This is a genomic window from Paenibacillus sp. J22P59 (assembly GCF_059383895.1).
Window position 1 is genome coordinate 461,374 of sequence record NZ_JBXENX010000001.1, and the last position, 230,686, is coordinate 692,059.

Below are 230,686 nucleotides of genomic sequence, written 5' to 3' on the forward strand. Positions count from 1 at the left end.
GCTTGTGTTGGTCGGACAGCGCAGCCGGGTACACCGTTTTCTGGGATTAGCTGAGGAGGCACGGCAGAAGCCGCTGTTAGTCGCACGTCCTCAGGGCAAAGGGAGGCGGGCGCACATGCTCGGCTGGAGTACCGAACAGTGTCTGGAAGCGGATCTCAAGGATTGGATCGGCGAGCTGCTCAAGCTTCCGCTTCATAAGTTGAAGCTGGATATTCAATGGATGGACTATGGATTTGACTCGGTTCTGTTAGCGGAGTTTGCCAATTGTTTGACGGAGCGATTTCAAGTGGAGTTTATGCCGTCTTTGTTTTTCAGCTACACCAATCTGGAGCAATTGATCCGTTATCTTCTCAAAGAACACCAGATCATAATGGAGGATTATTACCGGATAAGCCCTGTGGAATCTGCAGCGATCCAGCGGACTGGCACTTCTACTGAGAAAGATGCAGAAGGATACAGCAAGGGGAGATATAAAGCTGCGGCGAAGCGCGAAGCAACCGAGCTGCCGGAACCGATTGCGGTGATCGGAATGAGCGGTCGCTTCCCTCAGGCGGATCATGTCGAGGAGTTCTGGCAGCATCTGAAGAATGGAATCGGCTGCATTACGGAAATCCCCGCAGACCGCTGGGATTGGCGAGCCTATTACGGAAATCCGGACCTATATGAAGGGAAGTCCAATTCCAAGTGGGGTGCTTTTCTGAAAAACGTCGATCGCTTCGATCCGCAGTTTTTCCAAATTTCGCCCAAAGAGTCTGCAGAAATGGATCCAAGGCACCGCCTGTTTCTGGAGGAGGCTTGGCGAACATTTGAAGATGCGGGGTATATGAACGAGCGGATAAAAGGTAAGTCTTGCGGCGTTTACGTCGGTGTGGAAGAAGGGGAATACGCCTATTTAATCAAGGATTCGAGATATATCAACGGCAATCAAAATGCGACCCTGCCTGCACGTATCGCTTATATGCTGGACTTGAAAGGGCCTAATATGGCCATAACGGCGGCTTGTTCGTCGGGACTTGTTGCCATCCACCAGGCATGCCAAGCTCTTCGGCAGGGAGATTGCGAAATGGCGCTAGTCGGCGGTATCAACTTGAATATATCCAGTATGTCATATGCCGCCCTGAGCAAAGCGGAGATGCTTTCGCCGGACGGAGAGTGCCGCGTTTTTGCCCAAGAAGCCAACGGGTTAGTTCCCGGCGAAGCCGTGGCAGCTGTCTTGTTGAAGCCGCTGTCGAAAGCCATTGAAGATCGGGACGTGATCTACGGATGCATCAAGGCGAGCGGCGTCAATTACGACGGCAGAACTAACGGAATTACCTCACCTAGTCCGTTTAGCCAAGCGGAGCTTGTGGAAACGATCTATCGCAAGCATCAAATTAATCCGTTGGATATTCAATACGTCATGTCACATAGCACAGGGTCGAAATTGGGCGATCCTCTAGAGATTCAAGCATTGACAAGCGCTTTCAGCAAATTTACAGACCAGAAACAGTTTTGCACGATCGGCTCTATCAAGCCGTTGATCGGGCATACCTTTGCTGCTTCGGGCATTGTAGGGCTGATTGGCATGCTTAAGGCGATGAGAGACCGAATCATCCCGGGAACCCGCGACAGCGGGGCATACAATGCTTCCATTCCATTCAGCGAAAGCCCTTTTGTCCTGAACAGTGAGAATCAAGAATGGACGTCAAAAGACAACCGCCCTCGGCTAGGCACCGTCAGTGCAACGGGAATCAGCGGGACCAATGCGCATGTCGTTATCGAGGAATACGTTCCAGACCGTGAAGAAACGCATCATCCAGCGATGGAGCCGTTGGAGCCTTTCTCGCAAATCGTTGTCCTTTCAGCGAAAAATGAGGATCGTCTTCAGGCAATGTGCTCGCAGCTGCTGGATTATGTCGCATTCCGTTCCGAAATTTCGTTGCGAAATCTTGCTTATACGCTGCAGACCGGACGGGAGGCGATGGATTGCCGTCTGGCATTGGTCGTGGACGACCGACAGCAGCTTGTGGATATGTTGAGGGCGTATCTCCATACGTACAAGGACAGCAGAAAATTAGCGGCGTCCGGGCGAATCTATAAGGGGGAGGCAGAAGTTTCAGGCCCTCCTTCTGCCGAGGCCCTCCTGCCAATTTGGATTGCGGAGAGGAATTATGACCGTGTGGCTCACTATTGGGTAGAAGGCGGTTATGTTCCATGGGAACATCTGCATCAATTCGAGGGCGCACGGAGAATATCCCTGCCTGGCTATCCTTTTGCCGGAGAGCGCTACTGGGTTGAAGCCAGCCCATCTATCATCGACAGGACACCGGAGTTACCGGAAAGCAGATTGGACCTTCCGGCAGCTGGAGAGAAAATCGGGCAAGGGGCACAAAAGACGGTCCGTGAAACGATACGAGAAACCATCCATACCTTTGTATCTCGGGAGCTGAATCTCGCGAAGAGCCAATTAAAGACAGATAAAAAGCTTTTGGAATATGGAATGGATTCGATTGCGGGAAGAAAGCTGATGCGGCATATCGAAAGTGGTTTTTCGATCGAAGTAACCGGACGCGAACTGTTGGAGTATCCGACAATTGAGGCTTTGGCGGCTCACTTGGCCGAGAAGGCTGGCGAAGGTAACGGAACGAAGGAAGAGGAAAATGCCTTATCGGGAGCAGCCGCTGACTATAGCGACGGGCAAATCATTGAGAAGATGGAGCGGTTTATGCAAGGTGTAGGAGAGTTTGAGGAAGTTCAACAGATATTGGAAGGGAGCCAAAAGAGATGAAGCCTGCTGAGCTTTTGGATGCTTATAAATCTGGAAAGCTGTCTATCACCGAGGTCGAGGAACAACTGCGTCAATTGAAACAGGCATCTCTCCGGAGTCCTCTCTCTGAGGGTCAGAAGGGATTAGGGGCACTTCAAAAAATGTCTCCTGGGATGAGTGCGTATAATCTTCCCGTTTGCTTTCGGGTGCGTAATTCACTGGATGCGGATAAATTTCGGGAAGCGTTAAGATGGGTTCAAGTCCAATTCCCCATCTTAACCAGCATTGTGGAAGAAGACGATAAAGGGGTGCCGTATACGGTCGTCCAGCCATCGCAGACGCTCTTCTTTTCACAGTCAGATCTCTCGGGGTTAGAGCCTTCTGAAATTCTATCGTATGTCAGGGCTAGAGCCAATGAGCCCTTTCAGCTCGAGCAAGGTCCTCTGATGCGCACACATTTGTTAACCTTGCCTGCTCAGGAAACTATCGTTCTGATTACGTTCCACCATCTCATTTTTGACGGTATTTCTATGCTGTCATTCCTGAAGGCGCTCTTGGGCGCCTATCAGGAGCTAGTCGATGGCAGGCATCCGCAGCTCTCTTCCAATCCGGCAAGCTACCGTGATTTTGTCGAATGGGAGCAGTCTATGATAAACGGGAAGAAAGGCGCGGAGCACTTGGCTTATTGGAAACGGCAGCTGTCGGGAACTCTGCCTGTTCTGGAGATTCCCTCAGACCGTCCGCGATCTGCCGTTCAAACATTCAAAGGGCGAACTCATACCCATCTGCTGCCGAGCGAACTAGCCGAGCAAATCAAGTCATATGCCCGTTCTAATGGCACTAACCTATCTATCGTATATTTGAGTATCTTCAAACTGTTGATGTATCGCTATACACAGCAGGAGGACATCATTGTCGGCATGCCGACGATAGGAAGGCCGGAAGATCGTTTTGAGAGTATGATCGGATATTTCATCAACATGATTGCGGTAAGAAGTCAGGTTCTCGGGACTCATTCATTCTCCGAGCTTGTCCAGGATTTGCAAATGACGGTAGCCGACGGATTGGATCACGCTGCCTATCCATTCCCCCGTCTAGTTAAGGAACTAAAAGTTGAGCGTTACCGGGCGAGCTCGCCGTTGTTCCAAACCGTCTTTATGTACCAAAATTTTGTTCACACTGACGGTTTGGAGGACATATTGGCCGCTTGTCCGGCTCTTCATTTGGAATTGCTGGAGGAAGTCCGTCAAGAAGGGGAATTCGAACTGGCTCTAGAGGTATATGAACAGCACAACGGAATGGCTTTGAGCTTCAAGTATGATCCTGAATGTTTCGAGGCCTCTACCATTGAACGAATGATGAGGCACTATATCCACTTGGCGCAAGAAAGTATGGCAGATCCATCTATTCCTCTAGCCGATTATTCGCTGCTTTCATTAGGCGAGCAGGAGAAGGTGGTCGTGAACTGGAACGCCACACGGGCGGATTATCCGAAAGATCTCTGTATTCATGAGTGTTTGGCGGAAAAAGTTCAGCGGAAGCCGGATGCGGTTGCCGTCATCTTGGAGGAAGAAACCCTCACTTACCAACAGTTGGATGAGAAAGCCACGCTATTGGCTTTGTATCTTCAAAAACGTGGAGTAGGCTCGGAAAGTCTGATCGGCCTGTACGTCGAACGTTCTATGGAGATGATTATCGGGATCTTGGGGATTTTGAAAGCGGGCGGGGCGTATGTAGCTTTGGATCCAAACTATCCAGAGGAGCGGCTCAAATACATGCTTGAGGACAGCGGGATTTCTATCGTGCTGACGCAATCCAAGTTCAAGAAACGATTGAATTCTCTGATCAGGGAAGACGCTTTGGCGCTGTCTTTGGATCAAGAGTGGGAAGTTATCTCCCAAGCAGCCGAGCTAGATGTGAAGCTGAAGTGTGAAGTAAAGCCCCATCACTTGGCCTATGTGCTGTATACGTCTGGCAGTACAGGAAAGCCGAAGGGCGTTATGATTGAGCATCGAAGCATTATGAATACACTGCATTTCCTTGAGGCGCAATATCCCGTGGCGGATGAAGATGCTTACTTGTTAAAAACCAACTATATCTTCGATGTGTCGATATCCGAATTATTCGGCTGGTTCATCGGAGAGGGGCATCTTGTTATTCTCCCACCTGACGGGGAAAAGTCGCCGGAGCGTATTGCTAGGGCAATCGAGAAGCACCGGATTACCCATCTCAATTTCGTCCCGGCTATGCTGAATGCGTTCTTGACTTATGTGGCTGATCATAAAACCTTTAGCGAACAAAACTCCGTTAAATATTTGATGGTTGCGGGAGAGGCATTCCCCAAGGAGCTTGTGAAAAAGACCGTCGATGTCTTTAAACAGAGTCGTGTGGAAAATATTTATGGACCGACAGAAACGTCTATTTATGCGACTTGGTTCAGCTGCACCCAAGAAAAAATAGAAAGCCGTCATACGCCGATTGGAAGGCCGCTTGCGAACACGCGAGCGTATATCGTTGACCAGAAGCTGCGGCCGGTGCCGATTGGCATCCCCGGCGAGCTATGCATTGCAGGTGACGGGTTAGCCAGAGGCTACTATAACCAGTCAGCGCTGACAGCGGAGAAGTTCGTCGACAACCCGTTTCAACCGGGGACGAGGCTTTACCTAACGGGCGATCTGGTACGGTGGCTGCCGGATGGACGGATCGAATATTTGGGACGAATCGATAATCAGGTGAAGCTGCGGGGGTTCCGCATCGAGCTCGGAGCCATCGAAAGCCAGCTCGGCGAGCATCCTGGCATCGAAGACGCCGTCGCACTCGTCAAACAGTCCGGCGAGCATAAGACGCTCGTTGCGTACTATACCACCCGTGAGGGCAAGACCGCTCCAACAGCAGGCGAACTGCAAAGTCACCTGAAGATGGGCTTGCCTGATTATATGGTACCCGCCCATGTCCTTCGAATTGACCGAATGCCGCTGACGCCGAGCGGTAAGATCGACCGCAAGGAGCTGGAGGCCCGGAAGGTGACCGTACAGCGAGAGGGCGCCAAAAGCTTGCCGGAATCCCGGGTGGAAGGGGCTGTCCTGGCGATCTGGCAGGAAGTGCTGCAGGTCGAGGGTATTGGCAGCCGCGATGGCTTTTTCGATGTCGGTGGGGACTCGCTGCTTGCAGTCGCTGCGGCTGAGCGCATTCGGAAAGAGCTGGCCTGCGAGTTCACCGCGATGGACCTGTTCGAATACCCGACCGTTCAAGCGATCTCCGCCTATATTGCCGGGCAGCAAGCGGCGGCGCCAAATGCGGATAAAGCGCTGGAAGACGACAGCAGAAAAGACGAAGGCAGCAGGCAACGAGGGGAGCGTTCCGCAGATCGGGCTCCGGAGCTGCCGGGAGCGTATCGGGACAGCTTGGCGATTATCGGCATTTCCTGCGAGTTCCCGGGGGCGGGAAATCACTTCGAGTTCTGGGACAATTTGCTCGCAGGCAAGGAGAGCATGAAGTTTTTTACGAAAGAAGAACTACGTGATCTGGGCGTACCGGAGGAGCTGGCGGAGAACGCGGCCTACGTGCCCGTGCAGTCCACCATTGAAGGCAAAGACCGATTCGATCCGGGTTTCTTTAACCTCTCGCCGAAGGATGCCGGTTTTATGGATCCGCAGCTGAGACTGCTGCTGCTCCATGCCTGGAAGGCGGTAGAGGACGCCGGATACGTGGCGAGGGAGATTCCGCAAACGAGCGTATTTATGACGGCCAGCAACAATGGGTACCGATCCTTGCTTTCTAAGGAGTCGACGGAGAGTCTGGAAACGCCGGACGGCTATGTGTCCTGGGTGCTGGCACAGAGCGGCACGATCCCGATGATGATCTCCCACAAGCTAGGCCTGAAAGGTCCGAGTTACTTTGTGCATGCCAACTGCTCCTCCTCGCTAGTCGGTCTGTATTCGGCGTATCGGAGCTTGCAGTCGGGCGAGGCGAAGTATGCGCTCGTTGGCGGAGCGACCCTGCATACAGGTGGGGGCATCGGCTATGTGCATCAAGCAGGACTGAATTTTTCCAGCGACGGCCACGTCAAGGCGTTCGACGCCTCGGCAGACGGCATGGCGGGAGGGGAAGGCGCAGCGGTGCTCCTGCTAAAGAATGCCGCAGAGGCGGTAGCGGATGGCGATCATATCTATGCGCTGCTCCGAGGCATCGGGCTGAATAACGATGGAGCAGATAAGGTCGGGTTCTACGCGCCGAGCGTTAAAGGCCAGGCGGACGTGATCCGCCAGGTGTTGGAGACGACCGGCATTGATCCGGAGAGCATCTCGTACATCGAGGCGCACGGAACGGGGACAAAGCTTGGCGATCCGATTGAGCTGTCGGCACTAAACACGGTGTACCGGGAGCATACGCAGCAGAAGCAGTATTGCGGAATCGGCTCGGTGAAGACGAATATCGGCCATCTGGACACGGCGGCCGGAATGGCGGGGTGCATTAAGGTCGCGATGAGCTTGTATCATGGCGAGCTGGCACCGACGATCAACTACAAGGAACCGAACCCAAATATGGATTTGGACAACTCGCCGTTCTATGTGGTGGAGAGCCGAAGGAGGCTGGAAGCGAGAGAGGAAGCTCATCGGGCGGCTTTAAGCTCCTTCGGACTCGGGGGAACCAACACGCACGCGATCTTCGAGGCATATCGAGGACCGAAAAGGGAAGAGACGTTCAGCGGTCCGTATCTCATTCCCGTGTCGGCTAAAAACCAGGAGCGGCTAAGGGCATACGTCGAGGCGCTGCTGGACTTCGTGCAAGCAGGCAGACTGGAGAGCGGAAGCCTGTCGGAACTGGCCTGCACCTTCCAAGTGGGAAGGGAAGCGATGGACAGTCGGATTGCGTTTGTCGCAGAGGATGGGGAGGAGCTGAAGCGCCAACTGCAGGCCTATCTACAAGGGCAGGGCGGCAAACGAAGCCTTAACATCTTTGCAGGGGAAAGCAAGCAAGAAGGAGGTTCATTGCTGGAGGATGAAGAAGACAGCAATGCGCTGGTCCGCGCCTGGATCACTAGGGGCGAACTAAGCAAGCTGGCTGAGGCGTGGAGCCGGGGAATGGCCGTCGACTGGACACTGCTTTATCGGGAAGGAGCGAAACCTCGCCGGATGAGTGTGCCGACGTATCCTTTTGCCCAAGAGCGCTATTGGCCTCGTCCCGTCCAGTCTAAAGCACAACAATTCATGGGTCCTTCTTTATTACATCCGATGCTTCATCAAAACACATCTGTTTTATCCGAGCAGCGATTTACTTCGATTTTCACAGGCAAGGAATCATTCATTGCGGACCATGTCATTCAAGGAATGACTCTCGTCCCGGCTGTAGTGACAATTGAGATGGCACGAGCTGCCGCTGAACAAGGGATCGAAAGGGTCGCTGATTGCGGCATGTCCATTCGTCTCCGCAATGTCGTATGGGTTCGTCCGATTGAGGCGTCTCCAGATCGGTCAGTTCAAGTAAATGTCGGTCTGTATGAGGAAGAGAACGGACAGATTGTATACAGCATGTACGGCGGACCTCAGCTGTCAGAGGCTGATCCGCTTCTATACAATCAGGGCGTGGTGGAATTTGTTTCGTTTACAGATGTTCCAAACCTCGATCTTGCAGAGATCCGGCAACAGTGCAGCCAGGAACAGATTTCATCGGAACGGTTTTATGAAAGCATGCTGGGGGCTGAGTACGGTCCCGTTTACAAGGGTGTTCAAGCCGTTTATATGGGCGAGGATCAACTGCTGGCAAAGCTAACGCTTCCGAATTCGGCTGCGCATACACTGAATTCCTATGTTCTGCATCCAAGCATGATGGACGGCGCTTTGCAAGCAGCGGAATATTTGCAGAATGTGACGCGGGCGCGTCATCTCACCGAAGGCGAGGCATTCCTTGCCGCACTGCCATTCGCTCTTCAAAACCTTGAAGTGTTCGGAAGCTGCCAGCCCGACATGTGGGTGCATGTGCGATTTAGCGAAGGAAATAAAGCGGGGGACATCATACAAAAGGTAGACATAGATTTATGCGACGACATGGGGGCTGTTTTCGTTCGCATGAAAGGATTTTCGACACGGGTTCTGGATGGAGCAGCTCTTTCGGAGGAAGCAACTGATCCAGCGGGTATCATGATGCTCGAACCGGTCTGGGTAGAACAAGTTTTGACGCCGCCGGATACGGAAGTAATTTCCTATGCGGAGCATACGGTTGTGCTTGTGGAAAGCGCGGCAGTGCTGCGAGACGGTATCGAATCCCGTATGGAGGGCGTAAGTCTCGTCATACTGGATCAAGGAACGGGTACGCCCGCCGAGCGATTCCGTTTCTATGCGGAGCAGATATTCGGACGCATTCGAGCTGCGTTTGATCTAAGGTCTCAAGACCGTATGCTGATCCAGATTGTAGTTTCGGCAAAGGACGAGCAGCAGCTATTTACCGGACTTACGGGGATGCTCCGAACTGCCCGTTTAGAGAACTCCAAGCTGATCGGGCAATTAATCGAGCTTCGGAGCACGGTAGATTTCAATGCGATTCCTGAAAATCTGGAAAAGGATAAGCTGAGTCCAAGTGACGTCCATATTCGCTACGATAAGGACAAGCGGTATACAGCCGATTGGCGTGAAGCGATGACTGTGCCGAGAGAGGGAAATCTCCCATTGCCTTGGAAAGATGGGGGCGTTTATCTGATCACGGGAGGGGCTGGCGGTTTAGGCAGATTGTTTGCGAAGGAAATTGCACACCGCAAGACACAGACGGCTTTGATTATTGCCGGACGGTCAGCACAGGATGCCAAGATCGATAGCCGTCTGGAAGATTTACGTGGAATTGGCGCTCAGGCTCTTTATAAACAGGTGGATGTAACCGACAGGGATGCGGTGTTCCAATTGATTCGGGAGATTCGAGAAGAATTTGGCCAGCTCGATGGCATTCTCCACACTGCGGGTCTTATCAAGGACAGTTACATCATCAACAAAACGAATCAAGAATTCATGGATGTCATGGCACCGAAGGTAACCGGTCTGGTTCATCTGGATGAGGCAGTTCGAGATTGTGAACTTGACTTCTTCATTCTTTTCTCCTCTGTATCGGGAAGCTTGGGAAGTGCGGGCCAAGTGGATTACGCTGTGGCGAACACGTTCATGGACGCCTTTGCCGAGTACCGCAACGAACTCGTCTCCCACAAAGCCCGGCAAGGCCGGACTCTATCAGTCATTTGGCCCCTTTGGAAGGATGGCGGCATGCAGATCGATGCAGCAACAGGGGAAATGGTAAGGCAGCGGACGGGAGCCGTTCCGCTCGAAACGAGCTCGGGCATGGAGGCTCTGTATAAGGCATGGACTTTGGATTCCAATCGGATACTGGTCCTGGCGGGTAATCAGCGGATGATGAGACAGAAACTGCTCTCAGCCAAGAAAGAGGTTCGGACACCAAGTGTGAGAACGTTGATGGACACCGGAAGCTTGGAGAACCGGGTACGTGCGGCTTTGCGTCTGCAGGTGTCTCAGATTCTCCAAGTAGACAAGGAGGAACTCAACGATGACACTGAGCTGACCCGCTACGGGTTGGATTCCATCTCGATGACCGATTTGACCAATAAGTTAAACCGCTCCTACAAACTTGAGCTTACGCCAACCCTCTTTTTCGAGCACTCAACCCTGCGTGAGCTCGCGGCCTATCTATCAGCCGAACATCAGACTGTTTTGGCCGAGCAGTTTGCTTCACACAGCAAGTCATCCATTTCGGCTGCGCCAACCATTACGCCTCCAGATCAATGGCACGATACAGAAGAAGTACGGCCACATCAGGCCCTTCCACAGCGGCGCTCAAGGCTCGCGATCTCCTCAGCGCCGCAGGAGCAAAAGCAGCACATAGGAGCCACTGAGCCGATTGCCATTATAGGGTTGAGCGGCATTTTTCCAAAGGCCAAGGACGAGCAGGAATACTGGATGAATTTAGTGTCGGGAGCAGACTGCATCACCGAAATTCCCAAGGATCGCTGGGACTGGCGGGATTATTACGGAGACCCGTCCAAAGAAGCGAACAAAACGAACGTCAAATGGGGCGGATTTATAGAAGGCATTGCCGAATTCGATCCGCTGTTCTTCGGCATCTCGCCACGGGAAGCGGAACAGATGGAACCGCAGCAGCGTTTGCTGATGACCTACGCCTGGAAAGCGGTAGAGGATGCAGGTTATTCGGCGCAAAGCCTTTCGGGAACGCAGACTGGCGTCTTTATTGGAACGGGCAACACCGGCTACGGAGCACTGATTGCCAAAACGAATGCGGCCATCGAGGGGGCTTCGGCAGCCAACATGAGTCCGTCTGCAGGTCCGAACCGAGTCAGCTACTTTATGAATCTCCACGGACCAAGTGAGCCGATAGATACGGCGTGTTCCAGTTCGCTCGTCGCTATCCATCATGCTGTCAGCGCAATCGAAGACAACGTCTGCGAGATGGCAATAGCCGGAGGCGTTAATACTATTATTCTCCCCGAGGCTTATATTAGCTTTGATAAAGCCGGCGCCTTAAGTAAGGAAGGAAGAAGCAAGGCATTCTCGGACCGCGCTGACGGTTTCGCGCACGGCGAAGGCGCCGGAATGGTCTTGTTGAAGAAGCTGAGCGCAGCGGAACGGGACGGGGATCATATTTATGGCGTGATTCGAGGCACGGCGGTGAACCACGGGGGACGCGCGAATTCCTTGACGACGCCGAACCCGAAGGCGCAGTCGGAGCTGCTGCAGACGGCGTACACCAAAGCGGGGATCGATCCGCGTACGGTCACGTATATTGAAGCGCATGGTACAGGGACGTCGCTTGGCGACCCCATCGAAGTTAACGGCCTGAAGTCTGCTTTTCAGGAGCTGTACCGGAAAACCGGGGACAGCCAGGTGGTTGACAGGCACTGTGGACTGGGCTCTGTGAAGACGAATATCGGGCATCTGTCTCTGGCTGCCGGTGTGGCGGGAGTGATCAAAATCCTGCTTCAACTGAAACACAAAACGCTGGCGAAAAGCCTGCACTGTGATACGCTCAACCCTTACATTCAACTGGAAGGCAGTCCGTTTTACATTGTACGGGAAACGCAGGAGTGGCGAGCGCTGAAGGACGCGCAGGGCCGAGAACTACCTCGGCGAGCAGGTGTCAGCTCCTTCGGCATTGGCGGCGTGAATGCTCATGTGGTTATAGAGGAGTATGTGCCGGAGGATGCAGCCGCTACGATTATGGATCAACCAGTCGTTCTGGTCTGGTCGGCGAAAAATGAAGAGCGTCTTAAGGAACAGGCACGGCAGGCAGCGGAGTCTATCGCGGAGGGACGCTATACGGACAGCGATCTGCTTAGGATAGCCTACACGCTGCAAGTGGGACGGGAAGCCATGGAAGAGCGGCTGGGCATTCTAGCGGGTTCAATAGCGGAACTGAAGGAGAAGCTGAAAGGCTTCTTGGAGGGCCAGGACAGCCTAGAGGATGTGTACCGGGGACGCGTTGATAAAGGTTCGATGCACATGCTGACCGCCGATGAGGAAATTCAAGAAGCGGTCGGAAAATGGATGCAGCGCGGAAAATACGGAAAGCTGCTGGAATTTTGGGTGAAAGGATTAAACGTGGACTGGGAGAAGCTGTACGGTGCGAATCGACCGCGCAGAATTCCGCTGCCGACGTATCCGTTTGCCAAGGAACGCTACTGGGTTGGAGATGGCGCGAGCAAGGTAAGTAGGAGCACTACAGGTCTGAGCGCCATGAACGCTGGGTCCTCCGCAATGGTTCTGCACCCTCTGCTGCATCGGAACACCTCCGACCTGAGGGAACAGCGGTTCAGCTCGACTTTTACTGGCGGGGAATTTTTCCTTGCCGATCATGTTGTGAAAGGACAGCCTATTTTGCCTGGGGTTGCCCATCTGGAGATGGCTCGCGAAGCAGTGCGGCAGGCCGTCGGCGATTGGGTTGACGCTCAAGCGGAAATTCGACTCAAGAACGTCGTTTGGATTCGTCCGATCATCGTGACAGAACAACCGGTGCAAGTTCATATCAGCTTGCATCCTAGAGAGGACGGGGAGCTGGCGTACGAGGTGTACAGTCATTCGGAAACCGCCGATGGTCAACCTATCCTGTACAGCCAAGGCAGTGCCGAGGTTAGCTCCGTCTCCCAGAATCCGATAATTGAGCTCAGTCGCCTACAGGCGGCAAGCAGGCCAAGTGCTTTTACCGTACGTGACGTGTATGACACCTACAAGAGAATCGGCTTCGACTACGGACCGGCATTTTGCGGAGTGGAACAGGTTTATATGGGAGAAGACTTCCTGCTTGCTACGCTGTCTCTGCCTTCCGAAGTGCTCGATTTTGCCGATTCTTATGTGCTTCATCCGGGATTAATGGATTCGGCTCTGCAGGCATCCAGTCTTCTCGCACATTCGGAAGATGTGCCATTGATGCTGCCTTTTGCTGTGGATGAGCTTGAGATATTCGGCAAATGTACGTCTGGCATGTGGGTATATGCCCGGCACAGCGCAGGCAGCAAGTCTGGAGACAAAATAGCAAAACGGGATATTGAGCTGTGCGATGAGCACGGCCGGGTCTGCGTTCGGCTCAAAGGCTTGTCCTTCAGGGAGGCCGAAGTGGAGCGGAATCCGGACAAGGGGGCAACGCTCCCGGTAACCCTTGAAACATTCATGCTGGAGCCAGTCTGGAAACCACAAGCCGTCGAGGCGTCGAGGACTAGTCTAGAATATGCTCGGCATTTGGTAATTCTTTGCGGAATGACGGAGCTCAGTAGTAGGGAAATTGATAACGCTCCGAGCGGGATGCAGTTCATTCAATTGGCGTTTGGCCAGCAGGGAGTGGCAGAGCATTTCCATTCTTGTGCAGAGCAGGTCTTCGAGATTATTCGGGATCTTCTCACCGGGAAGTCGAAAGAACGCGTACTACTCCAAGTGGTGGTCTCTTCGCAGGGCGAACAGCAATTGTTTGCGGGGCTGTCGGGGCTGTTGCAGACGGCTGAACTGGAGCATTCCAAGCTTACGGGACAAACGATTATATTGGATGCGGAGATAACGTTCGAAGAACTTGTTGCCAGATTGGAAGAAAACAAGCACAGCAGCAAAGAAAAAAGGATCCGCTATCAAATAGGACAGAGATGCGTCGTGGACTGGAATGAAATGAAAGCGCTCGGGGATCATGCTCCAGTCCCTTGGAAAGACGAAGGGGTCTATCTTATTTCTGGCGGGGCGGGAGGGCTTGGCTTCATCTTTGCCCGTGACATCGTGCGCCAAACAACACGCAGCACCCTCGTTCTTGTGGGACGTTCAACCTTGAGCCCAGAACAGCGGGGCCGGATTCAAGAGCTTGCGGCTACAGGCGCGAAGGTTGTGTACAGGCAGGTGGATGTGACGCTGGAAGAAGACGCCCATTCATTGATCGGCGACATACAACGGGATTATGGCAAGCTTGATGGCATTCTTCATAGTGCAGGCATTATAAAAGATAATTATCTCGTCAACAAAACGACGGAAGAAATGCAGGAGGTTCTCGCGCCTAAGGTGCGGGGACTCGTGAATCTAGATGAAGCAACCAAGGAGCTGCCGCTTGATTTCTTTATTCTATTTTCCTCTCTGGCGAGCACATTTGGAAGCGCTGGGCAAGCAGATTATGCGATGGCCAACGCTTTTATGGACGCTTACGCTACGTATCGGAATTCTCTGATTAAAACGCTATATCGCCACGGGCACACCCTTTCGATCCATTGGCCTTACTGGAAAGAAGGCGGCATGAGGGTTGATGCCGAAACGGAATTAATGACACGGCAGAGATACGGCATCACGGCCATGCGGACATCAGCTGGCATTTCGGCGTTGTACCAAGGGTTAGCCTCTGGCAAAAGCGAGGTTCTGGTTATGGAGGGCGAGCTGACTCATATCAAACAGCAGCTTCCATCAATGGCGCTGGAACAAGCGATTCCTCCGACAGCTGTTATTGAAATTAAGGAGCCTTTGATTACGCCAGCGGGTGACGCGGGAAATTTGGCGGATAAGGTGTTGTCTGCTCTGAAGCTCGAAGTGTCCAAACTACTCAAGATTAAAGTGGATGCGATCGATGTCGACTTGGAATTTAACGAATACGGCTTTGACTCCATTACCCTGATCGAGTTCGCCAACAAGCTGAACATGCTGTTCAAGCTTGAGCTGACACCAACCGTATTTTTCGAATATACCAGCCTTCGGGCGGTCATGGATTATTTGACCAATCAGCATCAGGCGGCGATGGCGGCGCAATTTGCCATCTTACAGCCTCAAACCCGGAGCACTGTCCAGCCTGTAGAAACGAAAAACGCTAACGCGGAATCCTTGCAACGACGGCACTCGCGTTTCGCTAGCTCCGCAGCGTTTGCTACTCCGAAGCATCAGACTGGTGTCCCCGAACCGATTGCTGTTGTAGGGATGAGTGGTATTTTCCCAGGAGCTGAGGATGTGCACGCATACTGGAGCAAGCTGGAAGCCGGGGAAGACTGCATCACCGAAATTCCCAAGGATCGCTGGGACTGGCGCGATTATTACGGTGATCCGGTTAGGGAAGCTAACAAAACGAACGTCAAATGGGGCGGATTCATTGAAGGCATCGCTGAATTCGATCCGTTATTCTTCGGCATCTCGCCACGGGAAGCGGAACAGATGGAACCGCAGCAGCGTCTGCTGATGACCTATGCCTGGAAAGCGGTCGAGGATGCGGGTTATTCAGCCCAGAGCTTATCGGGAACGCAGACTGGCATCTACATCGGAACGGGTAACACCGGTTATAGCTCTCTTCTTACAAATGAAGATATCGAAGGTTCTTCCGCTGCCAACATGAGTCCGTCTGCCGGTCCGAATCGAGTCAGCTACTTTATGAATCTCCATGGTCCTAGTGAACCGATCGACACAGCTTGTTCTTCTTCGCTCGTCGCTATCCATAATGCGGTCCGGGCTATTGAGGACGGTACCTGTGAAATGGCCATAGCCGGGGGCGTCAATACGTTAGTAACGCCGCAAGGCCACATTGCCTATGATAAGGCCGGCGCCTTGAGCAAGGAAGGAAGATGCAAGACGTTCTCGAACAATGCCGACGGCTTTGCGGCCAGCGAAGGAGCAGGGATTCTATTCCTTAAGAAGCTGAGCGCAGCGGAACGGGACGGGGATAATATATACGGCGTAATCCGCGGCACGGCGGTGAACCACGGAGGACGCGCGAATTCTCTGACGACGCCGAACCCGAAGGCGCAATCGGAGCTGCTGCAGACAGCGTACACCAAAGCGGGAATTGATCCGCGTACGGTCACGTATATTGAAGCGCACGGTACGGGGACGTCGCTGGGCGATCCGATTGAAGTTAACGGCCTGAAGTCTGCTTTTCAGGAGCTGTACCGAAAAACCGGGGATAGCCAGGTGGTTGACAGGCACTGTGGACTGGGCTCCGTGAAAACGAATATCGGTCATCTGTCTCTGGCAGCGGGAGTGGCGGGAGTGATTAAAATCCTGCTTCAACTGAAACACAAAACGCTGGCGAAGAGCCTGCACTGTGATACCCTCAACCCCTATATCCAACTGGAAGGCAGTCCGTTTTACATCGTACGGGAAACGCAGGAGTGGCGAGCGCTGAAGGACTCGCAAGGGCAAGAATTGCCCCGGCGGGCAGGTGTCAGCTCCTTCGGCATTGGCGGCGTGAATGCTCACGTGGTCATCGAGGAGTATGTGCCGAAGGACGCGGCCGCAGCGATTGTGGATCATCCGGTCGTTCTGGTCTGGTCGGCGAGAAATGAAGAACGTCTTAAGGAACAGGCACGGCAGGCCGTGGAGTCTATTACAGAAGGGCGCTACACGGACAGCGATCTGCTCAGGATAGCCTATACGCTGCAAGTAGGCCGGGAAGCCATGGAAGAGCGGCTTGGCATCCTAGCGGGTTCGATGGCAGACCTGAAGGAGAAGCTGGAAGGCTTCTTGGAGAGCAGGGAAAGCCTGGGGGATGTGTACCGGGGACGTGTTGATAAAGGTGCAATGCACATGCTGACTGCCGATGAGGAAATTCAAGAAGCAGTCGAAAAATGGATGCAGCGCGGGAAATACGGAAAGCTGCTGGAATTTTGGGTCAAAGGGTTAAACGTGGACTGGGAGAAGCTGTACGGCGAGAGTCGACCGCGCAGAATTCCGCTGCCGACGTATCCGTTTGCTAAGGAACGGTACTGGGCTGGCGATGGTGCGAGCAAGGTAAGCGGGAGCGCTACAGTTCTGAGCGCCACGAGCGCTGGAGCCTTCGCAGCGGTCCTGCACCCTCTGCTGCACCTTAACACCTCGGACTTGACGGAACAGCGGTTCAGCTCGACGTTTACCGGACAGGAGTTTTTCCTTGCCGATCATAAAGTGATGGGCAAGCCGGTATTGCCCGGTGTGGCGTATCTTGAGATGGCGCGGGAAGCTCTGATGCACGCTGTTAGAGGGGCGAAGAACGACAGAACTGGACTTCGAATCCGCAACATGGTCTGGATACAGCCCCTGACGCTCGGCGACGGACCTATGCAGACGGAGATAGGTCTTTCTCCACAAGATAACGGAGAGATTGCTTTCGAAGTCTACCGTGAGCCTGCTGGCGATGAAGGAGAACGAATTATCTATGGTCAAGGCAGAATGGCAATCGGCCTAACGGAAGAGCAACCGATGCTGGATCTGAAGTCACTGCTTTCCCAGTGCAGCTCAAGCACGCTTAGTTCCCAACAATGCTATGAAATTTTCAAATCAATGGGGATTGATTATGGTCCTGGACACCGGGGAATCGAGAGCGTGTACATGGGAGAGGATCAAGCGCTGGCTAAGCTGTCTCTGCCTGACTCATTGGCGGAGACTGCCGATATATTCGTGCTTCATCCCAGCCTGCTGGATTCTGCGCTGCAGGCGGCTATCGGGGTAAGAATGGATAACGCCGGCGAGCCGCTGTCGCTGCCTTTTGCTCTGCAGGAAGTGGATGTTTTCGGTACATGTACGCCAAGGATGTGGGCCTATGTCAGAAGATCGGTAGACAACCATGATAATATGCAAAGGCTGAATATCGACTTGGCGGACGAACAGGGTCTAGTGCGCGTACGTATCAAAGGGATTGCCTCACGAGAACTGGAAGGGGGAGGACCATCTCGCATCAAGACGAGACAGATTCCTTCAGAAAGTACTGGCGAACCGGTCGATAACGTCCACTTATTGACACCTGTCTGGGATACGGTGAAAGTCCATAGTCACCAAGCATTCCCGGTTTCAAGTGATCGGGTTCTGATCATCGGAGGGGATGACAATGATATCGTGCGCATTCGGGAAATGTATCCAGAAGCACAGCCGCTTCAGATTTATCCTTTAGAATCCGTGGACAAGATGGCCAACCAGTTGGAAGCCTTGGGGATCGTCAGCCATATCGTGTGGATTGAGCCTTCATTGCCTGCCGGGCGTAAATATGGAGATGAAGGGTTCGGACGGTCAGAGGAAAGCATTCTGCCAATCTTTAAATTCTTGAAGGCCGTGCTTCGCTTGGGATACGGCAGTAGGAAAATAAGCTGGACGGTGGTTACAGAACGTTCCCAGCTTGTTCTGAAGTACGATCAGATAAATCCGACCCATGCGGGCATTCATGGCTTCATGGGTTCGGCGGCCAAGGAATTTTTGGACTGGCATATTCGGCTGATTGATGTGGACGATAGACGCTGCCTTCCTATGGAAGATCTCTTTAGCTTTCCTGTGGATTCACAAGGAGAAACTTGGGGTTACCGAAACCAGGAATGGTACAGACAGCGCCTGATTCCGGTTCAGTCTCGCGAATATTCCACTTGCTTATACAGGCAAAAAGGTGTGTACGTCGTGATCGGGGGAGCCGGGGGAATAGGTGAAGCATGGAGTGAGCATATGATTCGTACGTATCAGGCACAGGTGATCTGGATCGGCAGGAGAAGCAAGGATGAATGGATTCAAGCCAAGCTGGATCGTTTGGCGGCCTTGGGCCCTGAGCCTCTCTATATTGAAGCCGATGCGACTGATCGTACGGATTTGCAAAGAGCCTACGAACAAATTAAGCGCAGGCATCCGCACATTCACGGGGTGATTCATTCTGCTATCGTTCTTTCGGATCAAAGTCTTGCCAACATGGAGGAAGACCGTTTTACCCAAGTATACTCGGCCAAAGCGGATGTTTGCGTGCAGATTGCGGAAGTGTTCGAGCAAGAAACACTTGATTTCGTATTGTTTTTCTCCTCCATTCAATCCTTTGCAAGGGCGCCGGGACAGAGTAATTATTCGGCTGGCTGCGCCTTCAAGGACGCTTTCGCCCAGCGGCTTTCGCAAGATTGGTCCTGCGCAGTGAAGATCATAAACTGGAGCTATTGGGGAAGCGTCGGGATCGTCGCCTCCAAGGAGTACCAAGAGCGGATGACGCAGGCGGGCGTTGGCTCCATCGAGCCTTCGGAGGCGATGAAGACATTGGATATGCTCCTGGGAGGACCTTTGGACCAGCTCGTTCTCATGAAAACGACGTCCCCGGTCACGAAGGAGACAAACGATGCAAAAGAATGGGTAACGGTATATCCGGAGAGTTCCGGCGTAAATTTGAAAACTCTTCGCAGCAGCTATAAGTTGGGTGACCAGAAAAAGATACAGTTGATCCATTAAGGGGGAACCGAGCATGCAAAATGTGGAACAGCTTCTTTGCAAGATGGTATGGGGTCAACTGCAGTCAATGGGTCTATTCACGGAAACGCATTCCGTGGTGAACTTTAGCTCGGATACCGGACTGTCTGGCTATTATGGCAGATGGTTTCGGGAGACCGCAGCGATTTTGGCTCGAAATCATTATGTATTGCAAGAAGGAAACGCCTATCGGGCTGTGGACCCTACCCTGCTCGATAGCAAATCGCTGTGGAGGGAATGGGAAGCGGAAACCGCCGAATGGCTGGCTGACCGCAATAGAAAAGCGATGGTCGCACTAGTTGACGCAACCATAAAATCCTTGCCGGATATTTTGTCCGGCAGGGTTCCTGCTACCGATATTTTATTCCCGGGTTCCTCCATGGCGTTAGTGGAAGGCGTCTACAAGCATAATCCCGTAGCGGATTACTTCAATGAAGTACTGGCGGATACATTAACCGCTTATCTGCAGGAAAGATTGAAGCAGGAGCCCGGCGCAAAGATTCGCATTTTGGAGATCGGGGCAGGCACGGGCGGTACCAGCGCGATGGTGTTCCAGAAGCTCAAACCCTACCAGAAGCACATCCGGGAATACTGCTATACGGATTTGTCCAAAGCCTTTCTGCATCATGCGGAGCGGGAGTACGGACAGGAGAATCCTTTTTTGACCTATAGCATTTTCAATGTGGAAGAGCCGGTCGCATCCCAGGGGATCGATGCAGGCGGCTATGATGTGGTGGTCGCAGCGAACGTGTTGCACGCAACTCCAAACATTCGTCAAACGCTGCGAAACGCCAAGGCTCTCCTGAAAAACAGGGGATTGCTACTGCTTAACGAGATTAGCAGCAACAATCTTTTCTCCCACCTGACCTTTGGCCTGCTTGAAGGCTGGTGGTTGTACGAGGATCCTGAGCTGCGCATTGACGGCTGTCCGGCTTTGCTTCCGGAAACGTGGCACAGAGTGCTCGAATCCGAGAACTTTCGGAACGTCACATTTATGGCTGAGGAGGAACATGGGCTGGGTCAGCAAATCATCGCTGCAGAAAGCGACGGCGTAATTCGGCAGATGCAAGCGCTGGCTGACTTACCGAACATGTCAAAGGGACCGGAACCGTTGCTTCGGAAGGAGGTGTCTACTACAAGTTCTATAACAATCGCAGTGAATCCGGCCGCTGCTCCAGAGAATCTGGCGTCTCAGACCCTACAAGCTGTGAAGGAGATACTGGGGAAAGCAATTAAGCTCTCCCCTGACAGGATCGATTCTGTGACTTCGTTCGAAAAATACGGTATCGACTCGATTTTGCAGGTGAGCTTTATTCGTGAATTGGAACAGTTGACGGGCGAGCTTCCCAAAACGGTTTTGTTCGAGCATCCGAATGCGCAGGAACTCACCAGCTATCTGTTAGGCCATCATAGGGAGACCTTACAACGACGGTTGGCGCTGTCAACCAGCGAAGTACCAGAACAAAAAACTCCCGTTGAACCGTTAGCTGCGTTCAAACGAGAAGACGCTGCACGGAGTGTTCATGAGCTGTTCCAACAAGCGCCTGCTTCAGCATATCAGGTAAGGTCCGATCGTTTTGTAAAGCCGCAAGAAGCAGCGAGGTTTAAGCTAGATAGCGAAGGCGAGACAACGGCAGGTGAACAGCACGAAAAACGAAACGAAATCCGGAACGAAGGACAAAATGACAATACGAAGGATGGAGCAAACGACGATATCGCGATCATTGGCATCAGCGGTCGCTATCCGCAGTCGGAGTCGCTGGAGGAGCTGTGGAGGAATCTTCAAGCAGGACGCAATTGCATTACAGAGGCTCCGAAGGAGCGTTGGCGAAATTCGCTCATCCGGAGATTATCGGCCGAAGAACCGTCAATTCCGGAGAAGCAACAAACCTATGGCGGATTTCTGAAGGGAATTGATCGGTTCGATTATCAATTGTTTGAGACCGATCGCCGGCAAGTGATGGAAATGACGCCGGAGCTCCGCTTGCTTCTGGAAGTGGTATGGGAAACTTTCGAACATGCAGGCTATGGCAGACTCCGCCTGAACGATTTGCCGAACAAATCGTCGAAAGGCGTCGGAGTGTTCGTCGGCAATATGTACAATCAATATTTTTGGAGCATTCCTTCGTTGAAGCAAGCTGTACTTAGTTCCAACGGAACGGACTGGCATCTGGCGAACCGTGTCTCTCATTTTTTCAATCTGACCGGCCCAAGCCTGGCAGTAAGCTCCGCTTGCTCCAGCTCGATGTCGGCGATTCATCTGGCTTGCGAAAGTCTGAAGCAGCAGAGTTGCTCGATGGCGATAGCCGGGGGGATCAACCTGACTTTAGACGAGTCGAAATACGAGGTGCTGAATCGCGCAAATCTTTTGGGCAGCGGGAAGGAGAGCAGAAGCTTTGGCGACGGCAACGGGCTAATCCCGGGGGAAGGCGTCGGAGCGGTCTTGTTGAAGCCGCTCGCTATGGCATTGCAAGACGGCGATCCCATTCATGCCGTGATCAAGAGCAGCGCCGCCAATCACAGCGGAGGCAGGCAGATGTATACGGCTCCAGATCCGAAGCAGCAGGCGCGCCTGATGGCGGATTCACTACGTCTAGCTGGAATCGATCCCTCAACGATCGGATATGTTGAATCAGCCGCCAATGGCTCGGTACTGGGAGACTCGATCGAAGTGATTGCCATGCAGCAGGCATTTTCCCAGTTTACGGACAAGAAACAGTTCTGCGCATTAGGCTCTATCAAATCAAACTTGGGCCATTTGGAGGCGGCGTCTGGCATATCGCAGCTCACAAAAGTAGTTTTGCAGCTGAAGCATGGCACCCTGGTGCCTACAATCAATGCAAATCCGATTAATCCAAACATTAAAATAAGCAATACCGCATTTTATCTTCAAGAAACAGGCGAACGTTGGAAGCAGATTCAAGATCCGCGCAGCGGAAAGGACTTGCCTAGAAGAAGCATGATCAACTCCTTTGGTGCAGGCGGGGCGTATGCAAATTTGATCGTGGAAGAATACGTCAGGGAAGCTCCTTCTAACGCAAGAGGCTTGGTAACGCCGCCGCAATTTTTGATCATCTTTTCGGCAAAGACGAAGTGGAGCCTCTTGCAATATCTCGAAAAAATACGAAGCTTCCTGAAGGATAACGCTTCTCTGGATATGAATGTTCTTGCGCAATCTCTGCTCAAATTGAACCATGGGTTGGAGTTCCGAGTGGCCTTTGTGACCTCATCGGTTCGCGAACTGACGGAACAGTTGGACTGGTTCCATGAGTCCGCATCCTCCTCGACAGATCGCAGGGTGTATACCTCCCTGGACCAACAGGTCCATTCTGTGTTCGCGGAAGCGCCGAAGATCCGGACAGCATTGGCAAATAAAGAGTTTCGTTATCTCGCGCAGCGCTGGACAGAAGGGATTTCAATCGATTTCGAGCTATTGTATGGGGATCAACCATCCTTCTGGATGGAGCTGCCGCATTATGCATTCGACCACGGGGTTGTCTTCCAATTCGAAGAAGACACGCCCGATAAGGGGGAGCGTGAGGTCACAGCGGCGATAAGCTGCAATTACGACGATCCCTACTTAAAGGGCCACAAGGTAAATGGCGACCGGGTTTTGGTCGGTGCCGTCCTAGCAAGCTTGGCCGTTGAAGCGCTTTTCAACAAGTTTGGGGGACATAACGAAGCTTGCATCCGCAAGCTGCATTATCTCGAACCTGTGAAAGTGGAGGAACATCAAAAAGCGGAGCTAGAAACAGTCACGTTTCCTCATGAAGCTTCGAACGATTTCCAAATTGTGTACCGGCGAAGCCCTTCGGAAGCTTGGAGGATAACGGCGGCGGGGCAGTTCGGGACATTGGCAGCAGAACTATCCAGAACAAGAAAAGACATCTCTTACATCCTTGACTCGCTTGATTCTGTCCCTTCGTTAAATGCCATCTACGAGAGGGGGGAGGACACAGTCCAGTGGGGGCAGCTCTTTAGAACATTGACACAACTTTATGCAAGTCACGAGGAACTGCTTGCCAGAATTGTTTTGAAATCTGACCCGTCAGAGGAAACACACGATTATATCGTGAACCCGCTTATTACCAATAGCGCTTACTTAGCTATGCTTTATTTAGTGAAACAAACGGGTGTAGAGGGAAGCTTCGTTCCATTTGGCATTCAAGAAATGCAAGCAGTTAAGGACAAGACATTCGCGGAGGGCTGGCTGCACATTAAGTTGACGAAAAACTCTGGAGAGATGTTGGTATTTGATGTGGAGGCAATCAATGAAGACGGAGATACGGTGGTTCGTTATTTAGGCTATTCACTGAAACGAATGGCTTTGAGACCTGTCATTCAACCGCTACAGGATGCTTTCTTGTATTCGAATGATTTCAACCATAATAAGGATGATGTCTTCCAAGCAACTATTTTCCATTATCTAGTAGATAAACTCGCAAGATCTGCCGATCTTCCTACCATATCTAATAGTGAAGCAAACCTTATGGAGATGGGACTCGATTCTGCCTGCCTGCTGGCACTGACCCGCGACATCGAAAGGGACACGGGCATCGAATTGAACCCGACGTTGTTTTTTGAATATCCGAATCTAAAAGAGCTTGTCGATTTTTTCTCAACCAATCACCGCGAGGCATTTATTCCGTTATTAGAACGTGCGCCGAAGTCGACAAAGCCTAATATCCCCCAGCACAAGATAATAAGTATGCAAGAATCTGCTGTCTATCATTCGGAGGCAGTCGAGAAAAATGCCCGCGAGGAGATAGCAATCATCGGGATGTCAGGCCAATTTGCGGGCTGCGAGAATGTAGCGATGTTTTGGGAGAAACAGATCGACAAAAAGCCGCCGGGCGAGGAGGCGACAGGTCGTTTAAAAGGAAGCGGGTTGAAGAAATACGAAGAATTCGAGCATTCGTTCTTTGGAATTTCTGATGATGAAGCTTCGTTATTGGAGCGACAGCATTATTTCCTGCTGACCCATGCTTGGAAAGCGATAGAGGATGCCGGAATCGTGCCGCAGACCCTATCAGAGAAATCCACGGGTGTATTTGTCGCTCTAGGCATAACAGAATCGCGTCTTACAGTTACCGAATCGGAGGATCAATTTCATCAGCGCGATGCGCTGCCCTCTCGGATGTCGAATACACTTTCTTTCGTATTCAACCTGCGAGGACCGTGCGAATCTTACGAAGCTGATGCTTCTTCTTTCTTTGTTGCCTTAAACCGTGCGATTCAAGCTATACGCGGCAAGGAATGTGAGCAAGCGCTGGTTGGAGAGTCCCAAGTCGGAAGCGATAATGCCGGAGTTATCCTTCTTAAGCCCCTACAGCATGCCATTGAAGACGGCGACCCTGTCTATGCGGTTATTAAAGGTACAGCGATATCGCATGGAGGCAGAGGTCCATCCGTTCATGCCTCTAGTCCAAATGGAATGACAGACGCTGTAATGTCAGCCTACCGGGCTTCCAATCTAGATCCTCGGACTACGGGTTATATGGAAGTGCACGGTTGGAACCCTATATCGGAGGATGCTGCGGAGCTGAAGGCGCTGGCAGCCGGATACAGGCAGCTCATCAGCATGAATCCGATCGATATACAGGAGGACGTGCCGCGGTATGTCGGTATGATAGAGCCGATATCTGCGATGGCCAGCTTTGTTAAGGTCGTTCTGACGTTGCAGCATTTCGTCCTTTCAGGGACTCCGGGAGTTAGTCCAGCTGATGGAAAGGCGACTGTGGAGGATACTTCCTTCTGGTTCAGCGAAGAAAGTCTGGCATGGCAGGCTTTAAAGAACGCCGAAGGAGGTTTCATTCCGAGAAGAGCAGATCTTAGCCACTCATCGCCGGGTGGCATGAATGCCTGTGTTGTGATGGAAGAGTACATTTCTTTGCTACCGAAGCCCGTTGCGGATGAGGGGCTGCGTTCCGCCCAGATCGTTATCTTATCGGCGAAGACGAAAGAACAATTGCACGAATCTGCTCGGCAGCTGGTTACTTACGCGCAGCGGCCAGCTGGAGTTGCGCTATCGGATGCAGCCTATACACTTCAGGTCGGGCGCGCGGCGATGGAGTACCGGTTGTCCTTGGTGGTCGCCACATGGGAAGAATTGGTTCAAGTTCTGCTCGAATATTTGGAATCTGTGAGGACGAGCGGTAAGCTGCAATCGTCTCTGCCTGTATACGAAGGTCGTCCTATGGAAGACCCGACAGGCTTCCGTAGCTTGCTCCATGGAAATTTGGGAGAGTCCGTATATCGTACGCTTTATGAAGAGCGTGATTATGCCAAGCTTGCGCATTGCTGGGCGCAAGGGGGCGAAGTGCCGTGGAAGAAGCTTCGGAATGGTGAAAATCGGATTAGAATCCACATGCCGACGTATCCTTTTGTGCGGAGTATAAGTATGGAGCAGACACCTAAGAAGAAGCGACCCGGCAAAACGGCGGCAACCAAACCATTGACAGGGGCTAGCGTAACGGATCGTCCCAACACGTTTCCCGAATTAGTGCAACTAAACCGGAGAATGGAAGGACAGCCCGTATTTTGGCTTCATGGCGGTGTTGGCGGTGTGGAAATGTATCAAGCTATTGCGGGGAAAAGCGATCGGCCGTTTTACGGAATTCAGGCAAGCGGTTATATGAACGATCGCTCTCCGATCAAGGGGATCGAGAAGATGGCCTCCTACTATATAGAAATCATCCGATCCGTGCAGGCAGAGGGCCCCTATGATTTGGGCGGTTTTTCTCTAGGAGGGATGTTGGCTTACGAAATCACACGGCAATTGCAGCAGGAAGGAGACCAGGTTCGAACCATTGTCATGATCGACTCGCCGTTCAGCATCCTGTTTGAAGAAAATAAGCCTTCCACCAAAACGTTGATATTGCAAACGGTCAATACGATGCTGGCTTCCGTAACCAAAAATCCGAAAAATATGACCCAAACCCTCATCAATCGGGACGATGTGAATGTACATGGGAAGGACGAGGCGTTTTTGGAAGAGATGATTCTGCTTGCCAGGTCACGGGGACTGAAAAAAACGGAAGCGCAAATTCGCAGTCATCTCCAGAAAAACATTCACATGCAAAGAGCTTACGAGTTTGAGGAGTATAGAATCTCACCGCTCTCGCGTGCCGAAGAAGTGAGCTGTTATTATCTTAGAAACAAAAGCGGCATTTTCCTCGGTTCCTTGGAGCCGTTTCTCACAATTGAAGAGGACAAAGTAGCGCTCGATCAAACAGCTTATTGGGAAGAGTGGCAGCGGCATATTCCCGACTTTCGGATGATTGATGTGGAAGCTTCCAATCATATGATGATGCTGATGGAACCTAAGGCAATGTCCGTAATCTCGGAATTCTGTGAGGAAATCTACTCGAACATTGATGCAAAAGTGAATTTGACAACTAGCTAACCGAACAATAATAGTGCTCTTGATTTGAAATCTATTATACGAGGAGAATCGTTATGAATAAATTGGCTTTCAATGTGCATGCTGCGGAGTTTCATCAGGATCCACATTCCGTCTTAAATGATTTCAGAGAGAAGGATCCGATCCATTTTTTTGAATTAAAACGATTTGGGGCAACGTACCGGGCTTGGTTGATTACCCGTTACGATGATTGTTTAGCCTTCATTAAAGACAGCCGGATCACGAGAGATGTGAAGAATGTGATGAGCGAGGAGCAGATTAGCCGTATTAATTCTAGTGATGATGTTGGTTTCGTTTCGAATCATATGCTAGCCAAAGATGCTCCCGACCACACCCGTCTCCGTTCGTTGGTACAGAAAGCCTTCACTCCCAGCATGCTCGTTCAAATGAAGCCTCGAATTGAAGAGATTGCCGATGAACTGCTAGACGAAATGGAGAAACAGGACGAAGTAGAGATCATGAGCAGCTACGCCTCTCCTTTTCCTTATATCGTCCTTTCCGAAATCGTTGGGATACCTAAGAAGGATCAGAAACAATTTCATCAATGGACAAGCGGCATCGTTGATACGTCGGAGGGTAACCACGAATTAACGAATCGTTATCTGAGAGAGTTTAAAAGCTACCTCGCTCAGTTGATTCATGAAAGAAGAACCAATCCGCAAAACGATATGATCAGCAAATTGATTCTAGTAGAAGAGGACGGGGATAAGTTAACGGAAGAAGAGCTTTACTCCATGCTCTTTCTGTTAGTTGTGGCGGGGCTCGAAACGACGGTCAACTTGATCGGTTCAGGCGTCCTCACACTGTTGCAGCATAGAGAGCAGATGGAGTTGTTGAAAAATCAACCAGAGTTCATTGACACTGCAGTAGAAGAGCTCCTGAGATATACCACTCCGGTAATCTTGATGGCTAATCGTTGGGTAACTCAAGATTTCACCTACAAAGAGCATCAGATTCAGAGGGGAGATATGATTTTTATAGGAATTGGGTCGGCGAACCGCGACCCTGCCCAATTTCAGAATCCTGAAATACTGGATATAACACGTACGCCGAACCAACATCTTTCATTCGGTTTGGGCAGCCATTTTTGTTTAGGTGCGCCACTGGCACGAATGGAAGGCCAAATTGCATTTTCGGCACTTCTGAACCGCTTTCCAAATATCAAGTTCGATCTGGGATCTAGCGAAATCCAATGGAGAAAAAATGCGTTTTTACGAGGTTTGGAGAGACTGCCAGTTTCCCTTTTATAAAACGGATGCTGCGAGTTGTGATGAGGTATGATCTGTTATCATATTGCGTGTTTTAATAGAGCCAGACGCTGGAATTAAATCGCTATGTACAAAAAAATATTACATGAATGTAAAACGTAAATGTCAAATAGCCGTCATCTTGATGACAAGATGACGGCTATTTATACATGTGTTCATTATGTTCATAGACAAGAGCCTTTTTTTCACACCCTATGGGCGATACGTTTATGGTTTGATATACATTTCGAATATATCAGAGTAATCACGTTTGCTTGTATAGTCTGATCTGGATTGACTCAACCATATGAAAGAATATACAGTAATTTTCTCGAATTGATCAGCAAGACTCAAGTTTTGTGAATGATTAGCGCCAACAGATTCACTAGCAATCTTAACAGCACGTTCAGCATAATTCATTAAATCTTCGTTTTTCCTCATCAAATCAGACATTGCCACTAGTACTTTATACAATACTTTTAGTTCTGGCAAGTTTTCTTTGGCAATATCAAGTGATAAGTCAAGTCCTCCTAGATTGAACTTAATTTCAACATCAAGGTCAAGTGTACCTGCCGTTTCGAGCAAAACATAAGTGATTTTATGAGTAGAGTAACTGTATCGTTTTAACGTGCGCTTCTTGCTTACAGCATTTTTTCCATCCAAATGAATTAATGCGTAGTTTGTGAAGCAATATTCATCAGATTTAGATTTGAGCAGGAAAAAGATCTTTTCCTGATCTTCATGCAGCAAGTAATCATCAGTATCACAATTATTATAGTCCCCAGGCTTTATTACTTTACATCTGTCGCTTAAACCCAATGCATCAGAAGCTAATCTTCCGAACATCTCTTCAACCCCTCGTAAATGTAGTATGTATAATCCAAGGTATTACAACAAATAAAATCATCGTACCATGTGTAATAGACAAAAATCTACATTAAATATATATACCAATACCGGTACATATATTTAATGTAGATTTTTTATCTGAAAAGTAATCAGGCTTTGACCGCTGAACGGAAGCGGGAGCTAAACAATACCGCCAGATCGAATGACAAAATTGTAAGGTTAATGTAAGTAAATGTAAGGCGGATCAATGGATTAGGCCAGCCTGGCAGGATAAGATTGGAATAAAGCAAAATAGAAATTTTAAAAGGAGAATCGAGATGAGACTGTTTGAACTGTTGCTTTTTTTGTCAAACATCGGGTTTTTTGCATTAACCGTCCTATTAAAAAAAGGACGGCGTAGAAATCCAGTATATATTGCAAGCGGGATTTCCGCACTTTTAATGATCGTTCATTTGATGGTGGAAGGATACAGAATTCAGTTGATCTTTCTATATTGCATAACGATCATTTTTTTAGCCATTTCAGGTTATAGCTATTTTAAAAAAACCGAGCCCCAGAAAATCCCACAATTTATTTTGGGGTCAACTTATATCGCTATAGCGATAATGCTGTTCGTAACAGCGGGACTTATGTATACATTTCCTGTATTTAAACTACCTGAACTGACAGGAGAATTTAAGGTAGGAACGCAAACTTTTCATTTCGTGGATCCAAATAGGGAAGAGATTTTCGACGAAGCTAGAGAGGGTAAAAGAGAATTGATGGTTCAGGTATGGTATCCTGCACAAGCTGTCTCCGGAAAGTATGCTCCCTTTATTCCCGATACCCAGATATTAAGTTATATGGCCGCTGATTATGGTCTTCCCGGGTTTACTTTTCAACACCTGAAGTACGTATCTAGTCATGCTTATTCGAGGGCCGAAGTCTCTTCGGCACAGACCTCATACCCGCTGATCCTAGCGAATCCCGGCTTCGGCTCTTCCAGGTTTCTCCACACGTCGCAGGCCGAGAACCTCGCGAGTCACGGATATATCGTGGCAGTAATCGACCACACCTACAATACATTTGCAACTGTGCTTCCAGACGGTCGAATCTCGACCAGTACAACCAACGACTTATTCTCGCCCGACCATGATTACCAGACGGAAAGCAATAATCGCGACAAGTTGGGAAAAGTTTTAACCGACGATGTGGCGCTAGCGCTCGACCAATTCGAGCTCATCCAATCGGGGCATATTCCCAGTCATCTAAAAGGGAGGATTGATCTTGGTCATGTCGGGGTGTTCGGTCATTCCATCGGTGGAGCAACGGCCTATGACGCTTCTTACGATCCGCGAATCGCGGTTGGAATAGACTTGGATGGAGGGCTTTACCGACTGCATGAAAGAGAGGGGCTGCAAAAGCCGTTTTTGTTCATCAACTCGGAAAACGAATTTGAAAAATTAAAAATGGTAATGGATAACCGGGTCTACACGGATGCAGAGCTTGACCGTATGGGCTCAACAAGAGAGTGGATGGATCAAGTAACGGAAGATAAAAAGTTGGAGCTAGAACGGATACGTGAAACGGTCGACGAAGGAGGACAATTTCTCTATATCGAAAACACGGAGCATTTGAATTTTGCCGACGTACAGTTCATTTCTCCGATTTTCAAAATGCTGGGGATTACAGGAAAGATTGCACCCGAAAGAGCGTACTCTGTTATCAATGCCTATATGTTGGATTTCTTCGATATGTATCTGAAAAATCAAGGCGGAATCTTAATGAAAGGCCCTGATAGTAGCTTTCCGGAGGTGAAGTTCGTTAACTCGCTATTATGCTTGGCTGCTCAAAAAGTAGAGCAGCCCAAAAGCAGAATGCAATATTGCTAGTAAGTGTAGTTAGCTGGTCATATGAATCAGCAACAGAAGCAACGAATTTCATTTACTTGTATGCTGCCCGTACAGAACGTATCTGGTTCCGGCGGCTCGCTAGGCGACTCGCAACGAATCGACACCGAGGCATAGTTATCGAAAAAAAATTCAACCCCACCAGTTCCACCTGGTGGCAGTTGTCTCTCAATGACGGTTCCATCCATCGTTACAAAAATAATAAATGCTTGGCATACGCCAGAATTAGTGAAAACCTGAAACTGTGCCTTGATTATCGGCAGGGTGGATAAATTCTGAATAACAACTTCAGTGCTTCCGCACGGCACGCGATAATTATCAGATATATTAAAATTCAGAACATTGCAGTTCTGCTGAATCGTATTGTTCATATTGTTAATAATCGTATTGGTTGTAGTCGTAATACCGTCAGCAATATCCGCATTGAGTTGGCTGAGGGAATTCGTCAAGTTGGAGTTCAAATTGCTGCTGCTGTTGCTTAGCGTGCTGGTTAAGCTATTAATGCTTTCATTCGTATTGGCATTAATCCCGATTAACTGAGCGTTAATTTCGTTGAGCAAATCCACGGCTTGATTAAGATTCAAACGGCGCCTCGGGCTTTTCCGGCATCGGTTCATTCTCTTGGTCTTACGAACGGGCTCGCATCTTACTTTCGTACAACTAGACAATATATTCCCTCCTTAATTTATAATTTTTTGCTGCCACAGCCGCAATCTCTTCCTAATACAACCGCGCTGGATGCCTGAAGCATGAATTGGATCTTTTGAAATTCAATATTTCTATTAATTTCATCCTGCATGAAAATTTGTTTAACCATCGTCAAATGCTCTTCGTTGGGGATATACTCCGCATGTCGCTGCATATAGCTTTGGAAGCGTTCGCTTCGCGCAAGCATCATTTCTTTGAATGCTTCCTGCAGGATGGATAGCTCGGCATTATTTCTAGCCAAATTTGCTAGTTCCGGCAAGTGCGCATAAACTAAGCGTGCGATTAATTGTTGCTTTGGCATATTGCTCACTGTTAATTCCCCCTAAACGCCATTATTTGCAGAGCAGCAAATGCAAAAGAATTCGGTGTAATCATAGAACCCTTGGCATCCTGAATTGGGTGGGGGAGGGGGGACAGGGGAATCACACCGGAAGGATATGCTCGAATAATTATCGACTAATATGCTTTCGTTATTATTAACTAGCCTCTCGATAATCGTTCCGTCCTTCATTACGATAACCAATACCAATTGACACGGTCCTCCTGATGCGAATACGCGTAGTTGTACGACACTCTTAATTGAGAGAGAGATATCCTTAAAGTAAGTTATGCCCGCACCGCATGGAATAAAAAAACTGTTGCCCATCCCAAAATTGCGAAAGAAGCAAGTCGTTTGGTTGGCTGTATTCATATTGTTGATTAAAGTATTCGTATTCACCGCTACGCTATCATTCAAGCTTGTATTCAAGGTGCTCAGCGATTGACTCAGGTTGGTATTTAAATGGCTAACGTTGTTGTTGATCGTACTGGTCAGATTGTTGATATTGCTGTTCAGGTTCACGTTCAATCCGGTAAGCTCGGCATTAAGCGTAGTGAGTGCGTTCGCTACGGAAGACAAATCAGAGCTTCTTGCAGTTGGTTTTGTGCTATTTTTCTTACACTTGCAGCTGGTTAAAGTTTGGGAACAATTCGAGCAGCAAGTCTCCTTGGACTTTGTCAACGCAGACACCTCCTTATGCAGTTAAGTGTTGGAAGAACAGCAAAAGCAAAAGTGCTCCTGTGTTTGAATATTTCCCGTGCAAAAGCTGCCGGCCGGAGGAGGCTGTACGGAAGAGTCGCAGCGAATGGAGATCGTGGAATAATTATTGGCTGTTATATTAATTTCATTAATCGTACCGTTTGGAACAAATCTTGGAGGGAGCGGCGTTTCAATCACGGTGCCTTCTAGCGTGACAATTATGATTGTAGCTTGGCAAGCGTCCGTGCTTAGTTGATTGCTCCTTGCGGTTATAAATACCAGCTCTGTAGGACGAAGGGATAGATTCTCGATTACAGTAACCGTAGTGCCGCATAAGACTTGGTAAGAGTTGAAATTGTTATTTTGTTGAGGCTCGCAAGTCGATTGGCCTGTATTATTCATATTGCTAACTATGGTATTGGTTGTCGTCGTAATGCTATCAGACAGATTGGCCGTTAGCGTGCTTAATGAACGGGACAGATTCGCATTTATGGCATTGCTATTACTATTAATTGCACTGCTTAAACCATTAATGTTGTTGTTCAAATTCGTAGTAGTGCTTATGAGCTGCGTATTTAAGGTGGTAAGAAGTGAAGCCACCTGATTCGCACTAGGTCTGGTGGTTGCCTGCGCTTGGACTCGGTCTCTTCTGCATAAAACTTTTTTCTTCGGTCGACATTTCGCCTCAAGTTTATTCCTCATCGTTATAGTCCCTCTCTCCTGTTCAAATGGGGTCACGATCCGAACAGCAGGCGCAGAATAAATCTTCCACTTGAAGTGAACCGATGCATTCACTGCCTTCTGGAGGAGGTCCGACCGTTGATTCGCAGCGAATGGATAGGCTGGCGTAATTATTAACCTGGATATTAAACTGGCCGAGCGGCAATATCCGCTCAATGACCGTTCCTTCCATGGTTACAATAACCAGTACTGATCGACACGGACTTTCTGTAGGGGGTTGATTGTTGAATACACGAATTTCAATTCGAGTTGACGGCAAGGATGAAAAGTTCTCTACTAATGTCCTAGTTGTTCCGCATGGAATGGAATAAGAGAGGAATGAACCGAATCCCGTGTTTTGACAATTGTCTTGGCCTGTCGTATTCATATTGCTGACAATCGTGTTGACACTAGTTGTGACGATATCGGTTAATGAGGCATTCAGCGTACTAAGAGAATGAGTGAGATTGTCGTTCAGGTTGCTGCTGCCATTGCTAATCGAAGAGGCTAAATTCGTAATGTCATTATTCGTATTCGAGTTGATTCCGGTCAACTGACTGTTCAAGATTTGAAGGGCATCCACCACTTGGTTGACATCGGACTGCCGTACGATCGGCATCACGCTTTTGCATTTGCGTTTTTTACGAGTCCGAGAATTTTTACAATGCGCTTTCACAGAAACAGCCAATACTGCTCGCCCTCCTAAGCTTGTAATTTTATAGTACTCACTGGAAGTGCTTGTTTTTTGCCACAACAACAGTTTATTAGGGCCTGGCTTGTCAAGTCTGTACGATTGACTGATGGCGATTGGCGGATAGATATAATGGCCCAAATGCATCGAAAAAGTACTAGGTGAAGAATTAACCCCAGAACAGAAAATATAAGACTTAGAGGCTTTAGAAGGATGAAGGGCGAATGTATTACTCTAAAATGGCATATTCGGGGAAAAAGGTTTTAATAGGGGGACAAGATGGATTTTAGTTTACCGATTGATAATTATGTCGTTCGTAGATATGAGATGCTATAAGAAATGTCCAAAAAACTATATAAACCATCCCGAAATTGAGGTGTTCTAAAGTTGAAGAAAATAATTGTTATGTTGAGTGTATTTTTATTATTAATCAGTTGTTCTAATACAATTAATGACCAAGGAAATCAACAAGCCTTAATTGAACCAGTACTCGTAAAAACTCAGAACTATGAAGGTATTATCTTTTCAGAATCATGGATGCCTAATACAGAAACGATTGCTCAATTAGAAAATGGATTGGAACGGTATCTTGCTAATTTATCTAATAAAGATAATCTTCATGATAAAGAGAGCCTTGTGTTTGTTAAAGATAATATTAAAGATTATAAGAGACAATATGTTGGAATAATAGAAAAAGGTAAAAAAATAATATATTGTAATTTTATCCTTAGTGACACTGTTGATTGGAAGAATAAAAATTTGATGGTTTTTGATGGAGGACCAAGATATTTTCATATTAAATATAAGGTTAAAACAAATAAATACTTTGAATTAATAATTAATGGGTATGCTTAGTGATGCTTTTGATGAAGTCGGTTACTAGGATTAATGGCCTTTGTTGCATAATAAGAGGTGGGGATAAAAGTTCATAAGTTCAGAAAGAGAAATAGGTACATATTCTTGGCAATCAAGAATATGTACCTATTGTCGAATTAGGCCAATTATGATCGTCACTGACCAAGTTGTTGAAGCTGGTTCATTAACTCGGTGATCTCCTTCATTGTCTGCACCATTTCTGACTGCGCTATTGTTTCCAAGTTAATCGTTCCATTAGAGAGTTGAGAGATATAGGTATTGATCTCTTGGAGGAATGATTCGTTGTATTGGGTTAGCTTGTCGTGCACGTCTTGTGCGAAGGCAGGAGCATCCAGTTGATTGAATTGGGTAATGTCTTGTTTCATCTGTTCTAATGAAGTGGTAAATCGGTCTAGTCCGGCGGAATTGGTTAATGCATCTTGTGCCATCGTTGGTAATTGCTCTGAGAAGGTTGAAACTTCATTGATGTAAGTCGACGTCTCCGTGACATAGTTCAACGATTGATTCGCGTTGTCAATCAACGAGCAACCAGAAAGCAGACTTGCGACTAGCATCAAGATTATGATGCGATATTTCATGTTACCCCCCCTTAAAAATATTGTTCTATACTCATACTGTTTGAGGAGCGATTGGTTTCATTTGGTTACTCGAACTCTGGGTTGGTTTTCCGAAATAGCCGATTAGCATTGTTATTTAAGAGAGAACAGAGGCTATTCCTTTAATGCTTCATTCTCATATTTCAATATCATGTAAGAATCAATGTAATTAAGGAAGGCTTTGTAGCTGTCTTGAATAACTTTTTTGTTCGTTCCTTGATCATCAGACAAATGGATTTCTGGAATAGGGAAAGTACCAAGTTTTTCAAGCTCGGATCGTAATGGTAGCGTCTCAGACAAATATTGAAGAGCTTGCATTCTAGGATAAGTGAAGGCTTCTTCTCCACGATACATTTTAATTACTTCTAATAAGAAATCAGGTCCGGACTGAGGAGGATTGGGGAATTCTTGCCAAGCCCGTTCACCAGCTCCTCTGGAATCTACAGACATTGAGCTAGCGTATTCGATAAAAGCCTTATAAAGTCGATCTTCGTGAAGCATCGCCTCTCTCTTTCCTAGCTTTTTGTCGAGTTCTTTCTCTAAATCCAAAGGGGAGGGGGTATTGGATTGGCAGCCTATCATACTCATAACAACTACAAATAAAATGACACATCGCACGACTCTTTGAAAATCCATAGATTGGATCACTTCCTGACATTTGGGTGTTCAGTACTTCATAAATGACGTTCTAATTCATGATTTAGTTTCACAAAAATGTCTTCTAAAAACTCGTTCACTTTTTGTTAAAAGCAGGGATTGATATGGACACCCATGGAGGAAAGCGTTGCAAACGGCAGCGTTTTATTGCTATTTGGAGATTGTGGAAATATTATTAAAGCAGGCTAACTAGCAGAGTTTCGATGGGCATCCTGATCTTACCTATATGCCTCTTCATAACGCAGGATATAGGCAGCTCTCGGTGGTACAGTATTTGTAATATACTTTAATTTATTTAGATACAAGGTAATTTTGACTTTAATCGAACATTCATTTATTCTATTGGCATGAGACTAAAAGATGAAAGTAAAAGCGAAAGTATTTTTAATGCAGCAATCCAGTTAATAAATGAACATGGCTTTGCTCAAACGTCAATGTCTAAAATTTCCAAGAAAGCAAATGTGTCAGCTTCAACAATTTATGTTTACTTTGAAAACAAGGAGGATATGCTTAACAAATTGTATCTTAGTGTAAAGAAGAAAATGGGATTAGAGATTTTCAATAAGTTCGATGAGACCGCACCTTTACAGCAATCATTTGAAACAACATTAAGAAATTTTTTTAATTATATTCTAGACAACAAAGATGAATTTTTATTTATGGAGCAGTTTTCAAATTCTCCTCTTATTCATAAAGTATCACGTATTGAAGGAATAGAATCTTTCTTACCACTTCATAATTTAATTGAGCAAGGTAAAAAACAAAATGCTTTCAAACAAGTTGATAAAGGATTGCTGGTTATCTTTGCGTTTGATCCAATTATGAAATTTGCGAAAGAATATTTCAACGGTCAGATAGAATTGAATGAAGATAATCTTAATTGGATTATTCAAATGAGTTGGGATGCAATGAAAACGTAAGTTACAGAACGATTTCAGAGGAAGTGTCTACCATTATGAAATAATAATGATGGAGTTACCTTTCTCTTTATTTTTTCTTGATTATAATCGAACGATCGTTTATTATAGAAAATGTTCATTATTGTTAAACGATCGTTCGATTATTAAAGGCGGTGAAATTATTGATTCTATAAAGCACTTATATACTGTGTTATGAAGCGGAATGAACTAAACTTTATTAACCAAATGGAAGAAGGATATGAATAGGAATGGATAAAAGAATATGGTTATTAGCGCTTGCCGTCTTTGTGGTAGGAACCGTTGAACTCGTAATTACCGGAATAATTGACATGATTGCACAGAGTTTTCAAGTATCCATCGGTACAGTTGGCCAACTCCTTACAGTGTATTCGTTGGTCTTTGCCATTGGTTCACCAATCTTAATTACTCTAACATCAAAAATGGAAAGGAGGAAGCTACTCCTTATAGCCATGTTTGTTTTTTTGGCCGGGAATATATTATCGCTCGTTAGTCCCAATTTTTCAGTATTGATGATGTCAAGGATCTTACAGGCAGCAAGTTGTTCTTTGATTGTTGTTCTTTCCATTACCATGGCATCCGGAATCGTTGCTCCACATCTTAAAGGTCGAGCAATTGGTACGATCTTTATGGGGATTAGTGCAGCCTTGTTGTTAGGTGTGCCGCTAGGTACATGGATTGGAGATCTATGGGGATGGAGAATGACTTTTGGAGTAATTGCATTGCTTACTTTAATTGTGACGTTGTTCTTGATTAAATCATTACCAAAATCCTCTCCTCAGCCTGGAGTACCACTTTTAAGTCAGCTCAAAACGCTTAAAGAACCCAAGATTTTATCTGCTCACATTGTTTCTATTCTGCAAATGACAGGGCAGTTCACCATTTATGCATACATCACACCATTCATGCGGGATCAAATGAACTTATCAACTTCGACGATAACGTTAGTACTTCTCGTATATGGTTTGGGAGGAATTGCAGGCGGCTGGCTTGGAGGGTGGGCTGCCGACAAACTGGGAGCTAAAAAATCCATTTTGGTCACACTGCTCCTGCATGCAGTAGCTGTTTTATTACTTCCTTGGGCTTCCACATCGTTAGTATCATTTATATTAGTAGTCGCTTTATGGTGCGCATTTAACATGGCGCCAAGTCCAGCCATTCAGAGTTACCTTATCCAATCGGCTCCGAAATCTGCCGAAATTCAGCTTAGTTTAAATACTTCTTCATTGCATCTCGGACTTGCTTTGGGATCCATGCTCGGAGGTATCTTAATCAATAAATATTCAGTAACGATCAACCCTTGGGTAGCAGGTAGCATCCTTCTTTTAACCTTAATACCAGCTGTCTATTCCTTAACGAGACCTATGAAAAACGAATCAGTTACGATTCAAGAGTAGCATGAATTCAGATAACCTTATCATTAACATGAAAAAGAAGGAGGAGATGAAACAATGATTAGACATATGTTTATGGGCTCTATAAAAGATGATGACACAGAAGTGCAAGTAGATGGGATCTTGGAAGCTTATCGTTCACTATTAGAAATAGGCTACTAAAATCTTTTTTACAGTACTGATCCAGTAGAATACAGTGCCATTGTGAAAGTTTTATACTTTTAAAAAGTAAAGATAGAACAATAACCATTTGCACTGAAAGTAGAAAGATCTATTTAAATGGGAAATAAGATAGCATAGCCGTGCGCATAACAAAATAAATAATCTCACCATAAAAGACGGTTGCTATTCCAAGAGAATAGCAACCGTATATATAGAAGAAATTAAGAGGCTGCGACGAAGCAGAAATAATCTGTGGTAGGGACAGTCTTTTCACAATAGAATACTACATATGTGATCCTTGCTTCAGCGTATCAATTTTGAGAATACTACTCTTCATGCTCGTCTGGCATGATAACGTCTAATATCGTGTCTCGAAGCTGATAATAATTGGAGTTCTTTGTTGCGTTTCCTTCCCAGGAAATGAGAACTGTACGCGATAACTGCCTGGAGCCATGCCAGATATGCCATATTGTCCGATAAAGTTTGTAATAACTTGACGTAGTAAGAGGTCTGCGGTGTTAAAGACCTGGACGAGCACACGATATAATGGTTTAAAGCTTTCGTCACGGACAGTGACCAAAGACCAGCGCTGAATGAGAGTTGAGTAATATCAGTGTCGGATGACAAGAATATGAGCCGATACGAAGAAGCTGCTGGCATTATCGGCAGCTTTATCACGTTAACGGAAACGCAACATTTTCCAAATATTTACGTTTAAATAATGGAAGGAATTATGCTGATAAGGATGGCGATGGTTTATGAACAACTCCAATCAAATGCTAGGTGCTATGGTAATACTCATGACAATTACTATCTTGATGTTGCTAGTTGGCTGCAATAACAACAATGCACCTATTGAATCTATGCCCTCCAACACTGATTCGAGTTCAACACCGACTTCAACGTCACCTGAAACACCTTCTCAGTCACCAACTCCGACACAAATCGGAGAAACTAAAACTTATAATCATGGCGGACTTAAACTTGAGTTAACAAATGTCTACGAAATTCGAACCGAAAGCATGAACGATGACGGAGGTAATCCATGGGAATACAGTGTTTTTGTCTGTTATCCCGGTGCAAGCGTTACCGTATTAACCGCCGATATGAGTGATAGTAATTTCTCTGCGGATGGAAAGTCTCATGCAAATTGGGGTGTTCTCTTGGCTTCTGGTGGACGTAAAGATATCGTGGATGATATGAATTCATTTGAAGTTACGCCTGATATACTCGGCATTTATAACCTCGAATCGAGTATGTATGTATTGAAAATAGAGATGTACAAAAATAATTAAAGCACCTAAGAGATGACATTTATGAATTATATCGGAATATTATCGTTTCTTTCAGAAAATGAAGTGGCTCTATGTCTGACTCGAACGATATTGCCAAGATGGTTGTCGGATGACAAGAATATGAGCCGATTAATTACCGCATGAAATCGCGTTTTTTTTATTGTATAGGTACACATTCTTGGCAAAGTGCAATGTCAAGAATATGTACCGATTGCCGATGAAGGAGGTAACATACATATAAGTAATTGCAATACCAGTCACTGGTAGATCCATAGGAAAGGCAGCAGTTAGATGGAGAAGGCACAAACTAGATGAGGATTAACCTAGAAAAAGGGGTGACGTTCGGTCATACAGATTATGTCTTCACATAATAGAGTTTTGTGGCTAATATACTGCCGCGGCGGTGTTAAGCTAACGGGCAGTAGAGTTTCAATATGTGTTAAAATGACGGAGACTAAAATTTGGAGTTGGAGTAATGACTATTAGCAAAAATGGGTCAAGAAAAATTAATGTCGGGCAAGAGTCATACAGATGGCTACTCACTCCCTCAGCAAAAGGGATTATAACGTTGACCGTCCAGCATGATGAAGTGAGAGGGCAATTGCTCCGGGTTGATATAGAGTCAGACATCAATGAATTCTGGGTGGAGTTTCCGAATGTTGAATCACTCAATAACAAAATCGTAATGCCTGCAGAAATAGCTTTATTTATTTCGGAGGCAGCCAGACAAGGATGGAATCCCAAGGAAAAAGGTGCGTTATTAAGGTTAAAACATTCTGATAACAAGCTGGTTTCATTGAATTAACGAGAAATGTTAATTAAGAGTAAGCGACAATAGGTGGAGGTCTGATTTATTCTTTTTTTCAAACGTCGGTTTTTCTTTACGAAAGCCATTGTATTAAAATGGACCAAAAAGAAAAGGCTGTCGATATTTTCTCGACAGCCTAGGCCTGCACTTGGACAGCCTTTAGTGCTTTTAATAAGGATACGGCTTCAGAGTCGGAAGCCCGGATTGTTTCGGTTTAAAAATAGGCGTAAAGAAAATCGATGACGGTCCAGGCATTAGGCGTTACGATGAGTGTGTACGTGTCATAAGGAAGATTGTTCAGGCTGCCTGTGACATAGGAGTAAGGATAGGAGCCCGAGGCTACAACTTGGCCGGCGCTGTTTTTTACTTTCCAAGTATAACCCGTGACCGGGCCCATTTCAGGTGGAGCATCATTTGATTGGGCATGGATACTGAGCTTAAGGTTGCCTTGCCCAGTAACCGTTGTGGTGTATCCGTTCGCGAAGGCAACGGACATTGGGATCATCGACAGCATGAGGGCTAGTACCAGTGTAAAAGCAAAAAACTTTTTCTTCATTATCATACACGTCCTTTTCTAAGATTTAATTAAGGTGTACATGCACGGCATTCCAAAATGATGGCGGTTTCACCTCCTTGATGCTGAAGCGTGCACGAGCAGGGGCACAATTACAAAATAGCATTTTCCAAGTTGTGGTGTGAATAGTTCTAAATATACATTATATGTATAAATTATATATTTTTACGGTCTGGAGACCTAGTCGGAATGGCGTTATTCGGGGAACTTTGTTGTATTTTATTACGTACCTAGCCCACTGTCATTGAAGACCACCGGTGCTATTTTTAATAATCAGCTGTTCAATTCCAGATATTATAATGTAAAGTCCATTCTCAAACATACGATCGGAGCCTATTTCTTCGAACAAATCATTATTATAAAGATTATAGATTGTCGTGTACTTGAATGGATTTCCCAAGAAAGAAAGGGGGATACAGGTACTCATCGGCTATTCTTACCTCAGCATGTTAATATGGACGTTTTATTAGAAGATCTGCCCTCAGTAACCTCTAAAAGGTCTAGTGATAGATCCAAACTAACATACAATTCTATCGAAAGCTTGATCTTCGAAGATTGCTTTTCTAAGAAAACAAAGCAACTTATTTGGCCATTGACCACTACATTAAACATAAACTTCTTCACAGGCACAGAAATTGCTTAAATATGTCCATACGCATATACGTATGCTTTTTGGAGGAAATCAATTCTTCAACTTAATTATTTTTATAGTAAAAACCCCAGACGACATGAAATTGTGATTAAAGAATTTATAAGGCAAAGTTCGGTGTAAGTGAATCAGCGTTAATTTGAATTCTTAATCGTTTTTGTATCAAATATTTTTATGAATGGCTAATAGCAGAAGAAGGGGCGCGAATGAAAAAACACCTCACAGCTGTAATTCTTTGTTTGTACCTACATATTCACAAAACTCGTATTTTATACATATGTGTATACGAAACTCGTTTTGCGGTCGGTTATGGTTCATTCCATAGCCGACCTTTTTTGTAACATTCGCCCCTATTTGTTACATGCCTTAAGGAGGTTCCAATTTTCATGGAGCAACGTAATCAACTTCGTCTTGAATTAGATGCTATTATCACGGCGTCAAAACTGTTTGTCAAACGTCTGCGTAATCGCGGCGCACACATTCATGCTGGGTATTTTACAAACCTGTCTATACGGTCCATGAATCTCATTAAACGCGATGATATGTTGCTGCCTGCATACCGTCGACATGTGGAACGTTTGAGATCTGAGTTTGAGTACCAGGTCGAATTGGCTTACGAACGCTTTCCTGAGCTTAAGAAAGCCCCTAAACGCTCTACAAGTATCTCGGGTGATGCAAAAGAACCAACAAAGTCCATAAAGGTATCTATAACGCTTCCTGAGTTCGAATGGATCGTGATTGATGAGATGATCAAAAATGGATCTGCACTCTCCCGTTCGGAGTATTTTCGAAAGTTGCATGTAACGGCACAACGCCGCTGATCGAACTGAATTCGCAATTAATTCTGATTTTGCACCTCCCTTCTTTACCATTTACCTTTTAGGCAAAAGAAGGTTTAGAATGAGCGCCGACATGAAACGTTTGAATAAGTCTAACCGTCTTTGCTTTGATAGGTTAGACGGCGTGAAGCAGAATGCAAGATGTTGGGTTTCGAGCGCCCCTTCTTGTCAATAGCTACACTTGATCAAGGTGGACAAAATGAGGTGATAGCAACGTAGCTTCTCGTACTGGTTTACCAGCTTATTTATGAGGAGGTGATACTAGATATGATGAGGATGAAGAAATTCATTATTCCAGTTAATGATGAGGATCAAGAAAACTGCGGATTATGCGGTAGCGATGAAAATGAAATTCAACTCTATGAGGTTTCGCTTAATGATGTGAATGAATTTATGCTTTGTACCAAGTGTGTAGAAGAATTAAAATGGCTCCTGATCCGTGGGACAGATCAAAGAGCCGTGGTTTAACAAATTCAATTTATTATAACACAATTAAAAAAAATACCTCTACTCTGCTGAAATGAGTGTCGGAATGGAAAGAATCGCCCCTATTCTGCTTGGTAGGATATGTACCGGACTTAAAATGTCTAATTCAAATTTGAAAACCACCATCCTACTTCAGAACCGCTAGAAATACAGGGGAATATGGGTAACGGAATGGCGAAGACTTGGGGGGCCCCACTGGGGTCCAAGGAATTGCCATCCGTACCCGTTACACTTTATTGTCGAAGTTTTGGAAAAACTGTGATATGTTACATTCGATTCTATGGAACCTCTAACTTGCCCAACACTACGAAACTCGTATTTTGTACATATGTATTTAAGTCTGGATATTCCCTAGTACTTCATGATTATTAATTTCAGGTATGTTAACATCATTTTATTCCACTTGGATTCTCTTTGAATATCTCTGTATTTGTGCTGCTCTCATTTTTCGTCCTCTTCCTTTGCTAATTTTTTTGGTAGAATACCATGAATGCGATCACTGAGGCTAAACCATTTTTAAAAACAGGTAACTAATGACGAACAATTTTCATTTGTACGCATTAGTTACCTAATCTCTATTACTGCCTTATGGGGTTTTTAATTCTTCCATTGTGGGATAATCCGTATAACCTTTGCTTCCCAGACCAAAGAATGTGGTCGGATCTGCTTCATTCAATGGCGCGCCTTTTTGAAGTCGACCCACTAAATCCGGATTGGCTAATGACCATACACCAACAGGCACCAGATCAGCAAGGCCACTATCTATATCGACGCTGAGATCCTCCAAAGCTCGTCCAGCACGATTGACTAACAAAGGATTCGTCCAGATTGAGCGAATGTCTTGGAGCAGTCCTTCGTTTCCAAGATGCATGATATGGAGGTAAGCTAAATCCAACTGAGCTAATTCTTTTACAAGGTGCCGATAAAGTTCAGGGCCTTGTTCACCATCTTGTATCCCACCAAGAGGTGTCCCTGGCGAAATCCGAAAGCCTATTCTGTCTGCTCCAATTTCTTCGACGATGGCTTTCGTTACTTCAATCGCGAAGCGAGTACGATTTTCTATAGATCCCCCGTATTCATCCGTCCGTGTATTCGAATTTTCTCCGATAAATTGATTAATCAGATAACCATTGGCTCCATGAATTTCAACGCCATCTGCCCCTGCTTTAATAGCCGCAGCTGCTGCTTTTCGGAAATCGGCAATTGTCGTTTGAATATCTTCTTTACTTAACTCTCGCGGAACGGGAATGGCCTGCATACCTTTAGCGGTAAACATCTTTGCATCTGGCGCGATTGCAGATGGCGCAACAGGTTGACGATGATGTGGCGTATTGTCTGGGTGCGACATCCGACCAGCATGCATTAATTGAATATATATATTTCCACCTGCTTCATGCACAGCATCGGCAACCTTTTTCCATCCTTCAATATGCTTATCCGTATATATTCCAGGTGACCATAGATACCCTTGACCATCCTCAGAAGGTTGTGTACCTTCTGTAATAATGAGTCCCATTGACGCTCGTTGAGCATAATAAAGGGCAGTTAACTCTCCCGGTGTACCATCTTCATTCGATCTACTACGTGTCATGGGTGCCATCGCTAAACGATGAGGTAATTCCAATTGTCCGATTCTTGTTTTGCTCCATAATTTATTCATTTTTTACACTCCTCTTTAAAATTCGTTATCAGTTGTGTGGTGTTTACTGGATTGGTTTTAATATCTTGCAACAGTTCCTTTGATATTAGTTTGTATTAGGATAAATGTTGATATATAGCAGATACTCCACCGGCAAGAAGACTTTGAATATGTCGGCTCGTATCATCCGCAACAATTTCAAAGCTATCGGATTCTATACCATCAATAGCAATTTTAGCGATGTCTGCAGGGTTGGACTTGGGAACTTTTAAGCCCGATGTCATGTCTGTCTCCATAAAGCCCACATGTAATCCAGCTACTCTCACATTTTGAGGATATAGATTTAAACGAAGGTCGTTCGTTAATGCCCACTCTGCTGCCTTTGCAGCCGTATAAGCGCCGACAGTTCCCGAACTAACCCAAGATAATGCAGAAAGAATATTCAGAATCGAGCCACCACCGTTATTTGCTAGAATCGGTGCAAAAGTACGTACCATGGAAAGTGTGCCAAAGAAATGCGTATTAAATTCCAGATGAATTTGATCAAGCTCACCGTCAAGTAAGGAAGCACCTGTAGACGAGCCTGCATTGTTGATTAATAGCGTAATATCCTTAGCAACCTTAGCAGCTGCAACTACCTCTTGCAGGTTCGTAATATCAAGCTTCACAGGTATTACACCGGGGATGTCAATGGACTCTTGATTTCTCGCTCCAGCATAAACCTTAGCCCCTCTGGATAAAAGTTCAAGCGTCAGTTCTCGGCCAAGGCCTCTGTTCGCACCGGTGACAAGTGCGATTTGTTCAGCAATTTTCATTTTTATGTTGCTCCTTTTGTTATTTGGTATGGGTAAAACATTCCTATTCAAAAATAAATAAGGAATAAAAAGCTTAAGGTATTGGGCGGAGGGAATCCAAACATATGAGAATGTTCATTCTAAAATGAATATAAGAATTAACTCTTCATAAGAGACATTTGTTTACTGACTATACGAGAACGATCATTCTAGAAATAATATAAGGAATGATATCCTCTTAGGGGAAGCTACATAACATAACTTATATTCACCTTTAAGAACAATCATTCTAAATTTATCAAGCTATTTAGTTAAAAGTTGTATGGATAAATTGGCTGTACGGTGGAGCTTCTCTTTAGGAATAGAGGTTCTTGTCATTACCCTCAAACCAACACATACTGCATGCAAATGTTCACCCAGTTCTCCGGCATCGTAATCCGAGGTGAATTCTCCATTCCGCTGCCCCCACAAAATAATATTCTTAAACATTTGCTCTGCTAGTGTAAACGATTCAGTAGACTTAGAATCTACATCGGCATCGCGCATTGCCAATTCCACCGCCGAATTCACCATTAAACAGCCGGATGGTGCGTCCTCTTCTCCATATATCATGAAACTAATAATCAGCTGAAGAGCCTCTTCAGCAGTCTCGGATCGTTTTACTACTCCTGAAAGCTCCGTATTGATTTTCGCACAAAACCGATCTATAGCTTTAAGAAACAGCATATGTTTGTCGCCAAACGTATCATACAAACTTCTACGATGGATCCCCATATGCTCGACTAGATCATTCAAAGATGTCTTCTCATAACCTTGTTTCCAAAAGAGCTTCATCGCCTTATCAAGTACTATGCTCTCCTCGAATTCTTTACTTCTTGCCATTCCATTTCCCTCCTCGCATTGTCAATATAACATATTGAGAACGATCAGTAAAGAATGAATGAATCATGAGGATCAATCAAAGATTTAGATATGCGATTACTGAACTCTCACTGATTCTCTTAAGTGGTAATGCGTAATACTATATGAAAATACATTAGACTTTGCACGTGTTTACAAATTCACTGTTCAAGTCCTTCAAAATTACATCGCCAATCTGACACCCAAGCGGGAAAATACCCTAATCGGTGAGCTACTCTCTGTGAAGCAATATTACTTGCGATTACATCATAACTCGGTATCTCACCACGTTCCAATATTTCAAAAGTTAACCTGTTTACAAGATAACTAGCCAATCCCAAATTGCGATACTTGGGTAATACTTCTATACCAATTTGCCATAGTTTTGCACATGTTTTACTTGCTCCTGCCACACCAACAATTTCACCGTTTTGCTTCGCAAGCACAGCTAGATCAGTCTGCCAAGGAAGATTCGTATCATAAATAATAGCTTCATTGAATCTTGTGACATCAAATAAACTAACCACTTCTTCTCGCTTAATTAGTTCAAATGAAAAAAAATTCGGTGGTGCCATTGGCGTTATTTTTTTTACATCAGGTAGAAAATGTAAGGAAAGACCTCTGATAAATGGTAAGGAAAATACGGCATCCCTGTTTTTCCCCTGCATCTGTGTTTTAGCAATTGATAACCGTTCCGGTGTAGCCGAAACTACAATTGATTTCCCCATAGACACAATTTCGAAATAACGTGCCATCCTCGGAAATGGTCTTCGTCCAGGATTTTCTTTAGCATTAACAAAAATAATGCTATCCTTCTCAGCGTTCAGGTCATCAATCGAGCAATTCAGGTCAATTGCAAGTTGTGATTGAACAATTAACAGCATTTCTTTTTGTGTCATAATCATCGTTATCCTTCCTTTCGGCATTGTTCTTTTGATACTTTTCAATTTAAATATGGAGCGTCGATTTGTACGTAATTTTTCTGAGAGTGATCAGAGAGGTCTTCTTTCTTTATCCCTTTTCGTTTGCATCGGGGTCGCACAAATATACATATTTAATAATGTAAGCCACCCGATAGCTTAACGCCCCACTAATCTATAGCCTTTAATGGAGGCTCGTTTTAAAATCATCAATTTGAAGGAAATGCTGACATTAGCTCATTCTTTACAACCCATTGTGCTAATGTAGTACTGTCAACAGTATGCTGGTAATGTAGGCTATTCAGAAAAGATAAAACCAAACTCTCCGAGCGGCTAAGCTCAGGAATTGATATTGTATCCTCTTTTGCTGCTTCTAGATATCCATCTGTAATCATCAGAATATAATTGATTCCTGTTCTAAGTTCCCTTCGTCCAAGTGAATAACTTGGCACTGCCTTTTCGAACGTATTTACTTTACCTATCCATTCGTAAAAATTTCTTTGGTTTAAACTCACTTGACCCCATTTTTCTAGATCATCATGGATTAGAAACAACTGACAATCACCAACGGAAAACCACCAAAGAACGTTCTCTTTTCGAATACAAATTAAGCAAGATGCTTCACCCTTCAGGGAACGGCATTTTTCCTTAAACCTGTCTGATTTAAATAGTTGAAGTAGAAACTTTTCAATTTGATCGAACATAACATCAACTTTTGAATCGAGAATTTTTTTAATCGATTTTTCATTTTCCTGTAATGTGGCAATAATTAGTTCAGCACTATCACAAGAGCTATGTGCATCAATTAGTGTTACAAATTCCCATGAAATACTCTGCCAGACTAATAAACCATCCTCATTTTTATATGCTCCACTCTCAATGTTTCCACCATATCTGCCGATCGTTATATGTTGAAGTTTTTCTACTGATGGTAAATCGAGATATGCACTTTCAGATCCAATCCAGGTTAAATTTGTTAAGCTATTCGATTTCACGCTGAAGAACACCTCTCAATAGAGAACAGATTTCCTCTACCTGATTAACTGTACCATGTGCTTCTTTATAGTTTCTGTGTTGGCTTGTGCTACGACTCTTTCAATTGCAGCAGCTATATGTTTTTTGATTACCTCACTATGTACATACGGCCATAAATAATACAAAATCATGCTATAGTGAGAAATCAGTAATCCCCTTTTTAGAGGTATATTTCAAAGTGTAGGTTTCCTTGTTCCCATAAGGCATTGTAGCAATTTTTATACGAGTATAATCAAGCCTACTTTCTCTTATTACTCTTTTTACCAAGTCGATGCACCGCTCTTCTTCTGTAATGACACAAAATATATTAAGAGCATATTTTTTTGGGTCTGAAATGCTTTTCCCCATATCAAAGCCATCAACATAGCCTAAACGAGCATCTGCTAGAGATATCTCTAGGTATTCCATTACTTTATCTCTTAGCCATTGGTCACGTTGGCTGCCTTTTGAACTTTTTATTGGATACTGCAGCACTAACCAAAACTTTTCACTCATTCAGATTCACCAGCCAATCTACAAATGATACATAACTTACCTTTGCGCTACAATTGTTCTTGAACTAAACTAACCTAACTGATCTCTCTGAATCAAAACTTAGCAAATAATCTTCCTCTATATACTTTAACACATATTGGAATTATTCTGCTCATTTGTCTCGCTATTGGCATTTGATAAGCTGCTTGTGTCCCGGGTCTTCCCCATGCAGAAATTTGAGTAATCCTTTCATTACTCCATAGCCACCATCTACGTTTTGCTTTCAAGTCATCCCCTACACATCTTATTTCATAAAAAAGCCGATCTTATTGGCAGAGATCGGCTCAAAGCATCAGATATTCAAGCTAATAAAAATGGATTTCTCGAAAGTTCAGATGCCGATACGGTAGACCGTTCCTTCTCTTCATCAAACAATTCTAAATTATGATCATCGTCTACCTCTTGCAAGACGATTGCGAATGTCCCAATTCCAGGGATCAAGACTTGGCATAGCGAATTTTCTTTTGTCAATTTAGACAACCGTTCCAATAATTCATTTGTCGTCATAACTTCCTTCATACAAATCACCGTCTCTTCGTTAGTTCTAAGGATATACGCCTACCGCGAATGGACGTGCCCCTGTGGGAATCGAGGTAAGTACCGTTTGGGTTTCTCCATCGATTACCGACACATTATTATCATTTTGATTGGTAACATAGATCCGATTCGTTATTGGGTTTACTCCTACCCCATTCGGATTATTTCCAACAGTAATTGTGGCAATAACGGTATTCGTTAGCCCGCTAATTACCGATACATTATCTGTATCTCGATTGGGTACGTAGATCGCATTCGTCGAAGAATTAACTCCTACTTCACCTGGAGTAATCCCGACCGGAATGCTTGCCACTACAACATTCGTAGCACCATTAATGACGGAAACAAAGTTACTGGTAAAATTCGAAACATAAATTAGATTAGTATCCTGATCTACTCCTACACGGAATGGATTAACTCCGACTGGAATGTTCACAATTACCGTATTCGTCGTGCCATCGACCACAGTTACGATATCGGAATTGAAATTTGCTATATATATTCGATTAGTCAACGGATTGACAGCTATCCCCGTAGGAAATGGACTTCCTCCAACAGGGGTAAAGGTGGTCACAACGGTATTGGTCAAACCTGAAATCTCGGTGATGTCATTACTATTGAAATTCGCAGTATAAATTGCATTCGTAGCTGGATTTACGGTCACATCCCCGGATCCATCCCCTGCGAGTAGGGTGGCAATTACAGTATTGGTCAATCCATCAATGACTGAAACTTCACTGCTGTTTACATTCGCAACATAGATTCGATTGGTTAACGGATTAACGTCTATTCCCGCGGGATTTACCCCAACTGGAATGGTAGCAATGACCGAGTTCGTTATCCCATCTATTACGGAAACATTGTTACTATTAAAGTTTGCAATATAAATGCGATTGACCGATAGGGCTCCGGCTGGTCCTTGCGGTCCCACAGCACCCGTTGCTCCTGTAGGACCGACCAACCCGGCAGCTCCTACTGCGCCTGCAGCCCCAACTACGCCTGCGACACCTACGGCCCCTGCCGAACCTACTTCTCCAGCGGAACCTACTGCGCCTGCCGAGCCTACTGCGCCAGCGGAACCTACTGCGCCTGCAGCTCCTACTTCTCCAGCAGTACCTACTGCGCCTGCAGCTCCTACCATCCCCGCAAAGCCCACATTGCCAGCGGAACCCACTGCGCCTGCCGAACCGACCGTGCCCGCAGCGCCGACAATTCCTGCTTGACCAACCGTGCCAGCGGGACCGACCGCTCCTAATGCACCTTGAGGAATCGTTACATGAATGATTTGTTTTCTTGCAATGATTCTTTTACAAATGATGCCTTTCTTCGAACTTCGTTTTTTCCTATTACAGAGGGATTTTTGTACGTTCTTTTTTTTCGTCCCATGTTTATGTCGATGAGTTGGACGATTCATCCATGCACCTCCTTATAGTCACCTTCCATTGTATGGCGTTCATCTATTGGATGAATGGGCATTCCATAGATATTGGTCTACTTCATATAAAATAGGTTGATTCCCCCCATATAGGCGTACTTCCCTTTATAATAGCCCTTCTTAAAAGAAATAGATGGCTATCACTAATAATAAAAGACATCTATCCATGCTCTTAATAAGATAAAAGTCATAGTATACAGGAATTCTAATGGAGGTGCTGTTATTGGGTTGTCCTGCGCTAAAATCAAAAAAAAGCTGTAAAAAGAAAACTAACGCTATATGCCACACCAAGAAAAGACATCAATCAAAGAAAAGCTGCTGCTGTAGAAAAATTATTGTCAAAAAACAAATCGTACAGGTGAACATTCCTCAAAGCGCTATAGGTACAGCCGGAGTAATCGGGACTACCCCATTCGTATCCGAGTTCGGTTATATTTACAATTTAACTGGGCGAGTTGTTGCCAAAGAAGAAGACGTGATTTTCGATACTAACGGTATACTCACGCCTGGCATCATTCATGCACCCGGTACCACCGAGATTGCAGTTATTAGCTCTGGCAATTACGAATTTATTTTTTCTGCTTCGGGTGTGGAAGCAAGTCAATTCGCCCTATTCTTAAACGGCACTTTGGTTCCTGGTACCATATATGGCGCCGGTACCGGCACGCAGCAGAACAACGGCCAGGCTATAATTGCTCTGGCAGCCGGCGATATGCTTACATTAAGAAATCATAGTTCGGTGGGAGGTGTAACTCTTCCAACTATGGTAGGCGGTACTCAACCAAATGTAAATGCATCGGTCCTAATCAAAAAACTAAATTGAATATTCAAAATGAAGAGATTGTAGCAAAGTGATATTCCTCCTTATTAATTGGACCGACCCGGACAGATGGAAAGAACCGTACTGCCGAGAATATTAGCCAATGCCAAAGTTTTATCACTTGTCTTCCACCGAATTAATTGAATTGAAGGGATAATATATCCAAAATAAAATGAACCGCGAATCCGCGGTTCATTTTTAATATTCATATTTATTCTATTTATTGGTTCAAATGTGCGAGCAGCCGTATACCAGTTGAGATTAGGTAACCACTCAATATTGAGAGAGGTAATAGGCATATTCCAATGGCCTTCTATAAATCAGATTTTTTTCTTTAAAACTCTTAAGATCTTTGTATATATTTTTTTGTGGTTTTCCGTTTAGTTCAATAATCCATAGCTCTCTATGCTCATCTAATACAAAATCCACACTCAATTCTCCCAATGAACCCAAATGAGATTCTGCTTCTATTGCGGCTTTTAAGCTTACTTCATCCAAAGATCTGAGGATTCTATTCAGTTTCTCCGGTGAAAATAATCTCGATAGAATTTCTTCAGCAGTAGAAACAGTTTCACACATACTCGTATTATAGTAATGCTCATACGCGATTCGACATGTTTTGATGGAAATGCTCCATTTTCCAAGAATGTCCTTTTGAACAAGGACCCTGATATCAAAATACTGATGGTCTAGTTGGGTCATGCGAATCCCTTGCTGAACCATGTATTTCTTTTGTCCGAGGATTTCATTTAATTTTTCCTGAAAAATTTCATTTCCACTGCAAATAAATGTTGGAGCCAAGCTGTGCAAATAGATGTGAATATCTCTATTATCCATGAGTTCAACCCGATACACAGAGTCCCCCTTAGATCCGAAAGCAGGCTTAATGTATACTATCTTATATTTAACTAATAGCTCTGACATATTCACTTCATTATATATGAATGTTTCTGGTATATAGTTTTTAAGAATGGACCTTTTTAATAGGTTATAAAAATCCCATTTATTAAATTGATTAATATGATTAAAACATTTATTCCTACCTATCTCCTCCTCTATTCGTTGAATGATTGTTGATTTATTGTTATAACTCTGGTTATAGACGACATGAGGAAAAGGGAAATAGCTTTGTTTCCATACACCCTTTATCAGGCTAAGTCCAACAATACGTTGTTTTTCCCAATGAATATCTGCTGGAGTAAAGGCGTAAAGCTTCAGATTTAGATTCTGATATCTTTGATAAAGCTTCAATATCCTTTTTCTACTGTTTCTTTTAGTTACAAGAATACCTATTAATGGTTGTTGCTCCAATCCCGTCACTCCCCAGCATTAGATCTCTTCTACTATGTAATGCTGCCTTATCTAGCATGGTATTGGACAATAACATAGCTGAAAGATTTTCAGGCGATTACCTAGCTAGCAGGACTTGCTGGAGTACTTGTAGCAGCTGGGAGCTTATTTATTCTCGTTCGCCACTTATCATACTAGGTACAAAGAAAATTTCAAATATTCCTTCGAGACAATTGACATTGATCAATTGTCTCCCCGACAAATATCCAAGCATTATATAGCACACTTACATAAATTAAATAGTGCTCACAATGTAGTAGATGATATATGTCTGGATATGTAGGCAGCAAACATTATCATCATCTAGGAGTATATAATTTTTATGTTTGTTATTCTTTTGAAGTTGGTCGTTTGTGATAGCTTTGGGTGGGTAATGTCGGCGATTTGTAGGCATCTAAAATGAAAAATTCATTTGTAACAAGGAGCTGAAGTCATGGGTAGATGTAATTGTCCACCAGGACCTCCGGGACCCCAAGGACCGCAAGGGATTCAAGGACCTCCAGGACCACCAACAGAAGGATCGCAGTTACTTCAAATACTTGCAGGAGCTATAGGAGCAGCTGGACCTGCCGGGCTTGCAGGAGCACTTGGACCTGCTGGGCTTGCAGGACTTGCAGGAGCTATAGGAGCAGCTGGACCTGCTGGGCTTGCGGGACTTGCAGGAGCACTTGGGGCAGCTGGACTTGCAGGTCCAGCTGGACCGACCGGTCAAACAGGACCAACAGGACCTGCTGGACCTGCCGGACCAGCTGGCGGTGGTTTATCTCAGTATGGATATGTTTACAATTTACTAGCTCAAGTAGTTGCGGTAAATGCAGATATTCTTTTTGATACGAATGGTATTCTTACGCCTGGTATTACGCATGCTCCCGGCACTTCTCAGATTGTAGTTAACGTTCCGGGAGACTATGAGGTTACTTTTAACGTAACCGGAGTAGAGCCCAATCAATTCACTTTGTTACTCAATGGCGCTGCAATTGCGGGAGGCACATACGGAACAGGAGCAGGTACTCAGGACAACATTGGGCAAGTTATTGTTGCGATTCCTGCCGCCGGTATTATCACACTTCGAAATCATACTTCAGCCGCCGCAGTTACCCTTCAGACTTTGGCCGGTGGAACGGAAATTAACGTGAACGCTTCTATTCTTATTAAAAGATTGAATTAGTATTTCATAAGAAACGATACTCTTTGGTATCTCCCCATTGAGACATCGGAGTGAAAACCACCAGAGGCGACATGAAGCACTCGTGTATACATCGAAGGATTTGGAGTTACAACTCCCCCCTTATTTCCTCACGACTTCATGTTGCCCTGGTCTTTTATAAAAAACATAACAACTGTTGAAACAGCTATTTCGGTTTAAACTTTTATTAGATGAATAACTCCCTTTCATTAAAGTAGTGTCATCTCTGCTTGCTATGATAATCCCCAAATACACATTGATGTTTTATTGAACTAAAGTATATAATTATATACGAGTTCAATATTTACTTAATTGTTAATACAAATCATATTGCTAAGTAATTTGGGGGTAAGGTGGAATTTCATGTCCAAAGTTGATCGACGAATACTGAAAACACAAGATGCGCTTAAAAAAGCTGTTATTGAATTGATGTCCGAAAAGATTTTTGACGACATTACGATACAGGAACTTTCGGACAGAGCCAACGTTAGTCGAGGAACGATTTATCTTCATTACGTGGATAAATATGATTTGCTGGACAAGCTGATTGAAAACCATATCCAGGAGCTTCGGGAAAGATGCGAAGCCGCAGCAGATTTAGATTTTGTGACCGGTTCACTGATCTGGACCGAATATTTTGAGAACAATTACTCCTTTTTTTCGTTAATGTTGGCCAGCAAAGGTGCCCCCTATTTCCGGACACGCTTCCTAGAATTTCTTATTGAGGAGTTTTGGGACGAGGTCGATGTCATACAAGGAAAAAACAAGGGATTAAATAAAGAGTTAACCGTCAGGTTTGTAGCATCAGCTTACGTTGGCGTCGTTGAATGGTGGTTCACAAATGAGAGGCCAATCCCGCATCAAATTTTAGCTGAGCAGTTGGGAAGTTTATTGGAGCGTTTATGCGAGTAAAGGAAAAAGAAACGAGAGAAAGAGTATGTCTTTTAGGGAATGCTCCTTCTCTCGTTTCTTTAGAGAAACACGCTAACGTGTTCAAAGTTAACGTATACACTCCGTTTGATATTCCCGATCTGAGGCCAGCACATATTTTATCCATACTCCACCGTCGTCCAGTTTTTCTATCGCTTTCAAGAAGAAATGAGTTGGCAGCTGTTTTTGTAGGAATGAGCTTGTTTCAAATATACCTCCTCCCTCCAGTATTAATTTTTTGATGCTAAATAATTGTTTGAGCTTTTCCACAACTACAGTAAAATTCAAGTGCTCTTTTCCGCCGAAGATATAAGAAATACCTAGGGTTTGCAGATAAGCAAGATAAGCGTCATTAATTTCCAAATGTAAAATGCTCCTCCATCGTAATCCGTCCGCATATCCATGCTTCACAACCGTAACGTTTATGGATGTTTTCATATTCTTTAATAAAAGCTGCCGTTCGTTTCTCATGTAAATAGTCTCCAATTATTTTCCGGTGCCGTTACGTCAAAGACGCATCCAGGACTAATAATTTTTGCAGTTATAGATCAGTTTGTTGTTATCTACTTGGAGCGTCCGCCAAGGTATTCGCCAACAATTTTAATTTGGGATAATGCTTCATTGATTCGGTTTAACTCATCCGTTGAAAGCATTACATTCCAAGCGCCGGCATTCTCAATCAACCGTTCCGGTTTACGGGTACCCGGAATCGGAACGATATAGGGCTTCTGGGCAAGCATCCATGCCAGTGAGATCTGGGCTGCTGTTGCTTCCTTCTCCCGAGCGAATTGCTGGATCAAATCGAGTAGTCCTTGATTGGCATCCATATTTTCCGGTTTGAACTGGGGAAGGAAGCTTCTGTAGTCCAGCCCTATTTCTTCGTTGTTTTGGAACTTGGAATTCTTATCATATTGCCCCGATAAAAAACCATTGGCAAGAGGACTGTAAGCAACAAACCCTATCCCCAGTTCTTCTACCGTCGGGAATGTATCCACTTCTTTTTGACGGCTCATCATTGAGTATCTGCTTTGAACGGCGGTTAAGGGACAGACAGCATGGGCTCGTCTTATTTGATCAGCATCTGCCTCTGACATTCCCCAATGCGTTATTTTCCCTTCCTTGATCAACTCCGCCATGATACCAGCCACTTCCTCAACAGGTATACTCTTATCAACGCGGTGCTGGTAATACAGATCGATATGATCGGTTTGCAACCGTTTTAGGGAGCCTTCCACGGAATTGCGAATTGTTTCCGGTCTGCTATCTGTCAACAGGACACCCCTCTGGCCCTGTTCAAAGCTCACACCAAACTTAGTAGCGATCACGACATCATTTCGAACTTCCTTTAATGCCGTGCCTACTAATTCTTCATTTTCATAAGGTCCATAAACTTCTGCCGTATCGAAAAATGTAATGCCACGATTCAATGCTTGGTGAATCAGTTTGATCATTTCGGTTTTATCTGCCGCGGGTCCATAAGCATGACTCATCCCCATACATCCAAGTCCAATGGAGGAAACCTCCAGATCTTTTCCGAGAATTCTTTTATCCATTGTGACCTCCTCCTTTATTGCCTGTTACTTTCTTTGTTACATCCATTTCTTCCCATAATCCGTCAGGATAGAAGTTGCTAACACCGTTCGCTTTTAGTTTGCCGGCGTTATAAGCTTCTCCCATCGCGAGATACGTAATGTAGCAATTGTTAATACTCCCTCATTCATCTTTTCCGTACTTTCCCTATTCCGGCCTTCCTATCCGAAATCTAGGTAAGGTTTAAATATTCTTCATCGGTTACAGGCTCTAACCAATCGGTTTGTCCCGGTGTAAGCGCTAAGTGTACAAACCAGCTATCGTTCGTTGCCCCATGCCAATGCTTAACATTAGGCGGGATATTAACGACATCACCTGTTTCGAGTAACTGAGCTGGCTTACCTTCCTCTTGGTACCAACCCTTGCCGCCGGTAACTAATAAAACTTGTCCAGCATAGTGAGAGTGCCAGTTATTCCGAGCTCCAGGAGCAAACGTTACGTTCCCAATGGCTGTATTAAGCGGTGTAGGATCGGTAAATACCATTTGTAAGTAAGCATCACCTGTAAAATACTGTTCTACTTTTTGTCCCAAAGGGAAGATAATGCTATTGCTTAGTTGTTCATTCTTCAAGTTAAAGCCCTTCTTTCTTTTACAATTTTTCTATTTACTCTTTCTTTGGAAAATCCGTGGAAGCTGCTACTTCGGTTTGTGTCTCGTAATCGGCAATGCGGGCTTTCAAGTTCGAAATGGTGCTTGCAAGTGCCTGGGAGCCGAGTACTATTCGCAACGGTGCGGGCTTTCTGTCAACGCTCTCGATGATACGAGCAGCCATACGTACAGGATCACCTGGAGCAACCCCCTTGGAAGCATCCAGCATATTCAAGAATGCGTGCGCAGGGTTTCCGTCGTAATCCGGCATTAAATTTGCCACCTTAGCGCTGCCGTAACGAAACTCGGTACGTGCTCCCCCCGGCTCAACCAATGTAATACCGATGTTAAAAGGGGCGACCTCTTGCGCGACAGACTCACAAAATCCTTCGATTCCAAACTTGGTAGCATGGTACATGGAATTTCCAGGGAAGGCAACCTGGCCACCATAGGAGGAGATTTGGATAATTCGGCCACCGCCCTGGGCACGGAGATGAGGCAGGGCTGACCGAATCATCTGGATGGACCCAGTTAAGTTGGTAGCAATGATGTGATCGATCTCTGCATTAGATAGTTCCTCTGCGGCGCCGAAAAGCCCGTAACCAGCGTTGTTTACGATAACATCAATACGTTCAAACTTCGCGAATGAATGATCAATGAGCTTATGAATGGCTGGGACATCGGTCACATCAAGAATTTCGCAAGTAAACGTATCTGGGTATTGCTCGATAAGTTCGGCGACCTTATTTCTGTCACGTACAGTACCGATGACCTTGTTGCCTTTCTCAAGCAGCTGTTTGCTCATCTCATACCCAAAACCGCTGCTGACACCTGTAATAAGCCACGTACGATTGTTCATTGTTTCTTCCCTTCTTTTGTTACTGAATGAGTTGTTGTAAACTCCGTAGTAGTTTAGCGTGTCCATAAATTGGTACAACATTCTGGAATAGAAGAGCCTTAATCTGTTGTTATTGAACTTATGTTCATTATTATATACGAGTTCAGATACGATTCAATTGTTAATTAGGCTTTGTTTGTTAATTAGTGAACAATTAGAGAGGAATTGTTCACTATTAGAGCTTACTGATCTCCTCCGTAATGCTGGGCATATGCTTCTTCCGACGATGCCACATCCTTTGCATAATGCTCATATAGGTTTTGAAGAAAGTTTGATTAGCATTGTACGAGAAATAAAAAGAATCCATTTTGAAAAATCATAATGGATTCTTTCAAGTCATATTCCCTCCTGAACGTAGGTAAGGTTATCATTTTATTGATATTCTTATTTAAATAGATATTTATAATAGGCTGGGAATTCTCGTATTATGGAGTAAATATCTCTAAGCTCAAAGATTTTGGCATGAGCTGAATACACTTCTTTAATATCCAGTTTTTTAAATGCTAATTTTGTTCGAGATACATGAAAATATTGCGTAATAACCATAACGGAGTCTAAATCTAATTCTTCCATCATCTTGCTGGTATTTTGGGCGGTCATATAGGAGTTGTAGCCATTATTATCCTCGATAATTTTATCTTCCGGTAGGCCTTTATCTACTAAGTAAGATTTCATAACCTTTGCCTCATCGAAACCTTCCTTACCAATACCACCACTTACAATGATAAAAGTAAAATAGCCCTCATTATAAAGTTCTACCGACCTATCTAATCGTGCTTTTAACCGATCAGAAGGCTGTCCATTAACTTCTACTTTATTGCCTAGAACTACAGCTGCATCAACAGGTTTCAATTCATCATTCAACCCATCTATTATCACCAAAGTAGTGTGAATGATAAACCAGATAAAAAGACCTGCTACTACTAATAGTAAAAATCGTTTAATGGGAACAAAGTTCAATCTATCACCTGCATTCTCTGATTTTTAGTAATCTTATCTACTCTCTTCGGCCAACCCCATAAGTACTTCGCATAATTTAATGGTAAGTGGAGCTCCATATTATGCAATTCTTCTGGAATATATCCTGTCCAACCATAACTCTCTCCATGATCAGCCGTATACCTATAGCCGACATCCAGTTTTTTAATTCGTTCATTATATAATCTTTTACTTTACCTTCACCATTGGTTAGATACTCTAAGGTAAAATCATGAAAAACAGTTAATTGCCGATCCTTCGTCAACTTGGTATCTAGTTCGACTACGTCAGCACCATTATCAAATGCTGCTTTCATAGAAGGAATAGTATTTTCTTTTTTTCATAGCTGTATCCTTTCTTTTCTTACTGGTTGCTGAACTTTTGGGCGCACTGGCTCGGGAGCTATCCTCTCTTCGATCATAAATAACCTGCTTATTATTAAAAGAGGCATTGTCATCATTATACATATGTATACCAATACATGCTCTTGTCCTTAAGCAACAAAAAGAAATAAGTTCTTGTCACTGGCTTTTGACAAGAACTTATAACGATAAAATAAAAAAAGTCCGCACCTACGCGAGTGTTAAGCATATCAATTATTATCACATTTTACGTTTATTTTTTAAAAGGTATTATAGATATTTTCACATTCTTGCGCGGTCGGTTCATAGAAACAGTGCTTCTTCCATCGTCCTACGAACGGCTGATTATACCAAGTTGGCGGACATGGTCCGGGATTGTCGAATGATCCTGGACGGAAATACCATAAGGAAAATTTGCCGGGCCAATTCCGCTCTCCATTCACAGCCCGTTGCGCCAGACGGCGTTCCCTCTCTCGTGCGTTTTGATAATACATACCATGTTGCAAAGCTTCGAACGCATGTGGCTGATTAATCATTTGGGGAATTGTCCGGATTTCTTTAAAATCGGAGCAATTCCCTCTTATTCGGTTAATGCCAACATTTCCAACAAGGAGCATGCCCATTTCGCCTTCGGTCTCAGCTTCAGCGCGAAGCAACCTTGCCAACATATCAATATCCTGTTTCCTGGCTTTTACGACTGCCATTGGCTCACCTCTTTAGGTTTCTAGACACATCATATTGTAGGAAAGGCGGATGTGTTACTCTGCAGAAGAGCGCGATGATAAGTATCCGTTAATTTCCAAATCCTGTTCCCTCCTGAACGCAGGTAAGGTTATCATTTTATATGTCTGTAATCGAATTTTTAGCTATTCGATTACAGTAGCTATTCGATATTTAAAGATAAGTTCCTTTTTGTACTGCTTGTTTGCTTAACATAAATGGCAGCGGTAGCTATCTTTTTCAAGTATACTAAAGCTAGATAATTAACTATCTAAATAAATATTAAGGAGTAACTTCACATCATGTTCAATCGACTCACTTCATTATTTTCGATTCCCTCTTATGCCTTACTGTCTTTATGCATGTTTCTGCAGGGGATGGGCATTTCACTAAGCGTACCTTTTTTATCTATTTATTTCACGGAACAACTTGGAGTATCTATTGGGCTGTTTGGTATTTTTCAAGCTGTCACGTTAATAGCCGGGATTTGGATCAGTACGCTAATCGGGAAACGCTCTGACCTCGGCTTGAATCGAAAAAGCATTTACCTTGTCGCCACACTATTTAATGCTCTAGCTTATTGCGGATACTTATTCATTAAGGACTTTGCGGTTTTGTTCATCTTCATGACTGTATTAACCGCACTTGGTGCACCAGGGATGCCCCAATTGTTCGCCATTTCGAGAGAAGCCGTCAATAAGAGCAATTTTACTGATCATGCGTTTGCTAATTCTACCTTGCGTTCTGCTTTCTCTCTAGGCTTTATTACAGGTCCTTTAATCGGTACCCTGCTAATCACTGCTGTTGGGTTTAAGGGGATTTTCTCGGGGACAATCGGAGTTTTTCTGTTTGTTGCCTTACTTGTTTCCCTATTTCTCAAATCAAATGCAGTACTGAAAAGCAAAAATGCTAAAGCAAAAGCAAAAAGTTTTCAGCTAGATCAGAACCATAATATTCGGCTTCCTATGATGATTCTGATACTAATGTACATAGCTCACTCAATGAGCAGCATTAATACTGCCCTCTTTATTACAAACAATCTAGGGGGAACGACAAGCGATGTCGGTCTAGTCACCAGTATTTGTGCTCTACTTGAAATTCCTTTTATGATTATGCTCGGGCTACTTAGTGCAAAGTACAGTAACCGAGTCTTGATGATGGTTGGAGCCCTTCTAGGAGGAGTTTATTATCTCGTTATTATTTTCTCAGGTGAGATGTGGCAGATGCTTGCAGCTCAGATTCTACTCGCTGTTTTTGTTGCCGTTATTTCAGCGATTGGCATAAGCTACATCCAAGATTTGCTTCCAAGCATGCCAGGATATGCATCCACGCTCTTCTCTAATGCGTCAACGATTGGAAGGCTGGTTGGTAGTCTTGTTGGCGGGGGATTAGCTAGTATTGTAGGATATCGGTACTCCTTTGTATTCTGCTTTATACTCATTGTTATTTCTACAATCCTGCTTGCGGTAAGCGGACGTCACTCTGCCAATGAAGCACAAAAATTAGCGGGGTAATTCGCCTTTCCAGTAAGCAGATGTATTCACATTCTAACATAAAAGTTAATTAAACTATCCTGTCCATAAGCTATCTATAAAATAAAAAGACACATTCGCTGGGAACGAATGTGTCTTGATATCACCCTAGTTAATTTCAGTCTATGGATTCCTTCTCTATACCATAGTATTTCTTTAATCTTCATCAGGAGCAACAAATCGAAAAATATAAGCTTGCTCATAAGCGTATTTCATGTGATCTGCCACACACTGATACCACTGATTAGCTTGTGGCAACTCAACGAAATCCGTCGGAAGCATGCGGCGAATCGAAACCTTAAAGCCCTCCTTGAAAAATGCTCGGGCAATCGCATCCAGCGAATGCTCCTGCATGGGAACAGCTGAATTCATATTGATTTTTTCTTTTATTCCAAGAAAGCTTGGATTGTTGGGGTAATCCGCGTATGTGGCATAGTATACGCCTCCCGGCTTTAGAGCTTTTTTAATCTGCCTTGCATGCTGATCCAGATCAGGAAGCAAATACATGACAGCTAGGCTGAATGCGACATCGAATCTGTGTTCGAATTGTTCCGGATTTGATGTCAATATATACTGAATCGGCAAGCTGCCCTTCCGAGTGTTCGCAAGGTCAATCGACTGACTGGCCAAATCGGTTCCAATCGCTTCTTTATACGGTCTTTCCTCATAAAGCAAGCGCAAAAATCCACCCTGATTACAGCCGAAATCAAGCACGCTGCACTCTCGCAAAACCTGTTCTGGTATAAACTTCAGAATGCGTTTCCAATGCGGAAGATGTGTTTCCTCCATGCTCTGGTCACCCTCCTGCCACCATACCTTATAAAATTGGTCTTCTTTTATCATGATTGACCTCCTCCTTACAAGAGCTATCGAATTTAGCTGGTTCACCGTTCCCTGATTTTGTGAGGATGGATAGACCAAAACAGCCTGCAATTATGAATATACCGCCAATAATCGTCGGGAGATTCGGAATTTCCCTCCAAAAAAGAAATCCAAACAGCGCGTTTAGTATTAGACCGAAATAGCTTACAACCTGAACGACAATAGCATTCTCATGCGTAAACGCCTTTGTTAGAAATAATTGCCCTACTAATGAAACAACGCCGATAAGCAGCAAATAAACCATTTCCCTTACATCAGGGATTACAAAATGCTTCATCATGAAAGGTACGGCAACGATCGTAGAGGTTACTGTGAAATAAAAAACGATTTCATAAGCTGAATGCTTTTGGCTCAAATAGCGAATTGAAATGCTCGCAGCCGCGGAGAAAAGCGCACTTAGCAGACCGACGATCGCAAAAATGGAATAGCTGGCGTACTTATCGGGCTGGATTAGAATAGCTGCGCCGACGAATACGACGAGCAATAGCAGCCCCGATTTTACCGTTATTTTTTCCTTCAAGAGCCAACTAGACAATAGCATTACGAAAATGGGCGCCAGTTGGGCTAATATGCTCGCATCCGTAAGCGGCAAATGAGAGAGCGTATAGAAAAATGTAAGCATATACATCCCCCCCATCGCACCGCGAAAAGCCAGCATCGGAATGCCGTTGCGGGAAAACGCAATGTTTAAGCGCTGCATCATAACAAGTACTAGTATCGTGCCGATTAATCCGCGAAAGAAAGCAATTTCCGCGGCAGGAATCGTAACGCTGACCTCTTTGACTAGCGCATTCATTACGCTGAATACGAAAGTGGATAATAAGGCCAGCAGAACTCCGTTTCTCATGGCGACCTCTCATCTTTCGAATTTGTCTCGTTTTTGGGGGCGAGCTATCTAGCGCGCACGTCCAGCAGATCTCGAATGCCGTCGCTTATCAGATTGCATGCCAGCACAACGGTCATAATACATAGTCCAGGATAAATCATCAGCTCCGGCGCTGCTTGAAAATAAGGCCTGCCATCGTTCAGCATAGCCCCCCATTCCGGAGAGGGAGGCTGTGCCCCAAGACCAAGGTAAGAAAGTGCTGAGATAAGCAAAATGGTTTTGCCTACATCCGCTGCAGCCATGGTCGCCAAGGGAGATAGCATTTGACGAAGCAAATGTCTTCTGATTATGGCCCAAGCTCCGCTGCCAGATACAATAGAAGCCTGAATATAATCTTTTTTGCTTTCCGTAATGGCAATCCCTCGAATAAGCCGTGCGTAGCCGATCCATTTCATGCAAGCGATTGCAAAAATGGTGTTTGCAAGTCCTGGACCTAGAAAGCCGGCGACGGCAATCGCAAGCAAAAACTCAGGCAATGCGCCTGCGCCATCGGCTAAACGCATTAGCAAGGCATCAAGACGACGATTGGCGAAGCCGGCAATAAGGCCAATTGGAACTCCTATCATAATGACTATTGTGCTAGCTAAGAGCGACAACCCCACCGTCTGATAAGTACCTGCCATTAATCTAGAAAAGATGCAGCGGCCCAGATGATCCGTACCTAGAGGGTATTTTAAGCTTGGGGCAAGCAGTCGGTCTGACATTTCAACCAGAAGAGGATCATGCAGCGTAAGCCAGGGACTGAACAAGGCAACGAGCAATACGAGCCCTCCGATCCCCATGCCAATCACTAATACCCGGCTGCGCTGCAGGCTGCGCCAAGAAGAGCTGGCATTACGGAATATGGGTGCTGGAGATTCAGTTTTCAAGCTTGTCCCCCCTTCCGTAGCGTATTCTCGGGTCCAGCAGCATTAAGCCGACATCAGACAACCAATTCGCAATTCCAATAAATACTCCTGTCAGAAGGATATAGCCTTGAATGACCGGATAATTTCTTTGCGTAATGGCTTCCATTGCCATGCTGCCAAGTCCCGGCCAACCAAACAGTGACTCCGTTACGATGGAGCCTGCCATCAGCGCACCCATGCTCATTCCGAGAATGGAAACAACGGGCAGTAAGGCGGGACGCATCGCATGTATAGCCGTTACTCTCCATTCCGGGATGCCTCTTGCTCTGGCTGCACGGGTGTATTCCTGTGACAGCCCATCCAGCAAGCCTGCGCGCAGCAAACGAATATATTCCGGCGCCATGACGAAACCCAGTGTAATCGAGGGCAGAACGAGATGGCGTAAGCTTCCCCCTCCCATCATAGGCAGCCAATTCAACTGATAGGAAAAAAGATAAATAAGCAGCAAGCCCAGCCAAAAGCTAGGAATGGATGCACCGAGTAGAGCAATAAATCGGCTGGCATGATCGATAGGACGACCATAATAGACTGCCGCCAGCAATCCGAGAGGAACCGCAAATAGAAATAGCGCGAATAGGGAGCCAAGCATCAATGACGCGGTGGCAGGCAAACGTTCGGTTATTAGCTGCCAAACATCTTGATTGGTAGTATAGGATTGGCCCAAATCAAGGCGGGCAACCTTTCCCAGCCAGCTAACGTATTGCTCATAAAGCGTTTTATCAAGACCGAGCTCTTCACGAACAGCGAGCTGATTTTCTATCGTTACAGCGCCCTCGTCAGCCTTAAGCACTGCAAGCACCGGGTCTCCCGGCGCCAGCTTCATCAGAATAAAAGTTACCAAGCTTAATACGATCAGCATGAGCAAGAGCTGGAGCAGCCTTCCCCCCACATGCCTGAGCATCTATTGCACATCCATTTTATTGGTCACGATGTAAAACTCTTCTGGCCCCGGCTTCCAGGCCATGATGCGTTGATTGACTCCGACCAAAATATTTGGGTTAATAATATAGGAATGTACATTCGTTTCTTTTATAATCTGAACGGCCTGCTGTGTTAAAAGATTGCGTTTTTGAACATCGCCAGTTGCATTAAGCTCTTGTAGAGTCGAATCAAGCTGATCTACTTGAATGTTGGCTGGATTGTACGCTCCTCCAGGCACATAAGCGGCATTCAAGAAAGAGCCTCCGTCTCCCCGAGGAGAAGTCAAATAACTGGATGTCGACAAATCCCAATCGGTATGATCTTTAATATAGACATCTGGATACTCGACCGATAAAATCTCTATATCAATACCGACTTTGGCGGCTTCGGATTGGATCAACAAAGGAATGAGCGGCAGCTCCGGGTTGATGCCCGAGAATGCAATTAGCTTTAATTGAAGAGGCTTCCCGTTTTTTACTAGTTTGCCATTCTTATCGGCTTTGTAGCCTGCGGTGTTCAGCAGAGCGATCGCTTCCTCTGGATTGAATGTTTGGTATTTATCTTTGTTGCCGAACGGAAGCAAAGGATTGAAAGGGCCGTTGGAAGGAAGTGCGTGGCCCATCATAATGTCACTCACGATGGTATCCCGGTCTATTAGTCTATCGACTGCCTTTCTGACCAAAGTATCTGAAACACTCGAACTGTTCGGATTATAGGTGAAATAATGTGTGCGTAGACTAGTTACGGATTGTATGGCAAGCTGTGAATCTTTGTCGATCGTCGCCAGCGATTCTGGAGCCAAGTGATAGACAATATCGGCCTGCTTCGACTGAAAAGCTAGTGTTCTGATGTTCGCATCAGAATTAAATAGAAACTTGACTGCGCTTAACTTGGCCTTGCCATCCCAATATCCATCATAACGAGACAGCGAGATTTCCTGCCCGGGAATAAAACCATTGACCTGGAACGGCCCCGTGCCGACAGGTGCTTTATTGAAAGCCTCTTTCCCCTTCTTTTCCTCGGCGGCTACACTGATGATGCTTGCTGTCGGATGAACAAGCTCGGCAGGAAAAGCAGGATGCGGCTCAGTCGTTGTAATAACGAGTTCTTGTCCATCTGCTTCTATAGACTGAATTTTCAGACCAGCAGCGAGTGCCTTACTGTCCGCTATCGCCCGCTCGAAGGATGCTTTGGCGGCATCGGCATCAAGCTTCGTTCCATCTTGGAAAGTAACTCCGTCGCGAATCGTGAATCGCCAAGTCCGATCATCCTGTGCCTCCCATTTGACAGCAAGCCAAGGAGATATTTGCATGTTGTCATCCAAACGGAGAAGGGTTTCGGTGACACCCGCGCGTAAGGCAATCCAATCATTATGAGGATCCAGAGATTCGCTAGGCAAGCTGTGTATGATGGTCACGCTCTTGTCCACTTTGGAATTGGCTTTCTTGTTCACCTCTGTCGTCTGGCCGTCGCTGCTGCAGCCCGCAAGAAGCGCCATCAAGCCTAGCACAACGATCAACGCTCCTCTGGCTTGAAACAATTTTACGTTAAATCCATGCATACCTACCTCTCCTGTTCCCGGAAAATATGAAGAATCGTCTTTGCTTGCTCAGCCGTACAATCGGTCATGATATCAGAGGAGAAATGGTCTGTCCCGTTCTCCTCGATAAAGTCTGCTAATCTCTTTTCAAATAAACGGATCAATGCAAGCGAATGCTTCATTTGCAGGCCGAGCAATTGTCCTAAGCTGTACATTAGCTTCAGCCTCTTGTAGTCCTCATAAGGAATACGCGGAATGACCCAGCTGCCGCCTTCAACGACTCCTGCTTGCTTATAGGGAATTGCGGAGAAATCTACATATTTCCCTTGCTCATCCGGCTCCGAGAAGGGATCAATTAAGATGGAAGAATAGCGAATATAGAGCATATACTCTTGCTTGATTTGGTCCATCTCAGAGAACCCCTCGATATCATCGCGCGACAGTGTCGTCTCATGAACAGGATAATTATCATCATTTAGAAACTTCAGCAAATTCATTGGCTGTACATCGAATTGCGCGAGAAGATGTGAAATCTCCTTCCAGAGTACAATCATGCTGCGTATCGTATGCTGTGTAATCGGTCCCTCCGGATACAGCTTATATAAGGATTTGCGGGAGACATGTGAGCCGAATATTTCGTTCAATGAAAAGTCATTGATGAAAAAAGGTGGATGTACATAGGTTGTTATGCTTCGGCTTTCTGCCTCAATTGGAGTGGCCGATAGCTCGCATTGAATGGTTTGAGCTTCGAGCAAAGCTTTTATACTTTGAACAGTGGTGCTGACTTTGCGGTTCGACGCAATGAAAACCTTACGTTTCATGCCTTTTACAACGGTTTTCAGCATTGTATCTTCGTTGGAGGGAAATCTGGAGGATGCGTAGTAGGTCGAAAAACTGATGAGCTCAATGGATGTAGATAAATGGCCGAGTGTGCTCTCTAGAAGCAGATTAGAGCCGATACCTGGTGACAGAAGAATGATGGTCTGTACCTGCGTCAGCGATTCTAATTTTAATTGTTCAATAACGCGGTTGTAGCTGTCGCTGGGCGTGCACACAACGATGGTGTTCCATTTGTCATCAACGGCTTCAAAACCATTATAGAATCGGCTTATACATGTTCCGCCGGATAAATGCTTGGCTTGCGGCGCTTGCAGATCTACATAAATGGTATTATGTTTTTGCTCAAGCTCCCGCTGAATTCGGTCCGAATGGGCGCCTATTCGGTTCAATAAGCCTACCTGATTGGATTGCCTGCTCCAGTCCACCGCTGCATGAATACCGGCTGGTCCAACGCCGACGATCAACGTATTACCGAACGGTTTAGGTTCCAAATGATTCATCCTCTCTGTCTCACCTCTAATTCTGGTACACTCTTCCTTTGCAGCATAACCGTATCGTAAATCCGGCTGCCCTGCACAATTTGAGTAGTTTCCCATTCCTCAGACAGTTGGATCTCCAAGGGGAAGTTAAAGATCGATTTCAGCCCATTTCCATACCTTACAATTATTTTGACATCTGGGCGTGCAGATTGTTGCAGTTCTCCCAGCAACACGTGCTTGTCATCAACAAGAGAAGCAACAACGACATGTGTGGCCTTCTCTAGAAAGGCCAGTCCAGTTGGATAGCTGCCCGAGAACGTAAGACTGGTTTTTAGGCCAACCGCTTCCGCGACTCTTTTTCCTAGTGCAACGGCTTCTTCATCTACATCCAAACAAAACACTTCCGCCCCAGTTTCTTGTGCCATCGTCAGCGCAGATACAGGGAACGCGCCTGAACCGATGAACAAAATACGAGATTCGGAATCCATGCCGAACAATTCCAGCTCATGCCTCACTGTGGAAGACAGAATAGTGAGATATTCGCTTATGCTCGTTTTTTGATCAAGTAATTGAGAGGACTGATACTTCTCCAAATGGCAAAGAGCCTGATTAGACGCGGAGCGTACCCTCTCTCCATGTTGTCTAACTTCCTCAAGATTGCCCCATTGTGTCCAAAGGTCTTCATTCTCATCGGAGGTCATGAATTGACATAATGCGTCCAGCTTCGACTGCAGCAATTCGTAACAGTCCGAACATTCTTCTGAAAAGGCTTTCAAACGATGAATTTCAAATTCGAATGATTGCAGAGCAAGCAGTAAGGCGTACTTCTGCTTCACACTATTTCCCCCCATTTCATTGGATAATAAGATTGGTTATGGAAAACGTTTACAATCGTAATTATACAAGACTGACAACTAGACTTATATAGCTAGGAAGAGTCATTTATTTTACAAAAGTTGTCAATTTAACTGATGAAAGGCCACCTACATACAAATAACCCATTTCGCCAGATCTGGCAAAATGGGCTTCTAGTATCGCAGTGCAATAGGCTAACTGCTTGATGCAGCTATGAGCATTCTGGTATAGGGATGACGCTCTTCACTCCAAATCTCGCTTTTGTAGAATTGGTCCAAGACCCGTCCTTCTTTCATAACTAATATTCGATCGCTCATTTGCTCTACGACGGCCATATCATGAGAAATAAACAAATAAGCCATTCCGAGCTCCAGACGTAATTGATTTAGCAGCTGCAAAATGAGCGACTGAACAGTAACGTCTAGACTTGTAGTAGACTCATCACATACTAGCAGCTTAGGAAGCAGGCTAATCCCCCTTGCAATCGCAACTCGCTGCCGTTGTCCGCCGCTTAACTCATGCGGGTATCGCTCTAAGCAAGCTTGTTCCAAGCCGACCATATCAAATAATCTGGCCGCTGTACTCCGTCTGGAACTTCTGACATCCGATAGAAACGGCGGATTTACCTCGGGAAAATTATCAAGCGGCTCTAAGACCGACCTCCATACAGGCAGTCGATTATTAAGCGAGGCGTTAGGATCTTGGAACACGCCCTGTATATTCTGGCGAATATTACGCACAGCTTTTCCTTTAAGCCCCTTAAGCAACGCACCGCCTAATGAAACTTCCCCTTGATCCGGCTGCTCCAATAACAAGATTAGCTTGGCAATGCTGCTTTTTCCACAGCCGCTTTCTCCGACTAGACCTAGGCATTCTCCCTCTGCGATATGAAAGGATACATCTTGCACAGCATTAACCGTTTCCGTTGCTCCGTAGTATTTTTTGTGTAATCCGTTCACGGAAAGCAGCACATTCATCTTACAAATCCCCCCTTGAAAGTACCGATGCCCAATATTATGAACCATTTTAGGTGACAGCTGCCGACGGTATAGCAGGATTTGAGAGCTTCGGACAGGATTCCAGCAACTGCCGGGTGTACGGATGCTTCGCATAGTTGCAAATGTTCAAAGCATCCCCTGACTCCACGATTCGTCCCTCTTTCATAACAGCGATGCGATTCGCCCGTTTCATAACCTGTCGCAGATCATGAGAGATGATTAGAATGGCACAACCGGTCTGCCGTTGCAGCTCCTCCATAAGGGCAAGCCCATCTTCTGCAGTTAGTACGTCCAAGGCGGTAGTCGGCTCGTCTGCGATAAGAAGCGACGGCTTCAGCATAAGAGCCGCAGCGATAGATACTCGCTGTATTTGACCTCCGCTTAGCTGGAACGGATAGCTTGCATAGGTGCGCTCCGCCGGTAGTGAAACCTTCTCAAGCCAGGTCAATGCCAAATGCTTGGCTTCACGCATGGTAAGCGCTTTCATGTGAGTGCGAATCATTTCGGTAAGCTGTCGACCAACTGTAAAAAATGGAGTAAAGCTGCCTTGATAATCCTGGAATATCCAGCCGATTTGGCTTCCTCTCCATTGCCTGCGTTTCTTCTCTGGCCAGTCTAAAATCGATTCTCCCCGAAATTGAATATTTCCGCCACCTATATGAACACGATTCGGCATTAAACCGGCTATGGTGCTCGCAGTTATGCTTTTCCCGCTCCCGCTCTCACCAATAAGCGCCATTGTCTCTCCTTCGTTAATGGAGAACGTGAGCTCATGGAGAAGTGGTCGGCGAATGCCGTCTTTAATCGCATGGACGCTAAGACGGTTCACGAACAAAATAGTTTCACGAGAGGTATTGTTATCGGTAAAAGCCGTCATAGAAATGTCGCTCCGGTTTATACGTTGCTTGTCCTGCTGTGAATGATCTATCACTAAATACCCGCCTCCTTTGTTCGGAATAAACGGTGTAATCGCATATCTCCACTATAATATAACAGAACGCTATTTTCACCTTTATTTGTAAAAAAACGCCGACGCACGAGAAATAAGCTGCTCCCTCCTCCTCTACAGGGCGAGGGCGGTTCTTATATTACGGAATTTTAATGCGGAGTTATTGCATTATATCCTTGTTGTTGAGCATATTAAACCTGTCCAAAATATTACATGAAAATGAACATCAAATACAGAGAGGCTTGTGATTAATTTGTACTATTACAAAGAAGAATTAATCAATATTATTAAACCGGACAAACCAGATCCAGCAGCCGCGAAAGTGCTTCAAGAAGCTTTGGGAGGGCAGTTCGGCGAAATGCGTACGATGATGCAATATTTTTTTCAAAGCTCGAATTTTAGAGGGAAAGAAAAGCAATTTCGTGATTTGTTACGCGGAGTTTTCCTAGAGGAAATTGCCCATGTAGAGTTGGTTCAATCTACAATTAATCAATTGTTAGATGATTCGGGACTGTCAACCCCAGGCAATGCTGGTGTAGACGCGGCTCCAATCGATGAAGCAGTCAAGATGGGAAATCCGCATCATTATATTATGGGGGCGAAAAGCTCCTTGCCTGTTGATGCTGGTGGAAATCCATGGAATGGCTCTTGGGTTTACGCTCATGGCAATTTGATTGCAGATTTGCTGAACAATGTCGTACTTGAATCCACTGGGGTGCTGCAAAAGACAAGAATTTATGAAATGAGTTCAAATCAAACCTTTCGAGAGACGCTGGCTTTTCTTATTGTACGCGATAATGCCCATCAGAACGCATTTGCAAAAGCGCTTGAAACGTTAGGCGTGGATTGGGCTAAAAGCTTTCCCGTACCAAATTACGATATTAATAAATATCCAGAGTGCCGAAAATATGTAGATATGGGCTTCCATAACGCACAATTCAATTTCCGATTGGACGAGACTCGGATCAGCGAAATCTTCTCAGGAGAAAGTCCAAGCCGAAACGGCGGACAGCTTGTTGTTGTACAGCCTCCGCAAGGTTTTCCAGTTCCTCAATTGCCAGATATGCCGAATGAGCATAGCCCAGGTTTGGCCGACTTGAATAGATAACTCAAGATGCAAATGTAAAAAAATTGATAGATTGATTAAAATTAAAAAAACCGTAAGCAGGTTACTTTTCTTAAAGTAGCCTTCTTACGGATATAGTCAAGCAAAGGGAGCCCTCTTGAGCTTAGTTCTTATCATATTCCCTTAATTAGGTCTCAATTAGCCGGCGAAATACTCTGCGGGTTGTTGAACACATTTCCCGGATCATATTTAGCTTTTACTCTACGAAGCCTAGGATAGTTCTTGCCATAATAGACTGGTCCAGAGCATTTAATCCCTTGGTCTGGTACGTTGATATAGGAGCCTACAATATAGGACTGAAGCTTCTTCCGGGTGTTGCGTGCTAAGGCAATATTTTTAGCGGCATGAGATGGCTTAACCCATGAGCTGTTCCATTCAACATAGAATTGAGCTTTACGCCAGTAGAATGCTGTGGCTCTAGGCGCAATGCGGCTTATGGCCCCACCCCAATTAAGGAAGAAGAAACCGGCTGGTGTTCCCCCTTCTGCTTTTTCAAGAAACTCGCGCATGATTTTGTATGCTTTATTCGGGAATGGGCGTCTGCCGAAGCCGCTGGAGAACTGATTGCTGAACTTTTGGGTAAGCACTGGATCGGGGGCAAGCAGAAACTTAGTAGCTTCCAAGTATGGTAGTAAACGAATGGTTTTCTTATTAGGCGTCCCCACGCTAAGAATAGGCTCTAACTGACGCAGAGCTTCCGTTTTTGATCCAAGGTACAGCCCCAACATGCTAACATTTCCGCCCTTTTTGGGACCTACACTTAATTCGCTGCCTAACTTGGTACTGGCGTTAGGAGCCCATACTTGCCATTTCTTCACGACTTTTTCGAACTGATCCCATGGCCAGGTTATACTGAATACGGTAGCTTTGGCTGGAGCGGGCAGTACTTTGAATTTATATTTGGTATATACGCCAAAGTTGCCTCCACCGCCGCCGCGGGAAGCCCAGAGTAGATCGGAGTTGTGTTTTTTGCTTGCTCGAATCACTCTTCCCTTGGCATCCACCATCTCGAGTCCGATTAGATTATCGCAGATCAGACCAGTCGTTCTTTGGAGCGGGCCAATTCCTCCACCAGGTGTAATTCCGCCGATACCAACCGATGGACTATCACCAAACGGAGCGATAAAGCCTTGCCGGGCTAACGTATCTACGATCCTTCCTACCCGATTACCTGTCTCAACCACAGCAGTCCTGCATTTTTTATTTAACTTGATTTTCTTCATTTCGCTGACGTCGATGACAATGCCCCCGTTAACCTGTGAAAGATTGCCCTCTAAAGCGTGTCTCCCGCTTCTTGGCCGAATGGGCACATTATGTTGGTTGGCCCATTTTATTGCATTGGCTACATCCTTCGTTCTTTGAGCAAATACAAATACCTTTGGAAATCTGTTCGTATGAGGATCCCAATTCTTCCGAGCTGCTTCATAACCGGGATCACCCTTAAATATCACTCGCCCAGTAAGCTTCGTTAAAGATTTCACGTATCCAACTCCCTATGATTAAATGAATGCACATTTCTCTCAACAAATTAGGCAGATACCATATATCGTATGAACAGTTTAATTGGGAGGTATGGGCTTCGCTCATAAAGTATAAAAAAAGCCGCCATAATGGCGACTATAACGTCCAGTAGTTCTAAACAACAAAAGCAGCCGATCTCCTAGCCATCTGCTAACTGAGCTTTTATTTCTTTTCTTCTATGCAATCTTTGTAATAACAAGGTGTGCGGAAACCGGCCTTGTTCCTCCTGCTACTGGAGTGATAGTGAGTGCAGCAGCATTGCCAGCAGGATTTCGGACGGTGAGTACTGAATTATTGACCGTTGTTGTTACAAGAGCTATTCCTACTATTTGAGAAGTACCTGTTGCTCGCCCAACCGCCGTATAAGCGAGGTCAGCGCCATTGAGTGTTAAAATGAGTTGCCCTGGTTCGTTTACGGATACTTGAAACATAACTTGGAAAGTACCAATTGAAGCTAAGTTAAATGAGCTCGCAGTTATACGGCTAATTTCAGTACCACTGATAGGACCATTTTGCGGAAAGCTTACATCTGTGCTAGGAGCAACAGTTGCTGCATTATTAGGAGGCATCAAGGCAAAAAAATCTGCAAAGCCTAATAAGCCACCTGCCGGTCCAACAGGCCCCGTTGGTCCCGTTGCTCCAGCCGGCCCTGTTGGTCCCGTTGCTCCAGCCGGCCCTGCTGGACCCGTTTCTCCAGCCGGCCCTGCTGGTCCTGCCAATCCAGCTGCACCAATTGCTCCTGCAATTCCTGCTATTCCTTGAGGTCCCAGTGCTCCAGCAAGTCCTTCAGGTCCAAGTGCACCAATTGCTCCTGCAAGTCCTTCTAATCCTTGAGGTCCCAGTGCTCCAGCAAGTCCTTGGGGTCCAAGTGCGCCAATTGCTCCGACAAGCCCTGCTATTCCCTGTGGTCCCAGTGCTCCAGCAAGTCCTTGGGGTCCAAGTGCGCCAATTGCTCCGACAAGTCCTGCTATTCCCTGAGGTCCCAGTGCTCCAACAAGTCCTTGAGGTCCAAGTGCGCCAATCGCTCCTGCAAGTCCTGCTAATCCCTGGGGTCCAAGTGCTCCTACGAGTCCTTGAGGTCCGAGTGCACCAATCGCTCCTACAATTCCTGCTATTCCTTGGGGTCCCAGTGCTCCAGCAAGTCCTGCAGGTCCAACTTCTGCAATTTCCCCCGCCAGTTCTTGAAGTAATTGCTCTCTTTTTGGCGAGGGACACCGCACTTGCACTATTTTTTTAGTATGTTTCTTTTTTCTATCTTTTGGATGGCACACAACTACGGTTTTCTTTTTACACCGTTTTTTTCTATCTAGACAACTCAACAACGACACCTCCTAGTATTTGTTTCAGTGTACGTGTGTTGTGTATTTTAGGCATGGACTAATAGCCGATTATTAGCTAGACTAAAAACTATTTTTAGAATATTAGTTATAGCCTTCTTCAAGCGGACAAATCAACTAATGATACAGATGACTGTCCACCAAGAGAAGCTCGGTCACTTATTATTGCTTTCTGATATAAGAAATTGTCATTCGACTGACATCTCATGGGCTGTTCTTCCATACACTTCTAGCCAATTCGATAAAGGCACTCAGCGATGGTGAAATCCATTTCTCTTGATGCCATAACATTTGAGTTGTAAATCGTATTTCAGATAAATCCCAAGGAAGAACAATCAGTTCCCCTCGTTCTACTTCTCCCTTAATTGCCATCTCGGGCAGCAAGGCAATTCCGAGCCCTGCCATTGCACATTGTTTAATGGCTTCTATACTATTAAACTCCAGCTCGGTTAAGCTGTCAGCCCCTTTTTTCAACATGGTGCGATAGAAATATAACCGATAAGAGCAGCCCTTTTCACTTAGTAGAATTTGCTCTCCATGAAAGTCCTCTATGCTTAATGTTGATCGTGAAGTTAACGGGTGGTGTGGGGAAGCGACCATAAGAAAAGGTTCATCTAATAAATGCTCCGCATAAAGGTCCACGGATACGGAAGCTTCATCCAGTGTAAAAACCACATCCGCATTTCCTTCTCGCAGGCTCTGTTTCAAATTGTGGCTGGACAAGGGCCGGAACAAAAGACGAATGCGCGGATAGCGCTCGCGAAAAAGCCGGAATAGTGCGGGCAACCGATACGTACAGATCGTTTCGTCTGCTCCGATTGTAATGGTTCCGGTCAATTCTCCGCTCAGACTCGAGACATGCCGCGCCTCTTCTACATCATTCAAAATTTTATTAACATAAGGCAAAAACTGCTGTCCAGCATCTGTTAATACAACAGACTTGCCCAGTCGATCTAGCAGCTTGACACCCAATTCTTCCTCTAAAGATTTGATTTGCATCGTAACAGTAGAGGGAACATAGTTCAGTGATTCGGCTGTGCGGCTAAAGCTTCTGGTGGATGCAAGCGTTAAAAAGGTTTTTAGCTGGCGAATTTCCATCGGGAAAGCACCTCATCATTCAAAATTATTGAACATTATAATCAAATACGTTTAATTGATTTGATCATAATCCTATCGTAAAGTGAAAATCAAGCTCTACCCGCTTGCGGGAATATAAACTGACCAATATCTTGCGGGAAATACGCTACAGGGAGAAATGAATAATGAAAGATTACGAAATATATCCTCTTGGAGATGTCGAGCTTCAATCGGGCCACACGCTGCCTCAAGTCTTTCTTGCCTACAAAACCTATGGGACTTTAAACACTTCTAAAACCAATGCGATTGTCTATCCGACCTGGTTCGCTGGTTTGCATAACGATAACGAGTGGTTGATTGGGCCAGGCAGAGCGCTCGATCCCGACAATTATTTTATTATTGTGCCAAATATGCTGGGGAACGGCCTCTCATCCTCCCCAAGCAATACACCAGCCCCTTATGATAGAGGGAATTTCCCTCTCGTCACAATTTACGATAATGTCCGATTGCAGCATCGGCTTGTAACGGAGCTGTTTGGCATTCAGAAGCTTGCGTTGGTCATAGGCTGGTCGCTTGGAGCGCTGCAAACTTTTCAATGGGGGGCATCCTATCCGGAGATGGTGGAGCGAATTGTGCCGTTCGGCGGAACAGCAAAAACTAGGCCGCATGCTCAAGTTGTTTTTGAGTCGTTGATCTCGGCCTTGCAAGCCGATTCCAATTGGAAGAATGGTTTCTATACCCGTCAGCCTGCAGCAGGACTTGCTGCAATGGGACGCATTTATGCTCCTTGGGGCTTCTCTCAAGCCTATTATTTAGAACAGCTTTATCAGGCGGAGGGATATCCAACGCTACAATCTTATTTGGAAGATTACTGGGATAAAGTGTTCTTATCGTTCGATGCAAATGACTTGATTGCCATGCTTCGAACAGGCATACACGGGGATATTAGCGCCACTCCTGCCGACAATGGGGATTTTGAACAGGCATTGAACCGAATCACTGCCCCTGCCCTTATTATACCGGGCTCGACCGATCTCTTCTTTCCTCTCGACGACAGCGCTTATGAAGCAGAACATATGCCGAATGCCGTTTTTCAGCCTGTAGAATCTAAGTGGGGACACTGCTTCGGAATCGGAGCTAACGAACCGGATTCTAATGCAGTCGATAACCTTTTGAAACAATTTTTACAGTAATTATTCGATAATTCCTCGACCTTGGTCGGGTTCGAATACCATACGGAGGTCTGTTACGAATGGTAGCATTCTCCATTACAATATAGCCAAATCTGTTGGAGGAGCGTTTACCCATGAAATACGAACAGAAAATATATAAAGAAATCGCTGAATGGGAGCATCAGCTATTCAAGGAGCCTGGATGGCTGGAGAGAACTTCGAAGACGATCGGTACGCGAATCAATAACCTTATTCCACCCAAGATGCATGATGTTATTACGGCGACCATAAAGTCAATCGTACGGACAGCGTTGTTCGGCGCGGAATACACGCCTCAGAGAACCGTGCAGCGGACACTCCATCTAGAGCTCGCCGATCAAGAGGCGAAGAAGCTGATGTCCTTATACCAGAAAATAGCTACTGCCGAAGGCGCTGGAACTGGAGCGGGCGGTATTTTGCTTAACGTCGTAGACTTTCCCGCGTTAATCGCGATTAAGATGAAATTTTTGTTTGAGCTGGCACACATTTATGGGTATGATACGAATCATTTTTCTGAGCGGGTTTTCATTCTTAAAGTGTTTCAACTTACCTTTTCCGGATCCGAACAGCGAGCCAAGCTGCTCCACTCCATTAAGCATTGGAATACGGAGAAGGAGCAATGGTTCTCGGATACGGAGTATTACAAAAATATGGATTGGGAGACGTTCCAGAAGGAATACCGTGATTCCATTGATTTTCGAAAAATGCTGCAGATGATACCGGGGATCGGAGCGGTAGTGGGTGCTTGGGCAAATTACACGATTCTCGAGGAGCTTGGTGAGTCGGCCACGAATGCTTATCGTGTGCGAAGATTGAACGAGCTCATACGGCAAAAGAAAGAGGAATAATTCACTTATCGTCTACCATTTAGTTCTAATAGCAGTTAGAGGGTGATCTTCATCATTGAAGATCACCCTCTTGTTGTTATAAATACAACATTTTACCTATTTAAAATAATGAAAGCGATTGCTATATTTTTGGTAGGGGATAAATATAATTCCTAGTGGAGCTGCGACCATAACTTTTTTGTGAAGGAGGTGGTTAATTTCGAGCAGTAAGTACATCGTTTTAGATGAATCGGTATATCAAGTCGCTTTGCGGTTTTGAAACAAGCTGATTGTAAAAAAATGACGATGGAGGGATTATTAATGTCTACTTTACGTTCGAATTCTCCAACACAGTTAAAGCTATTCGTTGTCTGTAGTATTATCTTTGCACTTGTACTTGGAATGATTAGTATGGTGTTCGTACAAAAGGCTTCCGCCCATGGTTACGTTACGAAAAGCCGAGCGGCATTATGTGCCAGCGGTCAGAATCAGAACTGTGGCCAAATCATCTATGAGCCGTATAGCCTAGAAGGACCTAAAGGATTCCCTGCCGCTGGACCTGCCGATGGTAAAATTGCAAGCGCTAACACATGGTTTACGGACCTTGATCAACAATCCTCTTCCCGCTGGACTAAGGTGAATATTAATTCGGGATCCTATACCTTCAACTGGAATATTAAAGTTCCCCATGCAACCACCAGTTGGAAATACTACATTACGAAACAAAACTGGGACCCTAACGCTCCTCTGTCTCGTGCTTCCTTTGACTTAACGCCCTTCTGCAGCGTGTCCTCCGGTGGGTCACAGCCAGGTAATTCCTATTCCAATACTTGCAACATTCCAAGCCGCACAGGCTATCAGGTTATATTAGCCGTTTGGGAAATTTACGATACAAATAATGCGTTCTACAATGTTATTGATGTTAATTTTAGTGGTGGCGGCACTTCAGATACAACTGCTCCTTCCGCTCCGTCAAACGCTGCTTCATCGAATATTGGGACGACAACTGCAACGGTATCTTGGGGGGCTTCCACCGATAATGTTGGGGTTACCGGCTACAGAGTCTTCAATGGAACGAATCAAATTGCGACAACTAGCGGAGCGCTTTCTGCTAATTTGACTGGTTTGACAGCGAACACAACTTATAATCTTACGGTTAAAGCGGTTGACGCCGCAGGTAATCTCTCGAATGCAAGCAATACCGTTACCTTTACTACCCTCCCTGTAACAGGGCCAGACCTGGTGGCGCCTACTGCTCCATCAAGCCTCCATGTTATGGGCACTACCACTTCGACCTCTATACCTCTCATGTGGAATGCATCGACAGATAATGTCGGAGTCAAGGAGTATCAAATATTCAGTGGCAGCAGTTATGTAGCAACCGTACCTGCAACGTCTCTGCAATATACGGTTACGAATCTAACACAAAATACGGCCTACTCCTTCACAGTAAAAGCAATTGACGATGCAGGCAATATTTCGGCAGCAAGCAATGTACTTAACGTGACAACGCCTGCAGCACCTGTCGCGTATCCAGCATGGAGTGCAACAACCGCCTATGTTGGAGGCAGTAAAGTGACGCATAACAACGTCAATTATGAAGCGAAATGGTGGACGCTTAACGAGACACCAGGCACTTCAGGTGCTACAGTATGGAAGGTTATTCCTTAAGGCGAAATGTAAATAAGGCATCTAGACAATAATAAAAACAGCGGCAAAACGCCGCTGTTTTTATTGCTTCTTCCACCATATAACATTCTCGTATTTCAGAGCTTCAAATGAAGGAATAGATATTGGCTCTCCAATTAATGGTGTAACGATGTTCACTTGCGCTTCCTTAGCTGCTCTTGTCACACGTTCGATTGGCTCATACCAATCATGCAGTGATAATGTGAATCCTGCCCAGTGGATAGGAAGCATCCATTTCCCCTGTACATCCAGATGAGCCTGAACGCTCTCCTCTGGCATCATATGAATAGCAGCCCAACGCTTGTCGTATTGCCCGCACTCCATAAATGTCATATCAAATGGTCCATATTTTTCGCCAATCTCCTGAAAATGCGGACCATACCCACTGTCGCCGCTAAAGTATATTCGGCTCTTCTTACTAAGAATGACCCATGAGGACCATAAAGTCGAATCCCGATCAAACAGGCTGCGGCCTGAAAAATGCCTTGCTGGCGTACAGATAAACTGGAGTCCATCTAATTCAGACGAATCCCACCAATTATGCTCCGTAATGTTCGATCGTGCGATTCCCCAGCGCTCCAAGTGGCTTCCGAGACCAAGCGGCACATAAAAATGCTTAACCTTCCCTTTCAGTTTCTGAATAGAACTGTAATCCAGATGATCATAATGGTCATGAGAAAAAATTACAGCATCGATCAATGGGAGCTGTTCGAGCCCAATAGGAATGTCCTTGCTAAAACGTTTACTTCCGAATATGGGAACTGGTGTTGGAGCAGTTCCGAGCATCGGGTCAAGCAGCAGCGTCTTCCCCTCCAATTCCAGCATCAGTGCTGAATGCCCAAACCATGTTACGCGCGTTAGATTTTCTTGTTGGATACTTGCGGGATCTAAGTGCCTGACAGTTAACGGAGAAAGTGGTTTTCGATTGGGATTTCCTTTGACGTAGTCCTGTAATAAGGAAAGTAAATCTGGCATTCTCATACTCATTGAGGTTGGGATTTGATTCACAAATTTGTTGCGGCCATAATTCGGAAGAGATCGGTAGCTATCCCGCTTTTCTGCTGACTCTTTTTTCCCGAATGGTGGATAGTAGTTTAGGAACAAGACAGCCGACAATATTAGAATAGCTGCACATAACAAGATAACAATCATCAGGGTATACCTCCATTTGTAACTATGGCGCAGTTCTGTTCGATCTGGCTGCCGCAGTGTCGTTTATACTTTTAGACGCTTGCTATCTTGTCTAGGCGGAAAGCCAAACATTCGAGAATATTCACGACTGAATTGCGAAGGACTTTCATAGCCTACTCGATATGCTACATCAGCAGCATCTGCTGATTCGGTTATTAGTAAGCGGCGGGCTTCCAGAAGCCGCAATTCTTTTTGAAACTGGATAGGGCTCATGGCCGTTACCTCTTTGAAGTGCCTATGCAGTGACGAGACACTCATATTCACTTTTTCCGCCAGCTCTTCAATACGGAATGATTGATCATAATGATTCGTAATATGTTCGATAGCGTCTTTAATTTGATAGGCTGAGCTGCCTTCTATCGCGATTTGCTCCAACGCAGCTCCATATTTTCCTTGCAGAACTCTATACAAAATTTCCTTCGTGAACAACGGCGCAAGTATTCGAATATCCTTCGGGTTGTCCAGCAAACGAGCTAACCTGAGGACCGCATCCAACAAAGGCAGCTCCATCGGGCTAACAAACATGCCTCGCTTCGCATTTTCCTTCGGTCCTACGCGGATTTCAGAATCGCGTAACACCTCTATAATTTGATTCGCTGAGAATTCAAGCTTATACCCTAAATACGGAACATCGGGAGAAGCTTCTATGACTTGAGCCGTAACCGGCAAGTTGACGGATGCAATGAGGTAATCTGCCGTAGTAGAACTGTACTTGAAGCATTCCTGCCCCAGCAAGACCTCCTTCGCCCCTTGAACGACAATGCAAAAGGAAGGCTTATATACGCCATGGCGCGGAACAGATGCGACAGAGTCACGTATGAAAAATAATGACGGTATGGCAGTAGCGTGAACACCATCGTATTGTGCATAGCGTTTAATAATTTGGGTAAGTTCGTTTTGCTGCTTATTGATTATGTCTGACACATTCAACCCCCCATTCAGTCCTTATCGGTTATTCAATTATAGTTCATATTCAGCTGTTAATTAAGTGGCATGAGAGGATTAGGCAAGCATTTGATATGAATAGGATAACGATCATTCCCTAATCTGATGCATAATAAAGTTGTGAGAATGTTGTCTGGTATGGATTGGGCTGTGTGGATTCAATCATATCATTAAGAATACTGGAGGATTGTATATGCAAAACATAACTTTGAACAACAGCATCGAAATGCCTATTCTCGGTTTTGGTGTTTTTCAAATTCAAGATGCGCATGAGTGTGAACAAAGCGTTTATGATGCTATTATGGCAGGCTATCGGCTCATAGATACGGCTGCCTCTTATCAGAATGAAGAAGCAGTTGGCAGAGGCATCAAGCGTAGCATCGTACCACGCGAGGAGTTATTTATTACTTCGAAGCTTTGGGTTCAGGATACGGGTTATGAGCAGACCAAAAAGGCATTGGAAAAATCATTGCAAAGATTGCAATTGGATTATTTGGATTTGTATTTAATTCATCAGCCTTATGGGGATGTGTATGGCTCTTGGCGCGCCATGGAGGAGTTGTATCGTGAAGGAAAGATTCGGGCAATCGGCGTCAGCAACTTCCATGAGGATCGCCTGATCGATTTGATTATTCATAATGAAGTCGTGCCTGCTGTGAACCAGGTTGAAACGCACCCCTTCCACCAGCAAATCGAAAATGCAGCATTTATGAAAGAAAATCATGTTCAGATCGAATCTTGGGCACCTTTTGCTGAAGGGAAAAATAACTTATTCCATAATGAGCTATTGGTCGCCATTGCTGAAAAGTATAATAAATCGGTTGCTCAGGTCGTTTTGCGTTGGTTGACACAAAGAGAAATTGTTGTGATTCCGAAGTCTGTTCGTAAAGAGAGAATTATTGAAAACATCAATATTTTTGACTTTGCGTTAAGCCAAGAGGATATGGAGTCGATTGCTTCGCTAGATACGAAGCAGAGCCTGTTCTTCTCACATCGTGATCCTGACATGGTCAAATGGCTCGGTACTCGAAAGCTCGATATCTAATCAATCAGGCAGAGGTAGAGGACACAGCGAGATGAAAGGGCTGCTCCAGCACTATACTGTGCCGGAACAGCCCCTTTTATCACCTCATGACTTCTAGCTGCTTAATATCTGCCTTGAAAAATTCTGATATGCAAGTATCATCAAACTTTTTCCCAGGATACGTCGATAGTATGGTTAATTTAATGACACTAACTTCATCTTCGATCTGACCGATCGACTGCGAAAGATGATAGATGCCGTTCTGGTCTGCAGCCATCTTGGGATCGAAAGGCGTATCATTAAACGTAACGTCCTTCGTTACCCATTTGGCTCCAACATAATTGTCTTTTACAAGGAAAGATACGCGGATCTTTTGGATTCTTCCATTGTTCTGATAGGTCTCCTTGCTTTTCATATAACCGTTAATCATCTGCACACCCCCAATAACAGTACCTGGTGGCAGCTCTAAAGTAATCGTTTCCCCGATTCCTGGTCCTTTGGCGCCCTCAACCCATGCTGTATTCAGCTTTCCATCAAATAAGTTCCCCAGCTTGTAATCTTTCCCTAAACGATTTGATCTAAATATTTTGTGATAAGCTGATTTTTTACTGCAAGTGATTTATTTCCATCGGTAATCTGAAAGTTGTCTGCTTTATCATTACAATTCGGATCGCAGCCATGTTCAGTAACGTAGAAATCAATAGGGAAAATATACTTCGTTGTATCTGCTCCGTCTTTATTAACCAAAGTATACTGTGCAGTGACTTCTACCTTATCGCCTTTGATGATAAAAGATAAATTTTCTTCTTTAAGTGTAATGTTTTTCTTCTGCGTAAACTTTATTCCGCCTCCTTGGACATTCGGTGATACATCCCCAGGTCCCCCGTTGGCTGATGTCTGGATAGGCATTGCAATAAGAATGGATAATCCTGCAATAAGAAACACACCTAACATTTTCATGAATCTAATAATGGTCGAACAACTCATTTAGTTTAATGTCTTTACTATGAAATTGAAGCTTAAGAGAATCAGCCTCCATGGCCATTTGTTTATGTATCTTAATCATGCAGTCTAGCCTGTGCAGCCTTTCTTTGAGCTTCGCATTGTGGGGCTCCTCCTCTAACTGAGCTAATACGGAAAAATACTGCGGGACCTCCCATATACTTCTCAAGGCCGTGCTTGTGCAGAAGCCATATCTCACAATTGCTGCGTTACCCTGCCATCCCAAATCTCGCAAACCCTCCAGGTATGCATCATACACAGTGGTTAGAAACGTTATGTATTGATCAGGAGGAATAATTCCAAGACTCATGTTCGCGCCAAATAACTTGCCTAGGTCTTCGCCCACACCTGATAGGCTCATGAATTGCCAGTCAATAAGAACGAGTTGGCTTTCTCTCGTTTCTTTGTTTACGAGCAACATATTCATCTGGCCCAAATCCTGATGGGCCAGTACACGCGGCAGCTGCTCAAGCGAGCCTATCGCAGTGTCCATGTTTTGGAGCAGCTCTTGGTACCAAGCCCATGTCCTTTGCTCATTCACCGTAGCTATATGGCTTGCATAAGCCTCTATGTTAGGAGAATACATGCGGCTTGCCGTCGTCCATGACTTGAGCCAAGCTCTGCAGATCCACTGATGATCCGGCAGCCTGCTAATTCCTTTCAGATAGGCTCCATTAAATCGGCCTAATTGTCTGGCGATATAACCGAATTGCTTGACTGTAATAGGGTATTCACCCTTTACATCTTCCATCCAGAGCCAAATGGTTCCATCATCTTGTTCTTCCACCAAATAGCTCTCGGCAGCATAGATCGCATTCGGAAGCTCTCTTAAGACCCCTGAGTCAAATACAAGTGCTTCTCGTCTCCAATAGTTGTGATGTTCGACGTTATCTTTCTCTGCTGTGTCTGATTTAACGATTTTTAGAATAACAGACCATTGGTCCAATCCGTTATGCAGCTGTACCAGGCCATGCAAGCGGAATATACCAGAGGTTGTGAAGTTGGGAGTCTCATAACCAATGTCATCACAGATTATAGTTACAAGTTCAGCAACTGCACTCCTATAGATCAATTGAATACAGGCGTTGAGTTGGTCCATCTTATCCTCTATAGGTATGCTAGAATTATTTTCAAACTTAAGTTCTGCGTGTATGTAATTTTCCTCCTTGTCCCATTAAATTGATCCTTCACCTAGAACCAGTTCAAGTGAATTTTTGGGCATATATCCTATTCGCGATCTAGTGTCGCGTCCCCTTTTGAGAGTTTATTTTCTTTTTATGGGTATTTTTCCAGTGCTGCTCTTTCAGTTCCAATAGATGCTGCCTCCGTGCGTTGTCCTTCTGAATACGTAATGATAGACTGAGTGGTAGAATTAGCAATCATGGAGGAATTATGAACACGATTACCTATGAATTACTAGAGGCGCGCTCCATAGCGGATAGAGGCACCCTCTTTCCGCTATCACTAACCTGTTCATTGCCAACTATTATCGTACCGATGCAAGATATCATTTTGCAAACCACAAGCCATCTCTACAGAATTTGCAAAGGGCAGTTCATTATACTTCTGCCTACAGAAGATGTAATGCATATTTCCCCCTCAGATAATAGTGAGTTTTCTCCCGTATACAGCATTTCTTTTAAAAGCTATCAGTTGATCAACCGTGAAAATAACAGCCTCCTCTACCAGATCAGTCTGGAGCATCTTCCGAAGCATGGCCAAATTATGCAATTTCCACGTCAAGCAGCAGCATTGCTGCACAATCTGGTCGATCAGTTCCGTCAGACGCCAACTGTGCCGGCTTCGCCAAAGCTACAGTTGTTGCTGCATGAGCTACTAGATGCCATTCTTATTATAAGTCCCTATGACGGCAGCTTTTTCACGAATGATAGAGCAATTCAACAGGCGGTCACCTATATTAATCAACATTACCATATACCGCTAACCCGTTCTTTTTTGGCACAGATGACAGGGTTTAATGAAAGCTATTTTTCCTCTTTGTTCCGTAAGGAAACTGGCTGGAGCTTTGCGCAGTATTTGAACCGGATTCGGATGGACAAAGCCAAATATTTAATGCTCACTACAACAGATAAAATGCAGGATATTGCTTCTAAAACCGGATTTTCTGATGGCTCATATCTAGGCAAGGCATTTAATAAAATGGTCCATGTCTCCCCCGGCAACTTTCGCAGCAGGCAAAATACAACCCGTGTCGCAGGGATGCAGTTTATTGGCGCACTGCTAGCTGTAGGCATCCAGCCTATCGCTACCATGCATGAAGTGCGTCGCGCGTCGTTCATACTGCATGAGCAGATGCCAAATATTGTGGAGCTTGAAGATTCTAGTCTGATTGAAACCCTCAAACCTCTGGAACCAGATCTTATTGTTGCCCCTACCTATTATTACAACTACCCCGATGTAATGAAGGCACTTGAGCAAATCGCTCCTGTTATTACTCTCCCATGGGGAAAGATGGATAAATTTGAGGAAGTTCGAACGGTCGGCAGGCTTCTTGGCAGAACGTACGAGGCAGAACAATGGGTTTTAAAAATACAGCAGCAAGCTCGTGAAGCCAGACAATTGATCTTACGCACCTTAATGCCTAATAGCACGGTAGGTTTATATGAATTGTGGTATGACGGCTTGTGGATGATTCCCCATCTGCATGTTCGATCTGCCTTCAATCTGTATCATTTATTGGAGCTGGCCCCACCGAAACGCATCAAGGAAGAAGTGCTTGCTCTTAACAGGCACCGTAATAAAATCAACGAACAGGATTTGCCTTCCTATGCAGCGAACCATATGTTTCTTATCGTTTCAACAGATGATATCGAGGCCTTTCGGACAAAGCTTATGCAGCGCAGCGTATGGCAGCAGCTGGTACATGAGCAAGGCTGCCGGATTTATCTGCTCAAGCAGAATGAATTTTGGTTGGACGATGGTATGTTATTAGAGCGACAATTGGATACTCTAGTCCGCTCACTAACCTCCAATCCCTAAATCCAACAATTTTCCCTACTATATATCCAATTTAAATACATCGACCTTTATCCAATAACTACTTTATAATAGCATTATCATCGCGAATGATAATCATTTTCATTGGAGGGTCTACATTGTATCTGTTTAATGCTTCAAAAACTATAATACTATTTACACTAATCATAATGCTCGCAGCTTGCGGTAACTCCACAGGTTCCAACACTAATGCTATCGTTGCATCTCCATCCCCTGAAGCTTCCGTCTCACCTTCTGCTGAAGCAGAAGCATTAACTAAAAAAGTACAAACCGTACGAGGCGAAATCGAAATTCCTGCTAATCCCAAACGCATTGTAACCGAAGGATATTTGCCTGAGCTGCTCGTGCTTGGTACAAGGCCAGTTGGCGCACCAGGATGGGAGCTGGAAAATAAAGTGCTCGAAGATCAAATTGACGGAATCGAAAGCACTGGAGAAGGAGCGCCTGAGGCTATTCTCGCTTTAGACCCAGACCTTATCATTACCTGGACGAATGACACGAAGATTGTTGAGCAGTATGAAAAAATAGCGCCAACGATCGTCATTCCTGCCAACCATCTAGGAGGTGTCCATGAGTCCCTCCGCTATTTAGGTGCGGCGCTGGGTAAAGAGGACACTGCAGAACTGTGGCTCGCAGAGTTTGATCAGACAGTAGAGACATCACGGGCTCAGCTTGCCGATATCGTCAAGCCGGAAGATACCTTCTCCTTAATGGGCGTATTCGTTGTGAACAACGGGTTTTATATTTATGGAGATGGGGAATACCGCGGGGGCGAGGCCATATACAAGCATTTGCAACTGCGGCCGCCAGAGAAGCAGAAACAAGAAATGATTGGAAAAGAGACATACAGGAAAATTTCGTACGAAGTAATAGACGAATATGCAGGTGACTATATTTTCCTCGATCAGGGTGACAAGATATCTGAGGTATGGGGCGAGAATGAAGCGGTATGGAAATCATTAGACGCGGTAAAAAATGACCGAGTGCTTCAAATTGATCCCGATCTATTCTGGGGCAACGATGCGATTTCATTAAAATTGCAAATTCAAGAAGTCGTTAAAATGCTAGCGGAAAAAGCAAAGCAGCAGTCATAATTATGAAAATAAGCTGACCCAATGATCACTAGGGTCAGCTTTTCTTAGTTAACTTATTTAAGATGTAAGCTGCTTTTGATAAGAGGATCTTCTCTTCCCCGCTTATTCCTCGTCCACAATTACCCTCACAGATGCGCTTGCCTGCAGTGTTGGCCCGTTGCTTGACACAACCGTTACGGGACTGACGATTATCGTATCCTCCTCTACTTCCGGCAATACAAAAGGCAGCCGAATCGTCTCATTCGCACCGATTGCGAAGCTTGGCTCCTGAAAGGTGAAATTTAGCAGCGGGGCGGTTAAAACTAGATTTTGCAAAGACACATTGCCCGTATTGCCCAGCCTGATCGTAAACACGACGTTTTCACCCGGGATACCGACCGGACGATCGACCGTCTCCGTCAGTACGGCGTTCGGCAATATTTCTGCTGGGATATTAACCGCCGATTGCTGAAGCGGCGATTGATCGGAGAACACAGCGACGTTGTTACGGAACACCGTCCCTCCGACCGTATCGGCTGGTATTGTAAACGGCAGTGTGAATACGCGGTTTTCGCCCGGCGCAAGTGACGGAATAATCGTATTAAAACGCACGAGCAGATCGATGATGCGAACATTGGTCAATATTCGCTCCGAAACGTTGCTCACGACGATTGTTTTCATCACTGTAGCCCCTGGCTGCACTACGTTTGGATTCGCTGAGACCCCAATATCAAGCAATGTCGATGGGAGCGCAACTAGTACACGTGCCTCACTGGTTGCTGGCAGGACATCTGTCGGACGTTCATTCCAATCGACCGTGACCCGGTTCGCGAACACTTGCCCTTGAATAGAAGATGCTGATACGGCGAACGAGAATAATACGAATGCAGTCTCACCCCGAGCGATTGCAGCGATCGTCGTCGAGGTTTCGGTAAGAGAATCGGAGACAAGCACCTCTGTCGCCGGGTTCGAGCCTGTATTGGTGACCTCTACCGTATAATGGATTGTTTCCCCGGGGGCTACAACGTCGCGATCAGGTAGCTTACGAACAGCAATAGTCGTATTTCCGATCGGCGCTGTTTGAACAATCAGCTCTGCGTTCGTCAGCTGTTGAGGCGTTTGATCGGATATAACAGTGAAAGTGTTGACGATAGTGGTACCACTTGGCGTGCTTGGCGGCACTGTAAACGGAGCGAATCGGGTAACCGTTCCTCCAGCTGGTAAATTGGTGATTACTTCGCTGATGCCAAGCAGCAAATCGGTCAGCACGATAGAGGTTTGCGGAGTATCCCGCAGGTTTTGAACCGTCAGCGTATAGATAACCGTCTCTCCCGGCGCAGCTACTGCAGGCGATACGGTTTTGGACAGCGCAAGCCCTGCTCCTTCAATCGTAACTGCCGCCTCCACCACATGAGGCTGCTCAAGCTCCGTTGCCGTTACCGTCAGCTGATTGACGATCTGTGAGCCAATTGGCGCAGTGGCAGGCACCAGATATGGAATAACAAACTCCGCCCTTTCCCCGATGCCAAGCTCAGTAATCGACTGATTGAAGCTAAGAAACGGATCAGATAGTTGAACGGCTGTTAATGGAACGTTGCCGACATTGTTTACGACAAGCGTATAGGTAATCGTCTGGCCCGGCGTTACGGTCGTTACATCGGTCAGCTTGCGCACGCCGATCTCAGGTGCTGCTAGAACCGTCACATTGACACTGTCAAATACAGGAGAAGTCTGATCGCTTGTGGCAACAGCCGTGTTCGAATATGATTTTGGCGGTACTTCCAGCGGCACAAGAAACGGCAGCGTAACGACCTGCGTTTCGCCGATCGCAAGACTCGGAAAAGTTTCCGTGAAACCGATAATATCATCCGAAACGGACACATTCGTCAGAATCGTATTGCCGGTATTCGTGAAAGCAACAGAAAAATGAATCATCTCTCCGGGGAACACGATAATCCGGTCCGCGCTTTTGACGATGGAGAGCCGCGGAGCAGGCAGCACCTCGACAACCGTGCCTACTTGCTCAGGCTGCTGCAAGTTATCAGCGCTTATCGTAACGAAGTTTGCAATGGTCAGCCCCGCTTCCGCATCATCGGGAATAATAAACGGCCAAGCGATGACAATGCTGCCCCCGATCGGGATATGGCCAACCAATTGATCTAACCCAAGTAAAGGATCGAAGAGACGTACATTCACTAGATCGGTATTGCCCAGATTTTGAATGGAAATTGTAAATACAACTTGTTCTCCCGGTGCCGCAGCACGGGGCTGGATGGTTTTGGAGACTGCGAGAATTGGATTTTCAGTCACAAAAACGACAGCTTCCGCTATTATCGGTCCAGGAAGCTGATCGGCATGCACAATGACCTGATTAAAGAACGGTCCCGCTGGCTGCTGTGGCGGAATGACGAATGGTATCGGAAAAACCTGGCCTGAAAAAGGCGGAAGCTCTGGCAGGAACGTAAAAAAGCCCAGCTGGGGGTCCTCAATTTTGAGATTGGAAAGCGCAGCGAATTCGTTCTTAAGCTCTATGAAATACGTAAGCTGTTCACCGGGTGCAACCTCGAATCGGTCGGCAAATTTATTAAGGAATAACGTTGCCTGCTCTCCGAACTTAGTGACAAAGGCGTCTATGCTCTGGAGAAACGGCTGTACAACGCCCTGCGTGATCGGAAAATCGGGAGAAAATGTCGTTCCGACTACATAAATGCCACCGAACGGGTCCGCAGCGATGCCATGGCCAGTATCGTTTGCCCCACTGCCGCCCAAATAAGTGGAATACTCCAGAAACGAGCCCGTCGGATCGAGGATGGTCACAAATGCCGAATTCGTGCCTGGCCTGCTCGTTTGGAAAGCATCCGGTGTGACTGGATAATTAGAAGAGGTTGTATTGCCAGTAAGCAGTATCGAGCGTTGAAACGAAATTCCGATGCCAAATGGCGTATCTGTGCCGCTCCCGCCTATCACCGCTGAATAAATAAGCGATGAGCCGTCAGGTGTCAGCTTACTAACGAATACGGCTTGTTGACCAAGCGTTGAAGCAAATGCGCCAGGCGTCGTTGGATAGTCGGCGGATGTTGTATGGCCCATGACATAGGCGTTACCTGCATCGTCGATAACGATGCCTTCGGCGTCGTCATTGCCTGTTCCGCCGAGGAAGGTTGAATAAACGAGCGCTGAGCCTGCCGGGTTTAGCTTCGTGGCGAAGGCATCAATGCCGCCCTGCTGCGATATTTGAAAAGCGCCAGGTGTCGTCGGGAAATTAGGAGCAACAGTCTGCCCCGCTATATATGCGTTGCCTGCTGTATCGACGGCGATGCCGTTTCCGTTGGTCGTCCCATTCCCTCCAAGAAAGGTGGAGTAGACAAGCGCTGTACCGGACTGATCGAGCTTCGTGACGAAAGCGATCGGCACGACGGGGACGGTAGACGTATCGAAGGCACCGGGTGTGACCGGGAAGTCGGTCGAGCTTGTTTGCCCTGTAATATAAGCGTTCTCGGACAAATCTACGGCAATCGCGATGCCCTCATCGAAGTTCGAGCCCCCGATATACGTAGAATAGAACAGAAAAGAGCCGTCAGGACCGAGCTTGGTAACAAACGCACTGCCGGAGCCAGTCAATGCCGTTTGGAAGGCACCCGGTGTGACTGGGAAATCTGTCGACAGCGTAAATCCGGTTACATAGGCATTGCCGAAGGCGTCAATCGCAATCCCGTTCGATTCATCTCGCCCGCTGCCGCCCAAATAAGTCGAATATAGCAATGCCGTGCCTGTTGCATTCAGCTTCGTGACGAACACATCCTCCGCACCTCTATTCGTCGTCTGAAAAGCTCCGAACGTCAACGGAAAATTGCTGGAGGTCGTGCTTCCCGTCACATAGGCCTGCCCCTGGTCATCGACCGCAATCGCCTGCCCCTCTTCAACGCCGCTGCCGCCGAGAAAGGTAGAGTAGACAATGACGGGATCAATCACTAGCGGCAATGCATGATCATATTCCTCAAGCATTTCGAAGCCAACTTCCCAGCTGCCGGCGTTATGCTGCCTAATCACATGCTTGCAGGCAATTTCGCGGCGGCCGCTCGTTGTATCCTGATAAGCTATTGGCTTATGGTCAATCAACTCACCGTAAGCGGTGCGAAGCAGCATATTTCCGCTTTCGTCTATCAGCAGCTCATCTGGACCTTCGCAGATCAGCCGAATATGCTCTGCCTTCACCCCTGGCTGGAGCATCCAATCGAACTTTACCTGTCCCCCCACTCCATGCAGAACCACATCAATTCCATCCCATAAACCGCAATAAACCGCCTGCTGATAGACAGGCACGTTCGTAACATGCTTAGTCGAATCGCAGCCGGGTATAAAATGAAGCAGGCCTGTCTCTACTTGTGCTCCCTCTAAGCGCACATTATGGTTCGCTCCTACAAAACGCCAGCATATCCCAAAGCCTTTGATGCTTCGCTCGCCTTCGCTTTCAATCTCCTCTAATCGTTGAAAAAACATCATAGCAACCCGATGCTTCTCAAGCACACACCGAAATCCTGCTCCCTGCGCGCTGAAATGGATAGATTCCTCGCACTGACCTCTGTTTGGCGCAAAGAACAGCGGCAGCGTTCCATACGGATGATTGTGTGATTTTTCAGTTACAGCTGTATGCAACGTACAATCCCTCCCTAGTTTTCCTCTTCCTATATTTTATGTGCCGAAGCTCATTCGATATGTTTCACATCTAGCAGGCTTAGCCTGTGCGGATAGGAATCTTATGGAGAAAGCATTAAGCTGATTACTACGATAAAGAGCAATCTGAAGATAATTTTACAATAATAAAACAAAGGGCTGCCATCTGTTCCGGCAGCCCTGCTTGGATATGAATTTATGGATCAAATTAAATATTTTCCCGTTATGGACTGCTCTGCTTGGATAATCTGCGACGGTGTGCCCTCGAAAACGATCTCGCCACCTTTGCTGCCTCCGTCTGGTCCCATGTCGATGATCCAATCCGCTTGGCTGATCACATCAAGGTTGTGCTCGATGACAATCACGGTATTGCCTGCATCTACAAGGCGGTTCATGATAGCCAGAAGGTGGCCGATGTCTGACATATGCAGGCCGGTCGTCGGCTCGTCCATCACATAGATACTGCCCTTCTTATGCAGCTCGCTTGCCAGCTTGATCCGCTGGCATTCCCCGCCCGAGAGTGAGCTGAGCGGCTGGCCAAGTGTAATATAGTTCAGTCCCACATCATTCATCGCCTGAAGCTTGCGTACGACCTCTTTCAACTGGAAAAACTCTAATGCTTGCTCTACCGTCATCCCCAGTACTTCTGCAATAGACTTGCCGTTCAGCTTATACGCTAGCACCTCTTCCTTGAACCGTTTGCCTCCGCATTCTTCACAGGGCAGCTTTACGCTGTCAAGGAAGGCAAGATCTGTATATACAACCCCCAACCCTTGGCAGTTCTCGCAAGCCCCCTTGGAGTTGAAGCTGAACAAGCCTTGGCTCACCTTATTAGCGGAAGCAAACGCCTTGCGCACATCATCCATAATGCCCGTATAGGTCGCTGGATTTGAGCGTGTAGATACGCCTACTGCCGATTGGTCGATGACAATCGCATCTGGATACTGGCTGAGGAATACTTCGTTAATCAACGTACTCTTGCCCGAGCCTGCAACACCCGTAACGACTGTCAGCACTCCGGTTGGAATCTCTACACTGACATTCTGCAGGTTGTGCAAGGATGCATTCTTGATGGACAGCTTACCGCTTGGCTGCCTGCAATCCTGCTTCACCTGGAGCTGCCTCTTCATATGAGTACCTGTCAATGTGCCTGACTCCAACAGTTCTTGGAAGCTGCCTTCGTATACGATGTTACCGCCACGGCTGCCAGCGTGAGGCCCGACATCGACAATATGATCCGCAAGCTTGATCACATCAGGATCATGCTCGACCACAATCACGGTATTGCCTTTGTCACGCAGCTTCTGAAGCAATTCATTTAACCGATGCACATCACGAGGGTGCAAGCCTACGCTGGGCTCATCGAAGATATAAGTGACATCTACGAGACTGCCGCTTAAATGCTTGACCATCTTGACCCGCTGCGACTCGCCCCCGGACAATGTATCCGTCTCGCGATCCAACGTCAAGTAATCGAGTCCGATGTCTACCAGATGCTGCAGCCGCTCCGCCAGTGACTTAACAGCCGGCGCTGCGACAGGATCGCCAATCTCGCGAATAACGCGGATAAGCTGTCCGACCTCCATGGAGGAGAGCTCCGCAATGTTGTAACCGTTGATTCTGCAGCTTAGCGCCGCCTGACTAAGTCTCGCACCGTAGCAGCTGGAACAGTTACCCTCGGTAATGAACGGTGCAACGGCTTTTTGCGTACGCTCAGACTTTGTCTTCACATCCTGCTTAATGTATTTATTGGTGAACTTCTCAAGTACACCTTCCACTGTAATATTCGTTGCTTTCCCGGCGAAATCCATCTTCACTTTTCTTGCCTTGGCGTACAGCAGCAGCTCAAGCTCTTCTTCCGAATAATCACTGAGCTTCTTGTCAAGTTCGTAGTCACCCGACTGCACGAGCATGTTCCATTCCCAGCTATTAACGGAATAATCCGGCAGCATGATCGCCCCTTCGTTCAAGGACTTGGACATGTCCACCGCCTTGCTCATATCGACGCCCAGCCTGCGGCCAATTCCGTTGCACTCGGGACACATGCCTTGTGGATCATTGAATGAGAACATATGCGCTTGTCCAACATAAGGCTGACCGACCCTTGAGAAGAGAAGCCGGAGAATGGGAGAGATATCTGTTATCGTTCCCATTGTGGAATGGGAGCCGCCGCCCAGCCTCTTCTGATCTACAATAACCGCCATGCTCAGGTTCTCAATCGCGTCCGTATCCGGCTGTGGAACGCGCGGCAGGAAATTGCGCACGAACATGCTGAAATTCTCATTCAGCAATCGAGTAGATTCTGCGGCAATCGTATCGAAGACGATCGATGACTTGCCGGATCCGGATACTCCTGTGAAAATCGTGATTTTCCGCTTCGGAATGCGCAGGGAAACGTTCTTAAGATTGTTTTCCCTCGCTCCCGAGATTACGATAAACTCCTGATTAGATTCGCTCATGCTAAACACCCTCCAATAGTGATCATTTCCATAACTCTTTTCTTTCTTCACTTCATCTCCATCAGTAAAGCTAACTTAGATAATAGAATAATTACAGATCGGCTATATCCATATGTACTTCATGCGAACTTCACCTGATATCTCTTCAGAAGAAGACATAAACCGGCTGCATGTAGCCTGCAGCCGGTTTATATGAATTAAGATCAAGCAAGGTTCATTCAAGAGCGAATGCTTATCATTATGCCAATACCTTTTCAAGATCGCCGCACCATTTGCTCCAGCCGTACTTAGCGCCCTCGAGCCCATGAGGATTAGAGAATCCGGTTTGTTCAAGATGAAGATTGACCTTCCCTCTCCTAAATCCTGCAACTTCCAAGTGACGGTATGCTTCTCTTCTCCACTGGCCCAAATATAGGATAACCTACTTGGTTCTTCCATGACAAGCACTTCCCCGTCAATAATGTGAACGTTAATTTGTGAAGCGGCAGCTCCTCTGACGCTTTTATTGTATGACACCGTTTGGTGTCATGGCAATATCACCTTGAAGATACACCGCCGCTAAAGTATTACGATTTTAAGACAATCTGAAATGTTCGACATGCTCTGAAACCCATTGGGCGAAGGTACGCGGAGAACGGCCCGTAATCTGCTTCACTGTCGGGACCAGTGTGTAAGCAGATTCCGGAGGGTTAGCTTTCCACCCTAGGACGAAATCAATGACATCATCTTGAGCCCCCTTTTCTCGCATTTCTTCACGTGCTTCCTCTTCACTGAGTTCAATGAATTGAATTTCCCTGCCAATCGCTGCGCTAATCGTACGAACCTTCTCCGATATGGTCAGCACTTCGGGGCCGGATAGCATATAGATTTTTCCGGCATGACCGGCATTACTCAACGCAGTCGCTGCTACACTGCCAATATCGGCCTCGTGAATCATAGCATCTAATGAACTGCCGAATGGCTCTCTGACGATACCTTCTGTGCGAATGGACTTGGCCCACATTAGAGCATTAGACATAAATTCAGGGGAGGGCTGGAGAAAGGTCCACTCGAGATTGCTGTCTTCTACGGCCTGCTCAACAGGTCCCTTGTGCCCACTCCACAAAACGGTGGCTCGCCTTACGCCAGCCTGCCTAGCTAGTTCAACAATCTCAGGCCCGGTCGTCAGTGGACCATACCCCTCACTGCTAAATGTGATCAAGTGCATGCCAGTAACTCCGTGCATGATAGGTGCAAGGGATTCCGGTTGAGTAAGGTCGCCATAGACAACCTCTACTCCTTTGGGCAGATTAGCCTTTGCTGGGTTTCGTGTTAGTGCGCGTACATGATGGCCAGCTTGGACAAGTTGTTCGACTACATGCCGGCCCACATTTCCTGTAGCTCCTGTTACTAGTATTGTCATTGTATATTCTCCTTTAGGTTAGGTTGTATGAAGGAAGATTAAGCTAACTATTTATCTTGATCACTATTGTCTCGAACTTCTTTCAAATAGCTGATTTGCTTTTCCAAGCTTAACTTTGCCGCAGCTAATGCCAGCGATTGTCTGTTGACGTCACCTAACCTTGCCTCATAGATTTGCAGCAATTCTTCGCAATACTCGTCTTTTTTGTCTGCTGCTTCATCTTCGGGATATTGGCAATATAAAATATCCTTGATCTGATCCGTTGTCAGCCCTAAACCAAGATATAATCGAATCGTATTAATGACTTCAACAACCGAATTATCAAACTCACGGTAATTGTTATCGAGGCGAGTCCCTGATATTAATCCTTTTTCCTCATAATGCCGAACGGACCGCACACTGACCCCCGCAAGTTTAGCTAGTTTACTTATTTTCACAGCTATACCTCCTCTTAGTTGATAACCTAATTGAATTATAAAGTATGACACTACTGTTAAGGTCAAGAAATTTTTTAACTGTTAGTTTAAAACAAAGAGGCTGTCCCAGAAGCCTCAGGCTTTGGGACAGCCTCTTTTTGCGTCCCCTATAGAGACGCTAAACTATTCGATTACATCATATAAATAGCGGAGAGCATTTTTGTTCTAGGAAGGAACAGCATCCGATAATTGGTGAATCTCATTACGCTATTCCACTCTATATTTTGGCAAAAAACGAGACAGTGAAGCTGGGCTCCCTAGTCGGAAACCCAGCTTCTCGACTAGGGACCTTAGTGACGTTAACCCGTAATTAAGCTCGTAGAGTAATCCTTTTAGCGAAAGTAACCTCATTACATAGAGAAATTGCTTCACTAGACGAGCAGGTGAGCTAGCTTTAATTCCTAACCTGTTCGTTTACCAATGGGGAAAAAATGTCCTAAACGTCTATTTCCCAGCAGACCGCCCCCAACCGAGATATAGATTTAAGGAAAAGAAGATTCATTCATTAATATAAGTTGTCACTCTGTTTTGGATCAGTTTGGCGACATCTTCAGCCGATTTTTGCCCAGTGAAATAAGCTTTGGCCTCTTCAGCAATGATGGCTTGAACCTTGTTATTTGATGTAATGGGGATACTTGCTTCTGCTATCATCTTCTTCAGCGTTTCCAGATCCTTATCGGATACTTGAACGAGCCCGCCTTTTCCTGTATCAATCATTCCGGCTTTTGCTTCGTCTGCTAATTCATTAATGATCTTCTCATTTACAGATTTCTTCATAGAGAAGCCATCTTGCTGTGGAAAGCTCTGCATCTCCTCGGATAATAGAAACTTCATGAAATCCCATGCTGTACCTTTGACCGCTGAGTTTGAATTCATCGCAATGCTTTGAAGCCCTCCAAATGAGACCCCTGATGTCTGCTTAGCCGTATGAGGCTTCTGATAAATGGCCCCGTTCTTATAGTATAAGGCGATACGAGCTAGGTAATCTTTCGGGGAATATAGATCAGATAAATAAAAAGAGGTATCCTCAATTGGTACTGGTTCAGCGGATATGATTTTCTCATCGTACAACGTATTCACATGTTGGAGCAAATCGGTAAATACTGCTGAATCAAAATTAGCTGTTCGTTTAGCGCCATCTATTAATTGGTCATAATTGTCCGACACAAGCAAGTTAAGCATACTTTCGGGCTCCATGCCGCCTCCTAGAGAGTAAGTGTGGTTGCCCTTACTGGCTAATTGTTTTCCTACGTCTACGAATTGACTCCATGTCCAATTCTTATCATCGACGGTGACGCCAGACTTCTGGATATTAACCGCATCACCAAATAAAGTCTGTAGGTAGAATTTGGTTGGCAGTACATACAACCCGCCATTAACCTTAGAATGATCAATAATATTGGTATAATAAAGATTTGGATCAAACGATTGATCTTGCTGCATCAAAGGCTCTAAATCTACGAACGCCTTCTTGCTCACGTACTTATCAATCGGCAGGTCCACTGTAGTTATCGCGAATAAATCTGCACCCTTACCAGACAGAATCTCTGTAGTCGTCTGCTTCATATACTTTTCCACCTCAGCAGCATCCATAAATCCTCTTCCATTATCCTTTGAAATAAACTCCTGAAATTGAATGGTCGTATTCGGATGTGCTGCTTCATATTTTTGCTTCGCATCTTTGTAAAAGTCGGTAGCGGAAAGGATGGATATGACTATGGTTTTTTGCTTATCTTTATTCTCATCCTCTATTGTACGTTCACTTCCGCTAGAAGTAGGATCGTTCGCTTCATTCTCCGGATTATTGCTTACCGTTGTACTGTCATTGCAAGCCGTCAAACTAAATATAAATACCAAACTCATAAGCACACTGCACCATTTTTTCATTGTTATCACTCACTCCTCGTAGGGGTTGAAATTTCGATTATCTCTTTCTTACTCTACTGCCATCTTGAAGCGGCTCACTGCTCTCCGTTATGATTAACTGTCCGGGATAAGCTCCCTTAAGGACAACGGCATCATATTCATTGGAATCGCCCACTTCTATGGATACCTCACTAGCATGATAAGTATTGCCAAGCGGCCCCTTCCTTTCTTCCAATACATAAATGGATTGATTGACGCCCTCACCATGAATGGCTGAACGCGGCAGCAGTACTCCATTGTCGTTAGTGGAAGATTTACTCAAATTTATACTTGCTTGTTCTCCGCCTTGTAAACCTGAGCTTTGTACGGCTATTCGCACTTCTTTTTGAGCTAGTGGCTTTGAGAACTTGTTCTCACCCCCATCACCTGCACCCCCTAGGGGATCAACCGCCGCTAGTACATTTTTAATTTCAGTAACTCGACCTTCGATCATCTGTGTTTTGTTATTGATTCGGACCTCAACCTTCATTTTGTCTCCAAGCTCTACTTGGTCAACGATCGACGACGGAATCTGTACAGCGAATTGATAACCCAGACTTGAATTAGAAAGGAGCACATCATGACCGGCACTCCCAGAAGGCAGGCCTTCTACAGCTGATACCTTGGAGATGACACCATCGAATGGAGCTGTAACTTGACGAAGGCGGCCTAAGTCTTCCTGTAAATTTCGAATTTTTCTCTCTTGCATACTTATATCCAGACGTGCAGCCTCAATCTGTCGTTTTGTGTTGCGAATCATCCTATCATCATTGCTTTGTACGGCTTCGGTATAACTTTCCTGTAATTCTTCCATCCTTAGCTTCTGCTGGGATAGATGAACCTGCTCATCTTGAATAGCATTTTCAGCTTCTCGACTTTCGTATTTGATGAGAGTTTGGCCCTTCCTGACTTGATCCCCCTCCTTTACATGGACCTCCTTTACAACCCATCCAGCACTATTGGATAGATCCACTTGGCTAATCGGTTGCAATGCACCGCTGCCACTATAACTTTGAACAAGCGGATCTGATCGTCCCTCTTCTACCCGAACCGTAGGCAGATTCATGGTAAGAATCGTATTGCTATATAGAGTAAGAATGAGTAGTAACGCAATAAAGACAATAAATATAAACTTGATCGTTCGCTTTTGGCTACCTTTAGCATGCTCTACATCACGCACTTCGATTTGATCCCTCTCTTTCTTTACTGCGGGATATTAAGGCTAACCCTTGATACCAGATAGCTGAACACCTTCAATAAAATAGGACTCTGCATATAAAAACAAAAGCAGCATTGGAGTCATATAAAGCACAGATGCGGCAAAAGCGATTCCGCGCGATTCCTCTTGAATTCGTGACAGGTATAGGGACAGCGGCTGCTTGAATGCATCCTCTAAAAAGATCAGCGGCTGTTCTACCATATTCCAATAATCCACGAAGAGGAGAATCACTAGCGCTGCTAGTCCTGGTTTTATTAAAGGAACAATAATTCGATAAAAGATTCGCATATGTCCAGCACCATCCATGATGGCAGCTTCTACATAAGAATAAGGAATGGACAGCATGAACTGTCGGAGCATAAATACACCGAACGCAGCAAAAACGCCCGGTAAGACGATCGCACTTGCATGGTTTAATAGCCCCATCTTGTCTGCAATAATATAGTTGGGAACTAGTGTTACTTGAAATGGCATGAGCATCACGATTACGTAAATAAGGAATAGCGAATCTCGTCCTCGAAACCGCAGCATTGCAAACGCATAAGCAGCCAGCGAACTAACCACAACTTGCCCAATGATCATGGAAACAACCAAAAATACAGAGTTCCAAAACATATTCAAATAGGTTGGAGTCTCTAGCAGAACTTTCCCGAATTGTATAAAAGATACCCAGTCGGGAATCAGCTTGAAAGTCACAAAAGAATCCTGTTCTCCTGATGATTTGTCTGCCATCTGACCAATAAGCTCGTAATTGTCTGCAATCTCTTGCTCTGTCATCAGTGAATTCGTAATCGTGAATACAACAGGGAAAATCATAATGGCCGCGAGAATCAGCAAGATGAACGATAAGCCATATTTAGATAAGGATTGTTTCATAATCATCCCTTTCTCATTCCATGAATCGCCTGAATTGACGATCTAAAGCAAACATTCCAAGAACGATAACCAGTATGAAAGCCACCATTAATGTAGCAGCAGCGGTCAGCTTCTGGACATCAAGCGAAAAAAACATATTGTTCATGTAGTGCTGCATCATATAGATACTGTCATGCGGATAGTCTCCTGCAATGAGATATGTTTCTCGGAAAATTTTGAATGAATTGATAATGGACATAAGCACGACAAAAAAGAGCGTAGGTGTTAAATAAACGAATGTAATAGTAGTTAATTTACGGAATGCTCCTGCCCCTTCTAAATCCGCTGTTTCGTAATAGTCCCTTGGAATGCTCTGTAGTCCTGCTAGGAACAAAATGATATTGTAGCCGATATTTTTCCACAGATAGGCTGTGGAGAGCACACCTCTTGCCCATTCTGATTTCATCCAGTCGATTCGCTCGTGGCCCAGGCTAAGCAGCCAACCGTTAACGGCTCCATTCCAATCAAAGAGAATTTGCCAGATCATTACGATTGAAGCAACAGGCACAACCAGCGGCAGAACATAAGCGGTTCTAAGCCATTTGCGCAAAAAAACATTCTGATTCAATAGCAGGGCGAGCAGCAAGGATACGACAAGGATCAAAGGTACACTCACACCTGTGAACAGCATCGTATTCGCTGATGCTTTGCGAAAGGAATCGCTGGACAGCAGTTCTTTATAATTAGTAAAACCGACGAAGGAGCCATTTATTGTACTATCCGTAAATGAGTAAAACACGCCTATAGCGAATGGAATGAGATAAAAAACAGCAAAACCAATCAGGCTCGGTGCAAGAAAGCCTATCGCTATGATACTTTGCTTCCGTAATACCTTCGGATACTTCATCATTGTCCTTTCCTTGGTAGAGGTGTACTTACCACCGCCTGCCTGTTTTATTAGCATCTATGTCATAGGCTTAATAAGAGTCTACACAGCTTGAATAAAGAAGAAATGAACTTGAAATCAAGATGAAATGAAGTTTGTGCAGAAAAAAACCACCTTCCAAGACGCGGAAATCCCGCCATGAAAAGTGGTTGTTACGTCTACATTTTTTTGTTCAGGTAAAAGAAAAATAAAACCCCGTCTTGCGTATTCGTTACGCCATATTGTACGCCATGTAATTGTAAAATATTTTTCGAGATGGCTAGCCCGAGTCCTGTTCCTCCCTGTGAGCGTTGGCGTGCAGCATCTCCACGATAGAAACGTTCCCACACTTTGTCTAGCTGTTCATTAGCAATTTGTGTCCCTTTATTTTCTACAGAAATCTTGACTCTCTCTTGCTCTTCAATAGCGGAAATGAAAATATGGGCATGCTCGGGAGAATAATGAATCGCATTGGTCACAAAGTTGGTCATGACTTGTTCGATTCGGTGCGGATTAGCGATTACTTCGACGACATCCAGCTCAGTATGCACATGAAGCTTATTCCTGCTGAACTCCAGCGATAGTTTCTCACAAATATCCTCAATAAGCTTATCGATGCTGAACATATCCATCTTCATTTTATAGGTGCCAGATTCAAATTTAGCAAGCTCAAGCATATCCACAATCAAGAGATCCATTCTATCGACCTCTTTGTCCATCGCCTCGAAGTAATGATCTTTCTTATGAGTGGCAACGCCATCCTTCAGAATCGCAATACAGCTTTTCATCACACTAAGTGGTGTTTTTAGCTCATGGGATACCCCAGATATAAATTCTTTTCTTGTATTCTCCAATTGTTTTTCTTTCTCAATGTCCTGCTGCAGCTGTTCGATATAGGAATGCAGAGTGTGGGAAAGGAAATTGATGCTTTGTGACAAGTCGCCTATCTCATCATTAGATCTAATGGAAATCGTTTCTGAAAAATCCAAGCTTGCGATCCGCTTCGTCGTCTGATTGATTTGCAGCAAAGGCCTAGCTATCTTTCTTGAGTAATACAAAGCAGCGAGTATGATCAGAAGCATCACGAAAGCAATCATGTAGATATAATAATCTTTAAGCATCTGCACCGCTTCATCTACAGGTTGAAGTGAGGCCATAGAAAAAAGAAAGCTGCTCGCCCCTTTATGATCTTTCATAGGCTCAATGAACAATTTGTACTTCACATCGTTTTGCGTAAAATCAATAATTTGCGATGTCGTATAGCTATTGCTTGCCTCATCGAATAATAAATTTGCTTGAAATTGTTGGATTCTATCCATGAACAGGCTATTCGTATAAGTAAGGCTAGAGGCTTCATTCCCGTTCGGCAGTTGGACTCTAGTAATCGTTCCGTTCAGTTCAATGTTAGGGTATTCAAACGGCTCTTGAAGATCTTTCGTATCTGAAAACTTGAATTTTAAAATGAGCTCGTCTATCTTTGAACTTAGTTTCTCATTTGTCCAAACTGTATTGCCTTGCTCCAGTTGAACGCGAAATGGGATGAACGCTGAATTTTTTTTAAATAAAGAAACACGAATGCTCGCTTTGGAGTCCAGCAGGAATTTCTCCTGATCTTGACTTGTATTCAAAACCTCATCAATATTCACTATGTTATAAAGAGGAATAGTCATGGTTGTATTGGATAACTCATTATTATATTTAGAGGGGCCTACTTTCATTTCCAAATAAAAATCATTCGCATCTTTCAAATTCCCATGTTTATCTAACGCAGTAATCCAAGTATTATTGTGCTGATAAAAGTCCTGCTCCAGCTTCTGAATGGCAAGCTCATTCCCGGCGCTGTTTACGTAATTCTTCTTGAATTCTTGAATATTGGCTTGAATATCACTAACTTTTCTATTGGCGTAGTACTGCTTGAAAAATATGGTTTGCCCTAAATAAATTACTGCTAATATCAATAAACATAACGTCGTTGTTAATGTAAACAGCTTCCATACAATACTGGTTCTCATGGATTCCCCTCGAATTTATAGCCCGTTCTGACGATAGTTGTGATCAGTTTGGATTTCTCACCCAGCTTACTTCTTATATTACGGATATGGGTGTTCACAGTACGATCATCCCCCTCATACTCATACCCCCAAATTTTCAAGATGAGCTGTTCTCTCGTAATGACAAGGCCGCTGTTTTGCATAAGATACGATAAGATTTGGAACTCGGTATAAGTCAGGTATATATTTACTCCATCTACGGTTAGCGTCCGAGAAGGTAGATGAATGCGAACCCCATTCATTGCAAATGTGTCTGTATCATCATTTGTATGGGACAATCTAGTAAAGGCCTGCCCTTCTTCTCGATATCTGCTGTCCAGAAGCCGTTTGGCTCTAGCCAATAATACGGGAGGACTATAAGGCTTTGTCACATAATCATCAGCACCTAGCTCAAAGCCGAGCAACGTATCATCTTCGTCTACTCTCGCTGTTAACATAATAATCGGAACATTGGAGTTCTTCCGTATTCGTCTACAAACGGACCATCCATCCAGCTCTGGGAGCATAATATCAAGAATAATTAAATGAACTTCATGCTCCTGAAATAAAGTTAAGGCCCTTTTCCCATCTGCTGCTTCTAATACTTCATAGCCTTCGTTCAGAACATAGTCTTTTATAATTTCGCGTAAAATGTCTTCGTCTTCTACGATTAGAATGGTTCTTTTCATATCAGTTGGACTCCCTTTCTATCGATAAACCATAATGGACAGATAAACACACTTTAAGATTTATTTATAACAAACTTAGATAAAGATAATGTGAAGATTCTGGATTAATTTAGGAGTGCCTTCAAACAGTTCTTGTAATTCTAACTTTCCCATTATTAACCTTCATATGCTGAGTGACTTAAGAAAAAGGCAACCATGAGTGCGGCTGCCTTTACTACATGTTTATTCAGCTGTTATTATACATTCTTCGTTTTCTCTATGCCGAGTGTGGTTAAGCGATACAGGCCGAGAACAACTGGATTAGCCTGTGCTAATCCTTTAAGCATAAGATCTTTGAGTGACTGATTTACGTCTGAAATATTCAATGAATCTTGAGGGAATTGGTCAGCAATCTGCGATGATGTCTGCCATTCTGTAGTTAATGCTAATAATATGGATTGCTGAAGTGTAGTCAAGTCCATGCTTTTTTCCTCCTGTTTCCACCATGTTATTGCCTGTGAAAGGGGATTCTTTCAACGATAATACGAACCTGAGGCTTTATAGTTCCGTTTTCTAGGTAATGGCCCGGTCATCAATCGAGCAGCGTTGTAGACTGGGAACGTTTAGATGAGCTGTCAAACGGATTACGGTACGAATAAATGGCAGTGTAGACTTGTTGAATAGAAGTCATTATAATAAATGGTTATACAACCTACTGTTGATCAATCATCATGAAAAGAGGAATGCAAGTGATACAAAAAGCAACGTTTGCCGGTGGCTGCTTCTGGTGCATGGTAACGCCATTTGAAGAACAACCAGGAATTCACGGTATTGTGTCCGGCTATATGGGTGGTACTGTAGAGAACCCTACCTATGAACAAGTGCTGACAGGAGAAACAGGACATTTGGAAGTGGTTCAAATTACTTTTGATTCAGCAATCTTCCCTTATGAAAAGTTACTGGAACTGTATTGGCCGCAAATTGATCCTACCGATGCTACCGGACAAGGGAATGATCGTAAAAGCCAGTATCGTGCTGCAATTTTATACCATAATGAAGAACAACGTTTGCTTGCCATCAAATCTAGAGAAGAACTCGGACAAAGTGGCCGGTTTGATAAGCCTATCGTTACTGGGATCGAGGAAGCGTCTGTATTTTACCCTGCGGAAGAATATCATCAGAATTATCATCGCAAAAACCCTGAGTTCTATAAAGAATCACGGGTATACTCTGGCCGAGATGCCATCATTGAAAAATATTGGAGTAACAAATAGAACAGCTACAAGGCGCCCCATTCATGGAGCGCCTTTGTTATTTCACACTTGAATCTAGCTGATAGCTTTACGAATATCATAAGCGGCTAGATCAATATCTAATTCCTTGCCTAGTGCAAGCTTAGCTAACTGAACTCCTATATAAGGGCCCATCGTCAATCCAGATGCCCCCAGCCCGTTAACCGCAAGAAGCCCTTCCCAATCAGGAATAGCTCCTATGACTGGAAGAAAATCTGCCGTAAAAGGACGAAAGCCCACTCTTACTTCTTGAAATGTGCTATCTGATAGATCAGGCGCGAATGCAAGGCATTTGCTTAAAATTTCATTCATTCCGCCAGGCGTGACTCTTGTATCGTAGCCTTCAATATTATTCTCATGAGTCGCTCCTACCACGATTCTCTGCTGGTCAAAAGCTAGTAAATATTGATCAGAAGGCGGCATAATGACCGGCCAGCTGCCCGTATCTTGTTTATTGTCTGGTAGCTGCAGATGCATGATTTGTGCTTTCTGATAACTTACCTTAAAGTCTATGCCTAAAGGCTGCAGCAATGGTCCCGCCCATGCACCTGCACATACGATAACTAGGTCAGCCGGGTAGTGATCATCCCCGACCATAACGCCCGTTACACGGTTGGATTGAAATTCAAGCTTTGCATCCCCGTTTATCAGCTTGGCTCCGTTCCTTTGTGCAGCCCGCAGCAAAGCATTGCGCAAAGCCCTGCCATCTACACGGGCAGCCCCGCTAATATGAGCGGAAGAATATCCTTCCATTAGCAATGGGAAAAGCTCTCGAGTTCTATCCTCATCAAGCCGAGTAATTTCACCGATTTCTGGGGCTTCTTCTTTCCGCTTATAAGCTCTCTCTTCTATTTTATCAATCTTCTCTGGATCCATATGTATATTAAGAGCCCCTACCCTCGCATAGCCGGTTTCGATTTCCCCTTCACGTTCCAGCTCTTCAATTAGAATAGGATAATAACGCGCCCCCGCTTTCGCAAGCTGATACCAACCCTTATTGCGGCGCTGCGACAGCCATGGGCAAATAATTCCTGCAGCGGCATCCGTAGCCTGTCCTTCATCTTTCCGATCTATGATAAGGACCTCTGCCCCCTGCTTAACCAATTCGTATGCGGTTGAAGATCCGGCAATTCCTGCTCCTATAACAATTACTTTCATACTTATATTACTCCTTTCTGTAACCACTTCTCTTGCTATTATAGCGAGATTTCTAGCAAATAGAAAAGAAGAGCACATGCTCCCCATTGGAAGCCGGGAGTATATGTTCACGCTACAACAGGAGTAGCGTGATTTAGCAATCAACCCTTCAAAATTAGGCAATTAGTTCACATGCAGAACACTTCGTCTATTCATAAGATGAAGGAGAATCTGAGGGGGTGTTGAAAGCTGGATTATTCATCTGGTATTGGAACATCTGTTGAAATAAGCAGCAAAAGAGTGAATAAACATTCAACTTGTTTGATAAAGAAAAAAACAAAAAAGAAAACATGCAAAAAAATATGCGTTGTTCCACTCGACAAACGTAGAAAAAAAGCGAAACGCGGCGCTCGAGGACATAGTGGTGAGACAAGGGTAATAAACCATGCTAATGCCGCTGGTCTGGAAGGAGCTATCGGTGCTGCGGGTGCTACTGGGGCTGCGGGTGCCGTGGGAGCTATCGGTCCTACGGGGGCTGATGGAGCTGCGGGGGCAACAGGGGCTACGGGTGCCAATGGCGCTACTGGCGCTACGGGTGCCAATGGAGTTACAGGAGCTACAGGTGCTGCTGGACCCGCTGGGGCTACGGGCGCGACAGGGGTTACTGGACCACCAGCAACAATAGCATATGGCGGTCTGTACAGTGAGGTTGCCCAGCTCATTACAATTGCTGCGGGTGCCACAGAAATCGTTGCACTAGACGATACGATGGTAAGTGAAAATGTTACGCTGGGAACGAACAGCATTATAATTAATGTGGCAGGAAATTATAAGGTAGAGTTTATGGTGCTTCTACAATCAACGTCTGATAATTTTGGCTTGGTTGCCGGAGTTCAAAACAATGGAGCCTTATCACTTCCATCATTGATTTTAGCTACCGTATTAACCAATGACTTTGAGCTGTTGACAATCAGCTCTATCGTTACATTAGCTGCAGCTGATGTTTTGAATTTAGTGGTATCAACCGCAACGGGTGGAAGTGTATTCTTTGGCCCAGGGGTAAACGCGAATTTAAGTCTAGTGAGATTAGGCGGCTAATCGTAGTTTGTTAAAGAAGGCGGCATCTACAGCCGCCTTACCATTTCCCACTTATTCATGATACCACCTTCTCAGTTGGTTAATTTGAGCCTGATGGTAACGACTATGGTCAGCCATATGCCATAGACCCCAGCGTATCGTAGCTTGTTTCTCGTTGTCATGTCCGAATGTGACAATTTTAGCTAAGTCCTCATCTGTCAATCGTATGCAAGTATCTTGCAACATTTTTACGACACCATTATATTGGGACATAAGTGTGTTCAACGACTCTCCTTTAACCATTGGAAGCCGATTATTTGCATCAATCATAGGGCCATATCGCTCTTTCAAATCATGTGGCAGCGGTTGTTCTTGTACTCTATATACCCAGTTTAGATCCATATACATAATATGTCTTATTAATTGAGCAGTACTATTAAAGCTGTTATTTAGCCCCTTGTAATCTACTTCATCCTGCGACATGCCTTCCGTAATAAATTGTAATCGTTCACTATTTTCCTTCACAGCGGAATATAATAGTCCGACCATAGGTGACATATTAGGTTCACCTTTCAAATCGTACAGCATCCTATATCCTCCTCCCTTGCCCCTCCTATTACGTTCCTATAATGTTTTTCCCAGTTGTAAAACCCTATTTGTATTATAAAATTTTGTAAACAAAAGATCAGCCTCTATTTCACCTAAAGCTACAAATACATAAAAAAAACAGGAGCTTCGATTATCTCGGCTCCTGTTTTTTTGCGATTAGCAAAATTACATCAGAATAAAGCAGTTAGATTTATAGGATTAATTCTAGATCAGCTCGGACTTAATAAGCAGCCGCTGAACCATAACTGTAATTTCCGCACGGGATATATCAGCCTTCGGTGCAAGCTTCGTTGCATTTTGTCCTGTTACAATGCCCGCTTGTAAGCATGCTGCAATGAAAGGCTTTGCCCACGGAGAAACGCTGTCCCTGTCCACAAAATTGGCAAACAACGCTTCAGTGTGACCTTCTTGAAGCTCTGGAAGAAGGTCAGTGAGCTTCATTGCTTTGGCCATTATTGACATTGCCTGCTCACGCGTTAGCTTATCATGGGGACGGAAACTTCCATCCTCATACCCATCAATAAGCTGATATGAAGCAGCGGTCTGAACAACCTCAGCATACCAGGAGGAGACTTGGACATCGGAGAAGCGACTTAAGCCTCCCTCATGTTTAAGCCCGAGTGCCCGAACGATAATCGCTGTGAACTCCGCACGCGTAATGCTTTTGTTCGGATAGAATAATCCATTGCCTGCTCCGCCTAGAATTAGGCGTGAGCCCATATCATGGATGGCATCCTTCGCCCAATGCTGCTCTGAATCTGGGAACGTTACTGTTTTGCTGACTACCGCATACAGGCTGTTGGTCCTGCTGTTCAATACGGCGTAACGCTTGCCATCTTTCTCCAGCAGCTTAGTCGGAACTGGACGCACAGATCCGTTCGGCTCTATAACAATGCCTGTCAAGGTAGAATCGGATTCTTTTCCACTAGGAATGACAATCATCCGTTCCACGTAGCCGTCAAAAGTCGTAAGGTGATTGGTCTTTCCGTTGTAAGATGCCGTCACTGAGAAATTAGTAGGCGGTATCACGAGATTCAGCTGTTCGTTGTCTGCAGCTTTTTGCGTCAGAGAAACCATTGCAGCCGTCGCTTTGCTTATTTCTACGTTTATTAAGATAGCCTGCTTGTTCACGTTGAATGGCTCCAGCAAAGCTTCGGAATGGATTAGCTTTGTTGGAAGCAAATATACGGCATCCTTCGTTTCCATTCGAAGGATTACTTGCTTCTGTATTAACAGCTGCAGCAGCTCCGCAGAAAACTCTCCAATTGCAATATCTGTTCCGGAATTTACCGGGAGGGTCAGTGTCACCTGTTTGCCTTCAGCGGCAAGCAATGCCTTCAGTTTATTCTCATCTAAAGTAAGCTTGGTCACACTTTGTCCTTCATGCTGAGAGCTTTGATAAGCACCTATAGAATAAGGCTTGCCATCCAGAAGAACATCCGCATTAGCAGATCCAGGAATACTAGAACCGCCCCCATTGCCAGTTCCGTTATTGATAGGTGCAAAAGAGGCAATGACGCTGAGAGCACTGCTCATTTTACGATCCGTTCTTGTCGCTTCTCTACTTCCGTCGCTCCAACCTGTGAATTCATAGCCTGCCTCCGGCACAGCCTTCACTTCAGTGCCATCCATCCCATGCAGTACCGTTTGGCTTGTCTCGCCAATCAGTTTACCATGCTCATTTGCTTTGTATTGCAGCATATAACTATTACGCTCGAAATTGGCTGTGACGCTCAAATTTGCAGCAATTCCTTTGTCTGTCCGGGAAGCAGTTGCAACGCCGTCACTCCAATTCGCAAAATGGTAGCCTGCCTCCGGTATCGCTGTTACTTCTGTGCCAGCAGCGCCGAGTTCTACGGTCTGCGTGATCGTTCCATCTATACTGCCGCCCGCTCCTGCCATATAATTAAGCGCAAATGTGTCGCGAGCAAAGGATGCCGTTACGTTCAGGTCTCTCGCTACTTGGCTGTCTGTCCGACTGGCCGTCGTCACACCGTCGCTCCAACTAACGAAGTGATAGTCTGTATCGGCGACGGCTGTAATCTCTGTCCCACTGGAGCCGTGCAGAACGGTCTGTGAAAGATCACCCGTCACGCTGCCATTCGGACCTGCTTGGTAAGAAAGCGTATATTCATTAATTGCAAAATTAGCTGTAACGCTTAGATTTGCCTTAATGTTTAGATCTGTCCGGGAAGCAGTTGCAACGCCGTCACTCCAATTCACGAAATGATAACCGGTATTAGGAACAGCCGTAATAGATGAACCGTCTGAGCCATGATTGACCTGTTGCGTTGACAGCCCTACTAAGCTCCCTTCCGGACCTGCCTTATACGTAAGTGCATATTGGTTAATGGAGAACATTGCCATTGCCGTAATGTTGCCCGTTACCCCTACATCCGTTCGGATGGCTGTCTGCACATTATCCGACCACTTATCAAAATGATAGCCTGCAACTGCTGTTGCGGTTACCGTTGATGCGTCTGAGCCATGCAGAACGGTTTGCTGCAACAATCCAGTCACGCTGCCGTTCGGTCCAGCCGTATAAGCAAGCGAGTATTTATTAAGGGCAAAGCTTGCTGTTGCAGATAGGTTGCCTGTCACCTTAGTCGCTTGGCGGGAGGCTGTCGTTATACCGTCACTCCAACCTACAAAATGATAGCCTGAGTCTGCCACTGCTGTAACTATCGTTCCGTCCAGTCCATGGCGAACGGTCTGAAGCAGGCTCCCATCAATGCTTCCCCCTGTTCCAGCCGAATAAGCCAATGTATATTCCTTAAGGGCAAACAGAGCCGTGACACTTGCGCTTGCCAATACGTTAAGATCCGTACGGGAAGGCGTCGCAATCCCATCGCTCCAACCGACGAAGCGGTAACCCGTATCCGGAACTGCCGTCACTTCAGCTGCATTGGTCCCATGCGTAATCTTCTGAGAAGCTTGACCAATCAGACTTCCGCCGTCCTCCGCAGTATAGGTCAGCATATATTCATTAATAGCGAAGCTAGCTGCAAAGCTTTGATTCGCTCTTACGCTTCTTTCCAATCGTTCTGGTGTTGTCATACCATCGTCCCAGCGTACGAAATGATACCCTATATTCGGTACTGCGGTTACTTCAGCACCGTCTAATCCAGCATTTATACTCTGTACAGCTTGCCCGCTAATCGTCCCGCCTGTGCCTGCCGAATAATTCAGCGTATAGGCATCCATAGCGAACACAGCGGTTACGCTCAAGCTGCCTTTTACATTGGTGTCGGTACGACTGGCACTCATTAGACCATCGCTCCAACCGACAAAATGGTAGTCTTGATCAGCTACTGCCGTTACAGCTGTTCCATCTCCGCCATGCTCCACCGATTGCGCAGCTTGACCACTCAACTTGCCGTTGGCTCCCGATGCGTATGTGAGATTATAGACATTAATGGCAAAATTGGCCGTTGCGCTCACATCGCCCATGATGTTGCTGTCCGTGCGTGTCGCGCTGGTTTGACCATCGCTCCAATTAACGAAGTGGTAGCCCGTATTCGGCACTGCTGTTACGGAGGTACCACTGCCGCCAGGCGAGACACCTTGCAGGGCATGACCGTTAATCGTCCCGTTCGCACTCGCGGTATATGCAAGCTTATACTGCGCCATAAGAATGGTCCCGCTCGATCCGAGTGCCATAAACGTGCCGTTAGCATAGGCTGCTCCATATAAGCTGGCCGTTGTATCAATGGCACGCTTCTGCCAATTCTGGCCGTCTGCTGAGCTGAGCAGCATACCATTGTTTCCCACGATTACAAACAGTCCATCACCATACACGACGCTGTTGAATATTCCGCTCGCAGGTGGGGTGCTGACTGTCCAATTCGTTCCATCTGAAGAGGTAACGATCTTGCCTCCGCTGCCTACTGCGACGAATTGGCCGCCTCCATATGTAATGCCTCTAAGCGTAGATGTGACGCCTGTGAATTGCGGTGACCAATTAACCCCGTCCGTTGAAGTCACTATCGCTCCTCCGCTGCCTACTGCCGCATAGAGGCCGCCGCCAAATGCAACCGCATTCAGTGAGCCGCTTCCTGCTGGCCCTTGCGGAGACCATGTCCATCCATCCGTCGATCTCAAAATCGCCTGTGTCTGGTTAAAATTAATATCATGGCTTGCACCTACTGCAATGTAGCCCGCATCTCCATTGGTTATCCCATATAACGTCATGCCTGACTCATTAGGAGGAATGATCGTCTGCCAATTGATGCCATCCGCTGATTTCATGATTTTCCCGTGATAGCTTTGTTGACCGTAGAATAGTTCCTGAGAATAGCCTACCCCTATGAAGCCGGCTGGTCCATAGATCAGGCTTCTGATCTCATGATTAACGCCAGTGGATCGGATCGCCCACTCTGCGCCTGTCATTGAAGTGCGGTACAGGCTGCCGGCATGCATATCTCCGTTATTGCCTGTATAGGGCATTGGAGGAGTACCGACAGCAATAAAATTCCCATTCCCATAGGCTGCCGCGCGAAAGGCATCCATCGCATCTGTGGAAGCCGACTGCTTTGCAACCCAAGACAATCCCTCGAGCGCATCTGCTCTCGTCTCCGCATAAGCCTTGCCTAGTCCTATACCCGCTGTAGGCAGCAGGTTTGCCGCTAGGACAAACACGAGTAGTAGCGCTGTTATTCTGTTTACTCTAAGATGACTCATACACGCCCTCCGACTCTCTTTTTTCAACGATGCTTCTTCTAAGCTGCGTTGCTAATGAAAAACTGCTTACTCATAGTAACACAATTGAAACTATTGGCAATAGAAAAGTTAACAGAGTCCTCTCCAGTCGTACAATAGTCAAAGAACCAGCTCATGCGGTTCTTTGACTATTATAGTGAAATGACTTTCATCTGATTGACACTTTCAGCATTAGTAGAAAAGCCTGTAATAAGGACATAGCTATCCTGCTTATTATAATATTGCTATCCTTGATTCTTCTATTTTATAATGAAATTAACCAAGGGGGGTCGGTAGAGATGGCAAATCAATTTGCCGGGATGAGCAACAACTCATGCAAAGCCTGATTTAGGGGCGATACTTTGCGTGGGGCTGGACGGTTCATTTAATCTTTCGCCCAATATCGTTTCTAAGAATGAGCTTTGCACCTTATTGAAGTTTTTGATTATAAAATAAGGGGCTGAAAAGCATGAATCATACATTTATTAGAAACCATCAATATAATTTAATTAAGAAGCAAGCAAGCTTGCTGCAGCGTACCTGCAGTACAGTATCGAATCAGACAGTATTACAATCTGTTCGCGACGAAGTTCAAGTTAAAGTGTTAGAGGCTTGTCCGCTCGCCAATGAACAGCAGCAGCAATCTCTCAAGGCGATAGCCCAGATTAACACAGCCAATGATCTTCAACCTTACCTAAATTCATTGGAGCCCTATCTGGAGGAATTCCCGCAAATAACGGATAGCCAATTGAAGAAGCTGTATCCCAAAATTAAAAAGCTGAAGATGCCAAATTTGGCGGCGCTTGATTACCGCTATGTTACCTATCTCGGTTGGACGGATATCGCTGCGAACAAAACGTTTCTAGTCTATCGTCTGAACAACCAGTTTGTCGGAATAGAGGGGAAATTTACACCTTCACATAAGAAAGGCGTATGCTTCCTATGTAATCGGCATGAAGAGGTGTCCCTATTCACGGCGATTGTAAAATCAAAGCCAGCGAATGCTTCCCCTGATTACTATAAGGCAATCGGCAACTATATGTGCGTGAACAGCGAAGCCTGCAATCACAATATAACGGATGTTGCTGCACTGGAGAAATTTTTCCGAGATGTCCTGGGAAAATCATAATTAGATAAAAAAACACTGCCGAATGATTCGTGATTCGGCAGTGTTTTTTTATCTCTATGTTGTCTGTTAAATTAAGGATTTAAATTTCGTGATCGCGAACTCCCGCTTTAGTTATTCAAAGTATTTCATGATACAACTCAATTAATGTGCCTGCCGGGTCTCTAAAGTTGGCGGATCGTATTCCATATGGCGTCGAGGTCGGCTCTACCAAGAAATGGACTTTATCTTTTAAGGCGTGAAAAGCGCTATCAACATCATCCACTTTGAATACAATGACCACTTGATCGTTAGAAGCATCGTTTGCTGCATACGAACCATTGATTGAAATCGCCATATTCTCTCGGTTATAGAGGGCTAGTATCGTATCTCCTGTCTTAAAATCAGCATATTTGCCATCCTCTGTTCCCCACACTGGTTCAAACCCCATTACATCCCTATAAAAAATAAAACATTCCTTAAAACAATCAACAAGTAGTCGAGTATGTGTCAACTCCATATTCCTAGCCTCCTAAGTTTGTTCCTATTCATTGGTCGCACCAAGCTTCTTCAGCTCATCAATAACAGTCTGAGATCTGTCCTTGGATATGGCATATTGTAAAAGAGTTTTGCCTGATACTTCATAATATAAATTGTTGTACAAACCATTAAAGTCCATCCCACCCTCTTTAAAAAGGCGCAGCATCTCTATGACATAATCATCATCCTCTTTGTCCAATACACCAAGAGCATCCTCTCTCGCCCCCAATTGAATAGCCGTCTTGATCGTCTCCGGATAAGTGCTTTGATGTCCGCCATAATAGCCAATTAACCAGCCAAGTAATGTGTTTTTATGCTTGTCGATATGATTTAAATCCGCTTTATAGCTGCTTAAAAGGCTGAGCATTTTAGCACGCTCAGTGTCTGTGCCAAAGCCTACTGATATAATTTCAGTAACAGCCGTATCCGCGTAATTATTTTTCGGATTAGATGGAACATTCGGATCCGCACCTTTTTTCAGCAGAGCTTCGGCAAGCTTGTACTGATTATTACCTACCGCGTACCGGAGAGGCGTGTATCCACTGAATCGGTTTTTATATTTAACATCCGCTCCATATTGAATCAATAAGAGAGCGATTTCTTCATAACGCGACGTTTTCTTGTAATAATCCTCAAAAGTCGCATATAGGAGCAATGAATCATTTTCAATTAATAAATTTGAATTAGCTCCTTTTTTCAGCAGTAACTCTACGTTCTCCGTGTCAATCTCTTGTACAGAGGTCACTAACGCTTGGTTAATTGCCGTAAGGGGGGTCGTTTGTTGAATGCTAATGACGCGGGTACCATCATTCCAATAAACTTTCGCACCGCTAGACTCCCCTACGAAACGCAAAGGGATATAGGTTATTCCTTCTTTGGTGAATACCGCCTCACTCAGCGTATATTCAACATTATTTACATATGCTTTTTTACTTCCGATCACCAAGTTAATTTTTGTTTTAGAGCTCGTTCCGCTTACTTTACGCTGATTCGCATCATACGTAACCTTCAATCCCATCGCTTCAAACAGATCACGGAAAGGAACGAAAGTGGATCCATTAATAATCAAAGGAGGGCTTTTAAAGGCAATGCTTTTTCCATCAAGAAATACGACTACGGGGGCCTGACCTGCGCTATACGCAGGAGTCAAACAAAATTGCCAGCAAATCGCCGCCAGTAGTACCAGTTGTAACGTTTTCTTCATATAGACCTCCATCACTCCACAAATTAGATAAGACCCATAGTTCATAACATGCATAAAGCTAATCTTATCCATTAAATAATATAGTAAAAGGGAAAATTTTCATATAAAAAAAACCCGCCCATAGGACGGATTCGATCTCACTTCTATTCTATGCACAATAGAGGAAGCAGTTTTTCATTCCGCTTATTTTACCTCTGCCATAAACAGCTTCAGATTTTCTACGATTTCTTTTGATTTGGTATGATGTAGATAATGTCCGCCTTCAAGCTTCATCACCTTTCCATGCACAGAATCTTTGACTTGTCCTTCATGCAGCGGAATCCATTCTTTAATATCTGAATTATTCGCCTGTATAAAGAATATAAGCGGAAGGTCTTTAGGGAATGACAACGGCTCTGCTGCTTTAAAATTCGAATAGAAATGCTCCATTTCATTCATGGTAGTGGAATTATACAAATTTTTAAGAGTAATCATCCTTATTTGTTCTTTTGTTTCATCAGCAAATGGCAGTCCATCATAGGGGTCACTAGTAAATTTCAAGACCAACCTACCGAAACCTGATTTGCTGATCAGCTTGAACGTACCGATTGGAAATTCAACATCCATCCCGCCTTGTGTGGGTACACTGCTATCGATCCCGACGAATGCACTAACTTCATCTTCATATTTGTGTACATACTCTAGCCCATAAATGCCAGCAATTGAATGACCCATTAGAATGTATTTGTCTATATTGAGATTCTGCAAGGCTTCATGAATTTCACTTGCAATATTTTCATTCGTTCGATCCTTGTCCGTCCCATCACTTAATCCATAACCAAAAGGCTCAACTACGACTACTTTGTAAAAGGGTGACAGCTCGTCTACCAGCGGTTTGAAATCCAGTGCTGGCGCCGCAGTGCCATAGCCAGGCAGCAGCACAACGGTTTCCTCTCCTTGCCCTTGAATCATCACATTCATCTTTTTCCCATCCACAGGTACTAGCTGGCCATAAGGCTCTATTCTTGCCTGCTCTGATTTGCTGCTGATTTTATTCACTATGAAAACAATGGCAATAAAAACGATAAGGATTATAACAATAGCAATTATGGTTTTAAGTAAAATCCGAAGTGCTTTTTTCATCCTTCATTCCCCCAGGATACAGTGACATCTGAGCCTCTTTGTCTATCTGCTGTCGTGCCTAACCTCTTATTCATAATCTCTCGAGTCTTCACTTACATCTTCTCCTATCGTTATCTCTATGTGGGCTGCCTTAATGGGCCGCTAAGAAAATCTTATATGACGAAGATGTACTCTCAATGACGACAATATGAACGGAGCATGAACAAGCCCAAAAAATGCTGCGCATCTTGGGCAAGAAAGCTTGCACATGATCACGCAGCATCATAAATAAGGGAACAACGTTCAAAACAATTAGATTGAATCTGTCGGCATTGTGATTGGTAAAGTAACGATGAAGGTGGTTCCTCGATCCAGCTCGCTTTCCACTCTGACGTCGCCTTGATGAAGGGTGACGATCTGTTTGACGATAGCCAGTCCCATTCCGCTGCCGTCATATTTGCGGCTATGGGAACGGTCTGCCTTAAAAAACCGCTCAAATATACGCTTTTGATCCTCTTCAGATATACCAATGCCTGCATCAGCAATTCGGACAGTCACGTTTTTGTTATCTTGCTTAAGGCTGACGTTAATTATGCCGCCATCCTTGGAAAATTTGATGCTATTGCCAAGTAAATTGGTCCATACCTGATTGAGCTGATCATGATCAGCGGTTAACATAACCGTCTTCAAATTGAGCTCGAAACGGATATTTTTAGCTGACCATTGCGGCTGGATAGCGACGATTACCCGCCTTATCTGTTCATCAAGACTGAGCGGCACCAACCGCAGCTGTTGGGATTGCGATTCAAGCAAGCTCAGCTTGAGCAGGCTGTCACTCATCTTGGACATTCGCCTTGCTTCAGCGATAATAATATCGAGATAACGGCTTCGCTCCTGATCAGCTATGTTAGCTTGCTTGAGCGCCATCGCATATCCGGATATCGAAGTGAGCGGCGATTGCACTTCATGCGACACGTTCGTTACGAATTCCCTGCGCATCTGTTCGAGCTGCTGCAGATCATGCATCATTTCCTCGAAGCTGCGAGCGAGCGTACCTAACTCCCCTGTTTGCTTAATATTTAGCTCAACATTGAAGTCCCCAGCTGCTATACGCCTGGTTGCATCCGTCAGCTTTTTGATCGGTCTGATCAAGAATACGGAAGCAGCCAGAATAAATAGGCTTCCCGTTATCAAGGAATAGATTAAAAAATTGATAACCCATTTGATCGCGAAAGAAGTGGCAGGATTCGTAATTTGCTCGACAAACAACGCTTTTGTTCCCGATTCGGTTGTCAACGGCAGCCCTAAGAGAGCAACAGCAACACGACTCGTACTGACCTGAATAACCTCGCCATCCAGAACCTTCCTGACTTGCTCATTCGCAATGGCAGCAGGCTTTTGCCCATTAAGTGTTCCGAAGGACTGGAACTGCCCCTCTGCTTCATATATCCGAATATGAAAGGAATTCAGCTGCTGCATTCCACTAATGAACGCTTCTGCTTCACTAGAAGGAAACGCATCGTACATTCTAATAATATCCTCGCCAAAGAAACGTAAATTAATTTGCGAATTCTCGCTTAATTTATCTTCAAATACCCAAGTGGCCACGAAAAAGGCAATGATCGTTCCTCCGATTACAGAGACTAGAAAGATAAGGACAACGCGTGTATATAAGGATTTAATCATTCATAGACCTCAAGCCGATAGCCAAGCCCACGAACGGTTTCAATGCGAAAATCAGGTGTAGTCGCGAACCGTTCACGCAAGCGTTTTATATGTACATCTATCGTTCGATCGTCACCTGCGTAATCGATTCCCCAGATTTGATCAATTAACTGCTCACGTGTATAGACTTGTCCGGGCGTTCCAGCGAGCTTATATAGCAATTCAAATTCCTTGAGCGGCAGTGTAAGCGACTCTGTTCCCCTCATCACCTTATAAGTCTGCCGATCAAGAATGACATTTCCGAAGCGAATCGTCTGCGTAGAACCAATTCGATATCGTTTCAACAGGGCTCTAACCCGGGCCGTCAGCTCCAATGGATCGAAAGGCTTCGTCAAATAATCATCCGTTCCAAGCTCGAAGCCTTTCACCTTCTCCCAGGTTTCCCCTCTTGCCGTCAGCATAAGCAACGGAAGATCAGGATTAGCTTTTCGGAGCTCCTTACATAATGCCCAGCCATCCATAATGGGCATCATAATATCAAGCACGACAAGATCGACTTGCTGCGAAGCATACACAGTCAATGCTTCCCTGCCGTCCACAGCTTCAACTGTTGTGAATCCATCGTTACGTAGAAATAAACAGACAAGTTCGCGAATGTTCGCATCGTCGTCAGCAACCAGTATAGTAGGCATTCGTTCCCTCTTTTCTTGTTGTCTATCCTAGTCATTATACTATAGCTTCTTGTCGATTAAACAATCGTCATCCTAATTTACTGGTGATATAGAAACAAGACTGCCATTACGGGCAGTCTTGTCTAAACGTATATTCATGTGACAACGATTATCTTTTCGAACGTTTTTTAGCAGATACTGCAGCATGCTTTCTGCGCTTAACGCTAGACACCATCACGTTCTTTTCTGTATGCGTGTAATAATGCTTATAGACAGGACAGCAATGATGCTGCTTAACCGTTTCAATATTTTGAACAACATTTACAAGCTGAGGATGGAAGTAGTTCTCGAATTGCGTAATTGGAGGATCATAGATCGTCTGCGTTGGACAATCGGGACAAAACTCATTTGCCCCAGCCACGTTGTTTTCATTGCCTACGTTATAATAATTGCGCTTCACAGTAATTATCTCCTTCCAGTTTTAGAATACATCCTATTGTATTCGCAAAGAAGCAATACGACCTGTACTCTTGACCTGAAAGGCGCTAGCCTTTAAGAATGCTGGGGACTGTATAACGAGAGATTTGCCCGTTAATCCTATGTCTTGTCGGCAAATAACTATACGGAATCAAGGCAATTTCCTCATTTTCGCATGGCACATCCATCCTGCCATAATGCCAGTAGAATAAAATCGAGTGATATTCGTAAAGCCGGCTTCTGCCAATAACTGTTCGATTTGATTCTCAGGGAGGAATGAAATTTTCATAATACCTTTGCCTACCATTTCATCCACCTTGGATTTCTCGGTGCCAGCATCTAGCCAAAAGCTTCCCCATACCTTTAATCTGTATTGAAGCTCAGCATTATGGGGGTCTCCGTACGCACTAGCCATTACGAATGGCGCTCCCGGTTTCATACTCGATTGAATAGATGTAAGCAGCTTCAACTTCTCTTGATAGTCTTCTATAAAGTGAAGAACTAATATACAACTCGCCGCGTCGAACTTCGACTCTGTAAGCGGCAGATCGTTAATTGTCCCTTGGACGACTCTGACACGACTGTCTAAGCCTAGTTGGCGTGTTTTATGCTTGGCCATATTCAGCATCTTTTCTGACGGATCTACCCCAGTAAATGACCAATTCGGATTAGAGGGTCCCCACGCCGAAAGCTCCTTTCCTCCACCCGCACCAACCACGAGCAAGGAAGCGTCTGTTTCACCCAATTGTGCCCGGAAATAAGATTGAACCATTGTAAAAAGCGTATCATATGTGGGAACTGAGATACGAGCATTGGTCTCATACATTAGAGCTGCTTTAGAATCTAATTCAAAGTTATCATTCATCAATAATTGCCTCCAACATTTGTTCAATCAAGCAGATGTAGTGCTGTTTTATTTGATCACAGAAGAATTCCAAGCCTCTTCATTCAATTCGCTGTTAATGCCTACAGCGGCGAGTGCACCCAAAGAAGCGGCTGTAACGGCTTGTTGAAATTTTGACGCGGCATCCCCTGCACTAAAAACACCTGGAACGTTAGTTTTGCCGAAAGGATCGACGATAAGCGTTCCTGCTTCCGTTAGCTGGCAGCCAAGTGCATGCGGCAATTCTGATCCTGTAGTAAGCTGCGGCCTGAAAAAAATACCGCTACATGCAATTATCGTACCGTCTTTTAGAACAACTTGCTGCACCATGCCATCATTAGAAACGATAGCATCGATCGGCGAGTCAAATACAGGAATATGATGCTGATCAAGCTCCTCACGCTGTGCATCCGTCATCTCATCAGGCCCATTAGTGCAAATTGTAAAACGATCAGTCCAGCCCGATATCGTCTTAGCCATGTGTAAAGCATCCGCTCCTTTGACAATGACGACAAGCGACTGATCTCTTAGTTCCCAGCCATCACAATAGGGACAGACGAAGGCGCTTTTACCATATACCTCTAATAATCCTTTAATATTTAGCGGAAGATCCTTCATTCCAATTGCAAAGAGTAGCTTTTTGCCTTCATAGATCTGTCCCTGTCCTGTTGTAATATGAAAATAACCATCGGTTCCTTCAATCGAGCTAGCCGTGTCCTCTACAAAGTTGACAGAGGGATAGGAGCTAATCTGTTCCTTCGCAATTCTCCTAAATTCGCTTGGGCTAATGCCATCTCTTGTAAGAAAGCCATGAGTCTCTTGCGTAACACGATTACGCGGGCGCCCTTCATCAATAACCAACACATTTTTTCTGGCTCTGCCTAGCACAAGAGCTGCGTTCAAGCCAGCTGGCCCTCCGCCAATAATGATACAATCATAGATCATCTTCATTCTCCTCTTCTATTTCCAATTTTCATTAGAGACATAATAGACTCATTATATCTCTAATAACTCCAAGAAAAAGGACGGAAACTTAATCCGCCTTCATTTGTTTCACCAAATCAACTATCTTCTTGTTCGCCAAATATTGCTCCATCTGTTGCTCAGCGTCAATCACAACCTGCTGGATGATACATTCACTACCGTGATCCAGACTGCATTCGAATATGGAAGCCGTTCCTTCTATCGCATGAATGATATCGAGAAAGGAAATATCATCCTGCTTCCGTCTAAGTCGATAGCCGCCATTCGCACCAGGTGCGGACTGAATCAATCCAGCCTTGACGAGCTTGGTCATCATCTTGGACAGATAAGTTTGGGAAACACCCAGCTTCTCAGCCAACATTTGAACGCCAACAGGCTTATCAGGTGGTGCTGTTGTCAGAAAGAGCATCGCATGAAGCGCATAGTCGGTCGCCTGAGAATATTTCATTGGGCACCTCCATTAACGACTCTATGAATCCATAATAGCTTTAATTGATTAAAAAGACAAGTCTTTATTAAAGAGACTCTGTTCCTCTGTAAAGTAACACCAGCCTTAATCCCATAAGACAAATGACAAGCCATACTCCCCCAGCCGCAAAACCGGCAATGACATCACTAGGGTAATGAACACCCAGATAGATCCGGCTTGTACCTATCATTAGAATAAGAATAATTGAGATCATAATCGTCATTAGCTTCGGTAATTTGGACACAAGGAACATATAGACCAGCATACCTAGCATCCCATAGAAAATAAATGAAACCATCGAATGCCCGCTGGGAAAGCTGTATCCCGTTGCCTCAATTAATCGATTTAAGGTTGGTCTTTCGCGCTGAAATATCCATTTCAACAATAGGTTAAAAACCGTCCCGCCACCAATCGCGATGACTAGAAATAAGCCTTCCCATCGTTTTTTCTGCCCAATCATTAATGTAACCGAAGCGATAAGCAGCACAATTAAGGCCGTTGTAGAGCCGAGGAATGTGAATACTTTCATAATGATTGTTACCTGTGGACTAATAAATCCTTGCACCCAATCTATCACGCTCTGATCAAATCGGATTAATTCATTTTCGGTTAATTCGTCCGCAAACTGCTGGAATATGAAAACAGAAAACAGTAGGATTAACACCGAGATCAGCAAATATCTTCTTGTTGGTAAATCTATTCGATTCGGTGTCATTTCATCTAAACTCCCTTATTCGCCATTTTCATCATTGTATCCAACCTATCCTCCTTTTAAAATTCATTATAGTCCAGACTAAAGTACTTGCTCCAAGTTGTTTCCTCCGTCTAACCATAAATTACTTACTGCCTTTCTAAACTATTTTGGCGCCATAAGAAAGCGAAAGCAAGACCGCTTGCTCTCTATCCATTCTCATACCTGTAACTGCGAAGGTTTTGAAGTCCACGCCATCCATTTTCGCCCCTGATACATTAGCGCCCTGCAGCTTGGCTTTTGCAAGCAAGGCCATAGTCAGGTCACTATTTCTCAGATCAGCTTTTTCTAGATTCGCACCGGAAAAGTCTGCTTCATAAAATTTAACCCCGCGCAAATCTTGTCGAACTAATTGGGTATTGCGCAAATTCGTATAGGACCAGTCACCTTCAGAAATAGTGATTCCATCCATAGTTGCACCAGAAAAATCCGAGCCCGTCATTTTACACATTTCAAACTTCGAGACAAAAAGATTCGCACCATTAAACGTACAATTCTCAAAAGCAGATTCTTTATGAATAGAGCCATTTAATAATGCCCCTCTGAAGTCGCATTCAATGAAACGGCAGCCGCTCGTTATAATCTCCTCAAGAGATCCGTTAGAAAAAGAACAGCGATCAAATGTACAGCTAATAAGCTCGCCATACCTCAAATCTTGACTTCCGAATTGTACACCTGCATAAGTTTGATTGCTATACTGAAACATGCGGTCCTCCCACCTACGGTTAGTAAATTTTAGAATAATCTAGCTTGCTCACAATTTGGGCAGCTTGAGATATCTTTTTACTATAGCATACAGGTGTCAAGTACCCGCTTGATCGCATTTAAAAGTCAAGTGCTTTATTTTACCGGATTCTATAATTAGACAAACCTTCCCTATAAAATAAAATTGCCACGATTTGCGCAGCAATTAATGAGATAATAGTGTTCTCACCCTAGATTGGAGGAACTTTATTTATGACAAGAAACACGAGTTTGGAAATCCGGCGTTTGGGACATATGGAGGTTCCAACGATAATGAAGCTTATGGTCGATGTCATCTCTCGAATCTCTGATCAGGATCTGTTTGCGATGGATGATGAAGAGTACTTATATGCGCATGTTCAAGAAAAAGGAGAAATATACGGTGCTTTTTTGAGCGGAGAACTTGTTGCTTATTCCCTGCTCGCTTTTCCTGGCTTAAGTGAAAATAACCTCGGAAGAGAATTTGGACTATCAGAGCAAGAGTTGGCTTACGTTGCAAGCTTGGATGCGACGGTCGTTCATGAATCCGTTCGCGGCCTCGGATTACAGCGACAGTTTCATGAGCTGCGTGAACAACGTGCCAGAGAGAACGGCTGTCGCTACCTTTATTCTACCGTTCATCCACAGAACCATGTAAGCATTAATAACTTAGAAAATAGAGGCTTCACTCTCCAATTCACTCGTCCGATGTACGGTGGAAAGCTCAGGCATTGTTATGCGAAAAAATGGCTCTGATTATCCAGCCAGCGTATCGGCCAGCAGGTCAACGCATTAGGCTGTTACCTCACCCTGGTCATACTGTTTAAGATCTACATGCTGAATTAAGAAAAATCCGCCTTCCATCCATTCATAGGTTACATTTCCTTCTGCACTTCCGCTTACTTCCCAAGTACCAATAAGACGGTTAAGCGATTTGAGATCAGGATTGGGGGAAGCTGTCTGATAGACTTGATTCTTTTGATCTGTCATTTCGCTTCTCCTTTCGCATGGCATTCTTTCAGATCCAGATCAGCAATCACCTTCGCCAAGACATCTGGTGCCATCATGACCGCTGAATGATCCTGACCAGCAAGCGTATAATGCTCAGCTTGAGGCAATAATCCAGCAAGCTGCTTTGCTGCCTCATGGAAGAATGCTTCACTGTTCTCACCAGTAATAACCCATGCAGGTAACTCTACTTGCCAACGATCAGTCGGGAGCGGATTGCCCCATTGCGTGTCCCCCATAATCATGCCATCGTAAGCGAGAGTATGAGCAAGCTTCTCCATGGACTGCCACGACGGATCTGATTTCATATGTACGAGGTACTCGGAAGGGATGCCAACCGCTTCGGTCATGAAATATTCTACTGCCTCACTGCGCTTTCCATCTTTAATCAGCTCGTTCAAATGTTGAACATATTCCCGCGATACCGGAGGGCGGCCTTCATTAATGATAAAAGGAGGCTCATATAAGAATAGCTTCGTAATTTTACCTGATAATTTATTAGCTGCTTCAAGGGCCAGCACCGCTCCGGATGAGCTTCCGAACAAGGAGGCTTTCCCTCCAGCTTCATTAATGAGCGCCTCGATGTCCTCCAATTCCCGTTCGACTGTATAAGGCTCCGTATTTGTACTTTGCCCCCGTCCGCGCCGATCATAATTGTATACCGTGTAATGAAGGGCGAGCTGCTCGGCAAGCTGCTCAGCATCTCTCTGCTCGGCAAGCGCCGAACCTACCAAAATAATTGCAGGTCCATTCCCCTTCTTTTCATAAGCAATTTCTGTTCCATCTTTCGAAACAATAGTATTCATATATCCTCCTTGTATCGTTCTCAAATATTCATCCAAGCGATCAAACGCATCCTTGAATCCATCAACCATCCCCATCGCCTCTGCCTGATCCAAGTCTTGAACACTTGCGAAGCGAGTAATAATCTTAAGTTTTGTTCCTTCCTTGATCTTCATAAAAGCAACGGTTGTGAGCATTTCGCTGCCTTCAATCACTTGCCAATCTCGATCAGCAAATGAATCCGTGTAGACAAGCAGCGAAGCCTCGCTAACCTCATGATAAATCGCGCGGCAAAACGCTTCTTCTCCACTGCCGTCATCCGCCTTCAGACTATAGCGCCATATCCCGCCGGGAATGACCTTCATCTCGTATACGGTCGTTGTCCATCCCTTGGGTCCCCACCAGCGTGCAATATGCTTGGGCTCGGTCCAGCCCTCCCATGCAAGCTTGAGGGGCAGCTCAACTACGCGTTCGATGGTAAGCTCCCGTCGCTCCCGATCTCTTTTGATTTTAGCTTGTCTTCTCATCATCATTGATCCTTATCACCCTGTTGTTTACAGTCATAAGTTCTCCTTTTCTTTTATTTCGAGCATATAGTCCTCGAAGTTGTCCAACCGGTCTTCCCATAAGAGGCTGAATGAGTCGAACCATGCATCAAGCTCCTGGAAGGGTTGAGCTTCGAGACTATATATCCGTAGTTGTGCCTTGGTGCGCGAACGCACCAAACCGGCTTCGCTCAATATGCGCAGATGCCTTGATACCTGCGGCTGACCGAGATTTAGGGCCTGAACGATTTCATTCACCGAGCGCGAGCCTTGTCTTAATAATTCCACGATGTTGAAACGATTAGGTTCGGCGATTGTGAATAATGCATGTTGTAAAGTGATTGTATTCATGGACCTAATATACACTTAAATGTATATACACGTCAATGAATATTATATTTTTTCCTGTAAGAGAAAAAACCAGTGCGACAGCCTGATGTTCAGACTGCTGCACTGGTTATTTAATGATTGTTCTCCGGCTGTCCATTTGTTGTCCTTCAGCCCCTGCGGTAGCAGATGAAAGCCTCCAGTCGTTCAACTCATTCACAGAAAAGGATTAATATTTGTGATAGCTCCAGTGGATCGGTCTACTGTTACAAGAAACCGGCCATCGCTGGTAAGATTGCCTTCAGAAGAAGGAATAATTTCAAATAAAATAAGTGAGTCATTGGCGTAGCTATGCTCTGTTGTTGTAATTTGTACTTCTTGAACACTACCGTCCAGGAATGGTTGAGCCAATTGAATCGCTTTCTCTTTACTTTGGTCTATTGAAATCCATTGTTCTTTTGGTATTTCATTGCTTTTGTTTGATTCTTTAGCTGCCTTCATATCGTTAATACCGATTATTTTATTATTAGGACCAACCCATACACGCCTGCTGTCGTCCTTGGTTACATAAGATGCAGTGGCTACTTCCCTCTCATCTTTCATAAGTGAAAATCCAGTCAGGTTTAAATACTTCTGCAATACCCGAGTTGCTTCTTCAGCAGTATTCACTTTCAAGCGTTCGCTTTGGCCGCCTCCAGACTTGGATAACTTCACCACTTCCACGGTTTCTTTTAATTGAGTTGGTATCCCTTGCGTTGATGACCCTTGAGCATTTACTAATGAGATTGAGCAGACAGTTAATAGTGTTGCTAATCCTAATACAGATAAGCGAATAGAATTTTTCTTGAAATGTTTGATCATGAGTATTCTCCTCTTGAGATGCTTGTAATTGCCCGATAATCCGACCAAACCTGGATATCTCCGTGCTCGTGCATAATGCTCCAACAAATTAATGATCGTCTGACCGTACGCTGCTTTGTGTTCAGTATGGATGTAGGCCAAGGCTAATGCATCACAGGCTACCTCTTGATCCGCCCGTATTCGTGCGTAGACAACCCATATGAGCGGATTAAACCAATGTAAAATAACCAGAACATGTATGAGCCAATTCATCGCAACATCCCTGCGCTTGATATGTGCCAGTTCATGCTTGAAAATATAACGGAATTGATCGGCATCCATCGAACGAATCAACGATTGGGATAATAAAATCCTTGGTTTCATAAACCCATATACCGCAGGACTCGGGACTGCATCTGTTACGGTCAGAAGAATCGGTTGTTTGACCGACATTTGGCGTTTGCATTGCTCGAATACTTGTAATATCGCCGGGTTGGTTACATTGGGCTGTTTTTTAATTCTTCTATACACGTAGATATTAGCTACAAGGGTTACAAGACTTAAGACTATGACCCCTAGCAACCATCCAAACAACAGGATGTCTCGCAGCGTTATTTTGGCTGATAGATCCACTAACCATGACTTTGCATGGACTTGTTTCTCAGAAACGCTCGCAGCAGAATGAACCGTGGAGTCGGATCGACCTTTGAGTGTCCATTGGCTTGGAGAATCCTCGTTATTATTTAACTGATTTCTTCGTTCATAAAGATTGGAAATATCATCGAGCGATTCTAAAAAGAATTCATTAGACAACTGCTGCTTAATGGGCAATAGATTGTACACGCTGTACGAGCTCTCTGGTGCCCAAGGCAAGACAAGACGGATGACAACAGGCAACCATAGGAGATAATGCCACTTCGCCGGCAGCTTGTTTCTGAGCATCCATTTGACTATGACAATGAGAACAACCAGCATACTTGCCATTACCGAAGCCCGAATCACCCAGTCGAAAAAAACCTGTAAATACAATTGTACATATATCATGGCTATTCGCCTGTCTTCGGTTTGTCAGCATCGTTCTTATTATCATCGAATAATTGTTTCAGCTCATTGATTTCCTGTTCCGTCAGTTTTTTCTCCTGCAGAAAGTTGGCAAGCATCGGTTTAATCGCTCCGCCGTACAATTTTTGCAGAAAAGTTTGGGTCTCACTTTGTAAATACTCTTTTTCTGAAACCAATGGGTAAAACAGTTGGGCTCGTCGCGATTCGTCTTTGTTAATTCCAACCGCTTCCTTCTGCACCAGGCGGGTAAGCAACGTACGAATCGTCTTCGGACTCCATTCCATTGTTTCCGTTAGTTGTTTAACAATTTCGCTTGATGGACATTCCTCCCTCGCCCAGAGGATTTTCATAACTTCCCATTCTGCATCTGTGATTTGTGGTAATTTTGCCATGCTCGAAACCTCCTGTTACATGTAAAAGGATCACAACTGTAAGCCTACGATCTACATGCTACATGTGTAGTCCTATTTTGTCAACTATAATGGCGAATATAATAGTTCAATAAAAAACAGTCTGCCATGGCAGACTGTTTTTTACGCAAATATTGATTAATGATCAAATAAATACAGCTTAGCGTACGTTTTTCTCCAAAGCCTTGCGCATCTTCTCAAGCAAACGGTCGAAAACAATCGGCTTCGTGTCGAAATCATCGCAGCCAACCTGATACGCTTTCACTTCGTCACCTGTCATCGCATGGGCGGTAAGAGCAATCACCGGTATTTCTCTCGTTTCAGGTGAGCTTTTCAGCAGACGTGTTGCCTCCCATCCATCAAGTACCGGCAAGCTCAGATCCATCAGAATGAGATCTGGACGTACCTCTATTGCAAGATCTACTCCTTGCTTGCCGTCTTCGGCAGTCACGATTCGATAGCCTTTACGCTCCAGGCGACGGGACAGCATGTCCCGATTCATCTCATTGTCTTCGATCAGAAGAACAGTATTCATCCCATTTCGTCCTCCTTCTTCTCTCTCATCCGATCTTAGACATTCTCTTGTTTATTTTTTATTCGCAATGCTCATGAATCGACGAATCTCAGCGAGCAAAGCATTATAGTCAAATGAACCCTTTTGAATAATGTTTTTCACATAACCATTCAATTTCAATCGCTCTTCCAATGTAATAGACTTCGCTGTTACGACAACAATCGGAATATCTCGCCAGGTCTCCTGCTTCCGGAGCTCTTCAATGAATTGAAATCCATCCATCTCCGGCATCATCAAGTCCAGCAGGATGAGCGAAGGCGCTTCAGTAGCAATTTGCTCCAAGGCAAGTCGACCATTCCCCGCCTGAGCAACCGCATAGCCTTCCCGTTGCAATAGTTTGGTCATCAGCTCGCTTGTCGTCGTATCATCCTCGATAACGAGCACCTGATGGTCGTCACATTGCGAAATATATTTATCCATAATCTTAATTAATTGCTCACGCTCAATCGGTTTGGTTAAGTATTCGGAGACGCCCAGTGTATATCCGCGCTGCCTGTCACTGGTCATGGACCAGATAACAACTGGAATGTCTGCCAGCTCAGGATCACTTTTTATTGCTGTCAGAACACTCCACCCATCTATGGTTGGCATAAGAATATCGAGACAGATTACTTTGGGCTTCAGTTGCTTTGCCAGCAGCAGCCCATCCGGGCCATTATCTGCGTAGGCTAATGTCCAACCTGTTTTGACGAGATATCGTTCCATTAATTCCCGATTGAAGGCTTCATCAATAAGAAGGATACTAATCGGATCAGCATCATCGGCAGCTAAAACCGGTGCATGGCTTATGCCAGGAAATGAATCTTGCACATTCTCTGGAGATAAGGGCAGCCAGCAAGTAAAGATTGTCCCTACACCGAACTCACTCTCTATCAGAATATCCCCGCCCATAATCTGACTGAATTGCTGGCTGATTGCAAGGCCGAGGCCCGTGCCGCCGTACTTTCTAGTAGTCGAAGCATCAGCCTGTGTAAAGGGCTGGAACAGCTTTTGTATTTGCTCCTGAGTCATGCCTATTCCCGTATCCTGAACGCGGAAGCTGTAACCATCCCTATGATTTTTGATTTTTTTGGCAATCTCAAATGTAATTAAGCCATTCTCTGTAAACTTGTTGGCATTGCTCAGTAAATTAATGAGTATTTGCCGCAGCTTCATAACATCCGCTGTTATATCTCCTTCTTCTACGCATACCGTCTGAATCTTATTGCCCTTCACCTCGACCAACGGTCCAATGGTTGTCATTACGTCTTGAATCAGCTCAGGCAAGCTGCATGTCTCCAAACTGAGCTCCATTTTACCTGCCTCGATCTTGGAAATATCCAGAATATCGTTAATCAGAGTAAGCAGATGATTGCCGGCTTTGCTGATTTTCCCCAAGTCATCTGCAAAGACAGATTCTCCTTGCTCTTCTGCCTCCTCCTGGAGCATCTCGCTATAACCAATGATTGCATTAAGCGGCGTCCGCAGCTCATGGCTCATATTAGCTAGAAACTGACTCTTGATCAGACTCGCTTTGATAGCTTCATCACGTGCCTTGGCGAGCTGTTCTGTACGTTCGGCTAGAGCGGCCTCAGCCTTGACTCGGTCGGTAATATCCGTACGAATTGAGATAAATTGATGAGGAATGCCGTCTTCGTTGAGAAAAGGAACAATCGTTGTATTCATCCAATATTCGCTGCCGTCCTTGGCACGGTTTTTGACCTCGCCCTTCCACACGCCGCCTTGCTTGATCGTTTCCCACATGTTTTTGAAAAAAGACTTGGGATGATAGCCTGAATTAATAACCCGGTGTGTTTTTCCAATCAACTCTTCCCGATCATATTTGGATATTTTGCAAAACTTCTCATTCACATAGGTAATGACGCCAACATTGTCCGTGATGGCAACAATCGACGATTCATCCAGGGCATTCTCGATATCACGCAGATTTTCCATAGTCTGTAACAACTTAAGCTCATTCTGCTTCCGTATCGTAATATCGGTGCCGATCGCCACATGCTGATAGACATCGCCCTGTTCATTTACAAAAGGCACGATGGTCAAGTTTACCCAATATTCTCTGCCATCCTTAGCCCGATTCTTCAATTCACCCTTCCACACTTGCCCTTCACTGAGTGTCTCCCACAGCTCCTTAAAATGCGCAGAGGGATGAAATCCGGAGCTTATAACCTTATGGCTCAAGCCTATTACTTCAGCACTCGTATATTTGGATATTTCACAAAAATGATTATTCACATAGGTAATGATCCCATTCTCATCCGTAATCGAGACGATTGATGACGCTTCCAATGCAGATAATGCATATTTGACATCTTTAATTTCTGTTAACATCATCTACCCCTTCCCAGCTTCAAAATACAGCTGTCGTTTTCGTTCATTTTCCGCTTTCTAGTGAGATTAACTCATCATAACATGATCCCTATCATAACGGTATTTGAAAGTTGCTAGAGCAAATAGGCTAGTCAATAAATATTCATAATAAAAAGCCGCAACTATGCGGCTTCTGTTTATAACAATAATATCCTCTATGACTCATCCATCCGATTAACAGCTCTCCATACCTGAACCAATCCATTCGTAATATTGTCCAAAACATCGTCATTCGTAAAATATCCATTATGGCTGAGCGGATTCCATTTCCTGAACCAACTGCCCACATTCACTTCCAAGTCCTTGCTTACTGCTTGATCATAAGCGGTGTGTATGCCCTTGAGCGGAAAAGCAAGAATGTCATCCTTATCATAGAAATTAATCCATTCACCCTTAATATGAGGGTTATGCATACGCATTGATTCGCTAGGCACCCTAATAGGCCTGTCGAAATCGCGATAGCGCAAGCTCCATAGCGGCAAGGTTGTTCCACAGGAATAAAACGATGTCAGCGTATCCCCACGTTCCATGGCAGAGCTCGGATTCCTGATTTGCGGCTTGCGCAGAACGGAGTTTTGAATATCATAGAAAAAATTGCTGGCAATAATCGTTCCCAAACTATGCGAGATGACACAAAGCGGCGCATCAGCACCAGCTAGAGAAGTTAGGCGATGAAGCGTATTACTGATCTTGTCATGGATGGCCTCGTACTTCTGATTCGTGCTTTCAAGCGGCTGATAGGCCACAGCATCTCCCAAATAATGTACAACGAAGGAGCGAAGCAGCTTATAGTGCAATTGATAAGGAATAACCAGCTTATTCATCAGCTCTTCTTCCTTATCAGCGAACACATCGGCCCAATAAACGGGATGAATGACCAGATGTTCGCTTGGCTGGCGTACTCCTGTCGATTTGGCGAATCTTCTTATTAGCGAATCAGTAAATTTAGCTGCGTAATCAATGCGCTGCTTGCCGAGACCATGGACGATAATAACAGCTACCTTTTGTCTCAATGGCATCTCTCCGTTCGGCTTTTACTGAGCTTTATTATGCAAGTTCATAGTACTCCTTCTCGTGAATCAGCTCCGGCAGAATCCGGTCAGGCTGCACAATAATCGCTTAACATTATACCTATTCCGCTTTTTCATGAATAGCATAGCTGTGCTTAACTCTCTGACATAAAAAAGACATAAAACTTTCGCGCATCTTTCCCATCTGCATTCCAGCAGCTATGACATTGCAACTTGATATGGTCTATAATAGAAGGAGGGTTATTATAGAAAGTTGGTGTTCACATGAGCGGACCAAAAGCTGTATTTACGATTCTAGGCATTTGTGCTGGACTTGCCCTATTCGTATACATTTGTCTTCAATTCGTAGTAACGGCGCAGCCCTAACAGGCTGCACCGTTGCTTTTTTTATGCTGGTTTATTATTTAATATCACTTATAATTTATATCATTAACTAATTTTTTAGCTTCATTCTTTGAAGAGGACATAAATGTCAACGATTCTTTGGACAAACCACCTGTTTTCTAAACCTTATTAATGACATTAAGTTTATTCAGATAATGCTGTTGTCCACTTTTTCGCTGTTCTAACCGATTTCGAACTACAACAAAAAAGCCGCATTTCTGCGACTTTAAGCCATACAGCTTGAAGAATGTCTTACATCCTTCTTCGTCTTTTTCGAATGATCAATCGTGCGCACCATAATAAGAAAACAATCATCAGAAACCAGATGACGATAATCGCTTGCACCCATACAGAAGAAGGCTCTATTGCTTGTGGAGTGTCAATACCGCCAACGGAGGCTGTTTGGACCTCTGATTTTTCATTAACAATAGGAACCAAGGCAGCAGCCGGGCCTGCTAGGGAATACGGGCTGGAGCGCACAAAGACATTCCCTTCTGAATCTACAGTGACAGGCGTTTCCTCATCATTGCGAACTGTAATCCATACAGGTTCTGCAGCATAGAAGCCCATTTCTTCACCAGTATCACTTGTTGTGTAGGTTGTCCGTTCACTTTCATTAAGTAAGAGCTCGCTCTTGTAATTCAAGAATCCGTAGTCCAGCAACGCTCTCATATCTTTATAAATCGTTTTATCGCTGACTCCCCTTAGAATAACGCCAATAAACTCAGTATCTCCTCGCTTGGCGGAAGAAACCAGCGTAAATCCAGATTTGCTCGTATATCCATTCTTAATACCGGAAGCGCCTTCATATGTGGTCAAAAGTTTGTTGTGATTATATAGCTCCGAGGTCCATTCAAGCCCTAGCCACGGCTTCGACACCGTTGATACGATACGACGAAATTCCTCATTCTGCATTGCATAACGCGCAATAATAGACATGTCATGCGCTGTTGTGTACTGGTTATCATCATGTAATCCGCTTGGGTTAGCGAATCTGGTGTTCCATAGCCCGAGTTCCTTCACGAATGCATTCATCTGCTCCGCGAACTGTTCCTTTGATCCAGCCATATGCTCGGCAATAGCAGTAGCTGCATCATTACCAGAATTAATAAGCATGCCTTCCACCAAATCCTGCATCGCCTTTTGTTCGCCCTCTGCCAGATAAACACGCGTCCCGTCTTCATAGCGTGCTGCTTTTGATACGGTCACTAACTCATCAAGATTGGCATTCTTCAAAGCAATGATTCCTGTGACGATTTTTGTTATACTTGCCGGGTATAACCGTTCGTTTTCGTTTTTCGCATAGAGAATGGCACCTGTCTTAGCATCAATTAGAATAGCCGATTCGGCTTGTATAGCCTCAAGGCTTGATTCGCTAGCTGCCGATAATGATTTGGGAAATACGCTGATAAGAATAAGCAGCGTAAGGCAGATAGAAGCGTGTAATAACCGCATAAAGTCCCCTCTTTACGAAAAAGTGCGAAGCTCCACTTATTTTACTGATATTTCACCTTTAACACAATGTTTCATGATATAAATAGGAACAGCATCCTCATTCCAAAGCATTCTCCTTTGCCTTCTTCCACGTCGCTTGGGAAATTTTCCTGCCTTGCTCCGAATCTGCAATAAGCGTCATTAACCGGCGCAGCCTAGTATCCTCTTTCTTGGCGCTAATAATCCACCAGATTGTCGTCTTTCGATAACCGGCTGGCTGCTGTATAAAAAACTGCCATGCCTTTTCATTCGCTTTAAATAAGGCTTCATACTCCTCCCCAAGAACAATTTCCTCCTGCTGTTCATAAGAATAGATCTCGGATTTGGCTTCCTTCCGTTTCTCAAAGGCTTGTCTGCCAGCTTGCGTTAATCGCCCTAGGCGCTCCATTTCTTCTATTCGACCAATATTCACAGAGCTCCATATGCTACCTGTCTTTCTAGGCGTGAACCGGATTTTATAGCTGTCTTCATCGATCCCTTTGCGAATTCCATCAATCCATCCATAGCAAAGGGCTTCATCTACGGATTCCGGCCACGTCAACGTCGGTTTTTTGGTATGCTTCTTATAAAATCCAACCCAAAGGGCAGATTCCTTATCGTAATGGTTCTCCAACCATAAACGCCATTCCTTCGGTTCTTCAAAAAAAATAATGTTATCTTCGGCCATTGAAACCTCCTCGTGATTCGCTTGAATATTCGTTATAATAAATTCATATTAAAGGTAAAAAGGAGTATTGGCAATGTATCCCACAGATAGGAATGAATTCATTACCGAGAGTTACAAGCGTGACGAGCAGACAATGATTCTTGTTTTTGCCCAGTGGTGCGTCAATCATGACCTAGATCCGCATGAGGTATATGCCCGTGCCTATCCGCAGCAGGGGAACAATGAGGCTCTTAGCGAAGCACTATCTCTAACGGCTCCAAAAGAAGATGCCGGTGACATTGATGATGATACCGTTCTCCAAGTACTGTCTTTATTCAATAACGAGGATCTAGCGTTCGTCGTTTCTGAAGAAATCAGCAAACGAGAAAGACCAGCCCGCTTGGACTAATAATAGCTTTCTGCTTTGCCGTTCGTACACTTGTTCTCCTTCGGATATAACGGTATAATAAGCTGGCGAACATACGTTTGACTACCGTGCAGAACATCAGGAGGAACAATGAAAGGGACTACCCATCTTGGGATCGGAATTGCGATTGGGGCAGCCGCAGCAGCCTATTATCCATTTTCCATCACGAATGCTTCTGCTTATGTGGCTATTGCTGCATTTTCTGCTCTGAGCGCGGATCTGGATGGTCCAAGCATTCTAAGCAGCAAGCTGACCAAGCTGTCGAAGCAATTATACGGGGCGCTTCATTGGGGTGGCTGGATATTCATTGCCGCTCTCGCTTATTTTTATTGGAGTGATCGCCAGCTCAACATCAAGCTCGGAATTGCGGCTATCGCTATCGTCTTGTTAGGGTTAATCGCTCGGAAAGGTACGATCCGCAATGCTTTGGTCAGCCTTATCGGAGGCTGCTTGCTCTATGGCGGCTTTTATTATGGCATAGAATGGCTTATCGGACTAGGCTTATTTGTAGGGATAGCCCCGTGGTTGAAGCATCGTGGGATGACACATACCGTATGGGCTGTTATTGCATGGGGTGTTATCGGAGCGGGACTAGAGCAGTATCTTGGGCTGGATGGTGTACAGAACGTCGCTGTCATCGGTTATGTATCCCATCTATTAGGCGATACGTTAACACCAAGCGGAGTGAAATGGCTTTACCCACTTTACAAAAAACCATTCAAGCTCCCTTTGCTCTAGCAATTATTCGTTTAGAATAAAAATCTAACAAAAGACGCTTCCTAGCCGTTTACCGGAGGAAGCGTCTTTTTAATCATGCTTATCTTTGTAGCCATGGCTTTATCGTATGAAGACGATGCTATCATTGCGGCAATCAATCGTTAAATCTTTGCCGTCCATATACCAGGCATCATTCTCTTCCATGAAGAAATGGATGCCATCTTCTACGATTGTCACAATCGGATAACGAGCGATATCCTTCATAATCCCGAACGAAAAAGCATCCTCTGCCCCGCCGCTGTATCGAACAAATATACGAATGCTGTCACCGTCATGAAATCCCCATTCACGCTTGAACATCGCTGTCGCTTCCTTGGTTACCTTCATCCTCATCACGTTCACCCTTTCTCCTCTATCTTCACCCAGCTGCTGCCGCTCCACTTCACGGCATCAGAGAGCTTCAGTTGACCAGTTGCTTTTGACCAAGGGATGCGCATGTGTTTCCCTACAACCTCTATTATGAAAAAAGCTTCTGTGACTGCAATAATGATTCCCGTCCGCTCGACTTTGCAGCTCTTTCCTTGCTCCATCAGCAATCCCTTCAATCCTTCATAATTGATGAATGGTGACTTCACTGCGAATAAGAAAACGGGCATTCGGACCAGCCTGGCTGATTCCTTTTGAAATATAGAACATCCCATTATTGCCTGTATGCAGTCCCTTGTAGATTCCCTGTCTGGCTAGCCTTCCCTTGTTCACATAACGGAACAAAAAAGGGATATGGAATTGCATCCCGTGGAAATGGCCAGCCATCAAATACGTAAAGTGATGCTTCAATTCCAATACGAGATTGGGATCATGTGTAATCACAACTAAAGGTTTGTCTGGAACTGCATCACGGAATGCCCGCTTCATATCACTTCTCTTACTTCCCCAATCATCAATGCCCACAATTTGAAAAGCGCCTGCATCATAAGAGCAATTGCTCAGTACAATTACGCCTTCATCAGATAATAGCTGTAATAGCTCCTGCATGGCTGGGGGACTCAAGCGGTGATCATGATTGCCTAACACCGCAAACACAGGGATACCCTCAGAGGCGATCGCTCTTATATAATGCCTAACCTTAGGCAAAGCTCGTTCTTTCTGCGTGAAATCTCCCGTAATGAAAATATACGACGGACGCTCTGTCCTTATTAATCGTCTCAACCGATAGGCGTTAATTCGTATCTTCTCAACGTGCAAGTCACTAATTTGAAGGATTCGTATTCCTAAACCTGTATGAGAGGCTATACGCTCGACCTTAAGCCACTGCGTGGGAAAAATTAAAAAGAAATATAACAATCCTATTAGCACTAACGCCGCAACAACCATCATGTCCGTCCTCCCATCGCTCACAGCTATTCCTTTAGAATAACTTATTTCGAACGGGTTGGACAACTTTTCCGCTGACTATAGGGCTACTCCTTGCTATCGAAATAAATATGCTTCGCTTTCCATTGATCCTTGGCGATATTCAATATGCCGAAGGAATAGCGAGGCTGCTTTCTTTTGGCTGTTGGAGAGCCTGGGTTGAAATAAAGAACACCGTTCACTTCTTTCCTTAACGGAACATGTGAATGGCCGAATACGATAACGTCAACCTCAGAGACATCAAAAGCGCGTGCAGCATTTTGTGCGGCTGTTCTGCTCGATGACGGCAAATGGCCATGTACGATACCTATTCGAAGCATGCCGCATACAATGATCTTCTGGAATCCAAAACGCTCCTGCAGCTCAATGCCGTCATTATTTCCCGCAACACCTTCTACAGGAGCGAAGCGTACAAGCTCCTCATACACCTCCGTACGAGTCCAATCCCCCGCATGAATGATCAAATCTGCATCTGCAAGCTCCGTCAGCAATCTCGCTGGAAGCCGCTTTGCCATTCTTGGCATATGGGTATCAGATACGACCACGATCTTCACCGCCAAGACCCCCTCTTATACAAAAACCCCAGATTTCTCTAGGGTTTTCTTGCATGCTATAATAAAAAAGATGGCTTCTTATAAATGGCTTTGCGTTCAAAGACGACGACATACTCACGATCGCGACCATCAAGAGATGGCGCTACATAGACTGGACTTTCTGGCGTCTCATTCACTTCTGACTTTCTTACAAATCCAATCGACAATCTTTCCTTGCCTCCGTTACTCCTGCTCATTGCGAATCGCCTCCAAGCAAATAATTAATCGTATCCATTAATTCGCTATTCTGCTGCGCAAGCTGGGCAAGCTCTTCTTCAGAGGCCGCCTTCGCTCCTGCAAGATGCACAGTAATGACATATTCCTTACCCACAGGATAACATAGCACGTAGCCTGCGGCAACTAGCTTACCGAGCCGAAGGAACCTCATTGTACTATTCAAATAAGCATCGACGACGAGGATTTTGGATTCCCCCTCTTCTATTCCTTCATTCATATGATAAGGAAAGAAGCGTCCTTTGCCTACGTTACCTGCCATCTGTCTCAGACCATCAAGCTCTGCTTGCCAGATCGCAGCTCCTGTTACCCGATAGCCTTCGAGAGGGGTTGGATCATAGGCATTGCGAATCGCCTCATACATCCGTTCATAGCTGTTAGGCTTGTCGAACGCATCTTTATTGAAGGCTATAAAAAAATGAAGCAGATTATGTCTTCTCTTTAATTCTTGTTCATAGCTTGTAAGCCGCACAGACAAGTCTTGATAACTGCCGAGAAGCCTGACTTGCTCAGCAATCTCATCACAAGCGATATTGACCGCAGCATCATAATTCTCATCCGAACGTTGTTCATACGTCAAGACCGTCAGGCCTTGCAGGTCAGATGGAAGACGGAATTGCTCAATCACTTGCCCATCCTGCTCTGCGGGTACTTGCTCTGGAACTAAGAAGAAAATACGACTTCTATGCAGCTTCCCCCAAAACATGCCCATCTCAAATATCGTGTTGTCTCTTGGAGATAAATATGCTTTTCCTCTTATCCTTACAATATCGTCTGAAGCTAATACGAATACAGCAAAGTCACTTGTCTGCAGCTGGCGCTCCAGCGATTCCATGGCATAATCATTTGCTTTGAAAGCGCCTGCGTGCCAAGGGGTTACTTCAGCACAGCGATGTAATAAACGATGAAGGGCATTAACATATTTGATTGCTTCCCTAGATGAACCAATAAATAATTTCGGCTTTGTCACGATTAGACTCCTTTAATGAATCTACAATTACCCTATATTATAAGCGTAAATGCAGCTCAAGAGAAAGAGCCTCTAGTAGGAAGACTGCTCCGTATCGGCTTGGACAAAATGAATCCATTCCCTTGCAGCGAACGAAATATAATGCTCTTTGCTCCATATCATGGATAACCGCCATGGAATGACGATCTGCTCAATAGGAATAATAGCGAATCTGCCTGGATCAAGCGTTAAGCAGATCCGTTCTGGGAGCAGCGTTATGCCAAGCTTTGCCGAGACCATCTCCGTCATAAAATCCCACTGCGAGCTCTCGCATACAATCTCCGGCTCGAAGCCCGCTTCTCTGCAAGCGTCCTTGATCAAATGATGGACCCTGAACTCCTCCCGGAATAGCAAGAGCGGCTCATGCTCAAGCTCCTGCAGAGCAACCTGCTTCCTTCCCGCAAGATGATGGGCAGCATCCGTCACGATCATCAGCTTATCATCTAATAAGTGATGAAGATGAAAGGCATGTGAGGCCTCCACGGGCAGGATGACCAATCCCGCATCAAGCTCTCCGCTGTCGATATTCGCTTCGATCAGCTTCCCGCCTTGCTCGACAAGCTTCAGCTTGATATTCGGATATCGGCTAAGGAATCGTTCAATGATAGAGGTGAGAAAATGTCCGCCTACCATAGGCGGAATGCCAAGGCGGAGCGTTCCCTTCTCTAACTTCATCAGCTCATTTAATTCATCGGTCATCTTATCCATGGAGGACAGGATGTGCTGAGATGAACGAAGGATCGTCTCTCCTGCATCAGTTAATTGAATCGCCTTGGCCGATCGGTCGAATAATTCACAATCCAGCTCTTGCTCCAGCATCCGAACCATCTTGGACAAGGTAGGCTGGGTAATGTGCAGAACCTCTGCTGCTTTGGTGAAGCTTCCCTGCTGGGCGACAGCGGTGAAGTACTTGAGATGTCTAAAATCCATGCTGTACGCCTCCTTTTGGTTTGATATAGATACATGGCATACATACCATTCGATATATGTATTTTACCTATAGATGAAACGGGTGTAGAGTAGATCAATACTTTTAAAGTCCGTAACAGAAAGAAAGAAGGAATAACTATGAAGCAAGACCTGCTACAAGAACAGTCTGAACACCGTACGATTAAGCCTTGCAGTGCATCCTACACCATCAAGGCCTCTATTGTTCTCCCGCCTGACACGAATCATCATGGCACGATATTTGGCGGTAAATTAATGGCTTACATTGATGACGTTGCTACGATTGCTGCAACTAGGCATGCCCGCTTTCCAGTCGTGACAGCCTCAACAGATTCTGTAGACTTCCTCCACCCTGTTCGCAAAGGGGATGCTGTATGTCTATCAGCCTTCGTTACATGGGCTCACAAAACTTCAATGGAAGTATTCGTACGCGTCATTACAGAAGATCTATTAACAGGGGAACGTAAAGTATGTGCGACCTCATTCCTGACATTCGTTGCGCTCGGAGAAGATGGCAAGCCCGTTACAGTACCTGAGGTGCTGCCAGAGACGGATGAAGAAATTAAACTGTACGAAACCGCAAGAGAAAGAAAAGAAGCTCGTAAAATAAGAAGACAAGAAAGCAAAATGTTCGCAAATTTTCTTGGGGCCGATTATAGAATCGGCGGCAGCAGAACTCCTAGTGAAGGCAGCTCCAACCGACTAAGTGCCTATGCTTGTGCCTGGGAGAGCGAATGGTAAACGCCATAATAGTTTTCTCAAACACAATCCTCCAGTCCCGTAAGTATTCATACAAACGGTGCTGGAGGATTGTTTAGTTATGATGGAGATGCTGCAGCGTCTGCATGAAAATCTCTTTGACATGATCGTCATCCAAGGAATAATATACGGTCTTGCCTGCTTTACGGCGCTTAACGATTCTTACATTCCGAAGATAACGGAGCTGATGCGACACTGCTGATTGGGTCATATCGAGCACGACACACAAATCATGCACGCATAGCTCTTGCGACAGCAGCGCATAGATCATCTTCACTCTCGTTGGATCGCCAAGCGCTTTGAATAGTTCCGCGAGATCAACAGCCGTCTGATCCTCTACTCTTGCCTTAAGTATATCTACGCTTGTCGCCTCAGATCCCAGGCATGTCTCGTCACATTGTTCATCAATTATTTTGTCCAATTCGAGCACCACCTTATGTACGTATCGTTATTATAGCAGAAACCCGCTATTACTTCCCGCTCTTATCTTTCCTCAATTAAGTTTCGAATAGCAATGAATCACCCTTCTATTAACATATAAATAATTATGTATACTAATTGTGCTATTCAAGCATGAAAAAACTCGCACAAGCTACTTGGCTTGTGCGAGTCATCATTTTAGTAGATGGATGAGCTAATGCTTTTCTTAATATTTGATCTCAGGCATTGGCAGGAACAAGAGATTGAACGGCAGGTTGCTTCCTGATGCCGGGGTAAAGACGATAGATACACTCTCTACCTCATCCCCCGTTCTATACAAGACACCTGCGTCATTCGCATTGCTTAGAATGGTTGTCGTTGTCGTATAGACCAGCTTATTATTGACCAGGAATGCTCCGCCATAATGGCCTCCACGTGGATTAAGTGCGATGACCGTACGCGGTTGCACATTGTACAAGCGCATTACATAAAGCGCACCGTTATTTCCATCATTGGACATCATGTCGCCATTCGTCATATCGTAGCCCTGCAAGCGTGTATCTACCACTTTATCAACCAAGATCATGCGCGACGCTTCGCTGCCGCCAAGCGGCTGCATGACATTAACGGTACGATTGGCATCCTCGAATGTTCCGCGTACATGCTTTCCGTCACGTGGAAGAATTGGCAGGTACGGCAGTTCTGATAGAACATCTCTATCAGCCCCTACGATGACAACACTGAATTTGATCGGAGCAGAAGTGACTACATCCGCATACATCGTTGCCACTCTGTCTTTATTCAGCTTGATATCGCTTAGCTTGCTGAGAATGGTGCGGCTCTCTCCAGCAGGTATTGTGATTACTTTGTTGGCTGGAGCTGAAGTTCTCGCGGATAAATAATTTCCTACTGCCGCTTTGCCAGTCTGAGATACATAAGGAGCAGGTCCGCCTACCCCTACACGCTCTTCAGTAACCGTCGCTGCTGTCGTATTCTCATTCGTAGCAACAATATAAATTCGAACGGGGTTAGTAAGCAAATTCTGATTATGAGTCAAGAAGCGTACGTTGCCGGATACCGTATCCGTATAATAGATACCCTCCTGCTCGATATGTTCCGGACTGTTGCTGCGAATCAGTGTTTGCTGCCCCTGTGTCGTAGTCGAATACTCCTGCGTAGGCAGCTTCAGAACGCCTGCCCCGTCGAGTTGGAATTTATCGCCGACATCCGTATACATCAAATTGAATTCATCTTTGGAATAAAGCGTTTCATTCTCAATAGTGATAGTCTGGGAATACTCACCGACTGCACCATGAGCATCAGTTACCTTAATCGTGATCGTCTGCTCTCCCGGCTCGAAGAACCCTTTGGCATTGTTGATCCATTCTGTCTTCTTAATTCGGTTCTCGTCATCCGTACTTAAATCCGTATACGTGATGAGCTCCCCCATTCGATAAGAGGTCTTGTCTGTTTCAAAGCGAGCCGCAGGTGCCAGATTCGGTCTTTGTACTACCACATTTACCGAATAGGGATCACTCCATATGCCGCGCTCATCTTTTACCCATCGTTTTACTGTGTATGTACCAGGTTCATCGAAAGATAGAGCTTGACCTTCCCAGCGATCTTCCGTAATCTTCAGCCCTTCGGGATGATAGGCTTGGTCAACATAAGAGATCTCGCTCTCTCCCGCGTAAATCACAGATGGACTAACGGCAAATTTCGCTACCGGTTTAACGGTCCATTTCAAAATGATCTGTTTCTTTGCAGCGTTTGAGGTCATCGTAATCGCTAATGGCTTCAGCAGCGTGCGAACTGGAATCATGAGGGAACCCTTCTGAACAAAAGGCGCTCCAGTAATTGCTTGTGCTTTGCCGTTTACTTTGTAAGATGACTTCTTCACTGCATAACGCAGCTCCGTTACCCCACTAGCAATGATATATTCCTTCATCTTTGCATCATAGGTGAGCTTAGCACCGAATCGATCTGTGAAAGAACGTGCTGCAATATAGGTGGTGCCTTTCTGCTCGGTGAGAGGCTGACTTGCTTTGTACAGCTTTCCATTGAGGTACATCTGTGTTGTCTTCTGAACAAGAACAAGCTGATTCTGTCCGTTCTGCTGGGCTTGGGCTTGGATGGGGATAGCCAAGGAGCAGAAGAATACTGCGACTAGTGCGACTAAGCTGACTTTTTTAAGCATTTAAATCTCCTTTTCTTATTCTTTATTACGATCCTTCATAAACAGACACTACTTTTGGACGCAATTCATTTGAAAAAGTTGCACGAATTCATCGAATTATTGCATCAATTAGGTCATGAAAGATAAGATTTCGAGATAGAATCGCGTCATTTCTTGTAGTAATGTGCTTTCTAATGACGATAACCAAGCGTTCTGAGGGCGCAACGAGCAAATATTGACCGCCATGTCCAAAAGCAAAAAAACAATCGAAAGCTCCATTTGAAGCCATTGGGGAATGCCACCAATGATAGCCATATTCCCCATAAATCGGAGGCTCATAATGAAGCAGACCGCGATGATGAGCTTTCGTAGACAAGTCTACCCAACTGCGCGGCAGGAGCTGCTGTCCGAACCATTCCCCTCCGCGCAAATAAAGAAGGCCCAGCTTAGCCAAATCACGGCCATACAGCTGCAGCCCCGTTCCCCCTTCATTAATTCCTTGATGCGAGGTCCATTTTGCTTTGCGGAACGCTAGAGGCTGGAATAAGCGGCTTGTCGCATAATCCAGTGCGCTCATTCCTGTTGCCTGCGTCAGTATAGTTGATAACAAATGCGAACCGCCCGAATTATACGTATAAGCGATTCCGGGCTCACGAATAAGCGGTTGATCCAATACGAATTGAATCGGGTCATCCGCTTTTTTCATAGCATGATATGGTTTGTCAAAATCCGGCCAATCCCAGCCTGGCGTCATCGTGAGCAAATGCTTAATTTGAATGGCAGAAGATGTCCGATTCCCCAAATAGTCATTTATAGGTTGCTCAACACTTTGGATATAGCCTTCCTTAATCGCAATGCCGATCAGAGCCGACAATACGCTTTTCGTACAGGACAGAAGCGAGCCGACTTGATCGGCCCCCTTCTCATGCCATTCCCATGCAATAGCCCCTTCCCTGACGATAATCACGGACTTCATCCGTAGTGCGGGCAGCAACGGCGTTAGCTGCGCCAGCTTGCTCGAAGACATCCCTACATCATCAGAGGCTACAGTAGGCAAAAAGTCATTAAACATCATCATCGTTCCGCCTTTCTAGGAAGAAGAAGCATTGCTCGTTTGCGGCGCAGTTGAAGGACTCGTTCTAGGCAAGCCGAATGAAGCGATTAATACAACAAAAGATAAAATGGTTAATATAACAAAAATGCGATGAAGGCTAGCTTCCAGCACTAAAGCATCAATATGCTCAGCACTTCCTGTATGCAATAGAAGGCCGAACAAAGCAATCCCGATCGTTTGTCCAAGCGTTCTGATGAAGTTATTGCTAGCGACAGCAGCGCCTCTTAGCTCCCAATTCACAGAAGAAGTAACCGCTACGGTGAAGCTGGTCAAGGACAGTCCGAATGAAAGCCCAGTGAGGAAGATGTAGACCATGAACAGAATAATCGGAGTGCTGGAGGTTACAAACATGAAGCCCATACTCCCCATTATTAGAAATAGTGAACCTGCTACAGTAAGGCGCCTAATCCCGATCCGCGTAATCCAATTCCCCGCCAGAATGGAGCCAAGCGGCCATGCTATCGAGAGCGGAATCATCGCTAGGCCAGAATAAGTGGCGCTTTGCCCATATACGCCTTGGATCCATAGCGGCAAATAAAAGATAATAACAACATTAATGACACATAACAAAAAGCTAATCCCGTTGACCATGCTGATGATGCGAATCTTGAACAGCTTGAGGGGAATGATAGGCTCAGGAGAGCGGTTCTCGATGATGAAGAAGGCGATTAAGAACAGCACCGCCACCCCGAAGTAAAGCGCAATTATAGTCGGGGAAGTTGCAACGGCCCCTTCCTCAACGCGCAGTAAGGTTAACGCATAGAGAAAGCAGAACATGCCTATCGAGAACGTAGTAATGCCCGCGTAATCGATAGGCCGTTTTTTCTTCTCGAATTTCTCTTTCAGTGAGGTCCACAGCATAATAATAGCCGCAATCCCGAAAGGCAAATTCATATAGAATATCGCTCGCCAGGACAAGTAATCGACAAGCAATCCACCAAGCAGCGGACCGGAGATGCCGGCGATCCCCCATATGCTGGACATCCACCCTTGTACCTTAGCACGCTGTTCATACGGATAGAGATCTCCAATAACCGTATAGGGTATTGTCGTTAATGCCCCCGCTCCCAGGCCTTGTAGTGCACGAAACATGATTAGCTGCTCCATCGATTGAGCGAGCCCAGACAGCATGGAACCTGCTAGAAAAATCAGGGCACCTACAATAAACATATTTTTTCTTCCGAACAAATCGGATAGCTTACCGTAAATCGGTGTCGTAATTACTGTTGCCAGTAAATAGATGGAGATGATCCAACTGTATTGTTGAATGCCGTTCAATTCACTAGTGATGCTGGGCATCGCTGTACTTACGATCGTTCCTTCAATTGCAGCTAGAAAAGTCGCTACAAACAAGGCGATCGTCACTCTTCTTCTGTTGCTGTCGCTTGTCATATTCTGTTCCTCTCCGGCAGGCTGTATAATAGATAACATAGAAAAAAAGCCCACGATATCTATTATGATCCTTGGGTTGATGGAATATCAAGCTTTATAGCAAGAATTAGGAAGACTTTCTCATTCGTTGAGAAGTCCATTTTGTGAAACATTGTCTAGTTGCCGTACGTAATATATAATGGTCTTTATCTTTTTCCTCCACCTGCCAAAAGCGATGATCTACATACAACGCAATTAGAAGCTGTTCTGCTGCTTCCTCTGCTAGGCGTTCATCCTGAAGAAGATTTAAGCATATCGTATAACAGATGGCTTCATAAGACCTAAGTAGTTGTTGTTTGCTTTTTATGTTTTGTCTATGATCTGTCATGACACAGCAACCGCCCTTCCATACTCTTATCTTGTTCCTCTTATTGTAACGACAGACTAATAGGAATAGGTTACGAAAAGGTAAAGATATTCTTAAGAAGTTCTTAAGAAGCAATTGGAGTATCCAATACATACCGTGTGAGGATGAATTAAAGTTATGGCTTATGATCTATTGTTGTCTTTTATTAATGAATTGGGATACTTCGCCCTGTTTCTTGTCCTGTGCCTCGGACTGATCGGGTTGCCGATACCTAATGAAGCGGTCGTTATGACCGGAGGGGCGTTAGCAGCGTCAGGCTTGCTTTCTCCCACCCCTGCTTATTTCATGACCTTTCTGGGCATTTGCTCTGCAATGTCCTTCAACTATGCAATTGGAAGATTCGCAGGAAGCCGCCTCTTTAACTGGTTTATGCGAAAGAAGAATATCGTCAAGTTCGTTCAGCAGGCGGAACGCCTGAATGATAAATACGGCGGATTCGCACTTGGCATAGGACTTCTGCTTCCTGTATTGCGCCATGTGATGCCATTCGTTACGGGAACGAATAAGATGTCCTACAAAAAATTCGCTTTATTCGCTTATCCGTCTGCCTTCTGCTGGACCTTGCTTTACTTTATTTTAGGTACAATCGTCGGAGAAAACGTCCGTTCCATTGGAGAGATGATTTACAGCTACGGCATGATCGTTGTCTATATTCTTCTCGGCATAGCTGTCGTTGCGCTCCTCCGTTATTTCATCAAAGGCCGCTCGGCTAAAAATGATAAAGTAGAGCGTCATTTATAGGTAACAATCTTGGTGGGGCTGCCCTGAAATTGTTTGGACAGCCCCACGTTGAAAGAAGCTTCATATCCCACTATTGAGTGGATTTGAAGCTTCTTTTTATTTCTTCAATCTATCATTCGGTAAGTTCGCATACTCACAATTGGGGGGCTGCTTTTTATCAATGAATTGAGAAGCAAGTGATAATATAACGGACTCAAGTGCTGGTTGACAGCCAATATGTAACCACCAACCGTGCGTAGCGCTCGATATCCTCTAGTGAAGCATTTTCGCTGGTTTATGAGGATACTTTCGCTAATAAGATGACTTTACGAGCTAGATCGAGGATTAGCGCCATTAATGTTCTTAGTCGAGAAGCTTGGTTTCCCACTAGTGAACCTGGCCTCACTATTTTATTTTCCTACCGGTATATTGCGTGAATTAACGTAATGTGCTTCAGCAATTAGAGAAAGATGTTCCCTCCTGCAACAAAACTAACTTCGGTAAAGCATGGATCGATAAAAAAATAGCGGTACAGGGATAGCCCCTATACCGCTATTGTCTAACTACTTGTCCAACATACATACTAATGTTGGTACATCCTCACAGCCGCTCCTCTTATTCGCGAACAAGCTTTTCTCTTGCCGCATTCACAAGATAGTCGAACATTTCGTCATCCTCTTCAAGCAAATCCTCAACAGCAAGCAACTGCTCCTCATTCCCGGATTCATTCAAGAAGAACAGGCCATAGCCCCATTCTGTAGCCTTTCGGCTATGCAGGGTCATCTCATAAGGATAGGCATGTCCCTCAATCTGGAAATGGACTTGTCCTATATATCCGTCTGCCTTCGTATACGTCATCTTTGCTTCTAAAATCGTTATATTCATCTTCTATTCTTCCTTCCAGCAGCTATCGCGGCATCAATTGATTGATCCACCTGAATTATTGGTCACTGTTATTAATTGTAGCGGGAATACCTTTTTCGTCAATCATTAGTTTCCCCTCTTTGCTCAATTTTAAGAAGCGACGGCTAACAATAACTCCAATTCCACTCTAATTCATAAGCCATGTGCATAAAAGGGCGATGCCGCTAACCTCGCAGCATCACCCTTTTGCTATCATCTAACTAATTGGATTGTTCCTTATCGTTAATCGGTTGGAACTTGGCAGGCCAGAAGGCTGCTTTCCCTAATAGCATCGTAATAGCAGGTACGAGGAACGGCCTAACGATGAACGTATCCATTAATACCCCGATTGCCGTAATCAGACCAAATTGAACGAGTACTTGAATAGGCAGAGTAGCCAACACAGCAAAGGTAGCGGCAAGAATCAAGCCTGCTGATGTGATAACGCCTCCTGTTTCACTAACTCCTTCTTTAATCGCTTGCTTGAGCGGCATTCTTTTTCTTTTCTCCCAGATGCTTGAGATCATAAATATATTATAATCCTCACCCAATGCGACGAGGAAAACGAAGGAGTACAGCGGTATCGCTCCTTGTATCGCATCAGCACCCATTCCGTAATGGAGAATCAGCCAGCCAAGACCCATTGCAGAGCCGAAGGAAAGGACGACAGTTGCCATCAAGTAGATCATTGCAGTGATAGAGCGCAAATAGATAAGCAGGAGCAGCATAATCAAGACAATAACAATCGGAATAATGACTGCATTATCTCTATCTGTCAACAGCTTCGCATCATGCTGAGTGGCTGTCTGGCCGCCTACCCATACATTTGAGGCTGCTTGCTCAATCCCTGCCGAGCTCAAAGCATTCTCCGCCGCTTCTTGAATCTGAGGAATGGCTTTCATCGCTTCTTGCGAATAAGGATTGATATTGAATAGCAGCTCATAAGCCTGCAAATTCGGATCAAGCTTACTAATCTCAGGCTCGGATACCGAATGAATCAAAGTGTTGTCTTGCCATGCAGAGGTCAGGTCCACCTTATTCCCGTCCGTTTGCACGACAACGGTCACCGGAGCCAGTTCTCCTGGCGTAAACGCCTCAGAGATTAGCTCGAAGCCCTCTCTTGAAGGCATATCCTCAGGGAAGGAGGACAATATATCATACGTATATTTTACTTGTGTTGCGAAGCCTGCTAATGAACCAAGTACAACGACGCAGACGATGACTACCGTCCATGGCTTCGTTACAACGATGCGGCCAATTCTTGCACCCAGCTTGCTTTCGCGATTACGCTTAACATAGGTCTTGCCCTTGTCACGGGCTCTCTTCTCCTCCATCTCATCCGTCCGCGGAATGAAAGGAAAGAACGATGCTCTTCCTAGAACAGCTAGCAGTGCTGGCACAAGTGTCAAGCTTGCAACACCCATGATCAGGATCGACAAGCTGAACGGCACTGCAAAGCGATGGATAGCGCCATATTTGGCCGCCAGCAAAGCGAACAATGCCAGAACAACGGTGAATCCACTCATTGCTATCGCACCTGATGCATCTTTAAATGCACGCTTCAGCGCAATGAGCTTATTCGGCTCACGCTGAAGCTCTTGCCGATAATGAGAAATGAGGAATAGGCAATAGTCTGTTCCAGCACCAAAGAGCAGAACGGTCATAATGGATATCGCTTGCCCATCGACCGTTATCCAGCCTTCCCCAGCCATCCAGCCAAGAATGGGGCTCGTCACCGCATAAGCAAAACCGACCCCAATGAGTGGAATAAACGCTAATATAGGTGAGCGGTAAATAAGCAGCAATAAAATGAGCACAAGCAACACAGTTGCGATCATGAGCGATACATCCGCCCCTTTGAACAAGCCTGTCGCATCAACGGATATACCTGCTGGTCCGCTTACTCGTGCACTAAGATTATCAGCATCATCTACAGAGACAGTGAAAGGATCAGAACCTCCGGCTGCTTTCGCAGCAATGGCTTCTATTTGCTCAAAGTTATGCTTGAGCACTTCTGAATCCGTCTGCTCATCGAACATAATCGGCTGGACTAGCGTCGAGCCATCCTTCGAAGCAAACTGCTTGAGCGCTGCTTCAGGCATTTTGTGAAGCGGGATTAGCTCTCCCTGCCCTTCAAGCGGCTTTTCGCTAAGCTCCTTGGTCAATTGCTGGATCAAGCTGTAATCTTCGCCTGTCAAGCCTGACTCTCTATGCCATACCAATAATGCCGGAATACCGGATTCATTAGGGAACTTCTCCTTAATAATCTGGTCAGCAAGAACAGAGGGGCTATCTGCCTCCAGGTTAGGAGCATTATTATTTTCTTTGTCACCAACCGCTGGCAAGAAAACCGTTAATAAAGCAGCCAATACGACCCATACCACGATCGTAATCCAGCGGCTCCGCTTTCCAGCTACCAAATTTCCTAGTTTCTCAATCATTCTTTCCATCCTCCGTTTCCTTTCTGGACCCATATCGTATAAAATAAGATCAACCTACTAATTAATTATATATACCCAAAGGTTAATTAATCAACATTTATTTATTACGAATTAAAGAACAAGGGGAATTACTTATGGAAAAGCAACCTAAGCGCAAACCCGGGCGGCCCAAGCAAACAGGGACCAGTGTTCCAACAATGGATCATATTTTACGTATCGCCTCATACCAGTTCATGGAGCATGGATTTGAAAAAGTATCTTTAGAAGGTGTAGCCAAGGCTTGTGGAGTTACAAAAGCGAGCGTCTATTACTACTTTAATAATAAAGCCGTTCTATTCACTAATTCATTGGTTTTTGTCCTCACCATGGCCTATGAACAGACCAAAAAATTAATTTTAGGCCCCGGCACGTTACAAGAACGACTGCTTATTATTGCAGAGCGGCATATGGGCAATGCCCATGTTGACTTCGAGACAATGATGCGGGAAGCTTCTACCGGATTAACAGAAGAACAAATTAATCAAATCCGCTCTAGTGAGAGCAAGCTGCATGAGCTGCTGGCTGACGTCTTCGAGCAGGCAATGGAGAGTAAAGAGATCGTTCGAAGCAATCCTTTGCTGCTGGCTCATGCTTATACGGCGATGCTGACGGTTCGTAACCGCAAGGAGATCGTTAATGATGATCAGTCGCTGAGAATGTCCGCTGAAGCTATCGTTCAGCTATTTTGGCATGGTATTGCGCCACGTTCATAAAGAGGATAGGCTTAGGGCTCTCCCCCATCTTACTTAGATAGGCACGAGAGTCCCGCCAACTTCTTCTGGCTGTTCAGATGATAATAAAAGCAAAGGCAACAGCCAGAGCAAAACGATAATACGCGAACCAGGACAGCCTCAGTTTTTTGATTAAATTTAGAAAAGTGACAATCGCTATCGTCGCTACAGTGAAGGCAGCCAGCAATCCGATCAGGAACAGCGGGAGATCTGCCATTGTAAGGAAATCCCTGCTTTTATACAGATCGATGCCACTAGCTCCTGCCATGATAGGGACCGATACCAAGAACGTAAACTCTGCCGCTGCCTTCTGGCTGGTGCCAAAAAACAACCCGCCAGATATCGTTGAACCAGAGCGTGAAAAGCCTGGCCACAAAGCGAGCACTTGAAAAAAACCGATCGCTAACGCCTGTTTATACGTTATTTCATCAAGCTCCTCCGCGGTCACTTTGCGTTTAATTCGGTCAGCTGCGATCATGAGAAATCCTCCTGCTATGAGCCCGATTAATACTGTGACTGGACTGAACAAATATTGTTTGATCAGGCCATGGAGCAGCACACCGAACACCCCTGCAGGAATAAGCGCTAGAGCGATATGTATAACATTCAGGCCCCTATTTTTCTTCACATTGAAATTGAGCAAGGAAACGAACCGTTTTCGATACAGCATAAGAACGGCAAGCACCGCACCGAATTGGACCACAACCTCGAAGGTCTTCGCTCGATCATCCGTGAAATTTAATAGTTCCGCTGTTAGAATTAGGTGGCCTGTCGAGGATACCGGCAAAAACTCCGTTAACCCTTCTATTATTCCCAGTATAATTGCATTTAATAAATCTCCCATAAGCAGCTCCCTCCCCTGTACTCCTGTCCTATATGAATATTAGTGTGGGGCGGGAATTATACAATGAACTTGGACACCACCTGTTCTCATCGATTTTAAACAAAGGCTCTATTCAGTATTGATTTGAGCTATAAAATTAACCGTATTCCGTAGAACGCGGTTAATTATGCTGATGAGTCTTTGAGGTCAGTATTTATTAAGCATATTGTATTCAATCCATTTTTCTATCTCAGTTTCATTAAAATATTTTTGATTACCAATGTCGAGGAATGGAATGAACCTATATGTGTCGTAAGATTGAAGTCCCGCTTTTTGTCCAACTTGACTCTTAATAAGCACATCAAATTCTTTTAATGAAATTCCTAAGTATTGTGCTGCCTCGTCAGAAGTCATTAGAGCTTTCGTCTGAGCAGTATTGTTTTGAGCTTGTACTAAGTGTTCATTGTTTAACCCATTAGTTACTATCCAAGCTGATAAAATAAGGCATCCTCCAAATACAATAATGGAAATTGGCAACAAGATATTTTCTTTTTTCATTGTTTCTCCCCTCCATAACAAAAAATATGCTGTCTATATAACGGAACCAATTCAAATAATGTTTCAAAATTTTGGCAGAAAAACTATTGAGTGGTCTATTCATCTTTCTTTCAGTGGCTGCGGCATTTAACCGCTTTTCGCTTTCGTCCAAGCCATCGACAACCCATTAATTTTACGAAAATAAGAAAATGCTCCCCGAAGCCTATGGCTGGAATAACCTCTTTTGCCTTCAATTTTGAGACATGATTGCCATATGGCATAAATTGATATAATTTAATTGCTAATTTTGCTCAAAAACGAACCTGCTTCGCTAATTGGTGAAGCACATTACGTTAATCACCTCTATATGACGATAGAAAAATCAAACTGTGAACCGAGGTTCACTAGTGAGAAACCAAGCTGCTTGACTAAGAACCTTAATGGCGCTAAACTTCCATTTAGCTTGTAAAGTCATTTTATTAGCGAAATTAGCCTCATCAAACAGCGTAAATGCCTCACTACCGACTTATCATCACAATACGTACTTGAGCTAGCTTTTTCTTGTTTGCTTATGATCTATCCTACAAAAATTCCAAAAGCAAATTATTAGCCAAGGAGAAGCATCGTGTGTAAGCTTTCGCTAATTGATGAAGCGTATTACGTTAATTCAAGTAAAATACGGTGGGATGGTACGTGTTAGCAGTCAACCAGCGCTTGATCTAACGATATATGTTCACTCAGTTTGTCAATCAATCAATGGTTTAGAAACATATGCTAATATGTGAGTATTCAGCAGCTTTCCTATAAGTAAATTTAAGGACTGAAAAAAGCTTCAAATCCATCTCATTTATGGATTTGAAGCTTTTTCTGAACCACTTTTGACTATTAGCTGCTTTCTATTCGGATTCCTTCACGTTAATTTCTATAATCCGAATGCGATGCTTATCTTTTTTCTTAATGATAAAGGTCAATCCCTCATAGCTCCACGGCTCATTAATCGGCAATTCCGGATTCCTATTGTACAGCCAGCCGCCGATGGAATCGACATCATGACTTTCCAGATGACTGCCTATCGCTTCATTCACGTCACTGATTAGTGCTTTTCCATCAATCATGAACCGGTTCTTGTCAATCACTTCAATCTCTCTCACTTCATCCTCGTCAAATTCATCTCGGATCTCGCCTACAATCTCCTCCACGATATCTTCAATCGTAATAAGTCCGGATGTTCCGCCATATTCGTCCATCAAGATAGCAATGTGGACACTTTCCTGCTGCATTTTGCTAAGCAGCTTTTTAATCGGAATAACCTCCGGCACCGACATCGCTGTTTGCAGCAGCATGGATACCTCCGTCTCCTGATCAATGAAATAGCGCATAAAAAACTGCTTCGTATTAATGATTCCGATAATATTGTCTTTACTGCCTTGCGCTACGGGAAAACGGGTATATTGCTCGCGGTGAATGATTGCCATATTTTCTTCTCGCGATTTCTCCATATATAGACAGACCATATCGGTTCGAGGAACCATAATTTCGCGCGCGAGCCGTTCATCGAATTCGAATATGCGATTGACATAACTTAACTCGCTTTGATTGATTTTGCCGCTCTCGAAGCTTTCGGACATCACATGCCTTATTTCTTCTTCTGACAATGTCTCATGCTCCCCGGTCGGCTTATAGCCAAGTAAACGGACGAGCGTATTAGCAGAACCATTGAGCAGCCATATAAACGGATACATGATGCGGTAAAACCAAATGATGATCGGTGCCGTGAACTGGCTTACCTGCTCCGCTCGAAGAATAGCTAATGTCTTGGGCGCCAATTCCCCAAGCACCACATGCAAGTAGGTCACAATAACAAATGAAATGATGAAGGAAAGAATATCAGTCAAATTGTTATCCAATTGAAGCCAATTGAATAAGGGATGGAGCAATTGATGAATCGTTGGTTCACCGAGCCAGCCTAAGCCAAGCGCTGTAATCGTAATGCCAAGCTGGCAGGCTGATAAGTAGCTGTCCAAATGCTCGACTATGGTTTCAACAGCTTTTGCATTTTTGGCCCCTTCCTGCACCATTTGATTAATACGGCTAGTCCGAAGACGAACAACAGCGAACTCGGTCGCGACAAAAAAGGCCGAACAAACGAGCAATACGGCAAATAACGTCAATTTTATAGCCATGAGGATCTCCTTTGTCATAAATAAGCTTCTCCATAGGATTCCCACAGTGCTTCAAATCAAGTCAAGCGAATGCTCCTCTACTGTTCCGCTATATCCATAAAAAAAGACCATGAAGTTGGCTGATACAGCCTCTTCTGGTCCTGTTTGCATTAATATCCCACTTCTACTGAAGCATTAACAATATAAATAAGATCATTCTTGTCATCTTTATCCGGAAGGACCACGCCGCTTGTCGTCAGCATGCCGCCATCCATAATCTCCACCGTAACTTCACCGTATGGCAGAGCCGCCTTGACCTGCTCCACATCAAGCTTTTCCTTATCACAGGGAACAGCGAGCTTGACATGGACCTTCATTTGCTCAAGAGAGCCGCCAGGCAAGACTGAACGGAGGCCCGGCATAGAGTTATGGTGAATCGCATTTTGTACGGCACGAACAGCTGCTTTCGTTATATTTTGTCCATGCAGATCGCAGCCCATGCCAATTTCTATAAAGAATAAATTATTCATCGTAATTCCTCCTCTTCAAATAGGAAATTTACCAAGGAACATCATCATTATTGGAATTTGAATCGGCAGGCTCTAACGGCAATATAGCCGGTGGCTCCTCTGGCTTGTTCGTTCCAATAATCGGCATAATTTCTTCCAAATCAGGCGGCTGCAGCAGCTCCACTGGCGACATCCCTTTGTCGAATTGAAAGGAATCGCCTTCAATAACGACGACATAACGACCATTGTGCTTGGCAAAATGAAGTGCTGTGCCAAATTCAGCCAATAGACCTTTAATCGTAATATTATCGAGCTTGAATACAAAAGGCAAATCGGGCTTCTGCTCAACAAGAGCGGCTGACGCAACAGAGACCTGCTCATGTGACCAGTATTCATGCAAATCACGCTTTTCGCTTGCTGCCCATACTTCAATGGCATTCTCTTCCTCACGCCGTTCGGTACTTTCAGGAGCATCCTGCCACTTGTCCTCCATATACTGTTGGACCATTCCAAGCACCTGCTCACCCATGACTTCCGGCAATGGCTTCTCATAAGATACATATTTCAAGAAGTCCTCAAAGTAACGGGCGTGGGATGCCTGATGGATTTTGAGCTCCCAATGCTCAAGCATACCTTCCTCTGGCATATGGGGATATTGAATCGATTTCATATTTCTAGCGCTGATAGCCATTTCCACATGTGAAATCAAGTTGTGCTCATCCGAAATTCGGGCAATCTTCGGCTCGAAATCACATTTCATTAGAAACAGAAACGGTTCATCGAAGTAAGTATTAAGCTTCGCACGCGCAATAATAAATGCCCCGCCCCGAACTGCACTCGTATCCATATAAATATGAACAAGCTCATCCGCTATGCCAATAAAACGCTCCTTGCTGTCGGCTTCACGCAGCCTTTGGAATAAGTTGTAGTTCGGGTTGCTGCCCAGCTCATAGCCAGGTTCAACCATGAAGCGCCCGATCTTCGTAGGCGCATTCTCCGTATTTGGATTGCGTTCTACCTTCCTCTTAACGATTCGTTTGAATTCCCCATCTAGGAATCGTTTAATCTCGCTATGCTCATAATCTGCCTCATCCAGTGTTTGATAATGCTTGTACCTTTTGGCAGATGTACTTTCATCCCCGTCGGTAATAATAACGAAAAAGGACAAATGCTCCATCATGAAATCCATCTATGTTTCCCCCATGCAATAATTAATAAGGCGCTTCTTGGTAACTGAACAGAGGCTTCACTTCCGTGTCATCGAAGCCGCGATGCCATATGGCAGTAGTTGTAGGAGACATCGGAGGAATAAGCCATGACCAGCGGCCAGTTACAGCTCTTCCCTGATCCTGCTCCTGCTTCTCGAATCGAAGGAACTGTTCAGCAGCCGTATGGTGATCAACGATACTGACGCCTTGAAGCTTATAGGAATGAATAACCGCAAGGTTCAATTCTGCAAGCGCTCTGTCCTTCCAAAGCGATGTATTCGTCGTTGTATCGAGTCCCATGAGCTCTGCTACATTAGGCAGCTGATTATATCGTTCGCGATCAGCCAAATTACGAGCACCGATCTCCGTCCCCATGTACCAGCCGTTGAACGGTGCTGCTGTATAGGTGATGCCCCCTATTTCAAGCTTCATATCCGAGATGAGAGGCACAGCATACCATTGAAGACGCAGCGTATCGAATCGTTCTAGGTCAGGATGCGTTAATTGCACCTCCAGTGCAATCCCCTCGGGCAATCCATACCAGTTCGGTGCTTCCTCATCAAGTTGAACGACCAGAGGCAGAATATCATAAGGGGTGCCAGCTCCACGCCAGCCCAGCGCCATACATTGCTCTGTAAAAGCGATAGAAGCTGGATCGCCAACTACACCTTTCTCTGTCTGATAACCGGCGTAGCGGATTAATTGATGATTCCATATCCGAACATGTCGCCTGTGCTGCTGTGGGGCGAATATCGTAATCGTCGGGCGTATTCGTCCGTCGTTAGTTGCATAGTTAATATGGTGAAATATCGCTTCGGCAATGGCGTCGGACTCTTGCAATTCGCGCCTGTCCAGCACAGTGAGCGATTGCCAGAATAATCGGCCAATACAACGATTGCTGTTGCGCCAAGCTAATTTGGCACCGTGCTCAAGCTCTTCGAAAGTATGTTCATAAAATCCAGTAGCTGCAATAGATTGCCTGATTTCGTCCAATCGGCTCTCTAGCTCGGATTCAGACTTGCCTAATTCGTTATAGCAAACCATTATGAATTGTTCAGCTTCTTTATAAAGCTGCTCAGTCGTTCCCATCCTGCTGTTCCCTACCTTCTGCAAGCTTAAGTAACACTCTTCTTTTACGATACAGCATTTTCGCAGCCTCCGCTACATCATTCAGCATTCCCCTGTTAATGAAAGCACCGAATAATATGCCGGCTACCGGTATCATTTGAAACAGCTTTTTCCATCCGAAATTATCGCGATAGACCATAACAACTTCCTTCCAGCCCTGCAGCTGGGAGAACATTTGCTGATTGCGATGATCCGCGTCAAAAACAGCCAGCTCCTCCAATACTGCCTTCTTTCCAACAATATCAGCCGAAGCGAATTGCAGCACCTTAATGGTGAACACTCGTTCTTCCTTCAGCTTGGGATCGAACCCATAGCTGATGGCAATTTCCTGAATAATCTTCAACGATAAGCCAAGAATGAGAGGAATATCGACTGCCAGAGTAAATATGCCGCCTATGCCTGTGGTTGCTCCTTGCATCGTAGCAAGTGCTGCGCGACTGGCTGCAAGCTGATCCGTCGTCTTGTCCATCACAGCTAATGGCAGTCTGGCGCACTGCTCTAATGTCATCGTCTCTTCTTCATCAGGAGAAGATGCATTCCGATTCAAGTGTTGCAGCACGCTTTTTTCTGATACGAGATATTGGCCGCCATTTTGTATGTAGTTGCCCATTTCTTCAACAGCTTGTCCAAGCTTCTGTTGGATGAATCGAGGCGTTAATTTATCGAGCAGCATGAAAGGAAGTCTCCCCAGCTTCTCCCAGAACCATATATCCTTCTGATCCTTCTCCCATGCTATTATTTCTTGCAAAGCTTTATTTAACTGCTCCTCAGTATCCACTATTGCTGTCATCTGCATGCCGCCTCCTTATTTGCTCCTACTAATACGACTAAGGCCCGATAAGGGTTCAATCTTTGGGGAATGAATCATTCTTCATTCGTCCTGTTAAAAACAACAAAAGGAAAGAGACAGAAACAAGCGATATCGTCCAAGCCCACGCTAATTGCGTATTGCCGGATTCAACAGCGCTATAGATTGCAGCAGGTGTCGTCTGCGTCACTCCAGGAATATTACCCGCAACCATTAAGGTTGCACCGAACTCCCCCAGTCCTCTAGTAAATCCAAGAATGTAGGCGGTCAGCAGCGATCGCCCTGCAAGCGGCAGCGTAATAAACTTAAGCACCTGCCATTCGCTCCCTCCGGCTGAGCGTGCCGCATCCTCGAGATGCTTGTCCACCATAAGAAAGCCATTCTTCATCGTCTGATAGACGAGTGGAAAAGCTACGACTACAGCAGCAATAACACCCGCTCCCCACGTGAACACAATAGACCTATCGAACAACCATTCATACCATTGCCCAATTGTACTTCTGCGTCCAAGCAGAACAAGCAGCAGGAAACCAACAACCGTTGGAGGAAGCACTAATGGCAGCATGAATAAGGTCTCGATGACTGCTTGTCCTCTTCGCTTCCTTCTTGCCATCCACCAGGCTGCGGCTGTGCCCAATATAATAACCAAGATACTTGCTGTAAAAGCTATTTTTAAAGACAGCGCAAGCGGCGCCGCCCACTCTTCCCATGTCCAATGTAGCAAGCTGCTTCACTCCGATACCGTTTCCTAGATCCTTTTCATCGTACAACACCCATAAAAAAACTCCAAGCAGCTAGACGCCGCTTGGAGTATAAGCCTTATTAATCCTGACGACGACGCGCCAGCAGTAGAAATACTGTAATAAGTATAAATGCCGTTAACGCCATTAAAGGAATGGTAATAAATCCGAGCCAATTCAAATAATCGAAGTTGCATGGTATTCCGGATTTACACGGAACGATTTCGCCAAGCTTAGGAAACCAGATTTCAATATTGTGATAAAGAGAAATGATCATTCCTATAATGCTGATTGGCAATGCATAACTGACAATTCGGCGATCGCCGCGGTAACAGGCGATACCTAGAATAATTGTTAGCGGATACATAAAAATCCGTTGATACCAACATAGATCGCATGGAGCATAACCTGCTATCTCACTGAAGTACAAGCTGCCGCCTGCGGCAGCTAGCGAGACAACCCAAGCCAAATACAGACCGTAGCGTTTCAACCAAGATTCATTCTTCTCCATAATGGTCGTCAATGGCAACTACTCCCCCAGCGCGTTATCAATTGCAGACTTAATGCCTTCATAGCTCAACGTTCCGGTATAGAACTTGCCGTTAATAAAGAGGGCTGGTGTTCCTTGTACTTTCATCGGGCGTACAAGCGATTCGTCTTCTTCTACGTCTTTCATATAAGTCTTGTTGTCTATATCTTTTCTCAACAGATCAAAGTCGATTGGTAGATTGGCGTCCTTGGCAATTTGAACCAAGAAGTCCGGCGTTGCCCACTGGGTACGCTCATCGCCTTGCTTCTCATAAATAGCCTTATAATAAGGCCAGAAAGCTTCTTTATTCTGATTGTGAACCGCTTCTGCTGCTAGTGCTGCTGTAACGGAGTCCGGACCGATAAACGGATAATTCACGAAATAAAAGGATGCTTTGCCTGTTTCGATATACTCTTTGTCTAACAGAGGCTTAACGTTGTCTGTAAAGTTTTTGCAGGCAGGACATTTGTAATCACCGAACTCCACAATTTTGACAGGAGCGGCAGCAGTTCCTTGCATTGGCAGCCTGTCATAATTAAATTCGACTGGCTTGGACTGGTTGTTAATGCCAAGAACGATTACCGCAATAACAGCTACCAGGCCTAAAGTAAGAAAAATAAGCGATTTGTTCGAGCCAGACTTTTTGTGCGCTTGCTGTTTACTAGAGTTGTACGATGTCTTTGTTTTCCCCAATGCTAATCAAATCCCTTCTTTTTTTGAATCCTGTAGCAATTGTAGTTACAAGCCATGCTGAAGTCAAGCACTCGCGAAAAGTTCTCGCCCTAGTGTCTTAAGCTTCTTGATCTCCGATAAGCGGAGTTAGCGCAGCACATGTTAGTAGTTTCAGCTTATGTAGAGCGCGCGTACAACCAACATATAGAAGTTTGGCGTCAGATTCAGTATAAGCAAATTCACTCGCATCTGCAATCAGAACGGCATCAAATTCCAGACCTTTCGACAAATATACAGGCACGACGGTCAAGCCTCCGCCATATTCAGGCTGCTTGCTCTGGACAAGCGATGCTTCCATGCCAACGGACAATAAATATTCATGGATGGTCACACATTGCTGTGCAGTCCGTCCAATAACGGATATCGTCTGATATTCACCGCCAGCCTTCCATTCTTGCAAAGAAGCTGCAATTTTGGGGAGAAAATCAATTTCTTCTATAGCTTCTACTTCTACAGGATCGCCGCTGCGGAACACCGGTACAGCAGGCTTGACACCGTTGCCCATCGCCCCAAGAATCCGATTAGCAAACTCGATAATTTCTGTCGTAGAGCGGTAGCTGCGGTTCAGCTCGAAATAATCGGTCTGCTCATCGCTGAATAATTCCGTAAGCTCATTCCAGCGCTCAATCCCCGCATAAGCATGTATTCCCTGCTGCAAATCGCCGAGTACAGTCATTGATGGTGTACGCTGGCAAAGACGAAGCGCCTCCAGTTGAAACGGCGAATAATCCTGAGCTTCATCAATGACAATATGATCATACGGAGGTATAGACAGACCATGCAAGCGTAAATGAATGTAGACTAGCGGCGCCAAATCCTCGGCATCAACCACTTTGCTCTTCAGCCTTGCGCTGGTCGAGACAGCAATTGCCTTAGGCACGTTCGGAAGAGCTTGCTTCCCTTGGAACAGGGTCGCATAGAGCTGAGGCGCCGTATATGATGGAATTTTTTTGGAGTAGGCATTGAGCTTGGCAGAAGCTTTGGCGCGTACCTTCTTGTCCGCAACTCCCCGCATTTTCAGCTCCGACTCGAACCATCTTTTGATCCGGCTGACCAATCGGTCTCTCTTCTTCATCAACGGCTCGTCGCCGTAATCGGTAGTGAACAACGTCATCATCGTCTCGGGTTGAAGGACTAAGCCTGGCAGCGGTTCAAAAGGCACAACGGGGACAATCCTCTGTTCGAGTTCATTGAGATAGTGATCGACATCCGCTTTGAAGGCCAAGGAGCCCTTCCAGCGGCTGGATGAGCTGAGCATCTCTTCTGTTGTGCGTTGCTCTTCGAACCAATGAGACAGCGTATCTGCCTGATTGCTGAGTGCGACCTCCAGACCCAGAAGCTCAAGCGACCAATCCGCAAAAGTCGTCTGTTGAATATCGCCGACTCCGAGTTCCGGAAGCACGCCAGATATGTAGGCAAGGAACATTCGGTTCGGTGCAAATATAATCATCCGCTCTGCCTTAATTCGGCCTGCATATTGATACAGCAAAAAAGCTAACCGATGCAGCGCTACCGTCGTCTTGCCACTGCCTGCAACGCCCTGAATAAATAAAGCTTTGCCGCGTTCCGATCGGATAATTCTATCCTGCTCATGCTGAATCGTTGAGACGATATCACGTAAGCGATTGTCTTTGTTCTCGCCAAGGCGATACAAAAGAAACTCATCGGTTACGGATTCCTCCTCCTGCCCTCTCGTGAAGCTATCGACCATCCGAACTAGCTCACCATCTCTTACCATCAAATTGCGTTTCAGGTGGACATAGCCTTCAATTTCGCCTTCAGGAGATTCATACGAGATCGAAGCTTCTCCGCCTGTAAAAGAATAGAATAGGCTCGCAACAGGCGCGCGCCAATCAATGACAATCAACTCATTGCTCGCTTGCTTGGCTACCCCTGCTTTACCAATATAGAGCGGTGTACTGGACTCTTGCGGAATTTCTTGAAAATCAATTCTGCCGAAGTAAGGCTCGCGAAAGGCGATTTCAAGCCTTTGCTTGCGTTCCTCACGCTGCAAATCGAGCATCTGCTCGGTAAAGTCGTCACCCGTATAACGGGGACCAATTCCTTTAAGCTGAGAAATAATTTCTTCCAGCGCACTTGCCAAGTGCTGTTTCTCTTCTTGATAGGCACTTTGAACCTTCATGTCAGTTACCTCCTAAGAATATGGGTCTTAAAAAAACGAGTACCCAATATAACATAACTCAGACTGCGGAAGCAATCATTGCTGCTTATTTACTCTTAATTGCCCGATAAAAAATAAAAAACAGCGACATTAAGCAAGATTAGCAAGGGAAGACCCACTGTGAACGAAGTATGCTTCGTTTTATGACGCCAGACCCTCATACCAATCCATCCGCCTAGAGCCCCTCCAAGCGCACTAAGCACGAACAGTCTCTTCTCAGGAATTCTCCTTTGCTTCTGACGGGCTAACTGCTTATCGATCCCCATAAGGACGAAGGTCCAAATATTAATAACTATCGCATATATCCCTAATAGTTCTACTGAAATGAGAATCCCCACCCTTCCTCTATTATTGTATCGCGTATCCTTACATACGAGGCTTTGTACGATTCGTTGGTTGTGCTGTATAGGGATCATCCGGCCAATAATGCTTCGGATAACGTCCCTTCAAATCCTTTTTCACTTCAAAATAAGCCTGGCTCCAAAAGCTCGCCAAGTCTCTCGTTACCTGAACTGGCCGCTGTGACGGCGACAATAGATGCAGCGTCAGCGGCAGTCTCCCGCCTGCCAGAAGCGGCGTTTCCTTCAAGCCGAACAACTCCTGCAGTCTCACTGCTAGGAACGGAGACTCGTGATCACTGTAATCAATCGGAATGCGGGAGCCGCTTGGAACTATGATATGTGTCGGGATTTGCTCGTCTAACGTCTGGCGCTGCTTCCATGTAAGCATGGATTCCAGCAACTGGACCATATTCAATCGCTGCAAGTCGTTACGATTCTTCATCCCGATCAGATGCGGAAGCAGCCATTGCTCCATGCTGGCGAGAAGAGCCTGTTCTGTCGCCTCTGGCCAATCATTATGATAGGCCGCCATTAGCTTCATGCGTGCTTGCAGCTGCCTCGCCTGCTTACTCATAGGGAGCAGCTCTAAGCCGCTTATCCGAATACCTTCTAATAAAGCATGAGCAACCAGCTCTGGGGCAGGCTGTGCTAGAGGCGTTTCCTTAACGAGGATAGCTCCTAGACGAACACGCTGCCTGGCTCTAACGGATTGTGACTGGGCATCCCATTCAACAGATTGTTCCTGCTCTAACTGGATGCCCTTAACATGATCAAGAGCTTCAATATGAAGCTCTGCAGCAAGGCGAATTCTGCTCTCGCTTCCCGTATCATCCAGCTCTGCCGCTGCCAAATAAGCAGCGCGGGATAACGGCTGGACTTCCGGCAAGACAGCACCCCTGCCGTTTGCCAGCAAGTAACGTCCATCAGCGCGGCGCTGAGCAATACGATCAGGATAAGCAAGTGAGAGCAGCAGCCCATAATGGACTTGTTTTGTCTCTGCTCCTTCATGCTTGCCTTTATCCGTGCCAAGCACTCTGCTCCATTGAGCAGCTTGTGCCATAATTCGCTGGACAGCTCTCTGATCTATACTGGCAGCAGGCCTGCGCAGCGTTGCATGTCGCATCGCTATATCCACATTTCTCTCCTGTGGCAGCAAATCCCGTTCACTTAGAATGGCGGCCAATTCACAAGCAGGCTCGGTTAAGCCCATTTCTGCAGCTTGCAGCAGCATACAGCCGAGCCTTGGATGCAGACCAAGCTTCGCAATTTGATTGCCCCAATGGGTCGGTTTGCCAGCTTCATCAATAACACCGAGCATTCGCAATAATTGTCTAGCTTGTATAAAGGCAGCTTGTGGAGGCAGTGTCAGCCATCCAAGCTCATCCGGCTCCCGAATGCCCCATACAGCTAATTCTAATGCCAGCGGAGCCAAGTCAGCCTCAAGCAGCTCTGGTGCATTATACTCCTGCAAGTACAATTGCTCTTGCTCTGTCCATAATCTATAACAGACCCCTGCTGCTAATCGTCCAGCCCGTCCACGTCGCTGATCCGCCGAAGCCTTGGATACTGGAATCGTCTCAAGTCTTGTCATTCCCGTCCGCGGAGAAAAGCGAGGCACCCTCATCAAGCCGCTGTCTACGACAATTCGAATGCCTTCCACCGTCAAGCTGGACTCAGCAATGGACGTTGCTAATACGATTTTCCGTTCACCGGGCTTACAAAGACCGATGGCAGCATCCTGCTCTTCCAGCGGCAAGCTACCGTGAAGCTCGGTGACTCGCAGTGTAGTCTCAAGCCTTGCTTGGGCAAGAAGCGCAGCAGTACGGCGAATTTCTCCCCGCCCGGGCAAGAAGGCAAGCAAGTCTCCCTCATGCTCCTGCACGGCCTGAATGATGGTCTGAGCGACTTCCTTTTCTAGCTTCCCTTCCATTCTTGCCCTTCGATAGATCGTTTCGATCGGGTATACTCGTCCTGTACTCGCAATAATCGGCGCATCGCCCAGCAAGGCACCAACTGATTCAGCATCCAAAGTCGCTGACATGACAAGCAAGCGCAAATCCTCACGCTGCAGGGCCTGTGATTGCAGACTTAGTGCCAAGCCTAGATCCCCATGCAAATGCCGTTCATGAAATTCATCGAATAGCACCGCACCAACCTGCTCTAGCGCAGGGTCTTCCTGAAGCATCCTCGTCAGTACACCCTCTGTCACTACCTCGATGCGCGTACGTGTACTCACCTTGGTGTCCAAGCGAACACGATAACCAACGGTTTCTCCAATTGGTTCCTCGAGCGTTCTCGCCATATGCTTAGCAGCAGAACGTGCGGCTAGCCGACGAGGCTCCAGCATGACGATTTTACGCCCATTCAGCCATGGCTCCTCAAGCAGTGCAAGCGGAACACGTGTCGTCTTGCCTGCACCCGGCTCTGCGACAAGCACAGCATTATTGCCTTCCCGAAGAACCTTCAATAACTCCGGGAGGACACTCTCAATGGGCAAATGATTCATAACTAATGTGTTCACCTCGATAATTAATGCTATTAACAAAATTAATTAATGACATGAATCATTTTACAATTCGCATCATTTGTACAACAGGACGTGCGTCCCCTGTAAGAACAGCTTCCTTGCTGCGCAGTTGAGAAGAGCCATCTCCATCAAGGAAAATGCCATCAACCAACTGGCCTTCCCCTACCTTCTCCAGAATGGCTTCCCGGAATGAAGCCAATGTTCCTCTCGTACTGCTTACAACAAGATATAGCCTATTCTCCTCATCATAGACAGCTGCCGAACGCAATCTTTCTTCATTTGCAAAAGGCGCCTGCTCAGCCTCGATCTGCTGTATCCAATCCATGCCTTCCGCAAGGGACATGCTGATCCCACCTTGTGCCCAGAACCTAGTGTTATCCTTGACCTTCAGTTCAGAAGCATCGCGGACGATCTGCACGGACAAACGATCAGCCGATCCGTCCCATACGAGCGTTCCACGCGCATATTTACTGTTGGCTGCACCATTGCCATAATCGCCTGAAGCGCCATTAACCGGAATGCTATTAACTACTGCAATGCTAAGCAAGGCTTCCTCATAAAAAAAACCGCCATTGATACCGTAATAAGGCGTTAAAGCTACATTGTTATTGACCTTGGTCAGCGTTACATTAGAAGGCTTGGTCTTCAAGGTGTGAAGCTCCATTCCGTTCGATGCCATTACAGTCTCATAAGAATAAGAATAAGGACGCTCTTCGGCGGCATGCTCACTGCTGCTCTTGCCCTGTAAGGAATGAATCATCGCATAGAGCAGCAATGCGCCAGCAACCACTACGGCAATCATGATGCCCGTTATTTGCCAGACTCTCTTTTTGGTTAGCGTATTTGCTTTTCCATTGTCCATGGTGTAACCATTCCCCTATCTTTTTATCAGTCAAACCAGCCTTTGCGCCGGAACCATACGAACATCCCAGACCCTAGCAGCAGCATGAGGCCTAGTACGCCAAAGTAGCCCCAATGCCAATTCAATTCCGGCATGTTAGTGAAGTTCATTCCATAAATTCCGGCTAAAAAAGTCAGCGGCATAAAAATGGTCGTAATGACGGTTAAAGTTTTCATAATCGAATTCATTCGGTTAGCATTATAAGACATGAAGCTGTCGCGCAGATCAGCCGTCATCTCACGGCAAGCATCCGTCATCTCCGAGAGCTTGAGCAGATGGTCATAAACATCATGATAAAAAGCGATATACTGGCTTAATCCGTTAATTCGCTGTGTATTCAGGATACGGTATAGCAAATCCCTCATTGGCAGGACTGTCTTGCGGATGCGCACCAGCCGTGACCGTATGCTGAATATTTCATCCATTGCCGTCTGGCTGGAGCCCATGCTCCCTCCTACCTCCATATCAAGAACCTGCTCCTCCAACTCCTGTACAGCAGGGAAATATTGATCAACAAGCTGATCTATAACCATATAAGCAGCGAACAAATGCCCATCCTTCCCCAGCTTCGGCGATAGGGGAACCTTCAGCCAAGCATCATCCAGCTCGACGGACGATTGATAGTGATAGGTTACGATAAACCGAGGTCCGAGGAATAGGTTAACCTCCTGCACGAACAACGTCTCGGGATGAATGGAATGCAGGACGAAAAAATTGACCTCATCGTAATGATCCAGTTTAGGCCGTTGCAGCAAATGATAGCAATCCTCAATCGCGAGCGGATGAAAATGAAAATAGGTTTCCAGCAATCGGCATTCCTCTTCACTCGGATTACAGAAATCTACCCAGTACCAATCTACTTCTGTCTCTCTCAAATCTTCCAGCGTCAAGTCGTAGTTCCACTGCTGCTCCTTCGTCCTCGCCATTATTCGAATCAAGCGGCACACCCTCCAATATATACAAGCACACTATGCATTTCTATTATTCTACCTTGTACACAAGTATCTGTAATTAACTATGCGCAAAAATAAAGCACGCAGCATAGCCAAGCATCTAGCTCTCATGCTGCGTACGGCAGGCCTCGTGCACCGTATCGTATACGAGTCTGCCGATTGCATTGCCAATCGTCGTGGCTGCCCCCGCATAGGCATGAACAGCCTTATATTGCTTATTGCCGCTTACGCCGATCACAATTGCATCTGTTGTAGTCCCCGTTGCAATTAAGCCATTGTCATAGTCCGTTATATTCAAATCCTGAAGCGCCGCAGCCTTTGCCTCCGCATAAGTAATGACGGCATTCACCATTGCGGAATCCGTCATTTGGCCGTCAATCAGCAAGAGTGTGTTAATCGTTCCTGCCGTATAGGCAGAGAAGGTCTCGCGAGGCATGCCTGCACGAGCCGCATTCCTCGTCCCTGAAGTTGTACAGCACAGCATTTTGAAGCAGTCGCCTTCTATTTCAACGATGGATGCATGGCTGATCTTGGCAGCAGTCAGCAGACAGACTGTACGGTCTTCCTCATAATTCCATTCTCGAAATTGCCGACCTATATCGGCTACAGGATCATCACAGTCATAAGGAATGGGAACCTTCCAATTAATGATTCGATTAGCGTCCGCGAAGCCGCCCAAATGTACAGCGCTGCTTAACGTGCGAAGCATGGTTGGCGTATTTGCTTCAATTCTGTTGTCGAGGAGCTTCAGTTCCACTCCCTCCCACAGAGTAGATTGATAATGGACGCCTGAACGGAAAGGCTGGCTCATCGCTCGAACTCCCCCGTCCTCAATTGCAGGCTTAAGAGCAGTTGATTAGGATAATCACTCATTCTGTCTGCCATTCTTATCTACTCCCTTCTATTCCTGTAGCTTATCCATGCAGCGGGACATAATCTCCAGCAGCTTCTCATTATGATGGCGCAGCTTAACTGCAATGCGGCAATATCGGTCATCCAGACCGATGAACAAGGAGCCATCTCGAATAAGCACTCCTAATTTCCCCATCTCCCGTTGGAGGTTTGATGAAGTTAGCCCGGGCTGCTCTGGCAACTGCAGGAGTAAGTAGTTGGTCTTGCTTGGGATGACAATTATGCCGAGCTGCTCCAGCTTATCCGTCAGCCAAGCCCGCTCCTCAATCAACCAATTCAGCGTTCTTGACGAATAATCCTTCTCTGCAAGAACCGCTTGTCCAAGCTGTTGAGCTAAGGAATTCACACTCCACGGCACCTGCAGTTGACGCAGTGCAGCAATAGAGTCTGGCTCTCCAACGATATAGCCGAGCCGAATGCCTGGTATAGCGTAGAACTTAGTCATGGAGCGTATGACATACAAACGTTCCGTGCAGGAAGCCTCCTCTACTAAGCTATATTTATCTTCCTCTAAGACAAAATCAATAAAGGCTTCATCTACAACAACGGTTGCCCCTCTTCGGACGAGCTTGCGAATCAGCTCAGGATCGACTAATCTTCCCGTAGGATTATTTGGCGAGCCGAACATATAGAAGCTGACTTCTGCAGCTGCCGAAGCTTGGATTCCGTGCTCAGTCAAGTCAAAGGAAGATTGTGAATCGAGCATGATCGGCGCAATTCCACTGTTAATTTTGTGAACCGCATCCCCATACTCAGCAAAGCCGGGGAACGCAAGCCCAGCTACACTCGGATGTACAGCACGTACGACGAGATCGATTAATTCGGCAGCGCCGTTTCCTATGAGAATGGACTGCTCATTAATTTGATGCTTCTCCGCCAGATCCTTCCTTAATTGCCTTACGGCCGGATCAGGATAAGAGCCTATCGTATCCGCATAGCCGAGCAGCGTTTTTTTTACCGATTCAGGCGGCCCTAATGGATTCATATTGGAGCTGAAATCGATGAATTGATGCGCAGGCAGCTCGAACATTTCCTCTGCTGTTCTCAAATCGCCGCCATGTCCATAACGTTCAAGCATTACAGTAACACCTCATTCTAACTAATATTAATTACGTATAAAAGCACGGCTAACAACAAGACCGCCTCTATTGCCTCATTCAAAGCGCCATAAGTATCTCCAGTCAGTCCGCCCAGTTTCCTATTAAGCCACATGGACATCCATACGCCTGTGCACAAAGTAAGTATAAAGCAACCAGCGGTGATTGACATCATTGATGGAAAAGACAGACCACTGATCTGGGCGCACAATAGAGTCGCGGCACCCGTCAGAGCAAGACCGGCAAGGACATGCCGAATCGAGGCCTGCTGGAATAATGCGCCTACGCCTTCTCCCTTCCTGGCGCTTGGCCAAATCACAATCGCTGCTGACATCCACCAGCGGCTCCACAAAGGAATAATAGTAATGAGCGGGAGAATAGTTAGCGATTCCTCCTGCTGCAACAGCTCGGCAAGCACCGCAAACTTTAATAACAATAGCAGAATCGCCGCTAGAACGCCCATCGCACCAACTCGGCTATCCTTCATAATTTCCAGCATGCGCTCCTTAGACCGATGACTAAGCACGCCATCTGCCGTGTCCATCCAACCATCCAGATGCAGACCGCCGCTAAGAGCAACCCAGAAAGCTAACAGCAGCACGGCTGCTGGCAAGGGAGGAATAACGATGCTCAGCCCTCCATACGCAGCTGCCAGTCCAGCTCCAACTACAATTCCGGCAATTGGGAAATAAATAACGCTTTTGCCCAATACCTTTTCTTCAAAAGGAACCTGCAGCGGGATGGGAAGACGAGTTAGAAATTGCAATGCTGCAATTAGAGCTTGTCCATGCTGCTTCAACGCAGAAAATACCATAACGTCAACACCCCTGCCATTAATAGCATACTAACCGCATATAACAATCGAACCGTTCGAATGATGTCCTTCGCTTCAAGGACACGGGTGGGCCAGCCCATTCTTGCCCGTTCGCTTGGGCTTCCAAAATAATAGTTAAGTCCACCGAGCTCTATTCCTAATGCACCTGCAACGGCTGATTCAGGAATGCCGCTGTTCGGACTTGGATGAAGCCGAGCGAACTGCCGTATAGCAACTATTGCTCGTGCAGCAGACATCCCGGGCTGCGGCCAAGCCGATATGGCGAGCAGAATCCCCGTTAATCTCGCGGGGATGTAATTTAGCACATCATCCGTTCGTGCCGAACACCAGCCGAAGTGAATATATTTTTCATTACGATAACCGACCATAGAATCCAGAGTATTAGCAGCTCGATACAGCATGGCAAGCGGTGCTGCTCCAAGGAATGCGAACAGAATTGGCGCAACGAATGCATCAACTGTATTCTCTGCGACAGTCTCGACAGCTGCGCGCGAGGCCTCCGATTCATTCAATGAATCGGTATCTCTTCCGACGATATAACCTACATACTTGCGAGCCTCTTCGATATGCCCCTTGGTTAATGGACGATACACAAGCATGGCGGCCTCCTTCAAGCCTTTTACAGCGATCGTAGTAGAAATAAACCAAGCAGTGACCGCATAACCGAGCCAAGGATGAATCCAAGCAGCAACGGCTGTGATACCCCACATCACTAAGAAGGAGACTGCTAGCGTTAGGATGGTCAATACGGCGCCTGCCGCTCTAATCTGCGCCGGGCTTTTGCCTTGTTCCTTCGCACGCAGCCATTGCTCCAGAGCGCGAATAAGCCGACCGATCCGAATAACAGGATGGGTCGGCCATTTTGGATCGCCAATAATCCAATCAATTGCAATTGCCGCTGCAATCAGTAGCAAGTTTTCTTGCAAGGTGTAAAAGATCATAAATTCTCCCATTGGAACGCCTGTGATTTCAATTCAATCGGAATGCCAGCAGTCACCAAAAATACCCGATCACATACGGAGGCGATTAATTGATTAAGACGGCCAGCCTCGTCACGGAACCATCTGCCAAGAGGATAAGCGGGTACAACCCCGTCACCGACTTCGTTTGTTACGAAGATGACCGGGAAGGTGCATCTTTCCACACAATGCACCAATTCTAATACGCGCTGCAGTACCCATTCCTTTTCATCCAGATCGGCTTGCTCCAGCTTCTCCTCTTCAGCAAGCATGAGCCAATTCGTCAGCCATAGCGTTAGACAATCTACTAAGACGACAGGGGGCTTCATCCCTTGGCTTGTGATGGAATGTGCAGCAGCTATAAGGGTTTCAAGCTGCTCTACCAATGCAGTCGGCTCCTCTATAGTCCTCCATTGGAATCCTGACTCCGAACGAGTGCGCTTATGCTTGCCAATTCGTTCGGCCATTTCCTCATCCCACACTCGGCTGGTAGCCAGGTAGATTGCTTCATCGCCCAGACGGTAACAGAGCTGCTCCGCGAAGGAGCTTTTGCCGCTTCGTGCCCCGCCTGTCACTAATATCGCCATTTTGTTCACTCCCGCTCTACTCCTTCGATACGCCTGCGCTGTCGAAGGTAGCCATTTCCTGCATGAGCTTCAGCGCTGCATCAATGAAGTGGAAGCAGAGAACAGCGCCTGTTCCTTCACCAAGACGCATCTCCAAATGAATCATCGGCGACAATCCGATTGCTTCCAAGAGCTTGGCATGCCCTTGCTCCTGTGATAGATGGGAGGCGAGAAGATAAGGCCTTGCCTGCTCTGCTATCCGTACTGCTACGAGCGCAGCAGCAGAGGAGATGTAGCCGTCTATAACGATTGGACAGCCGTTAGCAGCAGCTCCGATAATAAGCCCCGCCAGACCAGCAATCTCTAATCCGCCCACCTTCGCAAGCACATCTATCGGATCAGCAGGATCAGGCGTATTGAACGCAATCGCTTTTTTCACTACCTCGACTTTGTGAAGCCAGCTTGCGTCGTTGATGCCCGTACCCCTTCCAACCGATTGCTCCGGAGGCAAGCCTGTCAATACCGTTGTCAGAGCAGCGCTTGCTGTCGTATTCCCAATGCCCATCTCACCAGTTGCGAACAGACGGTACCCCTTCTCTACTAGCTCGCCTGCAAGATTCACGCCGACCATAATCGCTGCGATCGCTTCTTCTCGTTCCATAGCAGGGCCCTTTGCCATATTCGCTGTTCCTCTGCTTATCTTCCGACTGAGCAGATCCTGATGCTCCAAATCAGCATTGACGCCAATATCCACGCAGAATACATCCGCTTCTGCTTGCTTGGCTAATACGTTCACCGCTGCTCCGCCTTGCAGAAAATTCAATACCATCTGGGGAGTAACGGCTTGAGGAAACGCGCTAACGCCTTCCTCACATACGCCATGATCCGCTGCCATGACGACAACCGCTTTACGATCCAGCTGCGGCCAGCGCTTGCCCGCAATGCCTGCAAGCTGGCTGGCTATGACCTCCAGCTTGCCGAGACTGCCAGGCGGCTTAGTCAATTGATCGGAATGAAGCTGAGCTGCCTTGGCCTCCTGCTCATTGAACGGCTTAATACGCATGAGCGTAGCTGCTAACTGCGAATATAGATTATCCTCCATTATTTCTGACTCCTTTATCTGTCTTATTATGCAAAGCATCTAGTTGCTTGGGCTGTAATAACAGCTGAGGCGCACCTGTCACCGGGTGCTTAATAATCGTCGCCTCAGTCTCATACACCTGCTTGATGAGTGCTTCAGTAAGCACTTCACCCGGGGCACCGAGCGCGGCAATGCCCCCTTTATGTAAGACGATAATTTCATCACAATACAGCGCTGCCAAGTTCAAGTCATGCAGCACAGCGACAGCTGTCAGTTCTCTGTCTCTCTGCCAATCACGAACGCTGTCCAGCAGTTGGACCTGATAGCCGATATCTAGATAAGTGGTCGGTTCATCCAACAGTATAATATCAGGCTCCTGCACCATCACCTTCGCAAGCGCTGTACGCTGCCGTTCGCCTCCGCTGAGCCGATCCATCGTACGATGCTGGAGGCTTGTAAGTCCCAACGTCTCTAATGCATGGTCAATCAGCGACTCCGTATCACGGCTCTCATCTCCGAACCAATTCTGATAAGGATATCGACCCATGCTAACGACCTGACGTACTGTGAAGCCGACTGGAGGCAGGCCCCCCTGCTGCAGAACGGCTAATCGTCTAGCCAGCTGCTTGCGCGGATAATCGCTAATCCGCTTGCCATCAAGCAAGATTTCGCCTTCGGTTGGTGTTCCTACCCCTGATAACAACTCAACTAAAGTCGATTTGCCCACACCATTTGGTCCGATAATACCATATATTCTATCTGGTTGTAACGTAAAGGACAGACGATTCAAGACAAGATTCCCTTGAATCATCTTCATAACCTGATTCGCTGTGATCATAGCGCTCTCTCCTGACTTCTTTTTCTTCTGCGCAGCAAATAAGCGAAGAATGGAGCACCGATAAGAGCAGTAACGACTCCAAGAGGAATTTCTCGCGGGCTCAGAGCCATACGTGCCAGCGTATCCGCCCACAGGACAAAGATTCCGCCTCCTACTGCTGACAACGGAATAAGCAGTCTGTAGTCAGGCCCTACAATCAATCGAATGAGATGAGGAACAACAAGTCCGACAAAACCGATGACACCCGATACGGATACTGCCGCGGCAGTCAGCAGTGTAGAGCCAACTAATACGATAATTTTGGTTCTCTCTACTTGAATGCCAAGATGAGCAGCATGCCTTTCGCCGAGAACGAATAAATTAAGGGCTTGTCCGTAGGCAACAAGCAGCGGGAAGCCGATAATGAGAAACGGCAGCAGAATATAGACATCAGACCAGCTCTTCATGCCTAAGCCGCCCATCAGCCAGAACAAGATCTGGTTCACCACATTATCTGATAAAGATACCATCAGTGATACGAATGACCCGAGAAAGGCTTGTACGATGACCCCTGACAAAATAAGCGTCTCAATCTGCATAATCCCCCTGCTGCGTGCCAAAGCAAACACGCCGAATAAGGTAATCGTACCTGTTACGAATGCAAGGATAGGAATCGTCCATACGCCAATAATGGTCTGGAAGCCGAAGGATATTAAGAACGCTGCGCCTACTGAGCAACCTGAAGCCACACCCAGCGCATAAGGATCAGCGAGCGGATTGCGAAGCACGCCTTGGAATCCAGCCCCCGCCAGTGCAAGGCAAGCTCCAACGAGTACTGCTAGCAAAACTCGCGACAAGCGTACTTGCGTTACGATCGCGATCTGGCCGTCTGACCATTCATGCGGCACATCCGACATCCATGGCAATTGATGATACAAGATACCTGCTACATCACTCATTGAGAGATCATCAGAGGAACCAATTGATAAACAAATGACGACAGAAACAGCAAGAAGGAGCATAGCTGCTCCTCCATAAATGACTAATTGACGTCTCATTATTATTTTATAAGATCCGGGTGAATTGCTTTGGCCATTTCGAGCAGCCCTTCTGAGAGCCTTGGACCAACGCGTACAAGCGGGTCCTCTGATACGGCAAACAGCTGTTTATTTTTAACCGCATCAATTGCTTCCCAGCCTGGACGGCTCGCAATTGCCGCCGCAATTGGGTTCGGATCTTCGCTAAGTGCTGGATAAATAATGATCGCAGGATTCTGCTTCACAATTTCTTCCGCATCCACCTGGAACCAGCCTTGCTGTGCAGCTGCAATATTCGTTCCCCCGGCAATAGTTAGAAGCTCATCAAGGAAAGTGCCTGAACCTACTGACCAGCCAGGTGAGAATTCCAAATAGACAGGCTTCTTGGGAGCATCCTTAACCGCATCAACTACCTGCTGCTTGACCGCTCGCATGTGCTCGGCTAACTTCTTCGTGCCTTCCCCTTTATTCATGATCTTGCCTACTAATTCAATATGCTCGACAGTAGCATCGTAAGTCTGGGGATCAGAAGCCAATACCGTAATTTTCAGCTCACGTAGACGTGTGATCGCATCTGTATTCATTCCTGATGAAGCCAATACAAGATCCGGATTAAGCGCGATAACGGCTTCAATATTTGTCGTCATATCACCGACTTTGGCTTTTTTGGCAGCCTCTTCGGGATAATTGCTGTATTCGTCCACGCCTACAACTTCTTGCGCAGCGCCGACAGCGAACATAATTTCTGTCTCACTTGGAACGAGCGTCACGACCTTCTCAGGCGCTTTCTCGAAAGTCAGCTCCGTTGAAGTAGCATCCGTAACGGTAAATGGATAGCTCGTTTCTGCTGCAGGACTTGCACTTGGCTGCTCACTCGGAGCGGGGCTTGCCGACTCTACCTGATTCTGCTGGTTGTTGACAGCTCCCTTGTCCGCGCCGCAGGCAGCGACGAGTACAAGCATAACCATTAACAAGGCAGCAACTGCCAACTTCATCATTCGGTTCATTTGTATAGTTCTCATTTTACTAAAGACACACCTTTCTATTTCTAAATTAATATAAAAAAAGCATTCCCGGCAATTGTGCCGGAAATGCTGTATATCCTCTCGCTCACGCAAAAAGATGGACTGCCCCACCAACACCTTCCTATCTCCACGTAGGATAAAGCGTTATAGGAACAGGCAGGTCTCCTGACTCGAAGCCTGGCTGCGCTGTCTTCCCAGTGTGAGTAACACCCAGTGACTTACTTGACGCAGCAGGTGGCATAAGTTGGCTATTGCCGCATTACACCGCTTCTTACAGTGGCGGGACCGTGCCGGTATTTCACCGGTCTTCCCTATTAAGCTGCAACAAATTGTTGAGCACCTGTTCAATCAATTATGAATTTATGACCTAGCTAATATACCATCGTTATTTAGAGTTTGTCTAGCATAATGGAGGGTAATAAGCAAGGGAATCCACTGGATTAAAGGATCGTGTGCCGAAGTGTCCGATTCAGTCTTAGGGCATTGGCAACGACCGATACCGAGCTGAACGCCATTGCCGTTCCCGCCATCCAGGGCTCTAATAATCCGAAGGCAGCAAATGGAATAATAAGCGCATTGTAGAAAAAAGCAAACATCAGATTTTGCCGGATGTTCCGGACAGTTAAGCGGCTAATGAACAGAGCTTCTGGTATAGCTGTCATGCGAGGCTGAAGCAGGGTGAGATGACCGGCTGTCAGAGCGGCATCCGTCCCGTCTCCCATCGCGATGCCAACATCAGCTGCCGCCAAAGCGGGCGCATCATTCCAGCCATCTCCGGCCATTCCTACGCGGTGCCCCTCTTTCTTAAGCTTCTGAACCAATTCCAGCTTATCTTCCGGCAGCATAGAAGCATAGACATTGGCAATCCCTACCGATGCGGCGGCGCTTCGGGCAGAAGCCGGATGGTCTCCAGTAGCCAATAAAATAGAAATGCCAGCTTGACGCAGGCGTTCAACCGATTCTTGCGCATAAGGCTTTATCGTATCCACGAGCGAGATTGCCCCTAGCACCAAGCCGTTGTCAGAAACATACAGCACGGTCTCTCCCTCTGCTTCACGCGCTTTCGCAAAGGTCATTATCGTAGAATCTGCCAAATTCCAAGCGCGCTCTGTTACAAATGCAGCATTCCCTATACCAACTCTTCTATTCTCGAGATAACCCTCCACCCCTTTACCGGGGGTATATTCGGTATCCGTAACTGACGGGAGAACGAGTCCCGCTTTATTGGCTTCCTCTTTTATCGCTTGCGCCAACGGATGAGCGGAGCTTGCTTCCACAGCAGCTGCTAAGCGAAGCAAGCCAGAACGACTGCTATTGACGGCATGAATGATACTGACATGCGGTTTTCCTGCTGTCAACGTCCCGGTTTTGTCGAGTACGAGGTGATCGAGCTGAGCCAATCGTTCAAGCGCGCTGGCATCCTTCACGACGATGCCTCGCTTCGCGAGGCGTCCTGATGCTACAACAAGCGAGATTGGCGTTGCCAAGCCTAATGCGCAAGGACATGCTGCCAGCACAACAGCTACAGAGCAGCGGAATGCTTGCTCCCAGCCCCCAGGCTCAATGATGAGCAGCCAGATCAGAAAAGTAGCCGCAGCCAGTATAAGCATAACAGGTACGAACCAGCTCGATATGCGATCTACATTCCGCTGAATAGCCGATTTGGATCGCTGCGCCTGACGCACTAATTCATGAATCCGATTCAGCATAGTCGCATGCCCTGCCGCTTCTGTACGAAGCCGCAATTGCCCGCTTTCATTGCTGGTGCCTGCCCAGACACGGTCTCCGGGACGCTTTACGGAAGGCAAGCTTTCTCCGGAAAGCAGCGATTCATTCACATCAGATATTCCATTAGTAATGATGCCGTCGACCGGAATAAGCTCCCCGGGCTGCACGACGACATAATCATTCTCGCGAACAAATTCACTCTGTATAACAAGCTTCTGTCCGCCTCGTTCGACAGTTACGGTTCCGATCTTGAGCCTGCTATAGCCGGATGCGTCGTTCTGGGCACGGGCAGCGGCGTTTACTTCCATGAATTTACCGAGGAGCACGGCCGTTATGACAACCGCCGACGTCTCGAAATATAGCGACATGCCGCTATCTGCCCTATAACTGTTAAACACCATATAATGACTGTATAAGTAAGCGGCAGTCGTCCCGATCGCAACGAGTACATCCATGTTGGCTGCACGCGCTTTTATCGCATGATAAGCACCGATGTAAAAGGGCAATCCGATTACAAATTGAATAATGGTCGCAAGCAGCAAGTGAAGCCAAGGGTTCGTGAGCCAGGCTGGCAGCTCCGCTGTCATAAACCAAGGAAAATGCTGAACCATTGCGGAGAGCAGCGGCAGCGTTAACAGCGCCGAGACAACAAGTCGAATAAGCAGCGCCCTGCGTTCTCTGTGGAGACCCTCTTCAGCTCGCTCAGGCAATTCAGCCTGGAACCCAATCTTGCCGATTCGTTCTCTAATCTGATCGGGCTCAATAACCCCAGGCACATACTGCACCCATGCCATTCGAGCGGAGTAGCTGACTGCCACGGCTTGAATACCTGCTAATTTGCCGACTGTCCGTTCAATTCTGCCCGCACAAGCGGTACAGCTCATTCCTTGAATGGAAAAATCCACTGTTCTGCTTGCTTTTACATCGTCCATTCCTATCCCTCGCCTTCTGTCCCCCTCTTCCTGCTGTGTCATTTGCCGACAAGACGAGGAACAAGCTCTGCGATAGATTATATGATGCGAATAGGAAGGACATGCTTTGCTGCCTCATAATAGATTGCAGAAGGTTCGTTCGATTAGAGATGGTTTGGCATTGCTTGAATTCGGTTCATTACACTAACTAAATATAGATCCAGTCGTTCTCTTATTAATTCGTCCGTGAGCCCCGTGAAGCCTAGAGCAGTCCATCCCGAATACACTGTGGGCGGTCCGAATAATAGATCGGCTAAAGAAACAAGATCCCAATAAGGCTCATAATGAAAAGCATCCCCTGCATATTCCTCATAAGCGGCTAAAAAAGCATCTGCTGTCGCCGTATCGTACAATTGGGCAAGATCCACTCTGCAATGGCCAACATCAACTCCTGCCGGCCCCCTGCATGCATTCACCCAATCGACAATTCCGCTTACCTTGCCTGACTCCCACAATAGATTCGTTGGATGGTAATCACGATGAATCAAGCATGATCTCGTTTGGGGACGCTCGCCCTGTATAATTGCGATCGCTTCCTGCCATAGTAAGGGCTGGCTCGACCATTCAGGAACCTCTAATTCCGCTAGCACCTTATAGGGTGAATAAGTCCACGGAAAATCAGCAGCAACAATAGCGTGAACTTGGGAAAGAGCTTCCGCCATTCCATCTGCCCACAGCATTCGATCTTCCGGCTCCAACACAACCTTCCCTTCCAGCTTGGTCATGATAACTGCTGGGATACCGCAGTTCTCACCATTCTCATCGTAAGAGATAAGCTGTGGCGCAGGGAGCCCCGCTCCATAAGCAAGCAATAAACTATTTGCTTCGTGGACGGCAAGATCAGGCTCTTCTTCTATCCATTCCTTATTGTCGAATTGACGAATAACATACTCTCTCAACGACTGATGATCCTGCAGCTTAATACAATGAACAATTGCTGAATTGCCGCCATGCATCTGATTGGATGCCAGCAGCTGCGACTCGGGGAAGATAGTGTGTGTAATCCACTGCTGTACGCGATCTGGCAGCGGCTGATTAATAAGATTAGTCATCTTGGGAAAGTTCACTCCATTATTCATCTATTTGTTAACATTCATTCATAATTATAGCATTGGGTTCTGTTATAGACATGCTATAATGGCTTTATTCTATTTCTGAGGAGTGACAATGCTTTGAACAAAGGGTTACGAGCCGCTTTATTTTTGTTTATTGTGTTTTCGGTCGTATGGTTGAGCGCATGCGGCAATGCAAGTACTAATGAGCAGCCTGCACAGCCTGAGCAAACCGATGAGCACACGAATCATCAGCATACGGCGGAGAATGGCGATCTGCAAGAAGAGACTGCTTCACTAACCGAGCTGCCCTCTTTTCTAACGAATGCTGCTCCAATTATTCAGACTGCTTATACGAAGGCTGCAACACTAACGGATGTGTTGCCTTACATTCCTTGTTATTGCGGATGTGGTGAGAGTGCCGGCCATAAAAATAATTTGAATTGCTTCATCCTTGAGGTGAAGGAGGATGGCACCGTTATATGGGATGATCATGGCACGCGCTGCGGCGTATGCATGGAAATTGCGCTTACGGCCGCAACGATGAAAGAAAACGGGTCTTCCACTGAGCGGATACGCCAGTATGTGGATGAGAAGTATAGCGAAGGCTATGCTGCACCAACCTTAACGGAGCTGCCAGAAGCCTCTTAGGCTTGAATGGATGTTATAAAGGGAATAGAAAAGAGGCGTACGGCATCAGCCATACGCCTCTTTTCTATTCCTGCTATACACGCGGTCGCAAGTACTCTCTTCTCTCCCCGAACACTTTCATTTCGAGATCCTCGAGTCTGCGCTTGATCATGAAATAATCATACGATTCCTTATCCTTCATCAATTCCCCATGAATACTCGCCAAATCTGCTTCGAATCTATTAATAATATCTTGCATACGGCTGTAGTCTTTTATAATTTCATCGAGGAATTCATCTACCTGTTCCGCACTGTAGCCTCTTACCTTTTTCTCAAATTGCTTCCCATGAATCGTATTTGCGGTTAAGTTAATCCCATAATTCGAAAGTTCACTCATTGCCATTATTGCCCCTTTCAAGCTTCCCATAAGTAACGGGATTAGAAATAATTCTTATACTAATATACGACTTATTCCGAGTAACTGCAAAAAAAACAGATTCCATCCTCATCCCTTCTACTCGACGTCAAAATCATAATAGGACTTTGGATAGGGTTCATTCTTAAGCGTGTAATGCCACCATTCTTTGTTGTATGGCTCGAATCCATGGTTGACCATCGCGTCCTTAAGCAAGCTGCGATTGGCAGTCTGCTCTGCTGTAATCTTCTTCGTGCCATGATTGGATACCTCGCCTAAGAAGTCAAAGATGCTGCCCATATCCAGTTCCTCTTCCGTATCGATACTAACTAACGTTAGGTCTATTGTACTACCTCTGGAATGCCCTGATTTGGAAGCAATATAGCCCTTGAATAATTGCGGCTTATCGAGTTCCGGATAAAAGATAGACTTCATCTTCGTGTCCTGGCTGTCCTTGGACCAGCGCTTAAATTGAGCAACCGCTTTGGCAGGACGATACACATCAAATACTTTTAGCTTATAGCCGGCAGCTTCCAGCTCATCACTGGCCGCTTTAAGGGCTGCTGCCCCTTCCTTGCTCATAATGGCAAGCGGTGCTTTATAACCTTCAACTCGCTTGCCGATGAAATTATAATCACTATAATAGCGGATATCATAGATAGCAGAAGGAATAACTTCGTCCAAATAAACAAACCCTTCAGGCAATAGGTTTCGCTTCGCACTAGCCTCCTGCTCTTCAGGAACGATTTCCAGTTCCTCCACTGGTGAAGCAGTCCTATCCAACCATTCATCCGGCAAAGACAGTCCACCCGCAGAACCCATCAGCATCATCATGATGAGCCATACGGCAACAATAAACGATTTAATTTCTGGCACGGAATCCCTCCTATTTAGTTTACATAATTAATTATATGTAAACTAAATTCGTAAATTATAGTTTGTAAAAATAATACAATAATTATTATGAAGATTTTCCCTTTCATCGTAGCACATCATCTTGCTCAAGTGGACAACAAAAAACCGCGCAGCGCGCGGTTCATCTTATTTGCTTATTAATGCGAAGTGATTGTTGTCCGCCGAATTCGTCTTAGAATCTCAGGCAGTGCTACGCCAAGCAGCACCAGGAGCACACCACACCATTGAACTAGACTGACATGCTCATGTAGAACAAAGGAAGAGAGCAATATAGCAACTGGCAGTTCAATCGCCCCAAGCACGCCTGCCAATCCTCCCCCAATATGCGGCACGCCTATCGCAAACAATACGGGCGGGATAAAGGCTCCGAAAAAACCAAGCAGGAAACCGTATAGAAGCAGATTGCCCCATATCAGTCCATTGAACAGAAAGTCTGGGGTAAACAGAATAAACACGATAATCATCGCACCCGTAACCATCCATGCGCTGCGGTAAGCCGGATGAGCGTTTGGCACAACCTTCCCGCTAAATAATATAAATAATGTATAGCTGACCGCCGATAGAAGGCCAAATATTATGCCAAGCATATTGAAGCTGCCTGTTCCCTGCTCCAGTATGCCCGCTGCAAGAAAGGTACCCCCTAGCAATACGACGAGTGTCATCACCATCGTGCCATTCGGTCGTTTACGCTGCAGTACCGCTTGAAGCAAAACACCAATCCAAGTGAATTGAAAAAGAAGCAAAATGGCTAAGGATGCAGGTATATACTTCAAGGAGTGGTAATAAAGCAAGCCCGTCGCAGCTGTCGGAGCCCCTGCCACCATAAGGAGCAGCCTTTGCGGCCAAGTCAGATTGGTTACAGGAGCACTCGATTCCTTAGGAGCTATACGATTGTTGCGCGCCTCCCGCCACTTCGTGAATAGCACTAAGAGCCATGTCAGCACAAAGCCGATGAATAATTGGCTTCCGACAACCTCACCCAGCTCATATCCTTGTCCGTATGCTGTAACCACAATTGTAGATAATATCCCATAGCTTGCTGCTCCTAATAGAACAGCTAATAAATATTTCGTTTTCAAAAAACAACCCCCCATATAATGGATTCTCGCGATTATCACGGCAATAAAAAATCCTAACTAGGAATATATGGATCATCATGGATGTTCCCCTATATTCGTAGTTAGGAAGTTAAGGCTTCCTGTAGAAACCCTCGCCCTTATCTTCAGCGAGGCTATACGAAAATATGCAATTATAACCTTTGTTAAGACACAACAAAATATATAGTACACGACTCATAAGAAACTGTCAATGGATGTATAAGCTAACTTATTTATTTTATTACGATAAAGCACTCACGCGTTAAATCAGACGCTTGCAACTGCGAAATGGATGCTATAAAATCCAATTTAATTCAAGCAAGTATCCCATATATCGTTAGAGGCGATGATGGAGAGAGTAAGCAGCTGACATGGCTGACAGGAACGGTGTGCCACCGACTGAGAGCACCCGATCACATGCGCTGCCGAAGTTCACTCCTGAGCCGGTACCTGAACGCAAGCTGCTATTCAACAGCTTGATGTAGGGTAACCCGTGTCCCGCGTTAAGGGTTTGAGTGAGAGATGAATGCCTGTTTCATTAAGGCCGGGGTCTCTAATAAGGGTGGTACCACGACTTCTCGTCCCTTGCGGAGGAGAGGTCTTTTTGTTGTTCCCAATACTAGTTCAAGGAGAGATGTTACATGAATATCAATACAATGAGCCAACTGCAAGATCAGCTAAATGACGTAAACAAACAATTGGTGGAGCTGCTGTCTGAACGCACTCAGCTAATCAAGTTAATCGGACAAGAGGACAAGGCAATGACAAGCAAGCTGTCCTCCCTGCTTCAGGTACAGCCTGCACCTAAAAAGCAGCTCCTCGTAAGTCGTCAGTCTCAGCAAGCAGATACCATTGTTCGTATCGGCAGCGATACTGCCATTGGCGTTCCCGGCAAACCAACGATGATTGCTGGCCCCTGCTCTGTTGAAAGCTATGAGCAAGTCCGTCAAGTTGCAGCTCTGCTGAAGCAGCAAGGCGTTACGGTAATGCGCGGAGGAGCCTTCAAGCCAAGAACATCACCCTATGAATTCCAAGGCCTTGGCATTGAAGGTCTGCGAATATTGAAAGAGGTTGGTTCTGAATTCGGCCTAACGACGATAAGTGAGATCGTCGATCCTTCCCATCTGGAGCTCGCCGCTGATTATATAGATATCATTCAGATTGGTGCGCGCAATATGCATAACTTCGAACTGCTCAAGGCGGCTGGACGATTAAAGACACCGGTTCTGCTCAAGCGTGGACTATCCGCCACTATAGAAGAGTTCCTTCATGCTGCCGAATATATTGTAGCCGAAGGCAATACACAAGTAATGCTTATCGAAAGAGGCATTCGCACCTACGAAAAAGCGACGCGCAATACGCTCGATATTTCCGCTGTTCCAATTCTGAAGCAAGCAAGCCATCTCCCTGTACTGGTTGATGTCACTCACTCCACGGGACGCAAGGATATTATGGCCCCTTGTGCCAAGGCTGCAATCGCTGCCGGAGCAGATGGCATCATGGTTGAGGTCCATCCGAATCCTGCTGCTGCTCTATCCGATGCCGCACAACAATTCAATTTCGAGGAGTTCAATCACTTCTATAACGAAGTAAGCAAAGCAGGTGTTTACAGCTTTTTATAATCTCGTTTCATTATATTTAATACGAGACTGGGCCACTTTGGATTAGCCGGACAGTACTTCTTGGCCACCTTGTCGATGGTTGTATAGCCCTTGCCGACATAGTGCTTCGAGAGGAGCTGTCCGAATTTTCTGACACTATCTCCCTTGGTTTCGAAGCTAAATGCTTTGTGATGCTTGCCATCAATAGCATTCAAGCCGAACAAGTTATTTTTATTTTTAGCTAATTTGCTTTTTCCGTTGCCGCTTTCCAGCTTCATGACCGCAATAGTGAAGTAAGCATTAATCCCATATGTATCCTCGATTTCAAGTATAGCTTCTTCCAAGCCCTGATCCTCTAGCGCTGTATTCGCAAGTATAGCAGCAATATGCTCCTCTGTTAATCCCGAGTCCGACTTCACTGCTGAGATTGGTTTATTCGGTTCCTCTGGTTCCTCATTCGGTAGCTCGGCATCCAGATGTATTTGTTCTTCTGGCTTGGTCACGGGTTCCGCATCGGATAACACAGGTTCAGCCTTTTCTCCATTAGCTCGCATTTGCCCATTGTTCACCAGCTTGGCATATTTTCCATTAATAAATCCACCAGCCGCTAGCTTTAGCCAGCCCTGCCCAGTTTCCTGCACCACCTCCAGCCGCTCGCCCCGCTCGACGGTATGAAGAATGGCTGAATCGGCATTTGAATTAGAACGCACGTTCAAATAATAAGCTGTAACCTCATAGACAGGATTAGGTACCTGAGGGATTACCGCCGTATGTATCACTTCATCCATAGGAATTTCACTTTGCATATGTATTGGGAGGACTACAGGTTCTATTTCTTGTACAGGGGGAACCGCTAATTGCTGCTGGAAGAATGCTTCGGAGAGGAACAAGGGGATAAACTCATCGGCAAGCACAAAAGCTTCTATAGAATCTGGCAAGGAGACAGCCGTACGGGCAGGCTCTGATCGCAAATCCATTCCAAGAGTCAAAAATAAATTTACACAAAGCATAATAACGAACAGCTTCTGATACCGTCTTATACGCATCATCGCTACACCTCTTCCTTAGTCTTTGAAAGGTTACTCGATTTTCGGTATAGGTAAGATTGTACACAGACCTTTATAAAAAGCATGTCAAACGAACAGCGAGGTTTCGTTGTTTATTTGTCGAGCAACAGCCGATTGTAGCTGGAGACAAATAAAAAAACCGCGCGCTGCGCGGTTCATATTCCATCTTCGTTTTATGCCTATTTCTCCATCTATTCCGACATTAAAATTCACTCATTCTTGTCCGTGAAGCATGAATAATGATGGAATAGATTACTTCTGCAAGGATCAGGCAGCCATTCCTTCCACCCTTCCGGTCCCGGTTACCATCCTCTAAAAAAACGGATGCTTCACAAAAGAACTTTCCTTCCATTGTTCATATAATAAAGCAGGGATAGCAGCTTCAATTGCCTGTTGGCTCAACTGCTTGGATATGAGGACTCAGGCTTAGTCGTCGATTCACCTGATAGTTGCAATTCACCTGCAGGCGCGGCTTGTGATGAAGCTTTTGGTGCAGCTTGTTCAATAGGATGCAGCTTTGCACGGCCCATCAGAATCGCAAATATAAGAGCTGCTATCGGCAGTAAAACCGACCACTGAAAAATATACAAAATCGAATCAGACAGCTTGCTGATAAGCGCATTAACCGTGTCTGCTGTTAATCCCAGCTTCGCCTGAACAGCAGGATTCAGCAGCGCTTGCCCTCCCTTCAAATCTTCCGCCATCTGGGGGCTAATCGCCGGAATGTCTTTTACCCCTTGCTGATACACATGTTTTTGCAGTACGCCAAATACGGTGATCCCAAGCGCAGAGCCAATCGTGCGGAAGAAGGTAATTAATGAAGATGCAGAGCCCTTGTGCTCAGGAGATACCGCATGAAGTGCCGCAATATTCAATAAAGAGAAGGATACGCCAATGCCCAGGCCAACAATGACCATGTAGAGCGTGATTAGTGCCCTGCTGGTCAAAGTATCCATTGCAAAACCTAGCAAGGATGTACCCACAAGCAGACATAATGCAGAGACAATCATAATATCCCGGTATTTGAACTTGCCTGCTATCCTTCCCCCAATCTGTGTACTAAGAACAACACCTAGCATCATTGGGGTAAGTACGGAGCTTGTCTCGGTTGCTGTTTTGTGAAACACGCCTTGAATAAACAACGGAATGTAGCTTGCAACAGCAATCATGACACCGCCATAGAGCAGACTAATGATCATGCTGCTAGTAAATAATCGGTTCTGAAATAGACGAAGCTGAATAATCGGTTCTTTGACTGCTCGCTCTACAAGCAAGAATAGAATGGTGAGAATGCCTGATGCTGCGAATAGCATAATCGTGTTCCAAGCATCCCACTCCCACCCATCCGTACCGCCCAGCTCAAGACCAAACATTAAGCACAATATAGCAGCAGTGAGCAGTATGGCACCTGCCCAGTCGATGCTTTGCTTCTTGATTGTTCTCGATTCCTTATAAGCTCGCAAAATAAAAAAAATAGCAAGGATCCCAATCGGAACGTTAATGTAGAAAATCCATCGCCAGCTAATATGCTCGGTAATCGCTCCACCAAGCACAGGACCGAATACGCTTGAGACACCGAATACCGCACCGAATAAACCCATCATCTTTCCGCGCTTCTCTTGAGAGAATAGATCGAATATGATCGTGAATACAATGGGCATAATAGCGCCCCCGCCTATCCCTTGAATCGCTCGGTAGATTATTAATTGATTCATATCCTGCGCTGTTCCACATAGAATCGAGCCAATAAGGAACAAGAACAGTCCGGCTAAAAAGAACCTTTTCCGTCCATACATGTCTGACAGCTTGCCGAATATCGGTGTGGAGACCACCATAGCAATCATATAAGCGGAGTACACCCACACGAACTTATCCAAACCGCCTAATTTTTCAATAATGGTTGTCATCGCTGTAGACACGATGGTTTGATCCAACGCTGCCATGAACAAGCCTAGCATTAGTCCTGCAATGACTAATTTCACATTGCTTTTATTAGCATCCAATTGGTATCACCTTCCTCATTTACAATTCTCTTGAATCCCATTCATTATTATACTCATATTTAAGAAGCTAACAATCTTTATTTTTCCAATGTTGTCCAGTTTCCATGGGGATAGATTATACATTGCCCTAATCAATTCAACAAAGGAGTGTATCCCTTCCTATGAAGCTTCTCTCCCAATACCTCTACTTGAATTTATGGCTCTGCATGATTTCAATTATGCTCTTTGCTTATGATGGCACGATTGCAGCAGCTGAAGGAACGGTATTGTTGTTCGCCAACCTCGTCTGCTTGATTCACCTGTCCAAAATTACAAAATTCCTGTTCGGTAGTAACGAGAACAACAGGGAGAGAGAATGATACAGCAAAAAAAGCCAGTCAAATTACCGAATAGAAGGCAATTTGACTGGCTTTTTATTATTTGCCGGAAGGAATCGTAATAGATGCCTTCCAGTCTGTATTGATCTCGGTTATTAGATTATGAATAGAAACCGTAATTTCTTTGGATTTCTTCACGAAGGAAGCAGGAAGCTGTCCTGAGAATCTAGCGCCGCTGCCACTCCCACGTTCCCCAAGCTCTCCTGCCTCATTCCGCTCATTCACAATCTGAACCCACATCGGAGTTGTTTGTTTGAATGCGGTTATTGCTTCAGTATCCATCCCTCCATACAGCGGGGTTGGTGTCTCCGGATGGAGTAGTAGATAAGGCTCTTTCATTCCTTTATCTTGCTCATATGCAATCGTGAAATCAATCCCGCTCTCATTATAAACTAATTCTTCAAGTTGAATCTTCGTATGATGCAGATACATTAACTCCTGATTCCTTTTATCTATATAAGAATCCTCCGCATCATTTACATACTTACTGAACTTGGACGCATCGATAGTGAATTGCAGATAGTCTACTTTATTAAATAATCGAATCGTTTGTAATTCTACCGTGAGGCTGTCAGGGCGTTTGTTGAACGGTGCAAACTCCACATAAGCCCCTCCTGAATCTGTGCTGCCTTGCAGGAAGCCTTGTCTAGTCTCTCCTGTATCTGTTCTAACAAGGAGCTGAACATTCCACAGTCTGTCATTATCACGGCCCGAGTTAAATCCATAATACAGACGATTGAGTGAAGGTCCCATCTCCAGACGAGACAGCTTGATCGTACGGTCTAATACGGTATGGCTTTGATCAATTGCAATTTTCTCTGCCACCTCATTAGCTGCATCATAATTAAGTGTATCCAGCTTTACTTGTGGCAAAGAAACCTTCTTATCCCCCATGTGGACAGTCAGGTCCGTAAGCTCGATTTCATTAATCTTCTCCAGCTTCTTCTGATCTGCACCTAACAAAGGCCTCGTTGTCGCTCGCCCATACAATCTTCCCTTATAATAGACGCCCTCAAGGGGAGACCAATTGAGCGTATAGGACGCTTGCTCATCTGCCTCTTCCCCTATCCCTTTCACTTTGAATGAAACAGAAGGCTGCTCATCTGCCTCCTTCTTATAAGTCGGCATGTCCATGCTATAAAAAATGTATACATGCTCTTTGTTGTACCAAATCTGATGAAATTCCAGCGATAAATCCGTATCAGGAACGGCAACCTTCATATCGAGATCACGAGTTAACTTCAACTGCTCTGCACGCTCAAGCCCTGGTGTCTTCCCATATTGATATTGCTTCACGCCTTCCCAGTCTGACACTTTCTTAACAAGAGCCTTGTTCTGATTAAGCTGGAAGCTGAAGAACACAATGATTAGAATCACTAGTACTGCTGTTACCGCAACGATGATTTTTTTTGGTGTAAACACAATTTCCTCCTTCTCATTCCCGTAACCGTATATTTTCACTATTATACGCATGACAAGAAAAGGCTGCAATTATTTTGTTGACTCTCACGTTACGTTATAATTTAGTATAGGTTTTGAAAAGGAGGTCAGGTACCTTTCATGAAGGTCAAAGAAGTCTCAGATCTCGTCGGCATTAGCGTTCGAACGCTCCATCATTATGATCAGATTGGATTGCTTGTTCCAGATGGTGTGACAGAAGCAGGCTATCGTCTGTATTCTAATGACTGTCTAGCTCGGCTGCAGCAAATTTTATTTTTCAAAGAACTGGGCTTTCCCTTGAAGAAGATTAAAGAGATGATATACAGCCCTTCCTACGACCAACAACAAGCGATGGAGCTGCAGCGCAATATGCTGCTGGATAAGCGTAAGCAGCTTGATATTATGCTGAACACGATTGACAAAACTTTGCAGCATTTGAAAGGAGCAATACCTATGTCTAATCAGGAGAAATTTGAAGGCTTTGATTTCAGCACAAACCCTTACGAGCAAGAAGCAAGAGAGCGCTGGGGGGACGAGGCTATAGATCAATCTAAAAAGAAACTGAGCAGTCTATCCGCTAGTGAACAGTCCGCTCTTGGAGAACAAATGAATACCCTCTATCGGAAGCTTGCGAGTCTTCGCCATAGCTCTCCTGCATCTGCGCAGGCCCAGGCTGCAATTGAAGAATGGTATCTGCTATTAAATAAGATGGGACATTACTCACTCGAAGCATTCAAAGGGCTAGGACAAATGTATGTAGATAGCCGCTTCACTACCAATATCGATAAATTCGGTGAAGGCTTAGCTCTATTCATGCGCGACAGTATGGCTATTTATGCTGACAACAATCGTTCTTAAGCCTAAGGTAAAACAGAAAGAAGCTTGCTCAAAAGTTTTTGGGCAAGCTTCTTTCTGTTCTTTCTACTTCTTTATAGGTGCGTGCTATAATAGAGTGAACACTTACCGCTTGTCCTGCGGTTAATTCAATGACAGGAGCAATGATATGGATATTATTTCGATTCCTACCCACTTGATTGATGAAGATACCGATCAGCCTCGCTATCAGTTCGATGAAGAAGCGCTGCTTGAACTTATGAATAATATTAATGAGATCGGCCTGCTCTCTCCCATAAAGGTTAGAACAGTCAGTAATGGCCGTTACAAAATCATTTATGGCAACCGTCGCTACAAAGCCTGCTCCACATTAGGCCATAAAACGATCCCTTGTATTGTATCTACTGTAACGGATGAACTCGAAATTTATTTGGAGCAGGTCGCGGAGAATTTAACGAGAGAGGGCTTTTCCCCTATTGAAGAAGCGGAAGCTTTCAATAAACTGCTTACCGATCCCAAGTTCAGCCGCTCAACTACTTATTTGTCCAGCAAGTTCGGCAAACCGGAATCTTACATAAAGAACAAATGCGAATTGCTCAAGTTCGGCAATGCAGTCAAAAAGCTTATTATTAATGGCACTGAGATTAAGAAGGACAAGCTGACCGAAGCGCAATTAATTCCGTTAAAGGATTTAGCGCTGGAGCATCGTGACCCGCTGGCTCTCATTATCGCCCGTGACGAAATGCCAGTAAGTGATGTCAAAAAAATTGTTCGTCTATTCAAGGACAAAGACATCTCGGCTTCCACCAAAGACAAGCTGCTGTACAAAACAGGCCCTGGCTTGCTTGAAACCTGGTCCGTCTATCAGCATAACAAGAAAGAGAAAGAAAAACCTATTGAGCCGAAGCCAGAGAAAGCAGTAAAAACAATATCTGGTGCGGAGCAAGATACAGCGATCGCTGTAAAACCGCTTCAAAAAAATCCGTTGGAGAGCAAGCTGTCCAAAGCAGCAGCTTCGCTAACTCCCTTGACTCCACTGCCCGCAGAGACGATTGCTGCCTATGAACTATTGAATCAAGACGAGCAGCAGGCGCTGCTCGTTAATCTGGATACAATGATCGCCCATTTGGAGCAGCATCTATCTGAGTGGAATCGCGTCAAATCGTTGTTAAAGACAACTTAACTATAGAACGCATGGCAAAGCAAAAGAGGCAGCAGGATCTACTTACGATCCCCTGCCTCTTTATTTTCTTATATTTGTATTAGAATGGCTTCATGCCTAATGTATCTACTTTCTCAGTAGAAATATCTACGCCCATTTTGCTTGTAATGTCGCGATAATGTCCGGCACGACGTTTCACCGAGCTGCCTTCCGTCTCGCCCATATTAGCCTCAAGGCCGTTAAGCACCAGAATGCTTACGCCAAAGCCTGGTTGAGACAAGCCTTTCGCAATCTCCTCTTTATTCGGTTTCCATCTGCCAACCATAACATCATGTGCAGAAGGCTTAGGCGCTTGCGGCGTCATCCAGAACAGAATCGCAGTCATAAATCCGATTTTGCCGTCAGCTGCAACGATTTCTGGATTTTTCAGGAGCACGTTTTTGTCGCCATAAATAAGGGAGCTGAACAAACCATAGTTGAAATTCCAGCTAAGCATGATCGGGCCGCGTCCATAATAGCGTTGACCTTCAACGCCTGGATACAAAGTGCTGCTTGCAGGGTCAACGAATGTAGATTCGTTAACGCCAGTCCTTCCAGCAATGTTCTCATTCCAGAACAATCCCCATTTCAATTCTCCGCCTGGAGCTGTCGACCAGCCTCCGCCTGTCTCATGGGCTAGATTGGCCAAGAAAGCAGCAAGCTCACGTTTTCTGTCCTTTTTGAACCCTTCCTTCAGGAAGGTTCCGAAGTCGACGATCTCAATCTTGATCGGCTTCTTCAAATTGTCTGCCGAGTTGAAATCATCGGAACGCGATACAAGTGTCTCTACCCGCGCATCTTTATCGAACCTATGTATTTCCTGCACGCCTGAAGTCCCTTGACGTGTACTAATCTTGAGTTTGATATTAGACACTTCTGTAACGGCATTAATTAAATTGTCGTAGGAGAAATAATCGGTTTGATTCTCTTTGTAATATTCCTTGCCTTTGGCAACCTTAAACCATTCAGGCGATCCAAGACGATTCGGGAACAGCTCTTCATAGTCCTGCTCAGGAAGCAAGGCTTTTACAGCTTCGACCGCTTTATCGGATCTGTATTCAGGGTCCATGCCATCCCATTGACTTTCAATCTCTTTGCGGCTTAACAGGCGGTTCTCCCCTACTGTCAAAGTACTTCCTGGATATTTCACCGAAGAGAAAGCGCTATCATTTTTCCCTTTAGTTTCTTTCGAGTCACTTTTAGTGGAAGCGCTCTCAGTTTTGGGCTTTGTACTAGAGGTTGCTGCTGTTGCGCTAAGCGGAGAAACCAGCAACACCGCGCCTAATGCTACACAAATCGTGCGATAAACCAGCTTGCTTGACAGTGGATATTTCCATTCAGACATTATTCATTCCCCTTTATCACTGAAGTTTTGTGATTGCATTACTAATTTATAGGAATGACATTTGATTTGTATATAGACATTTAATCCCATAACTTAGGAACTATTAGCATTCCAGCAGTTCTCTTACAGGTCTTGATAAGGACTTTAGAATTAGCTTTATACCATGAACAATGTCGAATAGAAGAATATGATAGTTCTATAGAATTATAAATATATCCAATTAGCTGGATTAAATAAAACGAAAAATAGCCTATTTCCAGAGGAAATAAGCTATTTCACATGTGACTTTACTCCTAAAAAGACTCAAAACCCTCATGGTTTCGACATATCAAGCAATAATCTGATCAGGGTCCGTTCCCTTCGTTTCTTTGCCAAAAAACAGGATCGTTAATGCACCAAAGACAATCGCTATGAAAAACACGATGAATACGCTTTGTATAGCCACTCCATTAGCCACCATCATTCCAACCATATAAGGACCCAACACTCCGCCTACACGGCCGAAGGCAGCCGCGAATCCGACTCCGGTAGAGCGAATAGCAAGCGGATATAATTCCGGGGTGTACGCATACATAGCTCCCCACGCTCCCAGGTTAAAGAAAGACAGGCTAATGCCGGCAGCGATCAGCATCCCTTCACTATCCGCATTTCCAAACCAGATTGCGCTGACCGCTGTGAACAGCAAATAAATCACTAATACAAATTTTCGGCCAAACTTCTCGATAAAGTACGCTGCTGTAAAATAGCCCGGAAGCTGCGCCAGCGTAATGATAAGCACATACTGGAAGCTCTTAATCAACCCATATCCCTTCATGACCATAACCGTTGGCAGCCATAAAAACATCCCGTAGTAAGAAAATACAACGGTAAACCATAGAATCCATAACGTAATTGTCGCAACTCTATGCTTCGATGACCAGACGGATGCGATCCGTTGCTTGAATGGCAGCTTACGCTCCCCTTGTTCCACAAAACGGGGAGAATCTTCAATAGACCGTCTAAGGTATAGCGCATAAAATGCTGGCAGCGCTCCGATCAGGAAGCCTGCTTGCCATCCCCAATGAGGAATAATGAAGTAGGCAATAAGTGCTGCAAGAATCCAGCCGCCTGCCCAAAAGCTCTCAAGCAATACGATAGCTCGCCCTCTATCTTTGGCTGGAACAGATTCCGAGACGAGCGTTGAGGCAACCGGAAGCTCGCCTCCCAATCCGAAGCCGGCAATAAACCGCAGAATACATAGCACGATAAAGCTTGTTGCGAATGCCGAGATGCCGCTAGCGACAGAAAAAATGAGCAGTGTCCATAATAATATTTTTTTTCGTCCGTAATGATCGGCTAGTGAACCGGCAACTGCAGCACCCACTGCCATTCCTATCGAGTTAATCGAGGTTAAGAGGCCGACTTGTGTAGCACCTAATCCCCATTCCAAGCTTAACGCTGCTACGATAAACGAGATTAATCCAACGTCCATTGCATCAAACAACCAGCTCAAGCCTGTGCTGAATAATAATTTCCGTTGCTTCCTATCACGGAGTAATGGGCCGGTATCCTTCATGCTGTGACCTCCATGCTGGAATTTTTTATTAAATGTGCTCAACAAATCGAGCTTCTATGTAGCTTCAGCAGTCTAGCTGCTAAGACTTATTGGCTTCTTTAATGACCTCGCTGAGACGGTCAGGATAATCCGTATGAAGGCCGTCTACCCCCCACTTCACTGCCTTTTCCATATTGATCTGATAATTGACGGTATAAGGAAACACCAGCAGCCCGGCTTCTTTAACCTTCTCTATATAAGCTGGACCGATACGCTGAAAGTTAGGACTGATTCCTACAGCGTATTCCTTAATTTCTTTGAGCGTGGAATTGCTAATATAAGCCGGCGTATTGTACCAGAGCAGTTGAAACAACTCGATATCTTTATTTAAACGATGAATAGCCTTCAAGCTGCTCTTGCTGAAAGATTGTACAGCTACATGATCTGCCAGCTTGAACTCCTCGACCAAGGCAACCATCGCTTCTTCCAATCCAGGATTATATTCAGGAGATTTTGTCTCCAGCATGTATTTGATATCATCTCCAAATATCTCGAAAATTTCCCTAAGCGTCAGCACGCGAGCATCTACAAACTCTTCCCGGGCATACATCGGATTGGCCTCATTAAACCAGGAGCCCATATCGAGCTGCTTGATCTGAGCCAATGTCAGTTGAGTGATTTTGCCCGTTCCGTTCGTCGTTCGATTAACGGTGTCGTCATGCATCGCGATGATTTCGCCATCCTTCGTCATTTGCAGATCAATCTCAATATAATCAGCGCCTGAGCGAATCCCGATCTGATACGCTGATAAAGTATGCTCCGGCGCATAGCCGGAAGCTCCTCGATGAGCAACCGTAGCTACCTTCACATCAGGAGAAAATAACGCATGCAGTGATACTGTACGTCCAAATAGGGAGAATAGGAGGCCAGCTACTGTGAGGAGGAGTACAACGTGTATGGCATAGAAATAAAGAGATGAGACTTCTTTTTTACGCAATTTTGTCAGCCACCTGTCTTATCCGGATGTCTTCCTATAGAAAAGTTATATTAGCAAATAACAAGTATACCAAATTTGTTTCGAATGAGACAACAGTAGATATCCATACAATGAATAGGAAGTCAGATTGGGTTGGAGGACAGATATGAATCAAAATGATTTTATCCTTATTGTTATTCCGTTATCCGCCATCAAAAAATTCCTGTTCGTGGATATTGTAGCCGGAACTATCTTATATTACGCACTAAAGCTTCCCTTACATTCTCAATTGGCTGCAATGGCCGGAAGCTCGATTGGTCCCATGCTAATCCATCAGTCTTTGAAGTGGACAACAAAAAAAACCGCTGTTCATTCCGTCAAAAGACCGAATGCAGCGGTGAATTATTCTCGAGCTTCTTCTCGGAGCGGCCTTACATCTACGGGAACGAGAGAAGTGTGGATCAAATGAGCTTGGAAGGAGCCTTCATACTGGAAAATTGACCCCAATATCGGATTAGTCACTTGTACCGTAATCTGATAGCATCCCTGCTCCTCATCGTACCATTCATTTACGTCAGCAATTCCTGTCAATAAACGAGGGAATCGGAATTGGAGCAGACCTTCGTAAAAGCGCTGGTCGCCTGAGCGAATCTTTATTCCCCCATTGGGAGCAGCAGTAATAGCCAGATCGACTGCCAGATGCTGTTTGTTGCCCAAATAATCGACAATCCCTTGCCGTGCCTGGCTGTAAATCATCGTCGCATCGAAGTGGCGAATCGTATTACTGAATTTGAATTTGCGAATCCATGATACCGTCTCACGCCCATATTGATCTGTATAAGCAAAATTCTCGATCGTAAACGGAATATGACTTCCTCCTTGCGGAAACATGATATGCCTCATCGTTCCCACATATAACGGCAGCAGCGCCAGCTTGTTGAACCATATTCGCTTCATGACCCCTTGCCCGATTGAGGCGACACCATCCTTGCTGCTTATTCCGAATCGCTGCTGAATACGAGGATGCAGCCTTTTGAACTCCTCACCTAATACTTGCTCGTATATGGACGCCATGCTGATGTCCTCCTTTGGATGGTTTTCGTAAGCAATGTCTAGCATTCGGCAAATCCTTCAATGTCCATTTGGCAAGGAAGCAAAAGGCAATCATCGACCCGCTCAGCGTGATCGGATTAAACGGTGCTTGCAGCAGCCCGGGACTGCTTATGATGGCACCGCCTGCAAGAACGAGCAGCAGTAAGATTTGGCAGCTGTACAAGGAAATTTTTCTATGCCAGACCACGCTTAATACAGCTAGCATGATCTCGAGTACCCCCAAACCTTGCAGAAGCAATTTCTCATAGCCCATGAACCAGCCTAAACTCTCCATAACAGCCAGCTCTCCTCCAGCCGGATAAAGCAGCTTAGGCACTATGCCTTCATACAGCCACAGCAATGCGATAAGCATAACGCAAAAATAATGAATAATAGCCTTTTGCAAGCTGACAGACGGTGTAATTTGCTTCTCAAGCCACAGCCGAAGCAGATCAAAGCTCCATGCGGTGGCGTAGCCGAATAAGGGACGAAATATTATTCGATCGAACAGCCGTCCAATAGAGCCAAATCTTGTCTGATAGTCGTATTGGGTCAAAAAGGTGATGCTCTCCCCCTGCTCACGATATTTCCAATAGCCTGCGCCTTGGCGAATGAGCGACAAGGGCTGCTCGGAGCCAAATACCAACGCTGACGTTCTCTCCCCGGTGATCGCATTGCTGCGGGATTTCGTAATCCCGGTACCGGCTATTTGAAGACCGAACCCGATGCGGGTCTTATATTCAAACTTTTGATGAGTGCTGAGCATATCCACCTTGGGAAGATACGTTATTTGCGAGAACCGCAGATCCCATTGCTCATGCAGCTCGGGTGTTTGCGTATAGTGCCATAACGTCTCCATATCCGTCTTCATCGTCTGCTCGACATAGATTGGCTTCCTTCTCCACATGCCGGAACCTCCTCAATCAAATCTATGAACCGTTCCCTTATTTCCGCAGATGGAATCAAGCATTGCTCCATTCTTCCGAATAAGCGATAACGATTGCCCGCAATCCGATTATATATCCCGTCTCTCAATAATTGTGGGACCACAATTCCCCCATACAGCAGCGGCCACCATCCCTTGCATAATCGGAATACCCGAAGTGCCGCCTCTGATTTGATGTAATAGCGTTCATTTGTGACCATGACAAAAGTATCTATATCGTCTACGGACAAGCCCCCTTTACGCAAAAGCTGCTTGCCTGTCTCCGATTGAAGTAGAGCGAAGCGGAATCTCGCTTCCTTGTCCCGCTTAATCACGAAGCGTGTAATCCAGTGACATAAATGACAATGGCCATCGATCAACAGAATAATTGGCTCTTGATCCATTCTTTTTTGTTTGCTCATCCGGAAGCTCCTTCCCTTACTTCTAGTTTACTAGCTGGACAGCCTGGCGATTAGACCTAACTTTTATAGGAGGACAGCAGCAAGGGGTACTACATGATGTAGTACCCCTTGGCTTGTAGAATAAGATTGTTGTAATATTTTTGGTTATCTGGGTTAAGAGAATGAAAGCCAGGCTAAGGCTGTTCTGATTCGTTCGAGAGGCAAATAGAGGCCATAACGGAACGCTGTTCCGCTATTTGCAGCTTAACAGCTGCAACAGACAAATTAGCGGATCTGCGATCCGTTAATTCGGACAAACAGGAAGAAAAGCGAGAAAGTTCGTCAATTAACGGATCACAGATCCGCTATAATCTTCTATATGGAGTCAAACAGTCTAATAACGGAACAGAGGTCCCTTATTTACTAGAAGGACACGAAGCAAAGCAGAGAAATCCCGCTCATTAATAACAACGTGAACAAGCGCGCCCGTCAAATATCGAATTACAGACCCGCTATAGTCTTCTAGGGAAATTGAATTTATTTAGTCTTGTTTTTTGAATAACAGCCCTTTGCGTTTCACCTTTTCAACCGCTTCTTTACTGCTGCGCACGCCCAGCTTTTTGAGCATTTTGTTCACTTGGTTCTTCAAGGTGCTCTCTGCCTTATACAATTTTTTTTCAATCTGAGACTGTGTATACCCTTCTTCAATAAGCTCGAACACCTCACGCTCGGCTGCCGTTAGCTCCTTTAGCTGCTCCTCCCGCTTGAGCCTGCCAAACTCCTTGAGCAGCGCATCCATCGCGGAAGGATGATGATAAGCGCTTCGGATCGCATGAGGAAGCTCTTTGAAGTTCGTCTTCTCAATATAGTTGACGGCTCCAGCTGTGAACGCCTGTGTCATAACACTTGCGTCATTGAGAGAGGTCAGCATAATAATCTTGGCCTGATGAGCCTCATTAATCTCAATAGCCGTATAGATCCCGTCGTACTGTTCATCCGATAATTGAATATCCATAAGCACAACATCGAACACAAGTGTGTGAGCCAAACGAATCGCTTCTTGCGCTTCCATTGCTGCCCCAACTACAAGAATATCGGCCTCTTTATTCAAGTAAACAGTCATTGCCTTGATCCAATCCGGATCATCTTCCACTAACAGTACCTTAATGTGACTCATTCCATGTTCGCCCCCCTGCTGTTCGTCAACCTTTTCTTGCGAGGGAATTGCAGTCTGACTTCCGTTCCGCCATGCTCTCTGCTGCTAAGAAGGATAGAGCCCCCGCTTTTCTGCATCACATTGTATACATAAGAAAGACCTAACCCAAAATTCTGGCTGCGGTTCTTCGTGCTGAAAAACGGATCGAATACAAAAGAAAGCTGCTCCTCCGGGATTCCTTTTCCATTATCCAAAAAGGATAGCGCAACACCTTTTTTACTAGCTTCTAATTGCACCTCGATCACTCCTCCGCCAGGCATAGCCTCAGCGGCATTCATCAGGATGTTGCCAATGGCTTCACGAAGATGCACCGCGTCACAGACAACTGTAGGCTTACAAGAATAATGGGCAATCACCTCGATATCTCCGTCCTTCAATAATTCCTGATGCTGGAGCAAACATTGCTCAACAAGCTGATCCAGCCGGCACGCGGTCTCTACGAGCACGATTGCTTTGGTCTGGCTGTGTATACGGTTAACCATAGCCAGCATATGATCAGAAGCATTCGCTATAATTTGCAGTTGCTGCATGGCAGTATCATCAGCTGGTTCGGATAAAGCTTGCTTCAAATTTTCTGAGCTGATTGCAATTTTTCCTATTTCATTCTTAATCGAATGATTAAGTAAAGTGGTGCCAGAGCTGACCGCCTTCATCGTGCTCTCAAGCGGGTCACGCTCGAAGCGCAGCTTAACTCCGAGTACTCCATACAAGAAGGTGCATAGCAGAGCAACGGTCAAAGAATAAATGATAAATAACGATACATAACGAAAAAATTCGAGTTCCGGCATAAACACATTAGCAACGTTAATAAGAACCAGTACCGCCAGCAGCGTAGGCACTATAATAATAGTAGCGATGAATCGGCTTCGCTTCTTGCGCTCATTATCTTCATTCCATAAAGAACGGACAAGAATATAACAAGACGCTAAATAATAGGGTGCCGTCCACGCCAACAGCCACCGATAGTCCAGTGGCAGCTCTGCTGTCCAAGGCGTTATAATTGCCATAAAGAGAACTGGAAGCAACAAAATTAGTTTCCAGTACAGCCTTGTGGTCCACCGCAAGACGCTCTCTGAATAGACCATACTGAATATTAACACCCCATAAGGAGTCAGCGTATGGTTCAAGAATCGAACGATGCCTGACCATTCTACCCACCCTTCTTTCATTAAAAAGTCGGCGGTCCCTCCAATTGATGCGCTAAATAGAAAAAATGCCGCCCACCGATTCATTTCGCTACGAGGGTTATTCAACAATAAAACAATGGAAGTTGCCAATAGAGCAAAGAAATAATATAGCATCCTGTACCGTCCTATGCATAAAAGAATAGCTTAATCGTATCATAAAAAGGCACCTAAGTATTGCTTACGCTACTCTATTTTGAACCCAGCACCTGTAAAAACAAAAATCCGAAGGGCAGCCACTCATCATCAAGTGGATATCCATCGGATTAACTTTGTATCGCCCGCTCTTCGCTCTTTTTACATCGCTCTTACTTTTGGTTGACTGTCTTGAGCAATGGTTTCTAATTGAATAATTTTAGCTTTCTCTTTATTATGGACGAGAATGTTCTCCCACTTGAAATAGCGATCCAAGCTCATAACATAAGCATGTCTTCCACTAAGCAATAGACCGAAGGCACTCGTGTATAGCGTAAGGCTCATTAAATTCATATTCCCCGAAAGAATGAAGTTAATATGCATAAAGAGACAGAGCAATATAGAAGGACGAATCAGTATTCCTGTTATAAGAGACAAGCCGATAAGAACCTGCACGACAGGAATCGTATAATTTAGAAACATCACGTTATTTAGAGCGACATGCTCAATGAAATACGTATAAAATTCAGGTACATTCGGCTTGTCCAATGCCTTAAGTAAGTAATCTGAGAGAAAAACTCCCGGCTCAGAAAACCATGCTTTCCCCGTAATCTTCGTTACTCCCGCCATTAACCAGCCCATCCCAAACAGTATACGCATGATTAAGACTAATGATTGAAATAATATTAATTTCCCTCCCTTGCTTTGTTGAATGAATGAATTCGTATTCATCATGCCCCCACCTCTTTTTCACAATTATAAAGCGCTTTCATTTGTATCTAGATCATAGAATACTTTTATTGAAATTTCAACAATTTTCTACATTTTTTTCTAAGCTCATTCATATTGTAAGATTTTCGGTTCATACCCTCTCCAATTCATGCTGCTGGAGCTTACAGCAGGTCTTCCCTATTGATTTGATCATGGACAAAAAAATAGCAGCCGACCATCTCGCTCTCTACTTTTTTGAACACAAAAAAACCGCAGGATAGCACTCTATTCCTAAAGTGACCATCCTACGGGTTTGAAGCTCCCTATTAATTAATAGAGTTAAACTTTAACGCGTTTAATGAATATAGCGACGATGAAGCCAACTACAGCCATAATCATGCCGAATAGGAAAGCATTCTGAATGCCGGCTGTTAGTCCGTCCAGCAAATTCGGATTAGGCGTTGTTGTCATATACTTTTCTGAACCAGCGGTCATGATGCTTACGGCAAGCGCGGTACCAATGGCTCCTGCTACCTGCTGCAATGTATTCATAATGGCCGTTCCGTCTGGGTAGAACTGTCTTGGCAATTGGTTCAAGCCATTCGTTTGAGCAGGCATCATAATCATCGAAATCCCGACCATCAATACCGAGTGCAGAACAATGATCAGAGCAATCGAAGAAGCCGTCGTAACGCCAGAGAAGAACCAAAGTGCAGCAGCTACAACGATCAGACCGGGAATAACAAGCCATTTCGGCCCAAACTTATCGAACAGTTTCCCCATTATTGGAGACATAATTCCGTTAATGATTCCTCCAGGCAGCATAATCAAGCCTGCTGTGAATGCAGACAACGACAATCCCTGAATCAGGAACATCGGAAGAACCAGCATCGAGGATAAAATAATCATCATACAAATGAACACCATAGCTACGCCAATAATGAACATCGGGTATTTGAAGGCACGCATATTAATCATCGGCTGCTTCATGGATAATTGTCTCAAAACAAACAATACAAGTGCGATAACACCTACTACAATTGCGATGATAACTTTGGATGACCCCCAGCCGCCATGCCCTTCACCAGCACTGCTGAAGCCAAATACAACTCCGCCGAAACCGATGGATGACAACAGAATAGATAATACATCAATCTTCGGCTTCGTGATCTTGTTAACATTTTGCATGAACATAATACCGATCGTCAACGATAGCAATAGAAACGGCAGCGATAGCCAGAATATCCAGTGCCAGCTTAGCTTCTCAAGCATAAGCCCTGCTACAGTTGGACCGATTGCTGGCGCACACATAATAACAAGTCCAATAATCCCCATCGCCGCTCCACGTTTTTCTACCGGGAAAATAACGAGGATCGTATTGAACATCAGCGGCAGCATAATAGCCGTTCCGACAGCTTGAATGACACGTGCAACCATTAATACTTCAAAGCTTGGAGCTAAGGCCGCAACGATTGTACCTATAATAGATGCGCATAGCGCTGCAATGAATAGTTGCCTAGTCGTGAACCATTGGAGCAGCAGACCCGAAATCGGCACTAATATGCCTAATGTGAGCAAGTAGCCTGTCGTCAACCATTGTACAGTGGCAGGTCCTACATTTAATATTTGCATTAAATCCGATAAGGCGATATTAAGCGCTGTTTCACTAAATAATCCGATAAATCCGCTGATCAGCAAAGCCGCCATAATCGGTATAATTTTAAATTTCTTTCCTGATAAATCGACTGATCCCTGTTGTCCTGTTGCTTCCACAATTCATCCCCCTGAATTCTAACTCGTTGTTGATCTCTTAAACATTTAACAATGGACCAATGCTGATACATATTTCGAAGCATTAAGCAGCGGCTGCTTGTCCCTATTAGTCAAAGTGAAAATAAATGACCCTTCAATAAGGGAAATAATAGCCATACCTGTCTCCGCTGCCTGCGGGGGGTCCATCCCCTTCTTTCTCATTCGCTCAGCAATCAGCGCCTGCCAATCGGCTAGTACAGAGCTGCAAGCGGCTCTCAGCTTACCGCTAATACAGGAGGTCTCCGCCGCCATCCAGAAGCTGAATGGCATGAATCCTTCATATTGGCAGTCCTCTGCCTCATTCGCTGTCGTCTCAATAAAGGACTGAATAGCGAGAACAGGATCTTCATGCCGCTCGAATGAATCCTGCCACTTATCCAGAACGATCTTCCTTGTCCGTTCTATACATTCGAGCGCGAGCTCTTCTTTGCCGTTCGGGAAATAATAATAAAGGGAGCCCTTCGGGCATCGGCTTTCACTAATAATCTGATTCAACCCTGTCGCATGATAGCCTTGGTTGAAGAATAGCCGCGAGGCTGTCTCTACGATTGAATCACGTGAATTGGATTTCCCGGACATCTATACACCCCCTTATTATAACGATTGGTCTATATATTTTTATCACAATTGTTTCTTTCAAGTCAATGAATATATATTTCCTTCCTCCAACGATGTATTGACGTACCTTTTATAATTAAGTATGGTGAAAAAGCTTGCTGCTCAAAATGAATGATTAGCTGGGAGACAATAATGATATGCTCAAAAAAAGACTGAATGATCTAATAAAATGGCTGCCGCTTGTCCTGATCGTCGGAACACTGACCGGGACCGCTTCTGCTGCTTTTCTGGCGGGGCTTGACGGTGTGACGCGAATGCGTGAGCACAATCCCCTATTATTATGGCTGCTTCCGTTCGGAGGCGCTTTTGTCAGCTTTATTTATTATAAATATGGCAAGGATTCGGCGAAAGGAAATAATCTTCTGCTGGAGCGTGTCTATGAGCAATCCCAAGAGCATGATAAGAAGGTTATCCCGCTTCGCATGGCTCCGCTTGTTCTTGTAGGAACGTTAGCTACCCATTTATTCGGCGGATCTGCCGGCCGGGAGGGCACTGCCGTACAGATGGGCGGAAGTTTATCCGAATGGACGGGCAAGCTATTCAAGCTAGACGAATACGACAGGAAGCTCCTTCTCCTATGCGGGATTAGCAGCGGCTTCGGATCGGTATTCGGCACTCCTCTTGCAGGAGCTATCTTCGCGTTAGAGCTTGTCGCCTTTGGTTTCTTGTCCTACCGGGCCATTCTTCCCTGCCTGTTAGCCAGCTACATAGGCCATTATGTCACGATAGCCTGGGGCATCCATCATTCCTCATACTCCCTTGGAGCATTGCCATCCATTACTGCTGTTCTCCTGCTCAAAATAACGATAGCCTCCATCTTGTTCGGCATGACTGCGCTGTTATTCAGCACAATAATGCACAAGATGAAGGCTATGTTCGCGAAATGGCTTCCTAATCCGATGGTAAAAAGCTTCGTCGGAGGCTGCCTTATTATTGCGTTAGTATATCTGGGAGGCACTCGGGATTATATCGGCCTGAGCTTACCGTTAATGGAGCAGTCCTTCGATGAAGGAGCATCCCCATTCGCCTTTTTATTGAAAACCTTGTTTACTACAATTACACTCGCTGCCGGCTTCCAGGGCGGTGAGGTTACACCTTTGTTCGTTATTGGCTCAACGCTTGGCAGTGCGCTTGCCAGCCTCTTATCCGTATCCATCCCCTTGCTTGCCGGCATTGGCTTGATCTCCGTGTTCAGCGGAGCAACGAATACGCCAATTGCCAGCTTCGTACTCGGAATCGAGTTATTCGGGCTTCAGGGTCCAGCTGTGCTCTACATACTAATTGGCTGCGTCTTCGCCTATCTCTGCTCTGGACGAACTAGCATCTACTCTTCTCAGCTCGTAAGAGGAACTATTAGAGGAAGAATACGACGTAAATAACGGCAGCCAGCACAATACGATAGATAGCGAATGGAACGAGCTTAATTTTGTTGATGAGCTTCAAGAAGAAGCGAATCGATATTAAAGCAACTACGAATGCGCTTATGAAGCCAGCGATAAAAAAGGGCAGAGCGTCAAGCGTGAAATATTCCAAGTTCTTCACCAAAGACAGCAAGCTTGCGCCGAACATGATAGGCACGGCCATAATAAAAGTGAAGTCAGCAGCAGCACGATGGCTCAGGCCGAGCAATACGCCTCCAGATATCGTAGATCCGGATCTGGAGAAGCCTGGCCATAACGATACACATTGGATGAGCCCGATGGATAAGGCTTGCTTATACGTAATCTGATCGACCGTCTCCACACGCGTCTTTTTGCTATACCTTGAGCTTACAAAATCGGCAATAATCATAAATACAGCTCCGAGAACTAGTCCAATAAGAACGGTCTTCGTCGAGAATAAATGCTCATCAATATAATCCTCGAACAAAACGCCTAGTATAGCAGCCGGGATCAAGCCTACAATAACTTGTGTCAGCTTAAGTCTTCCTTCGCCAGAAGCTTCCTTCTGTTGACGGCTGCGGCGATTAAGCCCTAGCAAATCGATGAATCGGTTGCGGAACACGATAATGACCGCGAGGATCGAGCCGAGTTGAATCACTACCTTGAAGGTATTCGCTACATATTTGCCCAAAAATTGTTCCGACTTCAGCCACATGTCATCGACAATGACCATATGGCCTGTAGAGGATACGGGAGCAAACTCCGTTAATCCTTCTACAATTCCTAATATAATAGCTTTTAACAATTCAATAAAATCCATCGTTTATGCTCTCCTTTACAATCCTGTTATTCTTGACGTGCGCGAACTTTACGAACGAACAATATGACAGCTACAATGAACACAATGGCAATTAGTGCATAAGCGATGTTCGAGTAGACATCCATGAAGGAAACAATGCTCTCCCAAGAATCCCCTACTGCAGCCCCTAGGTAAACCAAGATGACATTCCAAATCAAAGTACCGATCGTTGTAAATAGCATGAACAACGGAAAATTCATGCGGTTCATACCTGCCGGTATCGAGATCAAGCTGCGAATCAGCGGAATCATTCGGCAGAAGAACACTGTCCAATACCCGTATTTATCAAACCAGGCATTCGCCTTATGAATATCCTCCTTCTTTACTCGAAGCACCTTGCCCCAGCGTTCTACAATCTTCTCTAAGCGCGGTACATCAAGCAGAGTGCCAATTCCGTACAGAATAACAGCTCCTGTAAGAGAGCCTGCCGTTGCGACCAAAATAACGCCCGGAATGCTCAATTCCGTATAAGTCGTCATAAATCCGCCAAATGTGAGAATAACCTCTGACGGAATCGGAGGAAATACGTTTTCAATTGCAATCATTAGGAATATCCCTAAATACCCAAACTTCTCCATTAACTCTGTAATCCAGTGTTCCATGACTAGTCTCCTCTGAATGGAATAATTAGATCATACGTTTCTTCAAGTTGCTTAAATAACGATGGCGTATGAAGTAGAAATAGACAACCTGCGCGATTAAGAAGCCAAGCAGCACGATGCCAAGCTCTGCTGCAACGGACAAATAAAAGATGCTTTGCAGGGCGATAAAGGCAAATAAGCTATGTATGATGGCTACGCCTATCGGAACAAAAAACAAAATGGCAAGTTGCCTTGTCACGATATCAGCTAATTCCTTGTCCGTCAACCCAACCTTCGCAAGAATTGCGAATTGTTGATGATCATAAGCTAAGGTAGCATATAATCGAAAGTAGAGAAAGCTCCCCGCTGCAATGAAGAATACGGCGCCAACGAGCAATGATACAAGCAGCATCATGCTATATAAGCTTTTCTGCACTTGGTAGAGTGTTCCACTAACTGTCATGGCATACGGCTGGCTAGAATCGTAGCGCAGCAGTCCATCCTGCACCAGATTACTTGCCATGCCCGTAGTAGCTTGCAGATCATCTACATAGAAGCCTGTGTAATAATCTACCTGTGTCGGGGAGTCCAATTCAGCGAACACACTATCGCTCACAACGACACCGCCGAACTCCACCTCTACCTTTGACTGAATATCCAAGCTTCCTGACAAATAATCAGGGATCGGAACATGCTCCGTATAGTCTACCTCCCGAATCTTAATTTCTGGATCTTCAACCAGCGTGTAAGTTTCCTTCTTCCTTACCTTGATGTAGCTTTTCTCGCGATAAGACGTCAGGATGACCAATGCTTCCTCCCCGGACAATTGATCATCCTTGAAGGATATGCCAGCTGCAAGAATAGCCTGCCGATAATCACTGAACGAAATGACCGGAAGCCATTTCAATCGCTGTTTTATAGAAGAGGTTCTTACTTCCACATATTTGATCGGCAATGTAAGCATTGCATAAGCAATATGGCGATCCGCCAGCTCTTGCTTAATTTGATTCAAATGCTGCTCGCCATAATCGCTGCCTTGCTTCTCAATATAACCAATGGCAGCAGGATAGTCCTCCTGAAATGATCTCATCAACGTATTAATAGACGCGAAGACACCTACGGAACAGAACGACACGGTTGATATAATCGTAACCATGAAGAACATGCGGGCATGCTCCTTGAAGCGATGGCCCAGACTGGATAAGGTGATCACGTTCGTCCGTCTCCAGAAGAACATCTTACGCCGTTTGAGAAGCCTCACGATCAAGCCGCAAAGATGGGTATAGAACAAATAAGTGCCGCCCACCGTCATCCCGATCACCGGAATCATGCGTAAGTAAATATTGGTGGCAGTAGCCGTTGCAGCCAGATAATAGCTAATTGCCAGAAGCAGACCTGCAAATAGGGCAACAGCGACCGATACGTTCGGAGTCTCCTTTGTACGGCGCTGACCGAACTGCAGCAATTCTATCAGCTTACTCGTATTCACAAGCACAGAGGTGCATAAAGAAATAACGAGAAACAACAGCGCAAAGGAACCTATTGTCAGAGCAAGCGGTTCCCAAGCAACATGCAGTGGAATAGCTGGCAGGCTTAGGAAAGCCGAGCTGATCATCAGGAACAGCTTGCCCATCCATAAGCCAGCAGCAATACCTGTTGCGATAGCACCTAATCCAATGATCATATTCTCCCAGAAAACCATCTGGTTGAACTGGGACTTCGTCATGCCATGCATCATATAAATGCCGAATTCGCGCTTGCGATTATTCAAAAATGAGCCTACCGAATAGAGAACAAAGAAAAAAGAAAACACATACATAATGCATTCCGCCACAATCATCGCTTGAACAGCTGACTTTACGATAAGTCCTTCACGAATGGTTGGATTAAAAATAAATAACGCACACACAAAAAAAATCATCACGGAGAAGGCGCTGCTTACGAAATAAGCCGCATACATCCGTTTGTTGCGGACCATATTTCTATATGCGAACTGACGAAAGCTCACGAAGGTCTCCTCCCAGCAAGGATAGCATGTCTATGATCTGTTGGAAGAAGCTCTGTCTATTGTCTCCCCGATAAATTTCATTATAGAGCCTCCCGTCCTTCATGAAGATCACACGGCTGCAATAGCTGGCGCTGGCGGCATCATGCGTCACCATTAGCGTTGTTGTCCCCTGCTGCTGATTGAGCGAAGCGAGCATGCTCATGACCTCTTTTGCTGCCGTTGAATCCAGATTGCCAGTAGGCTCATCCGCTAGCAGCAGCGATGGCTTGTGTATGATCGCTCTGGCGATGGCCGTCCGCTGCATTTGTCCACCCGAAATCTCATTCGTGAATTGATCGCGGATCGCTTCAATGCCAATCTGATGAATGACCGCCTCGACTCTCCGCTGGATCTCACTTATAGGCAGACCATCAAGCACTAGCGGCAGCGCGATATTCTCTTCCACGGTCAACGTATCCAGCAGATTAAAGTGTTGGAAAACAAAGCCCAGATCACGACGGCGGAATAAGGCGGAAGCTTCTCTGCTTAATTGATGCGGATTGCTGCCGTTAATTGCAACGGTTCCAGCTGTCGGCTCATCAATAGTTGCAATAACGTTAAGCAGCGTCGTCTTGCCGCTGCCTGAAGGCCCCATAATGCCGACAAACTCCCCAGGTTCCACTGCAAACTGGATATGATTCAGCGCAGTTCGAGCGACTTTTCCTTCGTAAATTTTCGTCAAATGGTTCACTTCCAAAACGGACAATGGCACACCCCCGCCAGACTGTATAATTTTCATGCTGTTATTGTCATTATAGCGGAGGCTCCTTATGCCATGCTATTGCACAAACTTACAGTTATCTTACATCGTTGTAAGGTTCGAGGAAGACAATTCGCACGACCGTACCTTGTCCAACCTCCGATTCCAGCTCAACCTGATGGCCCAGCTTCTCACAAATCTGTTTCAAAAGATAGAGTCCCATCCCCGTTGATTCTTGATATCTTCGACCGTTCTCTCCTGTGAAATAGGGATCAAATACCCGGTTGATATCGCCTTTCGCAATGCCGATTCCTTCATCACGGACTTCCAATACCACAGTAGTCGTATTCTGTTTCTCTCGATAATAGCCTGTAAAATGGATTTTCCGATTACTGCCCTCGGTATATCGGACCGCGTTGGTAACGAGCTGCACAATCGCAAAGGAAAGCCATTTTTCATCAGATACGATCTGTATAGAGCTATCTATCGCAATAAGCGGGAATACCCCGCTCCGAATAAAGAGGCGTTTCTGATCCGAGGTAACCGCCCGAACGACCTCTTCTAGTTGCAGAGCTTCTACATAGAAATCACGCTCGAAGGTATCTAGCCTCGCTGTATACAGCACCATCTCTAGCCCCTTCTTCAAACGATCCAATTCATCCCCAATAGCGCTGGACCTCGCGTCATCTTCCTGCTGGATGAGCAAATGAATGACCGAGATCGGTGTTTTCATCTGATGCACCCACTGATTAATGAATTGCGTGTGCTCTTCATATTTATGCTTATAATGAAGCAGCTCCGTTTGATGCATGCGGAATTGGCTTTTAAGAAGCTTCTGCAAGCTGTCAGCCAGCGGAGACTGCTGCATATTTTTAGAATCATTGCCCATTGAAGACAAAGGCTTCTCAAGCCTGCTATAGAACGTACGATTCGACAGATAACGGTAGCATAAATAGACAAGCAGTATGCTTCCGCTCAGTCCTGCTGCATAAAGGCTTATTGTCCAGTAGCGATAACCGCCTAACCAATAGACGAGCATAACGACTAGGAGTTGCAGGCAGTAAAAAATAATAAGCGAGCTTTGCTCACGAAGGAACAGCTTCATGAAGGCATCCCCCAATTCGGCTGCAGGCGATACCCCTGTCCCCGAATGGTCTGCACCGCCTCTTCTATTGCTATAGCGGACAACTTTTTACGTACTCTTGTGACATAGACATTCAACGTATTGTCATCGACAAACGTCTGATCATCCCATATTTTCTCAAGCAGGCGGTCACGGCTTACGACTTGTCCGGCTTTTCTCATTAGTTCTTCAATGATCTTCACTTCTGTAAAGCTCAGTTCTATATTCGCTTCCTTCCACGTCAGAAGCAAGCGATCCGGATCAAGCATAAGTCCCTCTACCGTAATCGTCCGATCATTCGCCTGAACAGCATAGCTCCCGTAAGCTCGGCGCAGCTGGCTATTGATCTTGGCGGTTACAATCTCGTAATCGAAAGGCTTCGTAATATAATCATCCGCCCCATTTTCCAGCGCCATGACTTGATCCATCTTGCCCGCTCTCGCTGAGATAAACAAGATAGGACAGGTCGACAAACTCCGTATTTGACGGCACCAATAATAGCCATCAAACTTGGGCAAATTCACATCCATTAATACGAGATGGGGAGAATACTGCTCGAACTGTGCCTTCACCGTATCGAATTCTTCTACCGCTCTTGTCTCATATCCGAATTTATGCAGATGCTCTTCCAGCAAATTTACGAGTACTTTATCATCTTCTACAATGAATAGCTTAAACATTCGAATATCCTCCGCTCTCCCACTATCATGCTCTTTATTATTCATGAATCAGTGCGTCTTCGCAACAATAAGCTCTGCATGGCTGCTGCACGAATAGGCACAGACCGCCATAATATAGAGCAGAAGTATTGAATTGAAGAAAAAGGGAGTTATCATGTATCGCGCTTTGTTAAGGGCTTGAACGCGAACAGCTGCGAACAAGGATGTTCGCAGCTGTTCTTGATTATGTTCCAAACCGTTGTCTATACCCGCATTTCCGGCACAGCTCCTCGACTGCTTCCCTTCTGGAGAAGCCGTCATATAAGTTGTTCGCCCTTTCACTCTCAATAATTTCTGAGAATGGCTTATCGTTGATATTGCCAAGATTAATAACACCCTCACCATCCAAGCAGCAAGGAACCACCGTTCCGTCTACCAGTATGCCTGCTTGATTGCGCAACCCATGGCAGAACCCCTTGCCATCATCCTCTGGCGCATTCAGAGCCGGCCACTGGAATTCATAATCCTGATTAATATAGACCCGGTCGGCAATTTTGATGCCGCTGCCCGGAGCAACCCTTTCTTCAATGCGATAATCGAGATTGAATTCCCTCTCAATGGCTGCCAGCATCTCACGATTCCGGTTTCTCTCTGCATTCGTAGCATTATCTTGATCCAGATTCCAGAGCCGAAGCGAAATAATCATTTGGGTCTGCTCAAGCGCTTCTCGCACGAACGAGAGCACGCTGCCGACATAACCTTCCTTATCCGTTGAACCCTCATGACCATCAAAGCTATGCAAAGAGAAATTCATTTGGCGGATTGCTGGCTTCGTCAGCAGTTTATGCTTGTTCTTGTGGAGCAGTGTTCCGTTCGTTGTAATATTGACCTTGAAGCCTCGTTCATGACTAATATCGAGCAGCTCGTCGATCTTCGGATGAAGCAAGGGCTCACCCTTCAGATGGAAATAAATATAATCAGTATGCGGCTTGATCTGCTCCAATCGTTTCGTAAACGCATCTATTTTGATAAAGCTCGCTTGGCGTTTCGTTTGCGGGCAAAAGGTACAGGCAAGATTGCACACGCTCGTAATTTCGATATAAAATTTTTTGAATTTTTTCATGCTTGAATGCTCCAATCTAGTCGTTGCTTTCATTCTAACGAACATTATAACACTAAAGTTATGCAGAGGAGGATGAAACTTAAGATGTTTATGCAGAATCAAGGACAAATCGCTCCCCTAACCCTTCAACAAAAAGCAAATGCGCTTATTGGGCGTCCAGTAGGCCTATCACTTCGAAACGGACAGGGAGTATCGGGTCTGTTATGCCGTGTACAGGACGGAGAAATCTATGTGCTGCAATATTTGTATAGCTCACAGTTCGCCACCTTCCACTACACCTTTTCAGACATTGCAGACATTTTGCCCTACCCCGCATGCTAATCATAAAAATGGCATCGTCTCTTTACAAGCGACGATGCCATTTTTATTTATTTCTCTTTAATTGCTGAGCCACGAATGGCCTCTTCCATTCCATCCGTATATTGATTGAAAAGTCCCAGCCGCCAGAGAGCAGCTCCTTTGAGACTATAGCGTTTCACCAAGCCCAGCTTATCATCAATAGATTGCGGCGTCTCGGCTCGCAGGTCGATGCCTAGCAGCAGCTTCTCCTTAGGAACGCCTGCGGCGAGTGTCTGTTCAATAGCAGCAAGCACCTGGTTATTCGGCTCTGGAACCTGCGGTCCCGTTCCTATCGGATTATACTTATACGCCATCAGAATAATATCATCTGCGAGCTTGGCAAGCGTCTTGAAATCATAGCCTTGATAAGCGCTGTTGGGTGCATGAACAACGACCGATAATGCGATATCCTTTGGCAAAGTGGTTTTCAGCTGTTGTACATAGTCATTCAGAAGCTTCTGCTGCCCTGCTGCATCCAGCTTAAAGCCCAGACCTTCAAAGTCAAGCACGACTCCTCCGAAGCTGTAGTCCGACACCGCCTGTACGATTCCTGCAATAGTGGCCGTCCGGAGCGTCTCATCCTTTAACATAGTCGTTAATTCGTTCTGGCCGTCTAATGAATATACCATTAGATAAGGCTTAATCTCTTGTGCAGAAGCATCCGTAATAATCGACTGGGGCGTAATATCGCCAGCAGCTTCAGGAATGCGGTATTCTGCACCTTCCAAGGTGAACTTGCCATTGCGATCAATACGGCTCCAGCCGAATGCTATCGAATTCATGGAGTTGATTAATTCTCGCTCTTTGAATGATTCCAGTGCATAGAAGGCACGAAGATGCATCTCCTTAGCAGGAGAAACAATAGTGACTGTGCTGGTTGCCTGATTCCACCCTACACGAGCCCCGAATTGTGTACTGAAAAAGCTAAGAGGAATCAATACACGACTATCTCTCATTACAGGCGCTGCCGGAAGCTTTACCTTCTGTCCATTCACAGTAGCGGAAGAATTTCCTACTGTTAGAGAAACGGTTATTTTTTGCCCAGCCTTTGTTCCAAACGCTTTCACCGTCTGCGATTTATTATCCCAAGCTACAGAAATGCCCAGCGACTCTCCTATCGTTCGAAAAGGAACGAGGGTTACCCCTTTTTCAATGCGTGGTGCCGAATCAAAAGCAAGAGGAACATCATCTAATAGAATGGTTACCGGTTGCGCAGCATAACTATGACTAAACCCGGAAGCTCCTGTAAGCGACAAAGCAAGCAGCGTGGCTGCTGCTGTTTTTCCCCACTTGTTCATTTATGGTACCCCTCCTATTAAATAACCTTAAGATTGCTAGAGTAATATGGGCAATTATAACAAAGAACTAATAGAGTATACAAATGCTAGAAACTATTGGAAATGAAATCAAACTAATTCGTTCACAACATACAAAAAATAACGGCAGCCTTAGGCTATAAAAAGCCTTGGGCTGCCGCTGCATATTTAATAGCTATCGTACTCTATTATTTGGACAACATTGTTTTCGACTATACCACCTTAGCACTTTGCACATGTCCTTTGATTGAAGCTAAGGCGGCTTGTTAATCCATCTTGCTTATTAGCTTATCCAATTTCTCTCCATAAGCCGTTCCCGATAAGATTGGAGTTGGTGATTTGGAAACAGCATTACTGTAGTAAAGAAGGAGCAATTTGTCTTTGTTGAAGAGAACTGGAGCATGAGTACTGAGCACAAGCTGACGCTCCTGAAGCTCCTTCTCTCCCGCTTCACGAGCCGCAATAGAATCAAAATCATAAATGAGGATCCGCTCGCCGTTATCTAGGGAATAGCTTATTGGCTTCACTTGATTTAGCTCTGATTGTTGTGGTGAATCGACTTCTGTAAGGGTAATGCCTTCTGCTCGAATCGCTTCATCCAGTGAAGGATTAGATTGCTGATAATTAGAGCATGCACTTAATAAGAATAATAGGCACACTAGCGCAATAACTGCCCTCCTGCTCACAAAACCGCCCCTCTCATCTTCGGAATGCCAGGATACAAACTCATAAATTTACTTATTTATAATATTATACCAAAATAATGAAGAGATAGTCTAATAGAATGCTCTCTTCATTTTGAACTAATCTATCTCGAATACTTCCGGCACGGTTTAGTGTTTCACTGGCTTTACTGGTTTTCTTCTTTTATACAATCTTCTTTTATACAATCAAATTACGATGCATATTATAATAGCTGCCTTCTTTGCGCATTAACTCTTCATGTGAGCCTTGCTCCATAATCCCGCCCTGATCGATAACAAGGATCGTATCCGCGCTTTGAATAGTAGATAGACGATGCGCAATAATGAAGCTCGTCCTGCCTTTCATCATGCGGAGCATGGCTTCCTGAATACGGAGCTCCGTCCGGGTATCTATGCTGCTGGTAGCCTCGTCTAATATAAGAATCGCTGGATCAGTCAGCATGGCGCGAGCAATAGCAATCAATTGCCGCTGCCCTTGGCTGAGATTGCCGCCATTCTCAGATAGGGGTGTAGCATATTGCAGAGGGAGCCGCCTAATGAAGCTATCGGCCCCTGCCATAACAGCCGCTGCTTCGATCTCTTCGTCCGTTGCATCAGGCTTGCCATAGCGCATATTATCTCTAATCGTTCCTGAGAATAAATAAGTATCTTGCAATACAATGCCGAAGCTTCTGCGGAGACTATCTCTCGTATACTGCCGAATATCACAGCCATCAATCCTAATACTGCCCTCGGTTACATCATAGAACCGGGCAAGCAAATTAATAACGGTCGTCTTGCCCGCACCCGTCGGACCTACGAGTGCCGTTCGGCTGCCTGCTTCTGCACGAAAGCTTATTCCTTTCAGAATTTGGACATCCTCTCGATAACCGAATTTCACATTATCGAAGACGACAGTTCCCCGCGGTTCTATCCATTCTACAGATTCCGGAGTGTCTAACGGCTCCTCCTTCTCATCGAGCACATCGAACACGCGCTCTGCTCCGGCAATGCCGGATTGAAGCACATTATAGACGTTGGCCAAGTCATTAAGCGGTCTTACGAACTGTCTGGAATAGCTTAAAAAGCTGGCGATTACGCCAACGGTTATCATCCCTTTGACGGCCAGCACACCGCCGACAATGGCAACTGCTGCAAAACCAATATTGTTAATGACACTAAGGAGCGGCATTAAGAAGCCCGACCAGATCTGGGCCTTCGTCCCCACCTTGCGCAATTGTTCATTAACCTGCTTGAATTCATCAATAGCCGTCTGTTCGTAATTGAAGGCTTTGACAACCAGGAATCCAGAGATTGTCTCTTCAATTTGGCCATTCAGCTTACCAAGCTCCGCTTGCTGCCCTTTGAATAAACGGCTCGTGCGCTTCGTTATCGTGCTTGCCAGCACATAGACAAGCGGTACTGTAATCAAGGTGGCAAGCGTTAATAGCGGACTTAACAGGAGCATCATAGCCAAAGAGCCCGCAATCGTAATGGCCCCTGTCATTAATTGGGCAGCAGTCTGGGAGACAGAGGTGCTCACATTATCTATATCATTGGATAGTCGACTCATCAGCTCGCCATTTTTGCGGGTATCGAAATAAACGAGCGGCAGCTTCTGAAGCTTGGCAAAAAGTGTACGTCTCAGTTGGCTTACAACTCTTTGCGATATGCCGGCGATCAGCCAGCCTTCCAAAAAAGTAAATAAAGCATCTATTAAATAAGCCGCCACAAGAGCAAAAAGTACAACATGAAGCAGCTTAAAATCGACTTTTCCAGAGTCCTCAAGCATCGCATCAATAGCAACACCAATTAAGTAAGGCCCTAGCAGCACTATGGAGGACCCGAGTAAAATAATCGTAAACACGATCATTAGCCTTTTACGCTCGGGCTTCAAATAGCTCCATAGCCGAAGCAGCGTTCTGCGGAAGTTTTTAGGCTTTTGCGCAGGCCCTCCTCTAGCGCCTCGCCCTCCGAAGGCTCTGCCGTTTCGTCCACGGATGGCTCCATCCTTGGACGATGTATCGCTGCCTGACTGCTTATTGAACTGATGCATGTTTGCTCACCTCCTGTCCGATCTGCGAGCGATAGATTTCCTGATAGACCGGGCAATTACCCATTAGTTGCTCATGAGTACCCCTGCCGACGATTTCTCCATCATCCAATACAAGGATCGTATGTGCGTCTTTTACCGATGCTATACGTTGTGCGATTAATAAACAGGTAACGTTATGTGCATAGTCACTAATCGCTTGTTTAATAGAAGCTTCCGTAGCACTGTCAAGTGCGCTCGTACAGTCATCCAGAATAAGTATGTCCGGCTTGCGTATAAGTGCTCTGGCAATGGATATACGCTGCTTCTGGCCTCCCGAGAAGTTGACGCCTCCTTGACCGATCAGCGTATTATACTGCTCCGGCAATTCCGAGATGAAGCCATCAGCCGAAGCCATGCGCGCTGCGTCCATAACTTCCTCCAATGTTGCCTCTGCTTTGCCTATGCGTATATTCTCAAGCACCGTTCCTGTAAATAACAAGGATTGCTGTGGTACAACGGCAATGCGTTGGCGCAGCATTTCAGTATCCAACTCACGAACGTCAATGCCATCTATCTTTATTCGGCCTCTAGTGACTTCGTAAAATTTAGGAATCAGATTAATAAGGGTGCTTTTTCCTGAACCTGTTGACCCAATTATAGCCACTGTCTTCCCCGGTTCACAGGTGAAACTAAGCGATTTCAGGACAGGCTCTCCTTCTGAGCCAGCATAAGCAAAGCTCACTTGGTCATATTCAATCTCACCATGGCGATTGCCGCTAGCCTTAACAGGCTGCCGTGAGCCAGCATTAGCTCCTTCTTCCGATGAAGCAGTTGTATCCTGTGCCAGCACCTCCGTTATTCTTCCAGTAGAGGCCTTTGCCCGCACGAACATATTCGTAATCATCGTCATTGTTGTTAACGAGAACAGAATCTGAGTCATATAATTCACGAATGCAATGATAGTACCGACCTGCATATGGCCGCCATTAACCCGAATGCCTCCGAGCCAAATAACAGCTACGATTCCCAGATTCATCGCAAGTGTAACAAGCGGACTGAAAAAGGCCATAATGCGTTGAACGGCGACCGAACGAGTCTCATATTCTTGGTTAATGCCATTAAATTTATTCACTTCATAATCAAAACGGTTGAATGCCTTGACGACACGGACTCCCGACAAATATTCACGCATCGCCCCATTCAACCGATCGAGAGCATTCTGCACCTTTAAGAAAAGCGGGAAACCCACCTTCATATTAAGAACAATAAGCATGCCGACGATTGGGATGACGACAATAAGCACCGTTGATAAATAGGGGTTCAGGCGAAAAGCCATAATGAAGCCGCCAATGCACAGCAAGGGAGCTTTTACAAATATCCGCATCATTCCATTAACGAAATTCTGCACCTGCGTCACGTCGTTGGTCATGCGGGTAACTAAAGACGCCCGATCGAACTTGTCCATCTTCTCGAATGACAGCTGCTGAACCTTCTCGAAGAGATCCTGCCGCAATTCAGAGCCGAACCGCTGCGAGACCCAACTGGATACGATGTTGCGAGTAGATGCCGAGATTGCCCCTGCCAGTGTAATAATGAGCATCCAGCTCCCCAATCGAAGCACGATATCCATATCCTTGGCAGCGACCCCTTCGTCTACAATACGTGCCATAATGGTAGGCTGGAGTAAATCTGCAGCTGCCTCAAAGGTGACGAGCAGCACGGAGAACGTGAACAGAACGCCATATTTTCGGATATATTTCTTCATGTGCTGCATTCTTCCTTCTCCTTTCAACGACGGCAAAACTATGTACGCTTACTTCAATTGGCTAAGCCATAATACAAGGGATTTTCGGTCAAGCTCAGCGCCAATCTCTCTTAGCTGCGCGCCAGCTGTAGAAGCTGTAACGCCTTCGCCGTTCCAGCTCTCCACTACAATCTTGGTCAGTTTCTGCCTGCGCAGCACTGTACCAAATATCTGCTTTAAATCTTCCGCTGTACTGTGATCAGCCCTTTTGTTATTCTCCACAACAGGCCGTTCAAAAGCATGGACGCGCTTCCCATTGTTCTCCAGCCAATACAACCATTCTCCACCTCGAATGACAAGAAAATTGCCAGGCTTTCTGGCGAATGAACAGTTCTGGCTAGCCGGCCAGTCAAAAAGCAATCCGTATGGATTAGCTGGATCGACAGCTGATAATACAGTTAATTCTCCCTCTTCTTGCAATGGACGACGCATGATAGCCGCAATCTCAGATGTAGTAAATTGCATGGTCATCGTACCTTCAATAAAAATGCCTCTCGTAATTGTGCCCCATTCCTCCAGCTTACGGAGTATAGGCTGAAGCTGGTCCCAACTGAACGGAGTAACGGCAGCAACGAGCTCTTTGGTAATAATCCCGTAGCCATCCAGCAAATGCCTAAGCCACTCGGCAGCGGATGGCTCATCGCTAGATGGCCTCCAAGCTACTCCCTTCAATGTCCCGCTTACACTTCCAGCTTCTGCACCTATCTTAAGCTGCTCTTCACTCTCCAATATATCGTTAAGGCAGTACCATCGACCAAGTCCAGAACCGCTGCGTGTACGATCCTTACCAGCCTTGAGACCCAGCAGTCGGAGAGGCGCGAACTGATCATTGGAGACATGCCCTTCCCACGCAAGCTCAAGCAGCTCGGACAAAGTCTCACTCGGCACTTGCCCCGCATCCCGGCTTAAGCGAGTTAGAAAGCTGGCTCCCGTTGCTTGAAGGCGCTCCTTAAGCAGAGGAAAAGCGCTTTCCCGCTTCAAGCTGGCTTTTATTAGCGGCTCATATAAGAATGTGCTAGCTCTAAGGAAGAAAGCGACCTTGCCCTCCTTATCGCCTGGCTGCTTGCTGCCGATCCAGAATACTTCTCCAGTTGCACATAGCAGGTCCAGCTCCTCTGCACGGTATTCAGCCATCCGAGATGGGAAGATTATAGATTCCCAATGAGAGATTGGCAAGAACAATCCTTGGAGCCTTTCGATAACGCCAAGCAAGCCAACACTACCCCGAAGCTGTGTTCCCTGAAGCGCATGCTGAAGAAGCGCTATTTGGGAGCACCAACGGATAGGCTCGACAGGTTGTACTTGCTTGCGGGCAGCGCCAATAGAAAGTCGAAGCATCCTTGCGGCCGTCTTGCGGCTGGACCATATTCGCTCTTCTGAATTAACAGCGAATGGCGCCTGCTCGATTATTCCGAGCTCAAGAAGCTCACTTACTATCCTCTTCGCATCACTTAAGGTAAGCTTCGGGTAACGCTCACATAGCTCTACATCGGTAAAGGACAACCGATAATCCGCGAATCGCCCGATAATAAAAGCGATAGATGCCGTTGTCTCCGGAAATTCCCTGTATAAGGCATCCTCTTCTCGCGCAATCCACCTTATCCAATCTTTGTCTGCTGCAAATGAAATAGACATGATCTGCCCTGCTTGCTCTAACTGCCCCAGCCATTGAATCGTTTCGCTGCCAGCCAGCTTGACGATTTCGTCCGTTGCCATATCCCCGCGGCGTTTGAGCAGCTTCAATAAATCGCTTGGCGCTTGAATTGACAGCTCCGACTCACTTAACCGCTGCCTCTCGGCTTCCAGCACTTCGTTCGATACCGCACTTCCCAGAGCGCCATTACCGAATACCCGCCCAGCCATTTCTTTGCTAATATTCATCAGCTGCATTTGAATTGCTGCATCAAGGCCATCGCCTTCATAGATCCGCATATTGACATAATCAGCCAGAAATTGTGTAGCCATCGGAGATGGGTAATCGGATTGGCGTACGACAATCTCTATGCTCCCATCGTTTATGGCTTCCAGCACTACACGGAGATTATCCATATCCAAATAATGATGCAAGCACTCCTGCATCGCTTCAGACAAATAAGGAAATTGCTCCGCATAGGGCAAGGCTTCCCGAAGCAGCTCTTCGCTGCGAAGACGTTTTTGCCAGAGCGGCGTACGCGTGAAGCTGCGCGATAACAGCAGTGATGTTTCCGTAGTATGACGGAAAGCAATCGCCAATAAGGGTGAACCCGTTATCGCCTCTGTTAATAGAGATTCCAAATTATTCGGGGTAACATGCCAGATCGTCTGCAGCCAAGAAGCGTCCCATTCCGGCAATACGAACTCTATTCCATTGTCCTTCGCATTGCCATACAGTCGATAAGGAAGCAGCTTCTCGAACTGGCGTTCAATAGCCAGCAGCCAAGTGCGATTGACTCGACGGCCGAAGGGATTATGAACAATAACATGAGTTTGGTTCATGAGGTCACAGTAATGCTCAATAACGATCCGGCGATCCGTAGGCAGCTCGCTGAATCGGCTCTGGTTACGGGCAAGGGAGATTAGCTCTCCCGCTGTATAAGAATCGACCCCGTAATGGGACTTTAACCATTCCAGCGTCTCAAGATCATTCTCCTCATGAGCTTGTTCCTGCTGTTCTATAGAATAAGCTGCTCTAGACTCGTACGATTGATCGGTGTTAATCAGATTCAATCGGCTCTCCAATTGTCCCATGAAGGCTCCTACCTTCTTGCCGAGACGGAATGAACGGCTAGGTCCCTCATTGCGCCAAAATGGTATTTCACTAAATGAATTGGCAGCTTCAGCGACATATAGACGATCTTTATCTATTTTGCGAATCATCCATGCATTGGTGCCCAGTTGGAATACATCACCAACACGGCTCTCTTGGACGAATTCCTCATCAAGCTCTCCTAAGTGGACCCTGCTATCTATATGATGCACCGGATAGGCAGAGCTTGAAGGAATGGTTCCTGCACCTGTCATCGCAGCTATTGATGTATTTTTCCTTTTGCTCAGCAAGTCTGTATCCCGATTCCAATCGATTAATGGCTTAGCAAAAGGATAAAAACCGGCGAGCACCTGAACCATACTGAGCAGCCTCTCCTTCGGAAAGTCCCGATAGCTGTCGCTCTTGCTGATTAAACGATGCAGCTGCTCCAGCGTCAGTTCGTCAGATGCGACAATGGAAACCGTCTGCTGGGATAACACGTCCAGACGATTGCGCGGAATTTCAATCGGTTCAATCTCCCTCTCCGCAATTTGCTTGCTTAGTACGGCAATTTCCGGCAAAGCACCGCGCTGGCGTGCAAAAATAACTCCGCGACTGACGCTGCCAACTGCATGTCCCGCCCGGCCTATTCGCTGTATGCCTGATGCCGCATCCTGAGGGGAATCAAGCTGGATAACGAGATCGACATGACCCACATCAATTCCCAGCTCAAGCGATGAGGTGGCAACAATGCAGCGAAGCTCTCCTGCCTTCAGCATCCGCTCTACTTCAAGCCGCCGCTCCTTTGACATGCTCCCATGATGGGCCCGTGCCATCTCGTAGCCGGCATGATCATTCAAACGCAGACAGAGCCGTTCACATAATCGTCTGCTGTTCACGAACAGAAGTACGGAGCGGCAATCTGTCATCAGAGCGAATAAATGGTCTAGTATAGGAAGCCACACCGACTCCCTTGAAGGCATCGGCTGTGAATGATCCGGCATGGTGACTTGCACGTCCATCTGTTTGTTCATGCTGCTCTCTATAATAGCCACTGGTCGTTGTATGTAAGTAAGCGGGTGATTAAAAGAATAGGCTGGATGGCTTACTGCAACTGCTTGACTATTCACCTTATCCCGTTCCTGCCAGCCTCCAAGAAATTGCGCAACACGCTCCAAAGGCTTCTGGGTAGCAGATACACCAATTCGTTGAATAGGACGATTGCATAAGTGCTCGAGCCGCTCTAGCGATAAAGATAAATGCGAGCCGCGCTTGTCCCGTGCCAAATCATGAATCTCGTCTACAATAGCATATTGTACGGTTCGGAGCAGGTCCCTGCCTTTCTCCGATGTGAGAAGAATAAATAGAGACTCCGGGGTAGTTACCAGCATTTCTGGAGGCTTCCTCAGCATTGCAGAACGCTGGGCACTCGTTGTATCTCCAGTACGTACGGCACAGCGTATTCCGGGCCAATGCTGATTTGCTTCGCTTGCCGTTCTTTCCATTTGATCTATAAAATGCACAAGATGATCAAATATATCATTATTCAGCGCCTTCAACGGCGTGATATATACAATCCGTACACCACTCTTCCAGACTGATGTCGTCTTGGCCTTTATAACGCTATCCAAGCAAGGCAAAAGCGCCGCGAGTGTCTTTCCTGATCCCGTGGGAGCCGCTATAAGCGTATGCTTGCCTGCCATAATTGCAGCCCATGCTTGCAGTTGCACATCTGTCGGCTCACCGAATTCCGATTGGAACCAAGCAGCGAGTGTAGGATGCAACGAATGGAATAATGATTGCGATAGGCTCAACTAACTCAACTCCCCTTCCTAATCCTCTACAGCTTCATTCCTAATTATACCAACACAATCGATCCATCGCCAAAAAGAAAGACCACAAAAAAAAAAGCACTGCATCCATTGGATCAGTACCTTAGTTGAATACGATTTCCTTATCCCTAATCTAATCAAGGATGAAAGGACCTCCAGAACTCCCCGTCCACTGCAATAATCGCTTTTATCCGCTCATATGGGATTGAAAAGGTAGGAAAGCCTGCAGCGTACGGTCCAATTTCATACGGCTGGAAATAAAGATGCAGCGCATTCTCCGTGACAAAAAACGGCTGATCCGGCTTAATTCTTGTAAACGAATCCGGAAATACATAGCTGTATTGCGGATCATTCTTAATCTGATCGCTGACTATTCTGCTAAGTACCGATACATAATCGCTGCCTGGCTTGAACAGATCACCCAAGCTGTACATCATGCCATCCACTATGTTGATCGGCGTGTAGATCATCGTCGGCATGCCATGCGCAGCGCCAAAAGGGAAGTGATAGCCGCTAAGCTCAAGCACCACTAGATTATGCTTGAAAAAAGCAACGTCAAAATCACCCGTATACGAATAATCCAACTGTGTATCCGCTGGAATAGGCTTGACCTGCGATAGCTCCTGCAGCTTAACGTTGATTTGCTGCTGCTTGTGGAGGTCACTTATCCCGCTCAGCGAAGGATAATAGACCAAATAATCTTTATTCGGCTTGTATTTATGCTCCAGCACTTTATAAGCATCTCGCAGCCTGATGACCGTATTAGGCTGCCAAATCAGTTGCCCATTTCGCCTTGTATAAAAGATCCGATTGTCGATATTCGCCTGAATGATTCCATCCATCAAGACGAGATTTCCACTGCCGTTGAAACGTGGCAAGCCTGGCGCTGCTCCTCCGCTTGTATCAATGAAATAGGTCATACTGCCAGCATTGACTGAAGCCAATCCTTGCTTATAATCCGACACATCGCTATATTGAAATTCTGTCAGCCGTCGACCGTTACTATCAAAAATCGCATAGCTGGAGCCTAAAAAGGGCTGCTTGTCATCAATGGCCTTCCCAGCTGCTATTCTCTGATGACCAAGCTGCAGGATAGAGTTGTAGATGGGCTCAATGACTATTTCACCCTGTTTATTAATTAAGCCATACTGTGAGCCATAATCCTTCGCGGTATTAACAACAGCTCGACCTTGTTGGAACCCCCTCGCATCCGTGAATGAAGGTGGGATAGCGAAGTTTCCTTTTTCATAGATATAGCCATATGGCCCACTACTTTCTTGCTGAAAAGGCAGAAGCCCATCCCCAAACACTCCGACGAATGGATAAGTATACACCGCCACCTTCGTCCCATCTGGACGGATTAACGCATACTCCCTATCCTTAATTTTCACAACAGCGCGATCATGCAAGAAATCGCTGGCTTCTTCATATTGCAGCGGGATCGTTTCTTTCCCATGGCGGTCCAAATATCCATAGCGATTGTTTCCTGAGGCATCCGTATTATAGACCATTGCTCTGTCGTCATGCATATTAGACATATAAGAATAGGCCTTCGATGTAACGACATGCCCTGCTTCATTCATCAGCTTGAAGCCCTCTTTATCAATAATGACAGCTCGACCTTCCGAGAACGGACCGATATAATCATAGATCGGCTTCACTCTGTACGCTCCAGCAGTATCGATTAATCCACTCTGATTATTGCTCTGAACAACCGCTACACCTAACGGTTGGAATTCATAGGCATATTCATATTGAGGCGAGATTACCATATGGCCACTGCCATTGATATACCCCCATTTTGTTCCATCTGATGTTTTGACCGCTGCAGGGTATAAGAACATGAACCAGCCCCCCTGTTCCAAAAACGAATATGAACGTAACCATTCTATGCGAATAATTCGAAAATATGATAATAGATTTACATAATTATAGTTATGTAAACCTATTATTTAATCCGTATATCCCTATACTATTACGGGGATATACGGATGCCTTATTTTATAAATTGAATAGGTATTTTTCCTGAAATGTTATTCATCGCTTGCTTCAACTGTTTATTGTCAATATGTGTATAGATTTGTGTCGTTTCTATACTGGCATGGCCAAGCAGCTCTTGCAGCGTCCTTATATCAGTACCGCTGCGAATCTGCATCGTAGCGAATGAATGCCTTAATTTATGACTCGATATCGGCTTGTCTGCTAGTGCCGGCATATTCAGCTTCAACTGATCGATCGTTTTGTCCGCTACTGTCTGTATCATACGGATCGACAATCGCCTTCCAAACTGAGATACGAACAGCGGCTGTTCCTTGCCCTGCCTAGTCTCAACACGTTCATCCAATGCTTGTAGAAGCACCCCGTGGATCGCGTCAGGCAGAGGAATAACGCGCCATTTACGCCCTTTACCAAGTATATGTATTGAACCATCCTGACGAATATCCTGAACATTCATCCGATGAACTTCACCGACGCGTAATCCGGCATAGGACATGAGAAGAACGATCGCCAGATTCCTCCGGTAGTATTTGCCGCTAATTGACTGAAGCAGCATCTCCAATTCATTTTCTTCCAAGTAAACCGGTATCCGATTCTTCTCTTGCTTGGACTTTGCAATTAAAGTCGCCGGGTTGCTGTCTGCTGCCTCCATCTCAATCATTGCTTTATAAAAAGAGCGCAACGAAGACAACTTCCGATTGCGAGCTTCATCCCCCGCTCCTCTTTCCCTGCTGGTAGAGAGGAATCGCATCACATCTAATTTACTTACTTGCTTCACAGTTACAGGGTGGATAGAACTAAGAAAATGATAGGTATCATTCAAATAAGCCTGCTGCGTCGCTTTGGTCATTCCTCTATTTTTCATCCAGATCGAGAATAATTCCAATTCCATTCCATAGGTATCCGCTATCTCATGCTGATTGATAAGAATCCCCCTCTATGACGTAATAATAATGAAAAATATGCCTTCAAATGAACAAGCTAGTCTATTCTATCACATCCAAAAAGCCGTTTACAATTGAAACTGCGTGAAATATGTATTTCACGCAGTTTTTTTAGTGCAAAATAAGGCAGCTCTTTTTTCCATTAGAACATATTAATGTCATTACTACTGGTGCCGTATGCATAACGCCCATTTGGAGCTAGTATACTAGTTCTCTCCTCAATCCAATCTGAAGCATCATAATTCCATCTCCCTTAAAAAAGTTTAAATATCCTCAGCTAGTACGGTTGATAATAGCACTCGTACATATTGCTCACATTGAGTAACCGTTTATAGGCATTTACATATACTGAGATTAAAATTTGAAGGAGGCTCTATTATGCCTTGTACTCCTCCTGTCCCTTGTGCCAATTATGGAAATCCGCCAAACTATATACCACCACCTCAGATCGTTCCACAAGTAGCCACTCCACAGAAATTCGGTCAATTTGTAGGTGGTTGGCTATACATTTATGTTACAAATCCTACATTGGGAGATCGTTGGATTTATGTAACAGCTCTTGAACAGCAATTTGTTTATGGTTGCACGCTGGTTCCACAGCCTAATGGCGATATTGCACACTTGCCAATTTATGTTGCGTATTCATTAATATATGGATGGGGAACATAATTCCAATGGCGACTATAAAAGGTCGCCTATCCTTATGTAATTGATGTTTTATCTAATTTACTGTTTGCTTCCCTTTATCCTTTTTAAAACTGCACAATCCTCTCCTCCTCTGTGTGCTCCTTTGATGCGCTCATTTTCCATTTCTACATATTTATCAAATTTGACGAACGCAATCCAATTCCTCTTATTTTCAATGGCAGCCACAGGCATTGTACTTAAGCCTTGCAAGATTACCAGCATTTCCTTTTATAGATTCAGAATTAACTTTTGCTGATATTGGCTTAAATTTCAAGAATATTTTCGGTGAAGATTATCGAAAAGTAGAAGATGTATAAAAATTGAACATTAGTTTTAATTATGTAAAAGAGATACCTAAATTAACTTTTTTAATACATAGGTAATAAAAGCGATATTTCATAGCCAATTCAACACACATAATCATTAATGATTGAGATCCTATCTATATGGTTAATAGCTATCTGATACATAAGTATTAAATTAAGACCCCTAGTGAATTGCAATAGTAAGCAACTGGAGTCTTGCAAATTAAGGCAAAATCTAGGAGGAATGCATGAGGAAGACTATTCTCTTTGTATCTGCGCTGGCTATCTTAGTGTCATTTACAGAAAGCAAAACCAGTGGAAATACAGAAGCAAATACATATGATCCTACTATTTACACACATCAGACTGTTGAGCTAATTGAAGAAGTGGAAGATGAAATATCAAAAGAAAAGAAGTTAAAAGAAAAAGATTCTAAAGAAGTAACAGCTAAAATTAAAACAATAGGAGTTAGTACCACTAAACCAACTTCAAACGATTATCAAATGTTCGAAGTTACAGCGTATACGGCTTATGAGGAATCAACCGACAAGGACTCCTCACATCCTGAATTCGGCATCACAGCAAGCGGTAAGAGAGTTAAAGCTAATCACACAATTGCTTGTCCTAAGTCAATGGCGTTTGGTACAGAGGTATATATTTCCTACTTTGATAACACATTTGTATGTGAAGATCGAGGTGGGGCTATTAAAACTGGAAAGCTTGATGTTTATATGAAAACAGTTAAGGAAGCTTTAAAATTCGGAAGAAGAAAATTGGATGTAGTAGTAATTAAACCTGAAGCAAGTTGAGTTAATGGTAGAGTTTTGTAATTCGATCAAGCTCCATTCATATCATATACCACTGAAATCCTATATAGTTCACTCCGTTCTCACTCAATCACTGTACATATATATTCCTTTACCTAAATCCCCTACCAGGCAGCCCATTATTTAAGTTATGATCTTCAATCCTCCTCCCTACGGGAGTCCAGAATCATCACGAATTTCAGGAATACATAATGCATATTGTTTTCAGGCGTTGCTTATTTCGAATTACTTAGATTAATAACATAAAAAGCAGCCTCCGTGAGGAAGCTGCTTTTAGGCTTTTATAAATCCATATACTCTAAAAAGTCTCTACAGCGACCCCTTTTGGAATCACTTGAAGCACTTGCTCACGAACCTCTTCTTGATTCAATTCATCTCCGAAAATGACAATGATGCCGCTATCGTCCCGAGTCCGAATTAGGCGGCCGATTCCCTGCCTTAACCGCAGCAGCATGTAAGGCATATCAATCTCATCGAATGGCGCGACTGCGTCCAGACGTCTCGATGCGAATACCGGATCATTCGGAGGGAATGGCAGCGACCACATAATGACCTGCGACAACGAAGCTCCTGGAATATCCAGTCCCTCCCATAGCGTCACGGCACATAGAATGCTTGTCTCCTCATTCTGGAACGCTGCAATCAAGTGGCTGATTTCTGCTGAGCCTTCATATAAGAAACGATATTCGCTTGATAGAGGACGATCATTCATCTCCGAACGAAATTGCTCAAGCTCCTCGAATGATGGGAATAGGAGCAAGGTTCGCCCATCCGATTGACGCAGCCGGTCGTCCGTCATCGTTATTTTGTCATGAAAGCTTAGCTTGGCTTCAGGAGATGGGAGATAGACTCGCATTTGCTCTTCATAATCGTATGGAGAAGGTACAGAGAACGAAAGTGCTTGTTCAATACCAAGACTAGCCTTTGTATAATCAAAAGCGCCATTAACAGATAATGTAGCGGAAGAAAAGACAATCGGCATTTTTTTCGCAAATACCTGCTCCTTTAATACTTCCTTCACCCATTTCGGCATGATTACAAGTGATATGCCATCCTTATCCTGTGAGACCCAGCTAATAGGCTGCTCAGGCCGCTTGAATAAGGAGAGCGCGAATTGAATCATTTCTAGATGCTCTTCTACAATTTTGAGCTGATAGGAATCAATTGTGAACAAGCCGCCTTCGAACACCAGCTCCTCCTCAATCGTAGACAAAATATCTTGAAGGCGATTCACTTCACGCAGCAGCTCCTGATTCCATACAATCTCTTTGCGATCCGAAGCTGGAACCTTGACACTGTATTGGTTGACCAAGCGGAAGAGATGTTCGCTTTGTACAATCGCATCTTCAATAGCAACCGCTAAAGACTCCCTTATCTCATCTTGAAGCAAGCGTGTAATAATTCCTTCAAATACAGCATGGTTAAGCTTATAGGTTAATGCTTGCTGCGCCGCTGTTTCCAGTAAATGTCCTTCGTCAAATACGACAGAACTATGCTCTGGCAATAACGGTAGCTGGCCCTCCCGCTTTCTTGCTTCATACGTCCACACATGCTCCATATAGAAATCATGGGAGCAGATAATCAGATCTACTGCTTTACGATAATGCTCACGTGACAGCGTTTGACCGCAGCGATGCCTTCTGCTGCATACAAGGCAATCCTGGAATACATCCCAGCCCACTTTCCCCCACTGCTCGTCATTCAGCTCCGGATAATCTTTACGATTGCCATAGGGATGAAAGCTCTGCATTGTTTCAGGCTTGTGAACAAAGCTCGGTAGCTCACGGTAAAGATCATCAAATGCTTCATCCGCATCAAGACCCGATCTCGCATCATCCAGCTTGTTCAAACAAAGATATTGATTCGGTGATTTGCCCAGCCTTGCATCAATCGTTAAGTCCAAGTAACGTGCCAGCTTAGCAATATCTCCCTCAGGTTTGACCAATTGCTCAATCAAGGACTCATCTGCACAGGCGATAATAGCTGGTTTTCTCGTGTAACGCGCATAGCTGATTGCATAGAGCAAATATACAAACGTTTTGCCCGTCCCGACTCCTGCCTCAGCAAATATCGTCTGCTTTTCGGTATAGGCTCTCTCTAATTGAAATGCCATAAAAATTTGTTCATCTCTAATCTCAAACCCAGCTTCAGGCAGCAGCTCATAGAACACATCCGCAATCCAATTGCTTGCTTGCTCGATGAATGGCAGCGTCGGGTCGAACGTAAACGGATATTGACTCACTCTCGGCTTTCCTCCATTAGGCATGAACGGCTGCGTGTAAGCAACACGCAGCCGTTCATGCTATCCCCTTTGTCATACAAATAATAAGGTATTCATTAAAAGTCAGTTTTCGGCTTACGCGGCTGTGGTTTTGGCTTGTTCTGTACAGCCGGCAAATGCTTCATGCTACGCAGCATAGGCCCTTTGCAAATCGGACAGCTTTGTTCCGCTGAAGCAAATTGATCTCTGATCCATGCTTTGCAATCCGGATTTTTGCATTTCAAAATTTTCGTTGGTATTAATTTCGGTTTTGTAGTGTCATCGCTTGTAGCCAATCTTTAGCATCCCTTTCCTTCTACACGTAAAAAAACAATCCCGAATAATATATCACTTTCAGGCGCTTGAAGTCAAAGGCATTCTTATATTATATCACTCCGGCCTCTTAATTCGCGCTATTCCTTTATTATAGCGGAATCACAGGCATTACACGAGCTCCATACATTTCCTTACTCCTCTATTTCCATGCGATGAATCCCATCCTAATTCGACTGGTTAGTAATGAATTGAAAAATGCCCACAGCCACTAAA

The 230,686-nt window shown here is 45.5% G+C and carries 195 protein-coding genes, 1 pseudogene and 2 riboswitches (2 of these 198 running past the window's edge); of the genes and pseudogenes, 41 read left to right on the forward strand and 155 right to left on the reverse strand.

What is annotated here, in order from left to right; translation table 11 throughout:
* The 4 genes in view from AC50YO_RS02100 to AC50YO_RS02115 are tightly spaced (at most 53 nt apart) and all read left to right on the forward strand, a layout consistent with a single transcriptional unit that may run on beyond the window.
* On the forward strand, positions 1 to 2,767 hold the end of the coding sequence (locus tag AC50YO_RS02100; RefSeq protein WP_494842615.1) for an SDR family NAD(P)-dependent oxidoreductase. 10,427 nt of this gene lie to the left of the window's left edge; the window shows 2,767 of its 13,194 coding nt (coding positions 10,428-13,194); the start codon falls outside the window, past its left edge; its stop codon occupies positions 2,765 to 2,767.
* Positions 2,764 to 19,419 carry an amino acid adenylation domain-containing protein gene (locus AC50YO_RS02105; RefSeq protein ID WP_494842617.1) on the forward strand — a complete coding sequence of 5,552 codons (16,656 nt, stop codon included), beginning with the start codon at positions 2,764 to 2,766 and terminating at the stop codon, positions 19,417 to 19,419. Before AC50YO_RS02100 ends, AC50YO_RS02105 begins: the two co-directional genes overlap by 4 nt.
* 13 nt (positions 19,420 to 19,432) lie before the next feature.
* A complete protein-coding gene (locus AC50YO_RS02110; RefSeq protein ID WP_494842619.1) occupies positions 19,433 to 26,842 on the forward strand; it encodes a beta-ketoacyl synthase N-terminal-like domain-containing protein in 7,410 nt (2,469 codons plus the stop codon).
* 53 nt (positions 26,843 to 26,895) lie between these two features.
* Positions 26,896 to 28,110 carry a cytochrome P450 family protein gene (locus AC50YO_RS02115; protein WP_494842621.1) on the forward strand — a complete coding sequence of 405 codons (1,215 nt, stop codon included), beginning with the start codon at positions 26,896 to 26,898 and terminating at the stop codon, positions 28,108 to 28,110.
* A 225-nt stretch (positions 28,111 to 28,335) separates the two neighbouring features.
* On the opposite strand, the gene AC50YO_RS02120 is transcribed toward AC50YO_RS02115, so the two are convergent.
* Positions 28,336 to 28,953 (reverse strand): PH domain-containing protein, encoded by a 618-nt coding sequence (locus tag AC50YO_RS02120; RefSeq protein WP_494842623.1) that lies wholly within the window; start codon positions 28,951 to 28,953, stop codon positions 28,336 to 28,338.
* 320 nt (positions 28,954 to 29,273) lie between these two features.
* On the opposite strand from AC50YO_RS02120, the gene AC50YO_RS02125 reads away from it, so the two are divergent.
* Positions 29,274 to 30,827 carry an alpha/beta hydrolase family protein gene (locus AC50YO_RS02125; protein ID WP_494842625.1) on the forward strand — a complete coding sequence of 518 codons (1,554 nt, stop codon included), beginning with the start codon at positions 29,274 to 29,276 and terminating at the stop codon, positions 30,825 to 30,827.
* 26 nt (positions 30,828 to 30,853) lie between these two features.
* On the opposite strand, the gene AC50YO_RS02130 is transcribed toward AC50YO_RS02125, so the two are convergent.
* Genes AC50YO_RS02130 through AC50YO_RS02150 form a run of 5 tightly spaced genes read right to left on the reverse strand, consistent with a single transcriptional unit; the run spans position 30,854 to position 33,979 of the window.
* Positions 30,854 to 31,513 (reverse strand): hypothetical protein, encoded by a 660-nt coding sequence (locus AC50YO_RS02130; RefSeq protein WP_494842627.1) that lies wholly within the window; start codon positions 31,511 to 31,513, stop codon positions 30,854 to 30,856.
* Between the two features lie 17 nt (positions 31,514 to 31,530).
* A complete protein-coding gene (locus AC50YO_RS02135) occupies positions 31,531 to 31,863 on the reverse strand; it encodes a hypothetical protein (protein ID WP_494842629.1) in 333 nt (110 codons plus the stop codon).
* Positions 31,864 to 31,875: 12 nt separating this feature from the next.
* Positions 31,876 to 32,553, reverse strand: a complete 678-nt coding sequence (locus AC50YO_RS02140) for a hypothetical protein (protein WP_494842631.1) — start codon at positions 32,551 to 32,553, stop codon at positions 31,876 to 31,878.
* 21 nt (positions 32,554 to 32,574) lie between these two features.
* Positions 32,575 to 33,273 carry a hypothetical protein gene (locus tag AC50YO_RS02145; RefSeq protein ID WP_494842633.1) on the reverse strand — a complete coding sequence of 233 codons (699 nt, stop codon included), beginning with the start codon at positions 33,271 to 33,273 and terminating at the stop codon, positions 32,575 to 32,577.
* Positions 33,274 to 33,295: 22 nt separating this feature from the next.
* Entirely contained in the window at positions 33,296 to 33,979 is a 684-nt protein-coding gene (locus AC50YO_RS02150) for a hypothetical protein (RefSeq protein WP_494842635.1), read from the reverse strand.
* Between the two features lie 390 nt (positions 33,980 to 34,369).
* Here AC50YO_RS02150 and AC50YO_RS02155 point away from each other — a divergent pair, with 390 nt between their 5' ends.
* Positions 34,370 to 34,837, forward strand: coding sequence for a hypothetical protein (locus tag AC50YO_RS02155; RefSeq protein WP_494842637.1), 468 nt, complete (start codon positions 34,370 to 34,372; stop codon positions 34,835 to 34,837).
* 155 nt (positions 34,838 to 34,992) lie between these two features.
* Here the strand turns inward: AC50YO_RS02155 and AC50YO_RS02160 are convergent, their stop codons facing one another.
* Together AC50YO_RS02160 and AC50YO_RS02165 are read right to left on the reverse strand one after the other, a co-directional pair.
* Positions 34,993 to 35,412, reverse strand: a complete 420-nt coding sequence (locus tag AC50YO_RS02160; RefSeq protein WP_494842639.1) for a DUF6376 family protein — start codon at positions 35,410 to 35,412, stop codon at positions 34,993 to 34,995.
* 156 nt (positions 35,413 to 35,568) lie between these two features.
* On the reverse strand, positions 35,569 to 36,090 hold the full coding sequence (locus tag AC50YO_RS02165; RefSeq protein WP_494842640.1) for a hypothetical protein: 522 nt from the start codon (positions 36,088 to 36,090) through the stop codon (positions 35,569 to 35,571).
* A gap of 368 nt (positions 36,091 to 36,458) precedes the next feature.
* Between AC50YO_RS02165 and AC50YO_RS02170 the strand changes: the two genes are divergently transcribed.
* Together AC50YO_RS02170 and AC50YO_RS02175 are read left to right on the forward strand one after the other, a co-directional pair.
* Positions 36,459 to 37,031 carry a TetR/AcrR family transcriptional regulator gene (locus AC50YO_RS02170; RefSeq protein WP_494842642.1) on the forward strand — a complete coding sequence of 191 codons (573 nt, stop codon included), beginning with the start codon at positions 36,459 to 36,461 and terminating at the stop codon, positions 37,029 to 37,031.
* Between the two features lie 248 nt (positions 37,032 to 37,279).
* The gene (locus AC50YO_RS02175) at positions 37,280 to 38,446 is read left to right on the forward strand and encodes an MFS transporter (RefSeq protein WP_494842644.1); all 1,167 of its coding nucleotides are present in this window, start codon (positions 37,280 to 37,282) and stop codon (positions 38,444 to 38,446) included.
* A gap of 517 nt (positions 38,447 to 38,963) precedes the next feature.
* On the opposite strand, the gene AC50YO_RS02180 is transcribed toward AC50YO_RS02175, so the two are convergent.
* Positions 38,964 to 39,185 (reverse strand): carboxypeptidase-like regulatory domain-containing protein, encoded by a 222-nt coding sequence (locus AC50YO_RS02180; RefSeq protein WP_494842646.1) that lies wholly within the window; start codon positions 39,183 to 39,185, stop codon positions 38,964 to 38,966.
* Between the two features lie 178 nt (positions 39,186 to 39,363).
* On the opposite strand from AC50YO_RS02180, the gene AC50YO_RS02185 reads away from it, so the two are divergent.
* A complete protein-coding gene (locus tag AC50YO_RS02185; RefSeq protein WP_494842648.1) occupies positions 39,364 to 39,900 on the forward strand; it encodes a hypothetical protein in 537 nt (178 codons plus the stop codon).
* A 475-nt stretch (positions 39,901 to 40,375) separates the two neighbouring features.
* Positions 40,376 to 40,705 carry a hypothetical protein gene (locus AC50YO_RS02190; protein WP_494842650.1) on the forward strand — a complete coding sequence of 110 codons (330 nt, stop codon included), beginning with the start codon at positions 40,376 to 40,378 and terminating at the stop codon, positions 40,703 to 40,705.
* A gap of 217 nt (positions 40,706 to 40,922) precedes the next feature.
* Here the strand turns inward: AC50YO_RS02190 and AC50YO_RS02195 are convergent, their stop codons facing one another.
* Entirely contained in the window at positions 40,923 to 41,270 is a 348-nt protein-coding gene (locus AC50YO_RS02195; RefSeq protein ID WP_494842652.1) for a hypothetical protein, read from the reverse strand.
* Between the two features lie 1,047 nt (positions 41,271 to 42,317).
* On the opposite strand from AC50YO_RS02195, the gene AC50YO_RS02200 reads away from it, so the two are divergent.
* Together AC50YO_RS02200 and AC50YO_RS02205 are read left to right on the forward strand one after the other, a co-directional pair.
* Positions 42,318 to 42,752 carry a hypothetical protein gene (locus AC50YO_RS02200; RefSeq protein WP_494842654.1) on the forward strand — a complete coding sequence of 145 codons (435 nt, stop codon included), beginning with the start codon at positions 42,318 to 42,320 and terminating at the stop codon, positions 42,750 to 42,752.
* Between the two features lie 285 nt (positions 42,753 to 43,037).
* Positions 43,038 to 43,238 (forward strand): hypothetical protein, encoded by a 201-nt coding sequence (locus tag AC50YO_RS02205; RefSeq protein ID WP_494842656.1) that lies wholly within the window; start codon positions 43,038 to 43,040, stop codon positions 43,236 to 43,238.
* Between the two features lie 604 nt (positions 43,239 to 43,842).
* Here AC50YO_RS02205 and AC50YO_RS02210 read toward each other — a convergent pair.
* The 8 genes from AC50YO_RS02210 to AC50YO_RS02245 form a co-directional block, all read right to left on the reverse strand.
* The gene (locus AC50YO_RS02210; protein ID WP_494842658.1) at positions 43,843 to 44,916 is read right to left on the reverse strand and encodes an alkene reductase; all 1,074 of its coding nucleotides are present in this window, start codon (positions 44,914 to 44,916) and stop codon (positions 43,843 to 43,845) included.
* A gap of 95 nt (positions 44,917 to 45,011) precedes the next feature.
* The gene (locus tag AC50YO_RS02215) at positions 45,012 to 45,710 is read right to left on the reverse strand and encodes an SDR family oxidoreductase (protein ID WP_494842660.1); all 699 of its coding nucleotides are present in this window, start codon (positions 45,708 to 45,710) and stop codon (positions 45,012 to 45,014) included.
* Positions 45,711 to 45,992: 282 nt separating this feature from the next.
* Entirely contained in the window at positions 45,993 to 46,571 is a 579-nt protein-coding gene (locus tag AC50YO_RS02220; RefSeq protein ID WP_494842662.1) for a TetR/AcrR family transcriptional regulator, read from the reverse strand.
* 179 nt (positions 46,572 to 46,750) lie between these two features.
* Positions 46,751 to 47,494 carry a GNAT family N-acetyltransferase gene (locus tag AC50YO_RS02225; protein ID WP_494842664.1) on the reverse strand — a complete coding sequence of 248 codons (744 nt, stop codon included), beginning with the start codon at positions 47,492 to 47,494 and terminating at the stop codon, positions 46,751 to 46,753.
* A 224-nt stretch (positions 47,495 to 47,718) separates the two neighbouring features.
* Positions 47,719 to 48,504, reverse strand: coding sequence for a PP2C family serine/threonine-protein phosphatase (locus AC50YO_RS02230; RefSeq protein ID WP_494842666.1), 786 nt, complete (start codon positions 48,502 to 48,504; stop codon positions 47,719 to 47,721).
* 172 nt (positions 48,505 to 48,676) lie between these two features.
* The gene (locus AC50YO_RS02235; RefSeq protein WP_494842668.1) at positions 48,677 to 49,039 is read right to left on the reverse strand and encodes a hypothetical protein; all 363 of its coding nucleotides are present in this window, start codon (positions 49,037 to 49,039) and stop codon (positions 48,677 to 48,679) included.
* A 339-nt stretch (positions 49,040 to 49,378) separates the two neighbouring features.
* Positions 49,379 to 49,585: a hypothetical protein gene (locus AC50YO_RS02240; RefSeq protein WP_494842677.1), complete on the reverse strand. Its 207-nt coding sequence runs from the start codon at positions 49,583 to 49,585 to the stop codon at positions 49,379 to 49,381.
* 37 nt (positions 49,586 to 49,622) lie between these two features.
* Positions 49,623 to 51,029: a beta-propeller fold lactonase family protein gene (locus tag AC50YO_RS02245; protein ID WP_494842680.1), complete on the reverse strand. Its 1,407-nt coding sequence runs from the start codon at positions 51,027 to 51,029 to the stop codon at positions 49,623 to 49,625.
* 244 nt (positions 51,030 to 51,273) lie between these two features.
* Between AC50YO_RS02245 and AC50YO_RS02250 the strand changes: the two genes are divergently transcribed.
* A complete protein-coding gene (locus AC50YO_RS02250) occupies positions 51,274 to 51,873 on the forward strand; it encodes a BclA C-terminal domain-containing protein (protein ID WP_494842682.1) in 600 nt (199 codons plus the stop codon).
* A 270-nt stretch (positions 51,874 to 52,143) separates the two neighbouring features.
* Here the strand turns inward: AC50YO_RS02250 and AC50YO_RS02255 are convergent, their stop codons facing one another.
* Positions 52,144 to 53,181 (reverse strand): YheC/YheD family endospore coat-associated protein, encoded by a 1,038-nt coding sequence (locus AC50YO_RS02255; protein ID WP_494842684.1) that lies wholly within the window; start codon positions 53,179 to 53,181, stop codon positions 52,144 to 52,146.
* A gap of 472 nt (positions 53,182 to 53,653) precedes the next feature.
* On the opposite strand from AC50YO_RS02255, the gene AC50YO_RS02260 reads away from it, so the two are divergent.
* Positions 53,654 to 54,388, forward strand: a complete 735-nt coding sequence (locus AC50YO_RS02260) for a BclA C-terminal domain-containing protein (protein WP_494842686.1) — start codon at positions 53,654 to 53,656, stop codon at positions 54,386 to 54,388.
* Between the two features lie 381 nt (positions 54,389 to 54,769).
* Positions 54,770 to 55,318, forward strand: a complete 549-nt coding sequence (locus AC50YO_RS02265; protein WP_494842688.1) for a TetR/AcrR family transcriptional regulator — start codon at positions 54,770 to 54,772, stop codon at positions 55,316 to 55,318.
* Positions 55,319 to 55,405: 87 nt separating this feature from the next.
* On the opposite strand, the gene AC50YO_RS02270 is transcribed toward AC50YO_RS02265, so the two are convergent.
* The 8 genes from AC50YO_RS02270 to AC50YO_RS02305 form a co-directional block, all read right to left on the reverse strand.
* A complete protein-coding gene (locus tag AC50YO_RS02270; RefSeq protein WP_494842690.1) occupies positions 55,406 to 55,807 on the reverse strand; it encodes a hypothetical protein in 402 nt (133 codons plus the stop codon).
* A gap of 92 nt (positions 55,808 to 55,899) precedes the next feature.
* Positions 55,900 to 56,889 (reverse strand): aldo/keto reductase, encoded by a 990-nt coding sequence (locus tag AC50YO_RS02275; RefSeq protein ID WP_494842692.1) that lies wholly within the window; start codon positions 56,887 to 56,889, stop codon positions 55,900 to 55,902.
* Positions 56,882 to 57,013, reverse strand: a complete 132-nt coding sequence (locus AC50YO_RS02280) for a hypothetical protein (RefSeq protein ID WP_494842694.1) — start codon at positions 57,011 to 57,013, stop codon at positions 56,882 to 56,884. Before AC50YO_RS02280 ends, AC50YO_RS02275 begins: the two co-directional genes overlap by 8 nt.
* A gap of 85 nt (positions 57,014 to 57,098) precedes the next feature.
* On the reverse strand, positions 57,099 to 57,497 hold the full coding sequence (locus tag AC50YO_RS02285) for a cupin domain-containing protein (protein WP_494842696.1): 399 nt from the start codon (positions 57,495 to 57,497) through the stop codon (positions 57,099 to 57,101).
* A 34-nt stretch (positions 57,498 to 57,531) separates the two neighbouring features.
* A complete protein-coding gene (locus AC50YO_RS02290; RefSeq protein ID WP_494842698.1) occupies positions 57,532 to 58,374 on the reverse strand; it encodes an SDR family oxidoreductase in 843 nt (280 codons plus the stop codon).
* A 423-nt stretch (positions 58,375 to 58,797) separates the two neighbouring features.
* Positions 58,798 to 59,292 carry a YdcF family protein gene (locus AC50YO_RS02295; RefSeq protein WP_494842700.1) on the reverse strand — a complete coding sequence of 165 codons (495 nt, stop codon included), beginning with the start codon at positions 59,290 to 59,292 and terminating at the stop codon, positions 58,798 to 58,800.
* A 157-nt stretch (positions 59,293 to 59,449) separates the two neighbouring features.
* The gene (locus tag AC50YO_RS02300) at positions 59,450 to 59,707 is read right to left on the reverse strand and encodes a glycerophosphodiester phosphodiesterase family protein (RefSeq protein WP_494842702.1); all 258 of its coding nucleotides are present in this window, start codon (positions 59,705 to 59,707) and stop codon (positions 59,450 to 59,452) included.
* A 306-nt stretch (positions 59,708 to 60,013) separates the two neighbouring features.
* Positions 60,014 to 60,457 carry a cell wall hydrolase gene (locus tag AC50YO_RS02305; protein ID WP_494842704.1) on the reverse strand — a complete coding sequence of 148 codons (444 nt, stop codon included), beginning with the start codon at positions 60,455 to 60,457 and terminating at the stop codon, positions 60,014 to 60,016.
* A 318-nt stretch (positions 60,458 to 60,775) separates the two neighbouring features.
* Between AC50YO_RS02305 and AC50YO_RS02310 the strand changes: the two genes are divergently transcribed.
* Complete coding sequence (locus tag AC50YO_RS02310) at positions 60,776 to 61,987, forward strand: sugar efflux transporter (RefSeq protein ID WP_494842706.1); 1,212 nt, start codon at positions 60,776 to 60,778, stop codon at positions 61,985 to 61,987.
* A 174-nt stretch (positions 61,988 to 62,161) separates the two neighbouring features.
* Here the strand turns inward: AC50YO_RS02310 and AC50YO_RS02315 are convergent, their stop codons facing one another.
* From AC50YO_RS02315 to AC50YO_RS02355, 9 genes are all read right to left on the reverse strand, one after another.
* Positions 62,162 to 62,848, reverse strand: a complete 687-nt coding sequence (locus AC50YO_RS02315) for a class I SAM-dependent methyltransferase (RefSeq protein WP_494842708.1) — start codon at positions 62,846 to 62,848, stop codon at positions 62,162 to 62,164.
* Entirely contained in the window at positions 62,823 to 63,734 is a 912-nt protein-coding gene (locus tag AC50YO_RS02320; RefSeq protein ID WP_494842710.1) for a DMT family transporter, read from the reverse strand. Before AC50YO_RS02320 ends, AC50YO_RS02315 begins: the two co-directional genes overlap by 26 nt.
* Positions 63,735 to 63,778: 44 nt before the next feature.
* Positions 63,779 to 64,642, reverse strand: coding sequence for a nickel transporter permease (gene nikC / locus AC50YO_RS02325; RefSeq protein WP_494842712.1), 864 nt, complete (start codon positions 64,640 to 64,642; stop codon positions 63,779 to 63,781).
* Entirely contained in the window at positions 64,632 to 65,582 is a 951-nt protein-coding gene (gene nikB / locus AC50YO_RS02330) for a nickel ABC transporter permease (RefSeq protein ID WP_494842714.1), read from the reverse strand. The genes nikC and nikB overlap by 11 nt, the downstream gene beginning before the upstream one ends.
* Positions 65,583 to 67,163 carry a nickel ABC transporter substrate-binding protein gene (nikA, locus tag AC50YO_RS02335; RefSeq protein WP_494842716.1) on the reverse strand — a complete coding sequence of 527 codons (1,581 nt, stop codon included), beginning with the start codon at positions 67,161 to 67,163 and terminating at the stop codon, positions 65,583 to 65,585.
* Positions 67,164 to 67,165: 2 nt separating this feature from the next.
* Positions 67,166 to 68,482: an opine metallophore biosynthesis dehydrogenase gene (locus AC50YO_RS02340; RefSeq protein ID WP_494842721.1), complete on the reverse strand. Its 1,317-nt coding sequence runs from the start codon at positions 68,480 to 68,482 to the stop codon at positions 67,166 to 67,168.
* Positions 68,479 to 69,297 carry a class I SAM-dependent methyltransferase gene (locus tag AC50YO_RS02345; protein ID WP_494842723.1) on the reverse strand — a complete coding sequence of 273 codons (819 nt, stop codon included), beginning with the start codon at positions 69,295 to 69,297 and terminating at the stop codon, positions 68,479 to 68,481. The genes AC50YO_RS02340 and AC50YO_RS02345 overlap by 4 nt, the downstream gene beginning before the upstream one ends.
* 213 nt (positions 69,298 to 69,510) lie before the next feature.
* A complete protein-coding gene (locus tag AC50YO_RS02350; protein ID WP_494842728.1) occupies positions 69,511 to 70,293 on the reverse strand; it encodes an ABC transporter ATP-binding protein in 783 nt (260 codons plus the stop codon).
* Positions 70,294 to 70,342: 49 nt separating this feature from the next.
* Positions 70,343 to 71,245, reverse strand: a complete 903-nt coding sequence (locus AC50YO_RS02355; protein ID WP_494842730.1) for an ATP-binding cassette domain-containing protein — start codon at positions 71,243 to 71,245, stop codon at positions 70,343 to 70,345.
* Between the two features lie 271 nt (positions 71,246 to 71,516).
* On the opposite strand from AC50YO_RS02355, the gene AC50YO_RS02360 reads away from it, so the two are divergent.
* Positions 71,517 to 72,371, forward strand: a complete 855-nt coding sequence (locus AC50YO_RS02360; RefSeq protein WP_494842732.1) for a manganese catalase family protein — start codon at positions 71,517 to 71,519, stop codon at positions 72,369 to 72,371.
* A gap of 152 nt (positions 72,372 to 72,523) precedes the next feature.
* On the opposite strand, the gene AC50YO_RS02365 is transcribed toward AC50YO_RS02360, so the two are convergent.
* The 3 genes from AC50YO_RS02365 to AC50YO_RS02375 all read right to left on the reverse strand — a co-directional run bounded on the left by AC50YO_RS02365 (position 72,524) and on the right by AC50YO_RS02375 (position 76,345).
* On the reverse strand, positions 72,524 to 73,870 hold the full coding sequence (locus AC50YO_RS02365) for an FAD-binding oxidoreductase (protein WP_494842734.1): 1,347 nt from the start codon (positions 73,868 to 73,870) through the stop codon (positions 72,524 to 72,526).
* A gap of 216 nt (positions 73,871 to 74,086) precedes the next feature.
* On the reverse strand, positions 74,087 to 75,238 hold the full coding sequence (locus AC50YO_RS02370; protein WP_494842736.1) for a collagen-like domain-containing protein: 1,152 nt from the start codon (positions 75,236 to 75,238) through the stop codon (positions 74,087 to 74,089).
* A gap of 213 nt (positions 75,239 to 75,451) precedes the next feature.
* Positions 75,452 to 76,345: a LysR family transcriptional regulator gene (locus tag AC50YO_RS02375; protein ID WP_494842738.1), complete on the reverse strand. Its 894-nt coding sequence runs from the start codon at positions 76,343 to 76,345 to the stop codon at positions 75,452 to 75,454.
* Between the two features lie 164 nt (positions 76,346 to 76,509).
* Between AC50YO_RS02375 and AC50YO_RS02380 the strand changes: the two genes are divergently transcribed.
* The 3 genes from AC50YO_RS02380 (at position 76,510) to AC50YO_RS02390 (ending at position 80,033) form a co-directional block, all read left to right on the forward strand.
* The gene (locus AC50YO_RS02380; protein ID WP_494842739.1) at positions 76,510 to 77,517 is read left to right on the forward strand and encodes an alpha/beta fold hydrolase; all 1,008 of its coding nucleotides are present in this window, start codon (positions 76,510 to 76,512) and stop codon (positions 77,515 to 77,517) included.
* Positions 77,518 to 77,630: 113 nt separating this feature from the next.
* Positions 77,631 to 78,383, forward strand: coding sequence for an EcsC family protein (locus AC50YO_RS02385; protein ID WP_494842740.1), 753 nt, complete (start codon positions 77,631 to 77,633; stop codon positions 78,381 to 78,383).
* A gap of 300 nt (positions 78,384 to 78,683) precedes the next feature.
* Complete coding sequence (locus tag AC50YO_RS02390; protein ID WP_494842741.1) at positions 78,684 to 80,033, forward strand: lytic polysaccharide monooxygenase; 1,350 nt, start codon at positions 78,684 to 78,686, stop codon at positions 80,031 to 80,033.
* Positions 80,034 to 80,093: 60 nt separating this feature from the next.
* Here AC50YO_RS02390 and AC50YO_RS02395 read toward each other — a convergent pair whose 3' ends face one another.
* Both AC50YO_RS02395 and AC50YO_RS02400 read right to left on the reverse strand, forming a co-directional pair.
* A complete protein-coding gene (locus AC50YO_RS02395; RefSeq protein ID WP_494842742.1) occupies positions 80,094 to 81,203 on the reverse strand; it encodes an MBL fold metallo-hydrolase in 1,110 nt (369 codons plus the stop codon).
* Between the two features lie 63 nt (positions 81,204 to 81,266).
* Positions 81,267 to 82,166, reverse strand: a complete 900-nt coding sequence (locus tag AC50YO_RS02400) for an AraC family transcriptional regulator (RefSeq protein WP_494842743.1) — start codon at positions 82,164 to 82,166, stop codon at positions 81,267 to 81,269.
* 214 nt (positions 82,167 to 82,380) lie between these two features.
* Here AC50YO_RS02400 and AC50YO_RS02405 point away from each other — a divergent pair, with 214 nt between their 5' ends.
* Positions 82,381 to 83,232, forward strand: coding sequence for an aldo/keto reductase (locus AC50YO_RS02405; protein WP_494842745.1), 852 nt, complete (start codon positions 82,381 to 82,383; stop codon positions 83,230 to 83,232).
* Positions 83,233 to 83,311: 79 nt separating this feature from the next.
* Here AC50YO_RS02405 and AC50YO_RS02410 read toward each other — a convergent pair whose 3' ends face one another.
* Genes AC50YO_RS02410 through AC50YO_RS02420 form a run of 3 tightly spaced genes read right to left on the reverse strand, consistent with a single transcriptional unit; the run spans position 83,312 to position 85,312 of the window.
* Positions 83,312 to 83,830 carry an NADase-type glycan-binding domain-containing protein gene (locus AC50YO_RS02410; protein ID WP_494843235.1) on the reverse strand — a complete coding sequence of 173 codons (519 nt, stop codon included), beginning with the start codon at positions 83,828 to 83,830 and terminating at the stop codon, positions 83,312 to 83,314.
* Complete coding sequence (locus AC50YO_RS02415; protein WP_494842747.1) at positions 83,776 to 84,171, reverse strand: hypothetical protein; 396 nt, start codon at positions 84,169 to 84,171, stop codon at positions 83,776 to 83,778. Before AC50YO_RS02415 ends, AC50YO_RS02410 begins: the two co-directional genes overlap by 55 nt.
* 4 nt (positions 84,172 to 84,175) lie before the next feature.
* Positions 84,176 to 85,312 carry a phosphotransferase gene (locus tag AC50YO_RS02420; protein WP_494842749.1) on the reverse strand — a complete coding sequence of 379 codons (1,137 nt, stop codon included), beginning with the start codon at positions 85,310 to 85,312 and terminating at the stop codon, positions 84,176 to 84,178.
* 293 nt (positions 85,313 to 85,605) lie between these two features.
* Here AC50YO_RS02420 and AC50YO_RS02425 point away from each other — a divergent pair, with 293 nt between their 5' ends.
* Positions 85,606 to 87,213: a helix-turn-helix domain-containing protein gene (locus AC50YO_RS02425; RefSeq protein ID WP_494842751.1), complete on the forward strand. Its 1,608-nt coding sequence runs from the start codon at positions 85,606 to 85,608 to the stop codon at positions 87,211 to 87,213.
* Positions 87,214 to 87,329: 116 nt separating this feature from the next.
* Entirely contained in the window at positions 87,330 to 88,325 is a 996-nt protein-coding gene (locus AC50YO_RS02430; protein WP_494842753.1) for an ABC transporter substrate-binding protein, read from the forward strand.
* Positions 88,326 to 88,427: 102 nt separating this feature from the next.
* On the opposite strand, the gene AC50YO_RS02435 is transcribed toward AC50YO_RS02430, so the two are convergent.
* From AC50YO_RS02435 to AC50YO_RS02490, 12 genes and pseudogenes are all read right to left on the reverse strand, one after another.
* The gene (locus AC50YO_RS02435; RefSeq protein WP_494842755.1) at positions 88,428 to 92,960 is read right to left on the reverse strand and encodes an SBBP repeat-containing protein; all 4,533 of its coding nucleotides are present in this window, start codon (positions 92,958 to 92,960) and stop codon (positions 88,428 to 88,430) included.
* A gap of 221 nt (positions 92,961 to 93,181) precedes the next feature.
* Positions 93,182 to 95,437: an ATP-binding cassette domain-containing protein gene (locus AC50YO_RS02440; protein WP_494842757.1), complete on the reverse strand. Its 2,256-nt coding sequence runs from the start codon at positions 95,435 to 95,437 to the stop codon at positions 93,182 to 93,184.
* Positions 95,438 to 95,675: 238 nt separating this feature from the next.
* Positions 95,676 to 95,899: pseudogene (locus AC50YO_RS02445) on the reverse strand (SRPBCC family protein); the annotation flags it as partial.
* A gap of 112 nt (positions 95,900 to 96,011) precedes the next feature.
* Positions 96,012 to 96,839, reverse strand: a complete 828-nt coding sequence (locus tag AC50YO_RS02450) for an SDR family oxidoreductase (RefSeq protein ID WP_494842759.1) — start codon at positions 96,837 to 96,839, stop codon at positions 96,012 to 96,014.
* Positions 96,840 to 96,886: 47 nt separating this feature from the next.
* Positions 96,887 to 97,276, reverse strand: coding sequence for a MerR family transcriptional regulator (locus AC50YO_RS02455; RefSeq protein ID WP_494842761.1), 390 nt, complete (start codon positions 97,274 to 97,276; stop codon positions 96,887 to 96,889).
* A gap of 537 nt (positions 97,277 to 97,813) precedes the next feature.
* Complete coding sequence (locus tag AC50YO_RS02460; protein ID WP_494842763.1) at positions 97,814 to 99,178, reverse strand: ABC transporter substrate-binding protein; 1,365 nt, start codon at positions 99,176 to 99,178, stop codon at positions 97,814 to 97,816.
* Positions 99,179 to 99,239: 61 nt separating this feature from the next.
* Positions 99,240 to 100,400: an efflux RND transporter periplasmic adaptor subunit gene (locus AC50YO_RS02465; protein ID WP_494842765.1), complete on the reverse strand. Its 1,161-nt coding sequence runs from the start codon at positions 100,398 to 100,400 to the stop codon at positions 99,240 to 99,242.
* A 42-nt stretch (positions 100,401 to 100,442) separates the two neighbouring features.
* On the reverse strand, positions 100,443 to 101,315 hold the full coding sequence (locus tag AC50YO_RS02470; RefSeq protein ID WP_494843237.1) for a carbohydrate ABC transporter permease: 873 nt from the start codon (positions 101,313 to 101,315) through the stop codon (positions 100,443 to 100,445).
* Positions 101,316 to 101,328: 13 nt separating this feature from the next.
* Complete coding sequence (locus AC50YO_RS02475; RefSeq protein WP_494842767.1) at positions 101,329 to 102,204, reverse strand: carbohydrate ABC transporter permease; 876 nt, start codon at positions 102,202 to 102,204, stop codon at positions 101,329 to 101,331.
* A gap of 194 nt (positions 102,205 to 102,398) precedes the next feature.
* Positions 102,399 to 104,231: a sensor histidine kinase gene (locus tag AC50YO_RS02480; protein ID WP_494842769.1), complete on the reverse strand. Its 1,833-nt coding sequence runs from the start codon at positions 104,229 to 104,231 to the stop codon at positions 102,399 to 102,401.
* On the reverse strand, positions 104,228 to 104,938 hold the full coding sequence (locus AC50YO_RS02485; RefSeq protein ID WP_494842771.1) for a response regulator transcription factor: 711 nt from the start codon (positions 104,936 to 104,938) through the stop codon (positions 104,228 to 104,230). The genes AC50YO_RS02480 and AC50YO_RS02485 overlap by 4 nt, the downstream gene beginning before the upstream one ends.
* Before the next feature lie 236 nt (positions 104,939 to 105,174).
* Complete coding sequence (locus AC50YO_RS02490; protein WP_494842773.1) at positions 105,175 to 105,399, reverse strand: hypothetical protein; 225 nt, start codon at positions 105,397 to 105,399, stop codon at positions 105,175 to 105,177.
* A 261-nt stretch (positions 105,400 to 105,660) separates the two neighbouring features.
* On the opposite strand from AC50YO_RS02490, the gene msrA reads away from it, so the two are divergent.
* Positions 105,661 to 106,191 carry a peptide-methionine (S)-S-oxide reductase MsrA gene (gene msrA, locus AC50YO_RS02495; RefSeq protein ID WP_494843239.1) on the forward strand — a complete coding sequence of 177 codons (531 nt, stop codon included), beginning with the start codon at positions 105,661 to 105,663 and terminating at the stop codon, positions 106,189 to 106,191.
* A gap of 54 nt (positions 106,192 to 106,245) precedes the next feature.
* Here msrA and AC50YO_RS02500 read toward each other — a convergent pair whose 3' ends face one another.
* On the reverse strand, positions 106,246 to 107,367 hold the full coding sequence (locus AC50YO_RS02500) for an NAD(P)/FAD-dependent oxidoreductase (protein ID WP_494842775.1): 1,122 nt from the start codon (positions 107,365 to 107,367) through the stop codon (positions 106,246 to 106,248).
* Between the two features lie 300 nt (positions 107,368 to 107,667).
* Between AC50YO_RS02500 and AC50YO_RS02505 the strand changes: the two genes are divergently transcribed.
* A complete protein-coding gene (locus tag AC50YO_RS02505; RefSeq protein ID WP_494842777.1) occupies positions 107,668 to 108,444 on the forward strand; it encodes a hypothetical protein in 777 nt (258 codons plus the stop codon).
* A gap of 51 nt (positions 108,445 to 108,495) precedes the next feature.
* On the opposite strand, the gene AC50YO_RS02510 is transcribed toward AC50YO_RS02505, so the two are convergent.
* Together AC50YO_RS02510 and AC50YO_RS02515 are read right to left on the reverse strand one after the other, a co-directional pair.
* Positions 108,496 to 109,011, reverse strand: a complete 516-nt coding sequence (locus tag AC50YO_RS02510; RefSeq protein ID WP_494842779.1) for a DinB family protein — start codon at positions 109,009 to 109,011, stop codon at positions 108,496 to 108,498.
* A 225-nt stretch (positions 109,012 to 109,236) separates the two neighbouring features.
* Complete coding sequence (locus AC50YO_RS02515; protein ID WP_494842781.1) at positions 109,237 to 113,712, reverse strand: InlB B-repeat-containing protein; 4,476 nt, start codon at positions 113,710 to 113,712, stop codon at positions 109,237 to 109,239.
* A gap of 487 nt (positions 113,713 to 114,199) precedes the next feature.
* On the opposite strand from AC50YO_RS02515, the gene AC50YO_RS02520 reads away from it, so the two are divergent.
* The gene (locus AC50YO_RS02520) at positions 114,200 to 114,859 is read left to right on the forward strand and encodes a FusB/FusC family EF-G-binding protein (protein ID WP_494842783.1); all 660 of its coding nucleotides are present in this window, start codon (positions 114,200 to 114,202) and stop codon (positions 114,857 to 114,859) included.
* A 115-nt stretch (positions 114,860 to 114,974) separates the two neighbouring features.
* Here the strand turns inward: AC50YO_RS02520 and AC50YO_RS02525 are convergent, their stop codons facing one another.
* The 11 genes from AC50YO_RS02525 to AC50YO_RS02575 form a co-directional block, all read right to left on the reverse strand.
* The gene (locus tag AC50YO_RS02525; protein ID WP_494842785.1) at positions 114,975 to 115,355 is read right to left on the reverse strand and encodes a VOC family protein; all 381 of its coding nucleotides are present in this window, start codon (positions 115,353 to 115,355) and stop codon (positions 114,975 to 114,977) included.
* Positions 115,356 to 115,379: 24 nt separating this feature from the next.
* Positions 115,380 to 116,579 (reverse strand): stalk domain-containing protein, encoded by a 1,200-nt coding sequence (locus tag AC50YO_RS02530; RefSeq protein WP_494842787.1) that lies wholly within the window; start codon positions 116,577 to 116,579, stop codon positions 115,380 to 115,382.
* A 183-nt stretch (positions 116,580 to 116,762) separates the two neighbouring features.
* Positions 116,763 to 117,701, reverse strand: a complete 939-nt coding sequence (locus AC50YO_RS02535; RefSeq protein WP_494842789.1) for an alpha/beta hydrolase — start codon at positions 117,699 to 117,701, stop codon at positions 116,763 to 116,765.
* Between the two features lie 291 nt (positions 117,702 to 117,992).
* Positions 117,993 to 119,366, reverse strand: a complete 1,374-nt coding sequence (locus tag AC50YO_RS02540) for an ATP-binding protein (protein ID WP_494842791.1) — start codon at positions 119,364 to 119,366, stop codon at positions 117,993 to 117,995.
* On the reverse strand, positions 119,363 to 120,037 hold the full coding sequence (locus AC50YO_RS02545; protein ID WP_494842793.1) for a response regulator transcription factor: 675 nt from the start codon (positions 120,035 to 120,037) through the stop codon (positions 119,363 to 119,365). Before AC50YO_RS02545 ends, AC50YO_RS02540 begins: the two co-directional genes overlap by 4 nt.
* Positions 120,038 to 120,185: 148 nt before the next feature.
* Positions 120,186 to 120,476: a hypothetical protein gene (locus tag AC50YO_RS02550; RefSeq protein WP_494842795.1), complete on the reverse strand. Its 291-nt coding sequence runs from the start codon at positions 120,474 to 120,476 to the stop codon at positions 120,186 to 120,188.
* A 168-nt stretch (positions 120,477 to 120,644) separates the two neighbouring features.
* Positions 120,645 to 121,358, reverse strand: a complete 714-nt coding sequence (locus tag AC50YO_RS02555) for a class I SAM-dependent methyltransferase (protein WP_494842797.1) — start codon at positions 121,356 to 121,358, stop codon at positions 120,645 to 120,647.
* A 48-nt stretch (positions 121,359 to 121,406) separates the two neighbouring features.
* Positions 121,407 to 122,321: an NAD(P)/FAD-dependent oxidoreductase gene (locus AC50YO_RS02560; RefSeq protein WP_494842799.1), complete on the reverse strand. Its 915-nt coding sequence runs from the start codon at positions 122,319 to 122,321 to the stop codon at positions 121,407 to 121,409.
* Between the two features lie 88 nt (positions 122,322 to 122,409).
* A complete protein-coding gene (locus AC50YO_RS02565; protein ID WP_494842803.1) occupies positions 122,410 to 122,808 on the reverse strand; it encodes an RrF2 family transcriptional regulator in 399 nt (132 codons plus the stop codon).
* A gap of 67 nt (positions 122,809 to 122,875) precedes the next feature.
* Positions 122,876 to 123,544, reverse strand: coding sequence for a phosphatase PAP2 family protein (locus AC50YO_RS02570; protein ID WP_494842806.1), 669 nt, complete (start codon positions 123,542 to 123,544; stop codon positions 122,876 to 122,878).
* 136 nt (positions 123,545 to 123,680) lie between these two features.
* Positions 123,681 to 124,286, reverse strand: coding sequence for a pentapeptide repeat-containing protein (locus tag AC50YO_RS02575; RefSeq protein ID WP_494842810.1), 606 nt, complete (start codon positions 124,284 to 124,286; stop codon positions 123,681 to 123,683).
* A gap of 251 nt (positions 124,287 to 124,537) precedes the next feature.
* Here AC50YO_RS02575 and AC50YO_RS02580 point away from each other — a divergent pair, with 251 nt between their 5' ends.
* Complete coding sequence (locus AC50YO_RS02580; protein WP_494842812.1) at positions 124,538 to 125,059, forward strand: GNAT family N-acetyltransferase; 522 nt, start codon at positions 124,538 to 124,540, stop codon at positions 125,057 to 125,059.
* 36 nt (positions 125,060 to 125,095) lie between these two features.
* Here AC50YO_RS02580 and AC50YO_RS02585 read toward each other — a convergent pair whose 3' ends face one another.
* The 10 genes from AC50YO_RS02585 to AC50YO_RS02630 form a co-directional block, all read right to left on the reverse strand.
* The gene (locus AC50YO_RS02585) at positions 125,096 to 125,293 is read right to left on the reverse strand and encodes a hypothetical protein (protein ID WP_494842814.1); all 198 of its coding nucleotides are present in this window, start codon (positions 125,291 to 125,293) and stop codon (positions 125,096 to 125,098) included.
* Positions 125,290 to 126,627 (reverse strand): alpha/beta fold hydrolase, encoded by a 1,338-nt coding sequence (locus AC50YO_RS02590; RefSeq protein ID WP_494842816.1) that lies wholly within the window; start codon positions 126,625 to 126,627, stop codon positions 125,290 to 125,292. Before AC50YO_RS02590 ends, AC50YO_RS02585 begins: the two co-directional genes overlap by 4 nt.
* A gap of 27 nt (positions 126,628 to 126,654) precedes the next feature.
* Entirely contained in the window at positions 126,655 to 126,990 is a 336-nt protein-coding gene (locus tag AC50YO_RS02595; RefSeq protein WP_494842818.1) for an ArsR/SmtB family transcription factor, read from the reverse strand.
* Positions 126,991 to 127,182: 192 nt separating this feature from the next.
* Positions 127,183 to 128,850 (reverse strand): M56 family metallopeptidase, encoded by a 1,668-nt coding sequence (locus tag AC50YO_RS02600; RefSeq protein WP_494842824.1) that lies wholly within the window; start codon positions 128,848 to 128,850, stop codon positions 127,183 to 127,185.
* A gap of 2 nt (positions 128,851 to 128,852) precedes the next feature.
* Complete coding sequence (locus AC50YO_RS02605; RefSeq protein ID WP_494842828.1) at positions 128,853 to 129,260, reverse strand: BlaI/MecI/CopY family transcriptional regulator; 408 nt, start codon at positions 129,258 to 129,260, stop codon at positions 128,853 to 128,855.
* Between the two features lie 178 nt (positions 129,261 to 129,438).
* On the reverse strand, positions 129,439 to 129,813 hold the full coding sequence (locus AC50YO_RS02610; RefSeq protein ID WP_494842830.1) for a response regulator: 375 nt from the start codon (positions 129,811 to 129,813) through the stop codon (positions 129,439 to 129,441).
* A 51-nt stretch (positions 129,814 to 129,864) separates the two neighbouring features.
* The gene (locus AC50YO_RS02615; RefSeq protein ID WP_494842832.1) at positions 129,865 to 132,186 is read right to left on the reverse strand and encodes a response regulator; all 2,322 of its coding nucleotides are present in this window, start codon (positions 132,184 to 132,186) and stop codon (positions 129,865 to 129,867) included.
* Positions 132,187 to 132,377: 191 nt separating this feature from the next.
* Entirely contained in the window at positions 132,378 to 133,241 is an 864-nt protein-coding gene (locus AC50YO_RS02620; RefSeq protein ID WP_494842834.1) for a chemotaxis protein, read from the reverse strand.
* A gap of 648 nt (positions 133,242 to 133,889) precedes the next feature.
* Positions 133,890 to 135,092, reverse strand: coding sequence for a D-alanyl-D-alanine carboxypeptidase family protein (locus AC50YO_RS02625; protein WP_494842836.1), 1,203 nt, complete (start codon positions 135,090 to 135,092; stop codon positions 133,890 to 133,892).
* A 97-nt stretch (positions 135,093 to 135,189) separates the two neighbouring features.
* The gene (locus tag AC50YO_RS02630; RefSeq protein WP_494842838.1) at positions 135,190 to 135,798 is read right to left on the reverse strand and encodes a YdeI/OmpD-associated family protein; all 609 of its coding nucleotides are present in this window, start codon (positions 135,796 to 135,798) and stop codon (positions 135,190 to 135,192) included.
* A 73-nt stretch (positions 135,799 to 135,871) separates the two neighbouring features.
* On the opposite strand from AC50YO_RS02630, the gene yxiS reads away from it, so the two are divergent.
* A complete protein-coding gene (gene yxiS, locus AC50YO_RS02635) occupies positions 135,872 to 136,186 on the forward strand; it encodes a protein YxiS (RefSeq protein ID WP_494842840.1) in 315 nt (104 codons plus the stop codon).
* Between the two features lie 108 nt (positions 136,187 to 136,294).
* Positions 136,295 to 136,942, forward strand: a complete 648-nt coding sequence (locus AC50YO_RS02640) for a metal-dependent hydrolase (protein WP_494842842.1) — start codon at positions 136,295 to 136,297, stop codon at positions 136,940 to 136,942.
* Between the two features lie 99 nt (positions 136,943 to 137,041).
* Here the strand turns inward: AC50YO_RS02640 and AC50YO_RS02645 are convergent, their stop codons facing one another.
* The 7 genes from AC50YO_RS02645 to AC50YO_RS02675 all read right to left on the reverse strand — a co-directional run bounded on the left by AC50YO_RS02645 (position 137,042) and on the right by AC50YO_RS02675 (position 141,100).
* Positions 137,042 to 137,314, reverse strand: coding sequence for a HesB/YadR/YfhF family protein (locus AC50YO_RS02645; RefSeq protein WP_494843241.1), 273 nt, complete (start codon positions 137,312 to 137,314; stop codon positions 137,042 to 137,044).
* Between the two features lie 5 nt (positions 137,315 to 137,319).
* A complete protein-coding gene (locus AC50YO_RS02650; protein WP_494842844.1) occupies positions 137,320 to 137,511 on the reverse strand; it encodes a hypothetical protein in 192 nt (63 codons plus the stop codon).
* A 19-nt stretch (positions 137,512 to 137,530) separates the two neighbouring features.
* Entirely contained in the window at positions 137,531 to 138,298 is a 768-nt protein-coding gene (locus AC50YO_RS02655) for a metallophosphoesterase (RefSeq protein ID WP_494842846.1), read from the reverse strand.
* 83 nt (positions 138,299 to 138,381) lie between these two features.
* Positions 138,382 to 138,888 (reverse strand): metallophosphoesterase family protein, encoded by a 507-nt coding sequence (locus AC50YO_RS02660; RefSeq protein WP_494842848.1) that lies wholly within the window; start codon positions 138,886 to 138,888, stop codon positions 138,382 to 138,384.
* A gap of 56 nt (positions 138,889 to 138,944) precedes the next feature.
* Entirely contained in the window at positions 138,945 to 139,124 is a 180-nt protein-coding gene (locus tag AC50YO_RS02665; RefSeq protein WP_494842850.1) for a hypothetical protein, read from the reverse strand.
* Positions 139,121 to 140,131 (reverse strand): TIR domain-containing protein, encoded by a 1,011-nt coding sequence (locus tag AC50YO_RS02670; protein WP_494842852.1) that lies wholly within the window; start codon positions 140,129 to 140,131, stop codon positions 139,121 to 139,123. Before AC50YO_RS02670 ends, AC50YO_RS02665 begins: the two co-directional genes overlap by 4 nt.
* Before the next feature lie 72 nt (positions 140,132 to 140,203).
* On the reverse strand, positions 140,204 to 141,100 hold the full coding sequence (locus AC50YO_RS02675) for a LysR family transcriptional regulator (protein ID WP_494842854.1): 897 nt from the start codon (positions 141,098 to 141,100) through the stop codon (positions 140,204 to 140,206).
* A gap of 138 nt (positions 141,101 to 141,238) precedes the next feature.
* Here AC50YO_RS02675 and AC50YO_RS02680 point away from each other — a divergent pair, with 138 nt between their 5' ends.
* Complete coding sequence (locus tag AC50YO_RS02680) at positions 141,239 to 141,859, forward strand: acyl-CoA thioesterase (RefSeq protein WP_494842856.1); 621 nt, start codon at positions 141,239 to 141,241, stop codon at positions 141,857 to 141,859.
* A gap of 73 nt (positions 141,860 to 141,932) precedes the next feature.
* Here the strand turns inward: AC50YO_RS02680 and AC50YO_RS02685 are convergent, their stop codons facing one another.
* From AC50YO_RS02685 to AC50YO_RS02705, 5 genes are all read right to left on the reverse strand, one after another.
* On the reverse strand, positions 141,933 to 142,298 hold the full coding sequence (locus AC50YO_RS02685; RefSeq protein ID WP_494842858.1) for an ArsR/SmtB family transcription factor: 366 nt from the start codon (positions 142,296 to 142,298) through the stop codon (positions 141,933 to 141,935).
* Positions 142,299 to 142,523: 225 nt separating this feature from the next.
* Positions 142,524 to 144,494, reverse strand: a complete 1,971-nt coding sequence (locus tag AC50YO_RS02690) for a stalk domain-containing protein (RefSeq protein WP_494842860.1) — start codon at positions 144,492 to 144,494, stop codon at positions 142,524 to 142,526.
* An 88-nt stretch (positions 144,495 to 144,582) separates the two neighbouring features.
* On the reverse strand, positions 144,583 to 145,548 hold the full coding sequence (locus tag AC50YO_RS02695; RefSeq protein WP_494842862.1) for a serine hydrolase domain-containing protein: 966 nt from the start codon (positions 145,546 to 145,548) through the stop codon (positions 144,583 to 144,585).
* 15 nt (positions 145,549 to 145,563) lie between these two features.
* The gene (locus AC50YO_RS02700) at positions 145,564 to 147,018 is read right to left on the reverse strand and encodes an MDR family MFS transporter (RefSeq protein ID WP_494842864.1); all 1,455 of its coding nucleotides are present in this window, start codon (positions 147,016 to 147,018) and stop codon (positions 145,564 to 145,566) included.
* Between the two features lie 67 nt (positions 147,019 to 147,085).
* On the reverse strand, positions 147,086 to 147,346 hold the full coding sequence (locus AC50YO_RS02705; RefSeq protein WP_494842866.1) for a hypothetical protein: 261 nt from the start codon (positions 147,344 to 147,346) through the stop codon (positions 147,086 to 147,088).
* A 156-nt stretch (positions 147,347 to 147,502) separates the two neighbouring features.
* Here AC50YO_RS02705 and AC50YO_RS02710 point away from each other — a divergent pair, with 156 nt between their 5' ends.
* A complete protein-coding gene (locus AC50YO_RS02710; protein WP_494842868.1) occupies positions 147,503 to 148,126 on the forward strand; it encodes a DedA family protein in 624 nt (207 codons plus the stop codon).
* 594 nt (positions 148,127 to 148,720) lie between these two features.
* Here the strand turns inward: AC50YO_RS02710 and AC50YO_RS02715 are convergent.
* Together AC50YO_RS02715 and AC50YO_RS02720 are read right to left on the reverse strand one after the other, a co-directional pair.
* Positions 148,721 to 148,990: a hypothetical protein gene (locus tag AC50YO_RS02715; protein WP_494842870.1), complete on the reverse strand. Its 270-nt coding sequence runs from the start codon at positions 148,988 to 148,990 to the stop codon at positions 148,721 to 148,723.
* Positions 148,991 to 149,229: 239 nt separating this feature from the next.
* Positions 149,230 to 151,458 carry an MMPL family transporter gene (locus tag AC50YO_RS02720; RefSeq protein WP_494842872.1) on the reverse strand — a complete coding sequence of 743 codons (2,229 nt, stop codon included), beginning with the start codon at positions 151,456 to 151,458 and terminating at the stop codon, positions 149,230 to 149,232.
* A 125-nt stretch (positions 151,459 to 151,583) separates the two neighbouring features.
* Between AC50YO_RS02720 and AC50YO_RS02725 the strand changes: the two genes are divergently transcribed.
* A complete protein-coding gene (locus AC50YO_RS02725; protein WP_494842874.1) occupies positions 151,584 to 152,201 on the forward strand; it encodes a TetR/AcrR family transcriptional regulator in 618 nt (205 codons plus the stop codon).
* Between the two features lie 73 nt (positions 152,202 to 152,274).
* On the opposite strand, the gene AC50YO_RS02730 is transcribed toward AC50YO_RS02725, so the two are convergent.
* From AC50YO_RS02730 to AC50YO_RS02855, 26 genes are all read right to left on the reverse strand, one after another.
* Positions 152,275 to 153,063: an undecaprenyl-diphosphate phosphatase gene (locus AC50YO_RS02730; protein WP_494842876.1), complete on the reverse strand. Its 789-nt coding sequence runs from the start codon at positions 153,061 to 153,063 to the stop codon at positions 152,275 to 152,277.
* A gap of 186 nt (positions 153,064 to 153,249) precedes the next feature.
* On the reverse strand, positions 153,250 to 153,600 hold the full coding sequence (locus AC50YO_RS02735) for a helix-turn-helix domain-containing protein (RefSeq protein WP_494842878.1): 351 nt from the start codon (positions 153,598 to 153,600) through the stop codon (positions 153,250 to 153,252).
* An 875-nt stretch (positions 153,601 to 154,475) separates the two neighbouring features.
* Positions 154,476 to 155,762 carry a hemolysin family protein gene (locus tag AC50YO_RS02740; RefSeq protein WP_494842880.1) on the reverse strand — a complete coding sequence of 429 codons (1,287 nt, stop codon included), beginning with the start codon at positions 155,760 to 155,762 and terminating at the stop codon, positions 154,476 to 154,478.
* Positions 155,763 to 155,911: 149 nt separating this feature from the next.
* Complete coding sequence (locus AC50YO_RS02745) at positions 155,912 to 156,271, reverse strand: Lin0512 family protein (RefSeq protein WP_494842882.1); 360 nt, start codon at positions 156,269 to 156,271, stop codon at positions 155,912 to 155,914.
* Between the two features lie 28 nt (positions 156,272 to 156,299).
* Positions 156,300 to 157,439 (reverse strand): DUF3900 domain-containing protein, encoded by a 1,140-nt coding sequence (locus AC50YO_RS02750; protein ID WP_494842884.1) that lies wholly within the window; start codon positions 157,437 to 157,439, stop codon positions 156,300 to 156,302.
* A gap of 22 nt (positions 157,440 to 157,461) precedes the next feature.
* Positions 157,462 to 158,547, reverse strand: a complete 1,086-nt coding sequence (locus AC50YO_RS02755) for a nitric oxide synthase oxygenase (protein ID WP_494842886.1) — start codon at positions 158,545 to 158,547, stop codon at positions 157,462 to 157,464.
* Positions 158,534 to 159,376: an EcsC family protein gene (locus AC50YO_RS02760; protein ID WP_494842888.1), complete on the reverse strand. Its 843-nt coding sequence runs from the start codon at positions 159,374 to 159,376 to the stop codon at positions 158,534 to 158,536. Before AC50YO_RS02760 ends, AC50YO_RS02755 begins: the two co-directional genes overlap by 14 nt.
* A gap of 55 nt (positions 159,377 to 159,431) precedes the next feature.
* Entirely contained in the window at positions 159,432 to 160,118 is a 687-nt protein-coding gene (modB, locus tag AC50YO_RS02765) for a molybdate ABC transporter permease subunit (RefSeq protein ID WP_494842890.1), read from the reverse strand.
* Positions 160,119 to 160,216: 98 nt separating this feature from the next.
* Positions 160,217 to 160,645 carry a disulfide oxidoreductase gene (locus tag AC50YO_RS02770; RefSeq protein WP_494843243.1) on the reverse strand — a complete coding sequence of 143 codons (429 nt, stop codon included), beginning with the start codon at positions 160,643 to 160,645 and terminating at the stop codon, positions 160,217 to 160,219.
* A gap of 18 nt (positions 160,646 to 160,663) precedes the next feature.
* Entirely contained in the window at positions 160,664 to 161,356 is a 693-nt protein-coding gene (locus AC50YO_RS02775) for a DsbA family protein (RefSeq protein ID WP_494842892.1), read from the reverse strand.
* Positions 161,357 to 161,453: 97 nt separating this feature from the next.
* Complete coding sequence (locus AC50YO_RS02780) at positions 161,454 to 163,538, reverse strand: HelD family protein (RefSeq protein WP_494842894.1); 2,085 nt, start codon at positions 163,536 to 163,538, stop codon at positions 161,454 to 161,456.
* A gap of 95 nt (positions 163,539 to 163,633) precedes the next feature.
* The gene (locus tag AC50YO_RS02785) at positions 163,634 to 163,915 is read right to left on the reverse strand and encodes a DUF1294 domain-containing protein (RefSeq protein WP_494842896.1); all 282 of its coding nucleotides are present in this window, start codon (positions 163,913 to 163,915) and stop codon (positions 163,634 to 163,636) included.
* A 28-nt stretch (positions 163,916 to 163,943) separates the two neighbouring features.
* The gene (gene hrpB / locus AC50YO_RS02790) at positions 163,944 to 166,424 is read right to left on the reverse strand and encodes an ATP-dependent helicase HrpB (RefSeq protein ID WP_494843245.1); all 2,481 of its coding nucleotides are present in this window, start codon (positions 166,422 to 166,424) and stop codon (positions 163,944 to 163,946) included.
* Positions 166,425 to 166,482: 58 nt separating this feature from the next.
* Entirely contained in the window at positions 166,483 to 167,307 is an 825-nt protein-coding gene (locus tag AC50YO_RS02795) for a hypothetical protein (RefSeq protein ID WP_494842898.1), read from the reverse strand.
* Between the two features lie 26 nt (positions 167,308 to 167,333).
* On the reverse strand, positions 167,334 to 168,284 hold the full coding sequence (gene corA / locus AC50YO_RS02800) for a magnesium/cobalt transporter CorA (RefSeq protein WP_494842900.1): 951 nt from the start codon (positions 168,282 to 168,284) through the stop codon (positions 167,334 to 167,336).
* A 115-nt stretch (positions 168,285 to 168,399) separates the two neighbouring features.
* The gene (locus AC50YO_RS02805) at positions 168,400 to 169,110 is read right to left on the reverse strand and encodes an adenosylcobinamide amidohydrolase (RefSeq protein WP_494842902.1); all 711 of its coding nucleotides are present in this window, start codon (positions 169,108 to 169,110) and stop codon (positions 168,400 to 168,402) included.
* Positions 169,111 to 169,200: 90 nt separating this feature from the next.
* Positions 169,201 to 170,289 (reverse strand): pyridoxal phosphate-dependent aminotransferase, encoded by a 1,089-nt coding sequence (locus AC50YO_RS02810; RefSeq protein WP_494842904.1) that lies wholly within the window; start codon positions 170,287 to 170,289, stop codon positions 169,201 to 169,203.
* A 17-nt stretch (positions 170,290 to 170,306) separates the two neighbouring features.
* Positions 170,307 to 171,122 carry an adenosylcobinamide-GDP ribazoletransferase gene (gene cobS / locus AC50YO_RS02815; RefSeq protein ID WP_494842906.1) on the reverse strand — a complete coding sequence of 272 codons (816 nt, stop codon included), beginning with the start codon at positions 171,120 to 171,122 and terminating at the stop codon, positions 170,307 to 170,309.
* Positions 171,104 to 172,084 (reverse strand): adenosylcobinamide-phosphate synthase CbiB, encoded by a 981-nt coding sequence (gene cbiB, locus AC50YO_RS02820; protein ID WP_494843247.1) that lies wholly within the window; start codon positions 172,082 to 172,084, stop codon positions 171,104 to 171,106. Before cbiB ends, cobS begins: the two co-directional genes overlap by 19 nt.
* Positions 172,081 to 172,689, reverse strand: coding sequence for a bifunctional adenosylcobinamide kinase/adenosylcobinamide-phosphate guanylyltransferase (gene cobU / locus AC50YO_RS02825; protein ID WP_494842908.1), 609 nt, complete (start codon positions 172,687 to 172,689; stop codon positions 172,081 to 172,083). The genes cbiB and cobU overlap by 4 nt, the downstream gene beginning before the upstream one ends.
* A gap of 16 nt (positions 172,690 to 172,705) precedes the next feature.
* Positions 172,706 to 173,770: a nicotinate-nucleotide--dimethylbenzimidazole phosphoribosyltransferase gene (cobT, locus tag AC50YO_RS02830; RefSeq protein WP_494842910.1), complete on the reverse strand. Its 1,065-nt coding sequence runs from the start codon at positions 173,768 to 173,770 to the stop codon at positions 172,706 to 172,708.
* The gene (locus tag AC50YO_RS02835) at positions 173,760 to 174,587 is read right to left on the reverse strand and encodes an ABC transporter ATP-binding protein (RefSeq protein WP_494842912.1); all 828 of its coding nucleotides are present in this window, start codon (positions 174,585 to 174,587) and stop codon (positions 173,760 to 173,762) included. The genes cobT and AC50YO_RS02835 overlap by 11 nt, the downstream gene beginning before the upstream one ends.
* Complete coding sequence (locus AC50YO_RS02840) at positions 174,584 to 175,624, reverse strand: FecCD family ABC transporter permease (RefSeq protein WP_494842914.1); 1,041 nt, start codon at positions 175,622 to 175,624, stop codon at positions 174,584 to 174,586. The genes AC50YO_RS02835 and AC50YO_RS02840 overlap by 4 nt, the downstream gene beginning before the upstream one ends.
* A gap of 2 nt (positions 175,625 to 175,626) precedes the next feature.
* Positions 175,627 to 176,625, reverse strand: coding sequence for an ABC transporter substrate-binding protein (locus tag AC50YO_RS02845; protein ID WP_494842916.1), 999 nt, complete (start codon positions 176,623 to 176,625; stop codon positions 175,627 to 175,629).
* Between the two features lie 141 nt (positions 176,626 to 176,766).
* Positions 176,767 to 176,987, reverse strand: a riboswitch (cobalamin riboswitch).
* An 81-nt stretch (positions 176,988 to 177,068) separates the two neighbouring features.
* On the reverse strand, positions 177,069 to 179,330 hold the full coding sequence (locus AC50YO_RS02850; protein WP_494842918.1) for a heavy metal translocating P-type ATPase: 2,262 nt from the start codon (positions 179,328 to 179,330) through the stop codon (positions 177,069 to 177,071).
* Between the two features lie 101 nt (positions 179,331 to 179,431).
* Positions 179,432 to 180,379 carry a phosphotransferase family protein gene (locus AC50YO_RS02855; protein ID WP_494842920.1) on the reverse strand — a complete coding sequence of 316 codons (948 nt, stop codon included), beginning with the start codon at positions 180,377 to 180,379 and terminating at the stop codon, positions 179,432 to 179,434.
* 120 nt (positions 180,380 to 180,499) lie between these two features.
* Between AC50YO_RS02855 and AC50YO_RS02860 the strand changes: the two genes are divergently transcribed.
* A complete protein-coding gene (locus AC50YO_RS02860; RefSeq protein ID WP_494842925.1) occupies positions 180,500 to 181,030 on the forward strand; it encodes a PCYCGC motif-containing (lipo)protein in 531 nt (176 codons plus the stop codon).
* A 73-nt stretch (positions 181,031 to 181,103) separates the two neighbouring features.
* Here AC50YO_RS02860 and AC50YO_RS02865 read toward each other — a convergent pair whose 3' ends face one another.
* The 3 genes from AC50YO_RS02865 to AC50YO_RS02875 form a co-directional block, all read right to left on the reverse strand.
* Positions 181,104 to 181,406, reverse strand: a complete 303-nt coding sequence (locus AC50YO_RS02865) for a DivIVA domain-containing protein (protein WP_494842930.1) — start codon at positions 181,404 to 181,406, stop codon at positions 181,104 to 181,106.
* A gap of 117 nt (positions 181,407 to 181,523) precedes the next feature.
* Complete coding sequence (locus tag AC50YO_RS02870) at positions 181,524 to 182,300, reverse strand: M15 family metallopeptidase (RefSeq protein WP_494842932.1); 777 nt, start codon at positions 182,298 to 182,300, stop codon at positions 181,524 to 181,526.
* A gap of 176 nt (positions 182,301 to 182,476) precedes the next feature.
* The gene (locus AC50YO_RS02875; protein ID WP_494842934.1) at positions 182,477 to 183,418 is read right to left on the reverse strand and encodes an EamA family transporter; all 942 of its coding nucleotides are present in this window, start codon (positions 183,416 to 183,418) and stop codon (positions 182,477 to 182,479) included.
* A 78-nt stretch (positions 183,419 to 183,496) separates the two neighbouring features.
* Positions 183,497 to 183,598: riboswitch (purine riboswitch) on the reverse strand.
* A 479-nt stretch (positions 183,599 to 184,077) separates the two neighbouring features.
* Between AC50YO_RS02875 and AC50YO_RS02880 the strand changes: the two genes are divergently transcribed.
* Positions 184,078 to 185,058: a bifunctional 3-deoxy-7-phosphoheptulonate synthase/chorismate mutase gene (locus AC50YO_RS02880; protein WP_494842936.1), complete on the forward strand. Its 981-nt coding sequence runs from the start codon at positions 184,078 to 184,080 to the stop codon at positions 185,056 to 185,058.
* On the opposite strand, the gene AC50YO_RS02885 is transcribed toward AC50YO_RS02880, so the two are convergent.
* Positions 185,043 to 186,086, reverse strand: a complete 1,044-nt coding sequence (locus tag AC50YO_RS02885) for an SH3 domain-containing protein (RefSeq protein WP_494842938.1) — start codon at positions 186,084 to 186,086, stop codon at positions 185,043 to 185,045. The genes AC50YO_RS02880 and AC50YO_RS02885 overlap by 16 nt on opposite strands.
* A 416-nt stretch (positions 186,087 to 186,502) precedes the next feature.
* Positions 186,503 to 188,107, reverse strand: coding sequence for an MDR family MFS transporter (locus AC50YO_RS02890; protein ID WP_494842940.1), 1,605 nt, complete (start codon positions 188,105 to 188,107; stop codon positions 186,503 to 186,505).
* Positions 188,108 to 188,268: 161 nt separating this feature from the next.
* Here AC50YO_RS02890 and AC50YO_RS02895 point away from each other — a divergent pair, with 161 nt between their 5' ends.
* Positions 188,269 to 188,466, forward strand: a complete 198-nt coding sequence (locus AC50YO_RS02895; RefSeq protein WP_494842942.1) for a hypothetical protein — start codon at positions 188,269 to 188,271, stop codon at positions 188,464 to 188,466.
* A 57-nt stretch (positions 188,467 to 188,523) separates the two neighbouring features.
* Here AC50YO_RS02895 and AC50YO_RS02900 read toward each other — a convergent pair whose 3' ends face one another.
* Positions 188,524 to 189,906 carry a hypothetical protein gene (locus AC50YO_RS02900; RefSeq protein ID WP_494842944.1) on the reverse strand — a complete coding sequence of 461 codons (1,383 nt, stop codon included), beginning with the start codon at positions 189,904 to 189,906 and terminating at the stop codon, positions 188,524 to 188,526.
* 138 nt (positions 189,907 to 190,044) lie between these two features.
* On the opposite strand from AC50YO_RS02900, the gene AC50YO_RS02905 reads away from it, so the two are divergent.
* Positions 190,045 to 190,782, forward strand: coding sequence for a MerR family transcriptional regulator (locus AC50YO_RS02905; RefSeq protein WP_494842946.1), 738 nt, complete (start codon positions 190,045 to 190,047; stop codon positions 190,780 to 190,782).
* 145 nt (positions 190,783 to 190,927) lie between these two features.
* On the forward strand, positions 190,928 to 191,941 hold the full coding sequence (locus tag AC50YO_RS02910; RefSeq protein ID WP_494842948.1) for a ParB/RepB/Spo0J family partition protein: 1,014 nt from the start codon (positions 190,928 to 190,930) through the stop codon (positions 191,939 to 191,941).
* Positions 191,942 to 192,020: 79 nt separating this feature from the next.
* Here the strand turns inward: AC50YO_RS02910 and AC50YO_RS02915 are convergent, their stop codons facing one another.
* The 11 genes from AC50YO_RS02915 to AC50YO_RS02965 form a co-directional block, all read right to left on the reverse strand.
* The gene (locus tag AC50YO_RS02915) at positions 192,021 to 193,304 is read right to left on the reverse strand and encodes a chitinase (protein ID WP_494842955.1); all 1,284 of its coding nucleotides are present in this window, start codon (positions 193,302 to 193,304) and stop codon (positions 192,021 to 192,023) included.
* Between the two features lie 328 nt (positions 193,305 to 193,632).
* Positions 193,633 to 194,859, reverse strand: coding sequence for an MFS transporter (locus AC50YO_RS02920; RefSeq protein ID WP_494842958.1), 1,227 nt, complete (start codon positions 194,857 to 194,859; stop codon positions 193,633 to 193,635).
* Positions 194,860 to 194,938: 79 nt separating this feature from the next.
* On the reverse strand, positions 194,939 to 195,835 hold the full coding sequence (locus AC50YO_RS02925; protein ID WP_494842961.1) for a glycerophosphodiester phosphodiesterase: 897 nt from the start codon (positions 195,833 to 195,835) through the stop codon (positions 194,939 to 194,941).
* Positions 195,836 to 196,216: 381 nt separating this feature from the next.
* Positions 196,217 to 196,888 carry a DUF4166 domain-containing protein gene (locus tag AC50YO_RS02930; protein WP_494842963.1) on the reverse strand — a complete coding sequence of 224 codons (672 nt, stop codon included), beginning with the start codon at positions 196,886 to 196,888 and terminating at the stop codon, positions 196,217 to 196,219.
* The gene (locus AC50YO_RS02935) at positions 196,857 to 197,813 is read right to left on the reverse strand and encodes a DoxX-like family protein (protein ID WP_494842965.1); all 957 of its coding nucleotides are present in this window, start codon (positions 197,811 to 197,813) and stop codon (positions 196,857 to 196,859) included. The genes AC50YO_RS02930 and AC50YO_RS02935 overlap by 32 nt, the downstream gene beginning before the upstream one ends.
* Entirely contained in the window at positions 197,774 to 198,253 is a 480-nt protein-coding gene (locus AC50YO_RS02940; protein WP_494842967.1) for a thiol-disulfide oxidoreductase DCC family protein, read from the reverse strand. The genes AC50YO_RS02935 and AC50YO_RS02940 overlap by 40 nt, the downstream gene beginning before the upstream one ends.
* Positions 198,254 to 198,773: 520 nt before the next feature.
* A complete protein-coding gene (locus AC50YO_RS02945) occupies positions 198,774 to 199,409 on the reverse strand; it encodes a response regulator (protein ID WP_494842969.1) in 636 nt (211 codons plus the stop codon).
* Positions 199,406 to 200,617 carry an ATP-binding protein gene (locus AC50YO_RS02950; RefSeq protein ID WP_494842971.1) on the reverse strand — a complete coding sequence of 404 codons (1,212 nt, stop codon included), beginning with the start codon at positions 200,615 to 200,617 and terminating at the stop codon, positions 199,406 to 199,408. Before AC50YO_RS02950 ends, AC50YO_RS02945 begins: the two co-directional genes overlap by 4 nt.
* Before the next feature lie 312 nt (positions 200,618 to 200,929).
* Positions 200,930 to 201,427, reverse strand: coding sequence for a hypothetical protein (locus AC50YO_RS02955; protein WP_494842973.1), 498 nt, complete (start codon positions 201,425 to 201,427; stop codon positions 200,930 to 200,932).
* A 390-nt stretch (positions 201,428 to 201,817) separates the two neighbouring features.
* Positions 201,818 to 203,185, reverse strand: coding sequence for a DHA2 family efflux MFS transporter permease subunit (locus AC50YO_RS02960; protein WP_494843249.1), 1,368 nt, complete (start codon positions 203,183 to 203,185; stop codon positions 201,818 to 201,820).
* 111 nt (positions 203,186 to 203,296) lie between these two features.
* Positions 203,297 to 203,869: a TetR/AcrR family transcriptional regulator gene (locus tag AC50YO_RS02965; protein WP_494842975.1), complete on the reverse strand. Its 573-nt coding sequence runs from the start codon at positions 203,867 to 203,869 to the stop codon at positions 203,297 to 203,299.
* A 176-nt stretch (positions 203,870 to 204,045) separates the two neighbouring features.
* Here AC50YO_RS02965 and AC50YO_RS02970 point away from each other — a divergent pair, with 176 nt between their 5' ends.
* Positions 204,046 to 205,287: a voltage-gated chloride channel family protein gene (locus AC50YO_RS02970; RefSeq protein ID WP_494842977.1), complete on the forward strand. Its 1,242-nt coding sequence runs from the start codon at positions 204,046 to 204,048 to the stop codon at positions 205,285 to 205,287.
* On the opposite strand, the gene AC50YO_RS02975 is transcribed toward AC50YO_RS02970, so the two are convergent.
* From AC50YO_RS02975 to AC50YO_RS03005, 7 genes are all read right to left on the reverse strand, one after another.
* Positions 205,262 to 206,110 (reverse strand): undecaprenyl-diphosphate phosphatase, encoded by an 849-nt coding sequence (locus AC50YO_RS02975; protein WP_494842979.1) that lies wholly within the window; start codon positions 206,108 to 206,110, stop codon positions 205,262 to 205,264. The two genes, AC50YO_RS02970 and AC50YO_RS02975, sit on opposite strands and share 26 nt — an antisense overlap.
* Positions 206,111 to 206,136: 26 nt before the next feature.
* Positions 206,137 to 206,751, reverse strand: coding sequence for a DedA family protein (locus tag AC50YO_RS02980; RefSeq protein ID WP_494842981.1), 615 nt, complete (start codon positions 206,749 to 206,751; stop codon positions 206,137 to 206,139).
* 25 nt (positions 206,752 to 206,776) lie between these two features.
* A complete protein-coding gene (locus AC50YO_RS02985) occupies positions 206,777 to 208,738 on the reverse strand; it encodes an ABC transporter permease (protein ID WP_494842983.1) in 1,962 nt (653 codons plus the stop codon).
* Complete coding sequence (locus AC50YO_RS02990) at positions 208,713 to 209,483, reverse strand: ABC transporter ATP-binding protein (protein ID WP_494843251.1); 771 nt, start codon at positions 209,481 to 209,483, stop codon at positions 208,713 to 208,715. The genes AC50YO_RS02985 and AC50YO_RS02990 overlap by 26 nt, the downstream gene beginning before the upstream one ends.
* Positions 209,484 to 209,574: 91 nt before the next feature.
* A complete protein-coding gene (locus AC50YO_RS02995; protein ID WP_494842985.1) occupies positions 209,575 to 210,582 on the reverse strand; it encodes an ATP-binding protein in 1,008 nt (335 codons plus the stop codon).
* Positions 210,579 to 211,280, reverse strand: a complete 702-nt coding sequence (locus AC50YO_RS03000; RefSeq protein ID WP_494843252.1) for a response regulator transcription factor — start codon at positions 211,278 to 211,280, stop codon at positions 210,579 to 210,581. The genes AC50YO_RS02995 and AC50YO_RS03000 overlap by 4 nt, the downstream gene beginning before the upstream one ends.
* Positions 211,281 to 211,503: 223 nt before the next feature.
* On the reverse strand, positions 211,504 to 212,382 hold the full coding sequence (locus AC50YO_RS03005; protein WP_494842987.1) for a radical SAM/SPASM domain-containing protein: 879 nt from the start codon (positions 212,380 to 212,382) through the stop codon (positions 211,504 to 211,506).
* Positions 212,383 to 212,454: 72 nt separating this feature from the next.
* Between AC50YO_RS03005 and AC50YO_RS03010 the strand changes: the two genes are divergently transcribed.
* Positions 212,455 to 212,703: a hypothetical protein gene (locus tag AC50YO_RS03010; RefSeq protein WP_494842989.1), complete on the forward strand. Its 249-nt coding sequence runs from the start codon at positions 212,455 to 212,457 to the stop codon at positions 212,701 to 212,703.
* 47 nt (positions 212,704 to 212,750) lie between these two features.
* Here AC50YO_RS03010 and AC50YO_RS03015 read toward each other — a convergent pair whose 3' ends face one another.
* From AC50YO_RS03015 to AC50YO_RS03045, 7 genes are all read right to left on the reverse strand, one after another.
* Positions 212,751 to 214,019: a stalk domain-containing protein gene (locus tag AC50YO_RS03015; RefSeq protein WP_494842991.1), complete on the reverse strand. Its 1,269-nt coding sequence runs from the start codon at positions 214,017 to 214,019 to the stop codon at positions 212,751 to 212,753.
* A 284-nt stretch (positions 214,020 to 214,303) separates the two neighbouring features.
* A complete protein-coding gene (locus AC50YO_RS03020; RefSeq protein WP_494842993.1) occupies positions 214,304 to 214,723 on the reverse strand; it encodes a hypothetical protein in 420 nt (139 codons plus the stop codon).
* 196 nt (positions 214,724 to 214,919) lie between these two features.
* Entirely contained in the window at positions 214,920 to 216,776 is a 1,857-nt protein-coding gene (locus AC50YO_RS03025) for an ABC transporter ATP-binding protein (RefSeq protein ID WP_494842995.1), read from the reverse strand.
* Positions 216,760 to 218,529, reverse strand: a complete 1,770-nt coding sequence (locus AC50YO_RS03030; protein ID WP_494842997.1) for an ABC transporter ATP-binding protein — start codon at positions 218,527 to 218,529, stop codon at positions 216,760 to 216,762. The genes AC50YO_RS03025 and AC50YO_RS03030 overlap by 17 nt, the downstream gene beginning before the upstream one ends.
* A 39-nt stretch (positions 218,530 to 218,568) precedes the next feature.
* Positions 218,569 to 223,098, reverse strand: coding sequence for a DEAD/DEAH box helicase (locus tag AC50YO_RS03035; protein ID WP_494842999.1), 4,530 nt, complete (start codon positions 223,096 to 223,098; stop codon positions 218,569 to 218,571).
* A gap of 155 nt (positions 223,099 to 223,253) precedes the next feature.
* Complete coding sequence (locus AC50YO_RS03040; RefSeq protein WP_494843001.1) at positions 223,254 to 224,960, reverse strand: WG repeat-containing protein; 1,707 nt, start codon at positions 224,958 to 224,960, stop codon at positions 223,254 to 223,256.
* 152 nt (positions 224,961 to 225,112) lie between these two features.
* Entirely contained in the window at positions 225,113 to 226,006 is an 894-nt protein-coding gene (locus AC50YO_RS03045) for a site-specific integrase (RefSeq protein ID WP_494843003.1), read from the reverse strand.
* Positions 226,007 to 226,436: 430 nt separating this feature from the next.
* Here AC50YO_RS03045 and AC50YO_RS03050 point away from each other — a divergent pair, with 430 nt between their 5' ends.
* Positions 226,437 to 226,727 (forward strand): hypothetical protein, encoded by a 291-nt coding sequence (locus AC50YO_RS03050; RefSeq protein WP_494843005.1) that lies wholly within the window; start codon positions 226,437 to 226,439, stop codon positions 226,725 to 226,727.
* A gap of 57 nt (positions 226,728 to 226,784) precedes the next feature.
* Here AC50YO_RS03050 and AC50YO_RS03055 read toward each other — a convergent pair whose 3' ends face one another.
* Positions 226,785 to 226,931, reverse strand: coding sequence for a hypothetical protein (locus tag AC50YO_RS03055; RefSeq protein ID WP_494843007.1), 147 nt, complete (start codon positions 226,929 to 226,931; stop codon positions 226,785 to 226,787).
* Positions 226,932 to 227,298: 367 nt separating this feature from the next.
* Here AC50YO_RS03055 and AC50YO_RS03060 point away from each other — a divergent pair, with 367 nt between their 5' ends.
* A complete protein-coding gene (locus AC50YO_RS03060; protein ID WP_494843009.1) occupies positions 227,299 to 227,859 on the forward strand; it encodes a 3D domain-containing protein in 561 nt (186 codons plus the stop codon).
* Between the two features lie 316 nt (positions 227,860 to 228,175).
* On the opposite strand, the gene AC50YO_RS03065 is transcribed toward AC50YO_RS03060, so the two are convergent.
* From AC50YO_RS03065 to AC50YO_RS03075, 3 genes are all read right to left on the reverse strand, one after another.
* Positions 228,176 to 230,119 carry an ATP-dependent DNA helicase gene (locus AC50YO_RS03065; protein ID WP_494843011.1) on the reverse strand — a complete coding sequence of 648 codons (1,944 nt, stop codon included), beginning with the start codon at positions 230,117 to 230,119 and terminating at the stop codon, positions 228,176 to 228,178.
* Between the two features lie 95 nt (positions 230,120 to 230,214).
* Complete coding sequence (locus AC50YO_RS03070) at positions 230,215 to 230,433, reverse strand: cold-inducible protein YdjO-related protein (protein WP_494843013.1); 219 nt, start codon at positions 230,431 to 230,433, stop codon at positions 230,215 to 230,217.
* A 204-nt stretch (positions 230,434 to 230,637) separates the two neighbouring features.
* Positions 230,638 to 230,686, reverse strand: the end of a protein-coding gene (locus AC50YO_RS03075; RefSeq protein ID WP_494843015.1) for a hypothetical protein. The gene runs 146 nt beyond the window's last position; the window shows 49 of its 195 coding nt (coding positions 147-195); its start codon lies off the right edge, out of view; its stop codon occupies positions 230,638 to 230,640.

Bases quoted from the DNA above. Each gene is read 5' to 3' on its own strand.
- AC50YO_RS02105 (WP_494842617.1), top strand. From the start codon at position 2,764: ATGAAGCCTGCTGAGCTTTTGGATGCTTATAAATCTGGAAAGCTGTCT.
- AC50YO_RS02110 (WP_494842619.1), top strand. From the start codon at position 19,433: ATGCAAAATGTGGAACAGCTTCTTTGCAAGATGGTATGGGGTCAACTG.
- AC50YO_RS02115 (WP_494842621.1), top strand. From the start codon at position 26,896: ATGAATAAATTGGCTTTCAATGTGCATGCTGCGGAGTTTCATCAGGAT.
- AC50YO_RS02120 (WP_494842623.1), bottom strand. From the start codon at position 28,953: ATGTTCGGAAGATTAGCTTCTGATGCATTGGGTTTAAGCGACAGATGT.
- AC50YO_RS02125 (WP_494842625.1), top strand. From the start codon at position 29,274: ATGAGACTGTTTGAACTGTTGCTTTTTTTGTCAAACATCGGGTTTTTT.
- AC50YO_RS02145 (WP_494842633.1), bottom strand. From the start codon at position 33,273: ATGAGGAATAAACTTGAGGCGAAATGTCGACCGAAGAAAAAAGTTTTA.
- AC50YO_RS02160 (WP_494842639.1), bottom strand. From the start codon at position 35,412: ATGCTAGTCGCAAGTCTGCTTTCTGGTTGCTCGTTGATTGACAACGCG.
- AC50YO_RS02165 (WP_494842640.1), bottom strand. From the start codon at position 36,090: ATGGATTTTCAAAGAGTCGTGCGATGTGTCATTTTATTTGTAGTTGTT.
- AC50YO_RS02170 (WP_494842642.1), top strand. From the start codon at position 36,459: ATGAGACTAAAAGATGAAAGTAAAAGCGAAAGTATTTTTAATGCAGCA.
- AC50YO_RS02175 (WP_494842644.1), top strand. From the start codon at position 37,280: ATGGATAAAAGAATATGGTTATTAGCGCTTGCCGTCTTTGTGGTAGGA.
- AC50YO_RS02185 (WP_494842648.1), top strand. From the start codon at position 39,364: ATGAACAACTCCAATCAAATGCTAGGTGCTATGGTAATACTCATGACA.
- AC50YO_RS02190 (WP_494842650.1), top strand. From the start codon at position 40,376: ATGACTATTAGCAAAAATGGGTCAAGAAAAATTAATGTCGGGCAAGAG.
- AC50YO_RS02195 (WP_494842652.1), bottom strand. From the start codon at position 41,270: ATGATAATGAAGAAAAAGTTTTTTGCTTTTACACTGGTACTAGCCCTC.
- AC50YO_RS02200 (WP_494842654.1), top strand. From the start codon at position 42,318: ATGGAGCAACGTAATCAACTTCGTCTTGAATTAGATGCTATTATCACG.
- AC50YO_RS02205 (WP_494842656.1), top strand. From the start codon at position 43,038: ATGATGAGGATGAAGAAATTCATTATTCCAGTTAATGATGAGGATCAA.
- AC50YO_RS02210 (WP_494842658.1), bottom strand. From the start codon at position 44,916: ATGAATAAATTATGGAGCAAAACAAGAATCGGACAATTGGAATTACCT.
- AC50YO_RS02215 (WP_494842660.1), bottom strand. From the start codon at position 45,710: ATGAAAATTGCTGAACAAATCGCACTTGTCACCGGTGCGAACAGAGGC.
- AC50YO_RS02220 (WP_494842662.1), bottom strand. From the start codon at position 46,571: ATGGCAAGAAGTAAAGAATTCGAGGAGAGCATAGTACTTGATAAGGCG.
- AC50YO_RS02225 (WP_494842664.1), bottom strand. From the start codon at position 47,494: ATGATTATGACACAAAAAGAAATGCTGTTAATTGTTCAATCACAACTT.
- AC50YO_RS02235 (WP_494842668.1), bottom strand. From the start codon at position 49,039: ATGAGTGAAAAGTTTTGGTTAGTGCTGCAGTATCCAATAAAAAGTTCA.
- AC50YO_RS02240 (WP_494842677.1), bottom strand. From the start codon at position 49,585: ATGACGACAAATGAATTATTGGAACGGTTGTCTAAATTGACAAAAGAA.
- AC50YO_RS02245 (WP_494842680.1), bottom strand. From the start codon at position 51,029: ATGAATCGTCCAACTCATCGACATAAACATGGGACGAAAAAAAAGAAC.
- AC50YO_RS02260 (WP_494842686.1), top strand. From the start codon at position 53,654: ATGGGTAGATGTAATTGTCCACCAGGACCTCCGGGACCCCAAGGACCG.
- AC50YO_RS02265 (WP_494842688.1), top strand. From the start codon at position 54,770: ATGTCCAAAGTTGATCGACGAATACTGAAAACACAAGATGCGCTTAAA.
- AC50YO_RS02270 (WP_494842690.1), bottom strand. From the start codon at position 55,807: ATGAGAAACGAACGGCAGCTTTTATTAAAGAATATGAAAACATCCATA.
- AC50YO_RS02275 (WP_494842692.1), bottom strand. From the start codon at position 56,889: ATGGATAAAAGAATTCTCGGAAAAGATCTGGAGGTTTCCTCCATTGGA.
- AC50YO_RS02280 (WP_494842694.1), bottom strand. From the start codon at position 57,013: ATGGGAGAAGCTTATAACGCCGGCAAACTAAAAGCGAACGGTGTTAGC.
- AC50YO_RS02290 (WP_494842698.1), bottom strand. From the start codon at position 58,374: ATGAACAATCGTACGTGGCTTATTACAGGTGTCAGCAGCGGTTTTGGG.
- AC50YO_RS02300 (WP_494842702.1), bottom strand. From the start codon at position 59,707: ATGAAAGCAGCATTTGATAATGGTGCTGACGTAGTCGAACTAGATACC.
- AC50YO_RS02305 (WP_494842704.1), bottom strand. From the start codon at position 60,457: ATGGCAGTCGTAAAAGCCAGGAAACAGGATATTGATATGTTGGCAAGG.
- AC50YO_RS02310 (WP_494842706.1), top strand. From the start codon at position 60,776: ATGTTCAATCGACTCACTTCATTATTTTCGATTCCCTCTTATGCCTTA.
- AC50YO_RS02315 (WP_494842708.1), bottom strand. From the start codon at position 62,848: ATGATAAAAGAAGACCAATTTTATAAGGTATGGTGGCAGGAGGGTGAC.
- AC50YO_RS02320 (WP_494842710.1), bottom strand. From the start codon at position 63,734: ATGAGAAACGGAGTTCTGCTGGCCTTATTATCCACTTTCGTATTCAGC.
- nikB (WP_494842714.1), bottom strand. From the start codon at position 65,582: ATGCTCAGGCATGTGGGGGGAAGGCTGCTCCAGCTCTTGCTCATGCTG.
- nikA (WP_494842716.1), bottom strand. From the start codon at position 67,163: ATGCATGGATTTAACGTAAAATTGTTTCAAGCCAGAGGAGCGTTGATC.
- AC50YO_RS02340 (WP_494842721.1), bottom strand. From the start codon at position 68,482: ATGAATCATTTGGAACCTAAACCGTTCGGTAATACGTTGATCGTCGGC.
- AC50YO_RS02350 (WP_494842728.1), bottom strand. From the start codon at position 70,293: ATGAATGTGCTGCTTTCCGTGAACGGATTACACAAAAAATACTACGGA.
- AC50YO_RS02375 (WP_494842738.1), bottom strand. From the start codon at position 76,345: ATGGAAATTCGCCAGCTAAAAACCTTTTTAACGCTTGCATCCACCAGA.
- AC50YO_RS02380 (WP_494842739.1), top strand. From the start codon at position 76,510: ATGAAAGATTACGAAATATATCCTCTTGGAGATGTCGAGCTTCAATCG.
- AC50YO_RS02385 (WP_494842740.1), top strand. From the start codon at position 77,631: ATGAAATACGAACAGAAAATATATAAAGAAATCGCTGAATGGGAGCAT.
- AC50YO_RS02390 (WP_494842741.1), top strand. From the start codon at position 78,684: ATGTCTACTTTACGTTCGAATTCTCCAACACAGTTAAAGCTATTCGTT.
- AC50YO_RS02395 (WP_494842742.1), bottom strand. From the start codon at position 81,203: ATGATTGTTATCTTGTTATGTGCAGCTATTCTAATATTGTCGGCTGTC.
- AC50YO_RS02405 (WP_494842745.1), top strand. From the start codon at position 82,381: ATGCAAAACATAACTTTGAACAACAGCATCGAAATGCCTATTCTCGGT.
- AC50YO_RS02415 (WP_494842747.1), bottom strand. From the start codon at position 84,171: ATGAAAATGTTAGGTGTGTTTCTTATTGCAGGATTATCCATTCTTATT.
- AC50YO_RS02420 (WP_494842749.1), bottom strand. From the start codon at position 85,312: ATGGACCAACTCAACGCCTGTATTCAATTGATCTATAGGAGTGCAGTT.
- AC50YO_RS02425 (WP_494842751.1), top strand. From the start codon at position 85,606: ATGAACACGATTACCTATGAATTACTAGAGGCGCGCTCCATAGCGGAT.
- AC50YO_RS02440 (WP_494842757.1), bottom strand. From the start codon at position 95,437: ATGAGCGAATCTAATCAGGAGTTTATCGTAATCTCGGGAGCGAGGGAA.
- AC50YO_RS02450 (WP_494842759.1), bottom strand. From the start codon at position 96,839: ATGACAATACTAGTAACAGGAGCTACAGGAAATGTGGGCCGGCATGTA.
- AC50YO_RS02460 (WP_494842763.1), bottom strand. From the start codon at position 99,178: ATGAGTTTGGTATTTATATTTAGTTTGACGGCTTGCAATGACAGTACA.
- AC50YO_RS02470 (WP_494843237.1), bottom strand. From the start codon at position 101,315: ATGAAACAATCCTTATCTAAATATGGCTTATCGTTCATCTTGCTGATT.
- AC50YO_RS02475 (WP_494842767.1), bottom strand. From the start codon at position 102,204: ATGATGAAGTATCCGAAGGTATTACGGAAGCAAAGTATCATAGCGATA.
- AC50YO_RS02480 (WP_494842769.1), bottom strand. From the start codon at position 104,231: ATGAGAACCAGTATTGTATGGAAGCTGTTTACATTAACAACGACGTTA.
- AC50YO_RS02485 (WP_494842771.1), bottom strand. From the start codon at position 104,938: ATGAAAAGAACCATTCTAATCGTAGAAGACGAAGACATTTTACGCGAA.
- AC50YO_RS02490 (WP_494842773.1), bottom strand. From the start codon at position 105,399: ATGGACTTGACTACACTTCAGCAATCCATATTATTAGCATTAACTACA.
- msrA (WP_494843239.1), top strand. From the start codon at position 105,661: ATGCAAGTGATACAAAAAGCAACGTTTGCCGGTGGCTGCTTCTGGTGC.
- AC50YO_RS02500 (WP_494842775.1), bottom strand. From the start codon at position 107,367: ATGAAAGTAATTGTTATAGGAGCAGGAATTGCCGGATCTTCAACCGCA.
- AC50YO_RS02510 (WP_494842779.1), bottom strand. From the start codon at position 109,011: ATGCTGTACGATTTGAAAGGTGAACCTAATATGTCACCTATGGTCGGA.
- AC50YO_RS02515 (WP_494842781.1), bottom strand. From the start codon at position 113,712: ATGAGTCATCTTAGAGTAAACAGAATAACAGCGCTACTACTCGTGTTT.
- AC50YO_RS02520 (WP_494842783.1), top strand. From the start codon at position 114,200: ATGAATCATACATTTATTAGAAACCATCAATATAATTTAATTAAGAAG.
- AC50YO_RS02525 (WP_494842785.1), bottom strand. From the start codon at position 115,355: ATGGAGTTGACACATACTCGACTACTTGTTGATTGTTTTAAGGAATGT.
- AC50YO_RS02530 (WP_494842787.1), bottom strand. From the start codon at position 116,579: ATGAAGAAAACGTTACAACTGGTACTACTGGCGGCGATTTGCTGGCAA.
- AC50YO_RS02535 (WP_494842789.1), bottom strand. From the start codon at position 117,701: ATGAAAAAAGCACTTCGGATTTTACTTAAAACCATAATTGCTATTGTT.
- AC50YO_RS02540 (WP_494842791.1), bottom strand. From the start codon at position 119,366: ATGATTAAATCCTTATATACACGCGTTGTCCTTATCTTTCTAGTCTCT.
- AC50YO_RS02545 (WP_494842793.1), bottom strand. From the start codon at position 120,037: ATGCCTACTATACTGGTTGCTGACGACGATGCGAACATTCGCGAACTT.
- AC50YO_RS02555 (WP_494842797.1), bottom strand. From the start codon at position 121,358: ATGAATGATAACTTTGAATTAGATTCTAAAGCAGCTCTAATGTATGAG.
- AC50YO_RS02560 (WP_494842799.1), bottom strand. From the start codon at position 122,321: ATGATCTATGATTGTATCATTATTGGCGGAGGGCCAGCTGGCTTGAAC.
- AC50YO_RS02565 (WP_494842803.1), bottom strand. From the start codon at position 122,808: ATGAAATATTCTCAGGCGACCGACTATGCGCTTCATGCGATGCTCTTT.
- AC50YO_RS02570 (WP_494842806.1), bottom strand. From the start codon at position 123,544: ATGACACCGAATCGAATAGATTTACCAACAAGAAGATATTTGCTGATC.
- AC50YO_RS02575 (WP_494842810.1), bottom strand. From the start codon at position 124,286: ATGTTTCAGTATAGCAATCAAACTTATGCAGGTGTACAATTCGGAAGT.
- AC50YO_RS02580 (WP_494842812.1), top strand. From the start codon at position 124,538: ATGACAAGAAACACGAGTTTGGAAATCCGGCGTTTGGGACATATGGAG.
- AC50YO_RS02585 (WP_494842814.1), bottom strand. From the start codon at position 125,293: ATGACAGATCAAAAGAATCAAGTCTATCAGACAGCTTCCCCCAATCCT.
- AC50YO_RS02590 (WP_494842816.1), bottom strand. From the start codon at position 126,627: ATGATGATGAGAAGACAAGCTAAAATCAAAAGAGATCGGGAGCGACGG.
- AC50YO_RS02595 (WP_494842818.1), bottom strand. From the start codon at position 126,990: ATGAATACAATCACTTTACAACATGCATTATTCACAATCGCCGAACCT.
- AC50YO_RS02600 (WP_494842824.1), bottom strand. From the start codon at position 128,850: ATGATATATGTACAATTGTATTTACAGGTTTTTTTCGACTGGGTGATT.
- AC50YO_RS02605 (WP_494842828.1), bottom strand. From the start codon at position 129,260: ATGGCAAAATTACCACAAATCACAGATGCAGAATGGGAAGTTATGAAA.
- AC50YO_RS02610 (WP_494842830.1), bottom strand. From the start codon at position 129,813: ATGAATACTGTTCTTCTGATCGAAGACAATGAGATGAATCGGGACATG.
- AC50YO_RS02615 (WP_494842832.1), bottom strand. From the start codon at position 132,186: ATGATGTTAACAGAAATTAAAGATGTCAAATATGCATTATCTGCATTG.
- AC50YO_RS02620 (WP_494842834.1), bottom strand. From the start codon at position 133,241: ATGCCATTGAGACAAAAGGTAGCTGTTATTATCGTCCATGGTCTCGGC.
- AC50YO_RS02625 (WP_494842836.1), bottom strand. From the start codon at position 135,092: ATGCGGTTATTACACGCTTCTATCTGCCTTACGCTGCTTATTCTTATC.
- AC50YO_RS02630 (WP_494842838.1), bottom strand. From the start codon at position 135,798: ATGGCCGAAGATAACATTATTTTTTTTGAAGAACCGAAGGAATGGCGT.
- yxiS (WP_494842840.1), top strand. From the start codon at position 135,872: ATGTATCCCACAGATAGGAATGAATTCATTACCGAGAGTTACAAGCGT.
- AC50YO_RS02640 (WP_494842842.1), top strand. From the start codon at position 136,295: ATGAAAGGGACTACCCATCTTGGGATCGGAATTGCGATTGGGGCAGCC.
- AC50YO_RS02645 (WP_494843241.1), bottom strand. From the start codon at position 137,314: ATGAGGATGAAGGTAACCAAGGAAGCGACAGCGATGTTCAAGCGTGAA.
- AC50YO_RS02650 (WP_494842844.1), bottom strand. From the start codon at position 137,511: ATGGAGCAAGGAAAGAGCTGCAAAGTCGAGCGGACGGGAATCATTATT.
- AC50YO_RS02655 (WP_494842846.1), bottom strand. From the start codon at position 138,298: ATGATGGTTGTTGCGGCGTTAGTGCTAATAGGATTGTTATATTTCTTT.
- AC50YO_RS02665 (WP_494842850.1), bottom strand. From the start codon at position 139,124: ATGAGCAGGAGTAACGGAGGCAAGGAAAGATTGTCGATTGGATTTGTA.
- AC50YO_RS02675 (WP_494842854.1), bottom strand. From the start codon at position 141,100: ATGGATTTTAGACATCTCAAGTACTTCACCGCTGTCGCCCAGCAGGGA.
- AC50YO_RS02680 (WP_494842856.1), top strand. From the start codon at position 141,239: ATGAAGCAAGACCTGCTACAAGAACAGTCTGAACACCGTACGATTAAG.
- AC50YO_RS02690 (WP_494842860.1), bottom strand. From the start codon at position 144,494: ATGCTTAAAAAAGTCAGCTTAGTCGCACTAGTCGCAGTATTCTTCTGC.
- AC50YO_RS02695 (WP_494842862.1), bottom strand. From the start codon at position 145,548: ATGATGTTTAATGACTTTTTGCCTACTGTAGCCTCTGATGATGTAGGG.
- AC50YO_RS02700 (WP_494842864.1), bottom strand. From the start codon at position 147,018: ATGTTATCTATTATACAGCCTGCCGGAGAGGAACAGAATATGACAAGC.
- AC50YO_RS02705 (WP_494842866.1), bottom strand. From the start codon at position 147,346: ATGACAGATCATAGACAAAACATAAAAAGCAAACAACAACTACTTAGG.
- AC50YO_RS02710 (WP_494842868.1), top strand. From the start codon at position 147,503: ATGGCTTATGATCTATTGTTGTCTTTTATTAATGAATTGGGATACTTC.
- AC50YO_RS02715 (WP_494842870.1), bottom strand. From the start codon at position 148,990: ATGAATATAACGATTTTAGAAGCAAAGATGACGTATACGAAGGCAGAC.
- AC50YO_RS02720 (WP_494842872.1), bottom strand. From the start codon at position 151,458: ATGGAAAGAATGATTGAGAAACTAGGAAATTTGGTAGCTGGAAAGCGG.
- AC50YO_RS02725 (WP_494842874.1), top strand. From the start codon at position 151,584: ATGGAAAAGCAACCTAAGCGCAAACCCGGGCGGCCCAAGCAAACAGGG.
- AC50YO_RS02730 (WP_494842876.1), bottom strand. From the start codon at position 153,063: ATGGGAGATTTATTAAATGCAATTATACTGGGAATAATAGAAGGGTTA.
- AC50YO_RS02735 (WP_494842878.1), bottom strand. From the start codon at position 153,600: ATGAAAAAAGAAAATATCTTGTTGCCAATTTCCATTATTGTATTTGGA.
- AC50YO_RS02740 (WP_494842880.1), bottom strand. From the start codon at position 155,762: ATGGCTATAAAATTGACGTTATTTGCCGTATTGCTCGTTTGTTCGGCC.
- AC50YO_RS02745 (WP_494842882.1), bottom strand. From the start codon at position 156,271: ATGAATAATTTATTCTTTATAGAAATTGGCATGGGCTGCGATCTGCAT.
- AC50YO_RS02750 (WP_494842884.1), bottom strand. From the start codon at position 157,439: ATGGATTTCATGATGGAGCATTTGTCCTTTTTCGTTATTATTACCGAC.
- AC50YO_RS02755 (WP_494842886.1), bottom strand. From the start codon at position 158,547: ATGGGAACGACTGAGCAGCTTTATAAAGAAGCTGAACAATTCATAATG.
- AC50YO_RS02760 (WP_494842888.1), bottom strand. From the start codon at position 159,376: ATGACAGCAATAGTGGATACTGAGGAGCAGTTAAATAAAGCTTTGCAA.
- AC50YO_RS02770 (WP_494843243.1), bottom strand. From the start codon at position 160,645: ATGGAGAAGAATGAATCTTGGTTGAAACGCTACGGTCTGTATTTGGCT.
- AC50YO_RS02780 (WP_494842894.1), bottom strand. From the start codon at position 163,538: ATGAAGGTTCAAAGTGCCTATCAAGAAGAGAAACAGCACTTGGCAAGT.
- hrpB (WP_494843245.1), bottom strand. From the start codon at position 166,424: ATGAATCATTTGCCCATTGAGAGTGTCCTCCCGGAGTTATTGAAGGTT.
- AC50YO_RS02795 (WP_494842898.1), bottom strand. From the start codon at position 167,307: ATGGACAATGGAAAAGCAAATACGCTAACCAAAAAGAGAGTCTGGCAA.
- AC50YO_RS02805 (WP_494842902.1), bottom strand. From the start codon at position 169,110: ATGAGCCAGCCTTTCCGTTCAGGCGTCCATTATCAATCTACTCTGTGG.
- AC50YO_RS02810 (WP_494842904.1), bottom strand. From the start codon at position 170,289: ATGCTTGAACGTTATGGACATGGCGGCGATTTGAGAACAGCAGAGGAA.
- cobS (WP_494842906.1), bottom strand. From the start codon at position 171,122: ATGGTATTTTCTGCGTTGAAGCAGCATGGACAAGCTCTAATTGCAGCA.
- cbiB (WP_494843247.1), bottom strand. From the start codon at position 172,084: ATGATCTTTTACACCTTGCAAGAAAACTTGCTACTGATTGCAGCGGCA.
- cobU (WP_494842908.1), bottom strand. From the start codon at position 172,689: ATGGCGATATTAGTGACAGGCGGGGCACGAAGCGGCAAAAGCTCCTTC.
- cobT (WP_494842910.1), bottom strand. From the start codon at position 173,770: ATGGAGGATAATCTATATTCGCAGTTAGCAGCTACGCTCATGCGTATT.
- AC50YO_RS02835 (WP_494842912.1), bottom strand. From the start codon at position 174,587: ATGATCACAGCGAATCAGGTTATGAAGATGATTCAAGGGAATCTTGTC.
- AC50YO_RS02840 (WP_494842914.1), bottom strand. From the start codon at position 175,624: ATGAGACGTCAATTAGTCATTTATGGAGGAGCAGCTATGCTCCTTCTT.
- AC50YO_RS02845 (WP_494842916.1), bottom strand. From the start codon at position 176,625: ATGAGAACTATACAAATGAACCGAATGATGAAGTTGGCAGTTGCTGCC.
- AC50YO_RS02850 (WP_494842918.1), bottom strand. From the start codon at position 179,330: ATGACACAGCAGGAAGAGGGGGACAGAAGGCGAGGGATAGGAATGGAC.
- AC50YO_RS02855 (WP_494842920.1), bottom strand. From the start codon at position 180,379: ATGACTAATCTTATTAATCAGCCGCTGCCAGATCGCGTACAGCAGTGG.
- AC50YO_RS02865 (WP_494842930.1), bottom strand. From the start codon at position 181,406: ATGAGTGAACTTTCGAATTATGGGATTAACTTAACCGCAAATACGATT.
- AC50YO_RS02880 (WP_494842936.1), top strand. From the start codon at position 184,078: ATGAATATCAATACAATGAGCCAACTGCAAGATCAGCTAAATGACGTA.
- AC50YO_RS02885 (WP_494842938.1), bottom strand. From the start codon at position 186,086: ATGATGCGTATAAGACGGTATCAGAAGCTGTTCGTTATTATGCTTTGT.
- AC50YO_RS02895 (WP_494842942.1), top strand. From the start codon at position 188,269: ATGAAGCTTCTCTCCCAATACCTCTACTTGAATTTATGGCTCTGCATG.
- AC50YO_RS02905 (WP_494842946.1), top strand. From the start codon at position 190,045: ATGAAGGTCAAAGAAGTCTCAGATCTCGTCGGCATTAGCGTTCGAACG.
- AC50YO_RS02910 (WP_494842948.1), top strand. From the start codon at position 190,928: ATGGATATTATTTCGATTCCTACCCACTTGATTGATGAAGATACCGAT.
- AC50YO_RS02915 (WP_494842955.1), bottom strand. From the start codon at position 193,304: ATGTCTGAATGGAAATATCCACTGTCAAGCAAGCTGGTTTATCGCACG.
- AC50YO_RS02920 (WP_494842958.1), bottom strand. From the start codon at position 194,859: ATGAAGGATACCGGCCCATTACTCCGTGATAGGAAGCAACGGAAATTA.
- AC50YO_RS02930 (WP_494842963.1), bottom strand. From the start codon at position 196,888: ATGGCGTCCATATACGAGCAAGTATTAGGTGAGGAGTTCAAAAGGCTG.
- AC50YO_RS02935 (WP_494842965.1), bottom strand. From the start codon at position 197,813: ATGTGGAGAAGGAAGCCAATCTATGTCGAGCAGACGATGAAGACGGAT.
- AC50YO_RS02940 (WP_494842967.1), bottom strand. From the start codon at position 198,253: ATGAGCAAACAAAAAAGAATGGATCAAGAGCCAATTATTCTGTTGATC.
- AC50YO_RS02945 (WP_494842969.1), bottom strand. From the start codon at position 199,409: ATGAGTCACATTAAGGTACTGTTAGTGGAAGATGATCCGGATTGGATC.
- AC50YO_RS02950 (WP_494842971.1), bottom strand. From the start codon at position 200,617: ATGAAAGAAGGGTGGGTAGAATGGTCAGGCATCGTTCGATTCTTGAAC.
- AC50YO_RS02955 (WP_494842973.1), bottom strand. From the start codon at position 201,427: ATGCGTATACTGTTTGGGATGGGCTGGTTAATGGCGGGAGTAACGAAG.
- AC50YO_RS02960 (WP_494843249.1), bottom strand. From the start codon at position 203,185: ATGGCGGCTTTGCTGATCAGCGGATTTATCGGATTATTTAGTGAAACA.
- AC50YO_RS02965 (WP_494842975.1), bottom strand. From the start codon at position 203,869: ATGTCCGGGAAATCCAATTCACGTGATTCAATCGTAGAGACAGCCTCG.
- AC50YO_RS02970 (WP_494842977.1), top strand. From the start codon at position 204,046: ATGCTCAAAAAAAGACTGAATGATCTAATAAAATGGCTGCCGCTTGTC.
- AC50YO_RS02975 (WP_494842979.1), bottom strand. From the start codon at position 206,110: ATGGATTTTATTGAATTGTTAAAAGCTATTATATTAGGAATTGTAGAA.
- AC50YO_RS02980 (WP_494842981.1), bottom strand. From the start codon at position 206,751: ATGGAACACTGGATTACAGAGTTAATGGAGAAGTTTGGGTATTTAGGG.
- AC50YO_RS02995 (WP_494842985.1), bottom strand. From the start codon at position 210,582: ATGAAGCTGTTCCTTCGTGAGCAAAGCTCGCTTATTATTTTTTACTGC.
- AC50YO_RS03000 (WP_494843252.1), bottom strand. From the start codon at position 211,280: ATGTTTAAGCTATTCATTGTAGAAGATGATAAAGTACTCGTAAATTTG.
- AC50YO_RS03005 (WP_494842987.1), bottom strand. From the start codon at position 212,382: ATGAAAAAATTCAAAAAATTTTATATCGAAATTACGAGCGTGTGCAAT.
- AC50YO_RS03010 (WP_494842989.1), top strand. From the start codon at position 212,455: ATGAAACTTAAGATGTTTATGCAGAATCAAGGACAAATCGCTCCCCTA.
- AC50YO_RS03015 (WP_494842991.1), bottom strand. From the start codon at position 214,019: ATGAACAAGTGGGGAAAAACAGCAGCAGCCACGCTGCTTGCTTTGTCG.
- AC50YO_RS03025 (WP_494842995.1), bottom strand. From the start codon at position 216,776: ATGCATCAGTTCAATAAGCAGTCAGGCAGCGATACATCGTCCAAGGAT.
- AC50YO_RS03030 (WP_494842997.1), bottom strand. From the start codon at position 218,529: ATGCAGCACATGAAGAAATATATCCGAAAATATGGCGTTCTGTTCACG.
- AC50YO_RS03040 (WP_494843001.1), bottom strand. From the start codon at position 224,960: ATGTTCTTATACCCTGCAGCGGTCAAAACATCAGATGGAACAAAATGG.
- AC50YO_RS03045 (WP_494843003.1), bottom strand. From the start codon at position 226,006: ATGGAATTGGAATTATTCTCGATCTGGATGAAAAATAGAGGAATGACC.
- AC50YO_RS03050 (WP_494843005.1), top strand. From the start codon at position 226,437: ATGCCTTGTACTCCTCCTGTCCCTTGTGCCAATTATGGAAATCCGCCA.
- AC50YO_RS03060 (WP_494843009.1), top strand. From the start codon at position 227,299: ATGAGGAAGACTATTCTCTTTGTATCTGCGCTGGCTATCTTAGTGTCA.